At 70.2% G+C, this 230,686-nt stretch carries 178 protein-coding genes and 6 pseudogenes (2 of these 184 cut by a window edge); 78 read left to right on the top strand and 106 right to left on the bottom strand.

Annotation, left to right across the window (positions count from 1 at the left end; all coding sequences use genetic code 11):
- Positions 1–550, bottom strand: partial view of an RICIN domain-containing protein gene (locus tag ACGFMP_RS14700; protein WP_393672624.1) — the 5' end (the start) only. Its footprint begins 911 nt before the window's first position; only the first 550 of its 1,461 coding nucleotides appear in the window; the start codon lies at positions 548–550; its stop codon lies off the left edge, out of view.
- A 1,260-nt stretch (positions 551–1,810) separates the two neighbouring features.
- Here ACGFMP_RS14700 and ACGFMP_RS14695 point away from each other — a divergent pair.
- A complete protein-coding gene (locus ACGFMP_RS14695) occupies positions 1,811–4,240 on the top strand; it encodes a ricin-type beta-trefoil lectin domain protein (protein ID WP_393672623.1) in 2,430 nt (809 codons plus the stop codon).
- Between the two features lie 279 nt (positions 4,241–4,519).
- On the opposite strand, the pseudogene ACGFMP_RS14690 reads toward ACGFMP_RS14695, so the two are convergent.
- Both ACGFMP_RS14690 and ACGFMP_RS14685 read right to left on the bottom strand, forming a co-directional pair.
- Positions 4,520–6,069 (bottom strand): annotated as a pseudogene (locus ACGFMP_RS14690) (glycoside hydrolase 43 family protein); the annotation flags it as partial.
- A gap of 102 nt (positions 6,070–6,171) precedes the next feature.
- Positions 6,172–6,528, bottom strand: a pseudogene (locus ACGFMP_RS14685) (cellulose binding domain-containing protein); the annotation flags it as partial.
- 623 nt (positions 6,529–7,151) lie between these two features.
- Between ACGFMP_RS14685 and ACGFMP_RS14680 the strand changes: the two are divergent.
- The 5 genes from ACGFMP_RS14680 to ACGFMP_RS14660 are packed head-to-tail and all read left to right on the top strand — an operon-like array spanning position 7,152 to position 12,745.
- The gene (locus tag ACGFMP_RS14680) at positions 7,152–8,450 is read left to right on the top strand and encodes an NAD(P)/FAD-dependent oxidoreductase (RefSeq protein WP_393672621.1); all 1,299 of its coding nucleotides are present in this window, start codon (positions 7,152–7,154) and stop codon (positions 8,448–8,450) included.
- A 26-nt stretch (positions 8,451–8,476) separates the two neighbouring features.
- The gene (locus tag ACGFMP_RS14675; protein WP_393672828.1) at positions 8,477–9,199 is read left to right on the top strand and encodes a DUF1365 domain-containing protein; all 723 of its coding nucleotides are present in this window, start codon (positions 8,477–8,479) and stop codon (positions 9,197–9,199) included.
- Complete coding sequence (locus tag ACGFMP_RS14670; RefSeq protein ID WP_393672619.1) at positions 9,196–10,623, top strand: class I SAM-dependent methyltransferase; 1,428 nt, start codon at positions 9,196–9,198, stop codon at positions 10,621–10,623. The genes ACGFMP_RS14675 and ACGFMP_RS14670 overlap by 4 nt, the downstream gene beginning before the upstream one ends.
- Positions 10,620–11,912, top strand: coding sequence for a class I SAM-dependent methyltransferase (locus tag ACGFMP_RS14665; RefSeq protein WP_393672617.1), 1,293 nt, complete (start codon positions 10,620–10,622; stop codon positions 11,910–11,912). Before ACGFMP_RS14670 ends, ACGFMP_RS14665 begins: the two co-directional genes overlap by 4 nt.
- Positions 11,909–12,745, top strand: a complete 837-nt coding sequence (locus ACGFMP_RS14660) for a DUF1295 domain-containing protein (RefSeq protein WP_393672616.1) — start codon at positions 11,909–11,911, stop codon at positions 12,743–12,745. The genes ACGFMP_RS14665 and ACGFMP_RS14660 overlap by 4 nt, the downstream gene beginning before the upstream one ends.
- Before the next feature lie 143 nt (positions 12,746–12,888).
- Here ACGFMP_RS14660 and ACGFMP_RS14655 read toward each other — a convergent pair whose 3' ends face one another.
- From ACGFMP_RS14655 to ACGFMP_RS14635, 5 genes are all read right to left on the bottom strand, one after another.
- Positions 12,889–13,602, bottom strand: coding sequence for a hypothetical protein (locus tag ACGFMP_RS14655; RefSeq protein ID WP_393672615.1), 714 nt, complete (start codon positions 13,600–13,602; stop codon positions 12,889–12,891).
- 30 nt (positions 13,603–13,632) lie between these two features.
- Positions 13,633–15,447 (bottom strand): protein kinase, encoded by a 1,815-nt coding sequence (locus ACGFMP_RS14650; protein ID WP_393672614.1) that lies wholly within the window; start codon positions 15,445–15,447, stop codon positions 13,633–13,635.
- A 231-nt stretch (positions 15,448–15,678) separates the two neighbouring features.
- Entirely contained in the window at positions 15,679–16,317 is a 639-nt protein-coding gene (locus ACGFMP_RS14645; protein WP_393672612.1) for a hypothetical protein, read from the bottom strand.
- Positions 16,314–16,943, bottom strand: coding sequence for an RNA polymerase sigma factor (locus ACGFMP_RS14640; protein WP_393672611.1), 630 nt, complete (start codon positions 16,941–16,943; stop codon positions 16,314–16,316). The genes ACGFMP_RS14645 and ACGFMP_RS14640 overlap by 4 nt, the downstream gene beginning before the upstream one ends.
- 112 nt (positions 16,944–17,055) lie before the next feature.
- Complete coding sequence (locus ACGFMP_RS14635; protein WP_393672610.1) at positions 17,056–17,685, bottom strand: hypothetical protein; 630 nt, start codon at positions 17,683–17,685, stop codon at positions 17,056–17,058.
- A gap of 384 nt (positions 17,686–18,069) precedes the next feature.
- Between ACGFMP_RS14635 and ACGFMP_RS14630 the strand changes: the two genes are divergently transcribed.
- From ACGFMP_RS14630 to ACGFMP_RS14620, 3 genes are read left to right on the top strand one after another with little or no spacing between them, the layout of a single operon-like run.
- Positions 18,070–19,233: a peptidoglycan-binding protein gene (locus ACGFMP_RS14630; RefSeq protein WP_393672609.1), complete on the top strand. Its 1,164-nt coding sequence runs from the start codon at positions 18,070–18,072 to the stop codon at positions 19,231–19,233.
- A 5-nt stretch (positions 19,234–19,238) separates the two neighbouring features.
- On the top strand, positions 19,239–19,931 hold the full coding sequence (locus ACGFMP_RS14625; RefSeq protein ID WP_393672607.1) for an ABC transporter ATP-binding protein: 693 nt from the start codon (positions 19,239–19,241) through the stop codon (positions 19,929–19,931).
- Positions 19,928–21,130: an ABC transporter permease gene (locus tag ACGFMP_RS14620; protein WP_393672606.1), complete on the top strand. Its 1,203-nt coding sequence runs from the start codon at positions 19,928–19,930 to the stop codon at positions 21,128–21,130. The genes ACGFMP_RS14625 and ACGFMP_RS14620 overlap by 4 nt, the downstream gene beginning before the upstream one ends.
- Positions 21,131–21,462: 332 nt before the next feature.
- Here the strand turns inward: ACGFMP_RS14620 and ACGFMP_RS14615 are convergent, their stop codons facing one another.
- The 4 genes from ACGFMP_RS14615 to ACGFMP_RS14600 all read right to left on the bottom strand — a co-directional run bounded on the left by ACGFMP_RS14615 (position 21,463) and on the right by ACGFMP_RS14600 (position 25,546).
- Entirely contained in the window at positions 21,463–22,608 is a 1,146-nt protein-coding gene (locus ACGFMP_RS14615) for a PP2C family protein-serine/threonine phosphatase (protein WP_393672604.1), read from the bottom strand.
- A gap of 219 nt (positions 22,609–22,827) precedes the next feature.
- Complete coding sequence (locus ACGFMP_RS14610) at positions 22,828–23,607, bottom strand: MHYT domain-containing protein (RefSeq protein ID WP_393672603.1); 780 nt, start codon at positions 23,605–23,607, stop codon at positions 22,828–22,830.
- A 533-nt stretch (positions 23,608–24,140) separates the two neighbouring features.
- Complete coding sequence (locus tag ACGFMP_RS14605) at positions 24,141–24,686, bottom strand: GNAT family N-acetyltransferase (protein WP_393672602.1); 546 nt, start codon at positions 24,684–24,686, stop codon at positions 24,141–24,143.
- A 221-nt stretch (positions 24,687–24,907) separates the two neighbouring features.
- Entirely contained in the window at positions 24,908–25,546 is a 639-nt protein-coding gene (locus ACGFMP_RS14600) for a TetR/AcrR family transcriptional regulator (protein WP_393672601.1), read from the bottom strand.
- A gap of 37 nt (positions 25,547–25,583) precedes the next feature.
- On the opposite strand from ACGFMP_RS14600, the gene ACGFMP_RS14595 reads away from it, so the two are divergent.
- Positions 25,584–25,922, top strand: coding sequence for a rhodanese-like domain-containing protein (locus ACGFMP_RS14595; protein WP_393672600.1), 339 nt, complete (start codon positions 25,584–25,586; stop codon positions 25,920–25,922).
- Between the two features lie 482 nt (positions 25,923–26,404).
- On the opposite strand, the gene ACGFMP_RS14590 is transcribed toward ACGFMP_RS14595, so the two are convergent.
- On the bottom strand, positions 26,405–26,704 hold the full coding sequence (locus tag ACGFMP_RS14590) for a hypothetical protein (protein WP_393672599.1): 300 nt from the start codon (positions 26,702–26,704) through the stop codon (positions 26,405–26,407).
- A 58-nt stretch (positions 26,705–26,762) separates the two neighbouring features.
- Between ACGFMP_RS14590 and ACGFMP_RS14585 the strand changes: the two genes are divergently transcribed.
- From ACGFMP_RS14585 to ACGFMP_RS14575, 3 genes are all read left to right on the top strand, one after another.
- Positions 26,763–29,297: an FG-GAP repeat domain-containing protein gene (locus ACGFMP_RS14585; RefSeq protein ID WP_393672598.1), complete on the top strand. Its 2,535-nt coding sequence runs from the start codon at positions 26,763–26,765 to the stop codon at positions 29,295–29,297.
- 323 nt (positions 29,298–29,620) lie between these two features.
- A complete protein-coding gene (locus ACGFMP_RS14580; RefSeq protein WP_393672596.1) occupies positions 29,621–30,787 on the top strand; it encodes an endo-1,4-beta-xylanase in 1,167 nt (388 codons plus the stop codon).
- 387 nt (positions 30,788–31,174) lie between these two features.
- Positions 31,175–32,023 carry a GNAT family N-acetyltransferase gene (locus ACGFMP_RS14575; protein WP_393672595.1) on the top strand — a complete coding sequence of 283 codons (849 nt, stop codon included), beginning with the start codon at positions 31,175–31,177 and terminating at the stop codon, positions 32,021–32,023.
- A 67-nt stretch (positions 32,024–32,090) separates the two neighbouring features.
- On the opposite strand, the gene ACGFMP_RS14570 is transcribed toward ACGFMP_RS14575, so the two are convergent.
- The 7 genes from ACGFMP_RS14570 to ACGFMP_RS14540 all read right to left on the bottom strand — a co-directional run bounded on the left by ACGFMP_RS14570 (position 32,091) and on the right by ACGFMP_RS14540 (position 40,906).
- Entirely contained in the window at positions 32,091–32,807 is a 717-nt protein-coding gene (locus tag ACGFMP_RS14570; protein ID WP_393672593.1) for a Rieske (2Fe-2S) protein, read from the bottom strand.
- A complete protein-coding gene (locus ACGFMP_RS14565) occupies positions 32,804–33,460 on the bottom strand; it encodes an RNA polymerase sigma factor (protein ID WP_393672592.1) in 657 nt (218 codons plus the stop codon). Before ACGFMP_RS14565 ends, ACGFMP_RS14570 begins: the two co-directional genes overlap by 4 nt.
- A 506-nt stretch (positions 33,461–33,966) precedes the next feature.
- Entirely contained in the window at positions 33,967–34,389 is a 423-nt protein-coding gene (locus tag ACGFMP_RS14560; RefSeq protein ID WP_393672591.1) for a hypothetical protein, read from the bottom strand.
- Positions 34,386–35,348 (bottom strand): metallophosphoesterase family protein, encoded by a 963-nt coding sequence (locus tag ACGFMP_RS14555; RefSeq protein ID WP_393672590.1) that lies wholly within the window; start codon positions 35,346–35,348, stop codon positions 34,386–34,388. The genes ACGFMP_RS14560 and ACGFMP_RS14555 overlap by 4 nt, the downstream gene beginning before the upstream one ends.
- A complete protein-coding gene (locus ACGFMP_RS14550; RefSeq protein ID WP_393672588.1) occupies positions 35,345–35,923 on the bottom strand; it encodes a cupredoxin family copper-binding protein in 579 nt (192 codons plus the stop codon). Before ACGFMP_RS14550 ends, ACGFMP_RS14555 begins: the two co-directional genes overlap by 4 nt.
- Positions 35,924–36,123: 200 nt before the next feature.
- Complete coding sequence (locus ACGFMP_RS14545) at positions 36,124–38,757, bottom strand: LuxR C-terminal-related transcriptional regulator (protein WP_393672587.1); 2,634 nt, start codon at positions 38,755–38,757, stop codon at positions 36,124–36,126.
- 109 nt (positions 38,758–38,866) lie between these two features.
- Positions 38,867–40,906, bottom strand: a complete 2,040-nt coding sequence (locus ACGFMP_RS14540; RefSeq protein WP_393672586.1) for a LuxR C-terminal-related transcriptional regulator — start codon at positions 40,904–40,906, stop codon at positions 38,867–38,869.
- 332 nt (positions 40,907–41,238) lie between these two features.
- Here ACGFMP_RS14540 and ACGFMP_RS14535 point away from each other — a divergent pair, with 332 nt between their 5' ends.
- Positions 41,239–41,688 (top strand): ATP-binding protein, encoded by a 450-nt coding sequence (locus ACGFMP_RS14535; protein WP_393672585.1) that lies wholly within the window; start codon positions 41,239–41,241, stop codon positions 41,686–41,688.
- A 44-nt stretch (positions 41,689–41,732) separates the two neighbouring features.
- Here ACGFMP_RS14535 and ACGFMP_RS14530 read toward each other — a convergent pair whose 3' ends face one another.
- Entirely contained in the window at positions 41,733–42,461 is a 729-nt protein-coding gene (locus tag ACGFMP_RS14530; protein ID WP_393672584.1) for a ubiquinol-cytochrome c reductase iron-sulfur subunit, read from the bottom strand.
- 298 nt (positions 42,462–42,759) lie between these two features.
- Positions 42,760–45,378, bottom strand: a complete 2,619-nt coding sequence (locus ACGFMP_RS14525; RefSeq protein ID WP_393672583.1) for a LuxR C-terminal-related transcriptional regulator — start codon at positions 45,376–45,378, stop codon at positions 42,760–42,762.
- Between the two features lie 843 nt (positions 45,379–46,221).
- Here ACGFMP_RS14525 and lanL (ACGFMP_RS14520) point away from each other — a divergent pair.
- Positions 46,222–49,083 (top strand): class IV lanthionine synthetase LanL, encoded by a 2,862-nt coding sequence (gene lanL, locus ACGFMP_RS14520; RefSeq protein ID WP_393672582.1) that lies wholly within the window; start codon positions 46,222–46,224, stop codon positions 49,081–49,083.
- Between the two features lie 48 nt (positions 49,084–49,131).
- Entirely contained in the window at positions 49,132–49,266 is a 135-nt protein-coding gene (locus tag ACGFMP_RS14515; RefSeq protein ID WP_393672581.1) for a hypothetical protein, read from the top strand.
- A 229-nt stretch (positions 49,267–49,495) separates the two neighbouring features.
- Here ACGFMP_RS14515 and ACGFMP_RS14510 read toward each other — a convergent pair whose 3' ends face one another.
- Positions 49,496–50,104, bottom strand: coding sequence for a hypothetical protein (locus tag ACGFMP_RS14510; protein WP_393672580.1), 609 nt, complete (start codon positions 50,102–50,104; stop codon positions 49,496–49,498).
- A 612-nt stretch (positions 50,105–50,716) separates the two neighbouring features.
- On the opposite strand from ACGFMP_RS14510, the gene ACGFMP_RS14505 reads away from it, so the two are divergent.
- Positions 50,717–51,202 carry an RNA polymerase sigma factor gene (locus ACGFMP_RS14505; protein WP_393672826.1) on the top strand — a complete coding sequence of 162 codons (486 nt, stop codon included), beginning with the start codon at positions 50,717–50,719 and terminating at the stop codon, positions 51,200–51,202.
- Between the two features lie 100 nt (positions 51,203–51,302).
- Here ACGFMP_RS14505 and ACGFMP_RS14500 read toward each other — a convergent pair whose 3' ends face one another.
- Genes ACGFMP_RS14500 through ACGFMP_RS14465 form a run of 8 tightly spaced genes read right to left on the bottom strand, consistent with a single transcriptional unit; the run spans position 51,303 to position 62,713 of the window.
- The gene (locus ACGFMP_RS14500) at positions 51,303–52,691 is read right to left on the bottom strand and encodes a hypothetical protein (protein ID WP_393672579.1); all 1,389 of its coding nucleotides are present in this window, start codon (positions 52,689–52,691) and stop codon (positions 51,303–51,305) included.
- Positions 52,688–53,611, bottom strand: coding sequence for a phosphotransferase family protein (locus tag ACGFMP_RS14495; protein WP_393672578.1), 924 nt, complete (start codon positions 53,609–53,611; stop codon positions 52,688–52,690). The genes ACGFMP_RS14500 and ACGFMP_RS14495 overlap by 4 nt, the downstream gene beginning before the upstream one ends.
- Entirely contained in the window at positions 53,608–54,666 is a 1,059-nt protein-coding gene (locus tag ACGFMP_RS14490; RefSeq protein ID WP_393672577.1) for a hypothetical protein, read from the bottom strand. The genes ACGFMP_RS14495 and ACGFMP_RS14490 overlap by 4 nt, the downstream gene beginning before the upstream one ends.
- A 29-nt stretch (positions 54,667–54,695) precedes the next feature.
- Positions 54,696–55,424, bottom strand: coding sequence for a methyltransferase domain-containing protein (locus tag ACGFMP_RS14485; RefSeq protein ID WP_393672576.1), 729 nt, complete (start codon positions 55,422–55,424; stop codon positions 54,696–54,698).
- Entirely contained in the window at positions 55,421–56,692 is a 1,272-nt protein-coding gene (locus ACGFMP_RS14480) for an MFS transporter (protein WP_393672574.1), read from the bottom strand. Before ACGFMP_RS14480 ends, ACGFMP_RS14485 begins: the two co-directional genes overlap by 4 nt.
- Positions 56,689–59,229, bottom strand: a complete 2,541-nt coding sequence (locus tag ACGFMP_RS14475) for a lantibiotic dehydratase (protein WP_393672573.1) — start codon at positions 59,227–59,229, stop codon at positions 56,689–56,691. The genes ACGFMP_RS14480 and ACGFMP_RS14475 overlap by 4 nt, the downstream gene beginning before the upstream one ends.
- 50 nt (positions 59,230–59,279) lie before the next feature.
- Positions 59,280–60,176, bottom strand: coding sequence for a PHP domain-containing protein (locus tag ACGFMP_RS14470; RefSeq protein ID WP_393672572.1), 897 nt, complete (start codon positions 60,174–60,176; stop codon positions 59,280–59,282).
- A complete protein-coding gene (locus ACGFMP_RS14465; protein WP_393672571.1) occupies positions 60,173–62,713 on the bottom strand; it encodes a lantibiotic dehydratase in 2,541 nt (846 codons plus the stop codon). The genes ACGFMP_RS14470 and ACGFMP_RS14465 overlap by 4 nt, the downstream gene beginning before the upstream one ends.
- A 252-nt stretch (positions 62,714–62,965) precedes the next feature.
- Between ACGFMP_RS14465 and ACGFMP_RS14460 the strand changes: the two genes are divergently transcribed.
- On the top strand, positions 62,966–63,088 hold the full coding sequence (locus tag ACGFMP_RS14460) for a hypothetical protein (RefSeq protein ID WP_393672570.1): 123 nt from the start codon (positions 62,966–62,968) through the stop codon (positions 63,086–63,088).
- Between the two features lie 7 nt (positions 63,089–63,095).
- Entirely contained in the window at positions 63,096–64,556 is a 1,461-nt protein-coding gene (locus tag ACGFMP_RS14455) for a DUF692 family multinuclear iron-containing protein (RefSeq protein ID WP_393672569.1), read from the top strand.
- A 76-nt stretch (positions 64,557–64,632) separates the two neighbouring features.
- On the opposite strand, the gene ACGFMP_RS14450 is transcribed toward ACGFMP_RS14455, so the two are convergent.
- The 8 genes from ACGFMP_RS14450 to ACGFMP_RS14415 all read right to left on the bottom strand — a co-directional run bounded on the left by ACGFMP_RS14450 (position 64,633) and on the right by ACGFMP_RS14415 (position 74,264).
- Positions 64,633–66,000, bottom strand: coding sequence for an MFS transporter (locus ACGFMP_RS14450; protein WP_393672568.1), 1,368 nt, complete (start codon positions 65,998–66,000; stop codon positions 64,633–64,635).
- The gene (locus ACGFMP_RS14445; protein WP_393672567.1) at positions 65,993–68,983 is read right to left on the bottom strand and encodes an AAA family ATPase; all 2,991 of its coding nucleotides are present in this window, start codon (positions 68,981–68,983) and stop codon (positions 65,993–65,995) included. The genes ACGFMP_RS14450 and ACGFMP_RS14445 overlap by 8 nt, the downstream gene beginning before the upstream one ends.
- A 318-nt stretch (positions 68,984–69,301) precedes the next feature.
- Positions 69,302–70,087: a class I SAM-dependent methyltransferase gene (locus tag ACGFMP_RS14440; protein WP_393672566.1), complete on the bottom strand. Its 786-nt coding sequence runs from the start codon at positions 70,085–70,087 to the stop codon at positions 69,302–69,304.
- The gene (locus ACGFMP_RS14435; protein WP_393672565.1) at positions 70,084–71,028 is read right to left on the bottom strand and encodes a hypothetical protein; all 945 of its coding nucleotides are present in this window, start codon (positions 71,026–71,028) and stop codon (positions 70,084–70,086) included. The genes ACGFMP_RS14440 and ACGFMP_RS14435 overlap by 4 nt, the downstream gene beginning before the upstream one ends.
- A complete protein-coding gene (locus ACGFMP_RS14430; protein ID WP_393672564.1) occupies positions 71,021–71,365 on the bottom strand; it encodes a hypothetical protein in 345 nt (114 codons plus the stop codon). Before ACGFMP_RS14430 ends, ACGFMP_RS14435 begins: the two co-directional genes overlap by 8 nt.
- Positions 71,366–71,392: 27 nt before the next feature.
- Complete coding sequence (locus ACGFMP_RS14425; protein ID WP_393672563.1) at positions 71,393–71,980, bottom strand: DUF5825 family protein; 588 nt, start codon at positions 71,978–71,980, stop codon at positions 71,393–71,395.
- Positions 71,965–73,929: a RiPP maturation radical SAM C-methyltransferase gene (locus tag ACGFMP_RS14420; protein WP_393672562.1), complete on the bottom strand. Its 1,965-nt coding sequence runs from the start codon at positions 73,927–73,929 to the stop codon at positions 71,965–71,967. The genes ACGFMP_RS14425 and ACGFMP_RS14420 overlap by 16 nt, the downstream gene beginning before the upstream one ends.
- A 212-nt stretch (positions 73,930–74,141) precedes the next feature.
- Positions 74,142–74,264, bottom strand: a complete 123-nt coding sequence (locus ACGFMP_RS14415) for a hypothetical protein (protein ID WP_393672560.1) — start codon at positions 74,262–74,264, stop codon at positions 74,142–74,144.
- Positions 74,265–74,610: 346 nt separating this feature from the next.
- Here ACGFMP_RS14415 and lanL (ACGFMP_RS14410) point away from each other — a divergent pair, with 346 nt between their 5' ends.
- The 3 genes from lanL (ACGFMP_RS14410) to ACGFMP_RS14400 all read left to right on the top strand — a co-directional run bounded on the left by lanL (ACGFMP_RS14410) (position 74,611) and on the right by ACGFMP_RS14400 (position 78,757).
- Positions 74,611–77,463: a class IV lanthionine synthetase LanL gene (gene lanL / locus ACGFMP_RS14410; protein WP_393672559.1), complete on the top strand. Its 2,853-nt coding sequence runs from the start codon at positions 74,611–74,613 to the stop codon at positions 77,461–77,463.
- A 192-nt stretch (positions 77,464–77,655) separates the two neighbouring features.
- The gene (locus ACGFMP_RS14405) at positions 77,656–77,802 is read left to right on the top strand and encodes a hypothetical protein (protein WP_393672557.1); all 147 of its coding nucleotides are present in this window, start codon (positions 77,656–77,658) and stop codon (positions 77,800–77,802) included.
- 283 nt (positions 77,803–78,085) lie between these two features.
- Positions 78,086–78,757, top strand: a complete 672-nt coding sequence (locus tag ACGFMP_RS14400; protein ID WP_393672556.1) for an RICIN domain-containing protein — start codon at positions 78,086–78,088, stop codon at positions 78,755–78,757.
- Between the two features lie 176 nt (positions 78,758–78,933).
- Here the strand turns inward: ACGFMP_RS14400 and ACGFMP_RS14395 are convergent, their stop codons facing one another.
- A complete protein-coding gene (locus ACGFMP_RS14395) occupies positions 78,934–79,089 on the bottom strand; it encodes a hypothetical protein (protein ID WP_393672555.1) in 156 nt (51 codons plus the stop codon).
- A 172-nt stretch (positions 79,090–79,261) separates the two neighbouring features.
- Here ACGFMP_RS14395 and ACGFMP_RS14390 point away from each other — a divergent pair, with 172 nt between their 5' ends.
- Positions 79,262–80,080 carry a barstar family protein gene (locus ACGFMP_RS14390; RefSeq protein ID WP_393672553.1) on the top strand — a complete coding sequence of 273 codons (819 nt, stop codon included), beginning with the start codon at positions 79,262–79,264 and terminating at the stop codon, positions 80,078–80,080.
- A 406-nt stretch (positions 80,081–80,486) separates the two neighbouring features.
- On the opposite strand, the gene ACGFMP_RS14385 is transcribed toward ACGFMP_RS14390, so the two are convergent.
- Complete coding sequence (locus ACGFMP_RS14385) at positions 80,487–81,068, bottom strand: dihydrofolate reductase family protein (RefSeq protein ID WP_393672551.1); 582 nt, start codon at positions 81,066–81,068, stop codon at positions 80,487–80,489.
- A gap of 67 nt (positions 81,069–81,135) precedes the next feature.
- Complete coding sequence (locus ACGFMP_RS14380) at positions 81,136–81,975, bottom strand: AraC family transcriptional regulator (protein WP_393672549.1); 840 nt, start codon at positions 81,973–81,975, stop codon at positions 81,136–81,138.
- 250 nt (positions 81,976–82,225) lie between these two features.
- Here ACGFMP_RS14380 and ACGFMP_RS14375 point away from each other — a divergent pair, with 250 nt between their 5' ends.
- Positions 82,226–82,777 carry a hypothetical protein gene (locus tag ACGFMP_RS14375; RefSeq protein ID WP_393672548.1) on the top strand — a complete coding sequence of 184 codons (552 nt, stop codon included), beginning with the start codon at positions 82,226–82,228 and terminating at the stop codon, positions 82,775–82,777.
- A 179-nt stretch (positions 82,778–82,956) separates the two neighbouring features.
- Here the strand turns inward: ACGFMP_RS14375 and efeB are convergent, their stop codons facing one another.
- From efeB to ACGFMP_RS14340, 7 genes are all read right to left on the bottom strand, one after another.
- Positions 82,957–84,210, bottom strand: a complete 1,254-nt coding sequence (efeB, locus tag ACGFMP_RS14370) for an iron uptake transporter deferrochelatase/peroxidase subunit (RefSeq protein ID WP_393672824.1) — start codon at positions 84,208–84,210, stop codon at positions 82,957–82,959.
- A gap of 263 nt (positions 84,211–84,473) precedes the next feature.
- Positions 84,474–86,504, bottom strand: a complete 2,031-nt coding sequence (gene efeU / locus ACGFMP_RS14365) for an iron uptake transporter permease EfeU (RefSeq protein WP_393672547.1) — start codon at positions 86,502–86,504, stop codon at positions 84,474–84,476.
- 433 nt (positions 86,505–86,937) lie between these two features.
- A complete protein-coding gene (locus ACGFMP_RS14360; RefSeq protein WP_393672545.1) occupies positions 86,938–87,354 on the bottom strand; it encodes a nuclear transport factor 2 family protein in 417 nt (138 codons plus the stop codon).
- A 617-nt stretch (positions 87,355–87,971) separates the two neighbouring features.
- Complete coding sequence (locus ACGFMP_RS14355; RefSeq protein WP_393672543.1) at positions 87,972–88,829, bottom strand: TIGR03620 family F420-dependent LLM class oxidoreductase; 858 nt, start codon at positions 88,827–88,829, stop codon at positions 87,972–87,974.
- Between the two features lie 197 nt (positions 88,830–89,026).
- The gene (locus ACGFMP_RS14350) at positions 89,027–89,767 is read right to left on the bottom strand and encodes an SDR family NAD(P)-dependent oxidoreductase (protein ID WP_393672542.1); all 741 of its coding nucleotides are present in this window, start codon (positions 89,765–89,767) and stop codon (positions 89,027–89,029) included.
- Between the two features lie 271 nt (positions 89,768–90,038).
- A complete protein-coding gene (locus ACGFMP_RS14345) occupies positions 90,039–90,641 on the bottom strand; it encodes a TetR/AcrR family transcriptional regulator (protein WP_393672541.1) in 603 nt (200 codons plus the stop codon).
- A 130-nt stretch (positions 90,642–90,771) separates the two neighbouring features.
- Positions 90,772–92,241: an amidase gene (locus tag ACGFMP_RS14340; protein WP_393672540.1), complete on the bottom strand. Its 1,470-nt coding sequence runs from the start codon at positions 92,239–92,241 to the stop codon at positions 90,772–90,774.
- Positions 92,242–93,033: 792 nt separating this feature from the next.
- Here ACGFMP_RS14340 and ACGFMP_RS14335 point away from each other — a divergent pair.
- Together ACGFMP_RS14335 and ACGFMP_RS14330 are read left to right on the top strand one after the other, a co-directional pair.
- Positions 93,034–93,990, top strand: a complete 957-nt coding sequence (locus ACGFMP_RS14335) for an SDR family NAD(P)-dependent oxidoreductase (protein WP_393672539.1) — start codon at positions 93,034–93,036, stop codon at positions 93,988–93,990.
- A 162-nt stretch (positions 93,991–94,152) separates the two neighbouring features.
- A complete protein-coding gene (locus tag ACGFMP_RS14330; RefSeq protein ID WP_393672823.1) occupies positions 94,153–94,710 on the top strand; it encodes a TIGR00730 family Rossman fold protein in 558 nt (185 codons plus the stop codon).
- Positions 94,711–94,771: 61 nt separating this feature from the next.
- Here ACGFMP_RS14330 and ACGFMP_RS14325 read toward each other — a convergent pair whose 3' ends face one another.
- Complete coding sequence (locus ACGFMP_RS14325; protein WP_393672538.1) at positions 94,772–96,211, bottom strand: PLP-dependent aminotransferase family protein; 1,440 nt, start codon at positions 96,209–96,211, stop codon at positions 94,772–94,774.
- A gap of 47 nt (positions 96,212–96,258) precedes the next feature.
- Between ACGFMP_RS14325 and ACGFMP_RS14320 the strand changes: the two genes are divergently transcribed.
- The 6 genes from ACGFMP_RS14320 (at position 96,259) to uvrA (ending at position 105,571) form a co-directional block, all read left to right on the top strand.
- A complete protein-coding gene (locus tag ACGFMP_RS14320) occupies positions 96,259–96,759 on the top strand; it encodes a carboxymuconolactone decarboxylase family protein (protein WP_393672537.1) in 501 nt (166 codons plus the stop codon).
- 93 nt (positions 96,760–96,852) lie between these two features.
- On the top strand, positions 96,853–97,680 hold the full coding sequence (locus ACGFMP_RS14315) for an MIP/aquaporin family protein (RefSeq protein WP_393672536.1): 828 nt from the start codon (positions 96,853–96,855) through the stop codon (positions 97,678–97,680).
- Between the two features lie 993 nt (positions 97,681–98,673).
- On the top strand, positions 98,674–99,378 hold the full coding sequence (locus ACGFMP_RS14310; RefSeq protein ID WP_393672535.1) for a GNAT family N-acetyltransferase: 705 nt from the start codon (positions 98,674–98,676) through the stop codon (positions 99,376–99,378).
- A 144-nt stretch (positions 99,379–99,522) separates the two neighbouring features.
- Complete coding sequence (locus tag ACGFMP_RS14305; RefSeq protein ID WP_393672534.1) at positions 99,523–99,810, top strand: hypothetical protein; 288 nt, start codon at positions 99,523–99,525, stop codon at positions 99,808–99,810.
- Positions 99,811–100,010: 200 nt separating this feature from the next.
- Complete coding sequence (locus ACGFMP_RS14300) at positions 100,011–102,611, top strand: glycosyl hydrolase (RefSeq protein WP_393672533.1); 2,601 nt, start codon at positions 100,011–100,013, stop codon at positions 102,609–102,611.
- Between the two features lie 464 nt (positions 102,612–103,075).
- Positions 103,076–105,571, top strand: coding sequence for an excinuclease ABC subunit UvrA (gene uvrA, locus ACGFMP_RS14295; protein WP_393672532.1), 2,496 nt, complete (start codon positions 103,076–103,078; stop codon positions 105,569–105,571).
- A gap of 404 nt (positions 105,572–105,975) precedes the next feature.
- Here the strand turns inward: uvrA and ACGFMP_RS14290 are convergent, their stop codons facing one another.
- The 4 genes from ACGFMP_RS14290 to ACGFMP_RS14275 form a co-directional block, all read right to left on the bottom strand.
- Positions 105,976–108,258 carry a catalase gene (locus ACGFMP_RS14290; protein WP_393672530.1) on the bottom strand — a complete coding sequence of 761 codons (2,283 nt, stop codon included), beginning with the start codon at positions 108,256–108,258 and terminating at the stop codon, positions 105,976–105,978.
- 329 nt (positions 108,259–108,587) lie between these two features.
- A complete protein-coding gene (gene tal / locus ACGFMP_RS14285; protein WP_393672528.1) occupies positions 108,588–110,498 on the bottom strand; it encodes a transaldolase in 1,911 nt (636 codons plus the stop codon).
- Between the two features lie 112 nt (positions 110,499–110,610).
- Positions 110,611–111,840, bottom strand: coding sequence for a PP2C family protein-serine/threonine phosphatase (locus ACGFMP_RS14280; RefSeq protein WP_393672821.1), 1,230 nt, complete (start codon positions 111,838–111,840; stop codon positions 110,611–110,613).
- Between the two features lie 707 nt (positions 111,841–112,547).
- Positions 112,548–113,225 carry a type III effector protein gene (locus ACGFMP_RS14275; RefSeq protein WP_393672527.1) on the bottom strand — a complete coding sequence of 226 codons (678 nt, stop codon included), beginning with the start codon at positions 113,223–113,225 and terminating at the stop codon, positions 112,548–112,550.
- A gap of 129 nt (positions 113,226–113,354) precedes the next feature.
- Between ACGFMP_RS14275 and ACGFMP_RS14270 the strand changes: the two genes are divergently transcribed.
- From ACGFMP_RS14270 to ACGFMP_RS14260, 3 genes are all read left to right on the top strand, one after another.
- Positions 113,355–113,786, top strand: coding sequence for an Hsp20/alpha crystallin family protein (locus ACGFMP_RS14270; protein ID WP_393672526.1), 432 nt, complete (start codon positions 113,355–113,357; stop codon positions 113,784–113,786).
- Between the two features lie 141 nt (positions 113,787–113,927).
- On the top strand, positions 113,928–114,362 hold the full coding sequence (locus ACGFMP_RS14265; protein ID WP_393672525.1) for a DUF2267 domain-containing protein: 435 nt from the start codon (positions 113,928–113,930) through the stop codon (positions 114,360–114,362).
- A 165-nt stretch (positions 114,363–114,527) separates the two neighbouring features.
- Positions 114,528–115,349 (top strand): SigB/SigF/SigG family RNA polymerase sigma factor, encoded by an 822-nt coding sequence (locus ACGFMP_RS14260; protein WP_393672819.1) that lies wholly within the window; start codon positions 114,528–114,530, stop codon positions 115,347–115,349.
- 405 nt (positions 115,350–115,754) lie between these two features.
- Here the strand turns inward: ACGFMP_RS14260 and ACGFMP_RS14255 are convergent, their stop codons facing one another.
- Positions 115,755–116,681, bottom strand: a complete 927-nt coding sequence (locus tag ACGFMP_RS14255) for a Rieske 2Fe-2S domain-containing protein (RefSeq protein WP_393672524.1) — start codon at positions 116,679–116,681, stop codon at positions 115,755–115,757.
- A gap of 123 nt (positions 116,682–116,804) precedes the next feature.
- Positions 116,805–117,989: a zinc-dependent alcohol dehydrogenase gene (locus ACGFMP_RS14250; RefSeq protein WP_393672523.1), complete on the bottom strand. Its 1,185-nt coding sequence runs from the start codon at positions 117,987–117,989 to the stop codon at positions 116,805–116,807.
- Positions 117,990–118,145: 156 nt separating this feature from the next.
- On the opposite strand from ACGFMP_RS14250, the gene ACGFMP_RS14245 reads away from it, so the two are divergent.
- Positions 118,146–118,499: a sigma-70 family RNA polymerase sigma factor gene (locus ACGFMP_RS14245; RefSeq protein ID WP_393672522.1), complete on the top strand. Its 354-nt coding sequence runs from the start codon at positions 118,146–118,148 to the stop codon at positions 118,497–118,499.
- A gap of 197 nt (positions 118,500–118,696) precedes the next feature.
- Here ACGFMP_RS14245 and amaP read toward each other — a convergent pair whose 3' ends face one another.
- The 18 genes from amaP to ACGFMP_RS14155 all read right to left on the bottom strand — a co-directional run bounded on the left by amaP (position 118,697) and on the right by ACGFMP_RS14155 (position 139,638).
- Positions 118,697–119,296 (bottom strand): alkaline shock response membrane anchor protein AmaP, encoded by a 600-nt coding sequence (gene amaP / locus ACGFMP_RS14240; RefSeq protein ID WP_393672521.1) that lies wholly within the window; start codon positions 119,294–119,296, stop codon positions 118,697–118,699.
- 11 nt (positions 119,297–119,307) lie between these two features.
- Positions 119,308–119,982, bottom strand: coding sequence for a DUF6286 domain-containing protein (locus tag ACGFMP_RS14235; RefSeq protein WP_393672520.1), 675 nt, complete (start codon positions 119,980–119,982; stop codon positions 119,308–119,310).
- A complete protein-coding gene (locus tag ACGFMP_RS14230) occupies positions 119,979–120,269 on the bottom strand; it encodes a hypothetical protein (protein ID WP_393672519.1) in 291 nt (96 codons plus the stop codon). Before ACGFMP_RS14230 ends, ACGFMP_RS14235 begins: the two co-directional genes overlap by 4 nt.
- Before the next feature lie 77 nt (positions 120,270–120,346).
- Positions 120,347–120,553: a hypothetical protein gene (locus ACGFMP_RS14225; RefSeq protein ID WP_393672518.1), complete on the bottom strand. Its 207-nt coding sequence runs from the start codon at positions 120,551–120,553 to the stop codon at positions 120,347–120,349.
- A gap of 93 nt (positions 120,554–120,646) precedes the next feature.
- Positions 120,647–121,135 carry an Asp23/Gls24 family envelope stress response protein gene (locus ACGFMP_RS14220; RefSeq protein ID WP_393672516.1) on the bottom strand — a complete coding sequence of 163 codons (489 nt, stop codon included), beginning with the start codon at positions 121,133–121,135 and terminating at the stop codon, positions 120,647–120,649.
- 300 nt (positions 121,136–121,435) lie between these two features.
- Complete coding sequence (locus tag ACGFMP_RS14215; RefSeq protein WP_393672515.1) at positions 121,436–123,985, bottom strand: CehA/McbA family metallohydrolase; 2,550 nt, start codon at positions 123,983–123,985, stop codon at positions 121,436–121,438.
- 649 nt (positions 123,986–124,634) lie between these two features.
- The gene (locus tag ACGFMP_RS14210; RefSeq protein WP_393672514.1) at positions 124,635–125,639 is read right to left on the bottom strand and encodes a RimK family alpha-L-glutamate ligase; all 1,005 of its coding nucleotides are present in this window, start codon (positions 125,637–125,639) and stop codon (positions 124,635–124,637) included.
- Positions 125,632–126,270, bottom strand: coding sequence for a GAF domain-containing protein (locus ACGFMP_RS14205; RefSeq protein WP_393672513.1), 639 nt, complete (start codon positions 126,268–126,270; stop codon positions 125,632–125,634). The genes ACGFMP_RS14210 and ACGFMP_RS14205 overlap by 8 nt, the downstream gene beginning before the upstream one ends.
- A complete protein-coding gene (locus ACGFMP_RS14200; RefSeq protein WP_393672512.1) occupies positions 126,260–127,144 on the bottom strand; it encodes a S8 family serine peptidase in 885 nt (294 codons plus the stop codon). Before ACGFMP_RS14200 ends, ACGFMP_RS14205 begins: the two co-directional genes overlap by 11 nt.
- The gene (locus tag ACGFMP_RS14195) at positions 127,137–130,259 is read right to left on the bottom strand and encodes an ATP-binding protein (RefSeq protein WP_393672511.1); all 3,123 of its coding nucleotides are present in this window, start codon (positions 130,257–130,259) and stop codon (positions 127,137–127,139) included. The genes ACGFMP_RS14200 and ACGFMP_RS14195 overlap by 8 nt, the downstream gene beginning before the upstream one ends.
- Positions 130,260–130,363: 104 nt before the next feature.
- Positions 130,364–131,776 carry an MFS transporter gene (locus tag ACGFMP_RS14190; RefSeq protein WP_393672510.1) on the bottom strand — a complete coding sequence of 471 codons (1,413 nt, stop codon included), beginning with the start codon at positions 131,774–131,776 and terminating at the stop codon, positions 130,364–130,366.
- Entirely contained in the window at positions 131,773–132,675 is a 903-nt protein-coding gene (locus ACGFMP_RS14185; protein WP_393672509.1) for a DUF6895 family protein, read from the bottom strand. Before ACGFMP_RS14185 ends, ACGFMP_RS14190 begins: the two co-directional genes overlap by 4 nt.
- The gene (locus ACGFMP_RS14180; protein WP_393672508.1) at positions 132,672–133,883 is read right to left on the bottom strand and encodes a radical SAM protein; all 1,212 of its coding nucleotides are present in this window, start codon (positions 133,881–133,883) and stop codon (positions 132,672–132,674) included. Before ACGFMP_RS14180 ends, ACGFMP_RS14185 begins: the two co-directional genes overlap by 4 nt.
- Entirely contained in the window at positions 133,880–136,009 is a 2,130-nt protein-coding gene (locus ACGFMP_RS14175) for a glycosyltransferase (protein ID WP_393672507.1), read from the bottom strand. The genes ACGFMP_RS14180 and ACGFMP_RS14175 overlap by 4 nt, the downstream gene beginning before the upstream one ends.
- A gap of 108 nt (positions 136,010–136,117) precedes the next feature.
- Complete coding sequence (locus tag ACGFMP_RS14170; protein ID WP_393672505.1) at positions 136,118–136,258, bottom strand: hypothetical protein; 141 nt, start codon at positions 136,256–136,258, stop codon at positions 136,118–136,120.
- A gap of 51 nt (positions 136,259–136,309) precedes the next feature.
- Positions 136,310–138,109 carry a BTAD domain-containing putative transcriptional regulator gene (locus ACGFMP_RS14165; RefSeq protein WP_393672817.1) on the bottom strand — a complete coding sequence of 600 codons (1,800 nt, stop codon included), beginning with the start codon at positions 138,107–138,109 and terminating at the stop codon, positions 136,310–136,312.
- 2 nt (positions 138,110–138,111) lie between these two features.
- On the bottom strand, positions 138,112–138,303 hold the full coding sequence (locus ACGFMP_RS14160) for an aroma-sacti cluster domain-containing protein (RefSeq protein ID WP_393672503.1): 192 nt from the start codon (positions 138,301–138,303) through the stop codon (positions 138,112–138,114).
- Between the two features lie 1,035 nt (positions 138,304–139,338).
- Positions 139,339–139,638, bottom strand: a complete 300-nt coding sequence (locus tag ACGFMP_RS14155) for a DUF427 domain-containing protein (RefSeq protein ID WP_393672502.1) — start codon at positions 139,636–139,638, stop codon at positions 139,339–139,341.
- Between the two features lie 391 nt (positions 139,639–140,029).
- Here ACGFMP_RS14155 and ACGFMP_RS14150 point away from each other — a divergent pair, with 391 nt between their 5' ends.
- The 4 genes from ACGFMP_RS14150 to ACGFMP_RS14135 all read left to right on the top strand — a co-directional run bounded on the left by ACGFMP_RS14150 (position 140,030) and on the right by ACGFMP_RS14135 (position 142,750).
- Positions 140,030–140,569: a hypothetical protein gene (locus tag ACGFMP_RS14150; RefSeq protein WP_393672501.1), complete on the top strand. Its 540-nt coding sequence runs from the start codon at positions 140,030–140,032 to the stop codon at positions 140,567–140,569.
- 451 nt (positions 140,570–141,020) lie between these two features.
- A complete protein-coding gene (locus ACGFMP_RS14145; protein WP_393672500.1) occupies positions 141,021–141,377 on the top strand; it encodes an RICIN domain-containing protein in 357 nt (118 codons plus the stop codon).
- Between the two features lie 256 nt (positions 141,378–141,633).
- Positions 141,634–141,999, top strand: a complete 366-nt coding sequence (locus tag ACGFMP_RS14140; protein ID WP_393672499.1) for a DUF1330 domain-containing protein — start codon at positions 141,634–141,636, stop codon at positions 141,997–141,999.
- 190 nt (positions 142,000–142,189) lie between these two features.
- The gene (locus tag ACGFMP_RS14135) at positions 142,190–142,750 is read left to right on the top strand and encodes a TetR/AcrR family transcriptional regulator (protein WP_393672498.1); all 561 of its coding nucleotides are present in this window, start codon (positions 142,190–142,192) and stop codon (positions 142,748–142,750) included.
- A 113-nt stretch (positions 142,751–142,863) separates the two neighbouring features.
- On the opposite strand, the gene ACGFMP_RS14130 is transcribed toward ACGFMP_RS14135, so the two are convergent.
- Positions 142,864–143,265, bottom strand: a complete 402-nt coding sequence (locus ACGFMP_RS14130) for a VOC family protein (RefSeq protein WP_393672497.1) — start codon at positions 143,263–143,265, stop codon at positions 142,864–142,866.
- A gap of 238 nt (positions 143,266–143,503) precedes the next feature.
- Between ACGFMP_RS14130 and ACGFMP_RS14125 the strand changes: the two genes are divergently transcribed.
- The 3 genes and pseudogenes from ACGFMP_RS14125 to ACGFMP_RS14115 form a co-directional block, all read left to right on the top strand.
- On the top strand, positions 143,504–144,601 hold the full coding sequence (locus tag ACGFMP_RS14125; RefSeq protein WP_393672496.1) for a hypothetical protein: 1,098 nt from the start codon (positions 143,504–143,506) through the stop codon (positions 144,599–144,601).
- Positions 144,602–144,735: 134 nt separating this feature from the next.
- The gene (locus ACGFMP_RS14120; RefSeq protein WP_393672495.1) at positions 144,736–145,167 is read left to right on the top strand and encodes a type II toxin-antitoxin system PemK/MazF family toxin; all 432 of its coding nucleotides are present in this window, start codon (positions 144,736–144,738) and stop codon (positions 145,165–145,167) included.
- A 312-nt stretch (positions 145,168–145,479) separates the two neighbouring features.
- Positions 145,480–145,833: pseudogene (locus ACGFMP_RS14115) on the top strand (transposase); the annotation flags it as partial.
- Positions 145,834–145,838: 5 nt separating this feature from the next.
- On the opposite strand, the gene ACGFMP_RS14110 reads toward ACGFMP_RS14115, so the two are convergent.
- Positions 145,839–146,243, bottom strand: coding sequence for a DUF6896 domain-containing protein (locus ACGFMP_RS14110; RefSeq protein WP_393672494.1), 405 nt, complete (start codon positions 146,241–146,243; stop codon positions 145,839–145,841).
- 1,162 nt (positions 146,244–147,405) lie between these two features.
- Between ACGFMP_RS14110 and ACGFMP_RS14105 the strand changes: the two genes are divergently transcribed.
- From ACGFMP_RS14105 to ACGFMP_RS14095, 3 genes are all read left to right on the top strand, one after another.
- The gene (locus tag ACGFMP_RS14105; RefSeq protein WP_393672492.1) at positions 147,406–148,491 is read left to right on the top strand and encodes a hypothetical protein; all 1,086 of its coding nucleotides are present in this window, start codon (positions 147,406–147,408) and stop codon (positions 148,489–148,491) included.
- Positions 148,492–149,331: 840 nt separating this feature from the next.
- On the top strand, positions 149,332–151,056 hold the full coding sequence (locus ACGFMP_RS14100; protein WP_393672491.1) for an FG-GAP repeat domain-containing protein: 1,725 nt from the start codon (positions 149,332–149,334) through the stop codon (positions 151,054–151,056).
- 538 nt (positions 151,057–151,594) lie between these two features.
- The gene (locus ACGFMP_RS14095; RefSeq protein WP_393672489.1) at positions 151,595–152,548 is read left to right on the top strand and encodes a hypothetical protein; all 954 of its coding nucleotides are present in this window, start codon (positions 151,595–151,597) and stop codon (positions 152,546–152,548) included.
- Between the two features lie 459 nt (positions 152,549–153,007).
- Here the strand turns inward: ACGFMP_RS14095 and ACGFMP_RS14090 are convergent, their stop codons facing one another.
- The 4 genes from ACGFMP_RS14090 to ACGFMP_RS14075 form a co-directional block, all read right to left on the bottom strand.
- Positions 153,008–155,005 carry a ricin-type beta-trefoil lectin domain protein gene (locus ACGFMP_RS14090; RefSeq protein WP_393672488.1) on the bottom strand — a complete coding sequence of 666 codons (1,998 nt, stop codon included), beginning with the start codon at positions 155,003–155,005 and terminating at the stop codon, positions 153,008–153,010.
- A gap of 180 nt (positions 155,006–155,185) precedes the next feature.
- Positions 155,186–156,643: a glycoside hydrolase family 76 protein gene (locus tag ACGFMP_RS14085; RefSeq protein WP_393672486.1), complete on the bottom strand. Its 1,458-nt coding sequence runs from the start codon at positions 156,641–156,643 to the stop codon at positions 155,186–155,188.
- 94 nt (positions 156,644–156,737) lie between these two features.
- Positions 156,738–157,091, bottom strand: coding sequence for an RICIN domain-containing protein (locus tag ACGFMP_RS14080; protein WP_393672815.1), 354 nt, complete (start codon positions 157,089–157,091; stop codon positions 156,738–156,740).
- Between the two features lie 143 nt (positions 157,092–157,234).
- Positions 157,235–159,349, bottom strand: coding sequence for a GH92 family glycosyl hydrolase (locus ACGFMP_RS14075; protein WP_393672484.1), 2,115 nt, complete (start codon positions 159,347–159,349; stop codon positions 157,235–157,237).
- A gap of 709 nt (positions 159,350–160,058) precedes the next feature.
- On the opposite strand from ACGFMP_RS14075, the gene ACGFMP_RS14070 reads away from it, so the two are divergent.
- The 10 genes and pseudogenes from ACGFMP_RS14070 to ACGFMP_RS14025 all read left to right on the top strand — a co-directional run bounded on the left by ACGFMP_RS14070 (position 160,059) and on the right by ACGFMP_RS14025 (position 175,851).
- The gene (locus ACGFMP_RS14070) at positions 160,059–162,458 is read left to right on the top strand and encodes a ricin-type beta-trefoil lectin domain protein (protein ID WP_393672482.1); all 2,400 of its coding nucleotides are present in this window, start codon (positions 160,059–160,061) and stop codon (positions 162,456–162,458) included.
- 175 nt (positions 162,459–162,633) lie between these two features.
- Positions 162,634–166,368: pseudogene (locus ACGFMP_RS14065) on the top strand (GH92 family glycosyl hydrolase); the annotation flags it as partial.
- Complete coding sequence (locus tag ACGFMP_RS14060; protein ID WP_393672814.1) at positions 166,302–166,538, top strand: RICIN domain-containing protein; 237 nt, start codon at positions 166,302–166,304, stop codon at positions 166,536–166,538. The pseudogene ACGFMP_RS14065 and the gene ACGFMP_RS14060, both read left to right, overlap by 67 nt.
- 62 nt (positions 166,539–166,600) lie before the next feature.
- Positions 166,601–167,713 carry a ricin-type beta-trefoil lectin domain protein gene (locus ACGFMP_RS14055; protein ID WP_393672481.1) on the top strand — a complete coding sequence of 371 codons (1,113 nt, stop codon included), beginning with the start codon at positions 166,601–166,603 and terminating at the stop codon, positions 167,711–167,713.
- A gap of 99 nt (positions 167,714–167,812) precedes the next feature.
- Positions 167,813–169,291, top strand: a complete 1,479-nt coding sequence (locus ACGFMP_RS14050; RefSeq protein WP_393672480.1) for an RICIN domain-containing protein — start codon at positions 167,813–167,815, stop codon at positions 169,289–169,291.
- Between the two features lie 96 nt (positions 169,292–169,387).
- Positions 169,388–170,554, top strand: a pseudogene (locus ACGFMP_RS14045) (glycoside hydrolase family 64 protein); the annotation flags it as partial.
- Positions 170,534–171,025 carry an RICIN domain-containing protein gene (locus tag ACGFMP_RS14040; RefSeq protein WP_393672813.1) on the top strand — a complete coding sequence of 164 codons (492 nt, stop codon included), beginning with the start codon at positions 170,534–170,536 and terminating at the stop codon, positions 171,023–171,025. The pseudogene ACGFMP_RS14045 and the gene ACGFMP_RS14040, both read left to right, overlap by 21 nt.
- A gap of 379 nt (positions 171,026–171,404) precedes the next feature.
- On the top strand, positions 171,405–172,997 hold the full coding sequence (locus ACGFMP_RS14035; RefSeq protein ID WP_393672479.1) for a ricin-type beta-trefoil lectin domain protein: 1,593 nt from the start codon (positions 171,405–171,407) through the stop codon (positions 172,995–172,997).
- A 76-nt stretch (positions 172,998–173,073) separates the two neighbouring features.
- A complete protein-coding gene (locus ACGFMP_RS14030) occupies positions 173,074–173,460 on the top strand; it encodes a ricin-type beta-trefoil lectin domain protein (RefSeq protein ID WP_393672478.1) in 387 nt (128 codons plus the stop codon).
- Positions 173,461–173,637: 177 nt separating this feature from the next.
- Entirely contained in the window at positions 173,638–175,851 is a 2,214-nt protein-coding gene (locus tag ACGFMP_RS14025; RefSeq protein ID WP_393672477.1) for a ricin-type beta-trefoil lectin domain protein, read from the top strand.
- Between the two features lie 425 nt (positions 175,852–176,276).
- Here the strand turns inward: ACGFMP_RS14025 and ACGFMP_RS14020 are convergent, their stop codons facing one another.
- The 3 genes from ACGFMP_RS14020 to ACGFMP_RS14010 all read right to left on the bottom strand — a co-directional run bounded on the left by ACGFMP_RS14020 (position 176,277) and on the right by ACGFMP_RS14010 (position 180,932).
- Positions 176,277–176,786 (bottom strand): GNAT family N-acetyltransferase, encoded by a 510-nt coding sequence (locus ACGFMP_RS14020; protein ID WP_393672812.1) that lies wholly within the window; start codon positions 176,784–176,786, stop codon positions 176,277–176,279.
- A gap of 492 nt (positions 176,787–177,278) precedes the next feature.
- Positions 177,279–177,620, bottom strand: coding sequence for a DUF732 domain-containing protein (locus ACGFMP_RS14015; protein ID WP_393672476.1), 342 nt, complete (start codon positions 177,618–177,620; stop codon positions 177,279–177,281).
- 318 nt (positions 177,621–177,938) lie between these two features.
- Positions 177,939–180,932 carry a helix-turn-helix transcriptional regulator gene (locus ACGFMP_RS14010; RefSeq protein WP_393672474.1) on the bottom strand — a complete coding sequence of 998 codons (2,994 nt, stop codon included), beginning with the start codon at positions 180,930–180,932 and terminating at the stop codon, positions 177,939–177,941.
- 269 nt (positions 180,933–181,201) lie between these two features.
- Here ACGFMP_RS14010 and ACGFMP_RS14005 point away from each other — a divergent pair, with 269 nt between their 5' ends.
- Both ACGFMP_RS14005 and ACGFMP_RS14000 read left to right on the top strand, forming a co-directional pair.
- On the top strand, positions 181,202–182,494 hold the full coding sequence (locus ACGFMP_RS14005) for a DUF2716 domain-containing protein (protein WP_393672473.1): 1,293 nt from the start codon (positions 181,202–181,204) through the stop codon (positions 182,492–182,494).
- 194 nt (positions 182,495–182,688) lie between these two features.
- Positions 182,689–183,360 carry a DUF6000 family protein gene (locus tag ACGFMP_RS14000; protein ID WP_393672472.1) on the top strand — a complete coding sequence of 224 codons (672 nt, stop codon included), beginning with the start codon at positions 182,689–182,691 and terminating at the stop codon, positions 183,358–183,360.
- A gap of 339 nt (positions 183,361–183,699) precedes the next feature.
- Here ACGFMP_RS14000 and ACGFMP_RS13995 read toward each other — a convergent pair whose 3' ends face one another.
- Positions 183,700–184,650 carry a heavy metal-binding domain-containing protein gene (locus tag ACGFMP_RS13995; protein ID WP_393672470.1) on the bottom strand — a complete coding sequence of 317 codons (951 nt, stop codon included), beginning with the start codon at positions 184,648–184,650 and terminating at the stop codon, positions 183,700–183,702.
- 436 nt (positions 184,651–185,086) lie between these two features.
- On the opposite strand from ACGFMP_RS13995, the gene ACGFMP_RS13990 reads away from it, so the two are divergent.
- Entirely contained in the window at positions 185,087–185,308 is a 222-nt protein-coding gene (locus tag ACGFMP_RS13990) for a hypothetical protein (RefSeq protein WP_393672468.1), read from the top strand.
- A gap of 659 nt (positions 185,309–185,967) precedes the next feature.
- Here the strand turns inward: ACGFMP_RS13990 and ACGFMP_RS13985 are convergent.
- Positions 185,968–186,537: a TetR/AcrR family transcriptional regulator gene (locus ACGFMP_RS13985; protein ID WP_393672467.1), complete on the bottom strand. Its 570-nt coding sequence runs from the start codon at positions 186,535–186,537 to the stop codon at positions 185,968–185,970.
- A gap of 141 nt (positions 186,538–186,678) precedes the next feature.
- Here ACGFMP_RS13985 and ACGFMP_RS13980 point away from each other — a divergent pair, with 141 nt between their 5' ends.
- Together ACGFMP_RS13980 and ACGFMP_RS13975 are read left to right on the top strand one after the other, a co-directional pair.
- On the top strand, positions 186,679–187,413 hold the full coding sequence (locus ACGFMP_RS13980; protein WP_393672465.1) for an SDR family NAD(P)-dependent oxidoreductase: 735 nt from the start codon (positions 186,679–186,681) through the stop codon (positions 187,411–187,413).
- A 33-nt stretch (positions 187,414–187,446) separates the two neighbouring features.
- The gene (locus tag ACGFMP_RS13975) at positions 187,447–188,070 is read left to right on the top strand and encodes an NADPH-dependent F420 reductase (protein WP_393672464.1); all 624 of its coding nucleotides are present in this window, start codon (positions 187,447–187,449) and stop codon (positions 188,068–188,070) included.
- A gap of 269 nt (positions 188,071–188,339) precedes the next feature.
- Here ACGFMP_RS13975 and ACGFMP_RS13970 read toward each other — a convergent pair whose 3' ends face one another.
- The 3 genes from ACGFMP_RS13970 to ACGFMP_RS13960 all read right to left on the bottom strand — a co-directional run bounded on the left by ACGFMP_RS13970 (position 188,340) and on the right by ACGFMP_RS13960 (position 192,367).
- On the bottom strand, positions 188,340–190,637 hold the full coding sequence (locus tag ACGFMP_RS13970) for a molybdopterin-dependent oxidoreductase (RefSeq protein ID WP_393672463.1): 2,298 nt from the start codon (positions 190,635–190,637) through the stop codon (positions 188,340–188,342).
- Positions 190,638–190,785: 148 nt separating this feature from the next.
- Positions 190,786–191,337, bottom strand: coding sequence for an EF-hand domain-containing protein (locus tag ACGFMP_RS13965; protein WP_393672461.1), 552 nt, complete (start codon positions 191,335–191,337; stop codon positions 190,786–190,788).
- A 151-nt stretch (positions 191,338–191,488) separates the two neighbouring features.
- Positions 191,489–192,367 (bottom strand): alpha/beta fold hydrolase, encoded by an 879-nt coding sequence (locus ACGFMP_RS13960; protein WP_393672460.1) that lies wholly within the window; start codon positions 192,365–192,367, stop codon positions 191,489–191,491.
- A 351-nt stretch (positions 192,368–192,718) separates the two neighbouring features.
- On the opposite strand from ACGFMP_RS13960, the gene ACGFMP_RS13955 reads away from it, so the two are divergent.
- Together ACGFMP_RS13955 and ACGFMP_RS13950 are read left to right on the top strand one after the other, a co-directional pair.
- Positions 192,719–194,710 carry a BTAD domain-containing putative transcriptional regulator gene (locus ACGFMP_RS13955; protein ID WP_393672459.1) on the top strand — a complete coding sequence of 664 codons (1,992 nt, stop codon included), beginning with the start codon at positions 192,719–192,721 and terminating at the stop codon, positions 194,708–194,710.
- Between the two features lie 451 nt (positions 194,711–195,161).
- The gene (locus ACGFMP_RS13950; RefSeq protein ID WP_393672458.1) at positions 195,162–196,469 is read left to right on the top strand and encodes an MFS transporter; all 1,308 of its coding nucleotides are present in this window, start codon (positions 195,162–195,164) and stop codon (positions 196,467–196,469) included.
- A gap of 80 nt (positions 196,470–196,549) precedes the next feature.
- Here ACGFMP_RS13950 and ACGFMP_RS13945 read toward each other — a convergent pair whose 3' ends face one another.
- Together ACGFMP_RS13945 and ACGFMP_RS13940 are read right to left on the bottom strand one after the other, a co-directional pair.
- Positions 196,550–197,116: a DinB family protein gene (locus ACGFMP_RS13945; RefSeq protein WP_393672457.1), complete on the bottom strand. Its 567-nt coding sequence runs from the start codon at positions 197,114–197,116 to the stop codon at positions 196,550–196,552.
- Between the two features lie 177 nt (positions 197,117–197,293).
- Positions 197,294–197,653, bottom strand: a complete 360-nt coding sequence (locus ACGFMP_RS13940) for a hypothetical protein (protein WP_393672456.1) — start codon at positions 197,651–197,653, stop codon at positions 197,294–197,296.
- Between the two features lie 522 nt (positions 197,654–198,175).
- Between ACGFMP_RS13940 and ACGFMP_RS13935 the strand changes: the two genes are divergently transcribed.
- Together ACGFMP_RS13935 and ACGFMP_RS13930 are read left to right on the top strand one after the other, a co-directional pair.
- Positions 198,176–198,616 (top strand): hypothetical protein, encoded by a 441-nt coding sequence (locus ACGFMP_RS13935; protein ID WP_393672455.1) that lies wholly within the window; start codon positions 198,176–198,178, stop codon positions 198,614–198,616.
- Between the two features lie 90 nt (positions 198,617–198,706).
- Positions 198,707–199,597, top strand: coding sequence for a hypothetical protein (locus ACGFMP_RS13930; protein WP_393672454.1), 891 nt, complete (start codon positions 198,707–198,709; stop codon positions 199,595–199,597).
- 31 nt (positions 199,598–199,628) lie between these two features.
- Here the strand turns inward: ACGFMP_RS13930 and ACGFMP_RS13925 are convergent, their stop codons facing one another.
- The 4 genes and pseudogenes from ACGFMP_RS13925 to ACGFMP_RS13910 form a co-directional block, all read right to left on the bottom strand.
- The gene (locus tag ACGFMP_RS13925) at positions 199,629–200,123 is read right to left on the bottom strand and encodes a hypothetical protein (protein ID WP_393672453.1); all 495 of its coding nucleotides are present in this window, start codon (positions 200,121–200,123) and stop codon (positions 199,629–199,631) included.
- A gap of 243 nt (positions 200,124–200,366) precedes the next feature.
- A pseudogene (locus ACGFMP_RS13920) lies at positions 200,367–200,501 on the bottom strand (DUF5959 family protein); the annotation flags it as partial.
- A 113-nt stretch (positions 200,502–200,614) separates the two neighbouring features.
- Positions 200,615–200,983 (bottom strand): hypothetical protein, encoded by a 369-nt coding sequence (locus tag ACGFMP_RS13915; RefSeq protein WP_393672451.1) that lies wholly within the window; start codon positions 200,981–200,983, stop codon positions 200,615–200,617.
- 276 nt (positions 200,984–201,259) lie between these two features.
- The gene (locus ACGFMP_RS13910; RefSeq protein ID WP_393672450.1) at positions 201,260–201,883 is read right to left on the bottom strand and encodes a hypothetical protein; all 624 of its coding nucleotides are present in this window, start codon (positions 201,881–201,883) and stop codon (positions 201,260–201,262) included.
- A gap of 693 nt (positions 201,884–202,576) precedes the next feature.
- On the opposite strand from ACGFMP_RS13910, the gene ACGFMP_RS13905 reads away from it, so the two are divergent.
- The 3 genes from ACGFMP_RS13905 to ACGFMP_RS13895 all read left to right on the top strand — a co-directional run bounded on the left by ACGFMP_RS13905 (position 202,577) and on the right by ACGFMP_RS13895 (position 204,398).
- Entirely contained in the window at positions 202,577–203,251 is a 675-nt protein-coding gene (locus tag ACGFMP_RS13905; RefSeq protein ID WP_393672448.1) for a hypothetical protein, read from the top strand.
- An 88-nt stretch (positions 203,252–203,339) separates the two neighbouring features.
- The gene (locus tag ACGFMP_RS13900; RefSeq protein ID WP_393672447.1) at positions 203,340–203,888 is read left to right on the top strand and encodes a hypothetical protein; all 549 of its coding nucleotides are present in this window, start codon (positions 203,340–203,342) and stop codon (positions 203,886–203,888) included.
- Between the two features lie 39 nt (positions 203,889–203,927).
- The gene (locus ACGFMP_RS13895; protein WP_393672446.1) at positions 203,928–204,398 is read left to right on the top strand and encodes a hypothetical protein; all 471 of its coding nucleotides are present in this window, start codon (positions 203,928–203,930) and stop codon (positions 204,396–204,398) included.
- A gap of 76 nt (positions 204,399–204,474) precedes the next feature.
- Here ACGFMP_RS13895 and ACGFMP_RS13890 read toward each other — a convergent pair whose 3' ends face one another.
- The gene (locus ACGFMP_RS13890) at positions 204,475–205,629 is read right to left on the bottom strand and encodes a glycoside hydrolase family 11 protein (protein ID WP_393672444.1); all 1,155 of its coding nucleotides are present in this window, start codon (positions 205,627–205,629) and stop codon (positions 204,475–204,477) included.
- 642 nt (positions 205,630–206,271) lie between these two features.
- Here ACGFMP_RS13890 and ACGFMP_RS13885 point away from each other — a divergent pair.
- Positions 206,272–208,032, top strand: a complete 1,761-nt coding sequence (locus ACGFMP_RS13885; RefSeq protein WP_393672443.1) for an LCP family protein — start codon at positions 206,272–206,274, stop codon at positions 208,030–208,032.
- Positions 208,033–208,110: 78 nt separating this feature from the next.
- Here ACGFMP_RS13885 and ACGFMP_RS13880 read toward each other — a convergent pair whose 3' ends face one another.
- Positions 208,111–208,992 carry a LysR family transcriptional regulator gene (locus ACGFMP_RS13880; protein WP_393672441.1) on the bottom strand — a complete coding sequence of 294 codons (882 nt, stop codon included), beginning with the start codon at positions 208,990–208,992 and terminating at the stop codon, positions 208,111–208,113.
- A gap of 79 nt (positions 208,993–209,071) precedes the next feature.
- On the opposite strand from ACGFMP_RS13880, the gene ACGFMP_RS13875 reads away from it, so the two are divergent.
- From ACGFMP_RS13875 to ACGFMP_RS13865, 3 genes are all read left to right on the top strand, one after another.
- Complete coding sequence (locus ACGFMP_RS13875) at positions 209,072–210,334, top strand: MFS transporter (protein ID WP_393672440.1); 1,263 nt, start codon at positions 209,072–209,074, stop codon at positions 210,332–210,334.
- Positions 210,335–210,385: 51 nt separating this feature from the next.
- Positions 210,386–211,261: an NAD(P)H-binding protein gene (locus ACGFMP_RS13870; RefSeq protein ID WP_393672438.1), complete on the top strand. Its 876-nt coding sequence runs from the start codon at positions 210,386–210,388 to the stop codon at positions 211,259–211,261.
- Positions 211,262–211,385: 124 nt separating this feature from the next.
- Entirely contained in the window at positions 211,386–211,880 is a 495-nt protein-coding gene (locus ACGFMP_RS13865) for a pentapeptide repeat-containing protein (protein ID WP_393672811.1), read from the top strand.
- Between the two features lie 87 nt (positions 211,881–211,967).
- Here the strand turns inward: ACGFMP_RS13865 and ACGFMP_RS13860 are convergent, their stop codons facing one another.
- The 4 genes from ACGFMP_RS13860 to ACGFMP_RS13845 all read right to left on the bottom strand — a co-directional run bounded on the left by ACGFMP_RS13860 (position 211,968) and on the right by ACGFMP_RS13845 (position 216,131).
- Positions 211,968–212,786, bottom strand: coding sequence for an SAM-dependent methyltransferase (locus ACGFMP_RS13860; RefSeq protein ID WP_393672436.1), 819 nt, complete (start codon positions 212,784–212,786; stop codon positions 211,968–211,970).
- 63 nt (positions 212,787–212,849) lie between these two features.
- Positions 212,850–213,668: an SAM-dependent methyltransferase gene (locus ACGFMP_RS13855; RefSeq protein WP_393672434.1), complete on the bottom strand. Its 819-nt coding sequence runs from the start codon at positions 213,666–213,668 to the stop codon at positions 212,850–212,852.
- A 218-nt stretch (positions 213,669–213,886) separates the two neighbouring features.
- Positions 213,887–214,753, bottom strand: coding sequence for a helix-turn-helix domain-containing protein (locus ACGFMP_RS13850; protein ID WP_393672433.1), 867 nt, complete (start codon positions 214,751–214,753; stop codon positions 213,887–213,889).
- Positions 214,754–215,216: 463 nt separating this feature from the next.
- Complete coding sequence (locus ACGFMP_RS13845) at positions 215,217–216,131, bottom strand: alpha/beta fold hydrolase (RefSeq protein ID WP_393672432.1); 915 nt, start codon at positions 216,129–216,131, stop codon at positions 215,217–215,219.
- A gap of 671 nt (positions 216,132–216,802) precedes the next feature.
- Here ACGFMP_RS13845 and ACGFMP_RS13840 point away from each other — a divergent pair.
- Positions 216,803–217,612: an alpha/beta fold hydrolase gene (locus ACGFMP_RS13840; RefSeq protein ID WP_393672431.1), complete on the top strand. Its 810-nt coding sequence runs from the start codon at positions 216,803–216,805 to the stop codon at positions 217,610–217,612.
- 198 nt (positions 217,613–217,810) lie between these two features.
- Positions 217,811–219,043 carry a PP2C family protein-serine/threonine phosphatase gene (locus ACGFMP_RS13835; RefSeq protein ID WP_393672430.1) on the top strand — a complete coding sequence of 411 codons (1,233 nt, stop codon included), beginning with the start codon at positions 217,811–217,813 and terminating at the stop codon, positions 219,041–219,043.
- A gap of 35 nt (positions 219,044–219,078) precedes the next feature.
- Here the strand turns inward: ACGFMP_RS13835 and ACGFMP_RS13830 are convergent, their stop codons facing one another.
- Both ACGFMP_RS13830 and ACGFMP_RS13825 read right to left on the bottom strand, forming a co-directional pair.
- A complete protein-coding gene (locus tag ACGFMP_RS13830) occupies positions 219,079–219,918 on the bottom strand; it encodes an alpha/beta fold hydrolase (protein ID WP_393672428.1) in 840 nt (279 codons plus the stop codon).
- Between the two features lie 355 nt (positions 219,919–220,273).
- On the bottom strand, positions 220,274–221,047 hold the full coding sequence (locus tag ACGFMP_RS13825) for a class I SAM-dependent methyltransferase (RefSeq protein WP_393672427.1): 774 nt from the start codon (positions 221,045–221,047) through the stop codon (positions 220,274–220,276).
- A gap of 293 nt (positions 221,048–221,340) precedes the next feature.
- Between ACGFMP_RS13825 and ACGFMP_RS13820 the strand changes: the two genes are divergently transcribed.
- Positions 221,341–221,757, top strand: a complete 417-nt coding sequence (locus tag ACGFMP_RS13820; protein ID WP_393672426.1) for an SH3 domain-containing protein — start codon at positions 221,341–221,343, stop codon at positions 221,755–221,757.
- 75 nt (positions 221,758–221,832) lie between these two features.
- Here ACGFMP_RS13820 and ACGFMP_RS13815 read toward each other — a convergent pair whose 3' ends face one another.
- Positions 221,833–222,501 carry a TetR/AcrR family transcriptional regulator gene (locus ACGFMP_RS13815; protein WP_393672424.1) on the bottom strand — a complete coding sequence of 223 codons (669 nt, stop codon included), beginning with the start codon at positions 222,499–222,501 and terminating at the stop codon, positions 221,833–221,835.
- A gap of 122 nt (positions 222,502–222,623) precedes the next feature.
- Here ACGFMP_RS13815 and ACGFMP_RS13810 point away from each other — a divergent pair, with 122 nt between their 5' ends.
- Positions 222,624–223,343 carry a DUF3159 domain-containing protein gene (locus ACGFMP_RS13810; RefSeq protein WP_393672423.1) on the top strand — a complete coding sequence of 240 codons (720 nt, stop codon included), beginning with the start codon at positions 222,624–222,626 and terminating at the stop codon, positions 223,341–223,343.
- 172 nt (positions 223,344–223,515) lie between these two features.
- Here the strand turns inward: ACGFMP_RS13810 and ACGFMP_RS13805 are convergent, their stop codons facing one another.
- Complete coding sequence (locus ACGFMP_RS13805; RefSeq protein WP_393672421.1) at positions 223,516–224,109, bottom strand: DUF4291 domain-containing protein; 594 nt, start codon at positions 224,107–224,109, stop codon at positions 223,516–223,518.
- Between the two features lie 165 nt (positions 224,110–224,274).
- On the opposite strand from ACGFMP_RS13805, the gene ACGFMP_RS13800 reads away from it, so the two are divergent.
- Positions 224,275–224,943 carry a Type 1 glutamine amidotransferase-like domain-containing protein gene (locus ACGFMP_RS13800; protein WP_393672420.1) on the top strand — a complete coding sequence of 223 codons (669 nt, stop codon included), beginning with the start codon at positions 224,275–224,277 and terminating at the stop codon, positions 224,941–224,943.
- A 172-nt stretch (positions 224,944–225,115) separates the two neighbouring features.
- Here the strand turns inward: ACGFMP_RS13800 and ACGFMP_RS13795 are convergent, their stop codons facing one another.
- Both ACGFMP_RS13795 and ACGFMP_RS13790 read right to left on the bottom strand, forming a co-directional pair.
- The gene (locus ACGFMP_RS13795) at positions 225,116–227,488 is read right to left on the bottom strand and encodes a glycoside hydrolase family 44 protein (protein ID WP_393672419.1); all 2,373 of its coding nucleotides are present in this window, start codon (positions 227,486–227,488) and stop codon (positions 225,116–225,118) included.
- Between the two features lie 210 nt (positions 227,489–227,698).
- Positions 227,699–229,366: a class I adenylate-forming enzyme family protein gene (locus tag ACGFMP_RS13790; protein WP_393672417.1), complete on the bottom strand. Its 1,668-nt coding sequence runs from the start codon at positions 229,364–229,366 to the stop codon at positions 227,699–227,701.
- Between the two features lie 271 nt (positions 229,367–229,637).
- Between ACGFMP_RS13790 and ACGFMP_RS13785 the strand changes: the two genes are divergently transcribed.
- A protein-coding gene (locus ACGFMP_RS13785; RefSeq protein WP_393672416.1) for an NAD(P)-binding domain-containing protein crosses the window boundary here: on the top strand, positions 229,638–230,686 show its 5' portion. Its footprint extends 580 nt past the window's final position; only the first 1,049 of its 1,629 coding nucleotides appear in the window; the start codon lies at positions 229,638–229,640; its stop codon lies off the right edge, out of view.

Genomic DNA, 230,686 nt, shown 5'->3' with positions numbered 1-230,686 from the left:
GCCAGGCGTTGTAGAAGTTGTCGAGGTCGCCGGTGCTGTAGCCGTACGGCTCGTTGATGACCTCGAAGTAGGCGTTGGGGTTGCTCCCGTACTTGGCGACGACGGTGTCCCACATCTGGTTGAAGCCGCTCGCGCTCGTCGGCTTGCCGCCGGTGTAGGCCCAGTACGCCAGGATCACCTTGCCCTTGGTCAGCGCGGTGTCGATCGCCCCGGTGTACGCCGACCAGTAGCTCGAGACGGTGGGCTCGTTGATCGGCATGCGGACGGTGTTGGCGCCGGTGATCGAGTACATCTGGCCGACCACCTGGTCGGCAGTGGCAGCGGCCGACGAATACGTGTCGGAGGATCCGAGGCCGGACACGTAGAGGACGCCGTTGACGAAGTTGTCCCGCTGGTCCGCCCAGTTCACGCCCCTGTACTGGCTGGTGGACGCGTGCGCCTGGCTGGATCCGAAGGTCGCGAGGGTGGCCGCGGCGAGAGCGAACACGGTGACGATCCTGCACAGCCTGAACAGCGCTGTTCTTGATATGGCAAGATATGACGATTCCACGGGCTGGTCCTTCCCTGCAGCTCCTCCCGCGCGGTGGACCGCGCAGTCTGGAACAGGGATAGGGGATCGCGGAGGTGCGCCGCCAGGATACGAAGCGAACAGCACGCAATCGTACGCAATCGCACAAGGGCGTCCGCGCGGTGGGGATTTCCGGAAGGCCCTCTACATCCCGATAGTGAACTGCCCTGCCGTTCGGCGTAGGATCCCTGCCTCCTGCCGGATGGCGGCCCGGCGGGATTCGGCGATTCCACCGGATGTCTGCGTGCCCCTCTATGTGGGGCCAGACCGTCTCGCGGACCACGTGCGGGTCTGTAAACGCTCGTGATCGATACACCCAGCGGGCTGAGGAGGACCTCGACGCCGGTGTCGGCGCGTGGAGCGCCTTCGAGAGTTCGGCGCCCGATGCGAGCCAGGCGGAGGACAGGGCGGAGTGGCAAAGCGCGTAGGAACGTCAGGCGAGCGGGGTGGCTGCGGGTTCGGTTGGCAGGGCGGGGAGTCGGGCGTCTCTCCAAGCGCGGTGGACGGTCGTGCAGCCGAGGATTGTGCGCGTTCGGTCAAGGACAGCCCGGCAGTCGGGCAGCACCTGCACTCGACCCGGAAAGCTGAGCCGACCTCCGCTGTCCCCACCGCCGCTGGTCACCGAACCCCCCCCGCGGGGCTTCGCCCCCGCCCCGGACCCGGCGTCACCGCCGTCAGAGCCGGCGTCGGCAGCAGCACGGGCCAAGCATCGCGCGGGCAAGCGGCATCTCCCGCCCGACGCCAGATGGGGCGCTCCAGTGCGGCGGTGCGCTGGGGCGGGAAGCCGGTCTGGCCACCGTAGGGCTCGGCCGACGGCGTTCGCCCGCTCAGTTCTGCGGGCACGGCACAGGGGAGCGCTCACCTCGCGGCGATCCGCCGGCTTCTCCTCCGGCCGGGCGGCCGAGCAAGGGAAGCGACCTCCCATTGCGCACTGAATCAAACATGGTCGAACAACAGCTTCGGACAAAACTCTTGACGAGCCGTCAGTGCGCTCTCTACGATCAGCCACCGCTTGAGCAATACAGGGCACCAGACGCATCGGCGGCCTCACGGCGCCAGGCGACGAACACCGCGAAAAGCACCGCAGGCAGCAGCCGTCACCGGCGCCGGAAACGCTCATGAGAGCGCTAACACTCGCTCGGCTCCGCTGGAACCGGATCCGGACGGCTCCCGACCCTTGGCCCGGCGCAGGCGCACCTCGGGCCGACCGCCGGGCCATACCTCAGCAAAGGATCGTGGCAAATGAACGCATCTCGATGGCGACCGCGCCGAGTGACCCCCGGCAGGCGATGGCTGCGCCTGGGGCTGGCACTTCTCCTCAGCGCTGTCGCCGGCACCGGCGCCGTGGTGGCTGCCGCCCCCGCGGCACAGGCGGCCACGGCGATCACCCTCAACGGCGGCTCCACCGGCCGGGCCTTCGACGGGGTGGGGGCGATCAGCGGCGGGGGCGGCAACTCCCGGCTGCTCATCGACTATCCGTCCACGCAGCGCGCGCAGATACTGGACTACCTGTTCAAACCGGGTTACGGCGCCGCCGTGCAGCTGCTGAAGCTGGAGATCGGCGGCGACGCCAACTCGACCGACGGCGCGGAGCCGAGTATCGAGCACGCGCGCGGTGACGTGAACTGCAACGTGGGCTACGAGTTCTGGCTCGGCGAGCAGGCGGTGGCACGCAACCCGAACATCAAGATCGTCGCCCTGCCCTGGGCAGCCCCCGGCTGGATCGGCGGCGGCAACTTCTGGTCGACGGACATGATCGACTACGACATCCAGTGGCTGGACTGCGCCAAGCAGCACGGTCTGCCGATCAGTTACATCGGCGGCTGGAACGAGCGCGGCCACAACAAGACCTGGTACGAGAACCTGCGTACGGCACTCAACTCCCACGGCTACAGCGGGGTGCAGATCGTCGCCGATGACAGCTTCGGCTGGGGGGCCGCCGACGACGCGCAGAGCGACTCGGCGTTCAAGGCGGCGGTCGGCGTGATCGGCGCCCACTATCCGTGCGGCTACCTGGGCGACGCCACCTCGTGCTCGTCCAGCTCCAACGCCGTGGCGTCCGGCAAGCAGCTGTGGGCCAGCGAGTTCGGGTCGCAGGACTACATGACCGGCTCCGCCCCGTACATCCGCAGCATCACCCGCGGATACCTCGACGGCCAGATGACCGGCTTCATCAACTGGCCGCTGATCGCGGCGCTGACTCCGAACCTGCCCTTCAGCACCGACGCGCTGGCGGTGGCCTCCTCCCCGTGGTCCGGCGCGTACACGCTCGGCAAGAGCCTGTGGGCGAACGCGCAGGTCGCCCAGTTCACCCAGCCCGGCTGGCACTTCCTGACCGGCTCGGCCAGCGGCTACCTCGGCGGCAACAGGAACAACGGCAGCTACATCTCGCTGAAGTCCACCGACAACACGAACTACTCGACGATCTACGAGACGACCGGCGCGAGCAGCGCCCAGACGGTGAACGTCAACGTGACCGGCGGGCTGAACACCGGCACCGTGCACGTGCGGTCCACCAACCTGGGCTCGTCGAACTCCGCCGACTGGTTCGCCGAGCAGTCCGACATCACGCCCTCGGGCGGCAGCTACACGCTGACGCTCCAGCCCAACCGGATCTACTCGGTGACCACCACCACCGGCCAGGGCAAGGGAACGGCCACCGGCCCGGCGGCTGCGCCGCTGGCACTGCCGTACACCGACACCTACGACTCCTACGCCTCCCGCGCCGAGGCGAAGTACTTCTCCGACATGCAGGGCTCCTTCGAGGTGCGCCCCTGCGCCGCCGGCAGGACCGGCCAGTGCCTGCAGCAGGTCACGCCGACGCGGCCGATCGAGTGGCAGGACGACAGCGACGCCTTCGGCCTGCTCGGTGACACGTCCTGGAGCAACTACAAGGTCAGTACGGACGTGAACTTCCAGCAGGCCGGCACCGTGACCCTGCTCGGCCGGGCCAACACCCAGCAGCGGCCGCAGTCGCACCAGGCGGCGTACCAACTGCGGCTGAGCAACACCGGGTCCTGGTCGATCGTCAAGAGCACCACCTCCGGCACGCTGACCACCCTCGCGTCAGGCAGCCACGCCTCGCTTGGGCTCAACACCTGGCACACGGCCTCGCTCAGCTTCACCGGCAGCCAGATCAGCGCCACCCTCGACGGCGCCGCACTCGGCTCGACCTCGGACGGCTCGTACTCCAGCGGCCAGGTCGGGCTGGGAGTCGTCGGCTACCAGACCGACATGTTCGACAACCTCTCGGTCACCGCGACCAGCGGCGACGGCGGCGGTGGCAGCACAGGTGCGATCAGGGGCCAGGCATCGAGCCGCTGCGTCGACGTCCCCAACGCCACGCAGGCCAACGGCACCGTCACCGAGCTGTGGGACTGCAACAGCGGCTCCAACCAGAACTGGACCCTCACCTCCGCCAAGCAACTGACCGTCTACGGGAGCAAGTGCCTCGACGTCAGCGGGCGTGGTACGGCCGACGGCACGGCGGTCGACATCTACGACTGCAACGGCGGCACCAACCAGCAGTGGACGCTGAACTCCGACGGAACGATCGTCGGCACAGGCTCGGGCAAATGCCTGGATGCCACGGGCGGTGCCACCGCCAACGGCACCCTGCTGGAGATATGGACCTGCAACGGCGGCGCCAACCAGAAGTGGACCCGCGGCTGACACGGGGGTGACCCCTTCCGAGGCGCCCCGGGGACGGCCCCGGGGCGCCTCCGGGCCCGGCCTGAGCGGCCGGGCCCGCACGGTCTCGAATCCGCAGGCTCTCACCCGGGATGAGGTGATAGCGGCGGCGAACTGCATGGACGAAGTTCTGGCAGGGGACCGGCTGCCGGGGGAGGAGCGTTCGGCGCTGCGTCGGCGCTTTATGGCCATGGCGCAGGAGCGGGCACCCGCGCACCTTCGCGCGGGTGCCCGCTCGTTCCACGCCGCACCGGGGGTGACTCAGGGTGTGGACAGGGTGAACTGGCCGACCTTGACGGAGCCTCCGAGCGCCTGAGTTGCGTAGTCGAAGAGGGCGAACCGGTACCCCATGAAGAACTGCCAGCTGTTGTCCATCGTGAAGCCGGGCCCGAAGGCGGTGAAGTTGACGCCGTCGGTGCTGTAGGAGAAGTGTCCCTGCCTGCCGGTGCCCGGATGGATGTCGGCGTTGACGCGCAGCCAGACCTTGCCTCCGGACAGGGCTGTGCTCGCGACCTCCGTGCCGGTGCTGGTGGTGTTCCAGCTGCCGTCCATGGTGATGTTGTCGGTCATCACCAGGCGGGCGGTGCCGTTGTCGCGTTTGACGCCGATCCAGGCCGAGGAGTTGCGCAACAGCGCGAGTCCTGCCCGGTCCCCGTCGCGCATGCTCGAGTAGTCCAATGGGACCGTCGCGGTGGACGTGGGTCCGAGGATCCGGTGGGTCAGGGTGTTGCGAGCCGAGTACAGGTCGTTGGTCACCGTCGCGGTCTGCAGGGTCAGGCCGTTGTTCGCGGACCACTTGGTGTTGTCGGGGTTGTGGTTCCACTCCCACTCGGGTCCGAGAGCGGGCCCGGCGAAGGTGTCGGTGCCCGTGGGGGATTTCACCTCACGCGGAGGGGCGGGCACGTTCGGGTACGGATAGGTGGTACCCCAGCCGCCGTTGACGGTCTGGAGCACCGGCCATCCACTGGAGTTCCACTTGACGGGCGCCAGCACGGGGACGCGTCCGCCGGGGTAGGAGTCGACGAAGGCCATGTAGTACCAGTCGCCGTTCTGCGTCTGCACGATCCCGCCCTGGTGCGGAACGCCACCGCCGACGATGGGGGTGCCGACGTTGTTGAGCAGCGGTTGCTCGGTGTAGGGGCCGAAGGGGCCGTTGGTGGACTTTAGGACGTATTCGGCGTTGGCCGGGTGGTCGACGAGGATGTAGTAGGCGCCGCCCACCTTGTACATGCGGTTGCCCTCGGTCGTTCCGGTGCTGGACGGATCGGTGAACACCGCCTGGCTGCGGACCTGGCTCAGTCCGTCGGCCGACAGTTGGGCGACGTAGTGGGTGCCACTGCCGTAGGCGACGTACATCGTGTCGTTGTCGTCGACGAGCATTCCGGCGTCGTAATAGCAGTTGTTGATCACCGAACCCCGCGTCCAGGGTCCCTCGACCGGCGAGGCGGTGTACATGTACGTCTTGTTGAAGTCGATGCAGCCCCCCAGTAGAACTTTCCGTTGCTCTTCCGGTAGTTCAGGAACGAGGCCCACACGCCGTTGACGTAGGCGCGCCCGTTGCCGTTCAGGTTGTACTTCTCGCCGAAGTCGAGCGAGGGCACCGAGTGGCCGGCGAACTCCCAGTGGACCAGGTCGTAGGAGCGCAGGATCGGCGCCCCGGGGGAGTAGTGCATCGTCGAGGCGGAGTAGTAGTAGGTGTCCCCCACCCGCAGGACGTCCGCGTCGGCGAGGTCCTCCCAGATGACGGGGTTGCTGAACGTCGACGGGGGACTCGTTGTCGGCGGTGTGGTGGGGGGTGTCGTGGGGGGTGTCGTGGGGGGCGTGGTCGGCGGTGTGGTGGTGACGCCGCCGGTGCAGGTCGTCCCGTTGAGGGCGAACGCGGTGGGGACCGGGTTGGTGGCGGTGTAGGCGCCGTTGAAGCCGAAGGTGGTGGATCCGCCGGTGGCCAGGCTGCCGTTGTAGGAGGCGTTGGCCACGGTGACCTGGGTGCCGCTCTGAATGTAGGAGCCGCTCCACAGCTGGGTGATGCTCTGCCCGGTGGCGAAGGACCATGTCAGCTGCCAGCTGGTGATTGGCTGGCCGAGATTGGTAACGCTAACATTCGCGCCGAAGCCACCCGGCCACGTATTCGTGATGCTGTAGTCGACCTGGCAGCCGCTCGCCGCTTGTGCCGACGTCGCGACGAACGAGACTCCGACGGCGGCCAGTCCCGTGCAGACCAGGCCGATCAGCCATGTCCTGAAATGCGGTTTTCTGCGTTTGCGATCCACGAGATTCTCCCTGAGTGTACTCAACGTGAGGAGCGATTGTTAGCGCTAACACACGCAGATGGGGGGATGCAGGGATTTACGATGCCGCCTGGGTGGCATCCCCGTGCGACACGAAGATTCAGCGTGGCACGCGTCACGGAAGCCCCGCAAGAGGTCGACCGCCGGCGCCGGCGCGACTGAGCGCGCTGATCACGGCGGCGCCCGACGCGACGACCGAGGCCCCGCCCGCTCGCCGGCGGCTCCGCCGCCGTGGTCGCCGCCACCCGGCTGGGCGGGACTGCGGTGTTCCACGGGCCGCCGCCGTGGCTGACCGGGGCGCGGGCGTACGAGAGGTGGTTCAGCCGGGGAGACGCGAGGGTGCCCGCGGCGCTGGAGTCCGGTCGGTCGGCCGGGTCGGTGCTGCTCGACGGCCGTCCCGGTGACGTGTCAGGCGCGGGTGGCGCGGCCGAACCGGCGGGCGGTTCTGCCTCACCTACCGGCTCGCCGCCGGCCCTGCTCCCACTTTGAGGTCCATCCGGACCAATCCGGCCGTCCCGCACCACCGAATCAAGTGGGACCGGTGTTCTCCGGCCGGGACCACCCGGACGTGGAGCGGTGATGACGGGCGGAAGGGAGCGAAGCACGTGCATCGGCGGCAAGTAGCGGTTGTGGGGGCCGGCGTGGCGGGACTTACCGCCGCATACGTGCTCCAACGGGACTGCGAGGTCTCGCTCTACGAGGCCGACGACCGTCTGGGCGGTCACGCGCACACCCACGAAGTCGCCGGGCGCGACGGCCGGCCGCTCCTGGTCGACTCCGGCTTCATCGTCCACAATGCCCGTACCTACCCGACGCTTCTGCGACTGTTCACCGAACTCGGGGTGGCCACGCAGGACGCCGAGATGAGCATGTCCGTGCGGTGCGAGGGCTGCGGCCTGGAGTACGCCGGCGCCCGCGGTCCCGCCGGCCTGTTCGCCCGGCCCGGCAGCCTGCTGCGCGGCCGGTACCTTCGGATGCTGGCCGAGGTGCCGCGCTTCCACCGCCAGGCGCGGGCCGTGCTGGCCGCGGACGACGGCCGTGTGGCGCGGACCGGCGGCGCGGCGGGCGGCACCGGCCCGGTCACCCTGGGCGACTTCCTTGCGGCCCGAGGGTACTCGCCCTACTTCGTCATGCATTTCGCGCTGCCGCTGGTCTCCGCGGTGTGGTCCTGCCCGCCGCGCACTGCCCTGCGCTACCCGGCGGTGTACCTCTTCCGTTTCCTGGCACATCACGGCCTGCTGTCGGTGAGCGGTTCGCCGGCCTGGCGGACGGTCACCGGCGGCTCGGTGGAGTACGTGCGCCGGATCGGCAAGCAGCTCACCGCCGTGCGCACGGCCGCGCCGGTGCGCTCGGTGCGCCGGGGGAGCGACCGCGCCGACGTCACCGGCGAGGACGGCGTCACGACCACCTACGACGCGGTGGTGCTCGCCACCCACCCCGACCAGGCCCTGCGCCTGCTGGCCGACGCCACTGCCGGAGAACACGACGTCCTCGGCGCCTTCCGCTACTCCCGCAACGAGACCCTGCTGCACACCGACGCCTCGCTGCTGCCGCGCGCCCGCGGGGCCCGCGCGTCGTGGAACTACCTGCTGCCGTCCTGCGCGGATCCGGCGGGGGAGGTCCGTGTCAGCTACCACATGAACCGCCTCCAGCGCTTGGACGCGGACGAGGACTACGTGGTCACCCTCAATCCCGCGGGCCGGGTCGCCGCCGACCGGGTCGTGGCCCGCATGGTGTACGAACACCCCGTCTACGAACCGCGGTCGGTGGCTGCGCAGCACCGGCTGCCCGCCCTGAGCACCGCGGTCACCGCCTACGCGGGCGCCTACCACGGCTGGGGATTCCACGAGGACGGCTGCCGTTCCGGGGTGGCGGCCGCTGCGGCCCTGGGAGTGCGCTGGTGACCCGCCGCGAAGCCGGCTCCGCCGCCGTGCCCGCGCTCTACGAGTGCGTGATCACCCACGTGCGCTCGGCTCCGCTCCGCCATGCCTTCCGGCACCGCACCTACCTGTGGCTGTTCGACCTCGACCGGCCTCCGTCACCGCCCCGCCCGCTGCGCTGGCTCGCCCGGTTCGACGCCCGCGACCACTTCGCGGCCACGCGCGAGCCGCCGCGTGCCGGCCTGGAGCGTTTCCTGGCCGCCCACGGGGTGCGGCTGGACGGCGGCAGGGTGGTGGCCCTCGCCCACGCCCGCGTGCTCGGCCACGTCTTCGACCCGCTCACCGTGTACTGGTGCCACGACAGGGCGGGCGCCCCCGTGTGCGTGGTGGCCGAGGTGCACAACACCCATGGCGAACGGCACTGTTACCTGCTGCGCCCCGACGCCGCCGGCCGCGCAGAGGTCCCCAAGGAGTTCTACGTCTCGCCTTTCTTCCCGGTCGACGGCTCCTACCGGATGCGGCTGCCCGAGCCGGGCGAACGCCTCGACCTGGCGGTGCGGCTGGTACGGGACGGCGCGAGCCCGTTCACCGCGACCGTGCGCGGCGTCCGGCGTCCGGCGACGGTCCGCCACCTGCTCGCGGCCGCGGCCCGCCACCCGTGGTCCACCGCCGCGGTCTCCGTGGGAATCCGCCGCCACGGCATCCACCTGTACCTCCGCGGCCTTCCCGTGACCGGCCGCCCGCACCACCGTACCCAGGAGGGACTGAAGTGATCTCATCTGTGACGGCCGGAACCGCCCCCCGTGCCGCCGCGCCCCGCGAAGGTGTCGATCCGGGCCGCTGGCCGGACGTCGCCCACCTTCCCCGTGCCTCCCGCGCGCGTACGGCCGTCGCCACCGCGCTGGTCGAACGGGCTCTGACCCGGCTGCCGTTGCAGGTGGCCTGGCCCGACGGGTCCCGGACCGGGGCGAGCGGGCCGACTCTGCGTCTGCGCGACCCGGTGGCCTTCCACCGCCGGATCGGCGCCGACGGCCTGATCGGCTTCGGCGAGTCGTACATGGCCGCCGAATGGGACGCCGACGACCTCGTCGCCGTGCTCACGGTGCTCGCGGGGAACGTCGGCGGCCTCGTACCGCCCGCCGTGCAGCGACTGCGCGGCCTGTGGCAGCACCGTGCGCCGCGCGACGAACGCAACACCGCGGCGGGCGCCCGGCGCAACATCCACCGGCACTACGACCTCTCCAACGAGCTGTTCGGGCTCTTCCTCGACGAGACCATGACCTACTCCTCCGCTCTCTTCCCACGGCTGCCCGCCCGCTGGGACGACCTCGCGACCGCCCAGGACGCCAAGACCGACCGGCTGCTGGACCTTGCCGGGGTCGGGCCCGGTACCCGGCTGCTGGAGATCGGCACGGGCTGGGGGCGGCTGGCTCTGCGCGCGGCCGCCCGGGGCGCGCGGGTCGTCACGATCACCCTGTCCGGGGAGCAGCGCGACCTCGCCGCGGCACGCGTCGCGGCAGCCGGGTACGCGGACCGGGTCACCGTGGAACTGCGCGACTACCGTGACGTGCCCGGACGCTACGACGCGGTGGTCAGCGCCGAGATGATAGAGGCTGTCGGCGCGGAGTTCTGGCCCGCGTACTTCGACGCGCTCCGGCGTGCGCTCGCCCCCGGCGGCCGGGCGGCCCTCCAGGCCATCACCATGCCCCACGACCGGCTGCGCGCGACCGCTGGTGGCTACAGCTGGATTGGCAAGTACGTCTTCCCCGGCGGCGTCATCCCCTCCGCCGAGGCGATCGAGCGCCATGCGGCCGGAGCAGGGCTGCGTGTCGTGGACGACGCCGGTTTCGGCCCGCACTACGCCGAGACCCTGCGCCTGTGGCGCGAGCGCTTCACCGCGGCGGCACAGGAGGTCGGCGACCTCGGCTTCGACGCGGTCTTCCGCCGCATGTGGGAGTTCTACCTCGCCTACTCCGAGGCCGGATTCCGCGCCGACTACCTCGACGTGCGGCACGCCGTCCTGGCCCGGGCGGACGACGGGGCGAGCACCCTGCCGTCCGGACCCCTGCCCGCCTCCGGACGGCCGCGAGGCCGCACCGGGGAGGTGCCCGGCGGGCCTCCCGACCCCGCAGCGTGCGGTGAGACGCGGCCCGGCGCCGGTCCGTACGCCACCGGCCCCGGCGGAGGTGCGCGGTGAGCGGTGTCGCGGAACGGCTCGGACGGCTGCTGGCCGCGGCGTTGGGCTGCCCCTTCCCCGTGGGACTGCGGGCCTGGGACGGCAGCCGCAGTGGTCCGGTGCAGGGGCCCGTGGTCGTGGTGCGCTCCCGCCGGGCGCTGCGCCGCCTGATGTGGCAGCCCGGCGAACTCGGCGTCGCCGAGGCGTATATCGCCGGCGATCTGGACGTCGAGGGCGACGTGGCGGACGCGCTCGGCCGGATCGGCCGGGCCCTGCGCGAGCGCGCCCAGGACCGGCGCCAGTGGCCCGCGGCGGCGGTCACCGCCCTGCGGCTGGGTGCGATCGGCCCGCGCCCACCGGCCCCTGGGGCCAGGCCGGCCCGGCTGAAGGGGCTGCCGCACAGCACCACGCGCGACCGGGCCGCGATCAGCCACCACTACGACCTGTCCAACGATTGGTACGCCGCCCTGCTCGACCCGTCGATGGCCTACTCCTGCGGCTACTGGCGGACGCCGGACGACCCCGCCTACGGTTTGGCCGACGCCCAGCGCGACAAGCTGGAGCTGGTCTGCCGCAAGCTCGCCCTCGCGCCCGGCGTGCGGCTGCTGGACCTGGGCTGCGGCTGGGGCAGCCTGTCCCTGTACGCCGCACGGGAGTTCAAGGCACACGTCACCGCGGTCACCCTCTCCCGCGAGCAGCGGGACTTCGTGGAGGCCCGCAGCCGCGAGTGGGGCCTGGAGGACCTGGTCGACGTGGAACTGGCGCACTACCGGGAGTTCGGCGCTGAACTCCCCGCCGGCGGCTACGACGCCGCCTGCGCCATCGAGATGGGCGAGCACGTCGGCGAGCGCGACTACCCCGGGTTCGCCGCTGTGCTGCACCGCGCGCTGCGCCCGCGCGGCCGGCTGCTCGTCCAGCAGATGTCCCGCGGCGCCACCGCGCCCGGCGGCGGCGCCTTCATCGAGGCGTACATCGCCCCGGACATGCACATGCGCCCGATGGGCCGTACCGTCGGCATGCTGGAGGAGGCCGGACTGGAGGTCAGGTCCGTGGAGAGCATGCGCGAGCACTACACGCGCACCATCGACGCCTGGCGCGACACGCTGGAGGAGCGGTGGGCCGACTTCGCCGCGATCGCCGGGGAGGCCACCGCGCGCGTGTGGCGGCTGTATCTGGCGGGCTCCTCGCTGGCCTTCGCCGAGGGCCGGATGGGCGTGGACCAGATCCTCGCGGTGCGCCCGACCCGCGATGGTGACGGCGGCATGCCACCCGTCCGGGAGGACTGGTACGCGGAGGGCGGACGTCCGTGACCGGGTTTCCCTGGGCGGCGTTCGCCGCCAATCTCGGCTGGGCCGCGATCGGCGTCCTCGCCGTGATGGCGGTGACCTTCGCTGTCGCGGCACCGCGCGGGCTGCACCGGCTGGTGGACGTCGCCTGGGGCGTGGCGTTCTCCGCCGTGGCCGTGGTGTCGTACGGGCTGTCGGCCGGCCAGGGCGATGCGGGACGGCGCCTGCTGGTGGTCCTCGCCACCGCCCTGTGGGGGCTGCGGCTGGCGGTGCACCTGGCCCGGCGCGGCCGCGGCCACGGCGAGGACCCGCGCTACGAGCAGATCCTCGCCAAGGCGCCCGGCAGCCGCACCGCGTACGCCCTGCGCACCGTCTACCTCGCACAGGGCGCTCTGGTCTGGCTGATCTCGCTGCCGGTGCAGGCCGCCGCGTACGTGCCCGCGGCGCCCGGCGCCGGCACATACGCGGGTGCGCTCGTGTGGGCTGCCGGGCTGGGCTGCGAGGCAGTCGGGGATCATCAGCTCGCCCGTTTCAAGGCCGATCCGGGGAACCGGGGCCGTGTCATGGACCGCGGCCTGTGGTCCTGGACGCGCCACCCCAACTACTTCGGCGACTTCCTGGTCTGGTGGGGCCTGTACGCGATGGCCTGCGGAGCCTGGCAGGCCGCCGCCGTCTCCGCGCTCTCCCCGCTGCTGATGTCCTGCCTGCTGATCTGGGGCAGCGGGAAACGCCTGCTGGAGCGGCACATGGCCGGCCGCCCGGGTTACGCCGAGTACGCGGCTCGCACCAGCGGCTTCGTCCCTCTGCCCCCGCGCGACCGGCCCGACAGTCACCGAAAGGCGCCGCGAAAGCTGTGACGACCACGGCCGAACTGACAGCGGCCGCCGCGGGCATGAGCCGACCCGGCCGACGGCACCAGGGGCAGCGACACCACCGCGAAGGTGGGGGACGGGTATCGGAATTCCCGGGCCGAGCGCGTCCGCGGCATGTGCGGCGGCTGTCAGCGGCACCTGTAGCGGAAGGTGGCGGAGACCGACCACTGCTGGGGCGTGAGCACTTCGAGGGTGGCGGTCGCGGTGTAGGAGCCGGGTCCGTCGAGGGCCCACAGCAGGACCACGTCGGTCTGCCGGTTCCCCTTGGCCACGTGCTGCCGCACGACGTCCGAAACGGTTCCGTCGCTGCGGCGCCAGCGGTAGCCGACCGTGCCGGCCCCCCCGGTGGTCCGCAGCGTGCCGACGATCCGCGCCGTCGTGTGGCAGCCCACCTGCGTGGCGGTGCTGCGCACCCCCACCCCCGCGACCTTCACCGTGCCGCCCAGCCGCTGCCATCCGAGGTAGGCCAGGACCGCGGTCAGCACCACGACGGGCAGCAGCCAGCCGCGCAGCGCACGACGGCGGCGCGGTCGGACCGCGACCGCCCGCTCGCCGGTCGCCGTCGTGCCGTGCCAGGCGGCGGCGGTCGGCCAGCCGGTGGCGGGAGCCGGGGCCGGGTGCTGCCGGGCCGCCCCGACATCGGTGGGCCAGGCGTCAGGGTCGAGCATGGTGGCCCGGGTGACCTCTTCGGGGGACGGTCGAGGGGCGCCCAGCCGCATCGTTGTGCCGTCGGTCCCGCCGGTCCCGGAGGGCTGGGGAGGGAACCAGGCCCGTTCCTCCGGCTCGTCCCTGCCCCCGCGTGTGCGGCCGAAGGCCAGGCGCGGATCTTCGTCGTACGGCATGAGCGACCTCTCTGGCTCCCGGGCGGTTGATCAGAAGATGACTCGGCCGCATTCACCGACCACCTGGAAGGAGTTCTGACCCGTGCTTGCCGCCGGGCTGGTGGAGACCGCGAGCCCCCAGACGTCGAACGTGTCGCCGGTGCCGAAGACGTGGGAGAAGGTCCTCGACAGCGTCCGCTGCCCGGCGGCAAGGGGTACCGAGACCGTCGCCACGGTGGTGGCTCCCTGCATGTCCGTCGTCATGTTGTGGAACCACTTGAGCACCAGTGTCCCGGCCGCTGCCCCGTCGCTGTCGACCGTGACCAGGGCCTGCATGCCGTCGGAGCCGGAGCACAGGGCCTGGGTGACCGCAATCGAGTCGACGTGCAGTGTCGCGGGTGGCGGGGCCGGGGCGCTGGGCGGTGCCGAGGTGGGGCCGGAGCCCGGCGGAGTGCCCCCGTCGGGCTGCGAGGGAGCGGGGGCCGGCGCCCCGCTCGCAGGGGGTGCGCCGGCGCCGACGACCGGCGGCGGTGTGCCACCCGAGGTGGGCAGCCCGCCTCCGGCGGCCCCGGGCGTGGTCGGCGACGCTCCGGGCGAAGCCGGCGACGCAGGGACGGACGCCGCGCCGGACGCGGACGGCCCGGCCTTGCCGGACCCGTGACCGGAGGAACCGGTCCGCGCCCCGTCCCCTGAATCCGTCGAAGCCCCGGCGTCCGGGGAGCCCTGCACCGACGGGCCTGTTGCGGACACGCTTTCCCCGGGGCCGCTCCCGCCGGTCGCCTCTGCCACCACGGCGAGCCCGCCGGCGACGAGGACGACGCTCGCGACGGCTCCGGCGACGAGCCTGCTGCGGCGTCCCGGTCCCCGCCCCCGCCGGCTTCGCACGCTGCCTTCCGCGGACCCGGCGGAGGGCGCCCCGAATCGGCTCCGGGCCAGCACTGTGGTGTCAGGACCCGTCTTCGTGGCCGAGGGGATGAGGAGCGGCAGGAGGGCGACGAGGGCGGCGAGTTTGCGCTGTCCGCGTTCCTCCCAGTCCTGGCCGTAGGCCGCGACGGCGGCGGACTCCAGTTCGGTGACGAACTCCAGCGCGCTCCGGGGCCGGTCGGCGGGGGACTTGGCCAGCCCGCGGCGGATCAGCCGGCGCAGTTCTTCGGGCACGTCCTGATCGGGTATCGGTGCCTCGGTGTGCTGGACGGCCAGTTCGACCAGCGTCGTTCCTGTATAGGGCCTGGTGCCGGTGACGCACTCGTAGAAGGTGGCGGTGGCGGCGTAGACGTCGGTGGCGGGAGTGACGGGGGCGCCGGACCACTGCTCGGGGGCCATGTAGGAAGGCGTGCCGGCCATGCCGCCGCCGCGGCCGCTGCGGACCGCGATGCCGAAGTCGACGAGTTTGGAGCGGCCGTCGGTGGTGACCAGGACGTTGGCAGGCTTGTAGTCGCGGTGCACGACGCCTGCGGTGTGCGCCGCGGCCAGGCCCAGCAGCGAGCCCTTGAGGACGGCCAGGGCCGGTTCGGGGCCGGTGGCGCCCTCCTGGCGCAGCAGGGTGTGCAGCGCGATGCCGTCGACGAGTTCCATGACGATGGCCGCGCCCGGCCCGGCCTCGACGTACTCGTACAGCCGGGCGACGTGCGGGGAGTCCAGGGCGCCCAGCAACCGTGCCTCGGCGCGGAACGCCTCGCGGAAGCGGCCGTCCACGCAGAGCTCCGCGCTCAGGTACTTGACGGCCACCAGCTGACCCGAGCGGTTGTCCCGGGCGAGCACCACCCGCCCCGACGCCCCCCGGCCGAGCTCCCGTACGTGGGTCCAGCCCGGTACGACCCACTGGCCGTGGCCGGGTTCCCCGCCGCCTGCCGTCCCGATAGCCATGTCGTTGTGCACGCGTGTGTTCTTTCCGACTCGTGGGTGCGACGGCCTCAGCGCTTCGAGCGAAGCCGGCTGTCCCGTCCGGGCTGTTCCGCCTCAGGACGTATCGTCAGCAGGTTATGCGGCCGGTCCCGCGCAGCACACGAGTAAGAAGTACTCACGCGAGCGCCGGGGCACCCTCGGCGAACAGCGGGACGCACTCGCCGAGGCCGCATCGGGAAGCGCCGGTCCGGGTCACCGCGAGCTGATACCCAGACTGACGGTCAGGGCGTCGACGTCGTCGGCTTCGGGGGAGAACACGACCGTCTCCGGATTCCTGCTCAGGACCTTCCGGGAGAGGGTGGCGACGAAGTCCCCGTTGCTGTCGCGAGTGGCGAGGTTGTAGGTGAACGGTGGGGAGCTCTGGGTCCTGCCCCTGGTGACGCGGGCCTGGATGCCCATCGCAGCCAGGTCCTTCTGCAACTGGGCGGCGTCTGCCGTGCGGGTGGCACCGGCGCGGAGGGTGATCCTGACAGTGTCGCCCGCCTCCCGGTCCAGGGTGTAGGCAGCAGTGCTGACGTTGGTGAGCGGGCTTGCGGCCGGCCTGGAGGGAGCGCCGTGGGGCACGGCGGCTCGCGGCGTGCGGTCGCCCGCGGCAGTGGTGGACATCTGGAAGGCGATGAACGCTCCGACCGTGGCCGTGGCCACGCCAAGCGGTGCCGCGAGGCGGACGGCGAGCCGGCGCCGGGTGCTCGAGCGGTGGGACAGCCGCAGCCAGCTGGTCATCAGGTGTTCCTCGTGCTGGTGGCGGCGGCCGGGCGGGAAGTCGCGTTCGGCGGGGGCAGGAAACATCTGGCGCAGTACACGCAGGTCGTCGTCCCGGTCCCTGTTCATCGCTTCTTCCTCTCGTCCAGCCGGACCGCATCCGTGTGGTCACCTGCCGGCTGCGAGCCGACGGTTCTGACTTCCCTGCCCGAGCCGGGACTCTTCTCGGCGAACTTCTCCAGACGGCGTCGCGCGCGCGACAGGCGGGAGGCGACGGTGCCGACCGGCACGCCGAGGGCCTCGGCCGCGCCCTCGTAGTCCAGCCCGGCCCACACGCACAGGGCCAGTACCTCCCGGTCCGCCCGTGACAGCCGGTTCAGGACTTCCATCGCCGCAGCGATCCGGTCCTGGTCGTCCAGCCTGCCCACCACCTCGTCGGCGAAATCCGGTGCCAGTTCCGGTGGGGGCAGCCGGCTCATCAGCCGGTGATTCCTCCAGGCCACCCGCCGGTGCCGGTGCACCACACGGGTGGCGACACCCAACAGCCAGGGCAGCAGACTTCCGCCGCGCGGGTCCACCTTCGTCCGCGACCGCCACGCCTCGAGGAACACCCGCGACGTGCAGTCGTCCGCTGCCGCCCAGTCACCCGTCAGACGGAAGCAGTGATTGTAGATCGCGGTGCCGTGCTCACGGAACAGCACGCCGAAAGCGCCCTCATCACCCGCCCGTACCCGGGCCCGGAAATCATCGTCCACACTGAGACTCTGCCTCCCCGGGCAGAGCCGTTCCCGTGACGTGGCTCACACGGCCGTGCTGCCGAAACATCCCGGCGGGTGCGGCCGGGTGCCGTCCGGTCGGGGTGGGAGCTCAGCCCATCGGGCCGAAGTCGCGCGGTCCGCTCGCCTTCCCGGCCTGGGGGTACTTCGCGTGGCACTTCTTGTTGATGTCTTCGAGCCGCGGGTCGTGGAACCACTGGGAGTCCATGGCGATGACCTCGCCGCCGTATTTGCCGTCAGGATCGGGGTAGTCCGTCAGCTCCGACTCCCGCATGCACCTGGCGAACGCGAAATCCTGTTCCAGTTCCCTGGGGGTCGGAAGCCGGGAGTGGAACTTCTCCGGCAGGAAGGGGGAGCAGGTGTGGAACGCCGCTTTGCCTTTGGCGGTCGGCGGGTAGTCGACGGTGAATTCGGGGGTGGCCGGATCCGGGATGTCGATGCCGTTGCTCCGCATGCACCGCGCGTATTTCGTTCCCGTCGCCTCGCTCTGGTCCTTGAAGGTCCGTGGGGTCGAAGGGGCTGACGTGGTCGGCCGGTTGCCCGCGCCCGGTCCGCTGCCCGAGGCAGCCGAGGTCGGCGCGGTGGCTGCCGAGGTCGGCACCTGAGCTGTGGGAATCGTCTGGTCGCCGCCGTTCGCGGAGGACCCGCTGCTGCACGCGGCCAGTGTGGCGATTCCCGCGCTCGCCAGGCTGACCACCATCAGTGATGTACGAAGTCTCAAGGTCTGCGTCTTCCTCGTGTCCGGGTCCGGTGCGAGCGGCTGCTCGGCATCTCGTACTGCCACCCGGCGCCGGGCCCTTCCGGTGACGCGTCTCACAGCGCGGCTCAAGGCCGCTCCACAGAGCTCGACTTGCCGCATGTGACGCAGACCACTGCAAGGAACCCGGGCCGCGCTGGCAGTACGCGGTGAAGGAGCCGAGGGGGCGCGCACGCCCACGCCGTGCGGGCGACCCCGTGCACGTCACGCGGGGACCCGTGGGAACCCCGCCTGAACCCGCCCGCGAGAAGGGACCCATGAGTACAGCTATGAGGAGCAGCGCGGTGACGAAGAGCCTTCTCCGCGCTGCGATCGGCAGCCGCCGGAGCGAGCCGATGGGGAGCTCCCGTGGGTAGACGGGGGGAGCGGCGGAGCCGAAGGTCCCTGCTGGTGGCCGTGGCGGTGCTGGTGGCCGGCGCCGCGGTCGGACTGGCGGTGGTCGGTGTGCGCACCGCGAAGAGGGCGCCGTCGCCTGCCGGGAAACTCGCGGTCGCCACCGCCGCGGTGACCCGGCAGACCCTGACGCAGACCGCGACGGCACCCGGAACGCTGGGCTTCGGCGATCCCGTCCAGGTCAGCAACAGGCTTGCGGGAACCTACACCGCGCTGCCCGCCGTCGGCGCCACCATCACTCGGGGGCATCGGCTCTTTGCGGTGGACGACTCTCCGGTGACGCTGATGTACGGGCTCCTTCCGGCATACCGGGAACTGAAGACCGGGGTGGTGGGGGACGACGTGCGGGAACTCGAACAGAATCTGGCCGATCTCGGCTACAGCGACTTCACGGTGGACACGAAGTTCTCGGCCAAGACCGAGGCCGCCGTCCGGAAGTGGCAGGGGGACACAGCGCAGAAGGTGACGGGTGCCGTGGCCCTGGGGCAGGCGGTGTTCCTGCCTGGGCCTTCCCGGGTGGGCAACGAGAAGGTCTCCGCCGGCGACGCGGCGGTGGCCGGACAGCAGGTGATGGCCGCCACCGACACGACGCGGGCGGTGCGTACGCAGGTGAAGCTGGCCGACAAGCCGCTGGTCGTCGCCGGCAGCAAGGTGACGGTGTCGCTTCCCGACGGCTCGACGGTTCCGGCGACCGTGGCGATGGCCGCATCCGGATCGGCCGCGGGCGGGGGTACGGCTTCGGGTGCCGGCCCGGGCGCCGAGGGCGACGGTGGAGCAGGAGCAGGAGCAGGAGCAGGAGCAGGAGCAGGAGCAGGAGCAGGGGAGGACCCGACCGTGCAGGTCCTGGTGGCGCTGTCCGGCGACAAGGCTCAGCGGGCCGCCGCACCGTTCGACGGCGCGAGCGTGGAGGTGAGGTTCACCGCGCTCGTGCACAAGAACGTCCTGGCGGTTCCGGTGGAGGCATTGGTGGCACTGGCCGACGGGGGCTACGGCCTTCAGGTCGTCGAGGGCACCGCCACCACATACGTGCCGGTCACGACCGGGATGTTCGCCGCCGGCAAGGTGGAGGTGTCAGGTCCTGGCATCGCGGCCGGAGCCCGCGTCGTGATGCCGAAATGACACCCATGGCCCGCCTCGAACAGGTCACCAAGGTCCATCCGGGAGATGTCACCGCCGTGGACGAGGTGTCCTTGACGGTCGGCCGCGGAGAACTGCTGGCCATCGTCGGGCCGTCCGGCTCGGGGAAGTCCACCATGCTGCATCTGCTGGGCACCCTCGACCGCCCCACCCGCGGACGCGTCGAGATCGACGGGCACGACGTACGGCGGCTGCCGGATCGGCAGTTGTCGGCGCTGCGGGCCCGTCGTATCGGGTTCGTCTTCCAGCAGTTCCACCTCGCGCCAGGACTGTCCGCCGTGGAGAACGTCAGCGACGGACTCCTCTACGCCGGGGTCGGCGCGGCACAGCGCCGCCGGATGGCCGAGGCGGCGCTGCACCGGGTGGGCCTGGGCCGCCGGCTCGGCCACCGGCCGCGGCAGATGTCCGGTGGTGAGCGGCAGCGGGTGGCGATCGCCCGTGCGGTGATGGGCGACCCCGCCCTGCTGCTCGCCGACGAACCCACCGGAAACCTCGACACCGCGTCCGGGCAGGCGGTGATCGCGCTTCTCACGGAGCTGCATCAGAGCGGTACCACGATCATCGTCATCACCCACGACCAGGACATCGCGCGGAGCCTGCCGCGTCAGGTCCGCATGCGCGACGGCCGGATCGTCTCGGACAGCCGGCCCGGGCATGAGCACGCGGAGGCGAGAGCATGAGCACAGCCCTGCGCCCTGCCCGGATGCGGCCGCGGGACGTGCTCCGAGTCGGCAGCACGGGCCTGCGCACCAGACCGCTGCGAGCGTTCCTGTCCGCGCTCGGCATCGCCATCGGCATCGCGGCGATGGTTGCCGTGGTGGCCATCTCCGCCTCGTCACGGGCCGGCCTGGACCGGACGCTGGCGCAACTGGGCACCAACCTGCTCACCGTCACGCCAGGACAGGGCATCGAGGGGGAGCAGACCAGCCTCCCCGTGCAGGCCGTCGGGATGATCGGGCGGATCGGCCCGGTGACCAGCGTCTCCGCGGTGGGCAAGATCGGAGGGGCGAAGATCTACCGTTCCGACAAGGTGCCCACCGAGGAGAGCGGCGGGCTGGCCCTCTACGCCGCGCGCACCGATCTGCCGGGCACGGTCGGGGCCACCGTCAGGACCGGGACCTGGCTCAACGCAGCGACCGCCCGGTACCCGGCTGCGGTGCTCGGCTCCGTGGCCGCGCAGCGGCTCGGACTCGTCGCCCCCGACGCCGGGGTCCAGATCTTCGTGGCGGGCACCTGGTACAGCGTCATCGGCATCCTCGATCCGGTCGCGCTCGCCCCGGAACTCGATACCGCGGTCCTGGTGGGCTGGCCGGACGCACAGCAGCGGCTCACCTTCGACGGGCACGCCACCACCATCTACACCCGCGCCGCCGACGGCCAGGTCGACGCGGTCCGCAGCGTGCTCGCCCGGACCGCCGACCCCGAGAACCCCTTCGAGGTCTCGGTGTCCCGTCCCTCGGACGCGCTTGCGGCCAAACAGGCCAGCGACGAAACGTTCAGCGCCCTGCTGCTCGCCCTCGGCGCGGTCGCGCTGCTGGTCGGCGGCGTGGGGGTGGCCAACACCATGGTCATCTCGGTACTGGAACGCCGCTCCGAGATCGGCCTGCGCCGGGCTCTGGGCTCCACCCGGGGGCAGATCCGCCTGCAGTTCCTGTCCGAGTCGCTCCTGCTGTCCGCTCTCGGCGGCGGAGGCGGGATCCTCCTGGGCGCGGGGGTGACCTCGGGCTACTCCGTCAGCCGGCATTGGCCCTCGGTCATCCCGCTGTGGACACTGGCGGCGGCCTTCGCCGCCACGCAGCTCATCGGGTGCCTGGCCGGACTCTACCCAGCCGTCCGGGCCAGCAGGCTGCCGCCGACCGAAGCGCTCGGCTCGACCTGACGACCGGCCGGGTCGTGCGCGGGTAGCCGTCGCGTGCGAGGCGCGCGGGTCGCCCAGGTGGTGGCCTCGTCCAGCGCCGCGTCACGCGGTCGCCCGCCGGGACGCGGGCCGCCCTCCCGGGCGCTTCCGGCCCGCGCCGGGGGTCGGGCTCTACCCCCGGGAGGCCTTCGGGAGCCGGGCCGCGCGCTGACCCGCCGGGCGGCTGAGCCGCAAAGGATCATGAAGGCTGCCGTGGTCTCGTGCGCGAACGAAGCCGGGACCGTTCGTTCGCGGCGTCACCTTCCCCGGCTGCTCACGTCCGGGGGTGCGCGGCGCGGGCCTCCCGCACGCCCTCACCGGACGGCGATCAGGCCCTCGGCGAGGTCACGGGCCGGCAGTTCGTCGCGTTGCAGGGCCACCACGGCCATGTCGTCGTTCAGGCCGGTCGTCGCATGGGCCCGCAGGTCGGCGGTCAGGGTCTCCACCAGGGAGCCCGGGTGGTGGTGGGCCCATGCGGCGGCCCGCTCCAGCAGGGGATAGAAGGTGCCCTTCCCGTTGCGGGCCTCGGTGACCCCGTCGGTGTACAGCAGCAGCCGGTCGCCGGGTGCGAAGGCGAAGGTTGTGGGGGTGTAGCCGCCTTCGGCGAGCGCGCCCAGTCCCAGCGGCGGGGCGGGCTCCACGGTGTCCAGCGGGATGACCGCGCCCTGGTGGAAGAGCAGCGGGGGCAGGTGGCCGCAGCTGACCACGTGCACGTACGGTTCCTCGTCCGGGATCTCGATGATCGCGGCGGTCACGAAGCGCTCGGCGCTTTCGGCAGCGCGGGTGGCGTCCCAGTGTTCGTTCATGCCCCAGCGGACGCTGCCCTCGAGTGACGCGACCAGCTCGGGCAGCGGTGACTGGCGGTGGGCCGCGGCGCGGAAGGCGCCCAGCACAAGTTCGGTGTCGCCGACCGACCCCGACCCCTTGCCGCGGACGTCGCCGATCAGCAGTCGTGTGGAGTCAGCGGTCCGGGCCACCGCGTAGAGGTCACCCCCGACGGGAGTCCCGATGTCGGCGGCCCGGTAAGCGCTGGCGATGGAGACCGGCCCGGCCCGCTGTGGCAGCGGGCGCAGCACCGCCTCGGAGACGCGGCGCAGTCCCGCCAGGTCGTGGCGGCGCCGTTCCAGCAGGCGGCTGATCACGACGAGCAGCGCCGAAAGACCCACCAGGCAGCCCAGCTGCAGAAGGACGTTCTCACTGGTGAGGGACATGCCCTCGGCCGCGGCGGCGACGAGCGCCAGCACAGCGAACCCGGCGGTCAGGGTGGCGCGGCGCGGGCCGAGGAAGACGGCGGCCATCGCGACAGGCAGTATCAGGGCGTGCGCGAGGTGGATGCCCGACGGGACGCACAGGTCCACGACCGGTACCAGCGCGATGAGTACGGCGGCCGTCGCGGTCCAGGCGCGCTCGCGGATGTTCACCGTTTTCCGCAGCGGAGGGTGCCGGTGCCAGGTGTGCATGGGATCCCCTTTGGTGCCCTTGCGTCGGTGGGCCAGTCGGTGAGTGACCTTCGAAGAATATTCCATAGCGATAAATATGCGATAAAGGGGACATTCGGTGCACTGGTCGCGCCGAGTGCGGACCGTCGATTTTCCAGGGCCCCTCGCGGTCCACCGCCACGCCTGTGTCGTCGCCGAACGGCCCCTTCCGACGGTGGGCTTGGCCCTGTTCTTCGCAGGTCAGTTGCCCGCCTGGACGGGGGGAACCTGCTGCCGGCTGAGTTCGCGGGCCAGCTCGCCCACCGGATTCATGAGAACCGCGAAGGACACGACGAAGATGATGAAGGTCAGACCGGCGGTGAGCGGCACGACGACACTGATGGGAGACATGCCATCGGCCTGTTCTGTGGTCGCAGGGCCCGCGGAGGTCATGGATGTCATGGACATCATGCCGGTGTAGTGCATTCCGCTGATCGCCAACGCCATGACGAGCGAGGCCGCAAACCTGGCGATCCGGCTGGTGAGCCGGAGAGTGGCCCACAGCGCCGCAGTCGCGGCCACCACTGCGATCACCACCGAGAGCGCCACGGTCCCACCCTCGAACACCCTTCGGCCGGCCATGCGTAGCGCGGCCATGCCGAGGTAGTGCATGGCCGCGATTCCCGCCCCGGCCAGCAGACCCGAGCACAGCAGCGACGACCGCGTGGTACTGCGGCTCACCAGCAACATGCCGATTCCCACGAAGGATACGGCCACCGCCCAACTCAGGAGGGTGAGGACCGGATCGTAACGGACCGCGGCACCCGGGGACCTGTACCCGAGCATCGCCACGAAGTGCATGCCCCATATACCGGTACCCAGGGAAAACGCCCCGCCCGTGAGCCAGGCGCGCCCCCGCACGTACCCCAGCAGCTGCACTCTTCGGGCACACGACAAGCCAAGCGACGACCCCGTCAGGGCGATCAGGTAGGCGATCAGCGGGTAGATGGAATCGGACCACAGCGGTTCGTGACGGGACATGAGGAACTCCTTGCACACACCTGTACGGGCAGGGCCTGACCTCTCCTGGCGCGGCAGGAAATCGCACCTCGTCATCGTGGGCGGTCGCTGAACGTCAGGGCGCCGACGGGATGGCCGGCGATCCGTTCGGTCCTGCGGGCACACGACGGAAGGGGTGCGCCGCGGGAGCGATCGCTTCGTCTCCCTCTGGTACGGGATGATGGGTGCCGGCCTCACCGGCGGCATCGCCGCGCCATTCGGAGATGCCGTCCACAAGGTTGACCGCGGCCGCCCTCAATGAAGTGATATTCACGGCTTTTCCACGGGAAAATGAGTATCAATTACTCACCTCACCCACGAAACATCCGGCCAACCGGAAGAAGAAGCGCCTGGCCGGCGAAAAGCTCCTGGCGTTGCCGGGCCGGGCGCGCTGCGGGCCCTGCGGCGTCTGGGGCGCTGTCAGCCGGCGAGGGTTTGCCTGGCGGGGCCGGGCCCGGGCGCCGGGCCTGGCCGCCGCAGGCCGTGGACGCCGCGCTCCACGATGCGCGGGCCGGTCATGACCGCGTCCCGAGGGGCATGTCCAGCCAGACCCGGTCGCGCAGTTCGATGCCGTCGATGAGGATGCGGTCGGGATAGCCGGTCTGCGGGGTGAAGGCGTCGCGCTCGACGGAGCTCATCCGGAACCCCTGCCGCTGGTAGAAGCGCAGGTTGCCGGTGTCGGCGGCCGCGGTGGCGACCAGCAGCAGTGTGGCGGATTCCTCGTGCAGCAGGTCGACGGCGGCCTGCACGAGCCGGCGGCCGACGCCGTGGCCCTGGAAGTCCTCACGTACCGCCATGTTCTTCAGCTCGACCTGCCCGGGTGTCGCGGTGTCCACAAGTTGCAGATGGCCGACCGGCCCGGTCTCCGTGAGGGCGGCCAGGACCCGCCCCTGGCCGATGTAGGCGTCGAGCGTGGGGGCCGAGTCCTCCGCGAGCTCGAACAGGGCGCGCAGGTCTCGTCGCGGACCTGTGTACAGCGCGACGCGCACGCCGTCCCCGCGGGCGTCACGCGGCGACCGCGATCCGCCGCGCTCGGCACTCGACGGTGATGTGTCGGGCACGGACCACTCCCTTCATTGATGTCGATCGATGGGTACATCTACTTGACCGGACGCCACCTACAGCTCACGAAGAGTGTGCGTGCGATGTCACGTTCGTCGGTGGCTCAGGCGTCCACCGCCGACCTGGACGAGCTCCCGGCGGGAAGCGAACCGCGGGACCCCTGGAGGGCCGTCGCCGACCTCGGTGCCCCGGTGGCCGCCGCATCCGCATGGGGCCCGGGTCACGCACGGCCCCGGGAGGGGGCGTCGGCCGACAGGGCTGCCGCCAAGTGCCGCAGCCCGGCCCGCAGTCGCTGCTCGCCGAGGGACGGCAGCACGGCGGCCACGTGTTCTGCCGCCATGGCGGCCAGAAGGGCGTGTGCGCAGGAGTCGGGATCCGGCGAGGCGGCAAGCAGGAGCGCCACGTGCCGGTGCCAGAAGCGGTAGGCCCCGATCCGGTAGCGGGCTCCTTGGGAGGCGGTCTCCGAGACGCGGACCAGTGCCAGGTGGGCCAGCAGGTAGTCGAGGTAGGCGTCGGTGAAGGCGGCGAGGCGTTCGGCCGCCGGAGCGCCCGGGCCCAGGGGCGGCGGGCCGTGGAGGATCCCTTCCTGCAGATCGCTCTCCCGGCTGTCCAGCAGTGCGACCGCGAGCCCCGCCTTGTCGCCGAAGCGCCGGAAGATCGTGCCCTTGCCGACGCCGGCGGCGGCCGCCACCTGATCGAGCGAGACCGCCTCCACGCCGCGCTCGCGGAACAGCCGGGCGGCGGCCGCCAGGACCGCCGCGCGGTTGCGGGCCGCGTCCACGCGCTCCTTGGGCGGCGCGGTGCGCAGCAGTTCCAGCGGGACTACCGAATCGGACTGCGGTCCGGTAACGTCAGACATACAGGGACTGTAGTCCGATTCTTGGGAAGGAACCAGCATGACCGTTCTCATCACGCGTGACGACCTCAAGGCCGCCATCGACGCGGGCACCGTGACCGTCGTGGACGCCCTGGGCGGGGAGTACCACGCCCAGCAGCATCTGCCCGGCGCCCTGGCGCTGGCCCCGGCAGAAGTGGACGCCCGGGCGTCCGCGCTGCTCCCCGACCGCGACGCGGCCATCGTCACGTACTGCTCCAACACCGCCTGCCCCAACAGCGGTCAGGTGGCTGACCGTCTCACCGCGCTCGGCTACACCGACGTGCGCAAGTACAGCGAAGGGATCCAGGACTGGGTCGAGGCCGGTCTTCCCGTCGAGACCGCCGTCCGGCTCTCGTAGCGCGAGGTGGTTCCCCCGCCTGGCAGGCGCGCACCCGCCTGACATGTGCGCACCCGCCCCTCGCCGGCCCGGTCCGACCAGCGCCCACGGCTGGACCGGGCCGGCTGCCGGACCGGGCACTGTTCCCCCCAGCGGGTGCGGCGGGGCCGGTCGGCAGCCCCACCGCCACGACCTGGCGTTCGGTCGCGATCGCATCGACGCCGACGCGTCTGGCCGGTACCCGGGCCCCGGGCAGTCGATCCGCAAGACGACCGTCGACGTCCCTCGCGCGGACGGAAGCCCGGCGGCAAGGGTGGGAGCAGGAACACCGTGGGCCACGCGCGACCGGCGGAAGACCACGGTCGGTAGTCGGCTGTAACCGTCCGGTCTATCTGTTCGTGGGCAGCGCGACCGGCGCTGATGGCGGCGAGCGGCAGCCTGCCGCGTCCGGCCCCGCGCCTCTCCGGCAGTCCTCTGTGAGCGGACGAGCCGTGTCCGAGGCCCTACGAGTGCTCGATCTTGTGTGTGAAAGGGATCTCCGTGAACAAGCTGACGCGTCGTGCGGCGCGTAGGAGGTCGGTGCGGCGGGCTCGCCGTTGGCTGTCGGCGGGCGTGGCGGCGGGGGCGGTGGCGTCGTCGCTGATGGTCGCGGTGCCTGCCTCCGCGGTCGCACCGGTGAGCTGGAGCGCGTGCGTCGTGAACTCGCGGGGTGAGGTGTCCTTCGCGTCACCGACGGTCAACTGGCTGGACAGCGACCAGGTCACCTGGTCGGCGAGCATCTCGCAGAACTGCCCGTCGGACACCACGGTCAGCCTGGTCGAGGAGACCGTTCAGCTGAACGAGGCTCCGCAGACGTTCGTGTTGGGCACTCAGACCGCGGACGACATCCGACTCGGGGTGCAGACGACCTTCAGGGGTTCGCGTACGGTGACGCCGCTGCGGTCGCTGGGGTGGGGCATCGCCTTGAGCAGCGCCGGCCATGGCAGGCTCGTTCTCGGGGACCCGGCGAACGTCACGGTGGTCCAGCCGACGGGCCCGCTGCCCGGTGCGCCGAAGGCGGTGGACATCGTCGGGAACACGACCCAGGACAAGATGAACTTCGCGCGCGGGGTGCAGACCGCGGGCATCGAGGTGCGCGTGCATGACGGGGTGAATCTGGATGTGAGCGGCCTGGTGAACCTGCCCGTGGCCGCCGGCGTGCAGATCCTGGGCGGTGCGGGCTCCAACCCGGACGCCGGGCGGCTGTTCACCCGGACCTTCCCCTCCACGCTGCTCTTCGTGAACAACGCAAGCACCACCTCGCACGAGCGCATCAGCGGTCTGCGCCTCGACGGCCTTGCGCCGGCCAACGCCCTGGACAACCTCGGTGACGACGACACGAACGCGATCGTGACCGTCAAGCCGAACGTCGAGGTCGACCACAACGAGATCTACTCCTGGCGCGGAGCGGGCGTCGAGGTCAGCGACCCGCGGGGGCTGATCGACCGCGGCAACGCCGGCAGCGTGTGGATCCACGACAACTTCGTCCACGACGACCAGCACCCCACCGGCGCGACCATCGGCGGGGGTCACGGCGAGGGCTACGGGGTGGAGACCGCCAACGGAGCCACCGCGCTGATCGAGCGCAACGTCTTCGACGGCAACCGGCACGCGGTCGCAGGTGACGGGCGCCCCGGCACCGGGTACTTCTTCGAGCGCAACCTGATCCTGCCCGGCGGCGGCATCAACACCGGTGTGGACCACACCCACATCATCGACATGCACGGCCGCGACGACTGCGATCTCTTCGGCGAGTTCAACTGCGGGCCGGCCGGTGAGTTCATGGACGTCCGGTACAACACCGTGGAGTACACCGGCGAGTACGACGTGAAGCTGCGGGGAAGCCCGTCGGTGGGCATGGACATCGGCAACAACGTGTTCGCGCGCCGCAACCAGTCCGACGCGATCGCGTTCACCGAGGTCTCGCCGAACATCCTGCCGGGCAACAGCTACGGCTTCAACGCCGCATCCCACACCGTGACCAGCGCGGACTTCGACGGTGACGGGGTCAGCGACCCGTTCCTGGCCAGCGGCCAGACGTGGTGGTTCAAGTCCAGCCGCCTCGCCGGCCGCTGGGTCTATCTCCACCAGGCCGGCGCCACCGGCACCGCGGTCAGGCTCGCGGACATCGACGGCGACGGCCTGGCCGACGCCACCGTCGGCAACCGCACCTACATCACCCCCGGCCTGCCCACCGCTCACGCGGTGACCGGCGACTTCGACAAGGACGGCAAGACCGACGTGGCCGAACTGGGAGGCAGCGACGGCATCGTCACCGCCCACCTCTCCAACGGCGACGGCTCCTTCGCGACGGTCCGTCACACCAACCCCGGTCTGGCAGGTGCGGCCGACACCCCGGACGCCACCCCACTGTCCGGGGACTTCAACGGCGACGGCGCCACCGACATCGCCCTGATCGGCGGCGCCAACGCCACCACGATCCCCGTCGCGCTGTCCGCCGGCAACGGCACCTTCACCCTCGTCGACGGCGACGGCGGCCCCTTCCCGGGCTGGTCCCGCGGCGACAACGTCCAAGCCCTCGCCGGCGACTTCAACAACGACCACAAGACCGACATCGCCCTGATCGGCGGCGGCCCCTGGACCAGTGTCCCGGTCGCCTTCTCCGACGGTGACGGCACCTTCACCGTCACCAACACCGCCATCACCGGCTTCGGCCCCTACGCCGCCCAGCCCGGCACCCACGCCGTCGTCGGCGACGTCAACGGTGACGGCAGGACCGACATCGCCCTGACCCCCGGCCCCGGCAACACCACCTGGACCACCGTCCCCACCGCCCTGTCCAACGGCGACGGCAGCTTCCGCTTCGTCGACAGCACCGGCGGACAGATCCCCGGCTGGGCACAGACCCCCGGCGTCCAGACCCTCGCAGGTGACTACAACCACGACGGCAGGACCGACTTCGCCCTGATCGGCGGCGGCCCCTGGACCAGTGTCCCGGTCGCCTTCTCCGACGGTGACGGCACCTTCCACGCCACCAACACCGCCGTCGCGGTCTTCGGCCCGATCGCCGCCCACCCCGGCACCCACGCCCTCGCGGAGGACACCGACCACGACGGCAGGACCGACATCGCGCTCACTCCCGGCCCCGGGAATCCGGGCTGGACCACGATCCCCGATGCGCGCTCCGACGGCGCCGGCGGCTTCGACACCACCAACTCCGATGGCGGACTCTTCCCCGCCTGGTCCCAGAACACCGGCGTCCACACCCTCGCCGGGGACTTCGACGGTGACGGCAACGCCGACATCGCCCTGATCGGCGGCGCCGGCTGGACCAGCATTCCGATCGCCTTCTCGAACGGCGACGGCACCTACTTCGTCACCAACCACGCCCTGTAGGCGACCCGCCCCCCGTTCTCCCCGCCCCGCCCGCTGCGCCGCCTCCCGCGACTGCCACGAGCACCCCGCCGGCGTCCGCAGCGGACCCCGGGGCCGTCGGGAGCGGTCAGGCGCTGGATCAATGCCATCTCCCGGCCGCAGGTCCGAAGGCCAGGGTGCCCGCCGATCGGGCCGGTGGCATGAGCACTGAGTACTCATCAATTCCGTCGAATTCCGGACACTCGACACCTTGACGTGGCCGGAAAGCGCGGCCTAGCTTGCAACTCCGATCCGATCGAACATTGACCCGAAACTTTCGGTCCTCCAACTCCTGGGAGTCTCCTGTGAAGTTCCGACGCAGATCCGCTGTCGTCGCTGTCGGTGCCGCCGTCACCCTCATGCTCGTTCCTGCCGCTGTCGCGTTCGCCAACGGCAAGGACGCGCCCGACACCTCCCTGCGTGGGCTGGCGTCCAGGCAGGGGCTGCGTATCGGCACGGCCGTCGACGCGGCCCAGCTGGGCAGCAACAAGCCCTACACCGCAATCGTCGCCGACCAGTTCTCCTCGGTCACGGCCGAGAACGCCATGAAGTGGGACTCCGTCGAGCCCACCCAGGGCGTCTACGACTGGAAGGCCGCAGACGATCTGGTGGCCTTCGCCCAGCAGCACGGGCAAGCAGTCCGCGGCCACACCCTCATGTGGCACAACCAGATCCCGAGCTGGCTGACCACCGGGGTCGCGAACGGGTCCATCACCAACGCGCAACTGCGCGACCTCCTCCGCAAGCACGTCACCGACGAAGTCACCCACTTCAAGGGCAAGGTGTGGCAGTGGGACGTGGTCAACGAGGTCTTCGCCAACTCCTGGGAGACCCCGCAGGCCGACGGGCTGAACGCCGACGACTTCTGGGTCCAGCACCTCGGTTCGGGCGTCATCGCCGACGTCTTCCGCTGGGCGCACCAGGCGGACCCCAAGGCCCTGCTGATGTACAACGACTTCAACATCACCGGTGAGGACGGGACGAACGCCAAGTTCCAGGCCGTCCACGACTTCGTCAAGAACCTGCGCAAGCAGGGCGTTCCGATCGACGGCATCGGCGAGCAGGGCCACCTCGACACCCAGTTCGGCTTCGACGCCCAGCGCTACCAGGCCGATCTGCAGGCCTACGGCGACCTGGGCCTGAAGGTCGCCATCACCGAGGCCGACGTGCGCACCTTCGTCAACAACGCGACCGACCAGGTGCCCACCGACTCACTGGCCCAGTTCGCGCAGCCCTACGAGTTCTCCGAGCTGCTCAAGGGCTGCGAGCTCGTCAGCCAGTGCATCTCCTTCACGGCCTGGGGCGTGTACGACGGCGACTCCTGGATCCCGGGCACGTTCGCCGGTGAGGGCTTCGGCCTGCTCTACGACGTGCACCTGCAGCCCAAGACCGCGTACTCCACGCTCCAGCAGGACCTCAGCCTTGCGGCCGGCGACAGGCGCCACGGCCACGTGGGTGACGGCAGGAAGTAGGCATCCGGCTCGTCCGAGCCGGTCCTGATATCGCGACGACACGTGTGGGGTCCCACCGATCACGGGAGGACCCCACACCTGTCGTGTCCTGCCGCAGCGGCGACCCGGAGCCCCGTGAGTACGGTTTGCTCTGTTCCCATGGACCGCGGTCACCGCATGCTCGTTCATGGTGATCGCGCCAGGCGCGGGTGGGGGTGGTCGGCCGCCGGCGGCCTCCGCACACGCCACTCTCCCGTTCGTGACCCCGGCGCCCGGCACCAGCGTGCGCAGCCGCCGCTCGGCGACACCAGGCCCCTGCGCCTGCTGCCGGCAGGCATCCTCGGGCAGGCTCTCTCAGGACGCCTCAGCCGCACCCCACCTCCTCCTACACGCGAACGCAGGTCCTTCATGAACAGCACCCGAACGCCCGTCTTCTGCGATGTCGACCTTGCGGCCCGAATCGAGCAGGCCGAATCACTGTTCATGGCGGAGTGCACTCGTGCCACACGGGATCGCGCCGGCGCCGAGGACGGTTTCGTCATCTCCCTTGCCGGGGGCGTGGCCTCCTTCGCCGAGGCCGACTCGCCCTACAACAAGGTCGCGGGCCTGGGCTTCCACGGCGTGCCCGCCTCCGCCGACATGGACGAGGTGGAAGCGGCCTACGCCGCCTGCGGCGCCCCGGTGCAGGTCGAACTGGCGCATCTCGCCGATCCGGAGATCGGGGCCTTCCTCACCGGCCGCGGCTACCGTCTGGTGTCCTTCGAAAACGTCCTGGGCAGGGCGCCGGCAGAAGGCGTCGAGCGGGTGGTACCGCCCGGGATGGAGGTTCGGCGGACCCGCGACGACGAGTACGAGGACTTGCTGGATGTGCTGGTACGGGCGTCGCTGCACCCCGACACCCAAGGGGTGCCCTGGTACGAGGACTTCCCGCGGCACATCCTGGAGAACGCGGAGCGGGACGGTACGGCCGCCGGTGTGGTCCACTACAGCGCACTGCGCGACGGGACCCTGCTCGGCGGCGGCGGGCTCCGCATCGCGGACGGTATCGCCCAGATGGCGGGCGCGGGGACCGCGCCCGAACACCGGCGGCAGGGCGTGCAGACGGCCCTGACCTCTGCCAGGCTCGCCGATGCCGCGGCGGCAGGTTGCGAGATCGCCGTCGTGACCACGCAGCCCGGGTCCAAGTCCCAGCAGAACGTCCAGCGCCAGGGTTTCGACCTGCTCTACACCCGAGCCGTCCTCGAGAAGCAGCCCTGACCCACGACCAGGCGCGGGAATCGGGCCGGCCCGTGGGCCGGCCGCTGTGCGGGGGCGGAGAGATCCGTCATGCCTCCGCGGGAGGGATGGGTGCGGGGGCGTAGATCTCGATGCGGCCGAGTCGTTCCCGTACCGGGATGCGGGGGAGGGGCGGCAGCGATCCGTGCGCGCGGTAGGTCGTGCCGGGCTGGGGGGCGCCCGCCAAGGTGAAGCTGGCACCGTGGCAGGGGCAGACGAGCATGCTGCGTGCGGCGTCGAGGTCGAGCCGGCACGCCTGATGGGTACAGGTGGCGGACACCGACTGCAGACGTCCCGCGGTGCGGTGGACGTAGCCCGCCAGGGATCCGAGGTCGAAGTCCATGACCGCGCCTTCGGGGACCTGGGCGCTGGAGGCGAGCGTGTGCCACGTCCCCCTCGTGGGCCGGACCTCCGGTTCTGGCCTCGCCTGGCCTGCGCCCGCGCCCGAGCCCAGGGGAAGCAGCGGTTCGGTCACGAGACCGGTGCCGAAGGCGGCGGCTCCGACGAGTCCGGCGCGCACGAAACGGCGACGGCGCCGCAGCGCGGTCGTGGGGGTGTGCGGAGTGGGTGTCCGGGACTGCCCTGCGGCGAGTTCGTACCGGAGGCGGGTGACGAAGGCCTCAGCCGGCAGTGCGCGCTCGGTGCGGTGTTCCAGCAGTTCGATGACGGCGCGCACCTGGGCGATGTCCTCTTCGGACGCGGCGAACGCTTTCGGGCGCCGTCCGCTCAGCAGGCGGGCGACGTAGCGGTCTACGGGGCTTCTCATGTCGATCTCCTGTGCCCCGTGTGGTGAACGGATTCGCTGCGGTCCCCGCAGCCTTCTGCGTCGTCGAGGAACCGTGTGAGTTCGGCTCGCCCGGATGCGGTGTACTCCTCCATCCCGGCGGCCTTGCGTATCGCCCTGTGCTGCAGGACTTTCGCGTTGGCGATGGTGATGCCCATCTCGGCCGCCGCTTCGCGGATGCTGTAGCCGAGCATGAAACGCAGGACCAGGATCCGGCGGTGCTGCTCGGACAGGGCCGCCAGGATGCGTGCGGCATGTTCACCGGCACGACTGGTGGGACCGGCGGTCGGCGGCTGGGCGAAGTCGTCCAGGTCGGCCGCGTCGATGTCGATGACGGTGACCTGGCGGCCGAGGGTGCGCTGCCAGTGGCCGGCGAGCGTGGTGCGGGCGGTGGCCAGCAGGTATGCGCGGACCTCGCCGACGGTGGCCGTGGCCCGCAAGGACTTCAGGGCGGTCGTGAACACCTGGGAGGTCAGGTCCTCGGCGTCGGGCCTGTTGCCGACCTTGCTGTACATCAGCCGGTGGATCCTGGCCACGTTGTCCTCGTAGATCGCCTCCCAGCCGGGATACACCGCGGTCGGCAACTGCACGGGCCGGGCACCGGTGCCGTCCTTCCCCGCGGCATGCACCGGCACCCGTCCCTCCTCCGGTCGGACCTGCTCCACAGGTCCGACCGGACTCTCCTCGCTTCTCAGCCGCAGCCTTCGCATCCAGGAACCGCCTCGCGTGTGTCTCGTGGGCCGTCGCACCCTGTCCCGTCCCGCACCCGTGCGGGTCGAGACGGCATGAGCCACGGTGAGATCAGCGAGCCCCGGCCGTACGGGCCGGGCCACTCATCCATGAGATAGAGGAGGGGGTTACACCCCGGCCCGGGTCTCGGCGGCGCCGCCACGGCGGAGAAGCCCGGCAGCCTGGATGGGGGCGCGGCGCCGGAGAGCGGTGCGGGACCGGAGGCAGGGGGGGTGCACCCGGTCCCGCAGGGCCGGCGGCGCGCCCTCGACAACGCCGCCGGCACGGCTCGTCCGATGAGCCGCGGGATCAGACAGGCCAGGACAGCGGTGACGCTGGGCCGCCGTCCGGCTCGTCGTTCCTGTCTCCAGACTGCCGCACGAAGGCAGGGCGGCACATGAGCAAGTCCTGCTCATTCCCGCCGTGGTGTGCGGTGCAGCAGCAGGTAGGTGCACAAGGCGCCGATGAGCAGGAGGGTGGCGACTTCCGAGAGCACGCTGAGGAGCGCGTCGGGATGGGGCTGGAGGCCGCGTTCGGTGAAGCCCCAGACGCCGACGGTGCGGGACAGTGCGAACCCGCCCAGGGCTCCCAGCGCGGTGCCGGCGGCCATGAGGTGCAGGACCGGTGCGCCGGCGAAGAGCAGCAGTGCGGCCACCGCGAAGGACACTGCGGCCTGGATGAGGAACATCGTGCCGATGTGGGGAACGAAGCGGTAGCCGTCGATGTAGAGCTTGGCGTGCAGGTAGCCGCTCTCGGTGACGGTGCCGGCGACGCACAGCCGGATCAGCAGGGCGGTCATGGGGGTGCGGCCGAGGCGGGAACGAGCGGTGCTCACGTGAGTCGCTCCTCCTTCACCGCCAGGGCGTGGTCGCCCTCGTGGAAGGTGACGTCGCGGATCCCCAGCGCGTCTTTGAGCTGCCCCGCAGGCAGGACCTGGGGCACCGGCTGGGAGGCATGCCCGGGCTTGGGCAGGGGGTAGGCGGTGGTGGTGGCCGAGTGGAAGGTGATGTTGCCCTCGGTCTTGGTGAACAGCTGGTGGACGTGGCCGTTCAGGCAGGTCACCGACGAGAATCGGCGCAGCATGTTGATCACCTGCAGGGAGTCGTCGGTGGTCCATCCCCACTGCGGGTACATGGCGAACAGCGGAATGTGGCTGAAGACCACGATCGGGGTGTCGGACTTCAGGCCGGCCAGGTCCCTGCGTATGAAGTCGAGCTGCTCGGTGCCCAGGTGACCGAACTTCTCCAGGCTCAGGGTGTTGACAAGGGCAAGGAAGTGCACGCCGTGGGTGTCGAAGCTGTACCAGCCGTCACCGGAGGTGTTCGCGCCGAACGCACGACGGTAGGCCGTCCCGTGGTCGCCGACGGAGTCGTGCTCGCCGGGCACCACGAACACCCGGTCGGTGTGGACCGTGGACAGCATCTGCTTGACCTGGTCGAACTGCCCGGGTGTCGACAGATGGGTGAGGTCGCCGGTGTGCATGACGAAGTCGGGCCGGAAACCGAGGGAGTTGATCCGGTCGATGGCGTGCTCGAAGGAGCCGGTGACGTCGGTGTTGGCCGGCCCGGTGAAGCCGATGTGACTGTCGGAAACCTGCACGAACCGCAGGGTGTTGGGGTCGTCGGCGGCCGTGGCGGCCGCGGCCTGGTCGTGGTTGTGGGCGACGTGGCTGATCACCTCGCCGCCCACGACGCTGAGGATGACCGCGCCGCCGAACCAGCCGGCGTGCCTCATCAGCTGCCGCCGCGACATGCCCTCGGGGCCGGAGTTCTCCTGGGTGCTCTCCCCGATCACTGCGTCACCGTCACGGTGGCCGTCATGAAGGGGTGGATCGTGCACAGGTACTTGTACGTGCCGGGCTTGGTGAAGGTGTGGCTGAACGGGTCCCCGGTGTTCATGGCCGGGGAGTTCAGCGGGCCGCCGGACGCGTCGCTGGTGACCGTGTGGGCGTCGGAGTCCTGGTTGGTCCAGGTGACCTTCGTGCCGACCTTGACGGTCAGCGAGGCGGGGGAGAAGGCGAAGTTCTTGATGGCGACCGCCGTCCCCGACACCGGTGCGGGTGCGGGTGCGTCCCCGGCCCCGGAGGCAGCGGAGGACGGCATGTCCATACCGGGCATCGACGCCGAGGCGGTTCCGGACGCGCCGGGCAGGCCAGGCAGACTGCTTCCCGGGGATGCCTCGAGCGGAGCGCCCGCCTTGTCGGCGTCCGCGCCTCCGCATGCCGACAGCAGCCCGAGCGAGCCGACCAGCGCGGCCGCGACGGCGCCGACACGCAGTCTCCGGATCAGCGGGTCGACGGTCCGCGCGGATACTGATCGCAGGGGCGGATTCCCGAGCGAGTGCTCCGAGCCCGATGTGCGGGAATGCATGATGGGGATTCCTCATCCTCAGCCACCCTTTCAGGGTGGGTTTTCCGCCGCGGCGTTCAACGCGGCGGCCTACACAGAGGAATAGGACGGGGTGTTACGGATGTCTTGCGTCCATACCCCGTTGCGACCGGAGAGGGATTCCGGTGAATGGGTACTGACTGCCAGGGCACCGTCGGGTCGAGGAATGGGCACCCGCCATGTCAGGACCCCAGTTCACTCCGTAGTTCCCTGCGGCAGGTGACACCCAGTTTCGCGTAAACGTGCTGAAGGTGGTTGTTGACGGTTCGGACCGACAACTGGAGTGTCTCGGCAATCTCCCTGCTCGCGGTTCCTGACGCCGCGAGCAGGGCAACCTGCCGTTCCCTCTCGGTCAGCGCCACCGGTGTCCGCACGGTCGTGAGCAGTTCGAGAGCCGGCGTTCGCGCCCCCTCGCATCGGCCCGCTGCCTCGGACGCCTGACGGGCGGCGGCCACGGCCTGGCGGTGCTCTCCGCTGCGGCGCAGCCGGTGGGCCAGCTCGGCGAAGGCCTCCGCGGCGTAGAGGTCGGCTCCCGCAGCGCGGAACGTGGCCGCGGTCCGGGTGAGGAGCCGGACGTCGTCCTTCGCCAGCGCGCGGGTGTAGTCGAGTTGGGCGTTCATGTAGGCGCCCTCGACCGGCACGTCCCAGAAGGGGGCGGCCGCGTCGGCGACGCCGAGCCGGCCCATCGCGTGCACCGCCCAGACGGCGTGCAGGTACTGCTCGCGATCGAGGCTCTCCTCGGCGGCCTGCACGAGCAGGGCACGGACGAGCGGTTGGTCGTGGTGCACCGCGGCGTGCCAGGCACGGGCGATGCGGTTGTCACAGGCCTCGATGGTGTTCTCGACCGGGGGCAGTAGCCGTACGTAGCGGTCCATGGCGGCCGTCCGGCGCAGCACCGCGGCGCAGATGACCGCGTCCGCCTGCGCCCATTGCGTGAACAGACTCCAGTGGATGTTCCTGGTGACGACCGGATGGAGGATGTTGAGCGCCGTACGGACCTTGCCGCGTTCAAGAAGGATGAAGCCCAGGGCGACGGCGTTGATGGCGCCGCTTTCGTGCCGGGCGATGTCCCTTTCGTACGTGCTGGTCACGATGCGCTCCGCCGCGGGCAAGTCCCCGCTGATCGCACGGCCGTGCGCGTGGACGTGCTCCAGGTACGCGGCGTAGACGGTGTTCTCCCGCTCGCTCTGCGGAGCGGCCAGCAGCCGCTGCATCGGCCGGAAGACCTCCGCCGCTTCGGCAAGGGCGCCCCGGCGCAGGAGGCAGGACGTCGCAAACGTCGTTGCGTCCTGTGCCACGGCAGCGTCGTCGCTGGTCAGTACGGAGCGGCTCATCTCAAGACTTTCCCGGAAGCGGCCCCGGTAGTACAGGACGGTGGCCATGGCCAGCCGGCTGCGAGGATCGCGACGGCCCTCCAGCAGCTGCTGTGCCTCCTGCAGACGGCCCTGCAGGATGTGGTTGTCGAGGCGGGCCTCCAGCAGGCGGTGGCGGTCCTCTTCGGTGATGACCTTCTCCACCTCCCGCAGGACGGGTTCTGCCTCGTCATGGCGCGCGAGGTTGATCAGAGCCCGTGCGTGGGCGAGGCCCACCGCAGCACTGCGCTCCTCTCGCCACGCGGCCTCGGTCAGGTCGAGCGCCTGACGGTGGTCGTGGGCATGCTGGGCGAGTGCGGCGGCCCGCACCAGCAGGGCAGGGTCGGCCTTGCCTGTGGCGGCAAGGCTCCAGGTGGCCAGGTGCAGAGTGTCCTCCCGCCGTCGGGCACCGTGGTCCCGCACGCGCGTGCACTGCTCAAGCAGGAGGTCGCGGCGGTGCAGCAACGGCATGTCCCTGCGAAGGGCCTCCCCGTACAGGGGGTGGCTGAGGGTGATGATGGTGCGGCGTCCTTCGAGGTGTGCCCGGATGAGCCCGTCGGCCTCCAGCCTGCACAGTGTCGGCGCGGGCCCCGCGTCGGCGGAGGTCAGCGGCTCGCACAGGGCCAGCAGCTCGAGTACGCGACGGTCAGCCGGTGCCACCGCTTCGAGACGTGCGGTGATGAGATGGAGGAGCCGGGGCGTGCTCGGCAGGACTCCCTCGGTGAGTTCCCAGAAGTCCCCGTCGCGGGTCAGCGTGCCGCCGGAGCGCGCGCCGTGGACGAGTTCCCGCAGGTAGAGCGCGTTGCCACCGGAGACGTGGTGGAGGGTGTGGACGGTGTGCCTGCCGATGGGGCCGCCCAGCGTCGCCTGGAGGACTTCCTCGACCTCCTGCTGGTCGAAGGGGACGAGATCGATGCGATGGAGGGTCTCGCTGAGCGTGAGGGCAGCGACGGCTTCCGCGACGGGCTCCCCGGTGCGAACGGTCGCGATCAGCCGGATCGCCGATGCGTCGAGCAGTTGCTGCACGAACCGCGCGGAAGCAGCGTCCAGCAGGTGCAGGTCGTCGATGAACAGGACGTGCCGGCGACCGTCGCCGGCAAGGGCCCGCGCCACGTCCTGGTATCCCCTCACGGGATCCGTCAGGTCCGTGTCGGCGGGGACCAGGTGCGCGATCGCACCGAGCGGAACCGCCGCGGCGACAGCCGACGCGGTTGCGCGGCCAGGCTGGAATCCCTTGTCCACGGCCCGTGCCAGACACTCCTCGGCCAGGCGGGTCTTGCCGACCCCGGCCGGGCCGTGGATGGCCACCCCCCGGCAGTGGCTCATCGCCCAGGCTGCCTCGAAGGCGGTCAGCTCGTCGTCCCTGGCCACGAGAGGCGGGGACGTCCATGTCTGCGCGTTCACATCGTGTCCCTCGGCGGCGCCGGCCCCGGCAGGTGACCCCTTGGCACCGGGGACTGCCACCGTTCACATCCTAATGGGCCGTGCCCACACGTGTGGCGTGGTCGCAGCGCGGGACACCGCACCCCAGGCCGGGTACGGGCTCCGGCCGGTCCCGGCCGGAGACGCCGGCTCAGGTCCCCATCAGCCGCTGAAGCTCCTGCCTGCTGGAAACGCCGAGCTTCTGGTACACGCGCTGGAGGTGGTTGTCCACGGTGCGTACCGACAGGAACAGCGCCGTGGCGATGTCCTTGCTGGTCGTGCCACGCGCGGCGAGACGGGCGATCTCCCGCTCGCGGTCCGTCAGCGACCGTGCCGGTGCGGCGTGGCCGAGCAACGGTGTCGACAACCCCTGGCACGACGCCCTGGCCGTCGCGGCCAGACGGCCCGCGGACGTCGCCTCCCGTGTGCGTCCCGAGCGGCGCAGTGACGCCGAAGCCGCTGTGTACGCCTCGGCCGCCAAGGCCAGGGCGCCCAGGTCGCGCAGTTCGTCGGCGGCGGCGATCAGTGCCGGCGGCTCGTCCGAGGCGAGGGCGTGCACGAAGGAAAGCCGCGCCGTCGTGAGGCGGCCCTCGCACCGGGCGGCGTTCAGGTCGAGGAGCCCGAGCACCTCGTGTGCCCCGCCGAGACGTGCGGCTTCGGTGAGAAGCAGGGCCTCGCTCCCCGGATGGCTCGCGACGCGGGCGTCGGCCGCGGCGGCGATGAGAGTGTCCCTGGCGGCTGCGACGCGGCCCTGGGCGGCAGACGACCACGCCTGCCCCAAGGCCCCCTCGGCCGCGGCCAGCAGTCCGGCACGAGGATCACGTCCGGGGTGCGGACGGGTGAGCATCGTCCGGGCCGAAGCGACGTCACCGGCTACGGCATAGCACGCCGCGGCGCCGCTGAGGGCAATGCGCTGGACGTCGCTCCCCTGGGCCGGGGCGGCGCCGGAAAGGGCTTCCCTGAACCACCGCCGCGCGTCGACGACGCGCCCGGCAAGCCACTCCACGCGGCCGAGCAGCGTCGCCATCCACCCCCGGGAGTCCGGTGGCCCGCCGACGAGGAGGCGGTCGAACGCCGCCCGGCCCGCCGCGCGGGCTTCCGGCAGCCGCCCGGCCTCGGTGAGTCCCAGGACCTCCGCCGCCAGCCGCAGGTGGAGGTCAGCCGAGTGGACCGCTCCCGTGCCGCCCGGCGTCCGCGCCGTGGACACCCTCCTCGGCCGGACCGGTGCTTGGCGCTCGCTGCCCGTGTCGCGGACGTGGGCGACCTGCCGGCCTGAGCGTGCTGTGTCCTCGTCGATGCCGGAGAGTGCAGAGGGGCCGGGGTGCGGGGTGCCGACGAGGTTCCAGACGCCGTCGCGCAGGACCAGCTGCCCGCTGTCGAGGGCGCCGAGTACCCGTTCGCGCAGAGCGCGTGCGTTTCCCCCGCTCACGGTGAACAGGCGACGGACACAGCCCTTGCCGACATGGTGGCCGAGCGAGGCCTCGAGGATGTCCTCGACCGCGCGTTCCTCCAGGGCGGACAGCTCCTGCCGCACGACCTTCCCCGCACGCACCAGTGCGTCGGAAGCCTTGCTTCCCGGCAGGCCGGCCCGCGAGGTCGCGACGACGCGGACCACGCCTGCGTCCAGCAGCTGGCGCAGCAGGACCGCGGAGGCCTGGTCCAGCCAGTGCACGTCGTCCACGACGACGAGGGTCCTCCCAGCGGTGGCCCGCAGGACGCGGGACGCGCGGGCGAAGCAGGGCACGGGGTCCATGGGGTCCATGCCCTGCGGCAGCAGGGAGGCCATCGCCCCGAACGGTACGGCCGACTCCTCGGGTCTCGCCATGACACGGACGGCGCGGCTGCCCTGTGCGGTCACGGCTGCCAGATACTCCTCCGCGAGCCGGGACTTGCCCACCCCCGGCGCCCCCGAGACGAGTACGGTGTCGGTGCTCTCGTCCTCGGACAGCCCGGCAAGTGCTGCCAGCTCCCGCGACCTTCCCAGGAAAGGCCAGCGTTCGACGGCGGGTGCGCGCGAGCCCTGCCGGCGGAGAGGATCGCGGTCCCGCAAGGCCCCCGCCGCCCGTCGCTCGACCGGTCGATTGCGGTCGCCGCGGTCCTGCGGGCGCTCGATCGGGATGGCGCGGCGCCTCGTCGCGGAGTCCGGCCGGCTGTCGAGCCCGGCTGCCGGACTGCCGAGGGGAGGTGTCATGGTTGCTCCTGTTCGCTGCCGTCTTGCAGACGCGGACGGGACCTGTCCCGCGGTGACATGCGGAACGTGCGACAGGTGAGTCCGATCGGCCGCGCAGCAAGGTCATGGAGAACTACGTGGGCAGGCCAGGATCCGTTCAGAGGCCGGCGCGGCAGCCCTCGCGATGGGCCGGGCACTCCGGTTCCCGAACGGGCCCGGACAGGCCGCGGGGTCCCCGCACGGGTGGCACACGGCTCATATGAGCACTGATTGCTCACGCCCATGCGAGGGGAGCGAGGTCTTCTGGAGACACCACACATGTCAGTCGTCTCTTCCCCGAGAAGCGTGGTGCGATGAAAACCGCAGGAGATGCCCTGTCCCAGCGGGCATGCCCGCACGTGAGCGAGTGGTGGAGCCTGCTCGACCTGCCGCTGGATCACGGCCCGGCGGTCGCACGGTCTGCACGTCACGCGCTGCGCCGGGCTCTGATCGGCCAGGGCCTGGCACAGGACACCATCGATGACGCGGTGCTCGTGGTCTCCGAGCTGATCGCGAATGCCGTGACGCACGCTGTCCCACCGATCACCCTGCATGTACGCCTGGTTCCCGCAGCGAGCCTTCTCATCGTGAGTGTCGCCGACGGCGGAGCACATCACATCGGCGGCCCGACCGGGACGACCGCGGCGCGCGAGCACGGGCGAGGCCGGCAGGTGATCGCAGCGCTCGCGACGGCGACGGGATCGACGAGCGAAGGGCACGGGAGCGGCAGAGTGCACCACTGGGCTGCCCTCGATCTGCCCTGACGGCTCGGCACGCGTGCGGTTCTCGCACGGCCGAACCCGTCACGTCACACGCCGGCCGTGTCTGCCGGGCAGTAGACCTGTACGTGTCCCCGGAACTCGCGGACGGCGAGGCGGGGGAGGGCGGGCAGCGGACGGGAGGACCGCATGTTGTGCAGCGGTGCCCCCTGCACCGAGAAGGTGGCTCCATGGCAGGGGCACACGAGCGTGTCCCGTGCGTCGTTGAGACCGAGGCGGCACGCCTGGTGGGTGCAGACCGACGAGACCGCACGCAGCCTGCCGGACTCACGTCGCACCACACCGACCACAGCTCCCAGATCGAAACTGAGGACCGCCCCTTCCGCCAGGTCGGAGCTGGGCACGACGGCCCTCCACACGCCGACCGAGGGGACGATCGCGGCATCGGCCGTGGTGCCGGCGGAACCTTCGGTGGTGCCGGTGGAACCTTCGGCGGAATCGCCTCCACGGCTGCGGTCCACGAACACGCCCGCGACGAAGGCCGAAGCCGCGACGGCAGCCGCCTGCAGCAGACGACGGCGTGGCGCCCGGACCCCGCGAGGGCGGGGGAGTGTGGTGGGCGCTTGCTCCTGTTCGGCGGCGAGCCGGCCGCGCAGCGCTTCGACGAACTCCTCCCGCGGCCTGTCTGCCTCGGGTCGACCCGCGGCCAGGGCAATGGCCGTGCGCATCACCGGGACGTCCTCGTCGTCGGGCGTGAAGGCGCGCGGCCGACGCTGGCGCAGCAGGCTGTCCACGAACCGCATGACGTCGCGCTTCATCGCGTCATCCCCTCCACCCATCTCTCCTGCTGGGTCACGCAGCCGGCGCCGGGAACCGCTGCCGGCTGTCCCTCGGCATCGGGCACGGTGCTCCCTTCCGGCTGATCGAACCGAGTATCCCCCGCAGGAGCTGCGCGGATGCTCCCGGCCCCGGGGCCACCGAGGTCCGAGCCCACGGCCCGGTCGTCCCCTGCGTATCGGCGCGTACGCCTGGCCGGGGGCGGCCACTCCTTCTCACAGACAGATAGCGGCGCGGGTTACAGCGCTGCGGGCAGCCCACCCGTCCCGTGGCCGGCGGTCACCCGTCGTGCATGAGCCGGACCAGTTCCCTGCGGCTGACGATGCCGAGCTTCTTGTACACGCGCTGCAGGTAGTTGTCGACGGTCCGTACCGACAGTGAGAGCGAGCCCGCGATCTCCTTGCTGGCGGCGCCGTCGGAGGCGATGAGGGCGATCTCCAGCTCCCGCCCCGTCAGGGCGTGTGCCACTCCCGTCGTGCGCAGGCAGGGTGTCGTCGCCCCCTGGCACAGGGCCCTGGCCTGGTCCGTCCGCGCGGACGCGAGGTCTGCCTGCCGGCTCTCACCCGTGCGTGCGAAAGCCGCGGATGCGAGGGCGTACGCCTCGGCGGCCAGGAGAGACGCGTCCACCCGCGTCAGCTCGTCACCGGTGGCGAGCAGTTCCGCCGCATCGCCGCCGGCTGCGGCGCGGACGAAGCGCAGGCGCCCGGCGGCCAGGACACCGTCGCAAGAAGACGCCGCCGCCTCCGCCCTGGCGAGGACCGTTTTCGCTCCTCCGAGGCGGGCGACGTCCGTGATCAGCAGCGATTCCGCGGCGAGATGGCCGGTGGACCGTGCCACCGCGGCGGCTTGTGACAACAGGCCGCGTGCTGCTGTCAGGTGGCCTTGCACGGCGAGAAGCCATGCTTCGGCCAGGCATTCCTCGCCCGTCGAGAGCAGCCCCGATGTGGTGGTCCCGCAGTCCCGCAGCCTGGCGAGTGCCAGTCGTGCCGCGTCCAGGTCGCCGCTGAGTGCCGAGCAGGCGGCGCTCCCGCTGAGGGCGACCCGGCGGGCACCGAGGTGATCGGCTTCCTGTGCGAGCGCGAGTGCCTCGCGGTACCAGCCGTCGGCGTCGCCGACGCGTCCGGCCAGCCACTCGAGCCGGCCCAGGTGTACGGCGGCCCACAGACGAGGACCCCTCATGCCCGCCTGGAGGAGTCCTTCGTGCGCGTGCAGCCCGGCATCCCGCGCTTCGGCGAACCGCCCGGCCTCGGTCAGGGCCGGGACCAGGGCCATGAGCCGCACGCTCGGATGGGAGAACAACGCCGTGTCCTCAGGTGAGGGGCGGGGAGCTTCAGCTGCCCTCCGGGCCCATCCGACCGCGTCGCCGCAGCGGCCCGTCATCGCCAGCCCCGTTGCCTTCATGACGGCCGCCCGGACCCACGCGTCGGCCGACGGAAGGCCCTCGGGGGTCAGCGGCAGATCCTCCAGGACGCGGACGCCCGCCGAAGGCCGCCCGGAGGCGATCAGTGCCACGCCCTCGTTGTACCGCAGTTGCGCACGCCTGGCCGGGTCGGACGCATGAGCGACGGCCGTCCTGTTGACCCTGAGCGCGTCTTCGGCGCGGTCCTGCCACACCAGGTTCGTGACTCTTACGTGGGCCGTCGCGACAGTGAGCTCCTCCTCCGCGGTGGCCGCCGCATCCTGCGCGATCGCCTCTTCCGCGGCACCGAAGCGCCCGAGCTGGAAGCAGGACTGCGCGAGGTGCAGGCGGTGGACCGCGGTCCGGTCGGCTGCGGGTATCAGGTCCAGCAGCTCGGCGGTCCGTTGGTGGTCGTGCGCCTGAAAGGCGACGCCGGCGGCGCCGCCGAGCAGCACCGGAGCGGCCGAGCCGGTCGCCTCGGCCTGGCAGACGGCCATCCGCAGCAGGTCGTCCCCGCGGCGGGCGCCCAGGGCGCCGACCCGGTGTGCTTCCGCGAGGAGGACGGCCCTGCGGCGCGAACCCGTCATCCGGCTTCGCAGCAGCTCACCGTGGAGCGGATGCACCAGGCGAACCGCGGACTGCCGTCCTTCCTGCCCGTCCGTGACGAGACCCTTCTCCTGCAGCCGCCTGAGCACTGCCGGGGCGCCTGCCTCCTGGAGCGCGGAGTCGGGCAGCGGCCCGGCGAGAGCCAGCTTCTGGAGCATGTCGGCACCGTCCTGACCGATCTCGGTCAGGCGCCTCTCGACGGTGTCCCTGAGCCATGGCGATCCGCGAAGGTCACGTGAGGTCAGGACCCAACTGCCGTCCTGCAGCGCCAGGTGACCGTCGTACAGAGCGCCGAGCACCAACTCCCGCAGATGGAGCACGGTGCCGCCGCTGAGGATGAAGAACCGCCGGACGGCCTCCAGCGTCACATGGCACCCCAGCACGGTGCGGAGCAGGGCGCCCACGGTGCTCTCGGCCAAAGGAGCCAGCTCCTGCCGCAGCATGCTGCTGTCACCCAGCAACACCGTGGTCGCCCGTGTCTGCGGAGCGCCTGAGCGCAGCGTCGCGATCAGGCGGACGGCTCCCTTGTCCATAAGACGTCGCAGCAGCACGGCGGACGCGGGGTCCAGCCATTGCACGTCGTCGACGAGTACGGCCCGCGGGGCCCGGCCACGAGTGGCGATCGTGGGGAGGGCCGACTCGAGACCGGCCACCGGGTCGGACCAGTCGACGTGGGCGGGGAGCAGATGGGCGATGGCTCCGAGCGGGACATCGGCGGCCGCCGCGGTTGCCACCGCGCGTCCGAGCACGCCGCCCTTGCGAGCGACATGCGAGAGGTGGCTGTCGGCGAGACGGGACTTGCCGACGCCGCAGGGCCCGTGGACCAGCACTCCGGCACTCCGGACATCATCCAGCGCCCGCGCGGCGGCGGCGCTCTCCTCGTCGCGTCCCACCAGAGGCCACCGCCGGGAGGCACGTTCACCGCATCGGCGCTGCTCCGACCGTTCCCTCGGCCGTGGGGCAGGGGGAGGTGTCACGGAAGCTCCTTGCACCGACGCAGGCGCCGACCCCCGCCGTCCTGACGCCCCGTCAGCGATCGCATCGGCGGGGCGAGGCCGGGCTCCCCGCGCTCGCGCATCTGTCTCGTTCCGGCTCGGTGGTGATGTGCCGGCCGCACGCGGGACCGGCGACGCCGGCCGCTGCTGCGACCGACGCCTCACACGTCAGATAGACCGGCCGGTTACACCTCGACCGCGTCTGCGGTCCCCCCGTCCGCCGCGGGATCCGTCACGTCACCCACGCGGCCACGCCGGAGACGTGGGCCAGGGGATGCGCCTCGCAGCCCCGGCGCCCGCACCGCGCCGTGTGACCCGGCCCGCTATTTCAGGCACCAGCCCGGCTCTGGCCGCCCAGCCCTCGGGCGCCTATGTCACCGCCTTCCACGGCGGCGACGGAACCCTGTGGACCGTCACCGACACCGGGAGCGCCCGCTCCCTGAACGAACCCCTTCCACCCAGGTACAGGTCCGGTCCGAGCGCTGACCGGCCGGGGCGCAAGGGACCAAAACCTGACCTTCGGGTCACCAGGAGACAGCGCCCCGCGTTACAAGGGAGCGTGGACGCAGCGTTCCGGCGTCGCCCCGCAGACCTTGAGCACCAGTTGCTCACGGCAGGTGTGAACTCGGCCTGGCAGGGTCGGTGTCGCGTGCTGATGACGGCACGTCGAGGCGCGGGCGGACGGCGCGGGATCACCTGCTCCGGCTCCGGCGGGCGGGCCAGGGACGCGGGAGGCTGCGGATGAACACCGGCGCGGGTGGACCGGACGCAGACGGAGGGCCGGACGACTCCGCGCTGCTGACCGACGTGGTAGGTGCCGTGCTGGCGCGGTCCGCCGCGGGAGAGTGGACCGTGGGCGGCGACGGGTTCTGGTGCAGGGTGACGCCGCCGCGGCACAACCGCCGGGACCAGGGCTGGAAACTCCATGTGTCGGCGACGCAGCTGAGTGCTCCGGTGGTGCTGTCCCGTGCCGCGGAGGTCCTGGTCCGTGCGGGGTGCGCGTTCAAGTTCGCGCGCGGTCTGAACGAACTCGGTGAGTTGCTGTCCGGCTCCGTGCACCGCGGCAGCGGCGGGAAGTTCCTCACCGCATATCCCGGTGACGACGCCCAGTTGCGCCGACTGGCCGTGGCACTGGACCGGGTGACGGACGGCCTGCCGGGGCCGGCGGTGCTGTCCGACCGTGCGGTGCGGCCCGGCAGCCTGGTGCACTACCGGTACGGGGTGTTCGGCGCGAAGCCGGTGCTCGACAACGACGGCAGCCTCGAGTCGGTGCTCACCGCTCCGGACGGCCGCCGCGAGAAGGACCTGCGGCAGGCGTGGTTCAGCCCGCCGGCCTGGGCCGAACCGCCCTTCGCCGTCACCGGACCCTCGTCCGGCCCCGCCGTGGCCGCCCCGGAAGAGGACTCGGCGCCCCCGACCGGTGTGGCCCCGTCCGCCGTCCTCGTCGGGGGCCGCTTCGCCGTCCACGGCGCGGTGCGCCACTCCTACCGGGGAGGCGTCTTCCGCGCGGTCGACCGCGACACCGGCGGCGAGGTCGTCGTCAAGCAGGCCCGGCCGCACGTCATGGGGTGGCTCAGCGGGAAGGACGCCCGCGACACGCTGCGCCACGAGGCGGCGGTCCTCGACCTGCTGGGCCCGACAGGGCTGGCGCCGCGCAAGGTGGCGCTGCTCACCCACCAGGAGAACGTCTTCCTCGCCGAGGAACCGGTCCCCGGTGTGACGCTGCGCGCCTGGGCCGTGGAACGGGCCGTCGGGGCCTGGCGAGGTGCGGGCGTGCCGTGGGCCGAGGGCCTGGACAAGGTGCGGCAGCTGGTCGACATCGTGGCCGCGGTGCACGGGCACGGCCTGGTGCTGCGTGACCTGACGCCGAACAACCTCATGGTCACCCCGGAGGACCGGCTGCGGCTGATCGACCTGGAACACGCCGTGACTGAAGGGTCCCGGGTGCACCGGGTGTTCACCCCGTCCTACGCGAGTCCGGAGCAGACGTCCGCGCCGATGTTCGCGGTGGCACCTCCGCGTACCTCGGACCTGTACAGCCTTGGCGCGGTGATCTTCTTCCTGGTCACCGGTGCCGATCCGCTGCTGCCCGCCGACGAGCCGGCTCTACGGGCGGCCCACGGGCGACTGGCGGCCCTGGTGGGCGCCGCGGGCACGCACATGGAGACCCTGCGCCGGCTTTCCCCTCTGGTCCTCGGGCTGACCCGCGACGAACCGGGGCGGCGCTGGTCACTGGCGCGGGCGCGGGACTTCCTGGCCGCGATGCCGGTCGCGATGCCGGCCCAGGCTCCGGCCGGCCCCGCCGGTCGCGACCCCGAACGCCGGGCGGCCGGCGCCGGCCGCCCCGGCCCCCCGGCCTCGGACAACCTGGCGGACGCGATCGTCGAGCAGCTGATCGAGGACGGCCTCGGCCATCTGCTGGCGACGATGACACCGCAGGGGGAGCGTCTCTGGAAGCCCGACGTGCACGGCGGGACCAAAGACGCGTGCAGCGTCCAGCACGGGGCGGCCGGTGTCCTGGGGGTGCTGACCCGCGCGGCGCGGCTGCGCGGCAGCGCCCCCAGGCACGCCTCGGTGGCCGCCACCGCCGGGTGGATCGGCGAACGGCTCACCACGGTCCCGCGGCTGCTGCCGGGCCTGTATTTCGGCCGGTCGGGCACTGCGTGGGCGCTGCACGACGCCGCAGGTCTGCTGGACGATGCTCCGCTCTCCCGTGCGGCGGCCGACGTGGCCCTGCGGGTGCCCGTACGGTGGCCCAATCCCGACATCTGCCACGGGACGGCCGGTGCCGGAATGGCCCAGCTCCACTTCTGGCAGGCGACCGGCGACGAGCGGTTCCTGCACCGGGCAGCCGAGGCCGCGGACGACGTGCTGTGCGCCGCGCGGGAGCGGGACGGGCGGCACGTGTGGCCGGTACCGGAGACGTTCGACTCGGCGCTCGCCGGCCTGGTGCACTACGGGTTCGCCCACGGCGTGGCGGGAGTGGGCGCGTTCCTGCTCTGCGCGGGGGTCGCGACGGGCCGCGCGGAGTACCTGGACGGCGCCCTTCGCGCAGGCAGGACCCTCGACGAGGTGTCCTGCGGGGAGGGCGGCCTGGCATGGTGGCCGTCCGGCGAGGGGGCGGGCCAAAGCGAGGCCAGGCAGCTGCACTGGTGCAGCGGCTCCTCCGGGGTCGGCACATTCCTGATCCGCCTGTGGGCGGTGACCGGCCAGGCGCGGTTCCTGGAACTGGCGCAGGCGGGTGCCGCCGCGGTCCACCGGGACCGGTGGCATTCCTCGACCGCCGCCTGCCACGGGCTGGCCGGGGACGGCGAGTTCCTGCTGGACCTCGCCGATTTCACCGGCGACGGGCGCTACCGCGAGCAGGCCGGGCAACTGGCCGCGGTGATGTACGCCCGGCACGCAGTTCACGACGGCCGGATCGTCCTGCCGGACGAGTCCGGCGCGACGGTCACCGCGGGCTACGGTACCGGGCTCGCCGGCGGGCTGGGCTTCCTGCTGCGCCTCCGGCACGGCGGGCCGCGCCTGTGGATGACCGATGGACTCCTCGCCGGGAGAACGGAGGTGAGAGCCCGCGAGACCGACATCCCACCGGCGAAGTGACCGCCGCCGCCCGTTGCCGACACAGTGAACACACTCAGGAGGACATCCGTGGACAACGACATCAGCGCACTCGAGCACCTGCCCGCAGAGACCGAGGACGCCGCCCTCGCCGCCGGCCACTGGTCCTGCGGCCACACGTGCGGGAGCGAGACGATCACCATCATCACCCACACGAGCCGGTAGCGCCGTTCGGCTCCGCCGACGTGCGGGGCACCGGACGGGTCCGCACGGCGGGGTCACCGCGGAACACCCGGCGAGGGATGCCGGGTTGTTCCGCGGTGTCCGGTCGGTGGGCGACCCGGTCGGTGCGAACGCGCCGGCCCGCCGGCCGCAACCGGCGGGCAGGCAGCGCTGCCGGCCCGCCGGTTGCCAGGGCCCCGGCCCCGGCCCCGGCCCCGGCCCCGCAAGCCGGTCAGGCGGCGAAACGCCTGACCACCCGGGGCAGGACGACCGCGTTCCACCCGGACATGTCGATGGACAGGGCCGGCTTCGGGGTGGGTGTGCCGTCGGATCCGGTGACCCAGACGCGGGCCAGACCCGCGGCGAGGTCGGCGGTGGTGATGCGCGCCCACGGGATCGTCCGGGCGAAAGGGCGCCGGGGACGGAGGCCTTCGGGGCTCACGTCGACACGGGAGGACCTGGGGCCGCCGAAGGTGACGGTCGTCCCGGCGGACACGGCCTGGATCGCGCTCTCGCCTATGCGGGGGCACACCGTGCTCTCCAGCAGGTGCACCAACCGGTTCCACGTCGCCGCGGCGTCCTCCAGTTCGGTGCCCCTGCGGTAGGCGGCGAAGGCGAAGGTGCGCGTGCGCTCGCCCTGCGCGAGGCCGATGACGTAGCCGGCCTGGTTGATGCGCGTCGCCGCGCGGTAGACGACGCGGTCGACCAGGTGCAGCGGGAATTCGTGGCCGCCGATGGTGATCCTGTCGTGCCCGGCGATGAGCTCGCGCCTTCCGTGGCGCAGCCGGATCTCGTCGTGGGAGGCATCACCGGTCGCGGGGTGCGGGTACTGGTCGCTCATGGAGATCCACTGTGATCGAGGGACGGGGGGAGGGAGCGCGGCGCCCGGACTGCTGCGGCAGTGACCGTGTGCGGCGGAAGGGCGGAACCGACCGCAGGGGTCCTTGCGGTGATGCACCACCCGTGGTGTGCCGGATGCGGCTCGGCAAGTGGTGGAGCACGGTGACCGATCCGGTCGCGCAAGGCCGCACCGGCCGACCCGCTCCCCCTGAGATAGGAGAGCAGGTTACATCCGCGCAGTTCCAGGGCTACGCGGGCACATGAGTAGCTTTTACTCTGTCCCGCTGGGCCCGCTCCGTCGAACCTCGGAGTATGTGTCGGGCCGTCGTCGTGCCCGCGCTCATCACCACGGCCGGGTGGCGACCTCATCTGTCTGGCCGCGCTCCGCTGTACGGGTGCCGGGTCACCTCTGCGCGCGTCGCGGCTCTGGCGGGCCGCCGGCTCCCGAGAACACGCGAGGCAGGCAGACCTGATGCGACGGCTCTGGCAGGCAGCGAGCGCCCACGCCCCGGGCGGCCCGGCGAGCCGGGCCTCGCGGGGAGAATCAGGTGTTGCCTCGGGACACGCCGCACGCGGGCCGGCGCCGACCGCCGGGTATCCCGGCTGGGAGGCGATCTACGAGGACAACGTGGGCAGGATCCACCGGCTGATGTACAGCAAGGTCGGCAATCGGCCGGATGCCGAGGACCTGACCTCCCAGGTGTTCGTGACCGCCCTGAGATCATTGCGGACCACGGCCTCCGTCGGCGAGGTGCGCGCGTACCTGCTGGCCACCGCGCGCACCGTGTTGGCCGGCCACTGGCAGCGCACCCTCGGCCGGCAGGTCACCGTCATCGACCTTGACATCGACACCGCCGCGCTGGAGGACGGAGCGGCGCGCGGCGGGGAGCAGCACAACGGTCGCGCCGAGGAGCGCACCGCACGGATCCTGGCCGCGCTGCCCGAGCGTCATCGGCAGATCCTCACCCTGCGCTTCCTCCTCGGTCACGACGTCCGCGAGGCCGCCGCCGAGATGGGCATCACGGTCGCCAACGCGAAGGTGCTCCAGCACCGGGCCCTGCGCAAGGCTGCGGCGCTGGATCAGACACCCACGGCATGACCCCGCCGACCTGCCGTGCAGGGGACGGCAGGAGGCGGCGACGCCCTCGCGGACGATGCCGCCGGCCCGCAGCGTGCCGGCGCGGCACGCGGGCGCCCTCTCACGGACGGCTCGGGCCCAGCGCGTGGAAACCGCAGCCGAAGTGCGCGCCGTTGGCGTGGCTCACCACGTGCAGTGGGCCCGAGGCCGGCAGCGCCCTGACGAGGATGCCGGCGTGTCCTGCGGCCATCGAGTAGACGCCCCAGGCAACCGACCAGGGGGCCGCCGGCCCGCCCTCGGGGTCCGGAAACCACTCGGGCACCGGCTGGACCCCCTGCTGGACGACCCAGGGGCCGCCAACCGCCTCCGCCAACCGGTCGCGCCACACCCCGGACGTCACGTCAGGCAGCCAGCCGAGTGTGACGCCCTTCCCCCCGTGCAGCGCGGTGGGTTTGAGGACGAGCTCGCGCCGGTGCGCGGTGGCGTACTCGAGCAGATCACCGACACGGCCGTCGGGCAGCAGCGTCGGGCCGGGTCTGACGAGCCTCGTCCAGGGAAGCAGCCGACCGCACGCCTTCCGCTGCTCGGGCGTCAGCCCGTCCTGTCCCTCCTGCGTCGAGAGCAGGGCCAAGGCGCCCTTGCTTCCGAAGAGTTCCGCGTCGAGGGGCGTGAAGACCCGCACCTCGTCGCGTTCGGCTGCCTGCAGGAGCGGCTCCAGCAGTGCCTGCGCCCCGGGCCTGACCAGGTCCTCGATCATGAAGAACCTGTACACGACGTCGATCTGCTGATCGCCCAGTCGCAGCCGGCCGCCGCTGCGGGTCAGTTCGCCGAGGTGGCATGTGACGGTGCTCAGCCCGAAACGGGCCCAGTCCGCGGCGAAGCGGCGCAGGTAGCGCTCCATGTAGGGGTAGCTGTCGGGCCACTCCACCAGCGCGACGACGGGCGCCGTGCCCTCCGGGAAGCCCGTCTCCTCCCGCAGGGTGCGGACGAGTTCTCGGCGCGTGTCCGCGAACGCCAGTCGCTCGGACGCGAGGAAGCGGCGCATTCCCGGTTGCTCACGTACGGCACGGCACATGTCCGCGTTCTCGGTGCCGCCCGCGGTGCTGCCGAGATTCCATTCCAGCAGGCGGAAGCCGCCGCCGTCCCGGAACAGGTCGGCGCGTGCCATCCGCGTCAGTGCCTGGTGCCGTCCTGAACGGCTCCGCAGGGCGCAGTGGACCTGGAGGTCGTCGAACCCGATCGCGCGCGCGAAGGAGGTGGGATCGCCGCCGAAGAGACGGGCCGGCAGCGTGGTCAGGCATTCTCGCAGCAGACCCAGGTCGGATTCCAGGCGCTGCTGTTCGGCAGTCCCGAGGAAGACCGGTCTGGAAAGGTACCGACCGCCGTACATGGTGCGCGCGGCCTCCGTCTCCGGCATCGGACGGACGGGCTGACCGCCGCATGCCTCCAGGTAGGCGGCAGTGATCCGGTCGGACTCGATCCACGGCCGGTCCTTGTCGCTCGCCGTCACCAGACCGTCTCCATTTCCTTCGTCAGTGCCAGGACCCGGTCCACCTGGGCATGGCCGAGCAGCGGGTCCGGGGCCACTGATCGGAAGACGAGGGCGAGCATGACCGCCGTGTCCAGCCGGTAGAGGAGATCGGCCGCGGGGGAGCGTGCCGGCGGTCCGGCGACGGCCGAGTAGCCGCGCAGGATGGATGGCGCGTCGAGGCCGTTCTCCTCGATGGCGGCGTACTCGGTAAGCCGGGCGAGTTCCATCCGCGGATCACCGATCAGCGTGTTCGACCAGTCGATCAGCGCGGCCACACGGCGCGACCGGCACAGCAGGTTCTGTCTCCGGGGGTCGAGGTGCATCAGGCTCCGCCCCGATGAGGCTGCCCGGAGCCGGTCCGAGATCTCCGGGGCGGCGGGGATCTCGGGTATCGCCGGATCGAAGGCCCGAAGTCGCGCGTAGCGCTCGGGAAGGCGCCGGGCGATCAACTCGGGCAGCTCCAGGCCGTACTGGAGGACCGGCACGAAGTCCGGCGGTCCCGCTTGGTGCAGCCGGGCCAGAAGGGCGCCGAACTGCTCCCAGTGCGGCGCCGACCCGTCCGACTCCACGAACCGGGAGACCAGAACGGGAATCCCGTCCCGCCCGCCGAGCAGCTCGACGGGTTCCGCGACGGGAAACCCGCGGTCACGCAGCCAGTGCCCCAACACGTACTCCTGCTCCAGCAGCCTTTCCGCGCTGACGCCGACGTTGTTGGCCGTCTGGAACACGCGCGCGCGAGGCACCCGGAGCACGACGTCGCCGAGATGCGGTGCGGTCGTCGCGAACACCACGAACTCGACGCCCCGGGCCAGCGGACGAGGCGTCTGCCAGCCGCGCTCGGCGGCCAGTTCAGCTGCCGCGGATGCCTGCGCCGAGTGCTCCGCAGGTCCGTCGGTCATGCGCTCTCCGCGGCGAGCCGGACGGGCCCGATGTGCACCCGGCGGCGCCAGGCGCGGCTGAGCCAGTGCTCGTAGGCGGCCCCTTCGGGCCGGTCCAGCGTGAGGCACAGGGGCTCGATGACACGGTCACGCCCGCCGGCGAAGCCGCCGTGGAGCATCGTGAGGTTGTTTCCCACGAGAAGGTCGAAGCGCTCGCTCGGGGCGAGGATCTCGTAGCGGTTCCTGAACGCCGGCCAGGACAGGCCGGTCGCCAGCATGACGGCATGGCAGAACACCCGCTCCACCGGGCCGGCGCAGCGGCCGCAGGCACATGCCGCAGCGAGACCGGCCAGGAGGGGGTGGCGCCGTACCGCCGCTTGCGGCAGCGGATCCTCGCAGCGGAGCAGCGGTGTGGTGACCAGTGCCTCCTCCGTGACTCCGAGCATCCCGGCAAGGGTGGGGTAGGCGGGGGCATGTGTCCCGCGGGCGGCAAGGCACCGGCGGAGGTTCGCTGCCAGCCACCGGGGTGTGGAGTCTGCGCGGCTGTCTCCCCGGGAGGCGCGCACATCCTCCAGGATGCGGAGCCAGTCGTAGTACGTGGTGGCGCTCAGGCCCGTTCCGGGAGCGGATACGAATATGCCCTGGTAGAGCTTGTGCACGTGCGTCGTGGTGAACCCGCTGTCCGAGAAGGTCCGTTGTGCGGGCGTCCAGTCGGGCAGATCGAGCGTGCTGGGCGTGAGGTAGGAGGCGTGCTGGCCGTCATGGTGCGGGAGCAGCGAGCGGACCGCGAAGTCGGCTGCGACCGGCGTCTGCTGCGCCCTGTCGATCTCGACCTCCAGCTGCTCCGGGGCCCCTGCGGCGACCAGAGCCGAGCGCAGCTCGTGGACCAGGAGGTGGGCGAGGTCGCGACTTCGGGTCTCGTCGAGGCGCAGGGCGCCGATCCGGAAGACGACGAACCCGTGCCGTTCCACCTGCGTGGCCGCGGTGATCGCCACATCCGCCGCCGCCTGCTCGTGGTTCCGCGAGCCGAGCAGGGTCGAGCAGTCGATGAACTGGTCAGGTCGGGGGAATCTCATGTCCACTGGTCACCTTTCGAAAAGATGCCTTACTTGATGGCGAGAAAACCTTCGAAACACACGTACTTCTGAACGGTCATCACCTGCGAGAAGCCCGCGGCGCGCAGCATGGCGGTGTTCTCCTCGGAGGTCAGCGGATCCAGAACGCCCTTCAGGCTGCGGGACTTTCCGATGATCTCGAGGGGGCTGTAGCCGCGGCCCATCTTGTATTCCATGTACGTCTGCTGCATGAGGTCCTGGAGCACCGGGGTCGGCGATCTGACTTTTTCGAAGAGCACGAGGCCGCCGCCACTGGGCAGGGCGGCGCACAGCTGCCTGAGCAGGTCGTGCCTCTGGTCCTGGGGCATGAACTGCAGCGTGTAGTAGAGCGCCACGAACTCCATGCGGTCGAAGCCCATCGTGCAGGCGTCCGCCTCGAGCACGGCGATCCTGGTGTCCACGCCGCAACGCTGCCGCGCGACCTTGGCCATGGCCGGCTCTATGTCCACGGCCACGAAGCGGATGCCCGGATCCCGGTGGCGGCGGGCGAGCGCGAGCGTCAGGGTCGCGGTCGAGCAGCCGATCTCGTACACCCGCGACGTGGGTCGGACGAAGAAGTCCGAGAGCTGCGCCACCAGGTCGTGGCCCTCCTGGTAGAGCGGAATGCTCTTGCTGACGTGGCCGTCGAAATGCTCGGCGACGTCGTCGCCGAAGGTCCAGCGCGCGTCGTCGGCCATGATGCCGTCACCGACCGGCGTCAGCAGCACGGGGTCCGTCATGTCACAGCCTGTCTCTCGTGGGGGCCCGTGTCGGGCAGGGCGCGGAGCGAGCGAAAAATGGGTACGGCCGGCAGCGTTGCCAGGACGAGGAGTGCTCCGCCCGCGATGAAGGGGGCCCGCAGCCCCCATGCGGCCGCGGCGAGGCCGAAGCAGACGCTGCCGAGGGGCATCGCCCCCCAGGACACGAGGCGGTACACGCTGTTGGCACGGCCGATCAGGTCTGCCGGCATCAGGGTCTGGCGGAGCGAGACGGCGACGACATTCCACACCATGGAGGCCGAGCCCATGACGAGGAACGCGGCGATGGCCGGGTACCAGGTGCTGGACAGGCCCAACGCCACCGACGTCGCGCCGACGACCATGGGGGCGACGGCGAGCAGCCGCAGCCGGCCGAATCGGTCGCGGAGCCGTGGCGTGAGCATCCCGCCGAGGAGCGCCCCCACGGCCAGGGCCGTCAGTTGGGTTCCGTAGAAGGCGATCGGAAGGTGGAGTACCCGGGTGGAGAAGAGCACCAGCAGCGCCAGCTCGCCCAGGTAGATCGCGTTCATCAGGGCGGAGATCAAGGTCAGGGCGACGAACGGCCGGTTCGCCAGGCAGATGCGGACACCGTGGACGATCTGCTGCCCGAAACCGCCCGGAAGCCGCTCGCGGCGAGCGGGCTCCGTGCCGCGTACGCCGTGGAGCAGTACGGCGGAGGTGACGAAGGACAGTGCGTTCAGGAGGAAGGGGAGCGTTCTGGACAGCCGGAAGAGGCCGCCTCCCACAAGTTGGCCGACGAAGTTCTGCCCCGCCTGCATGCCGGAGTACAAGCGGCCGTTGGCGCTCTCCAGATCCGCAGCCGCGACCAGACGGGGAAGGAAGGCGAGCGAGGCGCAGTCGAAGAACACCTCGCCCGCGCCGAGCAGCCCCGATGCGGTGACCAGCGCGGGAAGTCCGAGCCGGTGCTCGGCGAGTGCCGCTGTCAGCAGGAGCAGGACGACGGCCCGGCCGACGTCCGAGACGACCATGACGTGCCGGGGGTCGCCCCGGTCGACGACGGCCCCGGCCGGCAGGGCGAGGAGCAACCACGGCAGGCTGCCGACGGCGGTCACCAGGGACAGCTCTCCCGGTGAGTGGGTGATCTGCGCCGCAAGGAGCGGAAAGCTCGCGAAGTGCACACCGGTGCCGGCAGCCGAGATGACCGACGCGCTCCAGGTACGCCGGAAGCCGCTGCCGAGCGCAGTCCGCCTGCGCCGCGGCCGCGCCGCGGGCACGACATCCGCCGTCATCGCCGGCCTCGGGAGAAGAGGGCGCAGCGCAGTTCGGAGGTGTGAGGGGCGCCGTCGACTTCGAGCCACAGCTGGTCGGGCGCCGGAAGCATCTCCATGAGGTGGATCCGGCCTCCGTCCGCCCTGGCCATCCGCATCATCTGACGGACCAGCAGCGGGGAGTCCAGGTCCACGTACAGCGGCTTCGGCTCGGAGCCGACCTTGGCGAAGAGCTGGTCGGGCAGTCCCATTGCGAGCCGCAGCCTCTGCAGGCCGGCGAAGTCGGCGGCGTCGTCTCCTCCCCTGCCCGGCGCCGCCACCGCTGCGGTGGGCAGCGACCACTGTTCGCGTGCAAGCACGACGCGCCCACAGGTGAGCCGCGGCAGGTGGGTACGTCCGCCGAGGGCCAGGGTGCCGCCGCCGAAGTACCGCGGGAAGGCGAACACCGCCAGCGGATCGCCGCTGATGCTCGCCGAGCCGGCCGGGGCGGCCAGCAGCCTGAGCCGCCGCTGACGGCCGCGGGCGCGAAGTTCCAGCCGCGCGGACGTCACGCGGATGTACATGTCCGCAGGCGAGATCACGTCCTCGCGGGACTTGCCCGACACCCCCAGGAGCTCCAGGTCCGCCATGGGCAGCGGCACCTGGGCGGAGGTCTTGGACGAGTGCACGCGGACGAGATCGACGACGTCCTCGTCAGGGTCGACCACGCGGGCGTAGTGGTCTGCGACCAGGCGCGGCAGGTCCGGCTGTTCCGCGGCGAGAAGGGGGGCGACGCTCGTGTGGGTCAGGAGGTCGCGCACGGCGTGGCAGTCCCCGATCACGGCCTGGAAGGCGCCCGTCGCGAGCGCGTCGGCCCCGGAGGCGACGAGCATGACGTCCGGGTTGATCACCGCGGACGGCCAAGAGGGGTACGCGCTGAGCAGCGCGCGCACGCTCGCGCCTGACACCTTCACGCGCCGGCGGGCCAGGTCCTCCCCGTACAGATGCGCGGAGATCCGCTCGCCGGCCTCCGCCAGCCGCACGTCGACCTGCGCGCACGCGGAGGCCACGGCGTCGGAGTCGACGGCGAAACGCTCGTAGAAGTCGAAGAGCGGCACCTCGGAGCCGACCTCGTAGCGCTCGCGGCACCAGTCGTACAGGATGCCGGACTCGAGCCGCATGCGAAGGCGCGGCCCGATCAGCATCAGGTCGTAGGCCGGAGCCAGCTCCTCCCGGAGGAAGTCCGCCATGTCGGTGCCGATGGTGAACCCGGTGAGGTCGCTGCGGCATTCCTCGAACACGATGCTGCGGTCAGCGTAGATGCGGCCGTGGCCGCGGTTGGCCGCGCAGCCGGTGAACGCCTCGAAGAGCGACTTCAGATCGTCGAGGAGTGCAGGGCGCTGGGAGGGATCGGCATCGGCGAATGCCGTGAGGAAGTGTTCGACCCGCTCCAGCAAGACCCGCGCCTCGGGTGCGTCGGCAAGACCCTCGGCGAGCAGCTTTCGCAGGTCGTGCACCGCGGACGGCGTCCCCGTCGGGATCTCGAAACCGGAACTCACCCACTGCCCCCGCACCAGGTCCCGCACCAGATCATCGAGAACGGCCGGCCCGGACGGCCGCACGGCCCCGGTCCACTCGTCGAACGCCGGTCGCAGTGCTCCCAGGGGAGTCCGGCCGTCGCAGCGACCGAGCAGCCAGCGCTCGGTCTCGGTCAGTGTCCGCTCGTCCGCCCGGCGGAATCTCCACCCCTCGAAATCGCCGGGCCCGCCGGAGGTGAAGTCGTAGCGAACGGCGCGATCCTCGTCCAGGAAGACGAGGGGATGCAGCCTGGGCCGGATCCGGTCACGGAACGCCGGATGCGTGGCCACGACGTCCGCGATCGCCTGGGCAGCCCAGTGGCTGAGGAAGACGGTGCGCACCGGCGTGGTGGCAGGGCCCAGGCGGAGGCCGCGCCCCGTTCCCAGCCGGCCGGGTGTGAAAGGCCCGAAGTGCGAATGCGTCTCGTTCTTCGTGGCGACCCGTTGCAGGTAGCGCGTCAGCGTGTCGACGCGCTGACGCGCCGATCCGGAGAACTCGGTGGGCCGCGTGTCCAGCCAGCGGATGAAGAGACGGTGAGCGGCGTCGTTCGACAGGAGCAGCATGTCCCGGAGCGTTTCGTCGCGGAACGCGTCGACCACGCTCAGCCGGCCGGCCTGCGCCGACGTCTCGTACCGGGCGCGGAAGGCGGCCTGCGCCGCTTGGCAGCGGTCCTCGGCGGCCTCCCAGCCGCGCGCCGCCCGGCGCGTCCGGGTCAGCTCGCGCAGCAGCAGGACGTCGCGCGGACGAGGCCTGCGCCCCTGGCCGAGCCTCGTCCGTGCTTCGTCGAGCCGCGCCGGCGGGGCGTTGCCCGACAGGACGCCGAGCAGGTCCTGCCTGGCCGCCTCGAGATCGCGGGCGGCCTGCTCCCACTCCGCGACGGCGGGGGCCAGTGAACGGGCCCGAAGCACGTCGAGACGCGCGTGCGGATACCCGGCCTGGCGGAGGAACGCGACAGGCAGGAGCGACCAGTGCGACGCCGTCGTCGGTGCGGGGAGGTCCATGGATGACTCTCTCGTGTCCGGAGGTGGGGGCGGTGGTGTCCCGGGCTCGCTCACGCGGAGAGGAGGCGGGTGAGCAGGTCGTCGGCAGCGGGTCCGCCGCTCGGCAGGCGGCCAGGTGCGGTGGCCCACGGCTTGACGTCGGTGCCGTGGAAGTCCGAGCCCGCGGTGGCGACCAGGCGGTGTTCCGCGCACAGCCCGGCCAGGGCCTCGACGTGTGCCGCGTCGTGCCAGGTGGTCCAGACCTCGAGCCCGGCCAGGCCCGCGTCCCGCAGCGAGCGCAGCTCGGCGCGCGGGTCGGAGGCGCTCAACAGGACACCGGCAGCGTGGGCGAGCACCGGGACACCACCCGCGTCCCGCGCCCAGCCCAGGACGTCCGTCAGGTGCGGCCTGGAGGGTTCTTCGACGTGGAAAGGGCGGCCGGGCTCGAACCACTGTCTCTGGACGGCCATGAGATCGTCCGGCCGATGGCCGGCGAAGCGCGGATCCCCCCTGGCGGCTTCCAGGAACAGCCGCAGGAAGACGCCGTAGTACGGCACGCGGTTCGGTCCCACCGCGGACTCCACAGCTGCGCGCGTCAGCGGGATCCCGGCCTCGGCGACGACATCCACCGACTGGTGGAACCAGGCCAGCCGGCGCGCATGGTGGGCTTGGACCCGAGCCACGAGTTCCGCCCGGGACGTGGCGTAGACCAGGCAGTGGACCTCGTGACCGTTCCAGGTGGCGCTGATCTCGCAGCCGACGATCGCCCTGCCGCCGAGTCCTTCGAAGGCCGCACGGAAATCGTCACACCCCGCGAAGCTGTCATGGTCGGTGCAGGCTGCCACGGCGACACCGCGCGCCGCCGCCATCTCGGCCAGCCGGCCGGGGGTCAGTGACCCATCGGAGACCGTGCTGTGCAGATGCAGGTCGATGCCGCTTGCTCCCCACGGCTCCCGGGCAGATGTCACGGCGCGGTCGGACCTCCGGAGAAGACCGCACAGCGCAGCTCGCTGGTGCGCGGTGCACCGTCGATGTCCAGCCAGAGCTCGTCGGGGCCGGGAAGCATCTCCGAGAACTCCACCGTGCCCGCCGTCCCGCGGGCAAGGCGGAAAAGCTGGCGTACCAGCAGCGGGGACTCCCAGTCGACGTACACGGGCTTGGGCTCGCCCGGGATCTTCGCGAACCCGTGCCGTGGCAGGTCGAGGTCCCTGCACAGCCGGCGTGCGGCGGCGTACTCGGCCGCACCGCCGCGCGCGCTGTGGGCTCCGGGACTCCAGCCGCTCAGGGCGGCGGACGCGATCCGCCAGCGCTCCCGATGCAGGACGACGCGGCCGCAGCGGATGCGGGGCAGGTGGCCGTGGTCGAGTGCGCCGATGCCCACGCCCCCGTAGTGGCGCGGGAAGGCGAACGGGGACAGCGGATCCTGACGGATGCCGGTACCGCCGGCCAGCGGTGCCATCAGCCGGACCCGCCGCCCGTCAGGACGCACCCGCAACTCCGGGCGTCCTGCGCGGACGACGAGGAAGAGCGCGGAGGGGTGGATCACCTGGTCGCGGGGCTTCGGCGACAGCCCGAAGACCTCGAGGTCGGGGCAGGGGTGCTGGAGCGCGGCGCCTGTCTTGTCCAGATGCGACCGGGACAGGTCGAGCAGGATCTCGTCGGGGTCGAGGAGGGAGCGGTAGCGTGCGTGGATGCCGCTGACCAGGTCGGGGGCGATCTCCTGGATGAGCGGCGCGAAACTCGAATGCGTGAGGACGTCCCGTACGGCGTGGCAGTCGCCGACGACGAGGCGGAACCGCCCGTCCTCCAGGTCGGCGGCGCTTCCCGCGGCGATCATGACGTCGGGGTTGCACAGTGCCGCAGGAGTGTTCGGGTACCGGGCGATCAACTCGTCGAGGTCAGCCCGGTCGACCAGAACCTCGTGCACGGCGCGGTCGGCGGACCCGAGCAGCGAGGCGGTGACCTCCCGGTCGAGTGCGCCGACCTCCTCGTCGACCAGGCGGCATGCGTCGGCCAGGACCGGCTTGTCGGCGAAGAACCCCTCGTAGAAGTCCTGGAGCGGGATCTCGGTGCCGGCGCCGAAGCGCCGGCTCATCCAGCGGCCGAGGATCTCCGTCTCCCTGCGGATCCGCAGGCGCGGGGACAGCAGGACCAGGTCGAACACCGCTGACAGCTCCGTGGTGACGGCCTGGGCGATCTGGCTGCCCAGGGTCAGTCCGCGCACCGGGCCCAGTGCTTCTTCGTAGAGGACGCTGCGGTCCGCGTAGTGCCGGCCACGGGACCGGTTGGGCGCGGTGCCGGTGGCGGCCTGGAAGTCTTCCTTGATCTCGGCGAGCTGCCGGGCGCGCGACGCGTGCGGCGCGAGTGAGAACGCCGCCAGCCCCTCCTTCATGCGGCGGACGGTTGCCGCTTCCGGACTGTTCTCCTGCCCCGCACCGGTGAGCAGCGAGTCGAGCACTCGCAAGGGATCGGGTGCGCCGACCGGGATCTCCCAGCGGTCGACGATCCACCCGGACTCCGCCAGGCCTGACACGACAGCCTCGAAGCAGCGCGTCGACGGCGACCCGCCGCGCAGGGTCCAGGCTCTGCGCAGGTCCGCGATGCTCGTCGCGCCGTCACAGCGCTCCCACAACCAGAGCTGGTCCTCAGACAGGACACATCGGTCCTGCTCGACGAACGTCCATCCATCGGCCGTCCCGGTGGCCGTCGTCGAGGCGAACAGCCTGAGCTCGCCGCGCTGGTCCAGGGCCAGTGGACGGCGCCGCGGACACACCCGGTCCCGGATCGCCGGCCGGCGGCTGAAGTCCGCGGCCAGTTCCTCGCCTGCCCAGTGGGACCAGAAACTGCGCCGCTCCACGGGCCCGGGCCGCCAGTCGGCGCCTCCGGGCCCCGGCTCGAACCGTGCGACCGATATCGGACCGAAGTGCGAATGACTCTCGTTCTTGGTCGCCACCCGCTGGAGGTACATGGCCAGCAGGTCGGTCATACGCCGTCGATGACCGGGTGAGCTCTCCTCCGCCCGATCGAGCCACGCCTCGAACTCCGCGTACCGGGCGTCGTTGGACAGCAGCAGCACCTCCCTGAGCTCGGGTGCCGCGAACAGCGAGATGACCTGGCGGCGGGCGCGCTCCAGCGCCTCGTCGTGCTCGCGGACCCGGGCCTGCCAGGCGGCGTCGAGACGAACGGCGGCCGCCTGGTAGCGGAGTGCCAGAGCCCGCTGCGGTTCCGGGAGCACCGTGAGCACCTTCGCCAGGACGGGATCCGTGAGCGACCTGAGCATTCCGACGTACGAGGCGGTCGCCCCCTCACCGCCGTGTTCGTGGGCCCGGATCGCGGCCTTGAGCGCGTCAGCATGTTCCGCCAGCAGACGCGTCTGATCGAGCAGCAGGTCGAAGCCCGCCGCCAACTCCGGCTCCGCGAGGGGGTCCAGGAGCCCGAAGGGGAAGCCCGCGTAGCGCAACAGCGCGACAGGGCTCAACGACCACTCGACGGGCGTGGCGTCCACGTTGTCACCTCGGTGTGGAGCGAATGCGGTCACGGAAAGGCGATTCTCATGTGGCGGTGAACCGGGCGCCTAGAGCAGGCGGTGCTCATGTGGTGTGAGCCCGCCCGCCGGCGCCGCCCTGGTGGCTCGTGTGCGTGCCGCCCCGCCCGCCGGGCACCCCGTGGGTGTAACTCCCGACGCTATTGATGGAAGGGGGCGACACATGGCCCCGCATCCCGCCCGTCGTACGACGGGCCGTCAGAAGGAGTGCACATGAACAAGGTGACCGTCGACGCACCTCCGCAGATCGGCATCATCTGCATCGGCTGCGCGTCCGGCAGCAACTGCCTGCTGGAGGACGCCCTCGCCGACTTCCACGCGGCGACCGGCCGCTGATCCACCGATGACCCCGCCCGCGCTCGGCGTCGGGACGGTCTACATCCCCGGCCTGGAACCCTTGTTCCAGGCCGGGGGCGACCTGATCGACGTCGTGGAAGTCGAACCGCAGCTGTTCCGCGAAGGCGACGGACGCTACCGGTTGCACCAATCCTCGTTCGCCATGGCCGCCGCCCTGGGCAAGCCGTTCCTGATCCACGGCGTCGGCTTCCCGGTCGGCGGCACCGTCCGGCCCGGCGAGCAAGACCTCGCGCCCTATGTCGAGGCAGTCGTCCGCAGTGGGAGCCCCTGGGCCAGCGAGCACCTCAGCTTCAACGAGTTGCCCGGCCGGGGTTCGGCGGCCGGCCGCTTCGGCGGTTTCCTGCTGCCGCCGGTCCAGAGCCCGCTGGCCGTGTCCGTGGCCGCCGCCAACATCCGGGCCGTCCAGGACCTGCTCCCGGTCCCCTTCGCCTTCGAGACCGGTGTCAACTACCTCCGGCCGCAGCGCGGTGAGATGCGCGACGGCGAGTTCTTCGCCGCCGTCGCGGAGGAGGCCGACTGCGGCATCCTGCTGGATCTGCACAACCTGCTGTGCAACCAGCGCAACGGACGCCAGGCGGTCCTGGACGCCGTCGGCGAACTCCCGCTGGAGCGGGTGTGGGAGGTCCACCTCGCCGGAGGGGTCATGTCCGACGGACTGTGGCTCGACAGCCACGGCGGGGCGCCGCCAGAGGAGGTGTACGAGCTGGCCGAGCAGGTGCTTCCGGCCTTGCCGAACCTCGGCGCGGTCATCTTCGAGGTGATGCCCGAGCACATCGCCCGTGGCCGCTTCACTCCTGCCGAGGGTGTGGAACAACTGCACCGTGTCAGGGACTTGTGGGACCGTGCCCGAGCCGTGCGGAACGGGCCGCAGCCGTCGGCTCGCGAGCGGATCGTCGCGGCCGACGGCCCGCCCTGCCAGGGCCCCGCGACCGCCCTCCCGGATCCGGCCGCATGGGAATCGCTCCTCGGCGCGCTGGTCATCGGGGAAGCCGGCTCGGCGTCCGGGCCCGGGGCCGGCCCGGTATCCGAGGCCGCCGCAGCCCTGTCCCAGGACAGGAGCCTGCCGGTCATCCGTCGTATCGTGGCGTCCTTCCGCAGCGTCCTCGTCGTCGAGACGCTTCCCCTCACCTTCCGTCTGATCATGTTCGCGGTCGGTGAGGAGGGTTTTCTGGCCATGATGAGCGCCTTCTGGGCGGGCTACCCGCCGCGTCGCTTCGCGTCGGAGGAACTGGACGACTTCCTTGCCTTCATCCGTGCCCAGGACGCGACTCCCCACCTGCGAGAAGTCGCGGCCTACGAGGTGGCCGCGGCGCGCGTGCGGGCGACAGGCGTCGCGGAGAGCGTCGTCTTCAGCTGCGAGCCCACCGCCCTCCTGGCGGCGCTGAGGCAGTACCGGGAACCCACGTTCGCCGGGCCGGGGGAGTACGAGGTCACGGTCGTCCCCTGATCGCCGCCTTGCGTTCCGCGAGGCCGGGGACCGCGGCGACGGTCGACACCACCGCCCGCGTCCCCGGCCTCACCGGTCAGCGCTCCTTACCCTGCGGGGCGTCCGGTGCCGCTTCCCCGCTTCCTTCCGGCCCCGCGCCCAGCCGGCGGACGGCGGGGACGGCATGGTTGGCGACGGCCAGAAGGGCCAGACCCACCGCGATGGCGAGGATGGGGGCGTCGACCCCGAAGGCGTCTGCCAGCGCCCCGCTCGCGGCGGGAGCGAGCCAGGCGAAGGACTGGGCGGCCGTGCCCATCGTTGTCAGCACGCGCGCGGTCGTCGCGTCCGGGACGTTCGCCATCACGCCGGTGGTGAAAACGACGTTGAGCGGCGTGACGAGTACGAGGCTGGCGCCCAGGCACAGGGCGGCCAGCCAGGGCCGGGACGCCAGCAGGACGAGGCTGCCGACGCCGGCCGCCACCATCCAGGACACGATCAGGATGATGCGGTGGCCGGACACGCGCTGGACGACCTGTCCGGCGGCGAGGGCGCCTCCCAGGGCACACGCCGATGCCAGTGCCTCGGCCCCGCCGATCGTCGAGGGCGGGGCGCCGTGGCCGCGCAGCGTCACGATGAACATGAAGCCGAGCCCGGCCAGGAGCATGTTGGTCACAGCGGACCACAGCATCGCGTATCTCAGGAACGGATTGCTCCGGATACATGCCAGCCCGGTGAGGAGATCACGCAGCAGTGGGGGGCGCACGGCAGTCCGCCCGGCGGTGTCCGGTCCCAGGGGGGTCCGGACGAAGAGGCAGGCGAGCGTCACGGCGCCGAACGAGAGGGCGTCGGCGAGGAACGGAGCCCACCGTGCCATCGTGAACAGAGTGGCCCCCAGCGGCGCCCCGGCGAGCTGGGCGCCGAAGTCGCGTGCCTGGACCCGGGCGTAGGCGGCCTTGAGCTGCGGTGCGGGGACGATGCGTCGCACGATCGGCGCCGCCGCGCCGGCGAACGCCGCCGCGGCCACGCCCTGGGCCAGTGCCAAGGCGGCGATCAGCGGCAGTCCGGGACGACCGGCGGCCACGGCCCAGAAGACCCCACCCATGGTCGCCGACTGGACCAGCGAGGCTCCAGCCAGCAGGGCACGCCTCGGGTGGCGGTCGGCGACCACTCCGGCGGGCAGCAGGGCCGCGACCCGGCCGGCGGCCTCGCAGGTGGCCGCGATCCCGGCGTCGGCCGCGGACCCGGTGACGGCCAGGATCAGCAGGGGGAAGGCCAGCGCGGAGACGTGGGTGCCGAGCCCGGACACCGCGGTGCCGGACCACCAGAGGTTGTAGTCCCGGTTGCGCCACAACGGCGGCAGCCGCGCCTCCCGATGAGGGCCCTTGGGATCCTCGGGGACCGCGGGCCGGGGGCCGTCACCGCTCGGAGGCCGCTGCGGGGAAGGGCTGGTATCGCTGTCAGTCACAGGCGTCAGCCTCGCGGCCCTTCGCCGTGGAGGCATCCGGGTAACCCCCTAACGTTGCCCCGCGCCGAGCCGGCCCGGTCTCGCCGGCTCCGCTCAGTGCCCTGGCCAGCTCGGTTCTGGATCGGACGCCGATCTTCCGGTAGATACGCCCCAGGTGCGCTTCGACGGTGCGCCGGCTGAGGAACAGGGCGGAGGCGACCTCGTCGTTGGTGCGGCCTTCCGTCACCAGGTCCGCCACCCGCTTCTCGGCGGCCGTCAGTTCTGTCGGGGAGTTACGGCGCATTCCCAGGCTCCGCAGCTCTGCCGTCGCACGCTCCGCCCATGTCGCGGCGCCGAACCGGACGAACGTGGCGTGAGCCTGCCCCAGCGCGGTGTGCGCCGCCCGCTTCCGCTTCACCCGTCGCAGGACCTGGGCCTGGACCAGTTGCGTCCGGGCCAGCTCGAACGGCATGGGCAGCTCGGCGTGCGCCCGTACCGCGGCCTCGACCGCCGCGAGGGCGCCGTCGGGATCCGCCAGTGCCAGCGCGAGCAGGGCGCGACTGCGTGCGGCCGTGCACTCCAGATACGGGTACCGGGACACGCCCGCGCGCCGCTCGAGCCGGACGACCAGGGCCTCGGCCCGGCGCAGCTCTCCGAGTTGGAGGCACACCTCGACCTGGTCCGCGAAGAAGTGGTAGCGAGCCGGCTCGCTCATACCCATCGCCTCGACCAGGTCGAAGGCCCGCGTCAGATGGCGGTCGGCTTCGCCGGGACGGCCGAGTGAGAGCTCCACGAAGCCGAGCACCGACAGGTGCAGGACGGACGCCGCCGGGTCCTCGGGCGCCCCCGCGAGCGCGAGACCCTCCGTGGCGTCCGCCGCAGCCCTGCGCAGGTCTCCCTGGTACGCGGCGACCAGCGCCGTCGCATGGAGCGCACGGCTGCGGTAGCGCCCTTGACCCGTCTGCCGGGCGGTCTCGGTCGCCTCGGCCGCATGGCGGGCCGCGAGGTCCGTGTCACCGAGCCGGCATTCGAGCTCGGCAAGGTGGAGCAGCAGACGCGGTATCAGGGACTCGTCGCCGACCTCGTGCGCGCGCCGGTATGCGGCCCGCAGGTCCGCGCGGGCGCGAAGCGGGTCGAAACTCATCTGCCAGAGGCTGAGCACGGCACGGGCGGACGCGCCGTCCCAGGAGAAGTCCCGCGCGGGCAGCAGACGCCGTCCCCGCTCCATCGCCGCGTGGTCGGGCGCCCGGCCGGCCTGGAACCCGAAGTAGGCCGCCGCGAGCAGCGCGCAGGCCCGTGCCTCGGCGTCGGCCTCACCTGCCAGCAGCCGCTGGGCCGCCTCGGCGCCGGCCAGTTGCAATCCGGTGTCGAAGTCAGCGAGCCAGGCGATGCGCAGGTGCACCATCCCGGTCAACGACCGGTCGCCCGCGGCCTCCCGCAGCGCGGCGTGGAGCACCGCGACGGCCTCCTCGGGGCCGCCGTCGTGGAAGACCACCGGTGCGAGCCGCAGCAGCGCGCGGGCCCGCCGGTGCCCTGGCGGCATGTCCGAGACCGCCCTCTCCAGCATGTGGCGGGCGCCCGTTCCGTCACCGGCGTAGAAGCGGCACTCGGCAGCCGAGACCGCGCGCTCGAGCCGGCGTGGATCCTCCGGCGGGGTGCGGCGACTCGACAGGCTCCACAGGTCGGCGGCCCGCGCCGGCATGCCACGTGCCTGGGCCTGTGCGGCGGCGTGATCCACGATGTCGGCGACCTTTCCGCACGGCCCGTCGACAGCGAAGGCAAGATGCCATGCGCGTTGGTCGAGGTCCGTGGCCACGTCCGCCAGCCGCGCGTGCAGGGCGCGGCGCCGCTCTCCGGCCGCCGCCGCGTACACAGCCGACGCGAACAGCGGGTGGGTGAACGTCACCCGTCCGTCGTCGACTTGGAGCACGCCCGCTTCCTCGGCCTCGTCGAGCGCGGGGACGGCCTGGTCCGCGAGGCCGAGCACGGCACGGATCGACGCGGTGGTCGGGGAGGGCAGGGCGGCCGCGATCAGCAGGACGTCGCGCACGTCGGCGGAAAGCCGTCCGACGTGTTCCGCGGCCGCGCGACGATGGACGTTCGGCACCGGCAGGGCCCAGTCGGGCTCGCGGAACCGGGTCCTGTCGACCGAGGGCCCGGCCGCGGGATCGAGTTCCAGCGCGCGCATGATCTCCAGCGCCAGGGAGGGGATTCCCGCGCACGCCTCGTTCAGCCGCAGCAGTTCGGGCGTGGCCAGGCAGACCCCCGTACGCGCTTGCACGAGCCGGCGCAGGTCGCTCGGGTCCATCCGGCCGAGGGTGATGCGCCGCAGACGATCGGGACCGACCGCCCGCTCGAGCTCGGACCGCAGCGGATCGGCGACGCGGTCACCGGTCCTGACGGCCACCAGCAGTCCGACCCTGGCACCACCGCACCGCCGGGCCACGTAGCTCAGCACGTTCGCCGTGGCGCCGTCCAGCCACTGGGCGTCGTCGACGGCCAGCAGGACGGGGCCTTGCGCCTCAAGGACCCGGACGACGCCCAGAACGGCCAGGCTCACGGCGTGCGGGTCGGGCGGGGTCCCGGCTGCCGGGGTGCGCAGCAGGGCCGCTCGCAAGGCTTGGCGTTGCGGTGCCGGCAGTCCGTGGAACGCGGCGTCCGGAACGGTCTCGACCAGATCGGTCAGTCCGGCGAAGGGGAAGTGCCTCTCGGACTCGCCCAGCCGGCACGACAGCACCTCGAAGCCCCGCTCACGTGCCTGCCTGGCCGCATGACTCCACAAAGTGGTCTTACCGACGCCCGGCTCGCCCTGGATCACACACGCCTCCGCGGGCGGGCCGTCCGGCTCGGCCATCCGGTCCAGGGCGGCGTCGAGCGCGGCCAGTTGCCGCTCGTGCCCGACGACGCGAGCAGACCCGGCGTCCCTGCCGGGGCCGGCCACGGTATGTCGACCGTCGACCACCAGCCGCGCGAGCTGATGGCGGCCGTCGATCACCGTGCCCACAGCCGCTGCCCGGGTCCTGGCGCGACCGCCGCCGGCATGGCCGCGACGGGCCTCGGCGTGACGCGCCCGCGTCTCGCAGGTCTGGGTGTCGCCGGCTCGTCGGCAGACATCATGCGCCCTCCTCGTTGCCGGAACGATGTGGCGGGGGGCTCTCCCGGCCTTCCGGCCGCGGCCGACCCGCCCGCGGGTCCTCGCACTACCGATAGACCGGCGGGTTACAACGCACGGGTCCGGCGCCACCTTTGCGCGACGGTCAGCCGGGGCATGTGAAGAGGGGGCGGCATGTCCCGGAGTCACCCCTGCTGCGGCACTGCGGGGTCACCCGGCGACCCGGGCCCCCACGATCACGCAGGTGTAGTCGAGGCGGATCCCGCCGCCCTCCTCCGCGTCGAGGAAGCCCGCCACTTCACGCAGCAGCAGCCGCAGTGTCGGTTCAGGCAGGGACAGGTGGCGGCTGTCGGTGGCCAGCAGCCGGCAGAACTGGCGGGAGGTGAGCCGGGACTGCCAGGGTGTCCTGGTCTTCGTCACGTTCCGGAGCCCGTGGCCGCGCAGTTCCTCGGCGTACCCGTCGACATCGGCTTCCGACAGCGACGCCCTGCCGTCCTGCCCTGTCGGCAGACCGTCCGGCAGCGTGGAGGCGTAGACGCGCTGCAGGCCGGCGGCGGTGGCCGGCGGGAGGGTGCTGAAGTTCCAGGCGAGGAGGATCCGGCCGGCGGGGCGCAGACACCTCGCGGCCTTGTCGGTCCGCTCTCCCGCACGCAGCCAGTGCCACGCCTGGCCGCAGGCGACCAGGTCGAACCGCCTCCCGGCGGGGTCCCACGTCTCGAACGGCTCGACCTCGACGGCAAGCCCCTTGTCCGAGGCGACGGCTGCCATGCGCGGGTCCGGCTCCACGCCGGTGACGTCGTGCCCGAGCGCCGCGAGTACGGACCCGAGTTTGCCGGTCCCGCAGCCGATGTCGAGTGCCGTACCGGGCCGGTGCTCCTCGCCCGGAGCGGTCAGAGCCCGGGCCACCCCTCGCGCCGGGTAGTCGGGCCGCAGCCGGTCGTAGTCGTCCGCGCGAGCTCCGAAACTGACCGGTGCCTTCACCGTCTGATCTGTCATGTCAGGCCTCTCATCAAGGTGGCGAGGTCGTGCTCGGGGAGGAAGAGCACGTAGGTTCCCAGCGAGGCGAGGCTGAAAGGCACGAGGCGCTTGGGCAGCATGGCCGTGAAGGCGCCGTGCATGAGCACTCCGAGCAACGCGCCCACCCACCAGGTGGCCGGGAAGACCAGCAGGACGGGGAGGGCCGCTTCCACGCCGACCGTCACGAGCGAGGGAATGCGCCAGCGGCGTGCGACGAGCGACGACTCGGCAGTGGCGAAGCGGCGGGTGAACCAGCCGGGGAAGAAGTACTCGCGCTGCCTGTCGGGTAGTTCCTCGCGCAGGGAGGCCAACTGCGCGAAGACCTTCTGCAGCGTGTCCCCGCTGGTGAACTGCCGGGACCTGGCCTTGTACAGGGCGCTGCTCCAGTACACCTGGAACATCAGCACGACCGCGGCCGCCTGCGGCCACGACACCCCGCCGCCGGGCGCCGGGGACGGGGCGGCGAACGCCGAGAGGGACGGGGCGTCCAGGAGCGACTGCAGGCTGAACCAGGTGCCGGTACCCGTGGCGAAGACGAACGGCACCGACATCATCCCGAGGAACAACGTGTTGAACTTGCGGTCGAAGGTGAACTCGAACACGCACCACGCGGCGACGACGCCGGCGGCCAGCGGGGTCAGGACGCCGGCGAACACAGCCAGCACGGCCACCGCCCGGGCAGCGTAGAAGACCCTGAACGCCGCCGGGCTGAGCAGCACTTTCACGGCCATCTCGTCGCGCTCGTAGCGCCAGCGCACCAGGGACTTGGGGGACAGGTCGAAGTAGCGAGCCATGCCGTAGACGTGGTCGGCGACGATCTTCCACAGCAGGGCCGAACCGAGGATCAGGCGGAAAAGGCACATCGACAGCCCGGCCGCGCTCCCATGAACGGGGAACGCGGCCGGCAGCGGGTCATGCACGGACGACTCCTCCGTTCCTCACGACGATCCTGATGGACTCGAACGGCACCAGGACGACGCCGTCCCCGACCACGCGCATGCCGTGTTCCTCAGCGAGGTAGAGCACCAGCGACTGCAGCGAGGCGGCTGAACGGAAGACGTCCTGGCGCAGTTCGTAGTCCCACGGGCAGACCGGCCGCCCGTCGTGGGCGTCGTCGTGCAAAGTCGCGCGGTAGGCGCCGATGTGGGAGAACATCGCCCAGGAGCCGAATGAGCCCACCGGGGTGAAGAAGCCGCGCCACACCAGCCAGGCCAGGGCCGCGCAGCCGAGCGTCAGAGCGGCGATCGCGTTGACCACGACACTCCCTCCGTGTTGCGGGACCGGTCACAGGACCATGGACGGCGAGGGCCAGCGGTCCAGCAGGTAGGGCGCCCACCAGTCCATGTCGCCGAAGGTGAGCAGGAGGCGCTCGGCACGCAGGGCGGCCAGGACCTCGGGCTCGACACCGTCCGTCCGCTGCTCCTCCAGGAGGGGGACGGCTTGGACGTACTCGGGCCGGACCAACTCGAAGCGCTGCAGCTTCCCGTCCCGCCGGTCGCGGATCTGCACGAACCCGGGACCGCGGCGCCACATGCAGCGGCCGAGGTAGAAGCGGGCCCGCCACTGGGCGATGTGCTCGTCGGACCGGCCGCCGTCGAGGGAGACGGGGGGCTGCAGATGGCTGAGGTCGCGTGCTGTCAGAGCCGGATCGGCCTCCTCCCCGGTGCGCAGGTGCCAGCGCACGATCAGGCCCCGGGCGGAGGCGACCCGGACGAAGTCGAGCGCGCGCAGGTCGCGCGGGGTCGGGGAGTCCAGGCGGACCGGATCGTCGAGGGAGGTGAACCGTACGCCGCCGCGGTACAGGTCGTGCACGTGCTCACCGACGGCCAGGGGGCTCCCGGTTCCTGACGTCACCATCAGATCTTCACGCATGTGGGCTCCCCGGCCAGTGCGAGGGCCAGTTCGGGGCCGCCCTCGTCATCGCTCTCGCGCCGGATGCGGCACATCAGCTGGTTCTCGTCCTCGGTGGCGACCTGGACGGCGCGATCGGCCTCCACGAAGATCAGCCCTGCGCGGCGCCAGTCGGCCAGCAGCGTCTCGACGCGCCGCGTGTCCCAGTCCTCGCCGCTCCTGACCGCGCGGCGCTCCAGCTGCTCCAGGGACCTGGGGTTGTGCAGGGCGCGGAACAACTCGATCTCGACGGGATCAGCCAGCGTCATGGAACGCCAGGCGAAGCCCGGACGGGAGTTGCTCAGCTCGATCCGGTCGCCGAGGTCGGTGTAGGACAGATGGCTGCGGACGTGGTTGCCGCCCCATTCGCGAAGGGCCTGTTCCAATTGGCTGGCGAGCTTGCCCTCGATGCCCTGGTCCGGAGTCTCGAACAGGTAGGCCAGGTCGGCCAGTTCGGCATCGGGCAGATCGTAGATGAGACTGTACTGCCGGTGCGGGCGGCGTTCGGCGAAGCCGAGTTCAGGGCGGTCGAAGTAGGGGCTGAAACGCTCCAGCGCGATCCTGCTGGCCCCGCTGCAGGGATGGAGGTGGTGCAGGGCCGGGAACTGCTCGATGACCGGCAGGTAGTCGTCCGGGGTCTCGCCCGGGAACCCGTACAGGTAGTTCCAGGCCACTGTCAGGCCGCAGCTTTCCGCGTCCCTGAGGAAACGCACGTTGTGCGTGCCGCTCACGCCCTTGTCCATGATCTTCAGGACGCGGCTGCTGAGGTTCTCGATGCCGGGTTGCACGCTGACCACTCCGGCCGCCCGCATCCGGGCGATCTGCGACCGGTTCATGTTCGACTTGACCTCGTACTGGATCCGCAGGTCGAAGGGGGCGTCGGCCAGCTTGTCCAGGACGGAGTCGAGGTACGACATCTCCAGGATGTTGTCCACGGCGTAGAAGTCCAGCACGCGGTGGCGCCCGGCCAGGGTGAGGATCTCCTCCAGGTAGATGTGCGGGCTCTTGCTGCGGAAGGTCATCGCGGACCCGTTGAGTCCGCAGAACGTGCAGTGGTGCTTCTCGCCCCACCAGCAGCCGCGCGCGCCCTCGACGACCAGCACCGGCTCGTACCAGGACTGCACGCGCGAGCGCCGGATCCGGTCGAAGTAGGCGTCGTAGTCGGGTGCCGGGATCTCCGCGGGCGCCAGGAGCTGCTTGGTCGCCGGATTGCTCACACTCGTCTCGTCGTCGCGCCAGCACAGCCCGGAGATGCGGGACACGTCCGGCCTGCTCCCGGCCACGCCGGGGTCTGGTGACGTGCTGCGCGCGCCGTCGGTGTGAAGGGCGTCCACGAGCTGTGTGAACGACCGCTCCGCCTCGCCGCGCACGACATAGTCCAGGAACGGGAAATTGCGATGCAACGCCTCGCCCTGGGGGCCGTCGCAGTTGGCGCCACCCATCACGGTCGCCGTGCCGGGGGACAGCTGTTTGATCCGGCGCAGCAACGCGAGCGAGGCCACGTTCTGCTGGAAGGTCGAGGTGGCGCCCACGAGGTCGGGGCCGTCGGCTATCAGCCGGCGCGCCATCGTGTCGATGAACTCGGGCACCAGTTCGTGCAGGCGCCGGCAGGTGTCCATCTGCTCGGGCGTCAGGTCGTCCGCCATCCTGCGGTTGAACTCCTCGACCCGCCACGCGGGATCGTCGTAGAGCGCGGAGGAGAACACCCAGTCGCCGCACCCCATGAAGTAGCTTCCCAGCGAGAAGAAGGTGAAGTCGGCGGCACCGAGTCCACCCTGCTGGTCCATCCAGTCGGCGAAGTCGATGTTCGCGTAGACGGACGTCGTCTCGATGTCCGGGAAGTTGTCCGCGATCCGCCGGGAAAGTATTCCGAGCGCGAGGGAAGGGGTCGCCATGCTGGCCCATGGCATGCACACCAGTGTGATCTTCATGTGTCCTCCGGCGTGAGCCAGTGATTTCCATCGACGCCTGTCGCGCCGAGTGCGCGTGTTCAGGCGGAGATGTCAGTCGAGTACCGGCCTCGCGGGCATCAGGTGACGGACGAGCGGCACGAGGCGGTGGATCCTGAGCGTGCTTCCGGTGCGGCCGGTGATCCGGCCGCACCGGAAGAGTCCTGAACCGGCAGGTTCATGGCGGACATCCGTCAGAACGAGACGGTAACGCCGACCGTGATGAGTGCCTCGTCCTGCTCGGTGCTCTGCGGGTCGCTGTTCACGACAACCTTCTCCATGGTGCCCCTCCCTCCATCGTCAGAAGTGACCGGCATGCGCGATGTTCCTGCTCTCGCACAACTCGGCGTGGGCCGAGAGGTGTCATCAGGCTGCCCCCGTACCGCTGCCGACGAATCCGTGAAAACACCTAATGCCGATCTTGCGGTGCGGTGCGCGGGGCCGGCCTGAGGAGAACGGCCCGCACCCGCGCCGGACAGCCGGAGATCGGTGAAATGGGCTTTGTGGCAAATGAGTTGAGTACCGGTTGCTCATTGCCGACCTGCGAAGCGGGGTGTGAGGGTCGCAACGTCGTTCCGTTGTGCAGGCGCTGCCGCTCAGGGACGTCGGGGAGGAGTGTCCCGATGTCCTGGTGGCCGCTGCGGTGGTGAGGTGGGTGATCTGGTGGCCGGTGCTGTCGGGGAGGTGCGGCCCGCGGTGGCGGCGGTGGATTCGGAGGTGCTGCTGGACGTGGTGCGGGGGGTGTTGGGGCGGTGCGGCGGGCAGCGGTGGGTGGTGCGCGCCGAGGGCCTCTGGTGCATGGTGACCCCGCCGTCCTGGGCCGCGTCCCGCCGGCACGGCTGGAAGCTGCATGTGTCGGCGACGCCGCTGTCGGCGCCCCTGGTGCTGGCGCGGGCCGCGGAGGTCCTGGCCCGGCACGGGTGCGCCTTCAAGTTCGGCACGGACATCGCGCGTGTCCTGGACCTGGTCGACTCCTGGTACGACCGAGGCGGGGCCGGCAAGTTCATGACGGTCTATCCGCGCGATGACATCCAGTTCCGGGCCCTGGCCGCGGAACTGGACGCGGAGACCGCGGACCTGGCAGGGCCGGGCATCCTGTCGGACCGGCCGGTGCGGCCGGGCAGCCTGGTGCACTACCGGTACGGGGAGTTCTCGGCCGAAGAGGTGTTCACCGATGACGGGACCTTCGAGTCCCGGATGACCGGCCCCGACGGGTCGGTGGTCAAGGACGAGCGCAGGGCGTGGTTCTCTCCGCCGCCGTGGGCGGTCTCCCCCTTTCCCGATCAGCCGCTGTCCGATGACCGGGTGCAGCCGGCGGGTGGCTCCGCGGTCGCCGGCGACCCGCCCCCCGAGGACCCGCCGTCCGCCGCGCAGCGGCAGGCGGTGCGGTTGGGGGGCCGGTTCCGGGTCACCGGCGCGATCCGGCATGCCAGCAAGGGCGGTGTGTACCGGGCGACGGACGAGCGGGACGGCGGCGAGGTGGTCGTCAAGCAGGCGCGCGCTCACGTGGGCGGGCTGCTGGATGGCACCGATGCCCGCGACCGGCTGCGGCAGGAGGCGCGGATGCTCCAGCTCACCGCGCCGTTGGGACTGTTCCCGGCGATGGTGGCCCTGATCGAGGAGGACGGCCATCTTTTCCTGGTCCAGGAGTCGGTGCCCGGCGTGTCACTGCACCAGTGGGCCCGGGACCGGGCGGACCGCGGTGGGCCGAGTGTGGACGACGCCCTCGACGTGGCCCGCCGGCTGGTGTCCGCGGTGGACGCGGTGCACCGGGCGGGCCTGGTGCTGCGCGACCTGAAGCCGTCGAACGTCATGGTCATTCCGTCCGGCGCGCTCCGGCTGATCGACGCCGAGTACGTCGTCGAGCGCGACCGGGAGAGGACCCCGGCCCATACGCCGGCTTTCGCCGCCCCCGAGGTCACCCGCTCCGGCGGGGGCCGGGCCGTGCCGATACCGGTGCCCGAACCGAGCGCCGACCTGTTCAGCCTGGGCGTCACCCTTTTCTGCGCCACCACCGGCGGCCTCGACCCGCGCTGGGTCCGCGGACACCGCGATGACGGCACTCCTGCGGACGGGCGGGAGCGGGCGCGAATCCTGTCGCGGATCGCTCGGGACCATCCCGCGCTGGCGGCGCTGCTGGAACCGGTCACAGCCCTCACCCAGGCCGACCCGGTCCGGCGGTGGACGCTGGATCGGACCGAGAAGTTCCTCGCCGCGGCCGGTGCCGCACCGACCCGGGGGCGGGCAGCGACCTGGCTGCGGCAGGGAGAGCTGGACCGGCTGGTCACCGACGGCCTGTCCCGCCTGCGCGCGTCCATGACACCCGACGAGCCCACCTTGTGGCCACCCGCCCGGAAGTCCGAGAGGGCCGACGCGTGCGACCTGTTCCGGGGCGCCGCAGGGGGACTGGCCACCCTCACCCGGGCGGCGCAGGCAAGCGACGACCCGGTGCTGCGGGAGGCGGTCGGCCAGGCGGCCCGGTGGATCGACCGGCGCCTGACCGACGTGCCGCGGCTGCTGCCCGGCCTGGCCTTCGGCCGCGCCGGCACCGCATGGGCGCTGCACGATGCGGCCCGGTTCCTGGACGACGCGGGCCTTGCAGGACGGGCGGTGGAACTCGCGGTGGAGCTGCCCACCGGGCACCCCAGCCCCGACGTCACCCACGGACTGTCCGGCGCCGGGACGGCACTGCTTCACCTGTGGCACGCCACGCACGACCCGCGCCTGCTCCAGCGGGCCCTGGCCTGCGCCGACAACGTCCTGGGTGCGGCCCGCCGGGAGGGCCCCGACTGGCTGTGGCCGACGCCGGACTCCGCCGACTCCGCACTGGCCGGTTTCAACGCCTACGGATTCGCCCATGGCGTGGCCGGCACCGGCCTGTTCCTGCTGGGCGCCGCGCAAGCCGTTCCCCACACCCCGGGTGCGGGCGGGTCTCCCTGCGCAGAGGGCCGGGTGAGCACCGCCCAGGCCGGCCCCGTCGGCAGCGCGGCCGGCCAGGCGGCCCGCGCGCGATACATGGAGGCCGCTCTCGGCGCCGTCGACACCCTCGTCCGCGCCGCCCGTGTCCAGGACGGCGCGGCCAGCTGGCCCACGACCGTGGGCGGGCCGTTCAATCCCGACACGGGACAGTGGTGCACCGGCCCGGCAGGCATCGGGACCTTCCTGATCCGGATGTGGGCGGCCACCGGTGAGCAGCGCTTCGCCGACCTCGCCGAGCAGTGCGCGCCCACGCCGTACAGCCGGTGGGACACCACCCCCGGCCTGTGCTGCGGCCTGGCGGGCACCGGGCACTTCCTGCTCGACCTCGCCGAGCACACCGGCCGGAGCGGCTACCGTACCCAGGCCGAGGACCTGGCGGCCGTCATCCACGCGCTGCGCCGCCGCGGCGGCGACCCGCTGACCGCCGGCTGGGACCACGCTTACGGACACGGCGAAGCCGGAACCCTCGGCTTCCTGCTGCGCCTGCGCCACGGCGGCACCGGCCCCTGGACCCACGCCGTCGGCGGCACCCTGTGACCTGGCGCCTCGCCCACGCACCCCGATGCACACGTTGCGGCACCGGCACGGCACCCGCGGAGGCCGTGTGTGTCGTGCACACACGGCATGGCCAGGACCGCCCGGTGCCCCCACGAACCCGGCCGGCAGTCCCGAGTGACCGCCGACCGTCGCAGGAAGACGACACACCGCACACCAGAGAGGAACCGCACCATGACCGAGTTCGACAAGCTCCAGATGCTCCCCGAGGAACAGCGCACACCCATGGGGCAGGAGGGGATGGTGAAGTGCTTCCTTCTCACCAAGATCGAGATCACGACCACGCTGGTCACCACTCTCCAGCCGCCGACCGCGGAGTAGGGCGTTCGGTGCACTGTCCGCTCGGATCCCGCGAGGCGGGTACCCGGCTCGGCCGCCCCGGCAGGACCAGGGACTGCCGGGGTACGGCCCGGGTCTGCTGACGGGGCCCTCCGGCGGAAGGCACATCCAGCCGTGACGCGCCGGCCGGCACGGGCATCCGCATGGATCGCGGGGGTGGGAACCCCCCGGTCCGGGATGCCCGTGCCCGGTCGGCCCGTCACGGCCCATAGGGCGCATCTACCCACGCAGGCGCGCAAGGCGCGCCGCCAGGAGGGACCGACGAATGACCAGCAGCGACAGCCGACCCGGCGGGGCGCCCGCCTGCTCCCCGAGCACCGGTTCCGGCAGGGCGGGCCGCAGGTGGCGGCAGGCCAGGATGGTCGGCGCCGCCGTGGCGGCGGCCTTCATGGCCGGCACGACGGGCGTCACACATGCCGCCGCCGACACCTCCTACGGACCCATCCGGGTCCTGAACCACGCGGTGGCGCAGGACGGCAAGTGCCTGGACGTGAAGAGCGAGGACATCGCGCGGACGCCGGTTCACGCGCGCGTGCAGGCATGGGACTGCTCGGGTGTCTCGGAGCAGGAGTGGTCGTCACATCCCTACGCCCAGGTGCCCACCGGCGAGTTCGGGACACTCCAGACGCTTTATCAGATCAAGAACCTCCGGACCGGGATGTGCCTGGAGATCAAGGCCGAGGGCAGCCTCGTCGCCGGCGTCCAGGCCGACGTGGTGCCCTGTGCCGGCGGGTCGGCCGACACGATCGCCGACCAGTTGTGGGAGGAGCAGCCCAGCGGACGCGGTTTCGTCGTGCAGACGTGGAGCGCGGCACGCGTGAACGCCTTGCTGTGCCTCGACCTCAAGGGCAACTCGAACGACAACGGCACCCCCGTCCAGCAGTGGACGTGCAACGGGAGCACAGCCCAGGTCTTCGGCGGCTCTCTCGGCTCGTAGCGCGCACGGGGCGTCGAGGACGCTGGGGGTCAAGGGGTCGCAGGTTCACATCCTGTGGTCCCGACGGTGCGACCAGCGGGTTCGTCGGAAACGGCGGACCCGCTCAATGCGTTGGCGGTACGCGTGATGGCACGGTGATGGCAGCTCTGTGGGTGCCGACACATCATCCGGCCTGGTCACGCGACATGTTGGTGGGTCTCGAACTGCCTGAGTGCGTGGGGGAGGTGGCGCTGGTTCCAGATCAGGGTGCGGTCGCGGAGTTCATGCGGGCAGGTCTGTATCCAGCGCTCCATGATCGAGGTGGCGAGGAACCGGAAGAGCGCATCGTCCACCTCGACGCGTCAGCCGTCAGATGGTGACTCCACACAGGAGCCCGAACAAAAATCACGTCAGTAACGGCCGGATGCCGTCGCGAGACTACGCCGAAGCCTTGAGGGTGGTGGACTCGGCGACTGCGGGGCAAGTTTCCCGGCGTCGGTAGGATCAGTCCTCTTTGGGGGTGCGATGCGAGCATCGGGGCGGGGCAGCGAGGGCCAGAAGTACTCGCTGACCTCGGACGAGGACGACAGCGACTTCTGGGGCCTCGCTCACGAGGCCGAGGGGTTCTTCACGCCTCTGCCGGACGGGGAGGGCGCACGCCGAGTGCACCTCGCGGGTTGCCTCCCGCACGGGGGTCTGCTGAAGAGCGTCGACCATGTCGGTAGTCGTCGCGCCGTTGCCGGGAATGCCTGGTTCGACCTCCTCGACGGCGAAGGTGCCACCATGGGGTCCTACTTCGTCGGCGAGGTCACCGTCATCGACGTCAGGCCCTCCACTCGTGGAGTCGGCCTTGTCGACCTCACGGTGACGCTCTGGTGCGAGAACGCCTTGCCTGGAGCGGAACCTGTATGGGACCTGGTCCGCACCGGTCACCTGAACCGCACCGGAATGTGGCACCGACTCGCACCGGAGGATCGACACGCGTGGCTTTCGGTGGCCCTGTGGTCCCGGGAGTACAAGCGGCAGGGGAAGCCCGATGCGCCTGCGGGCCAGGTGTTCACCCTGGATGGCCGGCACATCGTCGACGAAGACAGCTTCTACTGCGCGATCGGTGAGGCCGTCAACGGGCCGGGCGGGTACTTCGGCTGGAACCTGGACGCTCTGGACGACTGCCTTTTCGGCGGCTGGGGGGCCGCTACTCCGTTCACCTTGCACTGGGAATCCTCGGCCGAGGCTCGGACGCGGTTGGTCGAGCGCGTGGCGGCCGGTGATCGCGAGCTTGTGCTGTTCGACCTGCTCCTGGAGATCTTCGAGGAACGCGGTGTGAGCGTCGTCCTTCGGTGACAGCTGCTCGCTTACCGGTATTGGTCCGGCAAAGGTCACCCGCACTCCTGCGGACGGCGGCGTGCGGAGATGCCGAGGTGGACAGCCGGTCGCTGGGCTCGGCTTTGGGCTTCGTGGCGCTTGGCGCTTGGCGCGGAGGAAGGTGAGAGTGAGGTCGATGCCCTCGTCCTCACCGATCCAGCCTGCGGCCTTGGGCCGACGCTTCTGCGCAGCTGGAGCTCGGCTTCGAGCTCGGAGAGCCGGGCGAGCATCTCGGGACAGGCGAAGGCAGCGTCGGACAAGTCGGGGTCTGCCCATCTGGAAGGCCTCGACTTCCAGCCCGGGACGGGGACACACAAGCGCAGCCGGAGGCCCCGATCCCGTGCCAGCGGCGCGGCGGACTTCTTCGCGTACCCACTCGGATCGGTCAACCGCGCACCCGGTAGCGCAGGTGTAGCACCCGGTTGCCTTGAATCACCACGTCCGGATCGTCCAACAGGTGCTGTGCGTCGACGGAACCGAAGTAGCGCTTGCCGGAGCCGAACACGACGGGCACGACGTCCATGCGCACCTCGTCGACCAGCCCCGCGGCAAGCACCTGCCCACCGACGTCGCCGGCGGCGACCTCGACAATGCGGTCACCCGCAAGCTCCTGCGCCTTGGCCATGGCCGCCTCGATGCCGTCGACGAAGTGGAAAGGGGCCTCGGCTGCCCAGCCTTCGGGCACGCCCCGGTGGGTCACGACGACCACGTGGTCGATCCCGCTCGGAGGCGTCCCGTTCCAGCCCTCGGTCATGTCGAAGACGTGGCGGCCGGCGACTGTCACCCCAATCCGGTCCCAGTACAGCCGGGTGTAGTCGTAGGACATCTGCGACACCTTCAAGAAGCCGCTGTCGTCCAGCGGGACGTCACCGCTGGACAACCACTCGAACAGTGGACCGGGATCGTCGTTCTCGGCCGCGATGAAGCCGTCCACAGACACCGAGGCGTACATGACCACCTTGCCCACGGGCTTTCTCCTCTGCTTTGGGGTGCCCCAAGTCTGGCGTAGCGTGAGCTGTCGCTCTTGTAGGAAATCAATCGGCGGGAAGCGGCCAGCTGTCCAGCACGTGGCCCGGATGTTCGCGCAGGAACTTCTGCCGGGCTTCCAGGTACCGGGTCGGCGTCAGTCCGGTGAAGGTCCGGAACTCATGGCCGAAGTGGGATTGGTCGAAGTAGCCCGCGCTCGCGGCGAGTTCCCCCCAGTCGATCGGTCCGGCGGGGTCGACTGCGAACACAGCGGCGGTGAAGCGGTAGCTGCGGGCCAGCCGCTTCGGCGTGACGCCGATGAGTTCCTTGAACCGCTGTGCCAGATGAGTGCTGCTGACACCGGCTGTCACGCTCAGGTCTCTGATCGCCACCCCTCCGCTGGCCGCCGCGATGACGCTGCTCGTTTGGCAGACCAGTTCCAGACCGTCGGTCTGGCGCAGCCGTCGCATCAGCTCCTTTTCGAGCAGCATCAGCATCTCGTGCGGTGCGTCCGCGAAGGTCAGCCGGTCACGCAGCTCAGCGATCGCGGGTTGGCCCCAGATCTGCTCCACCGTCGCCGGCCGGTCGCACAACTCGGCCGCCGGCATCGGCAGGAACGGCCCCAGCCCCCATGGCTTGAAGTGGACGCCGACGGACCGGGTCCGGGGTGGGTAGCCGAACTCCCACGCGCGGGTGGGCGTAGTGACCACGCACCCGTCGGCGTACTCCGCCGCCTCGTCGGCGGTGCCGGCGCGGACGAGGAACGGTGCCCCGAGATTCACGATGAGCAGCGGCGCGGGCGCCGCCGGCAGTGTCAACCGGGAGTACGGCGGGGCGCCTTCCAGGTAGTAGAGGTCGTCGATCAGCCCGTCCAGCGGCGGACGCGGCACTCTGGACACATACTCCACGCTCACATCATCGCCGACGGCCCGCCTGGCGCGCGCCGGGGACGGCGTGTACGAGGTTCCAGGGATGGGCCCGGCCACACGGCGAGCTGATGCTTCCCGCTGAAGGCGGCGGAATCGCACTCCGCGCAGTTCGATCGTCGCTCTCGAACTGCCGCTGTAGCGACATGGGTGCTCATCACAACCCGGTCACACCGCCCACATTTCACCCCCGCAAGCGGGACACTCCCTCAGAACCACGCTGAGGGGGACCATGCACCCCCGCACCACCGTCGCGCTCGCCACCGCCGCGCTTCTGCTCACCGCCACCGCCTGCTCGCCGTCCGACAGCGACAGCAAAGCCACCGACACACCGGCGCCCGCAGGTACCACCAGCGCTCCGGTCTACGACCCGGCCGCATGGAAGACCCGCATCGCCACGCTCGTCACGCAACTCGGCCAAGAGCAGAACGGTTGCGACATCAGCCCCTCCGCGGAACCTTGCGCGACCCTGCTCCGCAGCGTGGACGAGACCATCCTCGACATGACGTCGGCACTGGCCGACAGCGGGAAGGCCGCCCGGTACCCGGCCACCAGTGATCATCTCGGGATGATCATCGACGGGTACAACACGTACATCTCCCGGTACTGCCCGGGTAATCCCGCGGCAGACGATCAGGACTCGGAGTGCAGGGTCGCGGTGGCGACTGTGGTGATGGGGATGGCGACGCTGCCCTCGGACATGGCCCAGGACGCGGGCCGGAACTCGCCCTGGCACCGCCCCGCCACCAGCACGGTGACGGTGCGGACAGGCGTCGCGAGATAGGCACGGCGAGTTCCTCGACCGGGCAGGCGTCCGCGAGCCGGGCAGGATTCGTGTCGACAACACTCGGCGCGGGCGGCGTCGGCGGTGGGGTAGCCGCCCCGGCGGATGTTGCGGCGGCGTCGGTGTGACCCGCCTCCCGTCCGGGGCGTGGCCATATGTGCCACTTCCGCCAGCGATCGTCAGCCCGCGGAGAGCAGCGTTCGTCCGAGCCAGTCGCGTGTGTCGCGTACGCCGGGAAGGACGTAGAAGTAGCCGCCGCCGACGGGGGAGATGTAGTCGACCAGCGGCTCGTCGATCAACCGGGTCTGCACGGCCTCGAACTGCCGCACGACGTCCTGCTGGTAGCAGCAGAAGACCAGGCCCATGTCGAGGTTGCCGACGGCGTCGATGCCACGGTCGAAGTTGAAGCCGCGGCGCAGGATGCGGGAGTCGTCCGTCTTCGCGGTGCGGGGGTTGGCCATGCGGATGTGGGCGTCCAGCGGGATGGCGTTGCCCTCGGGGTCCTTGGGGTAGTTCGGCGGGTCGGTCTCCTTCGCGCCGTCCAGCGGGGCGCCGGTGTCCTTGCGGCGGCCGAACATCTTCTCCTGCTCGGTGAGGGAGACGCGGTCCCAGAACTCCACGAGCATGCGGATGATCCGGATGACCTGGTAGCTGCCGCCGGTGGTCCAGGCGGGTTCGCCGAGGCCGTCGGTGACCCACACCAGCCGGTCCATCTCCCTGGAGGAGGACACGTCGGGGTTGACGATGCCGTCCTTGAAGCCGAGCAGGTTGCGCTGCGAGCCGGTGGGGCGCGGGGCGTTCTGGAAGCCGTCGATGCGCCACTTGATCTGCATCGCCCCGCGGGTGTGGCGGGCGATGTCGCGCAGGGCGTGCAGCACGGTGTCGGTGCTGCCGCCGCAGATCTGCAGCGAGAGGTCGCCGTGGCACTCGGCGGTCTTGAGGTTGTCGTTGGGGAAGACCCGCATGGGGCCCAGGCGACGCGGCTTGGCGTCGGCCAGGCCGTAGCGGTCGTCGAAGAGGGAGGCGCCGACCCCGACGGTGACGGTGAGGGCGTCGGCAGGGACGGTCGGGCCGAGGATGCCGTTGTCGGAGGGCGGGGCGCCGACGCCGAGGTCGGCGGGGGTGCCGCCGGCGGTCAGGAAGCGGGCCCGGCCGGTGATCGTACGCAGCAGGTCGGCGAGTTCTGCCCGGTTGTCGGCGATGACGTCGAACGCCACGAAGGTGGCCGCGGCCGGCGCGGGGGTGGTGATGCCGGCCTGGTGCGCGCCGTGGAACGGTACGGCGGGGGCGCGCCCCGGCTCCGCGGCGTCCGACGCGTGCGCGGTGCCGCCGCCGGCCGCCGAGGCCAGCGCGAAGCCGCCCCCCGCCAGCGCCGCCGCGCCGGCGCCCGCCCCGAACGCGGTCTTCACGAAGGACCGGCGGTCCGCGCCCATCGGGCAGGTGCCCTGCGACGACGCGAAGTTCGGGGGAGCCGCGCTGGTCGCAGGGCGTGCCGGGGGCGCGTCGGCGGTGCGGCCCCGGGGGTGTGCGGATTCGGCGGACATCGCGGATTTCCCTTCGGGGAGGGGCGGGCGGGTGAGGTTGTGGTGGGTGGCGGTGTCCGGCGGTGTCCACCGCACGCCGCCGTGCGGTGCCCGCTCTCCTGACGCGCCGTCCTGCGGATCTGGGGCGCCCGGTTGCGGAGCGGGCCTGCCCGTCACGCGGACTTCCGGATCTCCAGGAGGTCTGGCACCGGCGCCAGGTCCTCCAGCAGTTGCCCGGTCGCGCCGTTGATCTTCTGCCGCGCTGTCGTGTCCAGTTGCTCCACCGGCGTCCAGGCGGCGCCGTGGTGCGCGGCGTCCAGCAGGCCCTGCAGCCGGGCGATGTCGGCGTCGATGACGGTCAGCTGCTGCGGTGCCCGGCGCGTGATCAGCGGGCTCAGCACGTGGAGCAGCTCGCGGGTTCCTGCCAGGTTGGCGTCGGCGGTGGCCAGGTTGCTGCCGCTGCCCTGGTCGGTGTCGCCGGTCAGCTCGAACTGGAGGGTGTTCTCGAGGATCTCGTGGCTGCGCAGCGGCAGGTCGGACGGGTCGAAGTCCTGTGTGGGGAACGCCTTGCGCAGCCCGGAGACGTCCGTGGCGAGCTGGTCGGCAAGGGGGCGCAGGGTCGCGGCGGACTGCCCGTGCCACAGGCCGTACTCGATGCGGTGGAAGCCGGTGAAGTCCGGGCTGGTGAGGCCTTCGGGCAGGCCGTCCTTGCGGCCGTCGATCTTCGCGTCGAAGCCGGCGAAGGTGCCGTATGCGGCACCGAGCGAGGAGTATGTGAGGTGCGCGCTCAGCCAGGCGGTGCGCGCTGCGGCGAGGTCGCCGGTTGTGAGGGCGCCGGCGAGCTTCGCGGTCTGCGCCTGGAGCCTGTCGAGCCCGGCGTCCACGTACGTCCGGTAGGCGGCGAGCGGGGGCTCCAGCTCGGCGGCGGCGAGCGGCAGCACGGGCTTGGCGGAACCGCCGCCGCTGACCCGCGCTGTCGCGGAGGTCACGGCCTTGCCGCCGGTCGGTACGCAGCGCCAGGCGTACGCGCCGCTGCCGAGGGTGGCGACCAGGTCGCGGGTGGTGCCGGGGGCCAGGCCCTCGATCTCGCCGTACACCGCGTTGCTGGCCGGGTCGATGAGGTAGACCTCCGACGCCTTGCTGCCGGTGTTGTGCATGCGGAACGTCTGGCGGCCGGGCTGCGGGGCCGTGAAACCCCTGCCGCAGTCCGATTCCGACACGCTCACGGTCAAGGCCGCGGCCTTCTTCCCGCCGGACGCGGCGATGACGACGCCGGCGGCGACAGCCGGGATGGCGACGACGGCCACCGGTACGGTCCAGCGCGGCACGCGCCGGGCAGCGGCTCTGGCCGCGGGCGCCGCGGCGGCCTCCTGCTTCGCCGCCACCGGGGCGGCCCGCAGCCCCCGCACGAACAGGCTCATGACCACGGCCAGGTACACCACGTATGCCACGACCTGAAGCCACGTCATCTGCGTCGTGAGGTTCAGCACTCCCTGGACGAGTTGCGCGTACCACGAGGTCGCGTCGATGTGCGCCGAGACGTCCACGAGGTACGAGCCGCCGCCCGGAAGAACCTTGCCCTCCTGGAGGTCGCGCAGGCCGTAGCCGAGCACGCCGGCCGCGATGACGATCAGGCCGAAGCCGGTCCAGGTGAAGAACCTGGTCAGGTTGATCCTCAGGACGCGTTTGTAGAGCGCCCAGCACAGTCCGGTCGCCACCACGAGCCCGACGGCCCCGCCGAGCAGCGGCCCTGCGCTGGAACCGTGCGCGGTCTGCGCGTTGGTCCACAGGAACAGGGCGGTCTCCAGGCCCTCACGGCCGACCGCGAGGAAGCTGGTGACGACCAGCGCGCCGGCGCCCATGGTGAGCGCCGCGGCCACCTTCTCCTTGATCTCACCCGACAGACTGCGCGCGTTCCGGCGCATCCAGAAGATCATCAAGGTGACGAAGGCCACCGCGACTATCGAGAGGAAGCCGCCGAAAGCCTCCTGGGCGGTGGTGGGCATCTGCTGCGAGCCGAACGTCAGTACCGCTCCGAAGCTGAGCGACAGCCCGACCGCGGCGCCCACACCGGTCCAGACCTGGGGCAGCCGCTGGCTGTTGCCCCCGCGAATCAGGGTGGCCACCAGGATCGAGACGACGAGCCCTGCCTCCAGGCCTTCCCGCAGGCCTATGAGGAAGTTGGGGAACGCGTTGTCCCACATGAAGGTGCCCTCCCCGGGTCGGTTCAGCCGGACTCCGGCCCATTAGCTTAGGCAAACCTTAGCAGGCGGGTCTACAGGTGTGTAGACGGAGGTCGTGGAGGTTCCGGAGCACCGGCCGGCCGGAGGGTGGGGAGGCTCTTCGTCGATCACGCCGACGCCTCGCCTGGGCCGGCGGATCAGAAGTGGCGACGTGCGAAGTGGCCTGTCGGCCGGCGCTCAACCGGCACCACCGGCTGTCCATATCGCATGGCGACGGTCGCGCAGACGGGCGGTGAGGAGCGCAGACGCGAGCTGGACAGGCCCAGCCCGGACGGGTGAACAAACACGTGAAGCCTCTGGTGGCACGGGGGATCTGGGCTGCGAACCCGTCCACCGGGGGCTCCACTCGTCTGTCACGCCAACTACCGAAGGCGCACAGCAGGTTGGGAAAGGCTCAGTCAGTGCTGAACGCCTGCTCCACGGCCAGTGTGTCCTCATACAGGTGCAGGCGGACGATCTGGCCGTCCTCGATCAGCAAGTGCATGGCGGACGGTGTCGTGAATTCCTTTCCCGTGTCCGCGGCCGTATGGGTGAAAGTCCCCAGCAGCATCACGTCACCGCTGTCGACGATCATGCGTTCGGGCACGACCTTGCTCATGCCCTGTTTGAAGGCCGACCACATGGTGGTGAAGAAAGGGGCCACCTCCTCGCGGCGCGTGCGGCGACCGGTCCAGGGCAACCGGGCACTGCCCGGCACGAACCAGTCGATCTCCGGCGCGAACAATTCCTGGATACCCTCCTGGTCCTGCTCGCCGAGTCGCTTGACCAGCTCCTCGGCCACCCGCCGGGACGTCGTCGCATTGGTTGTCATCACTTGTGTCCTTGTCCGTTGATCGGATGTGGCCGGGATTCTTGCGGCGAGGCTCCCGGACAGCCCTGGGGTGCTGCATCCGCGAGCGGCCCGCTGCCTGGATGCCGCGTGACGATGAGGCGGGCGGTTGCTCGGCGAAACGGCCTGTCGTGGCCGTGCCGGTGACGAGTTGCCGTGGGCGGCTCGGCTCCCCGGCCGCGCCGCGTCAAACAGCCCGCCGTGCCCCTGGCCGTCCCACGGGTGAGGGGCCGAGGCACGTCCCTGAGCGGGTCCGGGCCTGGTCCTCATTGCCGCACATCACCCACAGTACGGATCCGGGCGGGTGAGAGGTCTGGTCCATTTCACCTCCGGTTCGCCGGTCCATTTCCGTACCGGGGCCGGTCGCGGGTGGAGGTGAGAACGAATTCGTCGACGGTGCGCCCCAGTGGCAGCCGCCGCGGCGGCAGGGGAGGGGCGGTGCTCGACACACCTTCCCTTACCGGCGCCGGCCGGGACGCACGTCTTGGAGATCCCCGGGGCGTCCGCGAAGGACGCGGATGTCCGGCCAGTGGCCCACTTTCGCATCGGAGCGCCGCCCCAGGGCGCATTTCAGGCGCGAATCGCGCACGGGGCGGCCGTCAGGAGTTGAGCTGTGCCAGCTCTCGCCAGTGGCGCAGGGGCATCGCCTGTCCTGCACCCACGACGTGCAGGCAAACGTGGTCGGCACCTGCCTGGTGGTGTGCGCGGATACGTGCGCCGATGGCCTCCAGGTTCCCCCAGGCCACCACGCTGTCGATCAGGCGGTCGCTTCCGCCGTGGCTGACGTCCTCCTCGGTGAATCCCTGGCGGAGCAGGTTCTGCACATAGTGCTTCATGCCAAGGAATGCGCCCAGGAAGTCACGTGCTGCGCCGCGGGCCTTCCCGGGATCCTCTTCGAGGACCACGGCCTGGTAGGGCGCTATGAGGTGCCCCTCGCCCAGTTGTTTGCGCGCTGCTGCCGAGTATTCCGGGGCGACCATGAACGGATGGATGCCGGCCGTGCGTCGTCCGGCCAGTTCGATCATCCTGGGGCCGAGTGCCGCCAGGACGCGTTCGCCGGCGGGCACCGGTGCGGGGGCCCCTTCCAGCGTGTCCAGGTAGGCGTTCATGTCGGCAAGGGGCCGGAAGGGGCCTCCTTCGCTCTGGGCGGCTGCCGGATCGCTGACGCCGAGGCCGAGCAGGTGCCTGCGGCCGTAGGTGTTCTGAAGGTGGGCGTGTCCGGCTGCCATCTCGGAGGGCCGATGCCGCCAGATGCTGGCGACGCCCACAGCCACCGTCGTCTTGCGTGTGGCCCGTAGCAGCCGCTCCGAGTCGCCGAGGATGTCGCCGCCTCCCAGTCCCGGTATCCACAGGGCTCCGAATCCGTGGTCATCGAGTTCGGCGGCGGCGTCGGTGATCTCGCTTGGATCGGCCGTCCGCAGTTCGATGCTCCAGATCCCTGTCAGACCCAACCGCATGTGTTCTGCCCTGTCTGTGAAGGTGCCCGGCAGGAGCCGGGTGGCCCCTGCCGATGGATGTCCGCTTCAGCCGGTGCATCCCGGCCTGGCGCAGGCTCCGCGGTGATGCCGAGCCCGCCCCAGGCAAGGGTGCCGGGCGCGCTGGTGCCTCACTCGGCGAGCGTTTTCCGGTCCGGGGCGGGGGTGGTGCTCGGTGGCTAGACCTGGTTGGTGCCGCCGTCGACGAAGAGCTCGATGCCGGTGATGAAGGTGCTCTGGTCCGAGGCGAGGAACAAGACCGCGTCGGCGACCTCTTCCGGCCGCCCGATACGTCCCAGCGGGATCGAGCCGGCCAGGTAACCCTTGAGCTGTTCCGGGTCGGGGCTGAGGCCGTCGATACCGGGGGTGTCGATGGTGCCGGGACTGACCGCGTTGACGCGGATCGAGCGATCCTTGAGTTCGACGGCCCATGTCCGGGCGAAGGACCGCACTGCTGCTTTGGTGGCTCCGTACACACCGAAGGAGGCATTGCCGGCGGACCCGGCGGTGGATGCCTGCAAGATGATCGAGGCGCCGTCGTTCAGCAGGGGCAGCGCCTTTTGGACGGTGAAGAGCACGCCCTTGGTGTTGATACCGAACGTCTCGTCGAAGTGCTTCTCGGTGACCTGCTCCAGCGTGGCGAACTCTCCGCCTCCCGCGTTGGCGTACAGGACGTCGATCCTCCGGTCCTGGGCGGCGACAGCGGCGTAGAGCCGGTCGAGATCGGCCAGATCGGAGACGTCGCCCTGCACGCCGGTCGCCGTGCGGCCGATCTTCGCCACCGCCGCATCGAGTGCGTCCTGGCGGCGACCGGTGACGAAGACGTGCGCCCCCTCGGCCGCGAAGCGCACCGCGGTGGCCAGACCGATTCCACTGGTGCCACCGGTCACGATGGCTGTTTTTCCGTCAAGTTGTCCCATGGGAGACGCTCCCTCAAGTCTTGGTGTGCGTGACTCGTCGCTCCGGGAAAAGCACTCCCGGCAGTGCATTTTTTAGCGACCACTAAAAAACTACGGCGGCAAGAGCTCCATGTCAAGCATGGCGACTGCGCCTTTGAGTCGCGCGATGGTGATCAACGCAGCGGCCTGCCCAGCCGAGGCGCCGCCTGCCGGAGGTGAGCGCCGTCCAGTCGACGCTTCTCAGGGACGGTTGCCTCGAAGCGAAGCCGTCGGCGTGGGCGCGAGGGTGGTGTCAGGTGCCGGGGCTCTGCGGCCAAACGGTCATTGCCGTGTTCACGATCTGGTGGAGCTGCTCCCGGGTCGCTCCACCGGCCGCCTGGACCGCGATGCCCTGGTAGATGGTCGCAAAGTAGCGGGCAAGGCCCTCAGGGTCGGCGTCGGCCGGCAGTTCGCCACTTCGGCTCGCCTGTTGCAGCCGTTCCCGCAGGGCCGCCTCGCCGCCCGCCCTGCGCGCGGCAAGTTCGTCACGTGCCGTCTCCGCGCCCGGCGAGCATGCCAGAGCACCCTGGACGGTGATGCAGCCGCGGGGATGGTCGGGATCCGTGGTCGCGTCAGCGGCGCCGTGCAGGAGCGCTTCGACGGCCGCCCGGGCGGTCGGCTCACCGAACGCCTCGCGAATGTAGCCGGCAGGGCCGTCGGCATAACGATCCAGCGCCTTGCGGAACAGCTGCTCCTTGTTTCCGAAGGCGTTGTACAGGCTGGGCGCGTTTTTGATGCCCATCGCCTTGATGAGGTCGGATATCCCGGTGCCCTCGTAGCCCTGCCGCCAGAAGACCTCCAGCGCCCGATCGAGGGCCGCGTCGCTGTCGAAGGTGCGCGGCCGTCCCCCTGTCATGATCGCCTCCGCTCCCGAAGCAGGCTTGTAGTCCTCGCCAAGGTACGCCAGCCACCTGCGACGCGACGAATGTCGTACGCGTGTTCGAATGCATCTTACGGTGTCTGCGGTGCAATGGTCCGGCCGGAGGTCAGGGGAACTGGGGTGGGGTGAAACCACCGGTCTCCCTCTCCAGAAGTTCGGCAAATCGTATGGGCGTACGGTCCTCATACAACGGCCCGATGAACTGCGCGCCGATCGGGAGCCCCTCGTTGGATCTGCCGATCGGCGCGACGGTCGCCGGGAGACCCGGTGTCGTGGCGACGCCCGCCCAGACGAGTTGGTCCGGGTAGGCGTGGTCCGCGCCGTTGATCTCGATGCTGCGTCCCCACTGATCGGCACTGTGATCGTGGGGGAAGGCGACGGTGGGCGATGCGGGGCACACCACGATGTCGAACCGGGTGAAAAGTTCGCTCCACCCTGCCCGGTGCCGAGCCCGGAGGTTGTCGGTCGCGATCCAGTCCCGGTGGCTGAGCGCCGCTCCTCGGACGCGTTCTGCGGCGAGACTCGTGTCGCTCGCGTCGATGCGTTGCGCAGCGTCGAGAGCCTGCTGGTAGGAGTCCGGCGGGTAGGCGGCGGCCATGGCGGCAAGCAGGAGTCGCATGTAGATGCGGGCCGCCTCGATCGGGTCGGGCAGTAGGGGGCTGTGTCGCTCGACTCTCGCGCCGGCGGCGGCCAGTAGGGAGGCGAGGTGCTCGATGGCGGCGCGGACCTCGTCCGAGGTGGGAATGAGCGGATGCGTGTCCAGGACGAGAACGCGGTAGCTGCTGAGGTCGTCGTGCCGGGCGGTTCGCAGTGCAAGGCGGTGGGCGATGCCGACTGCCGTCTCGTCGGGGTCGGCCAACAGGTCGAGCATGACTGCCAGGTCACCGGCGCTGCGGGCCATGGGCCCGATCACGGTGAGGTCGCGGTCGTACGCCAGCGGTGGAGCCGGAGGGGGCGTGTGCCCACGGGTGGGAAGGAGGCCGAAGGAAGGCTTGTGCGCGTACACACCCGAGAAGTGGGCCGGGATGCGCAGCGAGCCGGCGATGTCGGAACCGAGGGAGACGGCGCCGAATCCGGACGCGAGCGCTGCAGCTGACCCCCCGGAAGATCCCCCAGGGGTCCGCCGGACGTCCCACGGGTTCTTCGTCGTGCCGTAGACCGGGTTGTATGTCTGCAAGTCCCCGAGTGCGACAGGCACGTTCGTCTTGCCAAGGATGACGGCGCCCGCCGCACGGAGCCGCTTCACGGCGACCGCATCGTCGTCTGCCACGAAATTCCGGAACGGCGGGATTCCCCAGGTCGTCGGCAGCCCTGCGACGTTGAAGGACTCCTTGACCGTCATCGGGACCCCGAGGAGGGGTGCTCGCCGCCCTCCTCTGGCCCGGACCTCGTCAGCGTCACGGGCGCCGGTCAGGGCGCGATCGAAGTCGTGGACGCAGACCGCGTTGATGTCGGTGTCGTAGTGCTCGATCCGCTCAATCGCCGCCTGGGTGAGTTCAACGGCCGACACCTCGCCGGCGTCCATTGCCGCGGTCAGTTCGACCGCGGTCGTGTAGATGTAGTCCGATACGCTCATGGATGCTCTTTACTTCCTGTTCGGCGCGTCAGGGTCACCGTCGGATGTCACCGTCGAGTACAGGGGTGACGGCGCCGGCTGCCGATGGGTTCACTGCCGGTAAATCCCGGCGCAGTCGACGACGTGGGGAACCATGACGGCGGACCGTAGCGCCCCGGGTTCGACCGGCGAACACGTCAGCGCAAATATTTACCGGTCACTGAACAACCAGTGTTGCGCACCATCCCTGTCAAATGGGACATCTGCCCGCTCGCTCACCGTAGAGGATGAAGCCTGGCCCGCAGGACGCCGGGGGGAGCATCGAAACGCGGGCGCGGGCACTGCGGCGCCGCGGGACGACGCTCCGAGGGAGCGGAAACCCTCCGCTGGTGCCTGGCAAGGCAGGTTTGAGCGGCGGCTGACCCGCTGTGAATACTCGCGAGACCTAGCGGCCGTCAGCGGCGGCCCGGACTCCCGCGAGGGCAAGTGGCCCCCTGGACAGAGGCAGAAATGGACCCATGTGACGGTCCGCGGTCGACATAGCGTTACCAGCATGGCCACGTGACCACCTCTGACCACCTTGCCAAGCACACGCAGCGCCCGGACTCGGTCCATCGCACGTCCGGCGTCCACAGGGACCCGGATGGCTCGATCGACGGCCGACCATCGCGCCACCGGCCGATGCGCAGTCGCCCGCGGACTTGTGACCGCCAGGGCAGCGGGACTCCGGGCCGCCGCAGCCGTGCCCGGTCTTTGGTGCGCGGTGCGCATACCCAGCAAAGCATCACTTCGTCGAGCAAGGATCATGCAGCAATGACACGAGCCACCACCCCTTTCAGCCCGCGTACCACCGCCACGGAGGTTCTGGCCGGAGTCGACCTGACCGGGCGACGGATGATCGTCACCGGAGGGGCGTCAGGATTGGGGGCAGAGACCGTCCGCGCCCTGGCCCGGGCCGGCGCACACGTCACCATCGCGACGCGCAACCCGGCTACGGCGATGGCGATGACCGAGGAGTTCCCGGACACCGAGGTCGCCGCACTCGACCTGGCCGACCTCGGATCAGTGAAGGCCTTCTGTTCCGCCTGGGATGGGCCGGTCGACGCGATCGTGGCCAACGCGGGTGTCATGATGCTGCCCGAGAGGCAGGTCAACGCGGTGGGTTGGGAGATGCAGCTGGCCACCAACTACCTTGGACACTTCGCCCTGGTGACCGGCCTGCACGGGGCCCTCCGATCCGCGGAGCGAGGGCGGGTGGTCACCGTCAGCTCGGGGGCGAACCTGCTGGCAGGGTTCGATTTCGACGATCCCCAGTACGAGCGCCGCACATATGACCCCCTGACGGCGTATGCACAGTCGAAGACCGCCGACGTGTTGCTGGCGGTCGGTATCAGCCGCCGCTGGGCCGCGGACGGCATCACCGCCAACACCAGCGCTCCCGGGGTGGTCCACACGAACCTGGCACGCCATCTGGACGCGGCCACTCTCCAAGCGCTCGGTGCCCAGGACGCGGACGGCAACCGACTGACCCCGAGCCACTTCAAAACGCCTGAGCAGGGTGCTGCCACGAGTGCCCTGCTGGCAGCATCACCACTCCTGGACGGTGTGACGGGACGCTACTTCGAGAACAACCAGGAAGCCGAGGTCATCAAGGGAGATCCAGGGATCCTGGCCGGTGGCCCCGAGGCGACCGTCGGCCTGGTCGCCGACTGGTCCGTCGACCCGGCCGCGGCGGATCGCCTGTGGGAGTACGCCATCTCCGTTGTCTGATGCCCCCGAGTCCCGCGCACGGGTGGGGGCAGCCGGGCCGGCTCGCCTCGATGACCGATGTTCCCGGGCGATAGGTCCCCTCTTTCGCTTCGCCAATGGCCCGCATACCTGGACTGTTGTGCGCATAGTGTCGTGACCATGACCGGGACAACGCCCATGGCTATGAACATCTGTGTCTTCATGTCCGCCGCGGACCTCGACGAGGTCCACACCCGTCCGGCTCGCGAGTTCGCGGAGCTTGTCGGCAAGCATGGTCACACCCTGGTATGGGGCGGTTCCGACACCGGGCTGATGAAGGTCGTCGCTGACGGAGTGCGGGCCGGCGGAGGACAGCTGGTCGGGATCTCGGTCAGCTTTCTCCGGCATTGGGCCAGGGGTGACGCCGACCAGATGGTGGTGGCCGAGGATCTCGCCGAGCGGAAGGCATCGCTGCTGGCCGCGTCCGACGCGGTTGTGGTGCTGGCCGGCGGGCTGGGCACGCTGGACGAGGTGACCGAGGTTCTCGAGCTGAGGAAGCACGGACTGCACACCAAGCCGGTGGTACTGCTGAATACCGCGGGCTTCTACGACGGATTCGTCCTTCAGCTCCGGCGGATGGAGGGGGACGGCTTTCTGCCGGTTCCGCTGTCCGAGCTGCTCTTCGTGGCGAGCGAGGGGGCCGGTGCGCTGGCGTACCTGGAGAGGTGCCTCGCACAGCGGCGACACAGCGGGCAGCCCTGAGGATCAGGGAGAACCGTGGAGGGTGGAGAGGTTCGAGCGCATTGGCGCACTGCGCGTGTGCCTACGGCATGACGCTGCGCAGCGTTTCCAGCGCGCCTGTCCACGCGCTGTCGGAGGAAGCCGCGAAGTTGACCACGAGCGCGTCCTGCTCGGGCCCCCGGCGGTCGCGCTCCGCCCCTGGGTGGAAGAACTCCGAGAGCCCGCTGACCTCAAGGCCTCGCCGGGCGGCCGACTGGACGACCTCGCCTTCGGTCCCACGAGGCAGTTCGACGACCGCTTGCAGCCCGGCGGCCATACCGGTGACACGGACGGCAGGCGCACTGTGCGCCAGGGCCGTGACGAGTTGATCGCGGCGGCGCCTGTAGCGCTGCCGCATCGACCGCACGTGCCGGTCGTAGCTGCCCGAAGTGATGAACTCCGCGAGAGTCATCTGATCCAGCGCGCTCGACATGTAGTCGCCGTGCCCTTTGGCCGCCACAACCTGCGGGACCAGTTCCTCCGGCAGCACCATCCAGCCGAGCCGCAGCCCCGGCGCCAGCGACTTGCTCACCGAGCCGAAGTAGACCACCCGGTCAGGGTCAAGGCCCTGGAGGGCGCCCACCGGTTGACGGTCGTATCTGAATTCGCCGTCGTAGTCGTCCTCCAAGATCAGTCCGCCGCTGGCGCGTGCCCAGTCGACAGCCGCCACCCGGCGGTCGGGATGCAGCGCCACTCCGATCGGGTACTGGTGCGCCGGCGTCAGCAGTACCGCGCCGGCTTCCCGCAGCAGCGGCAGATCGCTCGTAAGCGCTCCGAACTCGTCGACCCGCACGGGCGGGGTGTCGAGGCCGGCGCTGGTCAGCAGGTCGCGATACAGGTCGAGACCGTACGCCTCGACGGCCACCGCCCGTACCTGACGCGATCTGAGTGCCTGAGCCATCAGCGCAAGCCCGTGGTGGAAACCGGAACAGACGATGATGCGCTCCGGATGGGCGTACACGCCGCGGGCCCGTGCCAGGTAGTCCGCGAGGGCCGACCGCAGCTGCTCCTGGCCGAGGGCATCGCCGTAGCCGAAGGCCTCATTGGGCGCGGCGGTGAGTGCCCGGCGGGCAGCGGTGAGCCACTGCGCGCGGGGAAAGTTCGCCAGGTCGGGCGAGCCCGGCTTCAGACCGTAGGCGGGGCGGTGCTGAGCTGCCTTCGTGCGTGGCGCAGACGCTTCCGCCGTGTGCGCCTGGGCTTGGTCGGCCACGCGGGTCCCGGACCCCTGCTGCGCGGTGAGCCAGCCCTCGGCCACCAGTTCGGCGTATGCGTCCGTCACGGTGTTGCGGGAGACGCCGAGATCCGCGGCGAGGGTGCGCGATGCAGGCAGCCGCGTGCCCGGCCCCAGCCTGCCGGTCCGTACGGCGTCGCGCAGCGCGTTGGCAAGTCCGATGCGCAGCCCCGGCCCGCTCAGCTCCAGATGCAGATCAGCGCCCGGCTCGACCGGCGGGGCGGACGTGGAATTGGTCTGGTGATTTGCCATCGCAATGGATCCTACCTCAGTGCCATTTCATGCTTAGCGTTGCAGGTATGACAACGAACGAAGCGCACGAGCGCACCCAGCGCGTCCCCGAGCACGCCCCCCGTCTGGACTGGGCGAAACTCGCCCCGGAGGCCTTCAAAGCGATGGTCCGCCTGGACACCGCCGCCAAGCTCGGCATCGAGCCCCCTCTGCTCAACCTGGTCAAGATCCGCGCCTCCCAGATCAACCATTGCGCCTTCTGCCTGGACATGCACAGCAAGGACGCCCTGGCAGCCGGCGAGACCGCGGAGCGGATCATCCAGCTCGACGCCTGGCGCGAGTCGCGGCACTTCTACACAGCCAGGGAGGTCGCGGCCATCGAGCTCACCGAGGCGATAACCGAGATCACCGACGGCTTCGTCCCCGACGAGGTGTACGCCAGGGCTGCCGGCGCATTCGACGAGGGAGAACTGGCACGCCTCATCGTCGCCATCACGACGATCAACGCCTGGAACCGCTTCGGCGTGTCCACCCGGCTCGTCCCGGGCCACTACACGCCCACCACCTGAACCGACGACGCGACCGGACATCGCCACTCGCAGCGGCGGCGGCCACACCACGTCGTACGGCTCCATCCCGCCCAGCACCCCGACCAGGAAATCGTGGCGAGTCCCGTGCTATCACTCCTCCACCGACCGGCCCTCACGCGCCCCGCTGACGAGTTCGTTCTCGCCACCGTCATGCTGTTCCTGGCGGTGACGATCGTCAGATGGGTGCGTGATCCGGGCTCCCCCCTCCACATCGCGGACCTCGACGCCGCACTGGCTGTCATCGGTGTTCTCAGCGGAGCCATCCTCACCGGGCTGATCCTCACCCCACTGGGCAGACGCAGCGGCGGCCACATGAATCCCGCCGTGACCGTCTCCCTGTGGTTGATGGGCGCATTCCCCGGCCCCTCCGTCGTGCCCTACGTCCTGGCCCAACTCGCGGGATCGGCGACAGGAACAGTCCTGGCGCGGGCGGCATGGGGACACACCGTCTCCGTTTCATCGGTCGACTACGCGGCGATCGCGCCGGCTCCTGACTGGTCGCCGCCGGCGGTCTTCCTCGCCGAAGCGGGCAGCATGGCGGCGATCATCGTCGCCGTGGGGTTCGTGGCACGACCCCGCAGCGCGCGCTTCCTGCCGTACCTCATAGGCTCAGCCGTCGCCCTGGTGATCGCCCTCCTCGGACCACGCAGCGGCGGATCGATCAATCCCGCCCGGCAGTTCGGTCCCGCGGCAATGGCCGGACAGGGCACCGATCTGTGGATCTACCTGGTCGCCCCGATCCTGGGGGCCGTGTTGGGAGCCTGCTTCCACCACTGTCTCGCTCGACTGCGGTCACGTGCGCAAAGGGCGCAAGCCGTCGCATCGGCGATTCCTGAGGGATTCCGGTCCGTCGGCACGCTCCCCCATACGGATCGAAAGGTCCGACACAACGCCGGCTGAAGTCGCGGTCACGCGGCAGGAAGCGTGGGGAGTCCATGCGCGTGACGAGGTCGGCGGTCAGGTTCCGGGCCTGCTGAACCGCCCACTCCCGGGTGGGGTGGGCGGTGACGCCGGTGGTGGGCAGCCGCCGGGTGCCGTGTTCGAGGAACCCGGCCCCGGATCCGCCACGAGCCCCACAGGTCCAGCCCAGCCGGGCAGGACCACCCACCGAAAGGTTCCCCCGACGCCGTCCTCAGGCAGCGAGTCCGGACCGGGGGGCCGCTCGATCGCCGCCGGATCGTCAGACAGGCCGCATGACCTCAGCCGCACCCTCCGGAGTGTCCTCCACTTCCCCTGGCGGGACGTGGTTGCCCTCATAGGTCACGCCCGAGACAGTGACCTTCCCCGTCGCCTGGTCGAGGGGCAAGTACTCAGTCCGCCCGTCGGCCGGCCCCCCGACGAACGTCACCAGCACACTCATCGAGTTCGGTTCCATCGAAGCCGTCGCCTCCACACGCGCTTTGTGAGCCGGGACTGGGGCAGCACCCGCTGGGCCACCGCATCCTGCGAGAGCGACCAGCACGCCCACGCAGCCCACCACCTTGGATATGTGCACTCAGGCATCCTGCCAGGTCCAGGCCCTGTTAGTCCGGCAGAGGCGATCTTGTGACGTCGCGGCGGACGCACCTCAGCCCGACGCCTGCTGCAGGTCGTCGGGTTCGCAGAAGAAGAGGCCGGTGGTGTTGACCGCGGCGCTCCTGCGGAACTGGAAGGGGACGGCCTTTCCGAACGTGTTCATGTTGAGCTGGCCTTCCCTTGATCGCGTTCGAATGAATCGCATTCGATGCTCACCCGGGGCGGGCTCAAAGCGGCGGTGAGCTGCATGAATGAGGTTTCGGCAGGGGCAGCGTGGAGAAGGCGACGACCGGGCCTTAACCGTCAAGCGGCGCGTGTGGGTGCTGGTTCGGACCCGGGTTCGTACTGCGACGCCCGGCGACTGGCATGATGGCAGCCATGGTGACGGTCGCCGACTGCGAGCGGGTGCAGACCAACTGGTTCCGGATTCGGGCGACGGAGCTCGGCGGCAGGGTCTGGACCGATGGGGGCCTGCTGTGGACCGACGGTCCCGACGGAGTGAACCTGATGTTCCCGCGGGCACTCACGACAGCGGCAGTGCGCCGGGGCGTCGACCGGGCGCGCGGCCGCGGCATAGTCGGAGCCTGGCTCGGCACCGACGTCGACCCGGCCCCGCTGGCCGAGGCCGGATTCGAACGGGGTTGGTCACCGTGGTGGATGACCGCTGACCTCGCAGACGTCCCCCAGACGCGGGATCCGCGCGTCAGGCTCGAGCAGGACAGCCTGGACTACCGGGGTGAACACGCCTCCTACCGGGACCAGTTGGCCCTCTCCTTGCTCCAACCGCCAATCGCCTGGTACGCAGCCGCCCACACCCCGGAGAGCGGCCGATTCGCCGGACGTGCATGGTCGTTCCGGGACAGGGACCTCGCGGGCGTCTTCGACATGGAAGTCTGGCCCGGATTCCAACGGCGCGGCCTGGGAAGCGGCCTGCTGGCCACCGTATGCGCGGCCGCACGGCAGGCGGGTGCGAAGCACGCCGTCCTCAACGCCACCCCCGAGGGAAAGCTTCTCTACAGCGCCAGGGGCTTCCGGCAGATCGGTGAAGGTATCACCTGGTGGCACCGTGGGGAGGGCGCCTGACAGGCACGGTGCCGCGCCAGGATGCGGATGCACCGGCTGGTGTGCTCGATCACCGCACAGGGACCTCCGCGATACGGCGGAGGACCTCGGTCACGGAATTCGTGGCGGGCGAAAGACGAAGCGGTTCCACCTACCACTGTGCGGGTGACGGTCGATCACCTCGCGCGGTCAGGCGGCGTGGTCGTACCCGTGGAGGATGCCGCCGAGTCGGTCGCGTTTTCGTACGTCGAGGCGGTCGGTCCGGCCCCCTCCAGCTCCGGCACCTCGCCGTTGGTGCCGATCAGCCACCGTTTCTCGCTCGCCGATCAGCTGGATCAGGAAGCGCAGTTCGTCCTTGCCCATCACCGTGAACGGCGGCTGCTTCCGCCCGGACATCGTGTCGAGCCTTGCGAAGCCCCTTCGGTACGCAGGTGGCAGCCTGGCGTCACTTGAGCAGGTCGCGGTGCCGGCGCAGGATCGTGTCGGGGCAGGGGCCGGCATGCTTCTCCCGGTCACCCTCCGAGCCTGGCTCGCGATGGCAGGTTCTTGTCAAAAATCTTGCCCAAATCTCTTTTCTCTCGGGCGCTTTGCTGCCTGCGGACGTGATCGTGTGGCTTCGAACGGTCCACATCCACGTTCGTTGGGGAGACTCCGTGCACGCACGATCCCGCAAGAGACACTGGCTGACGATCTCGGCCGTCACCGCGCTGGCAGCGTTGTTCGCGATACCGGCCGGGGCCGCGCCCGGGCATCCGGCCACCCATCCACGGGCGTTCAGCGCCACCGTCACCGCGGCTGACGGAGGTGGCGACGACGACGGCGGCGAGGAGTCAGACGAGATCGCCGAGGGTGCCGACCAGTTCGCCGAAGCGCGTACCTCTCCGGGGACCATCGCCCCCGGAGCCTTCTCCGCCGCGTGGGACGCGCTGAACAAGCTGCCTGAATACGGCGGCAGCTGGAGACACCTGACCGGCCTGCCGTACAACTCCGACGACCCCCGCTACCGCGACTTCAGCTCCAACTCCAGTGGTGGCTCGGGTCTGGTGACCGGACGCGCCGCCGCCCTCGCGGCCGACGACGACGGGTACGTCTACGAGGGCAGCGCCGGCGGCGGTGTCTGGCGGTCGGCGACCGGCGGTGGCCACTGGCAGCCGATCAGTGACGCGCTGCCCTCCCAGGCCACAGGTGCCCTCGCCTTGGACAGCCGGGGCCGGCTTTGGCTGGGCACCGGCGAGGCGACGACGAACGCGGACGCCTACCTGGGCAGCGGGGTGTACCTGCTGGCACATCCGCACAACGGCACTTTCACCACGCACGACCGGGTCGGTGGCGGCGAACTGGACTCCACCACCATCCACACCCTGCGCTTCGGCGGCGACAAGGTCTGGGCCTCGACGAGCCGCGGCGTGTGGAGCCACTCCACGACCGATCTGCACGGCCCGTGGAAGCTGGAGTTCGCCCCCAACCCCGCCTACCTGCCCGGCGGTTCGCTGGCGAGCGACCCGAACGCGCCCTACAAGAACATCGCCAACGACGTCGCGATCGACCCAAAGAACCCGTCGAACGTACTGCTGGCGATCGGCTGGCGCAGCGGCGACACCTACAACGGCTTCTACCGCAAGACCGGCGGCACCTGGACCCGCGTGAACTCGCTGGGCGCCCTGCCCACCGACGCGGACACGGTCGGCAACGTGACCTTCGCCCGGTCCAAGGACGGCTCGCGCTACTACGCGATCAACCAGTCCCCGACCGCGCTGAACACCGACCCGGACAGCAATCTGGACGGCATCTACGTCTCCAAGGCCGGTGACCCGTTCGGCAGCTGGACCCGCATCGCGGACACCGAGACGCTGGCCGCCTCCGGCTCCGCGCTGGACGAGCCGGGCTTCATGCCGGGCGTCCAGGCCTGGTACAACGAATTCCTCCAGGTCGACCCCACCAACGCCGACCACGTCTACGCCGGCCTTGAAGAGGTCTACGAGACCAAGGACACCGGCGCCAACTGGTCGACGGTGGGCCCCTACTGGAACTTCGGCTTCCCCTGCTGGAGCATCGACCCGGCCAAGCAGACCGGTGACTGCAATCCCACCACCCACTCCGACCAGCACGCGGTCACCATCGGCAGCAACCACGGCAAGGCGTACGTCTACGTGGGCAACGACGGCGGCGTCTACAAGCGCCCGCTCAGGGGGCAAACCGACGCGGACGGGCACGCCACCGACTGGGTGTCCACCAACGACGGCACCATCGACACCCTCCAGTACTACTCCGTGGGCATCGGCACCGACCCCGCCAAGCACGGCGTGTCGTTCAACGGCGGCCTGCAGGACAACGGCCAGTCCATCCTGCGGCCCGGCGACAAGGTGATGGGCTCCAACTTCGGCGGCGACGGCGGTGACACCCTCACCGACCCGGCCAACGGCTGCAACATCGCCCAGGAATACGTCTATCTCGCCGTCAACGTCACCCAGAACTGCGCGGTCAACAACGGAGCCTGGGTCGACGACCCGACCAAGGTCACCAGCTACGACGTCGCCCCGCCCGACAACGAGACCGGCGCCGCCCGCTTCATTGCCCCGCTGACCACGGACACCCGCAACAGCAGCACCTGGATCGCCGGCGGCCAGCACGTCTGGGTCCAGACCCACGGATACGCCATCCGCAGCGGCGACGAGTGGACGGACGCCTTCGACCTCGGCGACGGCCACACCGCCACCGCGGTGGCAGCCCAGGGCGGCAAGGTCTACGCCGCCTGGTGCGGGCCCTGCAACAACCAGGGCTTCACCCGCGGCATCGCGGTCGGCAACGCCGACGGCACCGGCTGGCACCAGGTCAGCCTGCCCGCCACCGGCGCCGACGGCACCGTACCCAACCGCTACCTGGCCGGCCTGGCCATCGACCCGGCCAACTCCGACCACGTCTACCTTGCCGTCAACGGCTTCTCCCGCCACTGGACCGAAGGCCCCGGCGCCGGCATCGGCCACGTCTTCGAGTCCACCGACGGCGGCACCAAGTGGAAGGACGTCTCCGCCAACCTGCCCGACGTGCCCACCGACTCCCTGCTGGCCCTGCCCGGCGGTGGACTGGCCCTGGCCACCGACCTCGGCGTCGTCTACCGCGCCCCGCACCACACCACCTGGAGCCGTGTCGGCAACCTGCCGGCCGTGGCCGTCCTCCAGCTCAAAACCGGCCCGGACGGGCGGATCTACGCCGCCACCCACGGCCGCGGAATCTACTCGATCGCGCTGAGGTAGCACTCCGGCCCACTCCTTGAGGGCCCCGGCGGTCGCCTGCGCGGTCGCCGGGGCCCTTGTTTTCCGCACATAGAACCGCGGGTGGAGCTGCTCTTCCAGCCGCGCCTGCGGAGGGGACGGATGGTGATCCAGCCGTCAGCAGGAGGACTGGGAGCGAAGGGCGTGGTAATCGGCGCGTCGGTATCGTGGGAGCCGTCGGCGAGCATCTCCCACGCCACAGGCGCGGACGAAGGCGGCCGCTGCCTGGAGGACCAGCGGGTGCGGGTGGTCGCCGGCGGCGGGATGCGGTTGACACCAGGGTGTGTCCGACGTCGGCATCCGGCTGCCGCGGGCCCCGCCGTACAGGTGAAAGATCACGCTGGGCCGTGTATCGAAATGGGATCCGGGGTGGTTCGGATGCTGGTGTGAGGTCCTGGTGACGGCCCTGTCGCGCGGTTTCCGGCGCGATGGGGTAATCAGGAGCGGTGGACAAGGACGCGACCGACCCTTTCGTGCATGTCCGGGGCGCCAGTGAGAACAACCTGCGGAACATCGATGTCGACGTTCCGCGGGACGCGATGGTCGCCTTCACCGGCGTCTCCGGTTCGGGAAAGTCCTCGCTCGCGTTCGGCACGCTCTACGCGGAGGCCCAGCGGCGCTATTTCGAGTCCGTGGCACCGTACGCCCGACGGCTGCTGCAGCAGGTCGGTGCACCGCACGTGCGGGAGATCACCGGACTGCCGCCGGCCGTGGCCCTGCAGCAGCGACGCGGGGCGCCCAGCTCGCGCTCGTCGGTCGGCACCATCACCACGCTGTCCAACCTGCTGCGCATGCTGTACTCCCGCGCCGGCACCTATCCGCCCGGGGCCGCACGGCTGGAGGCCGAGTCCTTCTCGCCCAACACCGCGGCCGGTGCCTGCCCGGTGTGCCACGGGCTGGGGGTCGTGCACGACGTCGCCGAGGACCTGCTGGTCCCCGACCCCTCGCTGAGCGTCCGCGAGGGGGCGATCGCCGCGTGGCCGGGCGCCTGGCAGGGCGCCAACCTGCGCAGTGTCGTGAGCGGCCTCGGGATCGACATCGACCGGCCGTGGCGCAGGCTCAGGAAGAAGGACCGGGACTGGCTGCTGTACACCGACGAGCAGCCCTCCGTGTACATCGAGCCGGAGCGGGACCGCGTCGACTACGGCTACCAGGGCACGTTCTGGAGTGCCCGCAAGCACGTCATGCACGTCCTCGCGGACTCCAAGAGCGACAGGATGCGCGAACGGGCGCTCCGGTTCGTCAGGAGTGTGCCCTGCCCCGAGTGCCACGGCAGCGGGCTGCGGCCCGAGGCGCTCGCCGTGACCTTCGCCGGACGTTCCATCGCCGAGGTCAACGCGATGCCGCTCACCGAGGCCGTGGCGCTGCTGCGGCCCGTCGCGGCGCGCTCCGAGGCCGACGCCACCACGTCGACCGCCCGCTCAGGGGAGACGACCGAGGTCGCGGTCCGGATCTGCGGCGATCTCGTCGCGCGCGTCGACGTACTACTCGACCTGGGCCTCGGATACCTCAGCCTCGGGCGCCCTTCGACGACCCTGTCGCCCGGCGAGGCGCAGCGGCTGCGGATCGCCACCCAACTGCGCTCGGGGCTGTTCGGTGTCGTCTACGTCCTCGACGAACCCTCCGCGGGCCTGCATCCGGCCGACGCGGAACCGCTGCTGGACGTGCTGGACCGCCTGAAGGCGGCGGGCAATTCGCTGTTCGTCGTGGAGCACGACATGGACGTCGTACGGCGGGCGGACTGGGTGGTCGACATCGGCCCCGGCGCGGGGGAGGGCGGCGGACGCGTGCTGTACAGCGGCCCGGTCGCCGGTCTTGAGCGGGTCGGGGAGTCGGCCACGAGCCAGTACCTGTTCGGGCGCGCCCAGCCGCTCGATCACCGCCCGCGCACGCCGCACGGCTGGCTGCGCCTGAGGGGCGTCTCACGCCACAACCTGGACAACGTGTCCGTCGACGTCCCGCTCTGCGTCCTGACGGCGGTGACGGGCGTGTCCGGTTCAGGAAAGTCGACGCTGGTGACGCAGGTCCTCGCCGAGGTCGTCCGCGGCCACCTCGGACTCGTACCCGAGGAGCCGGAGGAGCCCGACGAGGCGCGACTGGAGATCGACGTGCGGGACGCCTCGGGGGTCGAGGCGTTCGACCGGCTGGTCCGGGTCGACCAGCGGCCCATCGGCCGGACTCCCCGGTCCAACCTGGCCACGTACACAGGGATGTTCGACGCGGTGCGCAAACTGTACGCGGGGACGGACGCGGCCAGGGCGCGCGGCTACTCGGCCGGGCGGTTCTCCTTCAACGTGCCCGAAGGGCGGTGCGAGACCTGCCAGGGCGAAGGGTTCGTCGCGGTGGAACTGCTCTTCCTGCCCGGCACCTACGCGCCGTGCCCGACCTGCCACGGCGCCCGGTACAACGCCGAGACGCTGGAAGTCACCTACCGCGGCAAGAACATCGCGGACGTGCTGGGACTGTCCGTCGACGCCGCCGCCGATTTCCTGTCCGCAGTCCCGGCCGCCTCCCGCAGTCTGGAGACATTGCGCGAGGTGGGACTGGGTTACCTGCGGTTGGGGCAGCCCGCGACGGAACTCAGCGGCGGTGAGGCGCAGCGCATCAAGCTGGCCACCGAATTGCAGCGGGCCCGCCGCGGGCACGCCCTCTACCTGCTCGACGAGCCGACGGCGGGGCTGCACCCCGCGGACATCGCGCTGCTGCTGAGGCAGCTGCACCGGCTCGTCGACGCCGGCAACACGGTCGTCCTCGTCGAGCACGACCTCGACACGATCGCCACGGCCGACTGGGTCATCGACCTCGGGCCGGGCGGCGGCGACGCGGGCGGGCGCGTCGTCGCGGCGGGCCCGCCGGCCAAGGTCGCGAAGGCCCGCCGCAGCGCCACCGCGCCCTACCTCGCGGCCCGGCTCGACCCTCCTGACGACGGCGCGAGGGGCTGAGCACCGGCCGCCGGGTTCGGTGCGGCCCGGCCGCTGCGCGTGACCGCGCAGGCAGCACGCGCCCCGGGACCGCGGTTCGGGGCGCCGGCGCCCCGCCCGCAGCCGGCCTGCCGACTGGCAGGCGGCAGGGACACCGCGATGGCCGTACATGTGCCACCGCTGAGTCCTGGCAGGGCGGGCCCTCAGCGCAACCGGGGCGATCGCGTGAGGGTGTCCGACCCGCACAAACGCGCCTCCCCCGTGGTCGGGTGAGGGAAGCGGGCGGGCGCCCCGGCAGGACTCGGACCTGCGGCCAAGCGCTTCGGGCATCGGCACGTGCGGTACCGGAGCCTGACAGGTGGCCGTCTCTCCTCGCGGGTGGCCGCGGCTCCCGCCCCGCGGGGCGGGAGCCGCGGGGCGCGGGCTCAGACGGCCGGGGTGAAGCGGTCCCAGACGCGGTGGCGGGTGAGGAGTTCGGTGAGGGCGTCCAGTGCGGCGCCGGGATCGGTGGCGGTCACAACTCCGGGCGCCTCCGGCGCGATGCCGGCCGCTTCGAGGATGTCTGCGCCGTCCGCCCAGACGCCCAGGGCCTTGCCGTGCCGGTAGGCCTCGGTGACCAGCAGCAGCACCCGCGGGTCGAGACCGGTGGTGGCCGCGGCGTCGTCGTCGACCTTGGCGTCGCGGGCCCCGTAGGCGTCGGCGCCGGGAACGGGCGCGCCCGCGATCACGATGGCGTCGAACTCGGTGGAGCGGGCGGTGGCGAAGGTGCGCTGCACGGTGACGGGGTCGCCGTCCTGGTCGAGGGTCCCGCCGGCCGCGGCGACGACCAGCGGGACCATGCCGGCGTCCAGCGCCGCCCTGCGGACCTGCCGCACGTCGGCCAGGTCCGCGCCGCCCGCGGTGACGATGCCCACGACCCGCCCGTCCACCGGCCACCGGCCGCCCAGTTGGGACAGCGCGGGACTGGGCTGCGGGTCGGCCAGGGCCACGGTCGCCTCGGGCGCGGGCAGCCCGAGGCCGGCGGCGACCTGGGCGCACAGATCGCCGTCGATGTTGGCAAGCACGAGCAGCGCCCGCTCCTTGACCGCCTGCTCCCAGCACTTGTTCAGCTCGAAGGCGTAGGCGGCGACGATGTGTTCGCGCTCGGTGGGCGTCATGCTCAGCCAGAACAGCCGGGCCTGGCTGAAGTGGTCGTCGAACGAGGCGGCCGCCGCGCGGACCTTGGGCCCCCGCTGCACCTCCGCCGGTACCTCGATGTAGGCGCCGGTGTCGGCGCCCGCCACGAACGGGCAGCCGCCGTCGAGGGAGTTGGGGCGGTAGGGCGCCACCCCGCTGTGCACGGCGGTCTGGTGCATGCCGTCCCGCAGCATGTCGTTGACCGGCGCGTGGGTGCGGTTGATCGGCAGCTGGCCGAAGTTGGGACCGCCGAGCCGGCTGATCTGCGTGTCGAGGTACGAGAAGAGGCGGCCCTGCAGCAGCGGGTCGTCGGTGAGGTCGATGCCGGGGACGAGGTGGCCGACGTGGAAGGCGACCTGCTCGGTCTCGGCGAAGTAGTTCGAGGGGTTGGCGTCGAGTGTCATCAGCCCGATCGGCCGGACCTCGGCCAGCTCCTCGGGCACGATCTTCGTCGGGTCCAGCAGGTCGATCCCGTGGAACATCTGGTCCTCGGTGTCGGGGAAGGTCTGCACCCCCAGCTCCCACTGCGGGTGGGCGCCGGCCTCGATGGCGTCCGCGAGGTCGCGCCGGTGGAAGTCGGGGTCCATGCCCGCGGTGATCTGCGCCTCCTCCCACACCAGGGAGTGCACGCCGAGCTTCGGCTTCCAGTGGAACTTCACCAGAGTGGTGGCGCCTTCGGCGTTGACCAGGCGGAAGGTGTGGACGCCGAAGCCCTCCATCATGCGGTACGAGCGCGGGATGCCGCGGTCGGACATGTTCCACAGCGTGTGGTGGGTCGCTTCGGTGTGCAGGGTGACGAAGTCCCAGAAGGTGTCGTGGGCGCTCTGCGCCTGCGGGATCTCCCGGTCCGGGTGCGGCTTGCCGGCGTGGATGACATCGGGGAACTTGATCGCGTCCTGGATGAAGAACACCGGGATGTTGTTGCCGACCAGGTCGAAGACGCCCTCGGCGGTGTAGAACTTCGTCGCGAAGCCCCTGGTGTCCCTGACGGTGTCCGCGGAGCCGCGCGAGCCGAGCACGGTCGAGAAGCGGACGAAGACCGGTGTCTCGGCGTCCTTGGCGAGGAAGGCGGCCTTGCTGATCCCCTCGGCGGTGCCGTAGCCGGTGAAGACGCCGTGCGCCGCCGCCCCGCGCGCGTGCACCACCCGCTCGGGGATGCGCTCGTGGTCGAAGTGGGTGATCTTCTCCCGCAGGTGGTGGTCCTGCAGCAGTACCGGCCCGCGGGGGCCGGCCTTGAGCGAGTGGTCGGTGTCGTGCAGCCGTGTGCCTTGCGCCGTGGTGAGGAACTCACCGCCCTGCGCGACCCTGGCCTGCGCGGTCCGCGTCGGCTGGCCGGTGGGGCTGTAGGTCTCCGGCCCGCGCTGGTCCGGCTTCGGCGGCAGCGGTCCCGCCGGCTCGGTCGGCTCCGCCAGGGAGGGCGCCTGCGGGCCGGGGGAGCCCGGGATCTCGTTCCCCGGGTGCGCGGCCTCCTGGACCTTCTCGACGACCTTGTCGGCGGCAGCCGTCACGGGATTCTTCTTCTTGGCGCTCACGAGGTTCCGATCGTCGGGGAGGGAGTGAAGCGGTGTGTCACGAGAGGGGTCTGTGGGTTCGCAGGATGCGGTTACCCGCATCGATGGATGCGACGCGGCAGCGCACCCGGGAGGCGCACGAATTCATCCGATCAGGTCTGCCGTCACCTGTTTGGTGGAGGGGTTCACGGTGCGCCGGTGCCCTGCGCGATTGCCGGTGACGGACACGGCTCCTTGCGCCGGGAGCGTGCCGCCTCGATCGAGCCGGATACGGTGGGGCTTCAGCGTCGTCGCGCACGGATCACCACAAGCTTTTCCGCGGCCCCGGACGGCCGGAACGCGGGAACAGGTCACGCGGAGGGCCGTGCGGTGGGCAGGACACGTTCGGCTGCGGCGAGCCGGAATTGCTCCAGGGCCGCGCTCTGCTGTTCGGCGCGCTCCACGAGGGTGTCGAGGTGCTCGGCGTACAGGCGCTCGTCTGCGTCCGCCAGGGCGCGCAGGGTGCGCCAGCACGCTGCCTTGCCCTGGACACCCAGCAGCATGGATTCCAGTTCCAGCAGGTCGCTGAGCGGGGAGCGGGAGAAGATATGGCCGTTGGGCTTGAGGCGGCCTGCCTTCTCGGCCAGCCAGCCGAGTGCGACCTTGGCCTGGTCGGTGGACACACCCAGGTCGGCCATGATCTGCGTCAGCGAGTCGCGATCCTGCTCCACCTGGCGGCTCAGTTCGGCCAACTCCGAGCCGTACTCCCGGCCCTGCTGTGTCTGCGCGGCCCGGCGGAAGAGCTCAAGGCCGGCCGTCGCTCCTGACAGGTGGTCGTTGAGGTAGACGGCGAGCAGGCCCGCACCGGCGGGTGCGGCTTTCGCCGGTCCGCCTCCCCGCTGCCGGGCTCGGTCGTCTTCGGTGGGGTGCATTTCGCGGTGGACGGTTTCGCCGAGTTCGGCCCAGCTGTCCTCGAATTTGGTCAGTCCTTCGCGTTCCAGGGTGTCGGTGACGTCCGTGAAGTCGATACCGATCGCCGCCAGGGCTTCGAGGTGGGCGGCCGCGGCGCCGTAGCCGATGGTGGCCGGGGGCTGGGCGGGGAGGGTGCCGTGATCGGCGAAGGCTTCCAGGGTGCTGCCGGGCATGGTGTTCACGGTGCCGGGGACGGCGAGCTCGCGGACGTACAGGGTGTCGGGGTAGTCCTTGTTCTTGACGCCGGTGGACGCCCACAAGGGCCGCTGCGGACGGGCGCCGGCGGCGGCCAGGGCCTGCCAGCGCGGCCCCGCCGTCATCTCCTCGTAGGCCTGGTGGGCCAGGCGGGCGTTGGCGACGGCGGCCTTGCCCTTCAACGCCGCCGCCTCGGGGGTGCCGATCCCGTCCAGGCGGCGGTCGGTCTCGGTGTCGACCCGCGAGACGAAGAACGAGGCGACGGAGTGGATCCGTGAGAGGTCGTGTCCGGCCTGTTGCGCCTGCTCCAGCCCGGTGAGATAGGCGTCCATCACCGCGCGGTAGCGGTCCAGGGAGAAGATCAGGGTGACGTTGACGCTGATGCCTGCGGCGGTGGCCGCGGTGATCGCGGCCAGCCCCTCGCGGGTGGCAGGGATCTTCACCAGCAGGTTCGGCCGGTCGACCGTCTCCCACAGTCTGCGCGCCTGCTCGATGGTGGCGTCGGCGTCACGTGCCGACCGGGGGTCGACCTCGATCGAGACCCGCCCGTCGACCCCGCCGGTGCGCTCATGCACCGGGGCGAGAACATCGCAACCCTCCCGGACGTCGTCGGTGGTCAGCGCGAACACCGCGTCGTCGACGCTCCCGCCCTTGGCGCCCAGAGCACGCAATTGCTCGTTGTACCGCTCGCCCTTTGACAGCGCCGAGGCGAAGATCGTGGGATTTGTCGTCACTCCCACCACATGCCGGTCCGTGACAAGCCTCTGCAGCTCACCGCCGGCCAGCAACTCGCGTGAGAGATCGTCCAACCACACGGACACCCCTGCGGCGGACAGAAGGGCAAGCGGATCGGACTCGGGAGAGGACGCGGATGAAACGGACACCTGAAACCTCCATCGGGTGTGCGGCGCCGGCCGGTGCACGTGGCCCGTGCTCTCCGGGCGCTCTCCGGCGTGCAATGTGAGAGCTGAGCTGGGGGGAAGGGCTCGCGCGGGTCGCTGGTCCGGCTCTCCGGCCGGAGAGCCGCTGTCGACCCCTGGGCTGACGCCTGTTGTCCCAAGCTTCACCCGCCCCTGACCGCTTCGCCTGTCCCCGTCGGCCCGTCCTATCCGCATGTGGGCGCAAAAACATGGGCGGACCTCATCAGCGGCCCGGCGAAGCCCTCCCGTACCCCCGCGCAGGACACGTCGGATCGAAGCGGCCGCGGTGCCCTGCCGCCCCGGGCTGTCACCGCCCGGATCGGGTCAGTCCGGTCGCGGGGTGCGAAGCGCCGGCGACGTCGGCACCGGCGGCGGCGTCGCGGCGTGAGCGGCCGGCCCCGTGCCAGTCCAGGCACATCACGGTCGCGTCGTCCCTGAGGTGGCCCTCGTTGGCGTCGACCACCGCTGCGATCAGGGCGCGGGCGGCCTCGCGGGGGTGCAGTGCACGGGTCTCGATGATCAGGTCCGACAGGTCCAGGCCCTGGGCGTTTCGTTCCAGCATGCCGTCGGTGAGCATCACCAGGCGGTCGCCTGGCCTCAGGTCCAGCGACTGCACGCGGTAGGTGTGCCGGAGCCGGACGCCGAACGGCAGATCGACCTTGGGGCTGATCTGCGACACGCTGCCGTCCCGGATCCGCAGCGGCCAGGGGTGCCCGGCGTTGACGAACTCCGCCGCACCGTCGAGCAGGCTGATGCGCAGCAGCTGACCGGTGACGTAGCCCTCGCGGGCATGGTCCTGCATGGCCTGGTCGGCCTGGCGGGCCTGCTCCACGAGGGCGGCGCCCGCCCGCCGCGCCCGCCGCAGAGCCCCCACGACGAGGGTGGCCAGGAGTGCCGCCCGCACGTCGTGGCCCATGGCGTCGGTGACAGAGAGCTGGACGGTGTCACGGTCGAGCACGTAGTCGAACGTGTCGCCTCCGACGTGCTCGGCGGGTTCCAGGGCCCCGGCGACGGCGAACTGCGCCGCCTCGCATGCCAGAGAGGTCGGGAGCAGGCGGTGCTGGATCTCCGCGGCCAGGCTCAGCGGGACGGTACGGCGGCCCCACTGGTAGACATCGGTGTAGGAGCGGTTGGCGATGACGATGTAGGCCAGCGCGTGCGCGCTCTCGGCGATCTCCCGCATCACCTCCCCGTCCGGCGCCGAGGGCAGGAACAGCTCCAGGAGTCCGATGGCGTCCCCGCGGTTGGTCACCGGGGCGACGACGCGGACGTAGGTCCCCCTGCCCCTGTCCCGCACCTGCGGCTGCTGGGTGCGGATCACGTCGTCGTACAGGGTGCCCCGCAGGGGGATGCGCCGGGCCGGCTCTCCGGTCTCGATGCTGCCCGCGGCCCCGAGCCGGACGACCGAACTTCCGGAGAAATCGGTGATCAGGAACGACACCGACTCCGCGCCGAGGCGATCCTTGAGCAGCCGCGCGACCACATCGAGGGACTCCACGGGCGCTGCGGCCTCCGCCGCCGCCAGCACCCCCGCCAGCGTCGTTGCTCCGTCCCGGCGGTCCCCGCCGCTGGTCAGGTCGGGCTGTTCGCCCTCTTTCGTCTCCTCCGCGTTCACGCTCTACTCCTCACTGCTCGACGACGGAAGGCCCTGGCCCGGCTGCCCGCAGCCGGTGCCGACCGCCCCGCACAGCTCCCTGTGGGTGGCGGTCCGGGGTCCTTCCCCCGCGAATCCTGCACTTGAGCCTGCCCCGAACGACGGTGTGTAGCTCTGGCGATGCCTGAGAGCACATGCACCGGTCCCTGGCCGCGGAGTGGGCAGGGACCGGTGGTCGGGCTGCGCGAGGGTGCGTGGTGGCAGGGAATGATGCGGTATGAAACGGGGTGAAATCCGTGAAAATACCGATGAGGGATATTTCGTCATCGCCGGTGGTGGGCGTTGGAGTGCGACGAATCCTGCCGGCTCGATCAAATAGTGCATTTCGGGGTAATCGTGGAAGGGGATCGGCGGACAGGAGCGCGGCATGGTCACACACGCGACGATCTCCGAGGTGACCGGGTGAGCTGGCGCAGCAGCTGCGCACCTCGTACCGCGGTTCCTGCGGAGAAGCGTCGACCGTCCGGCCGGCTGCACCATCTGCCGCCTGGGAGCTGCGTGGGCTCTCTGCGCCGGCGTGTCCGCCTGGGGGAGGGCAGGAACCGCGGGGATCGCGGTCGACTGACCGCAGCTGGGATCGCCGCTCCCGTTCAGGGCTTGCGGGCGTCGCCGCCGCGGGTGTCGCGGAGGCGGTCGGTGTGCCGGGTGACGTCGTCGACGCGGGTGGCGAGGTCGGGGTGGCCGCTTCGCAGGTGGGGGCGGATGGCTGTCAGGGGGCTGAGCAGGCTGGCGGTGTCGTCCGCGGCGAGTGCCGTGTCGAGGTCGCCGAGGGCGGTGCGGGCGGCGGCGGGTAGGTCGGTGAGCGTGGTGATCTGGCCGGCGAGTCGGCGCAGGTCGGCCGCGTTGCTTCTGGCCCAGGTGTCGACGGTCCGGTCGGCGGCGCGCTGGTTGCGGGTGGCGTTGACGCGTTCCTCGCCGGTGGAGCCGGGTGGGCCGGGGCGCAGGCGCAGGTAGCGGCGTTCCGCGGCCTGGCGGCTGGCGACGCCCAGGGGGTTCGCCAGGTCGGCCCAGCTGGCTCCGGCCGTTCGGGCCGTCTCGATGAGGCCGGTTTCCCATCCGGCGAGCTGTTCGCGCACTTCGCGCAGCAGGAGCAGGGAGTCCAGGGCCTGCTGCGCGCCTTCGCCGGGTTCCGGGTCGGCGCCGGGCTGCGCGGTACTGGCGTGGCGCAGCGCTGTCCTGATGGTCTCCAGCGCTGCGGCGGCCGCGAGGAATGAGGTGGCCGTGCCGTGTTGCGGCGGTGGGGGCGGTGGCGTGGGGTCTGCTGTCACGGTGCCTCTCCTTTGGTGTCACCCTCCGGGTGACGAGGTTGTTTGTCATCCGATGGATGACATGCTACAACAGTGGGCAGGTGAACGACACCCGGCAGAAACTGCCCGACTTCCTGGAGGTGTTCCGCGATGCTGATGCGTACCGACCCCTTCCGTGAACTGGACCGACTCACCGAGCAGCTCATGCGCTCCGGCACCTGGACGAGGCCGGCGGCGATGCCCATGGACGCGTACCGCGACGGCGAGGAGTACGTGGTGTCCTTCGATCTGCCCGGGGTGTCCCCGGAGGCGATCGACATCGACATCGAGCGCGACACCCTGACCGTCAAGGCCGAGCGGCGCCCCGCCCCGCAGGGCGACGCTGTGCAGGTGGACGTGTCCGAGCGGCCGCTCGGCGTCTTCTCCCGCCGGATCCTGCTGGCCGACGCCCTGGATACCGAGCGCATCCGGGCCGACTACGAGGCCGGGGTGCTGACGCTGCGCATCCCGATCGCCGAGCGTGCCAAGGCCCGCAAGGTCACCGTCGGCGCGGGAGCGGCCCGGCAGGAGATCACCGGCTGACTCCCGGCCCGTCGCCGGCCGAGGGCGGCTGCGTCTCCCGGTACGCCGCCCCGGCCGTCCCCCTTCCCCCTTCCCCCTGCCGGTGGCCGGCCCGTTCTGCGGGCCGGCCACCGGCCGAGACGAAAGGCTCGCTCTCCACCCATGTCCGCGCAGCCCGGACAGCGCCGGATCGCACCGGCGCTCAGCTACGACCTGATGCTCGAACGCATCCGCTACGACGGCGCCTACCCGACCCGGGAACGGGCCGACGAGGTCACACGTTCCGTACTCGGGGCGCTGGGGGCCCAACTCGGCGGCGGCCTGCGCGGCGAACTCGCCGCGCACCTGCCCGCCGAGGCCGTCCGCGCCCTGGACGCGGGAGCTCCCGCCCCGCGATCCCTCACCGGCTGGGGCTTCGTGCAGGACCTCGCCGCCCGCACCGATGTGAGCCCGGCCGTCGCCCGCTGGAATGCCAGTGCCGTGCTCAGCGCTGTCGCCGCGCTGGTGCCCGCTGATCTGCTCACCCGCGTTCTCGCCGAACTCCCCTGCAACTACGCCCTGTTGTTCGGACAGGCGGAACTCGCCCAAGCTGCCTGACCGGCTGCCTGGCAAACTGCACCGAGATTGTGTGCATGACTGGTGCCCGTGGGGGCATCAGGACGCCTGAACCGGAGCCCGAGAGGTGATGACATGACCATTGACCATGCTGTGAAGGACGCGGCCGCTGTCTCGGGCACGGGTGCCTGGACGACGGACCGGGAGATGGCCGGCCTGCCGTGGGTCGAGGACGCCGGCAAGGTCGCCCCGAAGGACGCCCGGGAGCTGTCCCGGCTGTTCTTCGACCGGTTGCAGACCCTGGAGGAGGGCACCGCGGCGTATTCGTACGCGCGGAACACCCTGATCGAGATGAACATGTCGCTGGTCCAGTTCAGCGCCCGCCGCTTCCGAGGACGCAGTCCGGAGGAGTGGGAGGACATCCTCCAGGTCGGCACGATCGGTCTGATCAAGGCGATCGACCGCTTCGAGCTCAGCCGCGAGGTGGAGTTCACCACCTTCGCGGTGCCGTACATCGTCGGCGAGATGAAGCGCTTCTTCCGCGACACCACCTGGGCCGTCCATGTGCCGCGGCGGCTTCAGGAGCTGCGGGTGGAGCTGGCCAAGGCCCGCGACCACCTCACCTCGGTCCTGGACGCACCGCCGACCGTCGCCGAGCTGGCCGCCTACCTGGAGATCAGCGAGGAGGAGGTCATCGAGGGCCTGGTGGCCTCCAACGGCTACACCGCCGGCTCGCTGGACCTGCCCGCCGGTGACGCCGAAGAAGCCGGCGCGGACTCCGGCCGTTCCTACGCCGAGACCATCGGCGCCTGCGACCCGGCCATGGAACTGGTCGAGGACTTCCACGCACTGGCCCCCCTCCTCGGCCGCCTCGACGACCGTGAGCGCCTGCTGCTGCAACTGCGCTTCGGCCAGGAACTCACCCAGGCCGAGATCGGCGAGCAGCTCGGCTACTCCCAGATGCACGTCTCCCGCCTGCTGTCCCGCACCCTGAAGAAGCTCCGGGCCGGGATGCTCAGCGAGAACTGACCCGCACCGTCCGGTCCAGGGGCGACGCCGTCGGCGCGGATGCCGCGGTCGGCAAGCGGTTGAGCCGGGCCGGCGGTCATGGCGGCGATGGCGGCGTAGGACTCGCCGTCGTGGATGTCCTCCAACGAGCTCCTGGTCATCTGGCAGGCGTTGTCGGACCGCAACCGACGGCGGCCCATGCGCACCTGATCCACGTACGGCACGCACCCGGGGATCGGCGCCGCGCCCCTGCTTGTGCTCCGGCGGAGTGAAGGGCCGGCTGGTGCGGTTCCTGGTAGGCCGGTATGGCGTCCAGGACGGGAGCTTCCGAGTGGCCCCATGATGGTGCGCGTTTCCTTCCGCGATCACGGCAGGGCGCGGCACGTGCTGACGCGCGGCTGCCGCGGGGCGGCGGGATGGATGCCTTCAGCTCCGTGGTTCTGCTCCGTCCCGTAGGCGCACCTGGACCAGCCCGCCTTCGACCCGGGTGTCGAAGGCGGGCTGCGGGGCCGTTGCCGGGCCGGTCACGTTCCACCCGTCCGCCAGGCGGAATGTGCTGCCGTGCCAGGGGCACGTCACACATCCGCCGGCGACTTCTCCTTCGGACAGCGGGCCGCCCAGATGGCTGCAGCGGTCTGCCAGCACGTGCAGCTCGTCGTCATGCTGCCTGACCACGACGACCGCGGTGTCATCGACGAGCCGGCGCACCGGCTGTCCGACCGGCAGTTCGGTCAGCGCGCCGATCGCGTGCCAGCCTGGCGCCACCAGACGGGGAACGGCCTCGGCGTGATTCGCGCCCGCCGCCTGGCGGTAGGCGAGGTGGCCGCCCAAGGCTCCGCTGAGAGAGACGGTGGTGAGACCGGCGAGGGCCAGGAGCCGCCCCCGCCGGTGCCGGCCGGTCAGCCGGAGCCCCAGCGATCCGGCATAGCAGCTGATGGCCACCGTGTTGAGCGCGGCGTGGGCCAGGCCGACGCGTGCCTGCTCTTTTTCCAGCTCGGCCCAGTCGGCCCAGCCGGCCAGCGCGGCGGGCCCCGCCCCCGCCAAGCCCACTCCCAGCAGGAGCGCCGACTGGCGCCGCGCACCCGGCACCAGATCCAGAACCGCGGACGACAGCCAGGCGCCCATGGGTACCTGCACGAGCAGGGGGTGCACCGGGTGCCCCAGCCACCGGCCGTGCAGCACGTCCCTGCACCGGCCCAGCGGCAGCGCTCGCACGACCCGCCGCAAGGAACCCGCCACGCCGTCCAGCGCCTCGGCACCCTCCAGCGCGCCCATCGCGGCGAGGACGCGCCCGGGCCCTCCGGCATCGGGCAGCAGACCGGCCAGCGCGGAGCCGGGGTACGCCTTCTTCATGAGAGATCGCCTTCCAAGAGGGGTTCTATCGATCGTCGCCGTCCGCAGACTCTCCGGCCGCACGATGGGGCGTCCGCTCGATCACCGCAGCGGCGCGGGACGGTGGCGCGTCGAAGCGTGCGGTCAGGGCGTGAACAGCACCTTGACCGCCCCGTCCTGCTTCTTCTGGAACATCTCGTACGCGTGCGGGGCCTCGGCCAGAGGCAGCCGGTGGGTGGCGAAGTCGTCGACGCCCAAGGGGTCGGCGTCGGTCAGGAGGGGGAGGAGGTCGTCCACCCAGCGCCAGACGTTGGCCTGGCCCATGCGCAGCTGGATCTGCTTGTCGAACATGGTCAGCAGGGGGAGGGGATCGGCCATCCCGCCGTAGACGCCCGACAGGGAGATGGTGCCGCCCCGCCGGACCAGTTCGATGGCGAGGTGGAGAGCGGTCAGGCGGTCGACGCCGGCCCGCTGCATCATCCGCGAGGCGAGCGCGTCCGGCAGCAGGGTGGTCACCTGCTGCATGCCCTTGGCCAGGGGTGCCCCGTGGGCCTCCATTCCCACGGCGTCGATGACCGAGTCGGGACCGCGGCCACCGGTGGCCTCCCGGACGGCATCGGTGATCTTGTCGCCGTACTCGGTGAGGTCGAAGGTGTGCACCCCGCGAGCCTGAGCGCGGCGCAGGCGCTCCGGCACGATGTCGATGCCGATGACCTGGCCGGCGCCGCGGTGGGCGGCGATGCGGGCGGCCATGTCCCCGATCGGGCCGAGGCCGAGCACGGCCACCGTGCCCTCCGGGGGCACAGCGGCGTAGTCGACGGCCTGCCACGCAGTGGGCAGGACGTCGGAGAGGTAGACGAACCGGTCGTCAGCGGGGCCGGGCGGGACGGCGATGGGGAGGGTGTTCCCGAAGGGGACCCGCAGGTACTCCGCCTGACCGCCCGGCACCTGACCGTAGAGTTTGGTGTACCCGAAGAGAGACCCGCCGCTGCCGTGCTCGTGGACCTGCGTCGTCTCGCACTGGGAGTGCAGGCCCTGCTCGCACATGAAGCAGGTACCGCAGGAGACGTTGAACGGCACGACCACCCGGTCGCCCACCCTTAGCGCCGTGACGTCGGGTCCGACTTCCTCCACGATGCCCATCGGTTCGTGTCCCAGGATGTCGCCCGCGTCGAGGAAGGGGCCCAAGACCTCGTACAGGTGCAGGTCGGAGCCGCACAGACCAGTAGTTGTCACCTTGACGACGATGTCCGCGGGTTCCTGGATCACCGGGTCCGGGACGGTGTCGACGCGCACGTCGTGCTTGCCGTGCCAGGTCAGTGCCTTCACGGTGGTGCCTCTCTTGGAGCGATCGGTCCGGTGGGACGGGGGCGCCGCTCCCTTGCGAGCCGCGTTGGAGCACTCCAGTGCCGTTCCCCTTCGGGCTCCGGGTCAGCGGGGCCACCACGTGATGTCCCCCGTGCGGCCCTGACGTTCGCGGCCCACATGGAGGTCGGTGAGGACGAGGTCCTCCGGGCCATGGTCGCCGCCAACGGGTACACCGCATGCACCATCGACCTGCCCCGAGGCGGTGCCGAGTTCGGGGACACCGGCCCCGCCTATGCCGACAGCATCGGCGCCTGTGACCCGGCCATGGAACTTCTGGAGAATCTGCATGCTCTGGCCCCGCCGCTCGGCGGACTTGACGACCGCGAGCGGCGCATCCTGCAGCTGCGCTTCGGCCAGGACATGGCCCAGCGCGAGATCGGCGCCGAACTGGGCTGCTCCCAGATGCACGTCTCCCGACTTCCGAACGCGGCGCTGGCCAAGCTCCGCGCCGGACTGCTCACCGAACACTGACCCCTGCCGTGTCCTTGCCGCTCCGGCGGTCTGACGACCGAAGCGGAGGACCGCGCGCCGCGACCACTTCGTCGCCGTACTGGACGCCAGGCCCACAGGCGGCCGAACTCGCCGCGCCCGGCTCGGCGGTCCGCGTCACGCGGCGCACCATCCCAATGGTCGAGAAGGCTCCTGCGGGAGCCCGCGCGAGAACGTTCTCAGCTCGCCCGCCGGGCGCGGTGCCGGACGGCCCGCAGTCGTGCCTCGGCGGGGAGTTCGGCCAGTCCGGTCGAGGTGCGGGCGTGAGCCAGCACTTCGTCGTCCAGGCCGGCCACGACATCGTCCGGGGCAGCGTTCGGGGCCAGACCGAGGACGAACCGGGCCCGTGGCCGGCCACGGCGGAGCCTGAGGGTGGCACCCGCCCGCTTCACGCCTTCGTAGGCCTGCGATTCGGCGGTCAGCACGCTTTCCAGCGCCCGGCCGCCGACCAGCGCGCCCTGCCGGTCACCGCTGTCGATGGAGAGGTGGCGCAACCGGCGGGTGCGGAGCTGTGTCAGCAGCCACCACACGCAGGCCGGCAGGATCACCGCGAGCCCGGCGATGACCACCGGCCACCACCAGCCGTCCGAGCGGTAGCGGATCTGGTCGTGCCTGGCGAGCAGCACGTCGTCGGGGCCCGCGAAAGGCCATGAGGTCGGCAAGGTGAAGTCCCAGTGGCGCTGCAGGTCCGCACTGCCGATGAGGACGGCCAGGCCCAGGGCGAGCAACGGCAGGCCGACGAGGGCCAGCAGGAGCCGGTTCGCTGGGGTCCGACGCACCGGGTGCCTCCTCAGGCGTTCTTCTGGGCCCGCCGCAACCGGACCTTGAGGCGGGGAGGCCTGGCGAGGCCGAGTTGCCGTACCGCCTGGGTCAGGGCGGTGTCCAAGTCAGCCCGCACATCCGGCAGGTCCCGGAAATGGGAGGTCGCATGGGTCTTGATGCGACGGCGGCCGACGGCGACCTTGGCCCAGCGGATACCCTGCACTTCCATCGCCCGGTCCCGGAGCACCAGTTCGGCCGCACGCCGATCGAGACCGGCGCGAACGCCCGACGGCCCGCGACGCGTCATCGGCAGTACCTGGCGTACCCCCGGGGTGGAGGCCAGCACGAGCAGCCACAAGCCGAGCGCGGCGCACACGGAGGCTCCCAGGATGATCCATGTGTCGTCCAGGTGGCGGGTCGAAAGCTGCTGTGCCAGGCTCCTGCGCCATTGCTGTGCCCTGTTGCCGGAGCGCACGGACACGATGTCCTGGAGGAAGAGGACGTCCAGGCCGAGGACCAGGGCGGCGGTGATCGCCGCCGGTACCCGGCGCCCGGACCAGAAGCGCTTGGCGGCGGGCGTCCCAGGACCCGTTCGCGGCTTGTCCTGCTTCGGGCCACCGAGGCTTTCGGAGGGGGCCTGGTCGCCGGCCGCGTTCGGCTCGCCGTCCGGTTCGGGGTCCGGGGGCGGATAGGGGTGGCTCATCGCACCCTGTCCTTGCCTTTGCGAGCGGTCTCCGAATGCGGTTGCTCGATCTCGACGACGACCTCGGGTACCGCCATCCCGGTCATTGCCTCGATCCGGCCGGTGACATGGCGGCGCACCGCGGCGCTCACCGCGCCCAGGTCGGCGGGATAGCCGACCTCGAGGGCGAGTCGCAGCCGGGCGGTGTTCTTCCGCACGGATACCGAGGCGTTCGTCCTGGTGGCGCGGGGGACCAGTGCGGCACCGGGCGCACGATCGAGCTCCTCTCCGGCGGCACGGGAGGCCATTCGGGTGATCACCCGGTTCGCGATCCGCAGTGAGCCCCGCTCCGCTGGTGCAAGACGTGCGGGTCCGGTGGCCGGCATCAGCGCGGCCGGTCGCGGTCGCGGCGACGGTCGAAGACGCCTGAACGGAAGAATTCAGCCGGGTCGAAGTCGCCGTCGGCGAACTTGCCGACGATCGCGCCGAACGCGCCGACCACCGCCACCACCACGAAAGCCCCGAATCCGCCGAAGTACCCGGCGAAGCCGCATGCCATCCCGTAGATCATCCCTGCCACCGCGAGGCTCATCCGGCGCTCTCCGTAGACTCGGTACGTGTCCCCGCGACGCGTGCGGACCGCGTGGTGGGGTCCGCGGCTGCCTGCACGGGGCCCCGTGTTCTCCTACTGGACACGACCGTCGTCCTCGTCGTCTTCTTCGGGGAGTCTCACATCGCCGACCGCGATGTTGACCTCGACCACCTCGAGTCCGGTCATCCGCTCCACAGCGGCGATCACGTTCTCCCGCACCGTGCGCGCGACCTCGACGATCGAGACGTCGTAGTCGACGACGAGGTCCAGGTCGAGCGCTGCCTGCACCTCGCCGACCTCGGCCTTGACGCCGCGGGAGACCGAGGTCCTGCCCCCGGGCACCCGGTCCCGGACCGCCCCGAACGTGCGCGACATGCCGGTGCCCATGGCGTGCACGCCCACCACTTCCCTGGCCGCCATGCCGGCGATCTTCTCCACCACGCCGTCCGCGATCGTCGTGCGGCCGCGGGTCGCCGGGGCGCCCGGCCCGCTCCGGTCCGAGGAGCCCTTCTCCCACCTCCGCCCCTCGGCGAGTGAGGGGCTGTCACCGTGCTCCCGCCCATCTCGTCCAGCGTCGGTCATCTCGGGTCCCTCCTCGTCGGACTGCTCCACGACTCACGCTAGGTCGCGGTGGCGTGCGGCGCTCTGCGGATACCGCCAGGGGCGCGGGACGGGCCGCTGAACGGGTGGCGCCGATCACGACGGGCACAGAGCGGGCGCGTTCCGGACGGCGGCGACGCCCGTCCGGTGTTCAGGCGCAGTGAGCGGACGGTGTCGCGCTGCATGGTGTCCCTGTCGGGAGCGGTCCGCGGAGGGGCGTGTGGGCCCGGGGCGGACGGCGGGAGGAGCCGGCCGCCCCGGGGTGGGTTGTGCGTGGGGGGATCAGACCAGCTTGGTCAGGAAGACCTGCTGGGTCGCGTCACGCTGCGTCCGGGTCGCGCCGCGGTCGCTGGTGAAGACCACGACGCCCTGGTGGAGCGCCGGCCAGGTGTTGTTGCCCTGGTGGCTCACCTGGGTGGCCGGGGTCCAGCCGGTCTTCGGGTCGAGGGTGGCGGTGAAGATCTTCCAGCGCCAGTCCGCCGAGCGGGAGTCGTACCAGACCGCCCGTACCGTGCCGTCGGGGTCGACGGCCAGCTTCGCCAGCTGGCTCATCGCGTCCGGAGCAGGGGCGACCTGCTCGAAGGCCGTCCAGGTGGTGCCGCCGTCGGTGGAACGCGCGGCGCGGAGCGCGAGGTTGGCGCCGGAGCTCTGGAGGGCGCCGCTCTGCCAGATGGCGACGAACGTGCCGTCCGCGTCCACGGTCAGGCCCGGGTGGCGGTCGGCGCGGTCGGTGACCTTGCTGACCTGGACCGGGTTGCCCCAGGTGCGGTTCTGGGCCTTGCGGACCGACGCCAGGACCTGCCAGTTGTCGGGGTCGGTGCCGCCGCTCGCCGGCTGGCCGGCGGGTGGTGTGTGGCCGGTCCACAGCGGGTCCGGGTCGTAGCGGTCGTCCTGCCAGCTGATCACCGCGTGCTTGCCGTCCTGGACCGCGATGACCGGGAACAGTGAGGCGGGGTAGCGCGGGGAGCGGGCGTCGGCGGGCACACCGGGGCTCGTCGCCTTGCCGGCCGTGGAGAGGTTCACCGCGGCCTTGTCGACGCCGATGATCTGCGCGTAGACGTCGAACGCGCCCTGGCTGTTGTCGGACCAGGCGACCAGCGGGTGCTTGTCCTCGATCAGCGCCAGTGCCGGGTTGATCGCGCGGCCCTTGCCCTTGCTGATCTTGTCGGGCGCCTTGAAGGAGTCGCCACCGTCTGCGCTGTGGGCCAGCAGGACGACCGGACGGTGCGGCTGCTCCTTGCCCTGCTCGTCCTGCCACACCACCCAGACGTCGTCGCCGGTGGCGACGACGCGCGGGAAGCGCGCGGTCGCCGAACGGCCCGAGACGGTGACGGACTTGGTGAGCCGGCCCTTGGCGTTGAGGCGGCGGTAGACCACCTTGCTGGCCTGCTTCTCGTGCAGCTCGGCCACGACGTGCGTGACACCGCCGACGACCGCGACGTCCGAGAAGCCGGTGAAGGTGCCCAGGTCGCCGGTGATCAGCGTCGCCTGGTCGTCGGTGGTGTCGGCCGCCGGGAGCGCGATCTCGGGCCTGGGGTCGGCCGGGGCGCCGACGGACACGAAGATGGGCGAGGTGGCGGCGCGGAGCTGGTCCGGCAGGTTCGGGTCGGCCTCGGAACCGGAGGCGCTGCCCGGGGAGCGGACCTCGACCCGGTACCAGCCGTGGTCGGTGCCCTTGAGCACCAGCGGGATCTCGAACGTCTCGTTGGCGCGCTGCGGCCGGAAGGTCGCGAAGGGGCCTGCGGAGCGGCCGGGGGCCGCGTAGACCAGGACGCTGGTGCCCTTTCCGTCCTTGACCTTCACGCGCAGCGTGGCCTTCTTGGACAGCTTGCGGTCGGCCACGACGACCTCGTCGCCGCCCATCGCCTCGAACACACCGTCACCGTCGACGTCCGCCTCGATGGTGACGAACGGACCGGCGGTGCTCTGCGAGAGCGTCGTGCGGCCGCTGCGGAAACCGTCGAGGATGCCCAGGACCGAGCGGTCGGCCACGTAGACGTGGGTGGTCGGCTCACCGGGGGAGTCGACGTCCCACAGCTCGCGGAAGTGGCAGTCGCTGGCCGCCGCCACGCCGAAGCGGAAGCCGGCGTTCCAGCGGTTCTCCGCGTACTCGACCTCGACATCGGGGTCGCTGGCGACGTTGAGCACCTCGACCAGGTTCGCGCCCTGGACGCTGGCGTTGTCGTTCGGGCCGTCGGCCCGGGTGTACTCGCCGTCGTCGGGGTGGGCCTGCGACCACACCGCGCCCTGGGCATGGGCGTCCCAGACCGACTGCTGCACATGGCGGAAGCTCGCGGAGCCGGGCGGGTTGGCGCCGTCCACGATCACGTCGACGTTGCCCAGCACGATGGCGTGCGGCGAGCCGTTCGCCTCCTCGCCGGGGAGGAGCAGCAGCTTGGACGACTTCCACTGCGGGTCCCAGACCTGGTCGTAGGTCCTGTGGTCGGTCAGCGGCATGAAGTCGAGGCCGGCGCTCTCGCCCTGCCCGATCTGGTCGCCGACGGGCAGGTTGCCGGGGAGGGTCTGGTGGGACGTCTGCCGCGGACCGCTGCCGTCGGACGAGTGGTCGTCGTGGACGTGGGTGTCGCCTGCCAGCCACTTGCCCTTGGGGGCCTTGCCGGCGTCGGATCCGTTGACGACGCCGGTGGCCGCGGTGGCCGCCTTCGCGGTGCCGGTCGCCTTGACCGCGGAGCCGGTGGCCGCATCGGCGGTGCCCGCGCCGATGCCGACCGCGGCGACGGCGGCACCGGCCGCGACCACGAACCTCCGACGGGTGAGGTCGGACGATTCGGCCGTACGGCCCGAGCCGTCGGACTCCCTGGGTGTTTCCATGTGCGTCTTCGCCTTTCGTTCACCGCTCCCCTGTGGAACAGTGCGAACTGTTAGCGACGCTAAGAAACCCCCGACGCGGCCGAATGAACCCGCGACGAACCGTCCGTGGTGATCTCCGGAACAGCGCATGCCGACGCGACCCACCCGCGGCCGGGCAGCCGCCGCCGGACGGCCGGAAGCCGGGCGAACGATCCGCCCGGCCCGCCGGACGCCCTGCCCACCAGGCCGGTCTGGTCTCCGACCTGCGCCGGATCGATGCTCGGGCGTCAACCCGACGCGGTGATCTTCCGGGTGCCGATACATCATCCGGCCCGGTCACGCGAGCTGTGGGTAATCGTGAAGTGTCCGGCCGAGCCGGTCTCGTCATGGCCTGCATTGCGGCCGCCCTGACGGCACGCGAACGGCGCCCGGGGCTGTCGGCGGTGCTGCTCGGCCAGGACGTGGAGCCGCTCCACGCACGGGAGTTGCGCAGCTCGGGCGGGGCGGCGCCGAGTTGTCGGCTGCCCCGCCGCTCCAGGTGCCGCCGGGGGTGGTCTCGCGCGAGCGCCGGGTGGCAGCGTCCACCACGAGGTCCGCGACCAACGTCCTCATCGTGAACGAGACCCACGCCCGGCACATCCACGGCATGGGCCTCACGCGCCGGAGCCGTCTACTGGACACACCCCTGACGATCCGGCGCGTCGCGGTGCAGCGCCGCGAGCATGGCGGCCACTGCCGCGGTGACCGGGGTGGTGTGCGACTTGCGTTCCGCCCAGCGCCAGTCGCCGTCCGGGTTGACCTCCAGGAAAACCGGTGTCCCCGCGCGGAGCAGGAAGTCGAAGGCCCCGTAGCGGAGCGACATCGCTGCGGCGAGGCGGGTGGCGGCCGCGGCCACCGACGGGGGCGGGGTCACGGCGCTGACCCCCACCGTGTCGGGCGCCAGCCAGAGTGCGGCGGCCGAGCCCTTGTCGATCCGGAAAGCGTGGAGCTGACCGGCCACGTAGTAGACCCTCAGCTCCGTCTCGTGCTCCACGTACTCCTGCACGATCACCGGTGGCCCCACGCCGGTGGACAGGGTGTGCTGCTCGACGACGACGGGGAACACCCCGCGCAGTCGCCCGGGTTCCGATTCGACGAAGTGCCGGTGTGCGGCCTTGACCACCAGCCGTCGGCAGCCGAATTCCGCGAAGGCGCGGTACGGGTCGGTGGTCACCATCGTGCGCGGCACCGCCACCCCGTGCCCCCGGGCAAACTCCAGCTGGGCGAGCGGCCCCGGCGCGGAAGCAAGCAGGCTCGTCCTGGAGACACCGGCCAGCGATGCCGCTGCCGCCTGCCAGGACTCCCGCAGGAACGCGATCCGCGCAGGATCTCCCGGACCCTCGATCGCGGCGGGGGCGAAGTGCCTGATCCAGGTCACGGTCGGCGTCAGCCAGCGCCCGTGCAGACGGGCCGCACGCCGGTGCGGATCCACCGTGAGGCAGGTGTCCGCGAGCTCGTCGGCGTTCAGCCGCGCCGTCCGGATCCCCACGCCGGCGAGCAGGCCCTCCACCGCGTCGAGATCCGCGTCGCAGGCGCGGCTGAGCAGGACGATGGCCGGCTCGGTCCGTGGCCGTACGTCGAGGGTGTGGTCGGGGGATGTGAGCTGGGAGAGAAAGTCCGTGGGGCCGTCAGCCATCGCCGTCGGCGAGCATGTCGTCGGCCATCATCAGCAGCCGGGAGACCGTCGCGCTCACCTTCTCGTCGGCCCGCGGCAGCCGTTCCGCGACCCGTTGCAGCAGGGGTGACAGATCGGGCCCGGTCTTCCGCGCGGCGGCTCGCTCCGCCTCGCTCCTGCGGAGCTGGACGATCAGCTCCAGTACGGTGGCCATCTCGATCGCGAGCAGGCCGAGGGAGGCCATGTCCCCGAGGTCGGAGCGCGGGCGGCTGTCCCGGTCCAGTACCTCGAGCACACCGATGCAGTCGCCGTCGCAGATCAGCGGCGCGGCCATGATGCTGCGCGGCACGTAGCCCGTGGATTCCGCCGCGTCGCGGGCGAACTGGGGGGTGTCCGTGACGTCGTCCACCACCAGCGGTTGCCCGGACACCATCGCCCACCCGGCGATCCCCGTACCGCTGGGGAATCGTGAGCCCAGCAGATGATGCTCGCCCTCGCCTGCCACAGCCTCGAAGACCAGGTCCCCGTTGCTCGGGTCCACCAGCAGCACGGAGGTGGCCGCCGCGCCGAAGACGCTGCGGGCGACTTCCACAATGGACTGAAGCAGTCTGCGCTGCGGAATACCCGCGCCTTCCAGCAGATCAGTCGACACGCGCGCCTCCATCTCCATCGGGTACGGCCACGTTCTCGGCGGCCAGGTAGAGGACGGACTTCAGTTGGAACGGGGTGAGCCAGCGGTGTTTGCTGAGGATCAGCGCGCAGATGCCCGCGATGTGCGGGGTCGCGAAGCTGTTCCCGGTGGTGAGGATCCGCCGGCCGCCGAGTCCTGCGACCGGTACCCGGACACCGCGGGCGTAGAACTCGACCGGTGGCGCCGGGTTGTAGTAGTACGTCATCGGGTCGGGATTGTCGTGGCTGGCGACGGAGATGACCGAGGGAAAGCGCCACGGGTAGCTGTGTACGGGCATGTTGTGGGCGGATGCGACGATCACACAGCGCCGGAAGTAGGCGGAGTCCGCGAGGTCGCGCAGGTCGGCGCGGAAGTCGGTGCGGGTGGTCGACAGGCTCATGTTGATGACGTCGAAGCCCTGCTCGACGGCCCAGCCCAGCCCGGTCAGCAGAGCGGCGCCGCTGCCGGTCTTGCCGCTGGACAGCACCCGTACCGAGGTGAGCAGGGCGGCGGGGGCCACGGAACGGATCACGCTCGCACAGGCTGTGCCGTGTCCCGCGTTGTCCACCGGGTCGGTCGGTACGACCTCGAGGCCGCCGTCCTCGTCGGCGATCACGTCCACGGCGCCGTCCAGGCCGCCGACCAGGGGATGATCGGCCTCGACGCCGCTGTCGAGCAGGCACACCCGGATCCCGGAGCCGTCCGCGCCGCCCCAGGCCCACTCGGGGGTGACCGTCCCGAGGGGGCTGACCTCGAACCGTTCCTCCGGCATCGCGGAGGCGGGCATACTCCATGCCGGGACGCCCGGGAAGTGATCGCGCGGCGGCCTGCGCCATGGTCTGCCGGGGTCAGTCATCGGTGCCTCCTTCCTTCTCGGCGGTGAGCCAGTCACGCACCCGGGCTGCCGGCAGCGCGGCGCCCTTCGCCTCGAACTTCCCGAGCGCGCTGGCCGCTTCCTCGGTTGCCCGGCCGGTCGCGCCGGCGGCGCGGAGAACGATCGCCATGTCGAAGAAGGTCTCACCGGCCAGGGTGAGGTCGTCCGAGCGGACAGCGAGGGCACAGGCGGCGGTGGCTTCGGCGAGGGCGTCGTCGTGGGCGCCCCGGGCGGACGCGATCCGGGCGCGCAGCGCGGCGGAGGCGATCCGCGTGCGGGGGCCTGGGCCCGCGTCATCGGTGCCTGTTCCCTCCGTGCCCCCGGATCCCGCCCGTTCGAGGGCCGTCGCCGCGTCAGCGATCTTGCCCTGGGCGAAGAGTTCCCTGGCTATCGCGATCTCTGTGCCCCGGGTATCGGGGGTCTTCTCCGCCGAGCGGAGCACACTCAGGCTCTGCCGGTAGCGGGCCTCCGCCACCTCGTGCTCGCCGGCGAGCGACTCCACATGGCCGGAGGCGTCCAGCACCACCGCGTCGGCCAGATCGAGATGAACGTCCCTCGCGTACGCGAGCGCCTCGGCCAGTGTGCTCCTGGCCCCGGTGATGTCCCCGCCGAGCGCCTGCAGCCGCGCCCGCGTCACCAACACGGGCATCAGCAGCACCCGCGCGGCTGCGAACCGTTCGGAGAGCAGGGTGCACAGCTCCAGCCCTGTGGCGACGGGTGTCGGCGACCACTGCGCCAGCTCACAGCGGGCGCACAGCAGCAGGTCCTGCTGGTAGCCGTCGTTCAGTGCCCGCGCCCGGTCCAGCCCGCGGCCGATCAGCTCCTCCGCCGAGGCCGCGCGCTCTGCGGTGAGTTCGACGTAGGCCTGGAGCTGGTGCAGCCGGCACCAGCTGAGGTCGTCCCCGGGGTCGAGTCCCGCGGCGATCTCCGCCGTCTGTTCCGCCACCGCCGCGGGCGGGGTGAGGCCGAGCCGCAGCGCGACGATCCCGCGCTGGATCGCGCGGGTGGCCGCGGCGGCGGGGTCGTCCGGCTGAGCGGCCTCCGCGGCCGCGAGGGCGTTGTGACAGCGCTGCTCGTCCTGGAGCCAGATGCCGGCGTCGCAGATGTTCAGGGCCAGCACGGTATGCCGGTGATCACCGGGTGACAGCAACTCCCGGCCGCGCTCCAGCAGTTGGATCGCAGCTGGGAGGTCCTTGCGGGCGAGCGCCCTCATCCCCTCCCGGATCAGCGTGTCCGCGGCGGCCCCCGCGAGGCGCGGCAGGCGCCGGTCGCCGGGCCGCAGTTGCCAGCGCAGTTGCCGGCTGGCCTCGACATGGACCGCCACCGCCATCGCGTCAGGCGGCCGCTCGTCGGCGAGTTGATCGGCCAGGAGGTCGTGCCACTGCTCGCGGCGGCTCTTGGGGATGAACTCGTACGCCGTGTCCCGTAGCAGGGTCTGCGTGAACCGGAAGGTTCCGGCCGGCCCGCGTTCGAAGATCCGCCGCCGGGTGAGCCGCGCCACGTACGTGTCGGTCGCGGCGTCGCCGATCCCGTCCGTGGCGGCCATCACCCGGAGCAGTTCCGGGGTGAACTCGCGCCCGATCACGCCGGCCATCTCCAGCAGGGTGCGCTCGGTGCCGGGCAACTGGTCAAGCCGTGCTCCCAGCACCGCCTGGGTGGTGGGCGGGATATGGGTGCTGGGGCCGGTCTCGGCGAAGACGTCGAGGAGTTGTTCGGCGAAGAGCGGGTTGCCGTCGCAGAGGTCGGCGACCCGGCGCCGGAAGTCCGGTCGGTCACGGGGGTACGGATCGTTGCGCGGCGCCAGCCGGCCGACCAGCTCCGCCGTCTCCTCGTCCGTCAACGGCCCGAGTGACAGCGTCGCGGCCCGCGGGTTCCTGCCACCCCGGGAACTGCGGATGTCGAGCAGCTCGTTGCGGCCCACGCAGAGCAGCAGGACGGGGATGTCCTGCAGCCAGGTCGCGATGTCGTCGATGAGGTCGAGGAGTGTGGGCTCGGCCCAGTGCAGGTCCTCCCAGATCATGATCACGGGCCGCTCGCGGCCGAGGACCTCCAGGAGGTGCCGGACCGCGCAGGCGATGTCCTCGACGCCGACCTGGCCGGGCCGGCCGTCCTGGCCGGTGCCGCCGACTCGGCGAGTACCGCCGTCCCGGCCACCGGTGCTGTTCCCGTCTGCGCTGTCCCGGCCGAGGACCGCCCCGAGGGCGCGCACCGTCAAGCTCTCCGTCGTCGTGCGGCCGCCCCGGCCGGGATCCGCCTCCAACAGCCGGACGAGCTCCGGCCATCCCCCGGGGAAGGACCCGAGCATCTCGGCCAGCGGCTGGTACGTGATACCCCTCCCGTACGGCGAGCAGTGCCCGGTGAGTACGGTCGCCGCTCCTTCCGGCAGGTCGGCAAGAAACTGCCGTACGAGCCGCGATTTGCCGATCCCGGGTTCGCCGACGACCGTCGCGAGCCACACGTGCCTTTGCTGCCGGACCCGCCGGAATCGGTGCTCCAGCTCGTCCCGCTCGTCGTCCCTGCCGATGAACGGGACCGCCGGCAGGGGGTTGTCCTCGACGGGCGACCGGTCGGTGATCCGCCAGGCCGGCACCTCACGGGCTTTCCCTTTCAGCCGCAGCGGCGCCACCGGTTCGACACCGATGCGTCCCCGCACCACCGCCGCGGTGTCGGCGCAGAGCAGCACCTCGCCTGGCTGAGCAGCCGTCTGCAACCTGCTGGCGGTGTTGACCGAATCTCCGATCACCCGGAAGTCGTCCCCCACGGTCGTGACCACCACGACGTCACCCGTGCAGATCCCGGCCCGCGCCTGGAGCCGCACCCCGTAGTCGGCGCTGAGCTCCGCGCTGAGCCCTTCGAGCGCCGCGAGCGCTCCGGTGGCCGCCCGCGCCGCGCGCAGCGTGTCGTCCTCGTGTGCCACGGTGGCGCCGAAAGCGGCGAGGATCGCGTCGCCGATGAACTTCTCCACCGCCCCGCCGTGCTCTGCGATGCACGCCCCGCAGCTGGCGAAGTACCGGTCCATGACCTGCCGCAGCGGCTCGGGGTCCAGCCGCTCCGCGAGAGCCGTCGAGCCGACGAGGTCCATGAAGAGCATGGACACGCGTTTGCGGGTCTCCCGCCGTGGCGCGTCAACGGCCAGCGGTGCCCCGCAGCCGGCGCAGAAGCGGTCGGAGCCGGCTGCGGTGCGCCCGCAGGCGGCGCAGTTCACGGCGTGGCCTTCACGGCCGGCACCGGGTCGGCCGTCGGGGCCGGTGCGGCCTCGGTGTCGGGGAGGGCGATCCGGGCGTAGACACCGGCGGCCACGACGAGCACACCGGCCCCCGCGATGATGCTGTCGACAGGAGTGAAGTGCAGGCCCGCCACCGTACGGCCGAAGTCCGGGAGCCCGCCGCCGGCCAGCCAGCCCGACAGGGCCGCGGCCAGCAGCGAGGACAGCCGGGTCAGCGGATAGAACACGGCGACGACCCGGCCGCGGAACTCCCGGGTGGTCGCCGCGAGGAGCAGAGGGGACATCGCGGTGTTCAGCATGGTGAGCGGGATCGCGAATCCCAGCATCAGGGCGAGGCCGGTGACGACGTTGTCCTGCCGCGAGTAGACGAACAGCAGCGTGCCGGTGATCAGCAGGCCCATCCAGGTGGTCCGGCGGGCGCCGATCAGCTTCACCGTGCGGCCCGCGCCCAGCGCACCGGCGATGCCGCCGAGGCCCATGGCCATGCCGAAGTAGCCGAACTGCTCGGCGGAGGCGTGCAGGTTCCCGGTGACGAAGAAGACGTTCAGCGTGCTGAGGGCGCCCATCCCGAGCTGCCCGATGACAGAGAGCGCCAGCAGCGCGACGAGGAACCTGCTGCGGGCGAAGAAGTGCAGCCCGGCCCGGAATTCGGACAGCAGGCCGGTACGCTTCCTGCCTTCCCCGGCTCCGGGGGCAGCGGCAGGCTCCGATGCCTCCGTGGCCCCGCGCTCCGTCTCCGGTGCGGATGCAGCCGCCCGTTCCGGCACGGGAACCGCCGGGATGTCCACCGACCGGATCGCGATGTACGACACGAGATACGACACCGCATTGAGCAGCAGCGCCCATTCCAGCCCCACGGTGAAGAGCAGCGGCGCGGCCAGCGGCGGCCCGATGATCCACGCGGTCTGGGCCGTCGCCTGTGCGATGCCCGCCGCACGGGCCCGATCAGCCTCCCCCGTCACCATGTCCGCGATGACCGAGAAACGCGCCGGGGTGAAGAACTGCCCGGCCGAGTTGAGCACCAGCACCGACACATAGATCAGCGCCAGCCACGCGGCGACCGGCAACGCGTGGACCGGCAGCAGCGACACCGCGGTCAGCAACGCCACGATCGTCCCGCGGATCACCTCGGTGCCGAGCATGGTGGCGCGCTTGTCCCAGCGGTCGACGAAGACGCCCGCTATGGGCCCGATGAACAGCATGGCGGCACCGCCGGCCAGCAGCACCCCGCTGACCGCCTGCGGCGCCCACGGTTCGCCCTTCGCCAGCACCGTGGCCACCCACAGCACCAGAGTCGTGCTGAACACGGCGTCGCCGACGGTCGACACCGCCTGCCCGAACCACAGCCGGGTGTAGCTGGGACTGATCAGTGTCAGCCGCGCCCTCATGAGACACCCACCAGCACGGTCATCAGCGCCGTCACCAAAGTGGTGTGGTAGGCCTTCGCGAAGAAGAGGGGGCCCGATACGTCGTCCCGGTCAGCAGCCGTACGTCCGGGAAGTGCCCCGCTGGGCAGCTGGGCGCGGGCCAGACAGCGCACCGCCGCCGCGCCCGTGGCGGTGTCGAGCGGCGTGCCGCCCAGACAGTGCCGGGCGGTGACCAGCTCTGCGGCCAGGTCCCACCAGTCGTGCCGGACGCAGTACGCCAGCTGCCGGTCGAGCAGGCCCGCCGCGGCTGTCAGGGCGTCAGGGGTGAGACCAGGGGCGGTGCGGCCGAAGTCGCTGAGGTAGGACGCGGAGTGGGTCAGCGCGTACGCCCGCGGGACCGTGACCGGGGGCTCCGGTGGCTGTCCTGCGGGGGCAGCCGGCAGCGTGACGAGTACGTTTGCCTTGATGAGGTCCTCGTACGGCTCGATCGTGTGGCGAACCCCCGCCTTGTCCGCGTAGAACCGCAGCTCCAGCCGCTGGTACGGCAGCCTCCCGTCCGGCGCCAGATCCTCGGCGGCCGGCGGCGCGAGGCCGGTCCAGGGGTCCACCCCGTGCGGCGCCAGAGCGGCACCCACCAGCCGGTAGACGGCGGCGGCCTCGGGTTCGGCGGTGAGGAGACCGGGGAAGCCGGGGTGTTGCCATACCGCGCGGAGCAGGGCGTTCGCCTTGTCCAGCCGGGCGTCCTGACCGTCCTGCCGGGACCAGCAGTGGCACAACAGCGCCAGCTCCAGCGCGGCCTTCGCCCGGCCGAGGCCCGGGATGCCGGCGTCCGCCCCGAACGGGTCGAAGTAGTCCAGGTTCTCGACGATCCACTCCAGAGTGCCCGCGGACAGCCGTTTCAGATCCGCTTCCGTACTCACAGGCGCCCCGTCTCGTCCAGGTGGTCGAGCAGCGCCGCGTCCACGGCGTCACGGAACGCCGCACGGGTCCGCTCGTTCTCGGTCTGCCGGTACAGGTCCTGGCAGCCGACCCAGCGCTCCCGGGTGACGGTGTCCGGCAGATAGCCCCCGGTCACGGTGCCCACCTCCCAGTCGGACCGTCCTGCGGTCTCCCAGCAGCTGGCCAGCGTGCCGTCGGCGCTGACCACCGCGCCGTACCGCCCGTCGCGATAACCGCAGGTGGCGCACGGTCGGCGGGCCTGCGGCCGGGACACCCGGAAGCCGAGCTCGAGCGCTCTGCGCTGCCAGCGGCCGAAGCTTGCCGACAGTTCGCCGCTGTAGAGCAGCTCGTTGGTGAAGCCGACGCCGACGTCACCGACCGGGGCGAAGTACAGCGTGCAGCGGGAGGCATCGAGCTCTGCGGCGAGCCGGTCGGTCAGCGTGTCGATGCCGTCGAGCGTCTCCTGGGAGACGTTCACCCGCAGGGTCCAGCTGATCGAGGTGTCCTCGCAGGCTTGCGCGATGTTGCGGACGATGGTGTCGAATGTCCCCCCGCCCTCCGCCCGCCGGATACGGATCCGGTCGTGGTCGGGGCGGTCGCCGTCGAAGGTGACCTGTACGTGGTCGAGCCCCAGCCCGGCGAGCCGGCCTGCCAGCTGCCGGGTGAGCAGCGTCGCGTTGGAGATCATCCAGGCGGAGGTGGGGCCCAGGGCCTCGGAGGCCCGGCCCAGCAGTTCCACGCAGCCACGCGGGTTGAGCAGCGGTTCGCCGCCGAAGAGCAGGATCCGGAGCTTCTCCAGTCCGGCCGCGGCCATCTGCCGCTCGGCGAAGCCGAGGATCGATGTGATGGTCGGTGTGGTCAGCCGCACCCGGGCGATCCGCGGTGGGCGGCTGCCGCGGTCGGGGTCCGTGTCCTGGCCGGTGTTCTGGAAGCAGTATCCGCAGCCGAGATTGCACTGGGTGCTGGTCAGCACGGTGAGGGAGTAGGTGCGCGGCGGCGCGGCGCTGCCGAGCAGCCCGCGCTCGCGCAACTGCCGCTCGGCGTCCGGCCGCAGCGTGCCGCCGGCCGTCAGATGCCCGTCGCGGAGCCGGGCGACGGCCCCGTTCGGGGCGAGGAACCACCAGTTGCGGCTGCCGCGGAGAATGCGGGCGCCATCGGCCTGTACGGGGATGGTCTGTACGGTGCTCACCGCGCGGCCCTCCACAGTTCCGGTGTCCGGCCGGCCGAACCGGTGTCGTCCGCTCGGCCGTGAGAGATGATCAGTGCGGTCATCGCTGTCACCAGGGTCGTCTGATATGCCGCCCGGAAGAACGCGGTGCCCCCTGCCGCCGCCCGCCCGGCAGCGGTCCGTCCGGGAATCGCCCCGTCGGCCGTCTGCGCACCGGCCAGCATCCGCAGCGCGGCCGCCTCCGTGCGCACCGGATCGCCACCCAGACAATGCTGGGCGAGCACGAGCTTCCCGGCCAGGTCCCACTCTCCCTGCCGCACGGACCGCTCGATGAACCGGCTCACCACACGCCTGGCCTGCTCCCGGGCGTCCTCCCCCAGGAGCGATTCGCGGAAGCCGAAGTCGGTGAGGTAGAACGCGGTGTGCGCAGCAGTGCACGGATCCGGATCATCCGCCCGCTGCCCGGACAGGTACTCGGCAAGCTGACTGGCCTCGTACAAGGCCTGGTACGAATTCAGCCTGTGGGCGGCGCCCGCGAGATCGGCGAAGAACCGGGTGGCCAGCTGGTGATATGGCGTCTTCCTGCGAGGTGTCAGATACCCCTCGGCGGTGATCCGATCGAGCACGGCCCGTCGCAGGTTCCCGTCCGCGGGAGCGAGCGCCGCGTACGTCAGCTGGATCGGCCGCGCGTAGTCCGGGTCGGCGGTGAGCAGACCCGCGTACGCGGGCGAACGCCAGGCGGATTCCACCGTCGCCTGCACCTCGCACAGCCGTGGGTCTGCCGGTGCGGCCTTTGCCCAGTAACGGCAGAGCAGAGCCAGCTGCAGCAGCGCCTTGACCCGTGGGGTGACGGGTAGTTCGGCGCGGCCGGCCGGTGAGTCGAGGTAGCCCGCGTGGACCCGTATCCACTCCAGGGCACCCTCTGCCAGCTGCCTGACCGGCGCCTGACGGGCTCTTTGCATACCCATGGTCTCCCTCGTGGTCGGGGACTGACGAGCCACCCGCTCGATCACCTCGGCCGCACGCCCCGCGCTGTCTCCTGCGGCCAGCCTGCGGCCGAGGGCCCCGGCTCTTTCCCGCAAGCCCTCGTCCTGCCAGGCCGCAGCGAGCACGTCGGCCGGGTCGGCCGTGTCCGGCAGGTCACGGTTCGGCAGGTAGGCGGCCACGCCCGCACGCAGACAGGCCCCGGAGAGCAGTGGCTGCTCGGAGCCGTTGGGTGAAACGGCCAGCGGGCGCCGGCGCAGCAGCGCGGCCAGAACAGGAGCGCTGGTACCGCTGGTCAGCACCAGTCCGGCCGAGTGGATCAGCGGTCCCATCCATGGCTTGCGCACCAGCAGGATGTCCGCCCCGGGAGCAGGCTGCGGGTCTGTCGAACGGCCCTGCTCGACCACGGCCTGGAACCGGCCGCCGGTGAAGAGGGCGTTGAGGCGCGGCCATGGGTTCTTGCCACCGAAGAAGCGGCCCAGGTGTACGTAGACGACGGGCTTGCCCGTGCGCGCCAGATGCGCCCGTACGGCTTCGAGTTCGGCCGGGTCGGCGGCGGGCTCCCAGGCCAGCGGCCCGACCTGGTGCACTCGTGCGGGCAGCACCGCGCCGGGGTATTCCAGCAGCGGGTCGCCGCGGAGCAGCAACGCGTCGCCCGGCAGCGGGCTGTCCGCCCACCGGGAGGGCCGTGCCGCCAGGCCCGCCTGCTCGCGGGTGTCGGCGTACCACCGCAGCATCTCGGCGGTCCGGTTGTCCCGAGGCCGTCCCCACTGCGGCTCGCCGGCACCGCCGGTGCCGTAGTCCCACAGATGGACCGACAGTCCGATCACCACCACGGGGATGTCCAGTACCTCGGCCGCCGCCAGCGGCCCGTTGCAGAGAACCGAGGTGACCAGCAGGTCAGCCCCCGACTGCCGGGCGGCGCGGGTGACCGCCTGGTACTGCTCCAGGCCGGTGGTGCCCCACCAGGTGGCCTCGAAGGCCCGCCGTTCGCCGAAGTCCTCCGCCGCCGCGAACGGCAGCCCGGCCTCGGCAACGACCGGACCGGCCGCCGCCTGTCCGAGCACGCTGACCCGATGACCCCGCTGCTGCAGCCGGCGCCCGGCCGCGAGCGCCGGATACAGATAGCCGCCGCTGCTGTGCGGGCACAGCAGGATGTTCATGGGCCCTCCCGGCCGCCGCGACTGGGGTGCGCTCGAATCGTGCGGAACGCACCCCAGGGGCCATCCCGGCCGACGGCAGTTTCCGCCGGAAGCCGGGTCACCAGTTGGTCAGAGCTCGGAACTGTTGTTCGTGACACACCAGTCGGGCTCGACAATGGCCTCTTCGCCCATCTCGTGGGCGACGACCTCGACCTCCTCGGCCTCGGTGGCCTCGTTCTCGGCCGTCTCCGGGTTCACTTCCTCGGGCATGGTGTCCTCCTTCGCTCCGGCGGCATCCGCGACACCGCCCCACGAAGGAAGCTAAGAGGCCCCGGTATGCAAACGACTTTCCACCGGTTCGAAAACGGTATGACGATCACTCACGATCACCGCGACGGTCATCCGTACGGCAATTTCCCGCGCATGCGCGAAAGGCAGCCGCGGCATTTCGTACCGCACGGTGTCCGCGGCCCCCTCTCCGCCGGGAACGGTGAGGATGCCGGCCTCCAGCAGCGTCTCCAGTAGCCGTATCGCCGTACCGGTCTCGACCTCCAGAACCGCGGCCGCCTGCTGGAGCGTGAACACGGGCTCCGCCAGGGTGCCCAGCCGGAGCACCGCCTGATGCGCGGAACCCGGCAGGTCCCCGATCGCCTCGGTCAGCCGGGAACGGACCGCCGGATCGCTCCCGCACAACTCGTCGACCAGACCGCTGGGATCCCCGATCCGGGCCGCGTACTCGCGCAGCGGTACATGGCGCAGGAACGCCAGCCGTTCCGCCGCCAGTCGCACCCCGAGCGGCAGCAGCCCGCACGCCGCGACCACACGCTCGGCGGACTCCCGGTCCGCGGTGACCCGGTCCGTACCGATCACCCGCCCGAGGAACCGCAGCGCCTCGGCCGGGGTGAAGGTGGAGAGCCGGATCCGGTAGGCGCCCTCCAGGCCGATCAGCGCCGACCGGGCCGTGACGACGACCGCGCTCTCCCCGGTCTCCGGCAGCAGCGGACGGACCTCGGACTCCCGTCGGGCATCGTCGAGGACGACCAACGCCCGACGCTGGGAGAGCCACAGCTGCCACACCTGCCGCGGGTCGACCCGCCCACCGGGCATCCTTTCTGACGGCAACTGGGACACCGCGTCCTCCAACGGCCGCAACCTGCCGTCCTCGTCGCGCAGCCGGACGAAGAAACGGCCGTCCGGGAAGTGGTCGCCGAGCCGGTGCGCCACCCGTATCGCGAGCGCCGTCTTCCCGGCGCCGAGCGGGCCGGTGACCACCACCGGTCCGCTGCGGCCCTGGACCAGCACGTCCGCCACCTCGTCGGCCTCCGCCTCCCGCCCCGTGAGGTTCGGCAGATCCCACGGCAACAGATTCGGCGCGTGCGCCCGCTCCCGGTGGGGCACCGCGGACCGGGACCCCGTGCCCTCCTGTTCGCGCAACAGCGACTGGTAGAACCGCCCCAGCGCCGGACTCGGCGGCAGCCCCAGCTCACGGGCCAGGGCCTGGCGTAAATCGTCGTACACCGCCAGCGCCTCGGACCGCCGCCCCGCCCGGCACAGTGCCGTCATCTGCGCTATCCGTAAGCGTTCCCGCAGCGGATGGCGCTGCGCGATCTCGGTGAGCCGCTCGATCGCGGCGGCACCTCCGCCCGCCGCGATCTCCGCCTCCGCCCAGTCTTCCGAGACCTCCAGGAACCGCCGGTCGAGCCCGCGCGCGGCATCCCCGATCAGCGGTACATCACAGAATCCGTCCAGCGCCGGCCCGCGCCACAGGTCGAGCGCCTCCGTCAGCGAGCCGACCCGGGCGCGCTGCAGGAAGGAGAGCGCGTCCAGTTCGTCGGCGGTTGCCTGGAGTACGTAACCACCGCGCTGATGGGCGATCCTCGAACCGGTCTCCCCATCCAGCAGCCGCCGCAGCGCGGACACGTACACCTGGATGTTCTTGCGGGCTGTCCGCGGCGGATCGTCCGCCCACAGCGCCTCGACCAGCACGTCCGACGAGACGCGTGCGTTGGCGTGGGCCAGCAGGGCGGCGAGCAGAGTCTGCTGCTTCCTCGATCCGGGGTCCACCGGGAAGCCGTCCCGGAGCACCAGCAACGGGCCGAGAATCCCGAAGCTCACGCCCATCGTCACGCCAGCTTGATGGCAGTGGAGTGGCCCTCGACCTCGGCGTCCGAGACCGCGTCCAGCCTCTGTTTCACGGAGTTGAGGACGGCGACCTCGTCCTCCGTGAGCTGTGCCAGCACATCGCGCTGCGCATCGCTCATCAGATCGACCGGGTTGCCGGCCTGCCGCAGGGACGCGAGGGGATTGAAGTCCATGGTTGCCTCCAATGTCGTATGTCGGCGTGCACGAAATCAGCTCAAAGTACGTTCGCAGACGAACAGATCCCGGATGTCGATCAATCGCTGGTTCCCCCCGGAGGGTCGGACTCCGGCACGCCGAGGCATGCCCAAGCGCCGCCTCAGGCGGTGACGCCCCCTTCCGACCACGATGCAAAGGCCTTTACTCACGGCACGTGACAGCGTCGTGACAGGTTCATGCTGACGTCGACTCCCGGGTGGTGGCAAGGGGCGAACCCGGCCACGTGAACAGGCGCAAAACACCCCATCGGTACAGCGGGGGTGCTCTGCGGGCCCGCCCGAGCTTCCCGTCTCTCTCCCCGGGGGCAGGCGTTCTCGGCTTGACGCTGTCGGTGATCTTGATGGTCGAGGTCAGGTGCCGAGTGTTCGCCAGGACTTTCACCGGGGGATTTTGTTCCGGTCCAGGAGGGTCTGGCAGGCGGTCGGGGTCTCGGCGAAGGGTGTTCCCGGCCGCTGTCCGGCCGCTGAGCTCTTCGATGGTCACGGCGATGGCGGTGAGGACCTGTTGCAGGTGGGCTTTCGGGCGTCCTCGGCAGCGGCGTTGGCGCATTCCGTGTCCGTGGGCCAACTCGTTGACGGTGCCGGAGGCACACGTCTCGGTGGGCCGGTGGCCCGGCCGGTGCCAGTGGAGATTTTCCGCAGCCTGCAGGCGTCGTCGCGCGCTGAACCGGATAGGGAAGACCGATCCCGAACGGGCACTTGTACGGTCGGCAACACCGGAGTGGGACTGGCTCCGGGCAACCGGGCCGGCGCGCACGTCTGGCGCGCTTCCGGGCTGTCCGAACAGTGCCAGGGCATGGTCCTGCCGGGCGACGGCGCGTACGTCAACACCGGCCCTGTCGTCCCGCACCGCAAACGCCCCGGCCGGGCACTGCTGCCTCCACCACGCCGAGTCCGACAGTTGTGGGTGACGAACACCTGCCCACACGCAGGGCCCCTGGCCCTGTCTCGGTCTGCTCGCAGGCCTGGGGACATGCGAAACGAGGCGGTTCGTCAGCCGACCCTCACCTTGCGGTCGAAAGCGACGTATCCGCTGAAGTCCCGTCCCACGCGGTCGATCGCGGAGGACAGCGGCTCCGGATATGACCACGCTGCGTCCGCGTGCCTGGTGTCCGCAGCCTGCACGTCGAAGTACTGCGCCTGGCCCTTCCATGGGCAGGTGTACGGGGTGTCGCTCTTGGACAGTGCTTGGGAGGTGACGGTCTCCGGCGGAAAGTACCAGTTGCCCTCGATCGAGACCACGTCGGCTTCGTCTGCGTCCGCAAGGACCGTTCCGTCGAGCACCGCTTGCATCAGCTGTTCCTTTCAGAGGTTCGAGGCCAGGCCTGGAATCACCGCGTACGGTGCCCGTTCGACCGTACGTGCGATCCACCGGGTCCGCCGAGTCCGCCGGGACTGCAGGCCATTCTCCTTCAACCGCGAGGCCCACAAGTAGCGCAACACCCCCGAACCGGGCACCTGCCCTCCGCGATGGCACGGCATCGCAGCGCGCTACGACCAGGTCGCGGGGTCGACGAGTCCGTCCGACCGGCCCCGGCGGCTCCCCGACACCGCGTCACCGACGCGCTGCGGTGGCGGTCCTGCGACAACGGTCAGCCACGGGGCCTGCCTGGAGTGTCGGTGAAGCGGTCACGAACGTTCCGTACCCCTGCACACGCCAGGTCTCCTTCACTAGGGTGCGAACATGGCCACCGCCCGCGCCCACGAGCCCATCCTGCTGGACCCCAAGGGCCCGGTGATCACGGCAGTCGCCTGCACCGTGGGCGCGGTCCTGTTCCTGGGTGCGGGAGGGGCCTTTGGCTATGCCGTCATCCGCACCGCCGCCGACCTCGGTGAGACCAGCAGGGGGTGGGTGTGGGCCGGAGCCGGCTTCGCCCTGGCGGCGGCGTTCATCGCCTGCGTCGGGTTGTCCACGGTCCTCGGCGCCCGCGCGGAACGGCGGGCGACGCTCCAGCTCGCCGCCCTCGGCGTCGATGCGACCGCCCTGGTTCTGGCAGTCGCCTCCGCCCCGCCGACCAACGACTACTCCCACCAGGTCCGGCTCCTGATGCGTATCAGCGGCCCCGGTTTCGAGCCCTTCGAGTGCGCCAACGAAGTCCCGAAGTACCGGTTCGGCAGCGCCACGCAGGGGACGGTGCTGCCGGCCCGGGTCAATCCAGTCTCACGCGCGTTCACCATCGATCGACCGCCTGCGCCCCCGGCCCCCGGGGCCGGAGGCGCATGAAGGCGCGGTTGGCCCTGGACGTGGGACTCACCTGCCAGTGGCTCACTGACGGCCGGATCATCCCGGGCTCGACACTGGCCGCCGCTACGGCCGGGCGTCCGGCGATATGACGTCCGGTCACGCCCCCGGGCCGGGGCCCCTTCCTCGCCCGGTGACGGCCTGCCGCGGAGCACGATGGCCGACACGCTGCGACGGCAAACGCTGCCAAGGCCCGAGATACTCGCGGGGTTCGTCCGGGCCTGCGGGGATGATCAGCATCTGGATGCGTGGCTGGAGGCACGCGAGCACGTCGCCGTCCAGCCTGCCGCAATCTCCGAGACCGCACACGATGCCTTGTCGGAGGCCGGCCCCCGCAGTCGGCAGGCACCTCGGTGGAAGGGGCGCCGAGCCGGCCCGTACGCCCGGCCTCTGCCTGACCGATGGCCGCGACCGCCGCGGCTCCTAGCCCAGTGTGATCGCGGTCCAGTCACCCTGCTCCGAAGCCGCGGTGCCCCGCACGTACCTCGAACCTGTCGGTGAGGGTCTCTACCGCATCCAGTGGCACCACCCCGTGGAGGGCAAGGGCTGCCTGAAGGTCATGAGTGACGGCCCGGTCAAGGGCATGCTTGAACCCCGCCAGGACTGCCGACAGTACACATTGTTTCGCGTGGAGCGCGTCGACGGCAGCACTGCGGGTGTCCGGCTCCGCCCCGCCGACAGTGACCGATGCATGGGTCTCGTCGGCAACGGAACGGGTGCGGGCACCGAGGCGGTCCAGGAACCGTGCACCGGGGCGCGCGACCAGATTTTCCTCATACGGGCGGACTGAGCCGCGTGCACCTGCCGACGGTATGGGTGCCGGCGAATCATCCGCCTGCTCACCGAGCCCGTACCGGTCGAGACGCCGGTCCTGTGACGGCCTGCTCGGGCATCGTTCGGGCCGGGCCGCCGGATGTCCATGGGGGATGCCCTGTCACATCTGTCATCCGTTTCGTCCGCTTCGATCCTGCTGAACATAAGATGACAGACGTAATCTAAAAAGGAACGGACCCCCGACCGAGTGACGATCCTCTGAAGGAACCGACATGAGCACGTACCTGATCAACCACCTCCGTATCCCTGGCGGCGTCCCGAACGAGGCGGGGCTGACCTACCTCGAACAGGTCGAGGCCACTGCGCGGCCCCACGGCGGCAGGTGGCTGGCCAACGGCGAGGCCGATGTCCTGGAGGGGGTGTGGCCGGGTCTGGTCGTCCTCATGGAGTTCCCCGACCGTGATGCCGCGGATGCCTGGTACAACTCGCCGGAGTATCAGGCGATCCTGCCCCTGCGCGTCAACAACTCGATCGCCGACATCGTGCTGATCGACAGCCTCCCCGAGGGCTACACCGTCAGGGGATTCGCCCAGCAGGTCAGGGCCGCCGTCCAGGCGGCATCCGCGCCCCAGGACTGAGTGCCCTCCGTGGCAGGATCGTGCGGTCCCCGGCCGGTCCGCTCCGGGCTCCGGGCCTCGGGCCCCGGTCCCCTGTCCGTCCGTGGCCGTCCCCCCGGATCGCGACATGTCAGGTGACCTCCGAGACCACGAAGGGTGAATGATGGGCCGCGTCTCACAAGCGGAAGCGAAGGCCAACCGGGAGCGGGTGGTGGAGGCTGCCTCCCGCCTGATACGGGAGAAGGGCGTCGCCGAGGTCGGCATCATCGATGTGATGCAGTCGATCGGCCTCACCCAGGGCGGCTTCTACAAGCAGTTCGCCTCGAAATCCGCGCTCGTCGACGAGGCGATCGCCAAGGGTCTGGCCGACAACATCCGGTATTTGGTGTCCCTGGACGAGCACGCCGGCGACCACGAAGCGGCCTGGCGGTCGCTGGTCGAGTCCTACCTCTCCGTCGACCACCGCGACGACCCCGGCGCCGGCTGCCCCACGGCCGGCTTCGCCGGAGACACCGCGCGCCACCCCGAGCACAGGGGCACCTTCGCGGTTGGCGTCCAGGAGATGGCGGCGTGGATAGAGCCCGGGGATGCGGGGCTGGCAGCCCTGGCCACCCTCGTGGGCGGCATACTGCTCGCCCGGGCCACGTCGGGCACCGACATGTCGACCAGGATCCTCACCGCGGCGGGAGAAGCCGCGACGAGGTCCGTCGGAGGACGCCACGCCGCCGGCGACGCGCAGGTGGCCACCGCAAGCCCGCCTGATGCCGTATGAGAGCGGGGCCCATTGCGTTGTCCCCGGGGCACGAAGCCCTCGGGGGCGGTCGTGCGGTGCACACGGCTCCGCGCGGCCGCCCCCTCCCGGTGGCGGCTTACCGGGTGTCCACCTCAGCGCTGGGGTGTCGCCGCGTGGCCGCTGTAGGGAGTGGTGATGATCTCCATGCCGTGGCCTGCCGGGTCCTGGAAGTACAGCCCGCGCCCGCCGTGGTGGTGGTTGATCTCGCCTGGCTGCTTCATGTACGGGTCGGCGTAGTACGTGATCCCGGCCTGCTGGATCCGCTCGAACGCCGCCTCGAACTCATCGTCGGAGACCAGGAAGGCGTAGTGCTGGATGGTGATCGACTCGGCCGGGATGCTGGCGAAGTCCAGCGTGACGCGGTTGCCGGTGGTGACGGGGATGAACGGTCCCCACTCGTTTCCGATCTCAAGGCCCAGGATCTGCGCCAGGAATTCGGCGGATTCCCGGTTGTTCCGGGCGTGAACGATGGTGTGGTTCAACTCGACTGACATGTGCGGAATGCCTCCGTAAGGCACCTCGCGGACACCTCCATGCCTCACCCGGTCGGTGACCGACACGCGATGCCGCGCCTACGACCCTATGCGGCACGGTTCTCGTCGGCGAGTGGTGCCGCTCGGAAATTCGGCGAACCGCCGGTGCTGCCCGTCCCTGGCGGAACCCTGTGGGGAGTCCGGCACGTCCTTCACTGTGGTCCGGAGGCGGCCGGGGATGGGGTCAAGCATGCGGTCCTTGTGGAAGAGCTACTGGCCACTGGCGGCGTTACCCGTGGCCGCCGGGCTGCTCGACTGGGCGTTGTGGCTGGACGGGCAGGCGTGGAGCCTGGCGGACTGGGCCTCCAATTTCGGTCTGGGCGCGGTGACCACCATGGTGGTGGGGATGCTGCTGGCCCGCAGGCAGGGAGACATTCAGGAAGCCCTGGCGGACCTGCAGTTGACCGAGAAGGTTTCGATCCTGACCGCCGCCGTCCCGCTCCTGCGGGTGGGCAGCCTGCCGGGACCGACCTACCGGTCGCTGCACGACTGCCGTGCCGCCATGGCGCTGATTCCGCTGGCCAGCGAAGCGATGCAGCAGGAGTACCTGCAGACGGTCACCAAGGTGCTGGCCACCGTTCAACGGGGCCTGGAGTCGTCGCTGCAGTCCTACGCGCGGTGGACACCGGAGGACTGGGCCGACCTCGCCGACGTGGTCGACAAACTACGCGAGACCACCGAACGCCACGCCAGACGTTCGGATGTGCTGGCCGAATACTGGTCTCGCGAGATCGAGGGTGAAACCCGCAGACTGCGCGGCCTTTCATCCGGCGACGTCCCCTTCGAACTCTTCCGAAAGCACTTCACCTCGGGACCGGACCGCATCCGCACGATGGTCAGTTGGGACGCCCTGGCCGATCTGGCGGCCCGGGTCGACAGCCCGGTGCGAGTCCACAAGGTGTCCACGCACGTAGCGCCCTACGAGACCGGCACATTGGAGAACTACTACAGCCCCTGGTATCGCAACGGGCACGGTGCGGCCGCCTACGACAGCCACGACGCCGTACCGCTGCGTCACGCAGACGTCGCCACGGACCCCTCGGGCCTCTCTCCCGAGACGCAGGCACGCATCTCGACAGTGCGTGAGCAGTACGCGCGCCGCGCAGACGGCTCGGACATATCGCTGCTGCTCGCCACCTACTCCCTCGGGAGCGATCGCTACCTCGTTCTCGACGGCAACCACCGATTGAGCGCCCTGACACAGCTCATCGCCCAGGGATGCCCGGCAACACTCACCGAATTCCGGCTCACCGCACCGCTTGACCCGTCACTGCTGCCGGACCTCGCTCACTACTAGGACCGCGACCGGCCCCCTCAGCGTCGTGGACGGGCCGGCTGCGGCGGGTACGTGCGCCGACTCAGGGAAGTCACCCAGGGAAGAGCAGTAGCAGGCCCACGAACCGGCCTGTCCGGGTGGAAGAGGAGCAAGCGATGAGCGCGCAGACGTGGGTCGTGGCAGGAGCCGTCCTCGTGGTGGTGGCAGCAGCAGCCGCGGTGGCGTGGTGGCGGCGGACCCGCGGGCCTGGGTCCGCGGCGACCTCCGCCCCGGACCGTGGAGGCGCCCCGCGCCGGGGCGAGGTGTGGTGGGCCGATGTTCCCTACGAGGACGTCGTGGGGTCGAAGGACCGCCCGTGCCTGGTCGTATCCGTGCGGGGCCGGACGGCGCGAGTGGTGAAGATCACCTCGCGCTTCCACGAGGAACAGCCCGGGGTCGTGGCGCTTCCCGCGGGAACCGTCGACGATGCCGAGGGTCGGCGCAGCTACCTGGAGACCAAGGAACTGCGCACGGTGCCGCTGTCGGCCTTCCGGCGGCACGCGGGGAGCCTCGAACCGCGCACGATGAGGCGCCTCGGCCTGCGCTGAGCTGACCCCTGCCGGGCCGCCTCGCCCCCGGCCGGGGGAGAGGCGGCCGTCCACCGCAACGGAGCCGCCCCTCTCCAGCGCCTCGGCCGCGGCGGTGCGCTCCCGGCGCATCGCCGACAACCCGTGCCGGTACTCCCTCGTCCTCCGCCTGGCGAGGCAGCCGTAGCTGATCGCGGCCGGGTGCAACCTCAGCGCCGTCCCCGCGCACTTGAAGGCTTCGAGGCTTCGAGGGTTCGTACCGGCGGACCGGGAGTGAGGTCGGGACGAGGCACGCGGACGCGGATGCCGCGCTGCGTGCCGTCATCGGGGGAGGCGCACGACGTCACCCAGCTCCTGCCCCTGCTCGACGCAGTCCCGCCGATCCGGGGACTGCGGGGACGCCCCCGCCGCAAACCCCGACGCCTTTACGCGGACTGGGGCTACGACTTCGACAAGTACCGCCGCCTGCTGGGGAAGCGCGGCATCAAGCCGCTGATCGCACGACGCGGGGTCGCCCACGGTTCCGGACTGGGCAAGGTGCGCTGGGTCGTCGAGCGCGCCTTCGCCTGGCCGCACCAGTTCAAACGACTCCGCACCCGCTACGAACGGCGCGCAGATCTCCACCACGGCCTGCTCGAACTGGCCTGCAGCCTCATATGCCTCCGCCGCCTGCGAACCTCATCCTGAAACGATCAGTTGGCTACGCTGAACCACCCCGGCCGCACCTCGGTCAGAAGCGGTTGCAGCGACCGCACCGCGGCCCGCAGGTCCTCATCCGTGACGTCAAGAGGCTCCGGCAGACTCAGCCCATACAAGCGCAGCCGCCAGAGGTCGAAGACTTCGCTTCCGTCGGCTGCGAAGTCCACATCAACCTCAGCACCGTTCTCGCACACGAAACGGCACCCTGCCCCATGAACCGTGTAGGAGTAGGTGCCGATGCGTCCATTCCGGCCGACCATCCGGCGCGAACGGACCAGGCCGAGGACATCCCCGAGGCGCTCAAGCGAGGGGTTCGCCGCCCTCATGGCCTCGTCAACCGCGTTCAGAGCGTGGACGTAACCAAGCACGAGGTCCCGTGCAGCCCCAACCCGTTCCATACGGCGTCATCCCCCTGAGCCCGTGGCTGAAGGGATTGTTCCATGGGCCGCCAGCGTCGGCATTCTGAAACGATCAGTAAGTGGTCATAACGCCCGCAGGGGTCGTCCCGTTGGACGGGGAAATCCCCCTGGCTCGCTGGCCAAGAGGGTCGGGTGCTGGTCTGGGTGTCTGGAACGATGTGCCTGTGCATGCTGATGATCAGGTTGGCGAGGGTGTCTCTGCGGACCTCGCGGCGTTTCTCCGGGACACTGATGACCGCCGGCCGGTGAAGATCGTTTCCTCCGTCTGCGGTGGGTGCGGCGGGCGCGCGTTCGTCGTGCTCGTTGACGATCTCGAGGGCGGAGCCGAGCGGGTGTGCGCTGGTTGCGGTGTTCGTGCGTTCATCGCGGACAGCGCAGAGTTCTGGGAGGACGCGGACCCTGGTGAGGCCGGCTGCCCGTGCGGGGGGGGGAGTTCGAGACCGCGGTTGCGTTCTCCCTCGCGGGCGACGGGTCGGTCCGCTGGGTGACCGTCGGGCTGCGGTGCCAGAAGGACGGTGCCGTTGGGGTCTATGCCGACTGGAAGATCGACTACGGCCCCACGGATCACCTCCTGACCATGGTCTAACGAGCTCGTGCATGGTTGCGATCGGGGAACCGCTCGTCAGCAGCTCCCCTTGTTGGTCATGTTGTTCGTAGTGCGGGAAGAGTGGCCTTGACGGACTGGTCGGCCGTTTGTCGATCGGACAACACCAACTACGCCGGGGCAGCCGTGGTGGATCCGCCAGCAATGCAACGAGCACGGCACTGTCCCGGGGGTGGACCTGACTCCCGAGCTGGGGGCCGCCAGCAGGCCGCTCGGCTGGTGGCCGCCGTCCCCCGGAACTGCGAAGGACCGCAACAACGACACCCTTTGCTGCATCGCCAGAGTGACATGCGGGACCGACATGCCCGGCAGGTCACAACCGTTCGTTGACCACAGCGATGAGGACGGTTGTGAATGCCTCGCGGCGGGCCGCGAGTCGACGAACCGGATGGTCACTGCCATACGCACGGTCCGCGCGCCATCGGACCGCTGAGCCCCGAGGGCGTCCCCGAACCCGAGCAGCTTCGTGCCCGCCGAGCCGCCTGGCCTGCCCCAAACTTCGGTTCACGGGCCGGGGGTTCGCCATACGCTGGCCGGATGGCGAACCGTGACGGCGTCCGTATCGATCTCGACGGCATTTTCCATGGGCTGGAGGCCAATGGCTTCGATGAGGTCCGGGTGGAGTTCGCTCCGGATGACGGCGGCGGTGCCGCGGCGGTTGTCGATGTGGTGCGTCAGGCGGTGCGCACGGCCAATGACGTGGCCAATGAGGCGGCGCCGGACTCCATCTGGGGGTCCTTGCTGACAGCAAGCCTCGCGGGTTTCTCTGTCCGGCTGGGGTCGATGGAGAGTGAGGAGGCGCTGGAAACCTGGCTGGCGGCCTTCGGCGGCCGGGTACGAGCGGGCGGGCTGTCGGGCGAGCTGCGGGCCACGAAGACCGTCCGTCTGCCGCCCTGGGATTCGCCTCATCCGATGATGACGGCGTACATCGCGCTGGGCGCGTTGCCCGCGCTGGACGGTGCCGGTAAGTCGGGCTGGGCCGAGCGGGCGGTGCGCTGGGCGGCCGAGGCTGGAGGGGACGCCTACGTTTCCAGTGGCGGGATGAATCAGCTCGACACCACCGGCGAGGTGGCGGCGCACCTGGCTTCCACCCTGCGCGTCGCTTCGTCCGGATCGGTGCTGTACACGGACGCGCTCGCGTCGCGGGCGGCAATGGCTGACATCGGCTCGGATGGCCAGGCGACGTATCAGATCCACGACGCGTCCAGCTCCCTGGCGGCTCAGGCCGACCGGGCCCGCGCGGCGATCCTCGCAGAAGCGGAGCACGCGCACTACGCCTTCGTGGCGCCGACGCCGCGCCAGGCGTATGGCTGGGACGACCGCAGTCGGGCCCTGCCGCCGCTGCGGGAAGAGATCCCGGCCCACGCACTGCGCGTGCACGCTGACCTGTGGAGCCGGTTCGTCCCGGACGTCCACTGCATGCAACTGCTCACTGACGAACACCTCGACCGGGTCGCGGACCTTTCGCGGTGGACCGTCACGCACGTCAGTGCCGGACGCACACTCGTCGAGGCACCGGATCTGGCCGGGTGGCTCCGTCCCGGCGGACCCGCGCCCTCGATCGTCGACCAGGCACGTGCCGACTTCGGTCAGGCTCTGGTGGCCGCCGGCGATGTCCGATGACCACCGCTCACCGTGCCGAACCAGATTCGGCTCGCGGGTCGTCTCCTTTGGCCGGCTCTCGCATTTGGGCACCCGCGCCCGCCTTCGTCTGCTTCCGACGCCTGTCAGCGGTCTGGTCAAACGCGGTCCATGCCCAGCGCACTCCAGACGTCCCGGATCCAGGCAGCACGGTTCGGCTCCGCAACGGCGACACGGTCCAGAACCCCGATGAACCGCCTGCCCTCCGCTGAGTCCATCTTGTCGAGCTCATAAGCGATCTCCTCGAGGGCGCTCAGGGCGTCTGCGAGTCATGTCCGACCTTGACGAGATCCTCCAAGGTCGCGACCGCCGCCAGAAGCGCCCGCACTACCCCGTCTCCTTGAAGCACGACTTCAACCTCCGCGGGCGCGAGCGACGACCAGGTCATGCTGCCACCCCACATGCATCCAGGTCACCCAACGCGCGACTCCCCTTTTTCCGGGCAGGCCGCAGTGGGAGGTCGAGTGATTCGGTGTCCCTGGAGGGGTGGTCACTGGACGGTCGTTGTCGGGTCTGCCCTGGTTGAGGCAGCCCCCGGCCATCCGCACGGGGGAGCAGAGCGTGAGCACGCCGATCTGCACAAGTCAGGACAGTTGCGAGGTCACGCGCTGTGCCTGACCTCTTCTGAGGCTGGCGCGGTGCCTCCGCGCAGGCATCCTGTGCCTCACGGTCGACACCGGTGTCTGGCGCTCGGAGAGATATCCCCACGTGCCGTGTCGTACCCGGGGGATACACTCCGCCCACCAGGACCGGACGGATCTTCGAAGAGATCCGGTTTCAGCGGTTCGGGTATTCACTGCTTGAGATCCCATGGGGGGATTAGTGTCAGAATCCAAGCCGGCTCGGCCCAAGGGCCGCCGGCGTCTTGTCGCCGCTTGCACGGCCGGCATCCTTTCCCTCGGCGCCTTCGCGCTGAGCACGGGCGCACAGGCCGCTGAGCCCGGCGCGCACCACGTGGCGGAGCGGCCCACGGCGGCCGCTGCCCATGTTCCGCACATCGCCGCACCCACCACGTCGGTGAAGAAGTCGAAGCTGGCGGCGGACGCCGCTGCCCAGACCCCGGCGCCCGTCCGCTACGACATCGACGGCGACGGGTTCGGCGACCAGCTCTACCGCGGTATCGACAACAACTGGTACAACTCGCTGGCCACCACGAACGTGAAGCTCGGCACCTCCGCCCAGCAGTACGTGGATGTGATCACCCCGGGCAACATCGACGGGGCGCCCGGCCCGGACGTGCTGGGCCTGACCGCCAGCGGCAAGCTGGTGATGTTCAGCGGGACCGACTTCCCGAACTACTCGTCGTGGATCAGCTCCGGCTGGACCATGTACAACAAGGTCTTCGCGGTGGACGACGTGACCGGTGACGGCATCCCCGACATCGCCGCGCGGACCTTCGACGGACACCTGTACCTCTTCCCGGGTCACGGGAACGGTGGGGCACCGTTCACGACGCGGCTGCTGATCGGTGGCGGCTGGGCGGTGTACGACCAGCTGACCAGCCCGGGCGACCTCGACGGTGACGGCATCAGCGACCTGGTCGCCCGCGACACCTCGGGGAACCTGTACCTCTACAAGGCCACCGGCAACGCTTCCGCGCCCTACAGAGGCAAGGTGCTCATCGGCACCGGCTGGAACACGTACAACCAGATCATCGGCCTCGGCAACGGCGAGTCCGGCACTGGCTACGTGACCGGCCGGTCCTTCAACGGCGACCTGTACCAGTACGCGCCGACCGGCACCGGAGGCCTCAAGCCCCGTTACCTGTGGAGCGAAGGCGCCGGGACCGTCGACGTCATGGCCGGCATGGGCGGCATCCAGAACTGGGGCAAGAAGTGGCTGCTCGGCGTCACGTCGTCCGGTTCGCTGTACGGCTATGTGCCGACCAACACCGGTACGTTCTATTCGCGGGGTGCCGCGAGCGACCCCAATGACTTCGCCGGCATCTCGAACTTCGCCCTGGGCGTCTCGCCGACCGACAGCGGGGACGCGGAGCTGCTCTTCGGCTACGACGGCACGCTCTACAACGCCAGCCGGGGAGCCGTCCGTATCACCACGGGTTGGTCGTACGGCCTGATGGTCGGCCCCGGTGACCTCAGCGGTGACGGCAAGAGTGATCTGCTGGCCCGGAACTCCTCGGGGCAGCTGTACCTGTTCAAGGGCACGGGCACCGGCACGGGTTACACCGGCCGCACGCTCGTCAGCTCCGGCTGGAACGCCTACAACGCCATCATCGGCGCCGGCGACATGAGCGGCGACGGCCGGACCGACATCCTGGCCCGCAGCACCGACGGAACGCTCTACCTGTTCAAGGGCACCGGCAACGCCAAGGCGCCGTTCGCGGGCCGTATCAAGCTCAGCTCGGGCTTCGGCGGGTACAACAAGATCGCCACCGCCGGCGACATCGACGGCAACGGCCTGGCGGACCTGCTCGCGGTCAAGGCCTCGACAGGCACGCTCTACCGCTTCAGCGCCTACGGCACCGGGCAGTTCGCAGCCGGCGTCCCGCTGGGCAACGGCTGGAACACCTACAGCAAGCTGTTCTGACCGCCCCGTTGCAGCACCTGCACGAAAAACGGAAGGCGTCCGCACCCCTCGCAGGTGCGGGCGCCTTCCGCCGTCGAGAGGCGGCTCAACCCTGGCGCGCCCCGCGAACGGGCAAGCCGGGCGGTGGCTCCCGCAGCCGGCGCGACGTCTTCGTCGGGAGCGTCGTCGAGCCCGAAGGACACCAGCACCGCAGCCTCCCTGTCCCGGCCCGGCAGCGCCGGGCCACCGACCGCGAACGCCGAGGCCGCGACGGCCGGTTCCCGCCCCGGGAAATCGTCGGCGACAGCGAGGAGTTCGACCTGGACGGCCTGTGATCCGCGTCCACACCGGTACCGGCACCGGGGGCGGCGGCGGGCCGACCGGCGCGGAGAGGCCGGGCGGGTCGGCGCGGCTCACCCCCGGCTCCTGTGTTCTGTGCTCTGTTTTCCGCTGCTTCTGCGCGGATGACGGCCGACGAATGGCTTCTCTTTTGTCCTCCGGTGCATTGTCATGAGCATGTTGGTCATGTACTCCACCCTCCCGAGAGGAGCTCATCAGCGTGAGAAGCCCGAAAACCGCAGCAGCGGTCTTCGTCGCCGGCGCGGCCCTGGTCCTGGGCGGCGGCCTCGGTACCGCCGCCGCGAGTTCTCCGGACGCCGAGGGCCTCGGCCCGGCGGCGGTCGGCGTCTGCAGTTCGACCGCGGTGTCCGGTCAGTCAGTCCGGGGCGCCCTGTCCCAGGCCGAGGTGCACCGGCTGCTCTCCCCCCTGGCGTCGCAGCACCGCTCGCAGTACGGGATCCCCGACAAGGGCCCGCTCGGCACCGGAGTCGGCAGCGCCGCCGTCCAGCCGCTGGTCAGCATCCACCCGGCGCAGGGCACCGCCTTCAAGTCGGCGTCCGGCTCGGACGGCTCCTGTGCCACGCAGTCGGTCTCCACTCAGCTCACTGTCAGGAACAGCGCCACCACCATCTACACCCCGACCATGTACCCGCCCGGCGGCTCCTGCGTCGAACTGGTCACGGTCTACACGGCGACTGTCCGCTCCGTATCCGCCTGGGACTGGTGCCGAAGCGTCAACTTCGCGGCCTCGGTGCCCATCAACAGCTCTTTCCTGAGCACCTACACCAACGGCAGCGGTGCCTACACCGGGCGGGTCGTCAAGACCTCGACCTCCGGCAACACCTGGACCGCGGCGCTCTACAACTACGCGGCCGGCCGGTGGGACACCCTCTTCACGCAGTCCGGGACCAACCAGTCCGGGCGCACCGATGGCTGGGACATCGAGGAGCTGTACTCCTCGGTCGGTACATCCGGACGAGCGTACTCCTGCGACGACATGGCGGGCCTGACCTTCGAGTCCAGCAACATCGCGGTACGGAAGAACGGCACCTGGTCCACCGCGACCTCCGCGAACTCCGACACGCACTACGACCAGCCGAACAGCGCCTTCTACTGCCCGACCCGCAGCTATCAGATGATCAGCACCTACGACCACTGGAAAGCCGTGGGGTGACCGTCCTCGGCTCCCGGTGCGCCCCGAAACCCGGGGCGCACCGGAGGCCGGCCGTCCTCTCCGGCGGGCACTGCCGGCGGCCCCGGCCCGGTGGCCTCGCCCTTTGCGGCTCACGGCCAGCGGGTGACCTTCCGGCATTCGTACCGCGAACCCGTTGCTCCAATGTGTAATAACAGGCCTAACGCCCTCCTGGTTCGCCGAGGATGGACAAGCAGCGCAGCTATGGGGTGGGATCCCGCGTTGCCTCTATCGGGAGGCTTGATCAGCCGACCTGGCCGGTGGCGCCCGCGGTGGCCGAGGTCGCCGAGTTCGCCGGGTGGTTGGGGTCGACCAGGTCGGAAGTGGTCACGGCGCTCCTGTCGGCGAGCCCGACGTGTTTGCCGGCGGCCTGCTAACTGTCGAACAAGGGAGCGGCGGGCGCCGTGGTGGCGGCGCCCGCCGGGTGCGGCTGTGCTGCGATCAGGGGATCGCCCAGCGTTGGTTGGCTCCGTCGTTGCAGGTCCAGATGTCGAGTTGGGTGCCGTTGTCGGTCTTGTAGCCGGGGTCGTCGAGGCATTTGCCGGAGGCGGGGTTGACCAGGGTGCCGTTGGTGACGGTCCATTTCTGGTTTCCGCCGCCGTTGCAGGTCCACAGCTGGACCAGTGCGCCGTCGGTGGTGCTGGCGCCGTTGATGTCGAGGCAGGCGCCGTTGACGCGGATCGTCCCGTCTGCCTGGCGGGTCCAGTTCTGCGCGGTGGTGCTGTTGCAGTCCCACAGCTGGACTTTGGTGCCGTTGGCGGAGGAGTTGTTGCTGGCGTCGGCGCACTTGTTGCTGTTGACGTCGGACAGGATAGTGCCGGTGCTGGGCAGCGGCTGTGCGCCGGACAGGGTGATGTCCACCGAGTGCGTGCCGGTCAGCGAGGCGGGCACCGAGTTCGCGGAGGTCGTCGTGCCGTCGAGCTTGAAGGAGCTGATGACGTTGCCGGAGCCGTGCAGCGCGATGTTCAGCGTCGCGCCACGGTAGGCGACGCCGCTCAGGGTCGCGTCCCCCCAGCCGGCCGGCAGCGTCGGCCGGAAGCTGAGGCCGCCGGTGCCGAAGGTCATGCCGAACAGGTCGGTGTCGATCATGCGCAGGTACGCTGTCGCCGACCAGGTCTGGTCGGGTGCCGCGCCCCAGTGGCCGCCGGTCTGCCAGCCACCGTCCACCGCCCCGGTCTGCGCGTTGTAGATCTCGGCGAACTGTCGGCTGGAGTTTGCGAGTCCGGCGAGCTGCTGCACCTCGTTGGCGAATCGCGCCTGGTTGCCGGACCGTGCGGCCGCGTCGGCCCAGTAGCCCTGCACCATCGGCCAGACCACCACGTTGTGGCGGCCGGGTTCGGCGTCGCTGTACCGGGCGTAGTTGGGGTAGGTGTCGACGATGCCATACGGCTGGAGGTGTGCGTTGGCCAGGATCGACTGGGCCTGACCGGCACTGGCGATGCCGAAGAGGATGGCGAAGGACAGACCCGTGCCCTCCTCTGTCTGATCCAGTTGGCCGGACATGCTGTCGTTGCCGTGGACGAAGTAGCCGTACAGGCCTTTGCCGGAATTCCACAGGTGGTTGTTGATCGAGGTCTTCAGGCTGTCGGCCTGGGAGTTGAGGGCGCCCACTTCAGCGGAGGGCTTCCCCAGGGCCGAGGCCATCAGCGCGGCGCTGCGGTACGCCTGGTAGTACACCGCGTTGGTGCTGAGCGTCATCATCGTGGAGGTCGCCGTGTAGTCGCCGACGTAGCCGCCGTGGCTCTCGGTGGCGTCGGCCAGCGGCGCGGGGTAGCCGGCGATGCCGTCGTTGAAGAACGCGGGGCCCTGGAAAAGGCCGTAGGAGGAGTTGTAGTTCGCGTTTTTGCGGGTGGCGAGGGTGTTGGTCGTCGCCTGGTAGGCGTTGGTCAGGAAGCCCTGGTCACCGGTGACGAGGTAGTGGTTCCAGGCGCCGATGGCCCACACGACCTGGTCCCACTGCTCGTTGTCCTGCTGGACGATGAGCTGCCCGTTCGACTGCTTCACCACCGCCGACCACAAGGTGTTCGCGGCCTGCTTCGGCTCGAGCAGGCTCGCCGCGTTCCAGGAGTTGACCGCCGCGTCGCGGGTCCACGGCTGCGCGTAGCCGCCGCCCGCCCGGATGAAGGTCTGCGGGTTGGTGGTCATCAGCCCGGATGAGTTGTACACGGCCGGGTCGTACGACACCGTGTTGGTGTCGAGCAGGTTTGTCAGCGCCTTGGTGTAGGCCGAACCCAGCGTCGATTGCGTCGCGGGGTTGGCGAAGGTCAGCGTCGGCCTGGGGGTGCCGCTCGCGGCGGCGGCCGGGGTGGCGGACTGCCCGACACCGGATATGCCTGCCGCTGCCAGGGCCAGCGCGCCGATACCGATGAGCAGTCGGGACCGTCGCCGCGGGAAGGCGCTCACCGTGCTCGGATGACGTCCGACGACGTTGTGGGACACGTTCACAGCTCCTTGTGGAATTTGCCTACGAGCGGGGGACTGAATGCCGTCGAGGTGGCGAGGGCATCGGTCTGCGTATGACGGGTTCCGGAGGTGCCCCCCGGCGAGCGGGGGTAGCGCTCGTCGGGGGGCTGACCGTCGGCCGGGGCTGCAGCTCCGGGCCCGGGACTCAGCGCTGCCTTATGTCCGGTTCCACTGCTGGTTGGTGCCGCTGTTGCAGGTCCAGATCTCCAGGAGTGTGTTGTTGGCTGTGCCGTGGCCGGTGGCGTCCAGGCACTTGCCTGAGCCGGTGTTGACGACGGTGCCGTCCGGGCGCAGGCTCCACTGCTGGGCGCTGGTGCCGTTGCAGTCGTAGATCTGGACCGGGGTGCCGTCGGCGGTTCCTGCCGAGCGGACGTCCAGGCACTTGTTGCCGTAGACGGTCAGACTCGATGAACTGCCCGTGGTCCACGACTGGTTGGAGCCGCCGTTGCAGTCCCAGAGGGCGACCTGCGTGCCGTTGTTCTGTGTGGCGTTCGGGACGTCCACGCAGCGTGAGGACTCCTGGCCGCGCAGGACGCCGGTGGAGCTGGGCGGGGGTGGCGTGGTGGTCTGGCCGAGGGCGGCGACGAGTACCTCGGCTGCGGCGGTCTGGGTGCTGGGGGTCCACAGCGCGAAGGGTCCGATGAAGGAGTTGCCCTGCTGGCCTGAGCTGTTGGTGTCATTGGCCAGGATCGAGTTTGCTGTTGTGGCGAGGAACGTGTCGTACTGGGTGCTTTTCGTGGCGGTGGCCAGGGCTCGCAGGTAGCGGGCGAAGATGCCCTTGAAGGCCGAGCCGTCGCCGGTGCAGTTGGGTTCGCAGCCGTCGTAGAGCACGCCGTTGTGGTTGAAGCGTGCGACGGCGGCTGTGGCGATCGTGTTCGCGGTGGTCAGCAGCGAGGTGTCGCCGGTGGCGCGGGACTGCTCGATGAGGCCTTGGAGGATCACACCCTGGTTGTAGGAGTAGTTCGCTGTGCTGAAGGTGCAGTTGGGGACGTTGAGGCCGTCACGGACGAGGTTGCCGCTGATCAGGCCGGAATTCTTGAACCAGTTCCACTCGCTGGTGGCCCAACCGCCATAGGTGGTGTCGCCCGGGATGCGGTTGTGCAGGCCGGCCGTCGCGGCGAGGAAGAGCTCGTTGGCGATCGAGGCCTTGTACTGCTTGGCGGTGCTCCAGTAGACACCGCCGCCGCAGGTGGAGTCCCAGTAGCTGTGCATGTAGTTGGTGGTCGTCTTGGCCATGTTCAGATAGTCGGTGTTGCCGGTGATGTCGTAGGCCTGCAGCCAGACCAGGGCCCACCAGCCGGTGTCGTCGATGTAGTCGTTGGTGAAGTTGCTGTTCTTGGCGTAGGCGCCGGAGATGGCGTAGTCGTAACTCCGGTCGCCGCTGGCCTGCTCGTAGGTCATCACGGTGCTCAGCGACACCGCGGCGGTCCACCAGCCGTTGGCATCGATCCGGCCGTTGCCCGCGTTGTACGACTGCATCAGCACCGCGATGCTGCTCGCCGCCGGCGTCGGCGCGGCCTGCGCACTGCCGACGGTGTTGGGGATCGCAAGCAGCAGGCCGAGCACGGCGATTGCCGCCCGCGCTGCCCATTTCTTCAACGTGATTGGTCTCATGATCTGTTCGCCTTCGGGTGGGGGGGAATTGCCGCCCCGTGTGGTGGCCTTCCGATCTTGGGAGGCCACCACACGGAGGCGGGGAGGCGCAGCGTCAGGAGGGGAGGTTCCAACGCTGGTTGTTACCGCCGTTGCAGTCCCAGATCTCCAGCTGGGTTCCGTCAGTGGTGCTGGCGTTGGGGACGTCGAGGCACCGGTTGGACTGGGGGTTGACCAGGGCTTTGGTGCCGGAGTTGTAGGTCCATTTCTGGTTGTTGCCGCCGTTGCAGTCCCACAGCTCTATGAGCGTGCCGTTGGCGGTGCCCCCGTTGCCGGTGACCTCCACGCACTTGCCGAGCATTTGGAGGGTGCCGTCAGCGGCGACGGTGATCTGCTGTGCGGTGGAGTTGTTGCACGACCAGATCTGGATCTTGTTGCCGTTGGTGTTCGAACCGGTGTTGTCGTCCAGGCATTTGCCGGCGTTGTCGGAGGTGACGAGGCCGGTGCGGGTGGCCGGAGGCCCGGGTGGTTTGGTGCCGCCGTCTCCGTTGTAGGAGGGGGGTACGGAGGATGCCGCGGTGGCCCAGTTGGTGTTGGCGGTGGTGCCCAGCGTCAGGTTGAGGGTGCCGCCGCCGGTGGCGAAGGTGGGGGGAGGTAGGCGTTGTTCCAGGTGGTGCCGTTGAGGGTGGCGGATTGGATGTAGGGGGCGTTGTCGGCGGCGGCGGGGGCGTTGACGAGGATGTGGTTGCCGTTGCCGAGGGTGATGTCGGTGGTGGTGAACAGGGGGCTGCCCAGGGCGAGGTCGGCGGTGCCGGGGGTTTCGGGGTAGAAGCCCATGGCGGAGAAGACGTACCAGGCGCTCATGGTGCCCAGGTCGTCGTTGCCGACGCCCCAGTTGGCGGGGTTGTTGGGCCAGAGTTGGTCTTGGACCTGGCGGACGATCTTCTGGGTCTTCCAGGGCTGGCCGATGTAGTCGTATTCCCAGGGCAGTTCGATGGAGGGTTCGTTGCCGAGGTCGGCGTGGGAGCCGCCGGAGCCGTTGAACTGCGACAGGACGTTGTCGAGGTAGTTGGCGTATTTGGTGTTGCCGCCCATGGCGTCGGCAAGTCCGCGGATGTTGTGCGGGACCGCGCCGGTGTACTGCCAGGAGGTGCCTTCGACGAACTGGTCGCTGCTGGTGGCGTTGAACCCGGAGCGCCACGAGCCGTTCGCGAGTTTGGGCTGCATGAAGCTGCTGGAGGTGTTGAAGACGTTGCGCCAGTCCTGTGCGCGGTTGGCGAACTGCGACTTGGTGGTGGTGTCGCCCAGTGCGCCGGCGAAGGCGGAGGTGGCGAAGTCCTGCGCGCTGTATTCGAGCAGTGTGGCGACCGAGCCGTAGAAGTCGCGGGGGTAGGTGCCGTCGGAGGGGAGGTAGCCGTACTTGGTCTGCAGGTCCAGGCCCATCCGGATGGGGTTGGAGGTGGTGCCCTGCTTGACCATGTCGGCCTTGGCGGTGGCGGTGTCGAAGTTGCGGGCGCCGAAGGCGTAGTAGTCCGCGACGATCGCGGGTCCCGGGTCGCCGTTCATGACCTGGGTCTCGGCGGAGTTCAGCGACCACTTGGGGAAGAATCCGGCTTGCGCGTAGTCGTTGACGAGTGATTGGGCGCTGTCGGAGGCCTGCTGGGGGGCGACGAGTGCTTCGAGTTGGGCTTGGGTGCGGTAGATGTCCCAGCCGGAGTAGGTGCCGTACTGGGCTTTCTGGTTGCCGGAGACGGTGTGGATCTGGTGGTCGAAGCCCCAGTATCGGCCGTCGGAGTCGCTGAGCAGGTTCGGGTGCAGCAGCGAGTGGTAGAGCGAGGTGTAGAAGACCTTCTGCTGGTCGGCGGTGCCGCCGCTGATCGCGATCCTGCCGAGGACGTTGTTCCACGCGTTGTGCGCGGCGGTGCGGGTGCCGTCGAAGTTCCAACCGCTGTTCTCGGCTGCCCGGTTGGCGGTGGCACCGGCGATGGAGACGTAGGACAGGCCGACCTTGGCCTGCACGACGCGGTTGCCGGTGGTGTTGAAGGTGACCGAGTCGCCGCCGTTGAACGTCCCGTTGCCGGTCATCGGCTGGTCGAAGACCATGTCGAAGTACGCGGTGTAGGACGGCGCGGAGGCGCAGAAGAGGCCGGCGTCCACCGAACCGCTGACCTCGGTGCTGCTGACCTTGGTGAAGTGCAGGTTGGTGGCCTTGTCCGCGTTGAGTTTGAACAGGAGGTTGGCCTGGGTGGTGGCGGGGAAGGTGAAGCGGGCCATGCCGGAGCGGGCGGTGGCGGTCAGTTCGGTGTTGACGCCGTTGGCGAGGTTCACCTGGTAGGAGCCGGCGGTTGCGGTCTCCTGGTTGTGGTTGAAGGCGATGGTTGCGTTGCCGTCGATGGCGCCGGTGGTGGGCAGGATGGGGATGTCGCCCATCGCGCCGCAGCCGGGGCCGGAGATGTGGTTGAGACTGAACCCTGTGACAACGTTGTCGGAGTAGGCGTAGTCACCGCCGGGTGGGCGCGAGGGAGTGTCCGGGCTCCACGAGACCATCCCGAACGGGGTGTCCGCACCGGGGAAGGTGTTGCCCCCGTTCGACGTCCCCAGCAGCGGGTTGACCAGCGAGGCAGGGTCGGTCACCACGGCCGGTGCGGCCGCGTGCGCGGCGGTGGTCGGGGCGGCAAGACCCAGGACGATCAGGCAGGTCGCGAGAGGAATACGCCATCGTTTCATCGTTTGCGGCTCCAGATAGGGACAGCCACGGCTGTCACCGGACCGGTGGGGGGTCGGATCCCGCACAGCAAAGGGCAGCCCCTCCGCACCTGTCAACGCAAACGACCGAAATAGCGAACAGGACTCAACAGACATCGGAGGAAAGGTGTTTGAACGTGACGGCACAGCCGAGGAGGGGCCGCACCTGGCGCCGGGGACCCGCGCGCGGCCGGCCCCGCACCACTCGATCGGCGCGTGACCCCAGGTCAGGTGGATGCTGAACGGCGGAACGGCAACGAGTGGTGCCGAGCGGAAATGCCGATGTGTACCGTCGCGCCGGGACCATGGGAGCGCGCTCACGCAGGGTTACGGCCAACGGTTGGCGGTCCAGCAGTCCGACCATATGTCCAGACCATTGACGCGGGCAGGGTCGCTGGCTAGCTTCTGAGAGCGCTCTCCTCTGTCGTCAGTGCGCCCCACCGCAACCGGTTGGATAGTGAGGGAGTTCCCGTGCCTGCCGCTCGCATGCCATACCCCCGGACGACAACGTTGTCAGCGTTGGTCGCCCATCTGGACCGGCTGGCCGTTGTCGAGGCCGGCCGCGCGATTGCGCCGCGCGGAGGGGTGCCACAGGGCTGTTCGGATCTGTTGTCTTGTTAGAAGTCTTGACCGACAAACGAACACGACAACACACTGTGCGGCAATTCCTCTCAGTGAAAGGGTGTCAGCTATGACACGACTATGGAGACTTGCGCCCTTGTGGGTGCTGGCGCTCCTTGCTGCGGTCCTGGCGGTCAGCAGTGTCCCGGCGCAGGCCGCGACCACCACGATCACCGTGGACGGCAGCCAGAGCGGGCGTACGTTCGACGGGATCGGTGCGATCAGCGGTGGTGGTGGGAACTCCCGGCTGTTGACGGACTACCCGGCGGCCCAGCAGTCGCAGATCCTGGACTACATGTTCAAGCCCGGTTACGGGGCGAACCTTCAGCTGCTGAAGCTGGAGATCGGCGGCGACGCGAACTCCACCGACGGCTCGGAGCCGTCGATCGAGCACGCGCGCGGCACGATCAACTGCAATGCCGGGTACGAGTTCTGGCTCGGTGAGCAGGCCGTGGCGCGCAACCCCAACATCGGGCTTTACGGTCTGGCGTGGGCCGCGCCGGGGTGGATCAACGGTGGTTTCTGGTCGACCGACACGATCAACTATCTGATCTCCTGGCTGGACTGTGCCAAGCAGCACAACCTCAACATCAAGTACCTCGGTGGCTGGAACGAGCGCGGCCACGACGCGAACTGGTTCGTGCAGTTGCGCTCCGCGCTCAACTCGCACGGCTACAACAGTGTGCAGCTGGTCGCGGACGACTCCGGGTGGGGCGTGGCCGACGACATGGCCAACAACTCCGCCTTCAACAACGCGGTGTCGATCATCGGCGCGCACTACTCCTGCAACGGCGGCGACGGCGGCGACGCCAAGAGCTGCTCCAGCACCACCGCGGCCAAGAACAACGGCAAGCCGCTGTGGGACTCCGAGAACGGCTCGCAGGACATGAACACCGGCGCTCCGGCGCTGATCAGGTCCATCACCCGCGGCTACATCGACGCGAAGATGGTCAGTTACTTCAACTGGCCGCTGATCGCGGCGATCTATCCGAACCTGCCCTACAACACCGTGGGTCTGGCAACCGCCGGATCGCCGTGGTCGGGCAACTACACAATCGGTGCCAGTACCTGGGCGACCGCGCAGGTCACCCAGTTCACCCAGCCGGGCTGGAAGTTCATCGACTCGGCCTCGGGCTACCTGGGTGGCAGCGAGAACAACGGCACCTACGTCACGGTGAAGTCCAACACCTCCTCGGACTACTCCACGATCCTGGAGACCACGACCTCGACGGGGACGCAGACGGCGAACTTCCACGTTCAGGGCGGCCTGTCCACGGGCACGGTCCATGTGTGGGCGACCAACGTCAACAACCCGAGCAACGCGACATCGTTCATCCACACCCAGGACATCACGCCGAACAACGGCTCGTACTCGCTGACCATGCAGCCCGGTTACGTCTACACCGTCACCACGGTGGCCGGCGGCGGCAAGGGCACCGCGACCGCGCCGGCCGCGCACGCGCTGGCGCTGCCGTACTCCGACAACTTCGACAACGTTGCCACCAATGGTGAGGCGAAGTACCTGTCCGACATGCAGGGCTCCTTCGAGGTCCAGCCCTGCACCGGCCGCACCGGCAAGTGCGTGCAGCAGATGGCGCCGGTCAAGCCGATCGAGTGGCAGGACGACTCCGACTCCTACGCGCTGATCGGTGATCCGACCTGGGCGAACTACACCGTCAGTTCGGACGTGCTGCTGCGCAGTGCCGGCACCACGGAACTGCTGGGCCGGGCCAACACCCAGCAGCGCCCGCAGTCGCACATGAACGCGTACTACCTGCGCATCCGCGACACCGGGCAGTGGTGGATCGAGAAGATGTACACCGACGGCTCGAACCACACCCTGGCCACCGGCACCACCACCGCGCTGGGCACCGGCACCTGGCACAACCTGTCCTTCACCTTCCAGGGCAGCCAGATCAGCGCCAAGCTCGACGGCAACCAGTTCGGCTCGGTGACCGACACGTCGTTCTCCAGCGGGCAGGCAGGCCTGGGCATCCAGGGCTACCGGACCGACCAGTTCGACAACCTCACCATCACCCCCGGCACCGGCGGTGGTACCGGGGGCACCCCGGGCGGCACCGGTGCGGTGGTGTCGGCCAACGGCGGCAAGTGCCTGGACGACAACACCGGTTCGACCACCAACGGCAACAAGATCCAGATCTGGACCTGCAACAACTCCGCAGCCCAGCAGGTCACCGTCGGAAGCGACGGCACCCTCCAGCTTCTCGGCAAGTGCGTGGAGGTCACCGGCAACGGCGGGACCGCCAACGGCACCCTGATCGAGCTGTGGGACTGCAACGGCGGCAACAACCAGAAGTGGACCTACACGGCATCGACCGGTGCCCTGGTCAACCCGCAGTCCGGCCGCTGCCTCGACGTACCGGGCGCCAGCACCACCGACGGCACCCAGTTGGAGATCTGGGACTGCAACACCGGCGCCAACCAGCGCTGGACCGTCCCCACATCCTGACCCCTGCCCCAACCGAACCGGGCGGGCGCGCATCGCGCCGCGCCCGCCCGGGTCCTCGTCTTGCGCCCAGCCGGAGATCTCGACCTGCGACCGCGGCGCCAGCCGGTGCTGGCCACCCCGTGACGTGCCGTCCCTGCCTGTCGGACACCGTTTGCCAGAAGAAAGGTACGACCTCATGAGACACGGCCGATCCCATCGCGCCCTGGCCCGCTCGCTGATCACCGCGGGGCTGGCCTGCGCCCTGACGGTGCCGACGTACGCCCTCACTCTCGCACCCACCGCGACGGCCGCCGAGACGCCCGCGTTCACCACCTCCTTCGAGTCGGGCCAGCCGCAGCCGACCTGGGCCAGCACCGTCGAGGTCAACCCCAACGGAACCAACCGCACGTCCGGGATATCCGGCGGGATGGCCACCACCGTGAACTCCGGCCCGGCCTCCGGCCCGGACATCAAGCCGAACGTCGGCTTCACCGGCCTCAAGGCGCTCCAGTACTCGGGCACGCATACATCGGGCGGCGGCGTGTGGGCCTGGGACAAGCTCTACAACGTCAACATCCCGGTCACCTCGAACCTCCAGCTCTCCTACGAGATCTTCCCCGAGCTGACCCGCAACGACCTGAACTACCCGAGTACGTACGCCGCGGTCGACCTGCACTTCACCGACGGCACCTACCTCAGTGAGCTCTCAGGGCCGGCGCTGGACCAGAACGGGGTGAACCTCAGCCCGAAGGCGCAAGGCACCGGCAAGATCCTGTACGCCAACCAGTGGAACCGGGTGGCCTCGACCGTCGGCCAGGTGGCCGCGGGCAAGACCATCGACCGCATCCTGCTCGGCTACGACGACACGCAGGGCACCGCCAACACCACGCAGTTCAAGGGCTGGGTCGACGACATCACGCTGGGCGCGGCCACGCCGAACACCTCGCCGAGCTTCGCCCAGCACGTCGACACCCGGCGCGGCACCAACGCCTCCGGGTCGTTCTCGCGCGGCAACAACCTGCCGCTGACCGCGGTGCCGAACGGCTTCAACTTCTACACCCCGGTCACCGACGCCGGTTCGTCGTCGTGGGAGTACAACTACGCGTCGCAGAACAACGGCGACAATCTGCCGACGCTCCAGGCGCTGGGCATCAGCCACGAACCGAGCCCGTGGATGGGCGACCGCGACCTGTTCCAGGTCCTGCCGTCCGCGGCCACCGGAACCCCGGACCTGAACAGGAGCAACCGCGCGCTGGCGTTCTCGCACGCAGACGAGACCGCCCAACCCCACTACTACGGCGTGACGTTCAAGAACGGCATCAAGGCGGAGATCGCGCCGGCCGACCATTCCGCGGAGTTCCGCTTCACCTTCACCGGGAGCAGCGGGAACCTGCTGTTCGACAACACCAGCAACGACGGCGGCCTGACGCTGAACTCCGGCGGAACTCTGGACGGCTACTCCGACACCTCGATCGGCAACGGCGCCGGGGCCACCCGGATGTACGTGCACGCCGAGTTCGACCGCACCCCGACCACCGCGACGAAGGTGACAGGGCAGGGCCGTGACAACGTCACCGGCTACGCGAAGTTCGACACCTCGTCGAACAAGACGGTCACGATGCGGATCGCCACGTCCTTCATCAGCCTGGACCAGGCGAAGAAGAACCTGTCGCTGGAGATCCCGTCCGGTACCTCTTTCGACACCATCAAGAACGCCGCCGAGCAGCAGTGGAACGCCAAGCTCGGCAAGGTCGAGGTCCAGGGCGCCGGCGACGACCAGCTCACCACGCTGTACTCGGACCTGTACCGGATGAACCTCTACCCGAACTCCGGCTACGGGAACACCGGCACCGCGGCCGCCCCGGTCTACAAGTACGCGAGCCCCTTCTCGGCGGCGACCGGTTCCAGCACCTCGACCCAGACCGGCGCGAATATCGTCAGTGGCAAGGTCTACGTCAACAACGGCTTCTGGGACACCTACCGCACCGAGTGGCCGGCCTACTCGCTGCTGGAGTCCGACACCGCGGGCCGGTTGGCTGACGGCTTCGTCCAGCAGTACAAGGACGGCGGCTGGACCACCCGCTGGTCCTCGCCCGGCTACGCCGACCAGATGACCGGCACCAGCTCGGACATCGCGTTCGCCGACGCCTACGCCAAGGGCGTCAGCTTCGATGCCAAGGCCGCCTACGACGCGGCAGTGAAGAACGCCACCGTGGTGCCCACATCGGCCGGCGTCGGCCGCAAGGGCCTGGACACCTCGGAGTTCACCGGCTTCACCAACACCAGCCAGGGCGGCAGCATCTCCTGGTCGCTCGACGGCTACATCAACGACTACGGCATCGGCACCATGGCCGCCAAGCTCGCCGCCGATCCCGGCACGTCGGCCACCGACCGCAAGAAGTATCAGGACGAGTCCGCGTACTTCCTCGGCCGGGCCCGCAACTACACCACCGTGTTCAACAAGAACGTCGGCTTCTTCGAGGGCCGCACGTCAAGCGGCGCCTGGCGGGTGTCCGACAGCAGCTTCGACCCCAAGCAGTGGGGCAACGAGTACACCGAGACCAACGCCTGGAACTACGCCTTCACCGTGCCGCAGGACCCCAACGGGCTCCAGTCGCTGTACGGCGGCAGGGCCGGCCTCGAAGCCAAGCTCGACACGTTCTTCAACACCCCCGAGACCGCGGTCGGCGACACCGGCGGTTACGGCGGCACCATCCACGAGATGATCGAGGCGCGCGACGTCCGCATCGGCGAACTGGGCATGAGCAACCAGCCCTCCTTCGGCATCCCCTACGCCTACGACTACGCCGGGGCCCCCTCCAAGACGCAGGCCATCGTCCGGCAGATCCAGCAGCGCCTGTTCACCGGCAGCTCCATCGGCCAGGGCTACCCCGGTGACGAGGACAACGGCGCCACCTCCACCTGGCAGATCTTCAGCGCGCTCGGCTTCTACCCCCTCCAGGTCGGCAGCGACAACTACGTCATCGGCTCGCCGCTGTTCACCAGGGCCACCGTCCACCTCGACAACGGTCACGACATCGTCGTCAACGCCCCGAACAACAGCCGCGACAACGTCTACGTCCAGTCCCTCAAGGTCAACGGACAGGACTGGAACAAGGCGTACCTGACCGGTGCGCAGCTGACCGCGGGCGCCACGCTGGACTTCACCATGGGCGCCCAGCCGTCGAGTTGGGCCGCGGCCGACACCACCCTGCCCGACCAGCTCACCGCAGCCGGCCAGGCGCCGCAGCCGCTCGGCGACACCACCGGCTCGGGCCGCGGCAGCGCCGGCGCCGGCGCCTCGGACGGCACCAACGTGTCGGGCCTGTTCGACGACACGTCCAACAGCCGGGTGACCTTCGCCGGCGCGACGCCGACCGTCACGTACTCCTACAGCGGCGGCACGAGGCAGCAGGCCACCTTCTACACGCTCACCTCCGCCACCAGCGCCGCCCAGGACCCGAGGAGCTGGACGCTCCAGGGCTCCACCGACGGCACCACCTGGAGCACGGTGGACAGCAGGACCAACGAGTCCTTCCCGAACCGGCTGCAGACCCGGCCGTTCAAGATCACGTCCCCCGGCTCCTACTCGTCCTACCGGCTGGCCGTATCCGCGGACAACGGCGACAGCCGTGCCGCACTGGCCGAGATCGAACTCCTCGCCACCGGCAGCCAGGCCCCCGGCGGATCGGGCGGCGCCACCGGCGGCACCGGTCCCGTCGTGTCGGCGAACGGCGGCAAGTGCCTGGACGACAACACCGGTTCGGCCACCAACGGCAACAAGATCCAGATCTGGACCTGCAACAACTCGGCGGCCCAGCAGGTCACCGCCGGCAGCGACGGCACCCTCCAGGTCTTCGGCAAGTGTGTGGAGGTCACCGGCAACGGCGGGACCGCCAACGGCACCCTGATCGAGCTGTGGGACTGCAACGGCGGCAACAACCAGAAGTGGACCTATACGGCATCGACCGGTGCCCTGGTCAACCGCAGTCCGGCCGCTGCCTCGACGTACCGGGCGCCAGCACCACCGACGGCACCCAGCTGGAGATCTGGGACTGCAACGGCGGCAACAACCAGCGATGGACGATACCCGGTTCATAAGCCCCACCCCGCAGGGCCCGCCGGTCGCTCCGGTGGGCCCTGCCCCTGAGGAAGGAGGCACTGTGAAGAGAGTGATGGCGACTTTCGTGACGGCGCTGCTGGCTGCCGGCGGACTGGCGTGGGGAGCCGGCACGCCCGCCGAAGCCCGTACGACCACGCACGTACGGCTCATGCCACTGGGCGCGTCGATCACCGAAGGCTACGGAAGCTCCACGGGCAACGGCTACCGCGGGCCGCTGTTCACCTCGCTCGCGGCGGAGGGCTACACACCTGACTTCGTCGGGAACCTGCGCAACGGCACCATGCCCGACCCCGACCACGAAGGACACTCGGGCTGGCGTATCGACCAGATCGCCGGGATCACGGACGCGACGCTCGCCCGCTGGAAGCCCAACGTCGTGACCCTGCAGATCGGGACGAACGACCTGGCGCAGAGCTACCAGGTGCCGACGATCTCCAGCCGCCTCGACGCGCTGATCGACCGGATCCTCGCCGACGATCCCGGCGTGACCGTGCTGGTGAGCCCGCTGCTCCCCAGCACCGATCCGACCATCCAGGCCAACAGGGCGGAGTACGACCGGCAGGTCCCGCTGATCGTGCAGGCCAAGAAGGCCGCCGGCAAGCACGTGGGATTCGTCGACTCCGGCGCGGTGAAGGCCTCCGACCTGTACGACGACCGGCACCCCGGTGACGCCGGCTACAAGAAACTGGCGGACGCCTTCAACACCGCCCTGCTCGCGGCGGACGACGCCGGCTGGATCAAGCCCCCGGTGCCGAACGGCGGCCCGGTCAGGGCGGGCGTCGGCGCGTCCGGCAAGTGCATGGATGTCAACGGTGCCAACAGCGCCAACGGCACCGCCGTGCAGCTGTGGAGCTGCAACGCAGGCGACGCGCAGTGGTGGACCCTGCGCGCCGACGGCACTCTGCGGGCCCTGGGCAAGTGCCTGGACGCGACCGGGTTCGGCACGGCAAACGGTACGAAGCTGGAGTTGTGGGACTGCAACGGCGGCGCCAACCAGCAGTGGCAGGTGTCGGGCGGCGGATACCGCAATCCGTTGTCGGGCCGCTGCCTTGACGACCCCGGCTTCTCCACCGCCGACGGCACCCGACTGGACCTGTGGGACTGCAACGGCGGCATCAACCAGCAGTGGACGGCACTGCCGGCCGTGCCGTAGGCACCACCGCCGCGGGGCCGGCCCGGCCCCGCGGCTCCACCAGGCGGAATTCCGCGCCCTATCGGAACGGGACGACGACACCACAGGAGGCAGGCACTCATGCCGAGGAACACCGCGCGGCCCCGCAGTGGGCTGCGGCGCATCGTGACCGGGCTGCTGCTCGTGGCCGCGGCCCTGCTGGCACCGCTGCCCGCCGCCCACGCGGCGCCGGTGAGCACGTTCGCCCCTGGCACGGCGTGGAACGACCAGAACGGCAACCCGTTGCAGATGCACGGTCTGGGGATCGTGAAGTCCGGCAGCACCTGGTACGCCTTCGGGGAGGACAAGAACACCGAGAACTCCTCTGACACCTCGTTCCGCTCGATCCCCTGCTTCACCTCGACCGACCTGCGCACCTGGACCTACCAGAGCAGCGCGCTGCCCCGGCAGGCGAGCGGCGACCTCGGCCTGAACCGCATCGTCGAGCGGCCCAAGGTGCTCTACAACGCGTCGACCCGCACGTACGTGATGTACGCGCACATCGACGACCCGGCCTACTCCGAGGCGAAGGTGGGCGTCGCCACCAGCTCCACACCGTGCGGCCCGTACACCTACCGCGGCAGCTTCCGGCCACTGGGCAACCAGAGCCGTGACGAGAGCCTCTTCCAGGACACCGACGGCACCGCCTACCTGCTGACCGAGGACCGCGGGCACAGCACGACACACATCGAGCGCCTGTCCTCGGACTACCTGTCGGTGGCCGCGGACGTCGCCGACGTGGCGGGTTACGAAGCCCCGGCGATGATGAAGTCCGGCGGGCGCTACTTCATCCTCGGCTCCAGCCTGACCGGCTGGAACACCAACGACAACATGTACGCCAGCGCCACCTCGCTGAGCGGGCCATGGAGCGCGTACAACACCTTCGCGCCCGCCGGCACCTCGACGTACAACACCCAGACCGCGAACATCATCCAGGTCAGCGGCAGCGCCGGGACCACCTGGATCTACGCAGGCGACCGCTGGAACCCGTCCGACCTGGCGTCCTCCCAGCTCATCTGGCTGCCGATCAGCGTCTCGGGCAGCACACTGAATATCGGCTGGCTCACCTCCTGGTCGCTGGACGTCTCCGCGGGCACCTGGACCGCGAACTCCTCCGTACCCAGCGCCGCCGACCACGTCCTGACCAGCGCGAGCGACGGACAGGCGATCGACGTCAACGGCGCCTCCACCAGCGACGGCGCCGCGGCGATCCAGTGGCCCACCACCGGCGGCACCAACCAGACCTGGAACCTGCGCCGCGCCTACGGCAACATCTTCAGCCTCGTCAGCGCCAACAGCGGGAAGTGCCTCGACGTGTCCGGCGCCTCCAGCAGCCCCGGCGCGGCCCTTGTCCAGTGGCCGTGCACGGGCGCGGCCAACCAGCTGTGGGCCTTCGACGCTGTCGGCGGCTACACGTCCGCGTCCAACACGTCCTACGTCCTCAGGAGCCTGGGCAGCGGCCTGGTGGCCGACGTGCCGAACAACTCCACCACGGCGGGCACGGCCCTGGGCCAGTGGAACAGCAACGGCGGCTCGAACCAGGTCTGGCACGTCGCCTGACCCCGGCACTCCCCGTACCCCCCGCAACCGCATGGCCCGCACGCAAGTGTCCATCCCCCCACACCAGGAGGCGTCGTGCTCATCGCACGGAAAACACTGACGTCGTTCCTCGTCGCGGCTCTCGCCGCGGCGGGACTCACCGTACTCGCCACCGCACCCGCCGACGCGGCGGTGCCCGACACGATCCCGCTGACGTACACCAACCACTCCGGTCGCAGCGAGCAGATCTGGATCTACGACCTGGGCACCCAGCTCTCCAGCGGCCGGCAGGGCTGGGCCGACGCGAACGGCACCTTCCACGCCTGGCCGGCGGGTGGCAACCCGCCGACCCCGGCGCCGGACGCCTCGATCGCCGGCCCGGCGAACGGACAGTCCGCCACCATCAGGATCCCGAAGTTCTCCGGCCGCATCTACTTCTCCTTCGGCCAGAAGCTGGACTTCCGGCTGACCACCGGCGGTCTGGTGCAGCCCGCGGTGCAGAACCCGTCCGACCCGAACCACAACATCCTGTTCGACTGGACCGAGTACACCCTCAACGACTCCGGGCTGTGGATCAACAGCACGCAGGTCGACATGTTCTCGGTGCCGTACACCGTGGGTGTCTCCGGTTCGAGCGGCACCAGGACCACCGGCACACTGAAGTCCGGCGGCTACAACGCCTTCTTCAACTCCCTGCAGAACCAGCCCGGCGGGTGGGCGGGCCTCATCCAGAAGCGTTCCGACGGCACGATCCTGCGCGCCGTGAACCCCGGCCACGGCATCGAGTCCGGCGCCCTGCCGGCCGGCGTGATGGACGACTACGTCAACCGGGTGTGGTCGAAGTACAGCAGCTCGACGCTGACGGTCACACCCTTCACCGACCAGCCGAACACCAAGTACTACGGGCGGGTCTCCGGCAACGTCATGAACTTCACCAACGCCTCGGGAGCGGTCGTCACCAGCTTCCAGAAGCCCGACTCCGACAGCATCTTCGGCTGCTACAAGCTGCTGGACGCCCCGAACGACCTGGTCCGCGGGCCGATCTCCCGCACCCTGTGCGCCGGTTTCAACCGCACCACACTGCTGACCAACCCCAATCAGCCCGACTCCTCCGCCGCCGGCTTCTACCAGGACGCGGACACCAACTACTACGCCAGGTACCTGCACGCGCAGATGGCCGACGGCAACGCCTACGCCTTCGCCTTCGACGACGTCGGCAACCACGAGTCGCTGGTACACGACGACAACCCGCAGCAGGCGTCCATCACCCTCGACCCGCTGAGCGGGGGCGGGGGGACGCCCCCCTCCGGGCCTGTCGACACCTCGGCCTGGTACAAGCTGGTGGCCGCCCACTCGGGCAAGTGCGTGGACGCCTCCGGTGCAGGGACGGCCAACGGCACCCCGCTGCTCCAGTGGACCTGCGGCGGTCAGGCCAACCAGCAGTGGCAGTTCAGCCCCACCGACAGCGGCTACTACACGATCACCAACCGCAACTCCGCCGCCGACAACCAGGTCATCGACGATCCGGCGAGCTCCGGCGCCGACGGCACCGCCCTGGACACCTGGACCCGGGACGGGGGCGCCAACCAGCAATGGCAGCCGGTGGCCCAGTCCGACGGCCGCTACCACTTCGTCTCCCGGGCCAGCGGCAAGTGCCTGGACATCACCGGCGCCTCCGCGGCTGACGGAACCCTCGTAGAGCAGTGGGCCTGCAACGGCGGCTCCAACCAGTCCTTCCAACTCGCCGCCGGCTGAGCGCCCTCAGCACCAGCGCCCAGCGTAAGGGGACTACCCGTGCAACTCCCTGTTGCAGCCGCCCTGCTGCGGACTCCGGTCCGGCGGTTCACATACCGGCTCGGCGCCGTGCCCGCGTCCCTCCCCGTACGAGGCGCATGAGGTCGACCTCCGGCGTGAACGCCATGCGGGCGGCCGCGCCGTAACCGACCACAAGGCCGTCCCAGTCGCCCCGTTCCGTGGGCTGCCGCCACAGCCGGTGGCGACAGCCGAGGGGCATCAGGGCGGTCACCTGATCTCCCATCCCCCCCCGCACGCCTCGGGTGTGATCACCGCACACCGGTTCTCCTGACCGGTGTGCGGCATGCCCGGTTCGTGACTTCTCGACAGGTGGAAACTCATGAGACAACTCTTCCGACGGGTGGCGGCTTTGGCTGCTGCGGCCGGGATCGCCTTCGCGGGACCAGCCGTCGCGCACGCCGCTGCCTCTCCCCAGGCGGCGACGGGCAGCCGGGCGACGAGCACGCCCGCGTCCTGCGCCAAGCCGCTGTATCCGGGCAGCCCGGTCTGCTATGCGCTGATCCGCACGGATGTGCGCGCCGTGCACGACAACGCGCTCGCCCCACTCGCGACCCCCTCCGGCTACGGTCCGGCGGACCTGCAACGCGCCTACAACCTCGTCTCGGCCGCCGCTTCCAACGGAGGCTCCGCGACGGTGGCCGTCGCGGAGCTGGCGGACAACCCGAACCTCGAGTCGGACCTGGCCACCTACCGTGCGCAGTACGGCTTACCGGCCTGTACCACCGCCAACGGCTGCTTCCGCAAGGTCAACGGCAGCGGCCAGCAGGGCAACTATCCGGCGCCTGACGCCGGTTGGGGTGTCGAGACGTCGCTCGACATCGACATGATCTCGGCGATCTGCCCGCTGTGCCACATCCTGGTCGTCGAGTCCGGCAACCTGGACACGGCGCAGAACACCGCTGTCTCGCTCGGCGCGCACTTCATCTCCAACAGCTGGGGGACCGGTGACAGCGCCGGCAACGCGGACTCCTACTACAACCACCCAGGCGTGGTCGACGTCGCCAGTTCCGGCGACGACGGCTACGGGACGAGCTTCCCGGCCACCTCCCGGTATGTCATAGCGGCCGGCGGCACTACGCTGCGGCAGAGCTCCGGTACCGCGCGCGGCTGGTCGGAGACGGCGTGGTCCGGCGCGGGTTCCGGCTGCTCCTCCTACGAGGCCAAGCCGTCCTGGCAGCACGACACCGGCTGCGGCGGGCGCAGCGTCTCCGACGTCTCGGCCGTCGCCGACCCCGGCACGGGGGTCGCGGTCTACGACACCTACGGGCAGGGCGGCTGGTTCGTCGTCGGCGGCACCAGCGCCTCGTCTCCGATCATCGCCTCGGTCTACGCCCTGGCCGGAGCCCCCGCCGACCCTGCCGCCTCGGTCCTGTACGCGCACTCCGGAAGCCTCAACGACATCACATCGGGCTCCAACGGCTCGTGCAGCGCGTCCTACCTGTGCCATGCGGGCCCGGGCTACGACGGCCCGACCGGCCTGGGAACACCCAACGGCCTGGGGGCCTTCACCGGTGCCGGCAGCGGTTCGTCCGGCGGGACCGGCCCGGTGACCTCGGGGGTGGCGGGCAAGTGCCTGGACGACTTCGCGGGCTCCTCGGCGAACGGCACCAAGGCTGACCTGTGGGACTGCAACGGCACCCCGGCCCAGCAGTGGACCAGCAGCGGCAGCACCTTGACCATCAACGGCAAGTGCCTGGACATCACCGGTGCCGGTACGGCGAACGGTTCGCTGGTGGAGCTGTGGGACTGCAACGGCGGCGGCAACCAGGTCTGGCAGCCGGGCCCCGACAACAGCCTGGTCAACCCCGCCTCCGGCAGGTGCCTGGACGACCCGGGTTTCAGTACCACCAACGGCACCCAACTCGACATCTGGGACTGCAACGGCGGCGCGAACCAGCGGTGGACGCACTGACGGCTCCTCGACCCCGGGCGGGGCAGGCGCTTTCCTCCACGCGCCTGCCCCGCCCGGCCCGGCCTGCGGTATCGCCGTGGGCGATGCCCGGTGGGCACCCGACGAAGGGGCCGACCAGCGGTTCCCACTGCACTTCCCGTATGCGGCACCCTGCAACGGCGCGGCCAACCAGCAGTGGACCGGCGGCAACGGCACCCCGGCCACGCACGCCGGTCCGATCGTGGCAGGGGTCTCGTCCACGCTGTGCGTGGACGACAACTCCGGCAGCGCCGCAGACGGCACCGCGATCCAGCTCTGGGGGTGCAACGGGACAGCCGCCCAGCAGTGGACCGTCGCGGCCGGCAGCACCCTGCGAGTGCTCGGCAAGTGCATGGACGTCACCGGCGCAGGCATTGCGGACGGCACCAAGGTGGAGCTCTACACCTGCAACGGCGGCAGCAACCAGCGGTGGAACCTGCCCTGACCACCCGCGCCCGGGAGGCGGCCGCCCCTCTCCCCGGCAGCGTCCGCCCGACGGGCCGACCGGGGGCAACGGACGCTGCCCCGCCGATGCCGGTGGCTCGCCCGACGGGTGCTCGGCGAGTCGTCACACCGCTCTACCGACCGACCTGATCAGCCCCCACCACAGAAGAGGACTGGCATGAAGAGATTCACGATCGGACTCGCGGCCGCGCTGACGGCCGCGCTGGGCGCGGGCGCCGCACTGCCGGCCGCGGCGAGCACAGGAACGGCGCGGCCGGCCCCCGTCGGCCGGATCAGCGCCGCCGCCACCGCGGGCAGCCCGGTGACCTCCGGCATCGCCGGCAAGTGCCTGGACGTCAACACCGGCAGCAGCGCCAACGGCACCGCGGTGCAGATCTGGTCCTGCAACGGAAGCGACGCCCAGAACTGGACGGCAGCGTCCGACGGCACACTCGACGCGCTCGGCAAATGCCTGGACGCCACCGGCGCGGGCACGGCCAACGGCACCCTGATCGAGATCTGGGACTGCAACGGCGGCGCCAACCAGCAGTGGCAGCCGTACAACGGCGGCTACCGCAACCCCGCCTCCGGCCGCTGCCTCGACGACCCCGGCGCCTCCACCACCGACGGCACCCAACTCGTGCTGTGGGACTGCAACGGCGGCGCCAACCAGCAATGGACCCTCAACGGCGGCACCACGCCGCCGACAGGGAACTGCCCGGTCCAGTCCGACACACCCGACTTCGGCCCGAACGTGCACATCTACGACCCGTCCATGTCGGCCGCCACCATCCAGTCGCAGCTCGACGCCCAGTTCAACCAGCAGAAGGACACCAACACCGCGCAGTTCAGCAACAACCGGGTGGCGCAGCTCTTCAAGCCGGGCACGTACAACGTGAACGACAACGTCGGCTTCTACACCTCGGTGGCCGGCCTCGGCCAGAACCCCGACGACGTCACGTTCAACGGCAACATCACCGTGGACGCCTTCAACGCCTCCGACGCCGGCAACGCCACGCAGAACTTCTGGCGATCCGCGGAGAACCTGGCCATCAATCCCGGCGGCGGCAGCGACCGCTGGGCCGTCGCCCAGGCCGCGCCCTTCCGCCGGATCGACGTGCACGGCAACCTCCAGCTCTACCCGGCCAGCTACGGCTACGCCAGCGGCGGCTACATCGCCGACACCAAGGTCAGCGGCCAGGCCGCGTCCGTCTCGCAGCAGCAGTGGTACACCCGCGACAGCAACCTCGGCAGCTGGGCCGGCGGCGTGTGGAACATGGTCTTCTCCGGAGTGAACGGCGCCCCGGCCAGCTCCTTCCCCAACCCGCCCGAGACCACACTGGCGACCACTCCGGTCTCGCGCGACGTGCCCTACCTGTACGTCGACGGGAGCGGCAAATACCGGGTCTTCCTGCCCTCGCTGCGGACCAACGCCTCCGGCCCGAGCTGGGCGAGCGGCAGCACCCCGGGCAGCTCGCTGCCGATGAGCCAGTTCTACGTCGTCAAGGCCGGCGACACCGCCGCCACCATCAACAACGCCCTGGCGCAGGGCTGCAACCTCTTCGTCACCCCGGGTGTCTACCACCTGAGCCAGACGCTCAACATCACCAGGGCGAACACCACCGTGCTGGGCATCGGCTACCCGACCTTCGTCCCCGACAACGGGGTCAACGCGATGCAGGTCGCCGACGTCGACGGCGTGCGCCTCAAGGGCCTGCTGTTCGACGCGGGCACCACCAACTCCCAGGCCCTGCTCACCGTCGGCCCGTCCGGCTCGTCCGCGAGCCACGCGGCCAACCCGACCACCATCCAGGACGTGTTCTTCCGGGTCGGCGGCCAAGTCGCGGGCAAGGCCACCAACAGCCTGATCGTCAACAGCAGCAACACCATCATCGACCACATCTGGGCCTGGCGCGCCGACCACGGCAGCGGCGTCGGCTGGACCTCCAACACCGCCGACACAGGACTGACCGTCAACGGCAACAACGTGCTGGCGACCGGGCTGTTCGTCGAGCACTACCAGAAGTACGAGGTGGTGTGGAACGGCCAGGGCGGCAAGACGATCTTCTTCCAGAACGAGAACCCCTACGACCCGCCCAACCAGGCCGCCTGGAAGAACCCGGCAGGCCAGAACGGCTACGCCGCCTACAAGGTGGGGGCGAACGTCACCAGCCACGAGGCATGGGGGCTGGGCAGCTACTGCTACTTCAACGTCAACCCGGCGGTGAACAACTACCACGCCTTCGAGGTGCCCAACACCGCGGGTGTGAAGTTCCACAACGCGCTGACCGTGTCCCTGGGCGGCGTGGGCACCATCACCCACGTCATCAACGACACCGGATCGGTCACGGCGTCGAACACCACACCCAGCAACGTCGTGTCCTATCCCTGACCTTCTTCCGGCCCGGGCGCAGCCCGATGCCCTGAGGACCGCGGGCCCGGCCGATGGCACGGCGGGGCCCGCGGCCGTCGATCCGCACCCCGGGCGCGCCACGCTGCTCGGCTGAGCGCTGGTAGGAGGTAGGAGCTCAGACGGACCGGAGGTGTGCGACACCTGCGCACCGTGTCCGCGTGATCCTGCGGGCGGCGCTGATCTCCGCGATCGGGTCACCCTCAATCAGGATCAGGTCCGCGCGCAGCCCGGTCCGGATCCTGCCGTGATCCCACGCCATGAGGAGGTGGTGTCCGAGCTGCACCACCCACCGAGTACCGCCAGGACCTGGTGCACGGCTGCCTGGCCGGCACCGGCCTGATCACGGACGGCCGCCTGACACCGACGCCCGATCGGCGGCCGAGTCCGCGCTGCCGAGCAGGGGCTCAACCGGACGGTGGAACGGAGGACCACTCGCCGAACCACTGCTCGGCGCCGTACTCCTCGAACCGCTCCACCTCGGTGAAACCCAGCTTCGCCGCGAGGCGCATCGAGCGGGCATTGGCGGTCTGGGTGCAGAGCACCACTGGTTCGCCCGGAAGCGCGCCGGCTATCCATTCGAGTGCCGCCGCGCAAGCTTCGGCCGCGTACCCGTATCCCCACGCATGCGGCAGGAACATGTAGCTGAGCTCGGCTTCGCCGGCATCCGGGCGGATGTGTCCCGGACGCTCGGCGTCGCGCCGGTCGAGCGTGACGAGACCGATCATCGCTCCGTCGTGATCGACCACGAATACGCCGGGGCGCCGCCCGGGCACCTCGGGCACCGCACGCTCCAGCTCGTCGCGCCCTCGGGGGCCGCCGAGGTAGCTGCGCACCTCCGGCGAGGCGAACAGCTCGATGAACGCGAGCCGATCCCGGGACTCTGACCCGCGGAGCACGAGCCGCTCCGTCCTGATCGGGGCAGGCGGCCAGGCAGCGGGCTAAAGCTCAGTCATGGCGGGCAACCTATCGAACACCCGCCGGGCAGTAGCCTGGGACAACCGCCGGCGAGCATGTCCGCCACCACCGGGCGTCAGTGCCCGGCATCAGGAAGGTGCAGCGGCAGAGGTGGTGTTCGAGGGACGCGGACCGTACCGCCGGCAACTTCTCGACGCCATGGATGCCGCCAGGTCTGAGGGCATCCGCACCTGGCGTGAATCAGCTCAGACCAACTCGTAGGCAGAGAAGGCCCCGGAGGGCGGTTCAGCGCCCGAGTAGCCATACCTCCCCGTGCCGGGGCGTGCTCCGCGAGGGCTGCGGGTGTGCAACCACGGCGATGAACTGCCGGACGCCGGACGGGCCGGCGCCTCGGTTGGGGGCACCTGCCGGTCCGGCCGTCGGCCGGGGGAGACGTACAAGGGCTCCATGCCCACGGTCTGGGTCAAATCCCGCTGTCGACTGGAGGAAGCTCATTTTTCGGGTGGGCAAATCGTGAGCTGCAGCGCTTTGTTGATGGCCATGCCTTGTTCGTCGGTGAGCGGGTGCTCTGTGGTGCTGAATCGCATGGCCGCGGCGTGGCCGTCGGAGTCGCCGTCGTCGAGGACCGAACACTGGGAGCGGCCCTTGGCAATGGCGTCGGGGTCGGCGGCGAGGCCCGGCTCTACGGCTGTGAGGGCTTCGAGGAAGATCGTCTGGAAGGCGGCGGCGGGGTTTTGTGTGGTGCCCGTCTCCGGCGTGTTGTCACGGGATGAGCAGGCGCTGAGGGGCATGAGCGCGACGACGGCGGCCGCGGCTGCGAGACGGATACGCATTGGGCCAGCGTGTCGTATCGGGCGGAGCCACGTGGTGTTGTGCCAGAGTGCCACTCCGGTCACCGCCAGGCGTAGGGAATGCGCCTGGCCGCGGCAAACAGACCAGTGCGGGGATGTGCCGAGCCGGTCCGTCGGGCACGGCCCGAGCCACCCAGGGCGGGACCGGCCGATATGGCGGGTGGGCGTCCGCGCCGCATGGGTGTGCGGGTTGCGGCGTGGCGCAGTCCGAGCAGGCCGTGGTGCCAGCGCAGGATCGTGTCGAGGCGTACCAGCGGCAGGAAGCTCCGGAGCACGTCCAAAGGACAGTGTCCGGACACATCAGGCGGAGGCGGTCGACTCCGGCTCGATCAGCCGCTCGCGGTAGGCGATGGCCACGGCTTCGGTGCGGCTCGTGGCGCCGAGCTTGGCGAGGATGTTCGACACGTGAACACTCGCCGTCTTGCCGCTGATGAACAGTTCCTCGCCGATCTGCCGGTTGGTGCGCCCGCGGCCGAGCAGCCGCAGGACATCGCTCTCGCGGGCGGTCAGCGCGGTGATGCGGTCCCCGATGGCCGACGTGCCGGTGAGGCGGCCCCGCCGGACCAAGGTGTCCACTGCCTCACGCAGCGGCACCGCGCCCAGCCGCACGGCGGTGTCCCTTGCCGCGGCTGCCTGTTCGGCGGCCTCCTCCCGGCGGTCGGCATTGAGGAGTGCCTCCGCCAGTCGCCTGCGGCAGCGGGCCAGCTCGTACGGATCGCCGTAGCCGAACGCCGTCACGGCCCGGTGCCAGGCGTCGACGTCAGGGCCGGTGGCAGCGCGCACCCCCTCGGCTTCGGCGCGGGACAGCCAGGCCTGTCCCTCAGGGCCCTGCCTGGTGCCGTCCTCACCCCGGGCGGCCGTGCTCCGGGCCAGCTCCACCAGCTCGCGGGCGGTCGCCGTCCAGTGTTCGGCCGCCGATGTGTCGCCGGACAGGCGGGACTCCTCCGCCGCGTCGGCGACCGCCGCCAGCGTCAGCGCGGCGAGCCGCACGACCACGTCGGGCAGCTCCGACTCCGAGGCGTCGGTGAGCGCCTCGACCGACGCGCGCGTCCGCCGGACGGATTCCTCGGCGTCGCCCTGCAGGGCCGCCGCGTCGGTCAGTACGACACTCGCGACGAGCGTCGACATCCAATCGAAGGGCTGGTCGAGCAGCGCGCGGGCGCCGGCCACGGCCGCGTCGTGCTCCCCGCGGGCCAAGGCGACGTACAGCGCGGGTCCGTTCGCGAAACCGCCCGCGACCGGGAGGAGTTCGGCGCCGACAGCCGCCGCCTGCGCGCACTCGTCCCAGCGGCCCAGCGTGTAGAGAAGCAAGGACTGCAGATAGCGCAGCTCCAGGGCGTAGGGCGAGGAGAGCAGACCTGCGTGGCGGGCGCGGTCCAAGCCGTCGCCGATCCAGGTCAGGGCCTCGTCCAGATCACCGGATTCGTAGCAGCCGATGGCCAGGTTGAACAGGGCGCGTACCTCCACCGGGCGGTTCCCGGCGGTGCGGGCCAGTTCACGGGCGCGGCGCAGCCGGTCCCTGCCCTTGGCGCTCCGCCGGTTGTGCGCCTCCATGCCGACCAGGGAGATCAGCAAGTCCGCCTGGGCGTCCGCAAGGTGGAGCAGCTCGGCGATCTCCAGCGCCTGTCGGGCGACCTGCTCGGCCTCCTCCTCCCGCCCCACATAGCGCGCGGCCATGACGTGGGTCGCGGCCGCCCACACCCAGGTGTACGAGGGAGGCTCGGCTGGGATCAGCGCGAGCGCCTCGCTGCTGTAGGTGAAGGCGTCGGTGAGGCTGTCGACGCGCATCAGGTTGCCCGCGAGGGTGTAGCGCACCCGCGCGGCGAGTTCGGAGTCGGTGTCTTCGCCGGCCCGGGCGAGCGCCGAGCGGGTGAGCTGGACCGCGCGATGGGGTTCACCCGCGCGTGCGGCGGCGGCCGAGGCGCGCAAGGCCAGGGTGATGGTGCCGCCCGTCGCGGGGCGGTCGGGCTCGTCGACCGCCGCCCACAGTTCGAGGGCGGTTTCCAGGTGGCGCAGCTCCGCGGCGGGCGCGCCGACGCGCTGGGCGTGGTCGGCGGCCTCGAGGGAGGCGGCCAGCGCGTCGGCCAGGTCATGGCTCTCGCGCGAGTGGTGGGCTCGCTCCGCCGCGCTCTCCGCCGAGCGGCCTCCTTCTGCGAGGAGCCGGGCGAACAGTCCGTGCAGCCGGACCCGCTCGCCCGGCAGCAGGTCCGCGTACACGGCCTCACGGGTGAGGGCGTGCCGGAACGAGTACGTCGCGTTGTCGTCAGGCCGCAGCAGTTGGTGTCCGACCGCCTCGCGCAGCGCCGACTCCAGCTCCTCGTCCGGCAGTTGCACGGCGTCACGCAGCAGGTCGTGTCCGACGCGGCGCCCCGCGACGGCCGCCGTGCGCAGCACCTGCTGGGCGGTCTCGGAGAGTTGCTCGATCCGGATGAGCAATACGTCGGCGAGGCTGCCGAGGCCGCCGAGGCCGCCGGGCACCGCGAAGGAGTCGGGGGTGTCGTGGCCGGGGAGTGCGGCGAGCAACTCCTCGGCGTAGAAGGCGTTTCCCTCTGCGCGTTCGATGATGCGGCGGACCGTGCTGTCGGAGACGGGGCCGGTGTGCAGCGCGTGCACGAGCTGCGCCACGTCCGCGTCGGCCATCGGGCGCAGTTCCATGCGTTCGACGGAGGGCAGCCGGATCAGCTCGGCGAGCAGCGGTCGCAGGGGGTGGCGGCGGTGCAGGTCGTCCGCGCGATAGGAGGCGAAGACGGCCAGGCGGCGGGGCGGGCGGCCGGGGGAGGGCCGCTGGAGGATGCCTCGGCTGAGCAGGAAGCGCAGCAGGTCGCGGGAGGACTGGTCCGCCCAGTGCAGGTCTTCGAGGACCAGCAGGAGCGGGGTCAGGTCGGCGAGATCCGCGAGGAGTCCGGTGATGCCCTCGTAGAGCTGGAGGTGGTTGCCGGGGTCGGATGCGCCGCCGGTCCTGGAGGCGGTGTCCATCAGGCGGTCCACGGCGGGGTGTGCGGCGAAGGCCGGGGCGAGCCGGTCGTCGCCGGCGGCCGCGCCGAGGATCTCCGTGAACGGGAGATAGGGCAGACCCACGTCACCGAGGTCCACGCAGTGGCCGGTCAGGACGGTCATGCCGGTGGCGGCCGCGTGCGCGGCCACCTCGGTGAGCGTGCGGGTCTTGCCGACGCCGGCATCACCGGCCAGCAGAACGGCACGCGGATCGCCGGCCGAGGCCCGCTCCAGCACGCCGGTGAGCCGGGCGAGGTCGTTCTCCCGGCCGATGAACGGCGTACCGAATATCTGTGCCACCTGGCCATCCTGGCATACCCCGCCCACAACCCCCGGTGCGTCACCGGGGCCCCGGCCACGAGCGCGGCCGAGTGTCGTACGGCCGTCATCGCAGCGCGTCGCCGCAGTGCCGGGGCATCGGCGAGCGCCCGCCATGAGCAGCAACGCACACGCCGTCGACCGCCCGTTTCAGGACGTGCGTCGCGGCTTGGGAAGCATTACGCCTCACGGAGGGCCGTTCGCGGGGCCGATGCCCGTTCGCGGGGCCGATGCCCGTTCGCATTCAAGCGATGGCATCGCGGGAACAGCAGTGCTTGAATGCCGCGGTGGTCTCGGGCGTGGGGGAACTGCTGGCAGCGCACGATCGCATCCTGCGTGGCGCCGGTCCGGCGCATCTGCGGTTCGGCACGGTGGTCGAGCGGATCGGACCGCTGATCCTCACCCACTACGGTACGCACTGCAGCGTCGACCACCTCGCCTTGGACGCCTCGACCTCGGTCGCCCGGCTTGCTTCGCAAGTGCAGCAGAGCGTGGCCGCCCGTGTGGAACCTGTGGAGTGGCGTGTGTTCGCCCACGACGCAGGAGCCTCGCAGCTGATGGCCTCGCTCGAGGCAGCAGGTTTCACCGCGGGATGGGAACGCAGCGTCCTGGTCGGTGACGTGACAGAGCTCGACTTCCCCCAGCTGCGGCCGGGGTGGAAAGTCGAATCGGTCCGATGGGACGAGCTGCGGTCGCAGCAGGCGCTTGACCTCTCCGCCGGCTCCGGGCCGCACCGCGTTCCCCTGTCGGCCTGGCACGCGATGGGCTCGATCCCACACGGGGAGGTCGACATCCGTGTGCTGGCCCACCACGGAAGGGTCACCGCGGCCTGCTGGCTGGAGACCGTTCGGGACACCGAGTTTGCCGCTGTCGGGGGTCTGACAGCAGCACGTCCCGAACTGCTCGCCAAACTGCCATGGTGGCCCTTCCCGCTGCCGGCGAAGCGGTTCCTCGTCGCCGAGGCCGGCGGGCAGCTGCGCAGCTCCCTTGTGGCCGTCGGGTTTCGGGACGTCACAACGGTCCGGTCCCATCACTGGACCCCGCCGGGCAAGCCTGCTTCGACCCCGCCCGCGAGGCACTCTCTCCACGACGCCGAGTCCGATCGGATAGCGCATCGCTGTGAGCTCCGCGTCGGCTTCGACTACGCCAGTGGGAGTGGCCGGTATACCGCGCCGCTCGACTCGCGGCGCTGGTTTTACGGCATGCTCGACCGCGGCACTCCGGCGATCGCGGCCGCCGAAGGAGTCATCGAGCGCGGTCTGCGCGCCAGCGTACGGCGAGGCGAATGGGTCTACGAGTACCGCCCGTATCTCAACGGCTGGGAGTTCGACCCGCAGCGCGTCGGCGGCCCGGGACAGCCGCCCTGGCCGGGCAGCGCCATCGCCGACGACGAGTTCCAGTTCCTCGCCACCGCGGACGCCCGCCTCGGCACGTTCGCCCACTACGCCGAACAAGCCCTCGTCGTTTTCGGAGAGGACCTCATCGCGCAGGTCGCGGATGACTTGGACGGGCTGCTTGGCGGCGGTGCCTGGAGCTTCGGTTGAGCCCGCAGGTGGCGTTGCCGGCACCTGACACAGTCGGGCACCGCGGTGTGTGCGGGGCGCAACGACGGGTCCCGCGAAGCTGGTTGCCGGAAGGTGCGGCACATCATGGTGGTCGATGGACGGCATGGGGTCTTATGGCAAGGGCAATGTGGGGATACGGGTCGCGGTTGTGGGCGGCGGCGTGGGTGGTCCGAGTGGATCTCGGCGGTCTGCGGGGCTACCTGGCGGCTTTCCTGCGCGGGAGGTTCGGCAGCCGCGAGTACCGATACCGTCACCGATTGATCCGGCGCTATGTCGGCCACGGTGGACGCTATCTGCACCTCCGCAGCGGCGGGGCCCTGTTCTGGCCGCGACCTCGTCAGCGGCTCTTCCAGTACCGGCTGCGCTGGTCCGCGCGCAGGGCCGGCACCAAAGACCTGTTGGCACTTCTGGACATGGGCTGGCGCGAGCAGGTGGCCGCCTCGTGGCTCATCGCGGTCGGCCGGCGCGCCGACCTCCGCGACCGGATCGCCCAGGACCTGCGAAGCGACACCCCGAGCGGGTACGGCTGGGACCACTGCACAGCTTTGGCCCGGCTGGGCACGGACCAGGACGCGGAACTGCTGCGGCGTTACCTGGATCGGGCCCTTCTCCTCCCACGCCCCCTGCACGATGACGACGATCAGCACTGCCAGCGGCAGGCCATGGGGTCTCTTCTGTATCTCGACGGTGTGCTCGGCACCAGCTACGCCCAGCCATTGCTCACCGCAGATGGCTTGTGGAGGCAGTGGTCCGGTGAGGAAGGCACCGAATCCTTGGAAGAGGAGCGGGAGCTCGCTGCACAGTTGGTGGCCTTCGCAGCAGGCAAGGCACCTCTGATGAACTGACCTTCCAGAATGAACCTCGGTGTCGGCACCCTGTCCTGCTACACGCCGTCGTCCAGGGCGTGGAGGTCTCGGCTCCGCGGCACGCCTTCGACCAGCTTCAGGATCGCCTCGTGGAGCGGACCGTTGGTGGCCGGCACCGTCATGTCGCCCTCGAGAACGTGCCCGCCGCCTGCTCCGGAGCCTCGGAGTCCAGATCGTCCTCATAGGGCACAAGGTCGTCCGTCCACCGGAAAACGCAGCTGCCGTGATCCCCAGGGGTCAGCAGGAGCGGGCCGCCCACCCTGGGGCCGTCGGCATGCTCGATCGACATGCTGCCGGCGGGCACTCCGACCTCGAACCTCACGTCGCGGTACTCACCTCTTCGGGCATCTGCGTCGCGGCCGGCGTCCCGTCGCCTGCGGCCGGTTTCCGGCTGGGCTCATCGGCGAGGTCATTGCGGTTCCGGTCCAGTCTCATGATGGTCAGGGGCGCGGGTCCTGCCGGCTTCCGGGTGCGTTCGAACCTGGCGATCGAGGTGCCGACAAAGAGCGCCTCCGCAACGCGGTCCTTCGCACCGATGCGGCAGTCGCGCTCGCGTACCCGCAGCTCCATGTCGTCCACCACCAGAGCGTCGCCGCCGTTCTTCGCGGCCTCCCGGGTCAGCTGCGCCCTGGCGTCCCTGCGGACCTGGCTGACCAGCTGGGTGTAGGTGTCGACCTCCTGATTCCCCGCCGTCCAGCCGGACTGCCGCACCGTATGCCGGTCGTCGTGCCGACTGGCCATGCTGATGCCGAAGGCCACCCCGGTGGGCACCCACCCGGAGTGCACCAGCCGGGCGAACTCCTGGCCGCTCAGGTGCGAGGTGAAGGGCCGGCGTGGCCGAATGGACGAGCGAGCCCGCACGGCAGTCCCCACAGCGGTGAACTCCACGTTCTCCGCGGAGATCTCACGGATCCGGAAAGTGAGCCCGACGACCCCGTCACCGCCGCGCGCACGGCACTCGGACACCGCGCGGCGCAACGCCGTCGTGCGCACCGCGTACATCGCGTCCACCAAGCCAGAGAAGGGACGCCACTGCGTGTTGGTCGACTCCAGACTCCTGCTGGAGAACTGCTCGTACGTACAGGTGAACGCGCCGGTGTACCCGACGTGGAAGATCGCCGTGCCCAGCACCAGCCCGACCGGATCGAACCCCGCACTGCCGACCGCGGCGAACTCCCGAACCGACAGGGCCGACTCCCAGGCCCCCTCACGCGGTTCGCTCTTGCCGTGCTCCTCTGCCGGCACACCGGTGGTCTCGCCCCGTACCATCGCCCCCCCGGCCTCCCACCCACTGCGCGTGAACGCTTCCACCCCTCCCCACAGCCTACGCTCGGCGGTGCACCCTTCCCGGCGCCGGCGGCGTTGCGGGTGCCGGATATGTCATCCACACAGGTGAGCAGCCGGTTCTGCGGTTCGGCTCGCGCCACGCCGGAGGAATTGCGCCACCCGGCACCCCGGGACGCCTGACCGGCCTGCGCACGGGCGGTACCACGCCTCCGCTGTCACGGCCGAGTCTCATCGGCTGAACTTCGTGCCACAACGTCCCCGACAGACGGGTCAGCCACTGGCAGCACAGGAGAGCCGGGGTCGAATTTTGCCGCGCCTCGCGTCGAAATCCCAGGTCAGCGGGGTGACGGCGGTTGCATCGTCAGGATCCCTGCCGACAGCCGCAGCGAATCGGATGAACGTAGGCCCATACTGAGTCATGACAAAGTCTGCTGCGCCCAAGCACCGTCTGCCCACCAGCCCCTTCAAGGCGGCGGTCGCGCCGCTCCCCAAGCACTTCGCTCCGAGCGACCTGGTCACACATGACGTGTACGGCCTCGGCCGGGTGGTCGGCATCGAGGAGGGCGTCGCGGCGCTCGTGGATTTCGGCTCGGAGCAAATGCGGATCTTGAGCCCGTACGCCAAGATGACCAAGCTGTAGGGACCGCTGTGCCCGGACAGGGCGCACAGGACCGCTCAGGGACCCGTGACCAAGGAGAGACCTCTCATCGATCTGACCTCGCTGTTCTCCGCTGTGGAAGGCCAGCCCCGCTGTTCCGCCGCGGTATCTCCGCCTCCGAAGACGGACCCCTTCCAGGCTCCGGACCTCGGGGAGTACGAAACCTTCCCGCAGGACGATGCGGAGGATGCAGAGGAGCCTGTCTGGCGCATGACACGCGGGCCGGGGCGACCGGGCTTCCAGGAGTGACGTTGGCTTCGACGGGTCGGCCGCGGGCAGCCCCCCGTGACGCGGTGAGGGCTCTGTGACTCAGCGCAGTCACCAAGGGTGCTGCCCCTGGGCGCTTCGACGGCGCGCGTAGCTTCTCGGACCGCGCCGCCGGCCGGACTTCCTGGAACAGCGGGCGAGCTTCGTCCGCGACGGTGAGCGCCTGGCACGCGCCGGGATCACTGACGGCCCCTACCGGCGGGGCATGCTCACCACCCATGCGACCAGCCGGGCGGAAAGCCCTGGCTCCAGGGCTTGGACCGGCACCGCGAAGGTGTGGATACCGCCGTCGATATCGACGGGCCACCGCACCCCCCTGAGGAACCACTCGCAGATCAGCCCACGCAACCGAGGAGATCCACTCGGCAGCGAGGCTATTCCAGGGCGTTGTCGATGAGGACGGCGGCGATGGCGGCGGCGGTGGGGAAGGCGTCGGCGTCGAGGACGCGGGTGCGGGCCGCGGCGCCGTCGATGAGCAGGGCGAGCTGCTCGCCGAGCTGCTCGGGCTCGGCGGCTCCGGCTTCGCGGGCGGTGTCGGCGAGCCGCGCGGCGACGGCTTTCTTGTAGTCGCGCGCGTACTGGGACGCGGGGTGACGGGGGTCGTGGAGTTCCACGGCGGCGGCGATGTACGGGCACAGAGGTGTGCTGGCGGGGACATCGAAGGCGGCGAGGAGCCGCTCGCGGGGCGTGAGGTCGGCGCGGTCGAACACGCCTGACAGAACCGAGGGGTCGAACCGGCGCAGGTACTCGGCGACGAGTTCGTCCTTGCCGGCGAAGTGCTGGTAGGCCGTGCGCTTGGACACCTGGGCCGACGCGCAGAGCTGGTCCATGCCGGTGCGGTTGATGCCCTGCTCGCGGAAAAGCTCCTGGGACGCATTGAGGATGCGCTCGCGAGCCCCCCGGCCGCGGCGGCTGCCCGTCGGACCCATCTCCGGCTCTCTCATGGCCCCACTCTACGTCAATTGGTAACGGCCGGTGTACATAGTTGCGGACTGACTGGCCGCCCCGTACGTTAAGCACACAGGGCGGTGTACATAACGTCGTCCTCAGGTGCGCACGGCACCGCCGACCCAAGGGAGCGACCAATGGGAAAGCTGGACGGCAAGGTGGCGGTCATCACCGGCGGCACCACCGGACTGGCGCTGGCCGGCGCGAAACTGTTCGTCGAGGAGGGGGCGTACGTCTTCATCACCGGCCGTCGCCAGGGCCCCCTGGACGAAGCCGTGAAGCAGATCGGCCGCAACGTCACCGGCGTCCGGGGGGACGCCGCCGACCTTGACGACCTGGACCGCCTGTACGACACCGTCAAGCGGGAGAAGGGAAGCCTCGACGTGCTGTGGGCCAGCGCCGGCATGGGCGCGCCCGCCCCGCTCGGCGAGATCACCGAGGCCCAGTTCCACGACGCGTTCTGGCTCAACGCCCGCGGCACCCTGTTCACCGTCCAGAAGGCCCTTCCGCTCTTCAACGACGGCGGCTCCATCCTCATGACCGGCTCCAACGCCTCCCTCGGCGCCTTCCCCGGCTGGAGCGTCTACGCCGGCAGCAAGGCCGTCCAGCAGGCATGGGCCCGCGTCTGGCTCAACGAGCTCAAGGACCGCCGCATCCGCGTCAACGTGCTGACCCCCGGCCAGGTCGCCACCGCCAAGCAGGAAGAGCTCTTCGACGAGGCCACCAAGCGCCAGTTCGAGTCCCTCATCCCCCGCGGCCACATGGGCCGCCCCGACGAGATCGCCACCGCCGCCCTCTTCCTCGCCTCCGACGACTCCAGCTACGTCAACGGCATGGAACTCGTCGCCGACGGCGGCACCACCGCCATCTGAACCGGACACCACACAACCAGGACAGGACGCCTTATGAGCACCATCAGCATCATCGGCACCGGGAACATGGCCCGCACCATCGGCGCGCGGGCAATAGCGGGCGGCAACACCGTCGAGGTCATGGGCCGCGACCATTCCAAGGCCACCGGCCTGGCCAAGGCCCTCGGAGACGGCGCCACGACCGGAGAATGGGGGACCACCCCGGCCGGGGACATCGTCATCGTGGCCCTGTTGCACAACGGTGTCGTGCCGGTCATCACCCACTACGGAGACGCCCTCGCGGGCAAGACCATCGTCGACATCAGCAACCCCTTCAACTCCACGTTCGACGGGCTGGCCCACCGCGAGGAGACCTCGATCGCACGGGAAGCCGCCAAGGTGGCCCCCGCCGGCGCCAGCGTGGTGAAGGCGTTCAACACCATCTTCCGTCACGTCCTGGAGAAGGGCCGGCCCGACGTCTTCATCGCCGGCGACGATGCGCAGGCCAAGGCGCGTGTGGAGGGGTTCATCGAGAGCCTGGGACTGCGCCCGCTGGACGCCGGCGGTCTGGCAATGGCCCACTGGCTGGAAGGAGCGGGCCTGGTCACGGTGGCCCTGGCCAACAACGGGGTGGGGAACCTGAACTTCGCCCTCGGTGTCACTGAACTTCCCGCCTGAGCGAAAGGTTGGAGGAGTCCCGAAAGCACTCGCCGACGCAGTCACCGTTGCGAGGACGCCTTCGAACGGCCGACCGCCTGGGTCGCGATCCGGTCAACCGGGCAGGCGGTCGGCGGCTCGACCCTCATACCCCGCCGGCGGCGGCGCAGGAAGCCGACCCGCGGCAGGCATGAGCTCGTGAAGCGCCTCCCGGCGGCCAGCGCCGGCCTGCGACACGCTTGACGATGGCGTACACGGAAGGGCGCCGTAAGACGCAGGAAGCCTTCGGGTCACTGTTCGAGATCGGGTGGCACAAAGGCGAGCACATCGGGAACGGCATCGCCGTAGACCTCGACGTCCACCAGCGCGCTGAGGGCACTCGGTCCTTGGGACAGGCGTGAGCACGGCCGATCCGCCGTGAGGACGTTCGGATTGCTGTGGCGGTCCAGGGTGCCGCTCAGGCCTGGCTGGACCGGATCCCACCACGCTCCCGTGGACAGCTGTACGACGCCTGGCATGACGTCGTCCGAGAGGACCGCGCCCGCGAGGCAGCCGCCTCTGTCGTTGTGGACGCGCACGATCATCCCGTCCTCGATGCCGCGCGACGCGGCGTCCGACGGATTGATCGTCACCGGCTCACGACCACGGATCTTCGACCTGAGGCTGTGGTCACCGTTGTCGTACTGGCTGTGCAGGCGTGAGGCGGGCTGATTCGAGATCAGGTGCAGCGGGAATCGGCCGGACAGATCGGCACGAAGCCACTCCACCGGTTCGAACCACTTCGGATGCCCGGCGCAGTCGTCGTAGCCGAACGAGTCGATCTCCTCGGAGAAGATCTCGATCCGGCCGGACGGCGTCGGCAGGGGGAAACCCTGCGGATCCGAGCGCAGGGACTCGAAACTGCCGGGAATCGGCCTGGGCGACGCCGTCAGCTCGGCGGTGGAGCTTCGCCAGAAGTCGTCGAAGCTCGGCAGGGCGGCCTCCCCGCCGAGCCTGGCCCTCGTCTCCTCGTAGAGGTGCCGGACCCATTCGATCTCCGAGCGCGACTCCGTGAACGCCTGCTCGTATCCGAGCCGGCAGGCCAAGGCGGCGAAGATGCGGTGATCGGTGCGCGACTCGCCCGCCGGCTCGCGGACCTTCGGCATCGCGACGAGATGGGGGTCCGAAAGCCCGGCGGCGAAGTCGTCGCGCTCCAAGGTGGTGGCGACGGGAAGGACGATGTCCGCGAACTTGGCCGTGGTGTTCCACCAGGCTTCGTGGACCACCACCGTGTCAGGGCGCTGCCAGGCCCGGCTCAGCCGATGGAGATCCTGGTGGTGGTGGAACGGATTCCCTCCGCACCAGTAGATCAGGCGCAGCTCCGGCAACGTGAGACGCCGACCGTCGTAGTCGATGGTCTCACCGGGGTGCAGCAGGGTGTCGGTGATCCTTGCGACAGGGATGAAATCCGGGACGGGGTTGGAGACCTCGGGCACCGACGCCACGAAAGGGCGGCCCCTGGCAACACCGGTCGCGTCCATCGTCGCGTAGCCGGCGCCCCACCCACAGCCGGGCCGGCCCATCGAGCCCGCCATGGCGGCCAGCACGACGGACATCCAGATCGGCTGTTCTCCGTGGTCTGCCCGCTGCACCGCGTAGTTGACCATGATGAGAGAACGCCGGGTGGTGAGGCGCCGAGCGAGGTCGACGATCACCTCGCGGCTGATGCCCGTGATCTCCGCTGCCCAGGCGGCGTCCTTCCGTATGCCGTCGAGCTCGCCGACCAAGTAGGAGGCGAAGCGGTCGAACCCGACGCAGCACCGGCGGAGGAAGTCCTCGTCGTGCCACCCGTTGACCAGCATGGTGTGGGCGATGCCGAGCATCGCGGCGGTGTCGGTGTTGGGGATGACGGGCAGCCACTCGGCGTCGAGGAAGCCGGCGGTGTCGCTGCGGATGGGGCTGACGTTCACGAACCGCACCCCGGCCTCACGGCACTGGCGCTGCAGGTTCCGCGTCCGGTGCCTGGCCAACCCACCAGGGTTGATCTGGCTGTTCTTGAGGGCGAGCCCTCCGAAGGCAACGACCAGCTCGCAGTTCTCGGCGATCTCGTCCCACATCGGCATCCGGGAGAGGTAACTCCACGGATGGCCGCCGATCACATGGGGGAGGATGACCTCCAGCGCCGCAGTGCTGTAGGTGTTGCGAGAGTCGGTGTATCCCCCGCCCAACGCCAGGAACCGGTGGAGTTGACCCTGCGCGTTGTGGAACCCGCCCGCACTCGCCCATCCATAGGACCCGCCGAACACCGCGCTGTCCCCATGGTGTGAACGCACTCGACGGAGTTCATCGCTCACCAGCGTGATCGCCTCGTCCCAGCTCACCTCCACGAAGGCGTCCGCGCCTCGGGCCGAGTCGCGGGCCCGCGGCTCGCCGTTCAGCCAGCCCTTGCGCACCGCGGGGCGCAACACGCGAGCGCCATCGTCGGCGGCTGCCACCATTCCGGGGCCGATGGGCGATGGATTGGGGTCATCGTCACTCGGCTCGATTCGCACCAACCGTCCGGAATCGACCACCGCGACATAGCTGCCCCAGTGCGTCGCAACCGACATGCGTCGTTCCACCGTGCATCAACTCCGCCTCTGAAGTTTCGGCTTGAGCTTGGACAGGGCTCCTTGCGTTGCCGGGTCTGACCTGTTGCACAGGGGGTCGCCCGCAGGATCATCACCGTGAGGGAACTGCAGACCGGTCAAGGGGCCCTCAGCCGGTGACCCTGCCGAACAAGTGGTTGGCGGGGGCCTCCGGGTCGTTGCCGTAGAAGAACTCCGCGAGCGCCTGGTGGAACTCGGCACGATCCAGCGTGCCCGAGCCGTCCAGGTCCAAGGCGGCGAAGACGGGGGCGCACTCCTCGAAGGGGAGGTTGCCGGCCAGGCCGAAGATCTGCTCGAACTCCGACTGGTCGATCTTGCCGTTTCCGTCGAGATCGACGAGGTCGAAAAAGCAGTCGGCCACCAACTGGATCTGCTGCGCGTACAGGTCGGGATCCGTCAGGGCCCGCCGGAAGCCGTCGGTCATCTCCCGCAGGTCGACCCTCCCGTCACCGTCCCGATCCATCGGTGCGATCACGTGAGTCCAGAACGCACCCAGTTCCTCGGTGAGTCGACCTGCGGTCGCGGACCGTGCCGCGTCGCCACGGGCGGCGATGTAGCGCTCGCCCATCAGCAGGACGTCGTGCCGGGTGATTTTCCCGTCGCCGTCGACATCGGCACCCCTGAACCACTGGCGGTACTTGAGATCTTGAAGCTCAGTCACAACTACTGATAGTATTCACGCAGTTACAGAAACGCAAGACTGGCTGCTTTGGGCCGACTTGCGCGTCGAACGCGGCCGTCCCGCCCACATGTGCTCGCTGCCGGCGCCCGCGACTCCCGCGGGCGACGCTGCGGCCGCCGGCTCCTGCGTGTCAGCGGGCCATCAGGGCGCGGAGGGCCTTGGCGATCGTGTCAGGTGCCTCCTCCGCCATGAAGTGACCGCAGGAAAGCGTCGAGTGGTCGAGGTCCTCGGCCCAGGCACCCCACAGGGCGGCGGCCTCGTAGCCCAGGGCGGCGCCCCAGTCCTGCTGGAGGACCGAGAGCGGCACGGTGATCTTGCGGCCCGCGGCGCGGTCGGCGCGGTCGTGCTCGATGTCGATGCCCGCGGAGGCGCGGTAGTCGGCCACGATGGACGGCACGGCATTGCGGCACGCGTCCAGGTAGACCCGGCGCACCGCCGGGGGCACGGCATCGGGGTCGTTGGCCCAGGTGTCGAGGAAGTAGGAGAAGAAGGCGTCCGAGCTGTTCTGGATCATCTGCTCGGCCAGGCCGGGCGGCTGCGCCATCAGGTAGAGGTGGAAGCCCACCGCCGCCTGTACGCCGTGCAGCGCCTCCCACATGTCCACCGTCGGCAGGACGTCCAGGCAGGCCAGATGGCTGATGATGTCCGAGTGGTCCAGGCCCGCCCGGAAGGCCACCAGGGCGCCGCGGTCATGCCCTGCGAGCGCGAACCGCTCATGTCCCAGCGCCCGGGCGACGGCGACGGTGTCCTCGGCCATGGTCCGCTTGGAGTAGACGTCGGGACCGGTCTCCGCGGGCTTGTCACTGTCGCCGTAGCCGCGCAGGTCGGGGCAGATCACGGTGTGGTCGGCGGCCAGGTCCTCGGCCACGTGCCGCCACATGAGGTGGGTCTCGGGGAAACCGTGCAGCAGCACGATGGGGCTGCCGGAGCCGCCGACGGCGACGTTCAGCTCCACGCCGTCGGCGACTGTCACGCGCCGGTATGCGAATCCGGGGATGCTCTGGGTCATGGCTGCTGCGCCCTTTCACGTCGTGGTCCTGCCCGCGCCTGCCGCGGACCCGGTGAGGTGGCTGCCGGAGCGGGGTGCGCTCCGGCTGATGACCCAAGCGTGGGGGCGGCGAATCAGCAGCCGATGAACGCCCGCGGGGGCACGCCGACGGGCGGGGCACACGGCCCCGGACGCCGGTGGGACCCGGGGGCGCGGCGCTGCGTCCTGCGGTCCGCGGCGACGGCTCGCCGGCGGGCGGGCGTCCCGGATCCGGGCCGGCTCCCGCCACAGCCCGCCCGGCACAGGCCGGGCCGGTGCCGGACGAAGGGCGGTACGTTGACGGAAAGCGCAGGTGAGAGAACGGACAGCTGGGTGCGAGTGGAATTCGGCGTGCTGGGCGCGGTGGGCGCCTGGGACGAGGAAGGGACGCCGCTGACACTGAAGGGGCCACGGCACCGCGCGGTGCTGACCCGGCTGATCGTGGCCCGGCGGCAGGTCGTGCCCGTCGCCCGGCTCGTGGCCGACCTGTGGGACGAGCCGCCCGCCAACGCGACGGGCGCGCTGCGGACCTTCGTCGGCGATCTGCGACGCGGCCTCGAACCCGACCGGCCGCCGAGGACCCCCTCCCGGCTGCTGGTCACCGAAGGAGCCGGGTACGCGCTGCGCGCGGCGCGCGACGACGTGGACGCCTGGCGGTTCGAGGAGACCGTGGACGCGCTGGGCGACGCCGCGCCCGCGCGCGTCCTGGAGCGGACGGCCGAGGCGTTGGCGTGGTGGCGCGGACCGGCGTACGCGGACTTCGGCGACGTCCACTGGCTGCGGTCGCCGCGCGCCCGGCTGACGGAGCTGAGGCTGCACGCGGTCGAGCTGCGGGCCGAGGCGCTGATCGCGCTGGGGCGCGCGGCGGAGGCCGTGCCCGACCTGGACGCCCATGTGACGGACCACCCCTGGCGGGAGGACGCCTGGCGGATGCTGGCGCTGGCCCTGTACCGGTCGAGCAGGCAGGCGGACGCGCTGTCGGTGCTGCGCCGGGCCCGGGCCATGCTGCGCGAGCACCTGGGGGTGGACCCGGGTCCACGGCTGCGGCGGCTGGAGGAGGACATGCTGCTCCAGTCCGACCGGCTGGACCCCGACGAGGGGGCGCCCGCCGTGGACCACGTGTGGGCGCGGGCGACGGCCGCCTACGAGGGAGCGCTGGGCAGTCGCGCCCGCACCCGGCTGGAGTCCACCGTCGGCCTGATGCGCGACCTCGCGGTGACGGGCGGCGGCGGGCTCGAAGCGGCCCGCAGGCACCGGGTGGCCGCGGTGGCGGCGGCGGAGCAGCTCGGCGATCCCGAACTGACGGCCCGGGTGATCGGCGTCTACGACGTCCCGGCGATCTGGACCCGGTCCGACGACCCCGAGCAGGCGCGGTGGCTGGTGGAGGCGGCCGAGCGGACGCTGCGCTCGCTGGAGCCCGCGGGCCAGGACGCGGCCCGCTGCCGGCTGCTGGCGACGATCGCCGTGGAGTCGCGCGGCTCCCTTCCCCGCGATCTGCCGCCGTCGGGCACCCTCGCCCGCCCGTTGCAGGCGGCCGGCCAGGCGGAGGAGATCGCTCGGCGCCTCGGCGATCCCTCGCTGCTGGCCTTCGCACTGAACGGGACCTTCATGCAGTCCTTCCGGCGCGCCGGCCTGGCCGGCCGGCGCGACGCGGTCGGCGCGGAGATCGTGGCGCTGGCCGCCGGCCACGGCGGCCTGGTCCGCTACGAGGTGCTCGGCCACCTGGTCCGTATCCAGGCCCGGTGCGCGTTCGGGGATCTGGCGGCGGCGGACCGCCACGCGGTCGCGGTGGACGGTCTCGCGGCCCGGCACGACCTGCCGCTGGTGTCGGTGTTCACCAGCTGGTACCGGGCGCTCAGAACCGCTTCCACCGGGACGCGGGAGGCCGCAGAGGCCGCGTACGAGGAGGCCGCCGCTTCCCTGGCCGGAGCCGGGATGCCGGGGCTGGAGACCGGGCTGCTGCCGCTGGCCCGGCTGTGTGTGGCGCTCCGGCACGGCGGCAGCCCGCCGCGGGGGGCGGCGGACTCCGACTGGGGTCCCTACGAGCCCTGGGTCCGGCCGGTGCTGCTGACGGAGTCCGGCCGCCTGGGCGAGGCCGCCGAGGCGCTGCGCGCGGTTGTCTCGCCGCCGCGCGACCTCATGTTCGAGGCGATGTGGTGCCTCGTGGCCCGTGCCGCGATCGCCACTGGCGACACCGGCCTGCTGGCGAAGGCCCACACGCAACTCGCCCCCGCCGCAGCCGAGGAGGCGGGCGCGGGCAGCGGGCTGATCACCCTGGGGCCGGTGGCCGAGCACCTGGCCGCGATCGAGTCGGCGCTGCGCTGATCCCGGCCGGCCGCGCCGGACAGGACGCCCCGGCGGCCCGCGGCCGGCCATGACGCGCCGGCGGGGTGGTCACGGCCTCGGTCACCACCGGCTCGACCTCCGGACGGCGCACTGAAGGCCGGGTCCTCGACGGAAGTGCCGGAGCTGACCCCGAGGGCTCAGGCCGTGGCGAGCGCGGAGACGAGGCCGACGGCCTGTGCGTCGTGCGTCCCCAGCCTGCCGAGAGACGCTGGTTCTCCCGCGGGTGGCCTGGCGAGGCCGGCGTCAGCATGACGGCAGGGCCCGCCTCTGGCCGCCGCACCCGACCCCAGCGGGGTGCCGTTTGCCGAGTAAGGGGGCATCGGTAAGACCATGCATCCCTCGTCCTAGGTCCATGGGCGTAGTGGCTGACCGTTGCATCTACGGCCCGCGGCCGAGGTGGGAGCCCGGGCGGACGGTGAACAGTCAGGGCATGCAGAGCGTCACTTCACGAAAGCTGGCCCGCCGGCGTCCCGGAGGTACGGCCTACCTCGCCGCGTTGTTCGTCGATGCCCTGGGATCAGGCCTGTACCTTCCGCTGACCTTGGTGTTCATCCACGAGGTGACGGGGCTGTCGGTGACGAGGGTGGGCCTGGGAGTCACCGCCGCGGCGACCGTCGGCCTGGTGGCGAATCCGTTGGCGGGCGTACTGGTGGACCGGTTCGGCTCCCACCCCGTTCTGATCGGTACCTATCTGCTGCGGGCGCTGGGCTTCGCCCTGTATCCGCTGGTCGGGAGTTTTCCCGCGCTGATCGCAGTCGCCGCCCTGATCGCCGTCGGCGACCGGGCGTACTATCCCGCCGCCTCGAGTCACGCCGCTGCGATAGCGTCGGGTGCGGACAGGGACAGGCTGTACGCCTGTGTGGCGATGGCCCGCAACATCGGCTTCGGACTGGGCGGCCTGTTGTCGGCAGCGGCCCTGTCGGTAGTCGGTGACCACGGCTTCGCGGTGATGGCAGTCGTCGACGCGGTCAGCTTCGTCGGGGCGGCCGGGTGCCTGGCCATGGCTGGTCCCCCTCCCCGTCCCCGTCCCCACACCGAACTCCGACGCTCGGGCGCAGAGCCGCAGCAGCATGGCGGATATCGGAGAGTCCTGTCCGACCGGCCGTTTCTCTCGCTGGTGGGGGCGGAGCAGGTGTTCACCCTCGCACATTCCGTCCTGCCGGTGGCGCTGCCGCTCTACTCCGTGGTCGTCCTGGGTACGTCCCCCGCTGTGCTGGGTGTGCTGTACACACTCAACACGGTCCTGCTCGTGGTGGGCCAGCTCCCCGTACGCCGGCTTCAGGCCGGAGCCCGCCGTACCCACGCGCTCGCCTTGGGCGGCGCGGTGTTCGCCGTATCCTGCGGCGCCTATGCCGCGGTTGGCTATCTCCCCCACGGGGGTTGGCAACTGACCGGCCTGGTGGCTGCCACGGTCGTCTACACGACCGGTGAGTTGATGCACACCGCGCCGTCCTCCGCGCTCGCAGCGGCGATCGCGCCCGCCGCCGTCCGAGGACGCTACCTCGCGGTGTACCAACTGACATGGGGGGTGTCCGCGATCCTCGCCCCGGCCGGCTTCTCCGCCCTCCTGGACACGGCCGCCCCGCTGTTGTGGATCGTCCTGGGCCCCATGCTCGTGATCGCGTGCGCGATGGTGCTGAACTTGTCGCGCAGACTCCCCGCGGCGTCAGTGTTCCCACAGTCCGCCGGCACGGCGGCACCGCTTCCCGCCGAAGCGGATCAAGCAGCCACCTCGTGACCACGGCAATAGGTCGGCTCACGCAACGGACCCTGTGGGCGGATCGGCACCCGGTCCAGCTCCGGAGCCGGCGACCTACGTCAGCGTCGTGCCGCTTTCCACGTCCATGATGTGCGGCGAGGGAGGCCGTTGAGTTCCCCGCGGCCGGTGCACCAGAGAAGTACCCGCGTCGTGTCTCCGGGCGGAGCGTCGGGGAAGAGCCGGTCGAGCACGGCTGCACTCAGCGCTGCTGGTGGTAGCCAGTCCACGGTCAGTCCCTCGGTGATGTCGTGGGTGTGCAGCAGGATTTCGGCGACGCCCATCGCTGCGAACCCTTCGGGGTCGCACGGACCCCAGTGCCAGGCTCGCAGGGTCGGGCCGGCTGTGGCCAAGGCGCTGCCGAGAAGCCCGCCGCAGGCGGTGACGGCTTGGAGTACCTCAGCAGGTGATGCGGTCGGGCGGACTTTCAGGTCGAAGGGAAGGTAGGCGTCGGCAGGCTGTGCCGCCACCTGGCCTCCGTAGGCCAGCAGGTCGTGGGCGATGTGCGCTGCCGTTTGCCAGCAGGTCCATTCGAGCGGCCCCGCCGGCACCGTCCAGTCCTCGGCGGTATGGGGGCTGAGCACACGCAGCATCTCTGCCATGGCCGCTTCGACGTTCTGATGGTCCATGCGAAGCTCCTGGGTTATCCGACCGCTCCGACAGCACCTCCCGGCGGACCTTCCCGGTCGCAGCACCCGAGGCCTGCTTGGTACGGCGCTGACGTGCGGGGCCGGCTGCCCGGCGCGCAGGTCCGCGGGGCGCGCCGAGCCGCCGCGGCAGGGGAGCCGCGGCGGCACGGGAAAGGGTCAGCCGCAGGGCAGGGTGCCCGGGTTGAGTATCACCTGCCGGTTGATGTCGCCGTCGAACCGGAAGGTGGTGGGAGTGGTGCCCTGGCAGTCGTAGCGCACGATGCCGAAGCCGTAGGCCACCGCAGAGACGCCCGAGGTGGGGCTGACCTTCTCGATCACGGCGTAAGCGGGCTGGGTGACGCCGTTGCACACCTTGCTGTTGTAGATCGACAGTTGGGTGCCCAGGAAGTCGAAGTCGGTGTAGTACTGGCACCCGGATGCGTCGGTGGGGCCCGCGAGGGCGGTGGACGCACCCGGGACCAGGACTGTGGCCAGGGCCGCGGCGCTCGATGCGGCGATCATGCTGGGCTTTCTCACCGGTCGTTGTCCCTTCGTAGGAGGGGTCGTGACGAGCAAGGAGCACGGACGGCGAGGTGTGTCCGCGCCGGGCCGCCACGCGGACCGATCGTAGGGTCCGCCACATCGATCAGCAATATTACGAGCGAATGCAAGAAATTTAGCGAGTTTTTTGCGCAAGAGCTGTGCTGTGGCGGTGCGGCAGCGAGAGGGGGGAGGGCCTGGGGACCTGCCTCGCAGGGCTGCACCTTCGGCGGCTTCGACGACGCACACTCCGGGTCGCGTTCGAAGCACCCGACAGAAGGAGCATTTCGGCCAGGCCGATCCAGCGAAACCATCATTCGAAGAATTAAGCGTCAATGTCGGCCATTCCCGTTGCGAAAATCAGACACACGGGAACGCCAAGACGCTACATACCGCCCCAATCGGGAGAATTGTGCATAGGGAACACTTCGGCAGTCACTGATTGCAGCCGTTGACGACGGATATTCGCCTCGCATATTCTTGCAGGTGTCAACGAAGAGTTGCCAGGGGGGTTCGCACATGAAGAAGCTACTGCTGTCGGCGGGTTTGGCCGGAGCCGTTACGGCTTCGCTTTTGACGTTCACTGCGCCAGCTGAAGCCGCGACAGGCAAGTGCCCGTTGCAGGCGACCTACGCCGTCAGCTTCTGCCTGTACTACAACTCCAATATGTCGAGCGCTTACTACCGTTGGTTCGGGGTGCAAGAAGTCAAAGACCTGAAGGGTTACACATTCCCGAACAACGGGAACGGTGCCGGAGCGGGTCAGCCGGTCAAGAACAACTCCGCCGCCGCCTCCTTGAGTGCGGAGGGCGGCGTCGTTTCTCAGAACATCACCGTGCGTGTCTTCTTCAACTCGGGATTCCTGGGCACGTACGACACGGTGGTCTCGAACACAAACAAGCAACTGGTCAACGCATACAACGAAGACGCATCGTGGAAGTTGTACGCATCGGGCGGGTGAGCGCGACTGGGGTCGGCGTCCGCGGACACCTCACAGGCGGGCGTCGGCCCCTTCTCGGAGGCGGAACGGGTTATCCAACGGAAGCGAGATATGAAATCCTTTGCTCCGGCGAGGCTGCTGTCAATCGTATGTACTGGCACCGCCGCAGGAATTTTGCTGCTCACTGGTTGTTCGGCTTCCGGGCATGAGAAGTCCCATACTCTGACCGGAGACAGGGAGTCGGACAGTGCGAAGCCATCGAAGGATTCACCTCATGTCGATCCCGATCCGAAGATCGTCAACCCCCTGCCAAGCCTCCGACTCCCGATACAGAACTATATGGAATCCGACGAACTGCGGCATCAGGCCAGTCTCGCTGTCACCAAACTGGCAACAGCCTGCCTGGAAAGCGGAGGACTACACTTTCGCCCAGGTCCGTCTTCCTACCAGGAGCCTCCCTCGCTGATGGCAGGACGCTACGGGCCGGTGAACTTGCAACAGGCAAAATATGGCTATCATTTTATGACGGCCATCCAAGATGTCAAAGCGGCCCGAGTCCAGCCTTCGAAGAGTGAGCTGTCACGCGTAAACACATGTTTCAGCTCGGCCGAGAGTACCATTCCCGAGCCTGGGCAGGGCGACGTCATAAACAAGATAAAGGACGACGGGTGGGTTCAGGCGATGAGTCTTCCAGCCGTCCAGGCGTCATTCTTGCAGTGGTCCAAGTGCATGGCTGCGGCAGGTTACGACTACAGCACACCGCAAGCCGTGATGCAGGAGAAGAGCTGGGATTGGAAATCGGACAAGCCATCCGCCAGGGAAATCAGCGTCGCAACGCGTGATGTCACCTGCAAGGAAGAGTCGGGAACTGTCGAAGCTTGGTTCAGCGGAGAGTCTTCACTTGAAAAGAAGGCCATCGGATTGCACCGGCAGGAACTCGACAAAACATCAGCTCAACTGAAGGCGAAGGCGACAGTGGTAAGCGATATCCTGTCGGGATGAGGAGCGTTCGCGCGGAAGGGTAGAGCGAGATCTACTCGACCACTACTACCGTCGACCCGACGACCGTATTGTTCCAGATCTTGGAAATATCCGCCCGGTGGCCACGAATTGCGCCAGTGTGCAGTTTCGGATCCGGCTTGCTTATGCTGTCATCGATGGCAGCGGAGAAGGCGACCCAAGTCGACGCCCTGAACTCGAAGTAGACCACATGTTCAATGCGCTTTGAATCGCCGCCCACGCCCGTCGGCCTCCGCTTCGACACCAGGTACGTCCCGGGCTTGGCCAGAACGGTTCCCGGTGTGACCGTGAATGTGGCTACCGGACTCCCGCTCTTCGGGACAACCCAGACCCGATTATGCGACAACGAGTAAACTTCACGTTTCCCACTGCCTGAGTTCGGCGGCACCGGAGGAGGCGTTGGCGATACCGTCGGCTTCGGGGAAGCAGTTGTCCTATGCGGCGTCGCGAGACCAGTAGGCTCCAGGCTGTTGTTGCCCTGAATGGCCAATGCGGAAACGACACCCATAGCAGCCAGAGTGAGTCCGGAAACTATGACCCGCGACGACAGGCTTCTCATGGCTTCCCCCGGTGAGCGGTCATACGCCAATTCTACGGTAGACGCCAGGGTAGGAGCCTGCGCCGGCCGGGTGGGAGGTCAGGACAGCGGTGGCATGCCGTTGGGGTCCAGCGGCGGTCAGTTGGGGGAGGCGGCGAAGGCGGCAGCCTGATCCCCAACGGTCGAGAACTCCATCTGTGGCAGTACGAGATGTCACGCTCGCCCCCGTACAACTACCAGTTCGCGGAGACGCTCCTGGTGAGGCGCAACCCAGTGCTGCGGCAGGTCAATCGGCACCCGCGCGCTGACCGTGGAGGTCGTCTCGTCCTCCACGACCGCCGTCGGGCAACCCCGATCACCATGACCGCCGGGGGATAACCCGCGTGGGCTTCAAGTGAAGGCGGTTTGTGGGGGTGTTCGCTCTGGGTGAGTGGGAAGGTGGCCGTTTTCCTGGTGCAGTGTCAGGCCGGGATCCACGCGGGCCACCATGGGGGGATGTTGCTCGCCGGGCAGAGTCCGGAGTCGCCGGGATAGCCGTCGAGGGTGCCTCGGGACGCGAAGAGCCACCAGCCCAGCGACACCGTGGTGAGGACTACCAGCAGGACGGCGGCGCAGGCGCGCACAGGCGCTGGCGCGCGCCGGGTGAGGTGCAGGGCTGCAGCACACGTCGTGGCGCCGAGGAAGACGCCGATGCCCACCATCACCGGGAGGAGAAACGCAATCTCGAAGGCCCCGCCGGCGTCGTACCCCGCGTCACAGTAGGCGCGTGCGCGCGCCGACACGTTCCAGGCGGTGTACTCCACCGCAGCCCCGAAGAGTGCCGCACCCACCCAGGCAATCTGTGTGCGGCGCTCCGATGCGGTGATCACACCGGTCTGGACGCCGGCGCGGTGTCCCACGGTTCCGGCAGCAGGGAATGCAGCGTGCCGAGGGTCTCGGCGTACCTGAGCACATCGGACAGCGTTTCGCGATCGGCCGCGAGCTTTGGGCCCTCGAAGGGCGAGCGCAGGACCCGGCGAGGGCGCTTGTCGCACCCAGCGGGCGACGGCGGCCTCGGGCCGGGACAAGACGGTCCCGCGCGCGAGTGTGGGGCCGGCGCCGATCCTTCACACCTGGGCCGGGGGGCTGGGGTCAGCTGCCAGTTTCTTCAGCTGTGTGTCGAGGATGTCCTTGGGGATGGAGGGGTACTCGTCGGTCGGATCGAGCGTTTTGAAGGTGGCGACGGTGGAGCCCTTGCGGACGACCATGACGGTCATGGGGATCACGGGTCCGTTGACTCCGACGATGACCTGGCTCGCGTTGAAGCCGATGGCGTCGTCGCCTGCGCCGGGAGCGGTCCGCTGGTATGGAGAGGAGTACCCCAGCTCGTCGCCGGGCCGGGCTGCCGAGGGGCGGATCGCGGCGGTCGTGCACTGGGACAGCGCGAAGCGCAGCTCGGACAGGACGTTGCGGGCGTCAGAATCGGTGTACGAGGTCAGGCTGATGCTCGCGTGGCTGGCCATCGTGTCGGCGGAGGACATGACGTCCTCGCTGACATGGGCGGTGAAGTCGTGGAGGCTCCGTAGCTCCGCGGCCGCGTAGATCGGCCGGCACGATGCGGGCGTGACGGTGCTGTACCTCGTCAGGAAGCCGTGGTCCACCGGGGCGCCCTTGCCTTCGACAGCCTTCACCGTGTAGCCGGTGGCGTCGCTCGGGCTCAGCGCGAGCCGGTCCAGATCCGGCTGGCTCAACGCTGCTTCGGCCCTGGCAGACGGGGTCGCGGGAGATGCCACCTTCTGGCGACCTGCGGAGTCGGATCCGTCATCCCCGCCGTCCCCGCCGCACCCGGCAACCAGCACCAGCGCGGACAACACCCCCGCGGTTGCGACCACCCGCATCAGGACAGCGCGAATATCCATGATCCCCCCAAGCCGCCCCACGTGGGGAGCCGCACACGAAAACCCCGGCAGCGGCGCCGGGGCCAGAAAGCTGCACGGAGCCTAGCCGACGCCAGGTCCATGGCCCCACGCCCGGCCAAGACGCCAGGCTGCAACTGCCCGTCTTCTGTCGCCAACCGCTGTATTGATTGTCTCCGCTTCGCGCACCTGATCCTCGACAGCCGGCTCACCGGCACCGGTGACAACCACATGCGGAATCAGTTTTCCTCGTGATCATCAGGCCTCTTCGTGATCGTGTCACGGGCAGTCTGCGACCACCCAGAGGAGATCGCGTTTCCGGAATTTCGGACTATCTCGTCACGAGCTTACTCATAATTCAAAATAAGCAAAACTTGTGTGCGCGTTGCGGAACTACACATCGCACTTCCTCTATTTCTTTGACAGTGGGCGGTTGCCATGGGAAGGTCGTTAGCAAGTTCATGGCATGTGGTCGAAGTTGATTCATGAATGAATCAATCCGACGGTTTGCCATAAGGGGAGGGAATCATGACCAATTTCAAGGCATCGCTTCGATTAGCTGCCATCGCCGCCGTAGTCGTCTCGGTGTCGGCGGTGGTTGCGCCGTCCGCATCGGCGGATCCGGAAAGCAATGCGCCCGCCGGGCAGCACACGATCTACCGCCAGTTCGTGACGGCCACCTCGACCGTCTCAGGCGTGACCGACTACTCCATCACGCAGACCGCAGAAGTCCTCAAGCCGGGTATCGAGTCGGCGCCGGCAACGATAACCCCCTCTGGCGTGCTGACGAGTTGCCCCGAGGACGGCAGTTCCTCGGTGGAGATCTGTGAGCAGCTGTACTACACCAGCTACAAGAGCGGCAGCAGTACGTATGCCTCCACCAGCGAGTGGGACAACCAGGCCACGCGAATCGACCGCCAAGCGACCCTGATCGACCTTGCGTGGTCGGGCGCCCAGCACGGCCGGTGTGTGAGTAGCTGCGGCGGCACGTCCGACTGGAACTACACGTACCACGGCGACTACTCGTATCCGACGAGCGGCACGAACTACCCCACGAAGCCGCCGAAGGGTTCGCCCACCCTCCTCATCGGGTATGACCCGGCCAACAACAACTACCAGAACATCCAGCAGACCCTTACCTGGGGCCGCGGTTCAGCGCATTACACGCTGAAAAACCCGCCGCTCTACATTCCTTCTCTGTAGGCAGTCCCGGGTGGATGGCGCGTCCCATCGCCATGGGGCGCGCCATCTGCCATCTTTGCGGCTCGTATAGAAAATCGGGCGTTCAGTCATGCCAGACGTGATCGAAAGCGGCGGAAATCGCAGGAGTGGCAGGCGGCGACGGCTATGGGCTGTCTCGGCGCTTGTTGTGCTTTGCTCTCTTGCCGTGCTGTTAGCTGTGCTGAATCATTCGCATGGTGACCATGAAGCTGCACCCGCGAAACCTGCGACCCCGTCGACCCCACTGGACGTCACTCTCGGCGAGGGGAGTTCCTTCCAGACGGCGGTGGATCCGGAAACGAACAATGTTTCCTACTCTTTCAAGCTGCTGAATGCATCAGACGGGCCGGTCCGAATCTCGCAGCTGGGTGACAGCCGGGACGGCATGAAACTTGTCGGTGTCACACCCCATCTGCCCGTCTCAGTACCGCCCGGATCGTTGTCGATGACGATCACCTTCCACATCACTGACTGCGCACGAATCAGTCGAGATCAATGGGACATCCCGGTTCATGTGACAAGCCATGGAGGAAGCGGAACGGTCAGCCTTGCGCTGCGATCCGACGGTCCTACAGACCCTTGGCAGCTCTTCGTGACCCGGCCGGTGTGCAACCGATGACCTCGGCTCTGGCGATTCCTGGCTCTGTAACATGAGGGTATGACCCCCGACGGCTGCCTCAAGGTGTTCGCATTCCTCGAAGCGGTGTGGACGAACGACGACCACACCAGGGCGCATCTGGACAGCCGCGTCTACGGAGGGGGTCGGATGAAGGACCTACTGGTGTCCTACCTCGAAGAACTCGTGCGGAATCCCATGCTGCTCACCGCGAACGAAGGGTCGACAGGCGGGCAGCGCGACCCGGACGCTCGAACCACCGATCTTGCTCCGGTGCTGGTGGACACCCTCCGCGAATGGGCGCGAACCGGGGGAGAGGAAGCCGCCGTAGGCATCGCCCACAGTGTCATCGCGTACCTCCTGGTGTGTGTCGCCTCGGCCCAGGGGGACTTGCTGGCCGCGCTGCCACAACTTCGCCATGCTGCGGCCCGTTCCTGGCCCGAGTTCGACTTTCGGGCCGCCGAGCCGACCAGGACGCATCGGGGTGGTCCCGGCTCGCCGTCCGCCGTCTGAGCCTGCCGGCCGTGATCCGGCCGGCTGCCCCGTCACCTGGAGGACGGTGACGGGGCAGCCGCGCGTCAGCGGAGATTCAGCGGGTGGTGCAGGCGAGCGTCGGGGCGCCGTTGCTGCCCGAGTAGTTGGCGTTGAACCCGAATGATGTACTCGCGCCGGCCCCTACGGCGCCGTTGTAGCTCGCGTTGTTCACGGTCACCGTGTTGCCGGACTGGGTGTAGCTGCCGTTCCACAGGTTGCTGACGGTCTGGTTGCCGGGGAAGGTCAACTTCACGGTCCAGCCGTTGATGCCGGAGGAGCCGTTGTTCTTGACGTTGACCGCTCCTGTGAAGCCGGCGCCCCAGTCGGAGGAGTTGGCGAAGGTCGCGGAGCACCCGCTGCCTCCGGTGCCGCCGGTGGTGCTGCCGCCGGTGGTTCCCCCGGTCGTGGTGCCGCCGGTGGTGCTGCCGCCGGTGGTTCCCCCGGTGGTGCTACCCCCGGTCGTGCTACCGCCGGTGGTGCTGCCGCCCGTGGTCCCCCCGGTCGTGCTGCCGCTGCTGCCGACGGTGATGTTGGAGCTGCCGGAGGAGCCGTAGCCTTCGGTGGCCAGGATCTCGTAGTTGGGGGTGCCGAGGTTCAGGCCGGCTTGGGCCCAGGCGTTGAAGAAGTTGGACACGGTGATGGTGCCGCCGGTGCGCTTGGCCTGGCGGATCGCCCAGTACTGGTAGAACGTCGCGGTGCCCTCGATGGAGGGCTGGTTGACGCGCTGCGTGCGGTACAGGTCGTAGGTGCTGCCGTCGCTGGTGACGGAACCCAGCCGGGACGACCCGGAACTGGGGTTGTAATTGCCGTAGTTGTCGACGATGTAGTACTCGATGAGCGGGTTGGTGGTCCAGCCGTACAGCGACAGGTAGCAGTTGCCGTTGCAGTTCCAGGAGCCCGAGTAGGTCACGGGCGCGGTCGTGCCCGGGTTCCAGCCCTTGCCGGCCACGAAGTTGGTCACGTTGTTCCAGGTGGTGCTGTACTGGCCGCCGGAGCCCATGGTCATGGAGGCCTGGCCGCTGTTCTGGCTCCAGAACGAGTAGAAGTACCCGTTGTTGGTGCCGGTGCTGTTCGAGTTGACGGTCGTGTCGGCCTGAGCCGCGCCGGGCAGCGTGAAGGCGACCATGACCGCCACCGCCGCGGCGACAAGGCCTCGGACGGCGGCCAGGATGCTGCGTCTACGACGCGTCTGGTGGGTCGGTGTTCTCATGGGGTGTTCTCTCCTGTGGGCGTGGGGGGCAGTTGCATGCCGTGGTCCCGGTCGCCACAGGGCCGGTGGCCTGGGCGGCAGGGGCATGACACGCACTCCGGCTGCCAGGAGTACGGCGACCGGAGTACCGGGCCTTGGTGCGGCCCGATCGCCGGCGACTGGTCACCTGCGATGCCGAACAGTCTGATCCGCGCCGCCGGAGTGTCAACACTTTCGGTAGAAATTTCGAATCTTTCTATCAGCTGTGAGTTCCCGGACGGGGTAACCTCCCCGATCAGAGACCGCGCCTGGCGGCCTGTGTCCGCCTGACTGCTCGACTCGTCTGCAAGGCGAGGATTGTGACGGCCGTGGGGGAGCACTGTCACAGCGAAAGTTTCGAGGCCGAAGTCCTCGTCGGCACCGGCTGACTTCGGGCATTCCGACCGTCTCGACATCCGGTACTTGGTCGGCTGGCCCGGCCGGTTACGCGCACGGCAATCAACCGGGGAACGTAATCATGATCAACGCTCCACTGGTGTGCGCCGATGCGGCCTCGGGCGAGTGATTGTCTGATCAGCGGAATGCAACCTGCCGCCCGCCTCGAACGTCCTTGGAATCGAGCATCCCAGCCTGCCTGGGTCCGACGTCACAGGGATCACAACAATGAGCGAGCCCTCCCACGGTTCCAGGGGGCATGGCACCGGACGCCGTCGCGCCGGCGCGCACAGCGCACGCCAGTCGGCGCCGAGCGCCGACACCGCGCCTCACGCGACCGGCGAGGACGAGCGGACTGCGGGCGGCAGGGCGGCAGCCCGCAAGGCGGCCCGCAAGGGCGGCGGACGGCGCGGCAGGCGCGCGCTGAAGATCGTCGGCATCACCATGGCCTTCGTCATCCTCGGCGCAGGCGGCGCGGCAGGCTACGCCTACTGGAAGCTCAACGGCAACATCAAGTCCGACGACCTGTCCGCCAACGGCAAGGACGGTGCGGGCCACGAGAAACCCGACGCTTTCGGCCGCACCCCCATCAACATCCTGGTCCTGGGCTCAGACGGTCGCGAGAGCGCGGCGGACTGCAAGCTCGGCGGCCACTGCGAGGACGGCCACGGCGGTGAGCGTGCGGACGTGGAGATTCTGCTGCACATATCCGCCGACCGCACCAACGCCACCGTCATGAGCATCCCGCGCGACCTGCGCACGGACTGGAGCGGCTGCCACGACAAGGGCCATACGCAGATGGGTCCCCAGCACAACGCGATGATCAACTCGGCGCTCAACGGCGGCCCAGGGTGCAGCGTGGACGCCGTGCACCAACTGACCGGCATACCCATCGACCACTTCATGAAGGTCAAATTCCAGGGCGTGGTGGACATGTCCAACGCCGTCGGCGGTGTCGATGTCTGCGTGGACGGCAACATCTACGACCCGTACAGCCACCTGAAGCTCAAGAAGGGCCAGCACGAACTGGTCGGCAGTGCGGCCCTGGCCTTCCTGCGCACCCGGCACGGTTTCGGCGACGGTACGGACAGCCGCGGCCGAACCGACGGCCAACACGTCTTCATGACGGCCCTGCTGAACAAGCTCAAGGGCAACGGCACTCTGAGCAGCCCCAACAAGATGTGGAAGCTCGCGAACGCCGCAACCAAGGCGCTGACCGTCGACAACTCGCTCCATTCCGTCACCAAGCTGATCGGCCTCGGCCAGGACCTCAACAAGGTCCCCACCAAGCGGGTCACCTTCGCCACGATCCAGACCCAGGACCTCGAGTCCGGGACGCAATTGGTGCAGCCGGGCGCGGCCGCCCTGTTCAAGACGATCGCCGACGACCAGTCGCTGACCACCGATGACGGCACCGCCGTGCCGTCCGCTTCTGCCTCCGCCTCTCCCACCGTGCCGCCGTCCGCGATCCCGGTGAAGGTCCGGAACGGCGCTGCCAAGGACGGTGCGCTCGTCCCCGGCCGTGCCGGCGACGTCCAGAAGGAGCTGAAGAACCGCGGCTTCACCCAGGCCACCGCGATCACCGGCACCCAGACCCCGACCACCTCGGTGGCCTACCCGGCCGGACAGCAGGCTCAGGCCCAGTCCGTGGCCAAGGCCCTCGGCATACCGGCGAAGGACGTCAAGCAGGACGCCTCGGCGACCGGCATCGTCCTGACCGTCGGCTCCGACTGGACCACCGGCACGACCTTCCCCGGCGGCAAGACCGACGCGACCGACGCCGACCGCAAGGCCGCACTGGACGGCGCGAACCAGCAGTTCGGCGACAACACGACCAAGTGCGCCAAGGTCAGCAAGTTCACCACCGTGATCGGCCTGGACCGCAACTACAACTTCACCACCGACGCCGCTCGCACCAAACACGGCATGTCCCCCGCCCAGGCATACGACAAGGCCACGAAGGAGGGCATAAAGGACTCCGCGCCGTAGAGAGGAGCCGGCCGTCGTCCCGACGGTGCAAAGAGGTCCGCTGACTGGCATGTGGCCAGGTCGGCGGGCCTCTTCTCGTCAGGCCGAAGGCGCCGGGACGCCCAGCGCGGACAGGAAGGCCGTGGCCGCTGGGGAGGGCTGGAAGCGGCTCCAGATGAGGTGCTCCACGCCGGCCGGAGCGTCGCTGAGCCGGACGATGGGCAGGTCGGGAAGCTCAGGCATGAAGGCGGCGGGCAGCATGCCGATGCCCAGGCCTTGCCGGATCAGGCGAGCCATGAGGTTCGCGGTCGTCACTTCGAAGGAGACCTCGCGCCGCACTCCGGCCGCCGCGAAGGCCGCGTCGGAGTGGGCCCGGCCGGCCGTGCCTGCGGGGAAGTCGACGAACGTCTCGTCGGCCAGCCGGTGCAGGTCCACGTGTTCCCGATCCGCCAGCGGGTGGTCGGGCGCCACCACGGCGACGAGGTCACCGCCCCCCAGCTCGTGGCTGCGGACGCCCAGCGGTCGTACGCCCAGCGGGAGCCCTACGAAGGCGGCGTCCAAAGTGCCCTGCCGTATCCGTTCGATCAGATCCTCGCTGGGGCTCGTGCGGAGGCTGATCCGCACCTCCCGGTAGCGCAAGTGGAACTGCTTGAGCACAGCGGGGAGATCGACCGCGCCGACGGCGGAGATGGCCCCGATGGCGAGTCGGCCGCGGATCTCACCGGCGGCGGCCGCCACTTCGGCGCGGGCCCGCTCGGCGGCGTCGAGAGCCTGCCGGGCCGCAGGGAGAAACGCCTCGCCCGCAGGGGTCAACCGGACGCGGCGGCTCGTGCGTTCGAACAGCTTGGCGCCCAACTCGCTTTCCAGCCGGGCGATCTGGTGGCTCAGCGCGGACTGGACGACCAGGCACTGCTCGGCGGCGCGGGTGAAGTTGCTCGTCTCCGCGACAGCGACGACGTAACGCATCTGCTGGAGCTCCATGGATCAATCGTCATACACGATTGTTCCGATGACAAACATGTGTTGGACTCATTGATCGTCGATCGCTGAGGCTGGGCGCATGACGGCGACGAGACTTCACAACGACGGCGGCATGTCGCGCGGGCTGCTCCTGCTCATGTCGGTGGCGACAGGACTGGCGGTCGCGGGCAACTACTTCACACAGCCGCTACTCGACCTGATCGGCCGGGAACTGGGGCTCGGACCCTCGCTGGCAGCGCTGACGGTGACGGCTGCGCAAGGCGGGTACGCACTGGGGCTGATCCTGCTGGTGCCGCTCGGCGACCTGGTGGAGCGGCGCCGACTCGCCGTGTCGCTCTACGCGGCCACCGCGGTGTTCCTGCTGATGTCGGCCACCGCGGCCAACGGCAAAGTGCTCCTGGTCAGCACGGCTCTGACCGCGCTGACCTCGGTGGGAGCGCAGGTCGTGGTGCCGTTCGCGGTGACGCTGGCGCCGCCGGACGAGCGCGGCCGGGTGATCGGCACGGTGATGACCGGGCTGCTGTTCGGCGCATTGCTGGCGCGCACCGCGTCCGGACTGCTGTCGGAACTGGGCGGCTGGCGGACGGCCTACTGGGTGAACGCGGTCCTGATGGCGCTGATGGCCGTGCTGCTGCGTCTCTTCCTGCCCCGGCTCGGTGGTGAGGGCGGACACCTGTCCTATCCAGGTCTGCTGCGATCGACGGTTGCGTCGTTCCGGTACGAGCCGCTGCTGCGGTCGCGAGCGGGTATCGCCGCCTTGAGCATGGCTTCGTTCAACGTGCTGTGGACGGCCCTGACCTTCCTGCTGGTGCAGTCGCCGTACCGCTGGTCGGCGTCGGCCATCGGCATGTTCGGCCTGGTCGGCGCCGCGGGTGCGCTGACGGCCTCGGTGGCGGGGCGGCTGGCCGACCGCGGCCACGTACAGATCGTGACCGGCGCAGGGACGGTCCTGCTGCTGGCGTCATGGGCGGCGATCGCCGCTGGGGCACGTTCGCTGGTCTGGCTGCTCGTCGGCGTGATCGTGCTGGACTTGGCGCACAAAGCGGTGCTCAACAGCAATCAGAACATCATCTTCGCGCTCCGGCCCGAGGCCAGGAACCGGATCAACTCCGCCTTCTCGACCGCCTTTTTCCTCGGCGGCGCCGTGGGCTCCGCGCTGACCTCGGTGGTCTGGGTGCACAGCGGCTGGACCGGAGTATGCGTCCTGGGCGCCATCTTCTCCTTCGGGACCGTCGCGATCTGGGTCGTGGAGCGCGTCACCGTCGACCGCGCGGCAGGAAAGCCCCCGAAGACCTCGGCCCACCAGGGTCATGACCCGAAACCGGCCGCCTCGGCCAACTGATCCGTGCCCGACCCGGGTCGTATCCCCGAGCATCACCGAAGGAGAACGAGCGTGTCCCGCACCGTCCTGGTCACCGGAGCCACCGGAACCGTGTCCACCGCACTGATGAATGCGCTGGAGGGAGCCGACGTCGACCTTCGTGCCCTCGTCCGTGCGGAGTCCAAAGCGGACGGCCTGCGCGAGCGGAACGCCGCGGTCGTCGTCGGCGACCTCGACGACACACGGTCTCTTCCGCCTGCCTTCGAGGGCGTGCAGGACGTGTGGCTGCTCACCCCGAACAGCCCGCGCGCTCCGGAGAACAACATGAACGCCTTGTGGGCCGCACGCCAGGCAGGTGTGGAGCGCATCGTGCGCCTGTCCGTCGCCGGCGCGGCACACGACGCGCCGAACCGCAGCGGCAGGCTGCACGCCCTGTCCGACCGGGAGACCGAATGGAGTGGCATGCGGTGGACGATCCTGCGTCCGCTCTGGTTCATGCAGAATCTGCTGAACGAGGCGGACGACATCTCCGGCACCGGCACTTTCTCGCTCAACATGGCCTCGGCGCCGATCGGTATGGTCGACGTACGCGACATCGCCGAGTGCGCCGCCCGGGTGCTCCTCGACGACCCGGATCGCCACCACGGTGAGACATACACCCTTACCGGCCCGCGCCCGCTGACGTTCGACGAGGTCGCGCGCCAACTGAGCCTCGCTCTCGGCAGGTCCATCGCATACCTGCCGGTCAGTGACGACGCCAAGCGCGGGGCACTGCTCGGCTACGGCGTTCCGAAATGGACCGTCGACATGATCGAGGAGTACGCGCAGGCGTACGTCTCCGGCTGGGGCGACTTCACCACCGACTCGGTCGCCGACCTCCTCTGCCGCCCCCCGCGCGACATCGCTGACTTCGCCCGGGACCACGCCGCAGCCTTCACCCGGTGCTGACGACGACTGGCCCCGTGACCCGCAGCCGGGGAGCGATGGGCAGGCGGCGATACTGGCCGCTTCGCCTGCGGGCGGCCGCCCTCGGCGGCTACGGTCGGAGAATGATGTGGTGGCAGGCGGCGTTATGGGGTCTGGGCGGCGGTGGAGCCGCCACCGTGGTCTCCCTGTCCGCTACCTGGTCGGCGCGATCCTTTCCGGCGCGGACCTGAGCCGCGTGGATCTGACCGACGCGAATCTGACCCGCGCGAATCTGGCCCGCGCGCGCCTTGTGGGCACGAACCTCATCGGCGCACACCTGGCCGGCGCGAACCTGAGCGCCGCCCGGCTGATCGGCGCGCACCTGATCGGTGCGGACCTGACGAGCGCGGACCTGACCGACGCAAACCTGTTCGACGCGCACGTGATCGGTGCGGACCTGACCGGCGCGCACCTGATCGGTGCGGACCTGAGTGGCGCGAGCTTGCTGAGTGCGCTGTGGTCGGAGCGGACGCTTTGGCCCTCCGGTCTTGCCGCAAGGATGAAGGAGCAGTCCGAACCGCTCGCCGATGGCCGGTGGCGTGTGCGCGGATCGGGGAGCAGTGAAGCAGATCTGTCAGTACCCCAGGTGCCGGTGCCCTGACCAGGTTGTGGACAGCCGGAAGACCGGGACGGGCGTGATCGGTCGTCGGGCGGGAGGGGAGAACGGCATGATGTGCGCCCGCACGGGTCAGTTCTTCACGCCGACAGCGCCGTAACCGCCTATATGGGAGAGCTCCCGCTTGGTCGGCACCGGGCCGTCGGGCCGCCACAGCGGCAGCTGGACCAGCCCGGGGTCGACGAGGTCGAAGCCCTCGCACAGGGCCACGAGTTCCGCGTGCGTCCTGAGGTTGAAGGTGGCGGTGGCCTTGCTCTGCCGGTACACGTCGGCGGCCTCTTCCGAACCCGTCCCTGGCGCATGGAAGTCGGCCGTGGGATGGCTGAAGATCAGATGACTGCCTGCGGGCAGCGCGTCCCGATAGGCGGCGACCAGGCCGGCGGGGTCCTCGTCGTCACGGATGAAGTGGAGGATGGCCACCAGCATCAGTCCGACCGGCTGGTCGAAGTCGATCAGCTTGCCGATGGTCGGGTGTTGCAGGATGCTCTCCGGGTCCCGCAAGTCGCCCAGGAAGAAACCCGTGTTGCTCGTGCCGAGGAGGTGCGCCCCGGCGTGGGTGGCCACGATCGGGTCGTTGTCGATGTACGCCACCCTGACGTCCGGGGAGACGTCGTGTGCGACCTGGTGGGTGTTCGGCGACGTGGGAATGCCGGTGCCTATGTCGATGATCTGCCGGATACCGCTCTCGGCCAGGAACCGCACCGCCCGGTGCATGAACGCCCGGTTCGCCCGCGCGGACGGCACCGCGTCAGGCAACAAGTGGATCACCTGCTGGGCGGCTTCGCGGTCCACCTCGTAGTTGTCCTTGCCGCCGAGGTAGTAGTCGTACATGCGGGCAGGGTGCGGCCTGCTGGTGTCGATCTCTTCGACGGTGAATCCCTGGTCGGCCAACGCCGTACTCCGATCTGCTGCGTGGGTCGGTGATGATGCGGGTGAAGCATCCACGGATGCCGCTCAGTTCTTGATGCCGACGCCGCCGTAGATGCCGACGTGAGAGCGCTCCTGCTCGGTCGGGGCCGGCCCGTCGGGCCGCCACAGCGGCAGCTGGACCAGTCCGGGGTCGACCAGTTCGAAGCCGTCGAAGAGGCCCAACACCTCGGCACCCGTCCTGAGGTTGAAGGTGGCGGTGGCCTTGCTCTGCCGGTACACGTCGATGGCGTCCCCCGAACCCGTCTCCGGCGGGTGGAAGTCGGCAGTGGCGTGGCTGAGGACCATCCGACTGCCTGCGGGCAGCGCGTCCCGATAGGCGGCGACCAGGCCGGCGGGGTCCTCGTCGTCACGGATGAAGTGCAGGATGGCCACCAGCATCAGTCCGACCGGCTGGTCGAAGTCGATCAGCTTGCCGATGGTCGGATGCCCCAGGATGCTCTCCGGGTCCCGCAGATCCCCCAGGAAGAACCCGGTGTTGCCCGTACCCAGCAGATGCGCCCCGGCATGCGTGGCCACGATCGGGTCGTTGTCGACGTAGGCCACCCTGATGTCCGGGGAGACCTCGTGTGCGACCTGGTGGGTGTTCGGCGACGTGGGAATGCCGGTGCCTATGTCGATGATCTGCCGGATACCGCTCTCGGCCAGGAACCGCACCGCCCGGTGCATGAACGCCCGGTTCCCCAGCGCCGACGGCACCGCGTCGGGGAACAGGTCGATCACCTGCTGGGCGGCTTCGCGGTCCACCTCGTAGTTGTCCTTGCCGCCGAGGTAGTAGTCGTACATACGAGCCGGGTGCGGCCTGCTCGTGTCTATCTCGGCGACAGGAAAGCCATCGTCGGTCAACGCCGTCCTCCGGTCCGTCGTGGCCTCGCCAATGCGCGAGTCCTCGGCCTGCTGCTACGTGCTGCGCAAACGGGTCGTGCGTGCGGTGCCTGTGCTGCCGTACGGTGGCTGTGCCGTGCGGTGCTCAGCCGAGCCGGGCGCCCGCTGCGGCGCCCAGGACGAAGGTGGTGGCATCGATCCCGGTGTGGATCGGTGCGGTTGCCGAGGCGATCCATCGCTCAGATCTCCTTGCGCATGCCGGCAAGGATCGATTTGGTGCTCTGTGCCGGCGCGGCCTGCGCGCACATCCGGTCCAGCGCCTCCAGGAACGTGGACACATCGTCACGCTCGTCGAAGTAGACGCCCCCCACCAGGCTCTCCACGTAGGCGATGTCCGGGATCTCCTGGAGCTGGAAGCGGAAGATGTGGAAAGGCCCGTACATCGCCGGGTGCGGGCCTGCCGCGAAGGGCATGATCTGCAAACGGACGTTGGGCAGATCGGCCACCTCGAGCAGCGCGTCCACCTGCTCACGCATCACCTCGCGCCCGCCGATGGGGCGGCGCAGCACGGTCTCATCCATGACGAACCACAGCAGCGGCGCCTTGTCCCGCCGGAGCAGCGACTGGCGCTCGATCCGCAGCGTGACGAGCCGGTCGATCTCATCGGCCGCCCCGTGCGGCAGCCCGGCGCGCAGCGTGGCCCGTGCGTACGCGGGCGTCTGCAGCAGGCCGGGCACGTAGTGCGGTTCGTACGCGCGGATGACCGCGGCCTCACCTTCGAGGCTGACGAAGGCGCTGAACCAGTGGGGCAGCACGTCGCGGAAGCTGTGCCACCAGCCGGGCCTGTTGGCCTCGCGGACGAGGGCGAGGAAGCCGCTGACCTCGTCGGGCGAGACCACCCCGTAGGTGGTGAGCAGCTTCTCCACATACGGCAGCTTCAGTCCGACTTCGGCCCTCTCCATCCGGCGGATGGTGGCGTGGGTGACGTCCAGCGCCCGGCCGGCCTGCTCGAGACTGACACCGGCCTGCTCCCGCAGATCCTGAAGGCGCTTGCCCAGCACCATGCGCAGGACCGTCGGGGCACCACCCGGCCGGGGGTCCATCACAGAGGCTCCTTCTCCAACTTCCTTGGCCGAAGGGCAGTCTGCCATGTTGTCAGGCTTCAGGGGCCGAGAGTCACGTCGGTGCGCCGGGGAAGTGCCGCTCGTCGATGCTCCGCAGCGCCGGCCAGTAGTCGTGGACCACTGCGTCCAAGGCCGGGGCCAACGATCGAGGGCGCCGGGCGTCGCACAAAGGAAGCGATCAACCCCACCCACGCCTGGAGAGACCCGTCCGGCATCTCGGTGCCCTGGTGATAGACACTCGCCATTCGCTCATTGTCGTAAGCACGGCTCATGCGGGTCGATCCCGGTGCGGCGAGCACGCTCGCACAAGGTTGGGAGACGCCTGCACAGGGCCTCAGCGGCGACTACTCCGGGGGTTGAGCCCGGCACCCGCACGGAGTGAGACCTCACCCCCGTGGCGTCATCACCTGCCGACCACGGCCACGGGGGGACGTCACCTCGATGGTCAGTCGCTTCCCTGGACGGCGCTGATCACGACATCGGTCACCGCGTCCGGGTTGGAGACCATCGACAGGTGCGGTGCATTCACGCTGACGGTGTGGGAGCCGGCCCGTGCTGTCATGATTTTCTGTTCGGCCGGAGGAATCACCTTGTCCGCTGTGCCGATCAGGGCCCAGGACGGGATGGTCTTCCAGGCGGGAACTCCGGACGGCTCGGTCAGGGTGCTGGCGGCAAAGGGCCTTTGTCCTGCTGCCAGCACGTCCGACTTGTTGAGGGGGACGCCTGCGGCGAAGAAGCCGGGGAAAAGCTTCGGCTTCACGTACAGGTCCACATCCCCATTGCCGCCGGGGATGGGAACGGTGTTGAAGACCGTGCTGGGATCCGGTACGGCCAGGACCGATCCGGGCTGGGCGGCACTCAGCTGTCCCACCGTTTCACCCTTGTCGGGGATGAAGGCATCGATGTAGACGAGCGCCTTGATGTTCGCGATGCCCGTCGCGGCGTTGGAGATGACGAACCCACCGTAGGAGTGGCCCGCAAGCACCACGGGACCGGTGAGGGTCTGCAGGTAGGCCCGCAGGTTGGCTGTGTCCGTGGCGACTCCCCGGAGGGTGTTGGGGGGAGCCAGGACGGTGAACCCTCGCTTCTGGAGGCGCTCGGTGACCTCCGCCCAACTGGAGGCGTCTGCCCACGCGCCGTGGACCAGAACGATCGTGGGCGTGGCGACGTGCGACGGGCCGCCGGCGGGTGCGTGACCGCTGCTGGCGGGCACATGACTGCTGCTGGAGGTGCAGCCCGCCGTCAGGGCGACTGCTGCCGTTGTCGCCAGCACGATCAGACCGAGGTGTCGCCTGCACTTCACGTGACTCTCTCCTTCGTGGGATCCATTTGCCGAACTCGGATTGCCGAACCCGGACACGCAAAGCGCCGCCGAAATCTTCCCGATCGAGCATGGGGTATTGACTCCCGAATTCACGGGAGCCGTCGGTTTTCGTTTCCGGGGTGATTGATCCCTGAATCGTCTTCCGACCTGGTATTTGATTCGTCAACGGCGTCCGAAAAACCCAAGATCTGCCATGGGTCTGTTTCAGCGGACTGGGCAAAGCCCAGGGGAGACTGGCGCTTTTAGGCTTGTGCACGTGAGCCTAGTTTGACGATGCCGGGCTCGCGCGCCGGGTGAGGCGTATGGAAATGGATTCACCGCTGTGGAGCAGTCGATCATCGATCGGCTCAACCTGGGATGCGCTCTGCCAGTCCTCGTACCGCAGCAGGGATGACGCCCTCAGCGGCGATCCGGATCCCCGTGCTGGAGGCGATCTCGGAAGGGAAGACGCGGGTGCGGCCGTTCGACGTTCTGGCGAGCACGGCGTGAGTACGCGCCGAGCCCGTGCGATTGTGGTCCTCGGGTTACCTCATCCCGGTTTCTCTTCGCTGCCGCCGTGCGTGTCTCGAACTTCTTCGCCCGTGGAATAGCGATCGTTACCAAGCGAGCGCTATTCCATGGGTGTCAGGCACCCCGCCGGCACCGCGTACGAGGGGAAAGGCCCCACCATGTCCACAGCAACGGCAGCAACTGCTCCCACTCAGACCGTGAACATCGCTGGGACCCCGTTCGCCTACCGCGAGGTCGGCCTCGCCGAGGGTCTTCCGCTGGTACTCCTGCACCACGTCACCGCGATGCTGGACGACTGGGACCCCGCCGTGGTCGACGGCCTCGCGGCTGAGCGGCGCGTCATCCTGGTCGACCTTCGCGGCGTCGGCCGCTCCGGGGGGACCACTCCCGACACCTTCGAGGCGATGGCCGCGGACACCGTCGCCTTCCTGGACGCCCTCGGCCTGGACACGGTCGACCTGCTCGGCTACTCCCTGGGCGGTATCGTCGCCCAAGTCGTCGCCCAGCAGCACCCCGAACGCGTCCGCCGGATCATCCTGGCAGCCACCGCGCCCGCAGGCGCCCAGGGTCCCGCGGCCACCGGCGCCACCCTCCAGGAGGCCACCCGGAAGGCCGCCGAGCAGGGCAAACACCCCAAGCATTTCCTGTTTTTCGAACCTTCGCAGTCCAGCCAGGACGCCGCGGACGCCTTCCTCGGCCGCCTCGACGAGCGCGTCACCGACGACCGGGACACCCCGGTCTCCGACGAGACCATCGGCGCCCAGTTGACCGCGCTCACCTCCTGGGAACAGGACACCTCATCGGCCGGCCTGGCGGCCGTGAAGCACCCCGTCCTCGTCGTCAACGGCGACAACGACACCATGTGGCCCACCGAGACCGGCACCCTCCGCCTCGCCCATGTGCTGCCCAACGCCAAACTGGCCATCTACCCCGACTCCGGCCACGGCGGCATCTTCCAGTACCACGAGGTGTTCGTGCAGCAGGCACTGGACTTCCTCCGCGACTGATCCGTAGCGGAGAGGAGTGCCGGTTGGTCTGGCATGACGGCCGCTTGGCGGCTCGGCTGCTCGGTCGCTCGGTCGGAGGGCGGCGGCACGCGGGCCACGTCGCGCGTGCCCCGCGGAACTCGTCAGGAGCGCAGGCGAACGCATTTCGTCACAGTGACGGCAATCCACCCCGGGTGGATATCCAACGGAGGGCAGTTCGTGGGTCTCGCAACCGCTCGCGATCTCGTGGCGGGAAAGCTCAAGAGCCTGCCGCGACGGATCGCTCAGCGCTACGCCGCAGTGGTCGGAAAGCAGGAACGGGAGACGTACCCGGCCGCCGATGACATGCCCCTCGCCATGCGGAGCAGCCTGTCGGTCGCGGTCCTGCTGATCGCCGTCATTTTCGTGCTCGGTCTGCTCCTGCGACCCGACCAGCACCTGGCGTCCCTGCTGGTCGCTCCGCCCACGATCACTGCCGCGGCCTGCGGCCTACCGGCGACGGCCGCGGTCGCGACGGTCTGCTGCGGCCTGGCGCTGGTATTGGACGCTCTGGACGGGAGCTGGTACACCTCGATCCCCGCGATCCACGTGATCACCATTGTCTTCGTCACGATCTTCGTCACGGCATTGCGCGGGGTGCGCGACCGTAGTCTCAGGGAATTGATCGAGGTCCGTGCGGTGTCCGAGGCGGTGCAGCGGATTCTGCTGCGGCCACTTCCCGAACGAATGGGCGACGTGCGGATCGCCTCCGTCTACCATTCTGCCCAGCCATGGGCGAATCTGGGCGGCGACCTGTACGCGGCAGCCCGGACTGCCAACAGCATCAGATTCGTCATCGGGGATGTCCGCGGGAAAGGCCTTGCCGCCGTCGACGACGCCGAGGCCCTGCTGGGCGGTTTCCGTGAAGCCGCGCCCCGGGCGGCTGACCTGCCCGCACTCGCCGCCTATCTCGAAGAGAGCATGGAGAACCACTTCGAGCACGCCGGCGAAACGGACGAGTCCGCGGCGGAACGCTTCGTCACCGCTTTGTTCCTCGAGATCTCCGACGACGCGGGAGACAACACCCGAACCGTGAGAACGGTCAACTGCGGCCACTACCCGCCGCTCCTCGTCGGCCGCTCCACGGCCGGGCTCAGCTACCCGTCGCGGGAGTCCCCGCCGCTCGGTCTCAACAGCCGGAACAGAGACGACTACGACGTGGAGCAGTTCCGCCTCGGATCGGGAGAGATGCTCCTGCTCTACACCGATGGTGTGGTCGAGGCCCGCGACGCCTCCGGCGCCTTCTACGATCTCTACGCGAACGTCGGCCAATGGGCGACTCAGCAGCCGGACCGGCTCCTGAGCGACCTTCTCGATTCACTACGCGCCCATACCGGAGGCTCCCTCGACGACGATGTCGCCATGGTTGCCCTGCGAAGGGAAGGGTCTGCCGCGCAGTCGAGTGGCGTCTGATCCGACCCGCGCATCAGTCTGCGCCGCACCGACCGTCAGGTGAGGACGCGGCCGAGGAACCCGTGGATGTACCCGCTGATCGCGTCCAGGTGCGTCTCCAGGGCGAAGTGGCCGGCGGGCAGCAGGTGGATTTCGGCCTCGGGCAGGTCACGGGAGAACGCGCGCGCGCCGTCCGGCCCGAAGATCTCGTCCCGCTCGCCCCAGACGGCGAGCATGGGCACCCGGCTGTCGCGGAAGTACTCCTGCAGCTTCGGGTAACCGTCGATGTTCGTCGGGTAGTCGCGGAAGAGCGCCAACTGGACCTCGTCGTTGCCGGGCCGCTCCAGGAGGAGCTGGTCCAGGGTCCAGGTGTCAGGGCTGACGAGGCTGGGGTCGGACGCGCCGTTCTCGTACTGCCAACGCGTCGTGCTCGGGCTGAACTTGGCCCGTGCGCCCGGCTCCGTCTCGCGACTGGGGTCGCCGGCGTACGCGAACAGGTCGTCCCAGAAGGGCTTGGTGAAGCCCTCCATGTAGGCGTTGCCGCTCTGCGAGATGATCGCGTTGACCTCGAAGGACGGGTCGAGTGCCAGGCGCCAGCCGATCGGTGCTCCGTAGTCGTGCACATAGATGGCGAAGCGGTCGATGCCGAGATGCTTCAGAAGGCCCGCGGTGATGCCCGCGAGGTTGTCGAAGGTGTAGTCGAACTCGTCCACCTTGGGCATGGCGGAGTGGCCGAATCCGATGTGGTCGGTGGCGATGACGTGGTAGTCGTCCGCCAGTGCGGGGACGAGATGCCGGAACATGTGGGAGCTGCTCGGGAATCCGTGCAGCAGCAGCACCACCGGCGCGTCGCTGGGTCCGGCCTCGCGGTAGAAGACCTTCTGGCCGTTGATCATGGCTGTGTTGTGTCGAGTGGGAAGCACTAGGACCTCCTGCGCCCTCTGGCGCGGAACTGCGTCAAATCCGCCTGCGCGCAATCCGGTCGGATCAAAGGGTGGCAAGCGGTCACCGCGTAGGCCGGGGAACAGCCCCCCTGGCATGGCGTGATACCTCGCGACAGATGGCGCTGGCCGCCACCCTTCCCAGGGTATGCGCGACGCCCAGAGGCGACAACACGACCGAACCGATCTTCCTGCTCGGTAGCCATGCGCGCGACGGGGTCCTCGGACGAGCTGCGATTCCAGCGGCATCGCCGTGGCCGGCCACCACGGGACAGCCGACGGCCGGCTGATCGGTTGCGTCAGCGCGAGGTCAGGCCGGTGAGGTGCCGCGCCACAGGCTGGCGCCGGCGGCAAAGACGATCGGGTCCATGGCGGACAGCTCTCTTCGTACCCGGGCTTCGAACTCGGTTCGGGCATCTGCCGGGAGGGCGTCGATGAAGGCGCGGGAGCCGTGCGAGAGCCCCCAGTTCCAGAACGTGTCGGCGTCGGGGACGGGAAGACGCTGCTCGATGGCGGTCACACTGACGCTCGTGAACCCCGCCGCCGCGAGGAGCCGCTTCTCATCCAGGGGCCGACTGAGCCGTCCTTGGCCGACGGGTATCAGGGGCTGGAATTCGCGGAAGAGGGCATTGTAGAACTCCCACTCCGGCGCGTCTTCGACCGCGCCCGGGACGGAGAAGGAGAACACCCCGCCGGGAGTCAGGACTCGACGGATCTCCAGGGCTGCCCTTGCCGGATCATCGAGCAAGTGGACGACGAATCCCGCACAGACCAGGTCGAAGGAGCTGTCGGGAAAGTCCAGTTGGTGAACGTCCATCACCCGCGCTTGGTGAACCTGCGGGTGCTGGGCCGAAATCCGCTCGATCATGCCAGGGGCGCAGTCCACCGCCGTCACCTGGCAGCCGCGGGCGAGCGCGGCAGCGGTCAGGGCGCCGCGCCCGGCGCCCAGGTCGAGGACACGGGTGCCGTGCGCCGGAGCGAGCCACTCCATGTGCTGGTGGCCGAACCCGGCGAAGAACGGCAATACCTCGTCATATAGCGAGGCCACTTCGTCGAAGAGGGCGGTGGCTCGCGCTGTGGTCATGGCCGGTCATCCTGGCAGAGGGACAGATGGCCTGCACTCCCATTTCGGCCCCACCCGCCGGATCGGTCCCACACCTCATCCGGCACCAACCGCTCGACCAGACACGTCAGGCGTGGCTCAACCAACGACCGCAGCGAAGGAAGCGACACAGACATCCACGGCGCGGTCCTGAATGTCATCTTTCTGGATGAACGAAGGCGTTTCGTCCGCTAACTCGTGGTTCTCAGACGTAATGTTCCTCGGGAGTACCGCCGCGATCCGCGGCCGGTGGCTGTCGAGAACCGGAGAGGCCCATGTCCATGTTCACCGCTTCCGCCCTGTGCAGTCTGAGGCGTACTGCCGGCACCGTTGCCGGAGTCCTCGCCGTGGGTGGCGTCCTGTTCGCCGCCGCCCCCGCCCAGGCGGCGCCGGCCCAGCCCTACGGCACGATCACCTCGCCCGCCGGTCTGAATGTCCGTCAGTTCCCGAGCACGGACTCATCCGTCGTCGGCTTTTACGGCAACGGTGCGCAGGTGGGCCTCACGTGCAAGGTCCGGGCGCAGAACGTGGACGGCAACACGATCTGGTACCTGGTGCGCGGCAGCAGCCACGAGCGCTGGCTCAGCGCCAGGTACGTCGCCAACACCGGCGCCGTGTCGTACTGCAACAGTGTCCTGACCTCTGCCGCGAGCGCGCAGGTGCAGGGCCAGCACCCGGGCGCCAAGGGCTGAGTCCGCAGCCCCCATCCGCTGGCCTCCGGGCGGCGCCCCCTGGAGGTGTTCACCGAAGCTCGGTGGGATTGCCGGTCAGGGCGCGGCGTGGGGTGCGGCGTGGGGTGCGGCCAAGTGCGCGACGAGGCGGGCGACTTGCCGGGCGAACGCCTCCTGGAAGTCGGCTCGGTCGGCATCGGCGCCGAAGATCTGCCGGGCCACCTGGGGCAGCAGGACCGGTGCGCTCGCCATGGCGTACAGGGCGAGCAGGAGGTGGCCGGCGTCGAGGTCGTCGGGGAATTCGCCGGCCGCCTGGCGTTCGCGGAGCTGGTCGACGATGCGGTGCATGAAGTCGACCCGGCCTTGGCTGTGCCGCCCGATGTCCGTGTGCTCACCGGCCTCGGGAGTGTCGCCGAGGCCCTCCCAGGCCAGCAGGCGGGTGATGTCGGCGTTGCGGCCGGTGACGCGTACGTAGTCGGCCGCGATGTCGCTCAGCGGTTTGTCGGCGGCCGGCAGCGGGTCCAGGGCGCTGGTGCCGCGCTCCAGTACGGCCTGGTAGAGGCCCGCCTTGCCGTCGAAGTGGTACGAGATCAGCTGTGCGTTCAGACCGGCGGCCTTGGCGATGCGGGTGACGCGGGCGCCGGAGTACCCGTGCGCGCTGAACTCGCCGACGGCGGCACTGATGATCCGCTCCCGTGTGCGCCCCGAATCCCGGCGCCGGTCCGCTTCCTGGGGGGCCCGACGTGCGCGCTTGTCCGTTGCCATGAGCCCAGAGCCTAGCCGCTGAGGGTCCGGTTCATCTACTCATGTGATTTGTCATTCATCCGTTTGACTTTGTCATCACGATGAATGACATTGGTGATGAGGCAACGATGAGGAGGACGACGATGAAGGTGTTGGCCCGAGGCACCCACCGGGGCAGCCTGCGGCACAAGGCGCCCGGTGTCCTGATCGCGGCCCTGCCCACCGTCGCCTTCCTGGTGGCAGACGCCGCCGCGTCGCTGACCACAGGGCTGATCGCAGCCGCGGTGGCGGCCGTGGCCGGGTTCGGGTGGCGCCTGATCCGCAAGGAAAAGCTGCGCCAGGCGGTCATCGGCCTGGCCACGGTCAGCGTGTGCGCCACGGTCGCGGCGCTGACCGGCGAAGCACGAGGCTTCTTCCTCGTGCCCGCACTGATTCCGTTCGTCGTGGTCGCCGTCTGCCTCGCCAGCATCGTGGTCGGACGCCCCCTGACAGGCGTGATCCTGAACAAGGTGAGCGGCGGTCCGTCCGACTGGCGCTCCGAGGCGCCGCTGCGGCGCGTCCATACCGTCTCGACCTGGGTCTGCGTCGCCGTCAACGTCGTCAACGCCGCGCTGCAGGTCGTCTACTACCGCGGGAATGACCCCGTCGTCCTCGGCATCGTGCACATCGCCACCGGCCCCGTCTTCGCCGCGATCGTGGCGGCCACCATTGTCTTCGCCCGCAGGGCCGCACCCGCCCGCACCTTCCGGGCCGCGCCGGCACCGACGTCGCGTGAACCCGGTTCCCGCGAACCAACCGCCGCTGCCTCGGCGGCGTCCGAGGCCAGCACCCGCTGCTCGGCCTCGGCCACGAACGGCGACTGACGACCCTCGACGGGCCGGGAGACGGTCGGGCCCGAGGCCACCAGCCCGAACAGGGCAGGCTTCGCTTGCCGCTTGCCGCTTGCCGCTTGCCGCTTGCCGCTTGCCGATGTCGGCCAAGCGGACGCCGACGAGGGGGCGAGGTCGCCCTGGAAGTCATCCCGAGTGGCTCCGCTCACCGGTGCAGGTGGCCCAGGCCTCCCGCGGGCACAGGGTAGGGGTGTTCAGCGGGCAGGAGGTGTCGTGCTGCGGTCAGGTCGCCGTCCCGCACGTGGTCGTGAATCGTGTGCGCGAGTGTGGTGATGTCGGTGATGGCGACCGTCCACTCGTCGGCGTAGCGGCGCGCGGCTTCTCCTGTGAGGCCGAGTTGCAGTGAGCGGTGCGGGAGTGGCCGCAGGTGCAGGTCGCGTTCCGGGTCCCACTGGACCCGAGCCGGGGAGCGCTTCAACTCGCGCTGCCAGGTGGGGCGGTCAGGATGCAGACCGGGCTCATAGTGGGCCAGGACGGCATGTTCCAGTGCCCACGCGAAGCCCTCGCGGGTGATCTCGACGGCCAGGACCGTTTCCTGGCCGTCCTTGGAGCCCCATCCGCAGCGGTACATCATCCAGAGGAATGAGGGCTTGATCCACGTCATCCGGTCCCGCTGCCAGGCTGCCGGGAAGCGACCGTCCCGGGCGGCGGGAAGGCCGATCTCCGGCCTGTACGCCTGGTAGACGGTGACGGTGGAAGCGGTATGGAGGGCTCGGATCTGGTGCTTGGGTTCTGCCACGGTGACCAGGGTGAGGGCGCTGTTCGATGCGGGCCATCGAATTTGCGCTGCGCGTGTCTGTCGAGCCCGCGCAGGCAGATGGGGGGTGCAGGCGATGCCGGTGAAGGCCACGAAACAGGCTGAAAGATCTTTTGCGCGCGTCGCCGGTTGTGGTTGGCTCGCCCGATGGAGTTTCTTCTGACGGCGAGCGGGCTGCGCAACGAGACGCTGCGGGATGCCCTGCGGGACATGCTCGGAAAGCCGTTCGGGTCGGCGAACGTCGTGTTCGTGCCCACGGCGTCCGTTGCCGAGCCCGGGGACCATGGGTGGCTCGTCGCGGACATGAACCGCCTGCACGGTCTCGGCTGGCGGCAGTTCGACGTCCTGGAGCTGAACGGCCTGCCCCGGCGGACCGTGCTCGACCGGCTGCTGCGCGCCGACGTCGTCTACGTGGAGGGCGGCAACCAGTATCACCTTGCGCGGAGCATCACCGGCAACGACCTGGCCGGCGGCTTCCTGGAGGCGCTGGAGAGCCGGGTCTATGTGGGGGTGAGCGCCGGATCGATGATCTTCAGCCGGAACCTCACCGAGCACTCCGCCGACGTCATCGGGGACGCGGCGGATCTCCACGCGCTCGGTGCGACGACCCTGGAACCGCCCTTCGGTCTCTTCGACTGGTATCTGAAGCCGCACCTGTATTCGCCGGACTTCCCCGAGCGGGACGACGCCTGGGCTGAGCGCATTGCCGAACGGGCCGACTTTCCGCTCTACTTCATCGACGACGAGACGGCCGTTCGGATCAGGGACGACACGGTGGACGTCGTCTCCGAAGGGCGGTGGCGGCTCTTTCCGTGACGGGACGGAGCCGGGATGCCCCGGGCCTGTGCCGGTGGGCCGTGTGCCGTAGGCAGCCGGTGCCGGCCCCGCCCCGCCGCTCGGAGGCAGGTGAACGGCGGGGTGGGGCCGGGCGTTCGGACATCGTCCAGGTGTGCGGCGGATCGATGTCAGCCGGGCGGCGACCAGGAGTTCACCGCACCACGTGCGCGCCCGGTGCGCGCCCGACGGCCGCGGTGACGGTCCGGCTCGCGAGGCCCGAGGCAGTGCCACACCGCTTGCCGTTGAGGGTGAAGGTCTGCGGGGCCGGGTTGGCGCCGGTGTAGGAGCCGTTGAAGCCGATGGTGGTGGAGGCGCCGGTGGCCAGCGCGGAGTTCCAGCCCGCGTCCTTGACGGTGACCGCGGTGCCGCTCTGGGACCATGTGCCGTTCCAGCCCTGGGTGACCTTCTGGTTGCCGGTGAAGGAGAAGCCGAGCCGCCAGCCGTTGATCGGCGCCGCCTTGTTGGTGATGGTGACGCTGCCACCGAAGCCGCTTCCCCAGTCCGTGGTCACGGAGTAGGCGACCGTGCAGACAGCGCTCTGGCCCGCGGTGGTGGTGACGGTCAGCGAGGGCGACGGCGGGGAGCTGCGGCCCGCGGTGTCCTTGGCGACGACGCGGAAGGTGTAGGCGGTGGACGGGCTGAGCCCGGTGATCGTCGTGCTCGTGGTCGACGCGTCGACGGTCGCGACGGCGGAGGTGGTCGCGGGGTCGCCGGGGTAGACCAGGTAGGACGCCAGCGGCGAGGAGCCGGCGGTGGCCGGGGCCCAGGTCAAAGTGGCCCGGTCGGGACCGACCGCGGAGGCGGTCGGAGTGCCGGGCGCGGACGGCGGGGTGGCGGTGGTGGATCCGGCCGGGATGACGTATTCGGTGATCGAGTACGCGGGGAAGGTCGCGCTGAAGTTCCCGCCGGACAGCGCCTGGTCGGCGGGGTGCTGAATGGCGGTGGGGTCGTCCTGTCCGTAGCGGTAGACCTGCGCGGCGGCGGGCAGTGCGGTGCCGGAGGTCAGCGAGACCGGGGCGGTCAGGTCGCCGGTGGTCTTGTTGATCACGATGACGGTCGTCGCGTGGTCGCTGCCGCGCGTGGCTGCGTAGACCGCGAGTTGATCCTGGTCGGCGCTGCCGGAGGTGACGGCCGTGTCGCCGAACGCACCACCGGCGCCGTCGTAGTTGCGGAACATCCGGAAGGCGTAGGCACCGGGGTCGGTGGCCTTGGGCGGTGACCACAAGGTGGCCAGGTCGAGGCCCTCGCGCCCGAAGATCCCAAGGGCGTCCGCCTCGGCCAGGGCGCCGTCGATGTGGTCGAGCGCGCCCCAGTTGTACTCGGATATGGCGAGCTTCGTACCGGGGTAGTTCTGGTCGACCAGCGAGCGCATCCGCGGGATGAACTGGATGGGCTGGTTGATCCAGCTCTCGTCGACGTACGACGGGTCCCACAACTGCCGGGTGGAGCGCAGCCGGAGTGCCTGGGTGGCCGCGTCGTCGGTGCTGCCCAGCGCCACGCCCGACTGCTGCGGGTAGATGTGCTCGTCGAAGTAGTCGAGGATGCGGGTGCCGTGGGCCTGCTGGTAGGCCTGCATCTGCTGGAGGTACCAGGTCGCGAAGGGCACTCCGCCGTGCGCCGCCTGGTCGGGCGGGTTGGACCAGCAGCTGCCGCCCTCCCTGTTGCAGACGTCCTGGTCGAGCCCTGAGTAGGTCAGGGAGTTGAAGCCCCAGCCGACCGGGCCGAGGGTCTTCGCGCCGGGGTCGGCGGCCTTGACGGCTGCCGCGGTGGCGTAGGTGCTGTCGCGGAGCTCGTCGTCGCTCGCGCCGGTGGGGTGGACGTCCCGGTGGGTGGCGTGCCACAGGTCGGGTTCGTTGTCGAGGTCGTAGAAGCGCACCCCGCCCTGCCCGGCCGCGCCGTACGCGCTGTCGAGATACTGCACCCAGCCCTTGGTGAAGTCGGCGCCGATCGGGACGCTGGTGTCGGCGGGGTCGTTGCCGGTGACCGGGGTGCCGTCGGTCTTGGTGCCGTTGCCGCAATCGGGGCGCCACTGGGCGTCGCTGCCCTGCTGCGGACCGTATGCGGCGATGCTGAAGCCGCAGGCGTTGTCGCGTCCCGCGGGGGTCCAGCCGATCATCGGCACGGTCAACAACGTGTCGCTGCCGGTGCGCAGGTTCTGGTCGACGAACTTGTCCGCCTCGGAGCCGGCCGGCAGCGCGGCGGGGTCGTTGTCGGAGGAGACGTTCTCGAAGTACCAGTCGGAGCCGGTGTTGTGGGTGTCGAGCTTGTAGTTGTAGCGCGTGGTGGCGTTGCCGCCCCAGCGGTTCACCGGCAGCCGCAGCTCCTTTGCCAGGGCTTCGTCCGCGAAGTTCATGCCGTAGACGTGGGGGTCGATGGCATGCAGGCCCGTGGTGGTGTCGACCCTGAGAGCCGGGCCCGCGGCTGCGGCCGATGCGGAGGTCGGCGGCGCTGCCGCCCCGGCCGGCAGGGCCGCGACCACGGTGAGGACCAGCGCGGCGAGCGCGCCCTTGGATGATGTACGCATTGTCTCCTTCTCCTGGTGTGGGGGGAGCCGGCGAGCGCGGGGGAGCACGGCCGGGTGATCAGGGGCTGAAGGGACTGCTGGTTCGCGCGTCAGACTATATGGGAGCGCTCCCATTCTGAAGAGTGCCGGGCCTGGGGGGAAGTTGACGGTCCCGCGGGACGTCGTGGGCCCGTCGTCGCACTCCGGCCGGTTCCGGCTGAAGGGGCCGCCTCACTCGACGGCGCCGCCGGACGGTTCCGCGCCACCGGTGGCCTCCGGGCCCACGACTGGCTTGCCGTCACCTGACCGGTCGACCTCCCCGGCCCGCGGGAGGCGGGCGAGCAGCGCCCGCTTGTCCGGCTTGCCGCCGGGGGCGGTCGGCACCGTGTCGATCAGGGTGAACGTGGCCGGGACGGCGCCGTCGCCGAGAGCGCCGCGGACCGCCTCGCGCAACCCGTGCGGGTCGGGAGTGCGGCCCGGCGCCGCGACGACGAAGGCGTGTGCGGCCTCGCCGGAGCGCTCGTCGGGCGCGGCGACGACGTATGCCTGGTCGACGTCGCTGTGTGCGCACAGCACGGTCTCGATGGCGCCGGTGTAGTGGAGGATCGCGTTGACGAAGACCACGTCGCGGGCTCGCCCGACCAGCCGCAGGAACCCGTCGGGGCTGAACGCGCCCAGGTCGCGCGTCCTGATCCAGCCGTCCCGCGTCACCTCGGCGGTCCGCTCCGGCTCCTGCCAGTAACCGGACATCATGCCGTCGGTGCGCACCCAGACCTCGCCCGCCGTGCCCGTCGGCACCGGCCGTCCCTCCGGGTCGCGGACGCTGACGTCGGCGCCGGGCTGCGGCCTGCCCACTGTGTCGAGGACCTGCGAGCCGTGCTCGACGATGTCGGCGGGTGTCAGCAGGGTGAGCATGCCGGTCTCGGTCTGGCCGTAGCCCTGGTAGACGACTGGGCCCAGCAGCTCGACCGCCTCGGCGATGCGGTGTGCCGGCAGCGGGGAGCCGGCCACGAGCAGGGCCCGCATGGCGGCGGTGTCGACGGGCTCGGCGCGCAGCACGTCCAGCGCCTGGTAGAGGCGGGGGACGGTGCACAGGCAGGCGGTGGCGCTGTAGCGGGCCCAGGTGTGCGGGAAGGAGAGGGGCCCGTCGGGTATGACGGCGGTGCCACCGCTGAGCAGGCACAGTGCGAGGTGCTCCAGCATCACGGCGCTGGTGAGGGTTCCGAAGACCAGGAAACGGCTGTAGCCGGACGCCAGTTCGCGGGCCATCGGGGTCCAGCGCTCGGCCGGCTGCCACGACCAGTGCCGGCTGAGCGCTGCGTAGGTCTGCGCGCACCCCTTGGGATTGCCGGTGCTGCCGCTGGTCAGGGTGATCAGGCCGACATCTTCCGGGCGGCCCCGCGCCGCCAGTTCGGGTGCTGACCGCAACGCTGCGACCTCGCCGGGCCGGGCCGGGTCGTCCCATCCGAAGGGCTCTGCGGCGTCCGGCAGGACATCCCGGGTGACGTCGAGGTGCCGGGTGCCTGCCGCCTTCGTGGCCGCGGCCAGCACCTCGTCCGCAGTAGTGTCGTCGGCGAGGACCGCGTCCACCCCCTGACCGAGGACGTGAGCCAGCTGAGGAGGGGTCAGACCCGGGCGCAGGCCGGTGACCCGACACCCGAGCAGGTGGGCGGCGATCTGCGCGGCGAAGCCGTGCGGAGTGACGGCGGTGGTGACGGCCACCGCACCGCCGGGCCCCAGGCCCGCGGCGCTCAGCCCCCGCACCGCCTGGCACACCAGCCGCAGCACCGCCACGCGGGGGACCGGACGCCCGCGGAACTCGAAGGCCGGCACGTCGGGCTCGCGCAGCAGCGCCTCGACCAGGGGCCGGGGGAACACCGGTTCGATTCTTGCGTTCACTGTGCCCTCCGTTCGGCGCGGCATCAGGAGGCGACGTGTCAAGGGGCGGTATTCAGCCTGCGGAAAGGCCTGCACTTCTGCGCATTTCGCCCCTTGAGAGCGCCGTGATGCCCTGGCCCCGCCGGGGCCGACCGCCTGGTTAGTTATCCGTAAAGTCAGCCGGATAACCCGCCATTGCGATGTGACGTGGATCACATCTCGGCGGTCTGGATGACTTCTTGAAGGCTAAACTAGGGTGGCTGGGCATCCTGTCCGAGCCCTGGAGGTCTTGATGTCCGGAGAAGAACGGCTCGATTACCTGGTAGTAGGTGCGGGACCTGCTGGCACACAGGCCGGGTATTTCCTGGAGCGGGCCGGCAGAAATTACCTGGTGGTGGAGGCGGGTGAGTCCCCGGGCACATTCTTCCGCCGCTTTCCGCGGCACAGGAAGATGATCTCCAACAACAAGGTCAACACCGGGTGGGACGATCCGGAGCTGAACCTGCGGATGGACTGGAACTCGCTGCTGTCGCAGGAGAACGGCCCGCTGTTCACGGCGGTCACCCCGCGCTACTTCCCACCGGCCGACGCGTTCGTCGGCTACCTCGCCGACTTCGCGGCGACCCATGGAATACGCATCCGCTGCAACACCCGCATCGTCCGCATCTCCCGGGAGCCGGACGAGTCCTCCGGCGGCGGCCGCGGGCAGCGCGGGGACTTCCTCGCGCACGCCGAGGACGGCACGGTGCTGCGCGCGCGCCGGATCATCGCCGCCACCGGTGTCAGCCGCCCCTACGTTCCGCCCTTCGAGGGCGCGGAGCTCGCCGAGACCTACGCCGACGTCTCGGTGGACCCCGAGGAGTTCACCGGAAAGCGGGTCCTGGTGATCGGTCGCGGGAATTCGGCCTTCGAGACGGCGGACAATTTGATCGAGAATGCCGCGGTCATCCATGTGGCAGGTCCGGGTTCCCTCCGGCTGGCCTGGCAGACCCACTTCGTGGGGCATCTCAGAGCACTCAACAACAACTTCCTGGACACTTATCAGCTCAAATCGCAGAATGCCCTGCTCGACGGCGACATCCAGTACGTGAAAAGGGACGACGACGGCACTTACCGGGTCGCCGTGAAATTCTCCAGGGTTGCAGAGGTCGTCAAAGAGATTCCGTACGACCGGGTCATCCTTGCCACCGGTTTCCGATTCGACGCCTCGGTCTTCGACGAGGACTGCCGCCCCGCGCTCGCCATCAGGGATCGTTTCCCGGCGCAGACCGAGGCGTGGGAGTCGGTGAACGTCCCCGACCTGTTTTTCGTCGGGACGATCACCCAGGTTCGCGACTTCAA

Source organism: Streptomyces sp. NPDC049040, from assembly GCF_043197715.1.
Lineage (GTDB): Bacteria > Actinomycetota > Actinomycetes > Streptomycetales > Streptomycetaceae > Actinacidiphila.
Note: the sequence above shows the minus strand (reverse complement) of the source record. Positions and strands in the feature narration are given on the sequence as shown.

Bases quoted from the DNA above. Each gene is read 5' to 3' on its own strand.
- ACGFMP_RS14170 (WP_393672505.1), bottom strand. From the start codon at position 136,258: ATGCCCGAGGAAGTGAACCCGGAGACGGCCGAGAACGAGGCCACCGAG.
- ACGFMP_RS14425 (WP_393672563.1), bottom strand. From the start codon at position 71,980: ATGCGTGAAGATCTGATGGTGACGTCAGGAACCGGGAGCCCCCTGGCC.
- ACGFMP_RS14510 (WP_393672580.1), bottom strand. From the start codon at position 50,104: ATGAGCGACCAGTACCCGCACCCCGCGACCGGTGATGCCTCCCACGAC.
- ACGFMP_RS14650 (WP_393672614.1), bottom strand. From the start codon at position 15,447: ATGGCTATCGGGACGGCAGGCGGCGGGGAACCCGGCCACGGCCAGTGG.
- ACGFMP_RS14140 (WP_393672499.1), top strand. From the start codon at position 141,634: ATGAGCACGTACCTGATCAACCACCTCCGTATCCCTGGCGGCGTCCCG.
- ACGFMP_RS14595 (WP_393672600.1), top strand. From the start codon at position 25,584: ATGACCGTTCTCATCACGCGTGACGACCTCAAGGCCGCCATCGACGCG.
- ACGFMP_RS14155 (WP_393672502.1), bottom strand. From the start codon at position 139,638: ATGCAAGCGGTGCTCGACGGAACGGTCCTTGCGGACGCAGACGAAGCC.
- ACGFMP_RS14160 (WP_393672503.1), bottom strand. From the start codon at position 138,303: ATGGACTTCAATCCCCTCGCGTCCCTGCGGCAGGCCGGCAACCCGGTC.
- ACGFMP_RS14265 (WP_393672525.1), top strand. From the start codon at position 113,928: ATGTCCGCGCAGCCCGGACAGCGCCGGATCGCACCGGCGCTCAGCTAC.
- ACGFMP_RS14120 (WP_393672495.1), top strand. From the start codon at position 144,736: ATGAGCGCGCAGACGTGGGTCGTGGCAGGAGCCGTCCTCGTGGTGGTG.
- ACGFMP_RS14260 (WP_393672819.1), top strand. From the start codon at position 114,528: ATGGCCGGCCTGCCGTGGGTCGAGGACGCCGGCAAGGTCGCCCCGAAG.
- ACGFMP_RS14270 (WP_393672526.1), top strand. From the start codon at position 113,355: ATGCTGATGCGTACCGACCCCTTCCGTGAACTGGACCGACTCACCGAG.
- ACGFMP_RS13985 (WP_393672467.1), bottom strand. From the start codon at position 186,537: ATGAGAGAGCCGGAGATGGGTCCGACGGGCAGCCGCCGCGGCCGGGGG.
- ACGFMP_RS14175 (WP_393672507.1), bottom strand. From the start codon at position 136,009: ATGAACATCCTGCTGTGCCCGCACAGCAGCGGCGGCTATCTGTATCCG.
- ACGFMP_RS13970 (WP_393672463.1), bottom strand. From the start codon at position 190,637: ATGTCGGTTGCGACGCACTGGGGCAGCTATGTCGCGGTGGTCGATTCC.
- ACGFMP_RS14600 (WP_393672601.1), bottom strand. From the start codon at position 25,546: ATGTCTGACGTTACCGGACCGCAGTCCGATTCGGTAGTCCCGCTGGAA.
- ACGFMP_RS14415 (WP_393672560.1), bottom strand. From the start codon at position 74,264: ATGCCGGTCACTTCTGACGATGGAGGGAGGGGCACCATGGAGAAGGTT.
- ACGFMP_RS14495 (WP_393672578.1), bottom strand. From the start codon at position 53,611: ATGACCGACGGACCTGCGGAGCACTCGGCGCAGGCATCCGCGGCAGCT.
- ACGFMP_RS14455 (WP_393672569.1), top strand. From the start codon at position 63,096: ATGACCCCGCCCGCGCTCGGCGTCGGGACGGTCTACATCCCCGGCCTG.
- ACGFMP_RS13925 (WP_393672453.1), bottom strand. From the start codon at position 200,123: ATGGGTGTCGTTTCCGCATTGGCCATTCAGGGCAACAACAGCCTGGAG.
- ACGFMP_RS13885 (WP_393672443.1), top strand. From the start codon at position 206,272: ATGAGCGAGCCCTCCCACGGTTCCAGGGGGCATGGCACCGGACGCCGT.
- ACGFMP_RS14375 (WP_393672548.1), top strand. From the start codon at position 82,226: ATGCACCCCCGCACCACCGTCGCGCTCGCCACCGCCGCGCTTCTGCTC.
- ACGFMP_RS14490 (WP_393672577.1), bottom strand. From the start codon at position 54,666: ATGAGATTCCCCCGACCTGACCAGTTCATCGACTGCTCGACCCTGCTC.
- ACGFMP_RS14215 (WP_393672515.1), bottom strand. From the start codon at position 123,985: ATGGAAACACCCAGGGAGTCCGACGGCTCGGGCCGTACGGCCGAATCG.
- ACGFMP_RS14075 (WP_393672484.1), bottom strand. From the start codon at position 159,349: ATGAAACGATGGCGTATTCCTCTCGCGACCTGCCTGATCGTCCTGGGT.
- ACGFMP_RS13815 (WP_393672424.1), bottom strand. From the start codon at position 222,501: ATGGCAACGGACAAGCGCGCACGTCGGGCCCCCCAGGAAGCGGACCGG.
- ACGFMP_RS14625 (WP_393672607.1), top strand. From the start codon at position 19,239: ATGGCCCGCCTCGAACAGGTCACCAAGGTCCATCCGGGAGATGTCACC.
- ACGFMP_RS14550 (WP_393672588.1), bottom strand. From the start codon at position 35,923: ATGCATTCCCGCACATCGGGCTCGGAGCACTCGCTCGGGAATCCGCCC.
- ACGFMP_RS14050 (WP_393672480.1), top strand. From the start codon at position 167,813: ATGCCGAGGAACACCGCGCGGCCCCGCAGTGGGCTGCGGCGCATCGTG.
- ACGFMP_RS14480 (WP_393672574.1), bottom strand. From the start codon at position 56,692: ATGACGGCGGATGTCGTGCCCGCGGCGCGGCCGCGGCGCAGGCGGACT.
- ACGFMP_RS14420 (WP_393672562.1), bottom strand. From the start codon at position 73,929: ATGAAGATCACACTGGTGTGCATGCCATGGGCCAGCATGGCGACCCCT.
- ACGFMP_RS13880 (WP_393672441.1), bottom strand. From the start codon at position 208,992: ATGGAGCTCCAGCAGATGCGTTACGTCGTCGCTGTCGCGGAGACGAGC.
- ACGFMP_RS13875 (WP_393672440.1), top strand. From the start codon at position 209,072: ATGACGGCGACGAGACTTCACAACGACGGCGGCATGTCGCGCGGGCTG.
- ACGFMP_RS14355 (WP_393672543.1), bottom strand. From the start codon at position 88,829: ATGCGGTTGGGTCTGACAGGGATCTGGAGCATCGAACTGCGGACGGCC.
- ACGFMP_RS14330 (WP_393672823.1), top strand. From the start codon at position 94,153: ATGAACATCTGTGTCTTCATGTCCGCCGCGGACCTCGACGAGGTCCAC.
- ACGFMP_RS14540 (WP_393672586.1), bottom strand. From the start codon at position 40,906: ATGACACCTCCCCTCGGCAGTCCGGCAGCCGGGCTCGACAGCCGGCCG.
- ACGFMP_RS14400 (WP_393672556.1), top strand. From the start codon at position 78,086: ATGACCAGCAGCGACAGCCGACCCGGCGGGGCGCCCGCCTGCTCCCCG.
- ACGFMP_RS14620 (WP_393672606.1), top strand. From the start codon at position 19,928: ATGAGCACAGCCCTGCGCCCTGCCCGGATGCGGCCGCGGGACGTGCTC.
- ACGFMP_RS14390 (WP_393672553.1), top strand. From the start codon at position 79,262: ATGCGAGCATCGGGGCGGGGCAGCGAGGGCCAGAAGTACTCGCTGACC.
- ACGFMP_RS14200 (WP_393672512.1), bottom strand. From the start codon at position 127,144: ATGACTGACCCCGGCAGACCATGGCGCAGGCCGCCGCGCGATCACTTC.
- tal (WP_393672528.1), bottom strand. From the start codon at position 110,498: ATGCGGATAGGACGGGCCGACGGGGACAGGCGAAGCGGTCAGGGGCGG.
- ACGFMP_RS14005 (WP_393672473.1), top strand. From the start codon at position 181,202: ATGGCATCGCGGGAACAGCAGTGCTTGAATGCCGCGGTGGTCTCGGGC.
- ACGFMP_RS14130 (WP_393672497.1), bottom strand. From the start codon at position 143,265: ATGTCAGTCGAGTTGAACCACACCATCGTTCACGCCCGGAACAACCGG.
- ACGFMP_RS13810 (WP_393672423.1), top strand. From the start codon at position 222,624: ATGAAGGTGTTGGCCCGAGGCACCCACCGGGGCAGCCTGCGGCACAAG.
- ACGFMP_RS14360 (WP_393672545.1), bottom strand. From the start codon at position 87,354: ATGACAACCAATGCGACGACGTCCCGGCGGGTGGCCGAGGAGCTGGTC.
- ACGFMP_RS14475 (WP_393672573.1), bottom strand. From the start codon at position 59,229: ATGGACCTCCCCGCACCGACGACGGCGTCGCACTGGTCGCTCCTGCCT.
- ACGFMP_RS14320 (WP_393672537.1), top strand. From the start codon at position 96,259: ATGACAACGAACGAAGCGCACGAGCGCACCCAGCGCGTCCCCGAGCAC.
- ACGFMP_RS14340 (WP_393672540.1), bottom strand. From the start codon at position 92,241: ATGAGCGTATCGGACTACATCTACACGACCGCGGTCGAACTGACCGCG.
- ACGFMP_RS14105 (WP_393672492.1), top strand. From the start codon at position 147,406: ATGGCGAACCGTGACGGCGTCCGTATCGATCTCGACGGCATTTTCCAT.
- ACGFMP_RS13800 (WP_393672420.1), top strand. From the start codon at position 224,275: ATGGAGTTTCTTCTGACGGCGAGCGGGCTGCGCAACGAGACGCTGCGG.
- ACGFMP_RS13995 (WP_393672470.1), bottom strand. From the start codon at position 184,650: ATGGTACGGGGCGAGACCACCGGTGTGCCGGCAGAGGAGCACGGCAAG.
- ACGFMP_RS13990 (WP_393672468.1), top strand. From the start codon at position 185,087: ATGACAAAGTCTGCTGCGCCCAAGCACCGTCTGCCCACCAGCCCCTTC.
- ACGFMP_RS14025 (WP_393672477.1), top strand. From the start codon at position 173,638: ATGAAGAGATTCACGATCGGACTCGCGGCCGCGCTGACGGCCGCGCTG.
- ACGFMP_RS14350 (WP_393672542.1), bottom strand. From the start codon at position 89,767: ATGGGACAACTTGACGGAAAAACAGCCATCGTGACCGGTGGCACCAGT.
- ACGFMP_RS14695 (WP_393672623.1), top strand. From the start codon at position 1,811: ATGAACGCATCTCGATGGCGACCGCGCCGAGTGACCCCCGGCAGGCGA.
- ACGFMP_RS14245 (WP_393672522.1), top strand. From the start codon at position 118,146: ATGGAGGTCGGTGAGGACGAGGTCCTCCGGGCCATGGTCGCCGCCAAC.
- ACGFMP_RS14255 (WP_393672524.1), bottom strand. From the start codon at position 116,681: ATGAAGAAGGCGTACCCCGGCTCCGCGCTGGCCGGTCTGCTGCCCGAT.
- ACGFMP_RS14220 (WP_393672516.1), bottom strand. From the start codon at position 121,135: ATGACCGACGCTGGACGAGATGGGCGGGAGCACGGTGACAGCCCCTCA.
- ACGFMP_RS14235 (WP_393672520.1), bottom strand. From the start codon at position 119,982: ATGAGCCACCCCTATCCGCCCCCGGACCCCGAACCGGACGGCGAGCCG.
- ACGFMP_RS14310 (WP_393672535.1), top strand. From the start codon at position 98,674: ATGGTGACGGTCGCCGACTGCGAGCGGGTGCAGACCAACTGGTTCCGG.
- ACGFMP_RS13975 (WP_393672464.1), top strand. From the start codon at position 187,447: ATGAGCACCATCAGCATCATCGGCACCGGGAACATGGCCCGCACCATC.
- lanL (WP_393672582.1), top strand. From the start codon at position 46,222: ATGAACACCGGCGCGGGTGGACCGGACGCAGACGGAGGGCCGGACGAC.
- ACGFMP_RS14530 (WP_393672584.1), bottom strand. From the start codon at position 42,461: ATGAAGCGCGACGTCATGCGGTTCGTGGACAGCCTGCTGCGCCAGCGT.
- ACGFMP_RS13945 (WP_393672457.1), bottom strand. From the start codon at position 197,116: ATGGACCATCAGAACGTCGAAGCGGCCATGGCAGAGATGCTGCGTGTG.
- ACGFMP_RS13905 (WP_393672448.1), top strand. From the start codon at position 202,577: ATGACCAATTTCAAGGCATCGCTTCGATTAGCTGCCATCGCCGCCGTA.
- ACGFMP_RS14165 (WP_393672817.1), bottom strand. From the start codon at position 138,109: ATGGGCGTGAGCTTCGGGATTCTCGGCCCGTTGCTGGTGCTCCGGGAC.
- ACGFMP_RS14610 (WP_393672603.1), bottom strand. From the start codon at position 23,607: ATGTCCCGTCACGAACCGCTGTGGTCCGATTCCATCTACCCGCTGATC.
- ACGFMP_RS13960 (WP_393672460.1), bottom strand. From the start codon at position 192,367: ATGACCCAGAGCATCCCCGGATTCGCATACCGGCGCGTGACAGTCGCC.
- ACGFMP_RS14325 (WP_393672538.1), bottom strand. From the start codon at position 96,211: ATGGCAAATCACCAGACCAATTCCACGTCCGCCCCGCCGGTCGAGCCG.
- ACGFMP_RS14230 (WP_393672519.1), bottom strand. From the start codon at position 120,269: ATGGCCTCCCGTGCCGCCGGAGAGGAGCTCGATCGTGCGCCCGGTGCC.
- ACGFMP_RS13825 (WP_393672427.1), bottom strand. From the start codon at position 221,047: ATGACCACAGCGCGAGCCACCGCCCTCTTCGACGAAGTGGCCTCGCTA.
- efeB (WP_393672824.1), bottom strand. From the start codon at position 84,210: ATGGGCGCGGACCGCCGGTCCTTCGTGAAGACCGCGTTCGGGGCGGGC.
- ACGFMP_RS14335 (WP_393672539.1), top strand. From the start codon at position 93,034: ATGACACGAGCCACCACCCCTTTCAGCCCGCGTACCACCGCCACGGAG.
- ACGFMP_RS14485 (WP_393672576.1), bottom strand. From the start codon at position 55,424: ATGACGGACCCCGTGCTGCTGACGCCGGTCGGTGACGGCATCATGGCC.
- ACGFMP_RS13820 (WP_393672426.1), top strand. From the start codon at position 221,341: ATGTCCATGTTCACCGCTTCCGCCCTGTGCAGTCTGAGGCGTACTGCC.
- ACGFMP_RS14015 (WP_393672476.1), bottom strand. From the start codon at position 177,620: ATGCGTATCCGTCTCGCAGCCGCGGCCGCCGTCGTCGCGCTCATGCCC.
- ACGFMP_RS14655 (WP_393672615.1), bottom strand. From the start codon at position 13,602: ATGCCGTACGACGAAGATCCGCGCCTGGCCTTCGGCCGCACACGCGGG.
- ACGFMP_RS14460 (WP_393672570.1), top strand. From the start codon at position 62,966: ATGAACAAGGTGACCGTCGACGCACCTCCGCAGATCGGCATCATCTGC.
- ACGFMP_RS14225 (WP_393672518.1), bottom strand. From the start codon at position 120,553: ATGAGCCTCGCGGTGGCAGGGATGATCTACGGGATGGCATGCGGCTTC.
- ACGFMP_RS13935 (WP_393672455.1), top strand. From the start codon at position 198,176: ATGAAGAAGCTACTGCTGTCGGCGGGTTTGGCCGGAGCCGTTACGGCT.
- ACGFMP_RS13930 (WP_393672454.1), top strand. From the start codon at position 198,707: ATGAAATCCTTTGCTCCGGCGAGGCTGCTGTCAATCGTATGTACTGGC.
- ACGFMP_RS13895 (WP_393672446.1), top strand. From the start codon at position 203,928: ATGACCCCCGACGGCTGCCTCAAGGTGTTCGCATTCCTCGAAGCGGTG.
- ACGFMP_RS13980 (WP_393672465.1), top strand. From the start codon at position 186,679: ATGGGAAAGCTGGACGGCAAGGTGGCGGTCATCACCGGCGGCACCACC.
- ACGFMP_RS13890 (WP_393672444.1), bottom strand. From the start codon at position 205,629: ATGAGAACACCGACCCACCAGACGCGTCGTAGACGCAGCATCCTGGCC.
- efeU (WP_393672547.1), bottom strand. From the start codon at position 86,504: ATGTGGGACAACGCGTTCCCCAACTTCCTCATAGGCCTGCGGGAAGGC.
- ACGFMP_RS14645 (WP_393672612.1), bottom strand. From the start codon at position 16,317: ATGAACAGGGACCGGGACGACGACCTGCGTGTACTGCGCCAGATGTTT.
- ACGFMP_RS14535 (WP_393672585.1), top strand. From the start codon at position 41,239: ATGAAAACCGCAGGAGATGCCCTGTCCCAGCGGGCATGCCCGCACGTG.
- ACGFMP_RS13795 (WP_393672419.1), bottom strand. From the start codon at position 227,488: ATGCGTACATCATCCAAGGGCGCGCTCGCCGCGCTGGTCCTCACCGTG.
- ACGFMP_RS14570 (WP_393672593.1), bottom strand. From the start codon at position 32,807: ATGAGAAGCCCCGTAGACCGCTACGTCGCCCGCCTGCTGAGCGGACGG.
- ACGFMP_RS14575 (WP_393672595.1), top strand. From the start codon at position 31,175: ATGAACAGCACCCGAACGCCCGTCTTCTGCGATGTCGACCTTGCGGCC.
- ACGFMP_RS13830 (WP_393672428.1), bottom strand. From the start codon at position 219,918: ATGATCAACGGCCAGAAGGTCTTCTACCGCGAGGCCGGACCCAGCGAC.
- ACGFMP_RS14615 (WP_393672604.1), bottom strand. From the start codon at position 22,608: ATGCACACCTGGCACCGGCACCCTCCGCTGCGGAAAACGGTGAACATC.
- ACGFMP_RS14190 (WP_393672510.1), bottom strand. From the start codon at position 131,776: ATGAGGGCGCGGCTGACACTGATCAGTCCCAGCTACACCCGGCTGTGG.
- ACGFMP_RS13950 (WP_393672458.1), top strand. From the start codon at position 195,162: ATGCAGAGCGTCACTTCACGAAAGCTGGCCCGCCGGCGTCCCGGAGGT.
- ACGFMP_RS14440 (WP_393672566.1), bottom strand. From the start codon at position 70,087: ATGACAGATCAGACGGTGAAGGCACCGGTCAGTTTCGGAGCTCGCGCG.
- ACGFMP_RS14345 (WP_393672541.1), bottom strand. From the start codon at position 90,641: ATGACAGGGGGACGGCCGCGCACCTTCGACAGCGACGCGGCCCTCGAT.
- ACGFMP_RS14210 (WP_393672514.1), bottom strand. From the start codon at position 125,639: ATGGCTGACGGCCCCACGGACTTTCTCTCCCAGCTCACATCCCCCGAC.
- ACGFMP_RS13900 (WP_393672447.1), top strand. From the start codon at position 203,340: ATGCCAGACGTGATCGAAAGCGGCGGAAATCGCAGGAGTGGCAGGCGG.
- ACGFMP_RS14405 (WP_393672557.1), top strand. From the start codon at position 77,656: ATGACCGAGTTCGACAAGCTCCAGATGCTCCCCGAGGAACAGCGCACA.
- ACGFMP_RS14035 (WP_393672479.1), top strand. From the start codon at position 171,405: ATGAGACAACTCTTCCGACGGGTGGCGGCTTTGGCTGCTGCGGCCGGG.
- ACGFMP_RS14150 (WP_393672501.1), top strand. From the start codon at position 140,030: ATGGCCACCGCCCGCGCCCACGAGCCCATCCTGCTGGACCCCAAGGGC.
- ACGFMP_RS13865 (WP_393672811.1), top strand. From the start codon at position 211,386: ATGGGGTCTGGGCGGCGGTGGAGCCGCCACCGTGGTCTCCCTGTCCGC.
- ACGFMP_RS14085 (WP_393672486.1), bottom strand. From the start codon at position 156,643: ATGAGACCAATCACGTTGAAGAAATGGGCAGCGCGGGCGGCAATCGCC.
- ACGFMP_RS14110 (WP_393672494.1), bottom strand. From the start codon at position 146,243: ATGGAACGGGTTGGGGCTGCACGGGACCTCGTGCTTGGTTACGTCCAC.
- ACGFMP_RS14070 (WP_393672482.1), top strand. From the start codon at position 160,059: ATGACACGACTATGGAGACTTGCGCCCTTGTGGGTGCTGGCGCTCCTT.